General features: G+C 53.6%; 200 protein-coding genes, 7 tRNA genes and 1 pseudogene (2 of these 208 cut by a window edge). 64 read left to right on the forward strand and 144 right to left on the reverse strand.

What is annotated here, in order from left to right:
- A protein-coding gene (locus HCH_RS21640; RefSeq protein WP_011398582.1) for a tetratricopeptide repeat protein crosses the window boundary here: on the forward strand, window positions 1–180 show its 3' portion. It extends 1,821 nt beyond the left edge of the window; 180 of the gene's 2,001 nt are visible here — the last part of the coding sequence; its start codon lies beyond the left edge, outside the window; the stop codon is at window positions 178–180.
- A 90-nt stretch (window positions 181–270) separates the two neighbouring features.
- Here the strand turns inward: HCH_RS21640 and HCH_RS21645 are convergent, their stop codons facing one another.
- From HCH_RS21645 to arsS, 18 genes are all read right to left on the reverse strand, one after another.
- Window positions 271–924, reverse strand: a complete 654-nt coding sequence (locus tag HCH_RS21645) for a serine acetyltransferase (RefSeq protein WP_011398583.1) — start codon at window positions 922–924, stop codon at window positions 271–273.
- A 2-nt stretch (window positions 925–926) separates the two neighbouring features.
- Window positions 927–1,694 carry a glycosyl amidation-associated protein WbuZ gene (gene wbuZ, locus HCH_RS21650; RefSeq protein ID WP_011398584.1) on the reverse strand — a complete coding sequence of 256 codons (768 nt, stop codon included), beginning with the start codon at window positions 1,692–1,694 and terminating at the stop codon, window positions 927–929.
- Window positions 1,688–2,302: an imidazole glycerol phosphate synthase subunit HisH gene (gene hisH / locus HCH_RS21655; RefSeq protein WP_011398585.1), complete on the reverse strand. Its 615-nt coding sequence runs from the start codon at window positions 2,300–2,302 to the stop codon at window positions 1,688–1,690. The genes wbuZ and hisH overlap by 7 nt, the downstream gene beginning before the upstream one ends.
- Entirely contained in the window at window positions 2,299–3,468 is a 1,170-nt protein-coding gene (locus HCH_RS21660; protein WP_041598855.1) for an N-acetyl sugar amidotransferase, read from the reverse strand. The genes hisH and HCH_RS21660 overlap by 4 nt, the downstream gene beginning before the upstream one ends.
- A 53-nt stretch (window positions 3,469–3,521) precedes the next feature.
- A complete protein-coding gene (locus HCH_RS21665; RefSeq protein WP_011398587.1) occupies window positions 3,522–4,298 on the reverse strand; it encodes an oxidoreductase in 777 nt (258 codons plus the stop codon).
- 53 nt (window positions 4,299–4,351) lie between these two features.
- On the reverse strand, window positions 4,352–5,233 hold the full coding sequence (locus HCH_RS21670; protein ID WP_011398588.1) for a hypothetical protein: 882 nt from the start codon (window positions 5,231–5,233) through the stop codon (window positions 4,352–4,354).
- A 38-nt stretch (window positions 5,234–5,271) separates the two neighbouring features.
- On the reverse strand, window positions 5,272–6,132 hold the full coding sequence (locus HCH_RS21675) for a class I SAM-dependent methyltransferase (protein ID WP_011398589.1): 861 nt from the start codon (window positions 6,130–6,132) through the stop codon (window positions 5,272–5,274).
- Window positions 6,133–6,296: 164 nt separating this feature from the next.
- Window positions 6,297–7,613: a glutamate-1-semialdehyde 2,1-aminomutase gene (locus tag HCH_RS21680; protein ID WP_011398590.1), complete on the reverse strand. Its 1,317-nt coding sequence runs from the start codon at window positions 7,611–7,613 to the stop codon at window positions 6,297–6,299.
- Window positions 7,614–7,632: 19 nt separating this feature from the next.
- A complete protein-coding gene (locus HCH_RS21685; protein WP_011398591.1) occupies window positions 7,633–8,358 on the reverse strand; it encodes a cytidylyltransferase domain-containing protein in 726 nt (241 codons plus the stop codon).
- Between the two features lie 34 nt (window positions 8,359–8,392).
- A complete protein-coding gene (locus HCH_RS21690) occupies window positions 8,393–9,448 on the reverse strand; it encodes a nucleotidyltransferase family protein (protein ID WP_011398592.1) in 1,056 nt (351 codons plus the stop codon).
- Between the two features lie 263 nt (window positions 9,449–9,711).
- Complete coding sequence (locus HCH_RS21695) at window positions 9,712–10,347, reverse strand: acetyltransferase (RefSeq protein ID WP_011398593.1); 636 nt, start codon at window positions 10,345–10,347, stop codon at window positions 9,712–9,714.
- Complete coding sequence (gene neuB, locus HCH_RS21700) at window positions 10,340–11,431, reverse strand: N-acetylneuraminate synthase (protein WP_011398594.1); 1,092 nt, start codon at window positions 11,429–11,431, stop codon at window positions 10,340–10,342. Before neuB ends, HCH_RS21695 begins: the two co-directional genes overlap by 8 nt.
- Window positions 11,428–12,612: a UDP-N-acetylglucosamine 2-epimerase gene (neuC, locus tag HCH_RS21705; protein ID WP_011398595.1), complete on the reverse strand. Its 1,185-nt coding sequence runs from the start codon at window positions 12,610–12,612 to the stop codon at window positions 11,428–11,430. The genes neuB and neuC overlap by 4 nt, the downstream gene beginning before the upstream one ends.
- A complete protein-coding gene (locus HCH_RS21710) occupies window positions 12,609–13,793 on the reverse strand; it encodes a LegC family aminotransferase (protein WP_011398596.1) in 1,185 nt (394 codons plus the stop codon). Before HCH_RS21710 ends, neuC begins: the two co-directional genes overlap by 4 nt.
- Window positions 13,786–14,766 carry an NAD-dependent 4,6-dehydratase LegB gene (locus HCH_RS21715; RefSeq protein ID WP_011398597.1) on the reverse strand — a complete coding sequence of 327 codons (981 nt, stop codon included), beginning with the start codon at window positions 14,764–14,766 and terminating at the stop codon, window positions 13,786–13,788. Before HCH_RS21715 ends, HCH_RS21710 begins: the two co-directional genes overlap by 8 nt.
- 262 nt (window positions 14,767–15,028) lie before the next feature.
- A complete protein-coding gene (locus HCH_RS21720) occupies window positions 15,029–15,691 on the reverse strand; it encodes a TIGR04282 family arsenosugar biosynthesis glycosyltransferase (RefSeq protein ID WP_011398598.1) in 663 nt (220 codons plus the stop codon).
- A complete protein-coding gene (locus HCH_RS21725) occupies window positions 15,684–16,379 on the reverse strand; it encodes a TIGR04283 family arsenosugar biosynthesis glycosyltransferase (RefSeq protein WP_238384920.1) in 696 nt (231 codons plus the stop codon). The genes HCH_RS21720 and HCH_RS21725 overlap by 8 nt, the downstream gene beginning before the upstream one ends.
- Window positions 16,376–17,338 (reverse strand): arsenosugar biosynthesis radical SAM (seleno)protein ArsS, encoded by a 963-nt coding sequence (arsS, locus tag HCH_RS21730; protein ID WP_011398600.1) that lies wholly within the window; start codon window positions 17,336–17,338, stop codon window positions 16,376–16,378. The genes HCH_RS21725 and arsS overlap by 4 nt, the downstream gene beginning before the upstream one ends.
- A 159-nt stretch (window positions 17,339–17,497) precedes the next feature.
- On the opposite strand from arsS, the gene HCH_RS21735 reads away from it, so the two are divergent.
- The 3 genes from HCH_RS21735 to HCH_RS21745 all read left to right on the forward strand — a co-directional run bounded on the left by HCH_RS21735 (window position 17,498) and on the right by HCH_RS21745 (window position 19,358).
- Window positions 17,498–17,574, forward strand: a tRNA-Arg gene (locus HCH_RS21735).
- 439 nt (window positions 17,575–18,013) lie between these two features.
- Window positions 18,014–18,490 (forward strand): GNAT family N-acetyltransferase, encoded by a 477-nt coding sequence (locus HCH_RS21740; protein WP_011398601.1) that lies wholly within the window; start codon window positions 18,014–18,016, stop codon window positions 18,488–18,490.
- 349 nt (window positions 18,491–18,839) lie between these two features.
- Window positions 18,840–19,358 (forward strand): GNAT family N-acetyltransferase, encoded by a 519-nt coding sequence (locus HCH_RS21745; protein WP_011398602.1) that lies wholly within the window; start codon window positions 18,840–18,842, stop codon window positions 19,356–19,358.
- 5 nt (window positions 19,359–19,363) lie between these two features.
- Here the strand turns inward: HCH_RS21745 and HCH_RS21750 are convergent, their stop codons facing one another.
- Both HCH_RS21750 and HCH_RS21755 read right to left on the reverse strand, forming a co-directional pair.
- Window positions 19,364–20,173 carry a lipase family protein gene (locus tag HCH_RS21750; RefSeq protein ID WP_011398603.1) on the reverse strand — a complete coding sequence of 270 codons (810 nt, stop codon included), beginning with the start codon at window positions 20,171–20,173 and terminating at the stop codon, window positions 19,364–19,366.
- Between the two features lie 100 nt (window positions 20,174–20,273).
- Complete coding sequence (locus HCH_RS21755; protein WP_011398604.1) at window positions 20,274–21,242, reverse strand: hypothetical protein; 969 nt, start codon at window positions 21,240–21,242, stop codon at window positions 20,274–20,276.
- 129 nt (window positions 21,243–21,371) lie between these two features.
- Between HCH_RS21755 and HCH_RS21760 the strand changes: the two genes are divergently transcribed.
- On the forward strand, window positions 21,372–21,845 hold the full coding sequence (locus HCH_RS21760) for an Lrp/AsnC family transcriptional regulator (protein ID WP_011398605.1): 474 nt from the start codon (window positions 21,372–21,374) through the stop codon (window positions 21,843–21,845).
- Between the two features lie 216 nt (window positions 21,846–22,061).
- Here the strand turns inward: HCH_RS21760 and HCH_RS21765 are convergent, their stop codons facing one another.
- From HCH_RS21765 to HCH_RS21810, 10 genes are all read right to left on the reverse strand, one after another.
- Window positions 22,062–22,922, reverse strand: coding sequence for a CAP domain-containing protein (locus HCH_RS21765; RefSeq protein WP_011398606.1), 861 nt, complete (start codon window positions 22,920–22,922; stop codon window positions 22,062–22,064).
- A gap of 108 nt (window positions 22,923–23,030) precedes the next feature.
- Window positions 23,031–23,738 carry a metallophosphoesterase gene (locus HCH_RS32655; RefSeq protein WP_011398607.1) on the reverse strand — a complete coding sequence of 236 codons (708 nt, stop codon included), beginning with the start codon at window positions 23,736–23,738 and terminating at the stop codon, window positions 23,031–23,033.
- Window positions 23,739–23,847: 109 nt separating this feature from the next.
- Complete coding sequence (locus HCH_RS34300) at window positions 23,848–25,809, reverse strand: methyl-accepting chemotaxis protein (protein WP_011398608.1); 1,962 nt, start codon at window positions 25,807–25,809, stop codon at window positions 23,848–23,850.
- A 173-nt stretch (window positions 25,810–25,982) separates the two neighbouring features.
- On the reverse strand, window positions 25,983–27,758 hold the full coding sequence (locus tag HCH_RS21780) for an alkaline phosphatase D family protein (RefSeq protein WP_011398609.1): 1,776 nt from the start codon (window positions 27,756–27,758) through the stop codon (window positions 25,983–25,985).
- A 147-nt stretch (window positions 27,759–27,905) separates the two neighbouring features.
- On the reverse strand, window positions 27,906–28,598 hold the full coding sequence (locus HCH_RS21785; protein WP_011398610.1) for a DUF6882 domain-containing protein: 693 nt from the start codon (window positions 28,596–28,598) through the stop codon (window positions 27,906–27,908).
- A 24-nt stretch (window positions 28,599–28,622) separates the two neighbouring features.
- Complete coding sequence (locus HCH_RS21790; RefSeq protein WP_041598856.1) at window positions 28,623–28,934, reverse strand: hypothetical protein; 312 nt, start codon at window positions 28,932–28,934, stop codon at window positions 28,623–28,625.
- 373 nt (window positions 28,935–29,307) lie between these two features.
- Window positions 29,308–29,697 carry a hypothetical protein gene (locus HCH_RS21795; RefSeq protein ID WP_011398612.1) on the reverse strand — a complete coding sequence of 130 codons (390 nt, stop codon included), beginning with the start codon at window positions 29,695–29,697 and terminating at the stop codon, window positions 29,308–29,310.
- A 22-nt stretch (window positions 29,698–29,719) separates the two neighbouring features.
- Window positions 29,720–30,226, reverse strand: a complete 507-nt coding sequence (locus tag HCH_RS21800; protein ID WP_011398613.1) for a hypothetical protein — start codon at window positions 30,224–30,226, stop codon at window positions 29,720–29,722.
- Between the two features lie 347 nt (window positions 30,227–30,573).
- On the reverse strand, window positions 30,574–30,969 hold the full coding sequence (locus tag HCH_RS21805; RefSeq protein ID WP_011398614.1) for a diacylglycerol kinase: 396 nt from the start codon (window positions 30,967–30,969) through the stop codon (window positions 30,574–30,576).
- An 86-nt stretch (window positions 30,970–31,055) separates the two neighbouring features.
- Entirely contained in the window at window positions 31,056–31,910 is an 855-nt protein-coding gene (locus HCH_RS21810) for a LysR family transcriptional regulator (RefSeq protein ID WP_011398615.1), read from the reverse strand.
- A 101-nt stretch (window positions 31,911–32,011) separates the two neighbouring features.
- On the opposite strand from HCH_RS21810, the gene HCH_RS21815 reads away from it, so the two are divergent.
- On the forward strand, window positions 32,012–33,220 hold the full coding sequence (locus HCH_RS21815) for a YbfB/YjiJ family MFS transporter (protein WP_011398617.1): 1,209 nt from the start codon (window positions 32,012–32,014) through the stop codon (window positions 33,218–33,220).
- 41 nt (window positions 33,221–33,261) lie between these two features.
- Window positions 33,262–33,468: a tautomerase family protein gene (locus HCH_RS21820; protein ID WP_011398618.1), complete on the forward strand. Its 207-nt coding sequence runs from the start codon at window positions 33,262–33,264 to the stop codon at window positions 33,466–33,468.
- A gap of 217 nt (window positions 33,469–33,685) precedes the next feature.
- Here the strand turns inward: HCH_RS21820 and HCH_RS34305 are convergent, their stop codons facing one another.
- Window positions 33,686–34,117: a hypothetical protein gene (locus tag HCH_RS34305; protein ID WP_011398619.1), complete on the reverse strand. Its 432-nt coding sequence runs from the start codon at window positions 34,115–34,117 to the stop codon at window positions 33,686–33,688.
- Between the two features lie 419 nt (window positions 34,118–34,536).
- Window positions 34,537–37,119 (reverse strand): M14 family zinc carboxypeptidase, encoded by a 2,583-nt coding sequence (locus tag HCH_RS21830; RefSeq protein ID WP_011398620.1) that lies wholly within the window; start codon window positions 37,117–37,119, stop codon window positions 34,537–34,539.
- A 403-nt stretch (window positions 37,120–37,522) separates the two neighbouring features.
- On the opposite strand from HCH_RS21830, the gene HCH_RS21835 reads away from it, so the two are divergent.
- Both HCH_RS21835 and HCH_RS21840 read left to right on the forward strand, forming a co-directional pair.
- Window positions 37,523–38,014 carry a hypothetical protein gene (locus HCH_RS21835; protein ID WP_011398622.1) on the forward strand — a complete coding sequence of 164 codons (492 nt, stop codon included), beginning with the start codon at window positions 37,523–37,525 and terminating at the stop codon, window positions 38,012–38,014.
- 367 nt (window positions 38,015–38,381) lie between these two features.
- Entirely contained in the window at window positions 38,382–38,693 is a 312-nt protein-coding gene (locus tag HCH_RS21840; RefSeq protein ID WP_011398623.1) for a hypothetical protein, read from the forward strand.
- A gap of 130 nt (window positions 38,694–38,823) precedes the next feature.
- On the opposite strand, the gene HCH_RS21845 is transcribed toward HCH_RS21840, so the two are convergent.
- Together HCH_RS21845 and HCH_RS21850 are read right to left on the reverse strand one after the other, a co-directional pair.
- Window positions 38,824–39,813: a ribonuclease Z gene (locus tag HCH_RS21845; RefSeq protein WP_011398625.1), complete on the reverse strand. Its 990-nt coding sequence runs from the start codon at window positions 39,811–39,813 to the stop codon at window positions 38,824–38,826.
- A 4-nt stretch (window positions 39,814–39,817) separates the two neighbouring features.
- The gene (locus HCH_RS21850) at window positions 39,818–40,732 is read right to left on the reverse strand and encodes a LysR family transcriptional regulator (protein WP_011398626.1); all 915 of its coding nucleotides are present in this window, start codon (window positions 40,730–40,732) and stop codon (window positions 39,818–39,820) included.
- A 134-nt stretch (window positions 40,733–40,866) separates the two neighbouring features.
- Between HCH_RS21850 and HCH_RS21855 the strand changes: the two genes are divergently transcribed.
- Window positions 40,867–41,133, forward strand: a complete 267-nt coding sequence (locus tag HCH_RS21855; RefSeq protein WP_011398627.1) for a hypothetical protein — start codon at window positions 40,867–40,869, stop codon at window positions 41,131–41,133.
- 247 nt (window positions 41,134–41,380) lie between these two features.
- Here the strand turns inward: HCH_RS21855 and HCH_RS21860 are convergent, their stop codons facing one another.
- The 6 genes from HCH_RS21860 to HCH_RS21880 all read right to left on the reverse strand — a co-directional run bounded on the left by HCH_RS21860 (window position 41,381) and on the right by HCH_RS21880 (window position 46,868).
- On the reverse strand, window positions 41,381–41,917 hold the full coding sequence (locus HCH_RS21860) for an O-acetyl-ADP-ribose deacetylase (RefSeq protein WP_011398628.1): 537 nt from the start codon (window positions 41,915–41,917) through the stop codon (window positions 41,381–41,383).
- Between the two features lie 48 nt (window positions 41,918–41,965).
- The gene (locus HCH_RS21865; protein WP_011398629.1) at window positions 41,966–42,376 is read right to left on the reverse strand and encodes a lactoylglutathione lyase; all 411 of its coding nucleotides are present in this window, start codon (window positions 42,374–42,376) and stop codon (window positions 41,966–41,968) included.
- 15 nt (window positions 42,377–42,391) lie between these two features.
- Complete coding sequence (locus HCH_RS21870; protein WP_011398630.1) at window positions 42,392–43,423, reverse strand: oxidoreductase; 1,032 nt, start codon at window positions 43,421–43,423, stop codon at window positions 42,392–42,394.
- A gap of 96 nt (window positions 43,424–43,519) precedes the next feature.
- A complete protein-coding gene (locus tag HCH_RS21875; RefSeq protein ID WP_011398631.1) occupies window positions 43,520–45,538 on the reverse strand; it encodes a methyl-accepting chemotaxis protein in 2,019 nt (672 codons plus the stop codon).
- A 253-nt stretch (window positions 45,539–45,791) separates the two neighbouring features.
- A complete protein-coding gene (locus tag HCH_RS33945) occupies window positions 45,792–46,049 on the reverse strand; it encodes a hypothetical protein (RefSeq protein WP_011398632.1) in 258 nt (85 codons plus the stop codon).
- Between the two features lie 273 nt (window positions 46,050–46,322).
- Window positions 46,323–46,868 carry a YbhB/YbcL family Raf kinase inhibitor-like protein gene (locus tag HCH_RS21880; RefSeq protein WP_011398633.1) on the reverse strand — a complete coding sequence of 182 codons (546 nt, stop codon included), beginning with the start codon at window positions 46,866–46,868 and terminating at the stop codon, window positions 46,323–46,325.
- A gap of 495 nt (window positions 46,869–47,363) precedes the next feature.
- Here HCH_RS21880 and HCH_RS21885 point away from each other — a divergent pair, with 495 nt between their 5' ends.
- The gene (locus HCH_RS21885) at window positions 47,364–48,149 is read left to right on the forward strand and encodes an iron-containing redox enzyme family protein (protein WP_011398635.1); all 786 of its coding nucleotides are present in this window, start codon (window positions 47,364–47,366) and stop codon (window positions 48,147–48,149) included.
- Window positions 48,150–48,293: 144 nt separating this feature from the next.
- On the opposite strand, the gene HCH_RS21890 is transcribed toward HCH_RS21885, so the two are convergent.
- Window positions 48,294–48,617: a cyclic-phosphate processing receiver domain-containing protein gene (locus HCH_RS21890; RefSeq protein ID WP_011398636.1), complete on the reverse strand. Its 324-nt coding sequence runs from the start codon at window positions 48,615–48,617 to the stop codon at window positions 48,294–48,296.
- Window positions 48,614–49,459 (reverse strand): helix-turn-helix transcriptional regulator, encoded by an 846-nt coding sequence (locus HCH_RS21895; RefSeq protein WP_049781054.1) that lies wholly within the window; start codon window positions 49,457–49,459, stop codon window positions 48,614–48,616. Before HCH_RS21895 ends, HCH_RS21890 begins: the two co-directional genes overlap by 4 nt.
- Before the next feature lie 700 nt (window positions 49,460–50,159).
- Here HCH_RS21895 and HCH_RS21900 point away from each other — a divergent pair.
- A complete protein-coding gene (locus HCH_RS21900; protein WP_011398639.1) occupies window positions 50,160–50,912 on the forward strand; it encodes a substrate-binding periplasmic protein in 753 nt (250 codons plus the stop codon).
- A gap of 172 nt (window positions 50,913–51,084) precedes the next feature.
- Window positions 51,085–51,720, forward strand: a complete 636-nt coding sequence (locus HCH_RS21905; RefSeq protein ID WP_011398640.1) for a YchE family NAAT transporter — start codon at window positions 51,085–51,087, stop codon at window positions 51,718–51,720.
- A gap of 60 nt (window positions 51,721–51,780) precedes the next feature.
- Here the strand turns inward: HCH_RS21905 and HCH_RS21910 are convergent, their stop codons facing one another.
- A complete protein-coding gene (locus HCH_RS21910) occupies window positions 51,781–52,248 on the reverse strand; it encodes a flavodoxin family protein (protein WP_011398641.1) in 468 nt (155 codons plus the stop codon).
- A gap of 332 nt (window positions 52,249–52,580) precedes the next feature.
- Here HCH_RS21910 and HCH_RS21915 point away from each other — a divergent pair, with 332 nt between their 5' ends.
- A complete protein-coding gene (locus tag HCH_RS21915) occupies window positions 52,581–53,873 on the forward strand; it encodes a serine/threonine protein kinase (protein ID WP_011398643.1) in 1,293 nt (430 codons plus the stop codon).
- 14 nt (window positions 53,874–53,887) lie between these two features.
- Here the strand turns inward: HCH_RS21915 and HCH_RS21920 are convergent, their stop codons facing one another.
- The 4 genes from HCH_RS21920 to HCH_RS21935 all read right to left on the reverse strand — a co-directional run bounded on the left by HCH_RS21920 (window position 53,888) and on the right by HCH_RS21935 (window position 58,091).
- The gene (locus tag HCH_RS21920) at window positions 53,888–54,445 is read right to left on the reverse strand and encodes a sigma-70 family RNA polymerase sigma factor (RefSeq protein ID WP_011398644.1); all 558 of its coding nucleotides are present in this window, start codon (window positions 54,443–54,445) and stop codon (window positions 53,888–53,890) included.
- 129 nt (window positions 54,446–54,574) lie between these two features.
- Complete coding sequence (locus HCH_RS21925) at window positions 54,575–54,778, reverse strand: hypothetical protein (protein ID WP_041598858.1); 204 nt, start codon at window positions 54,776–54,778, stop codon at window positions 54,575–54,577.
- A gap of 172 nt (window positions 54,779–54,950) precedes the next feature.
- A complete protein-coding gene (locus HCH_RS21930; protein WP_011398646.1) occupies window positions 54,951–56,495 on the reverse strand; it encodes a long-chain-fatty-acid--CoA ligase in 1,545 nt (514 codons plus the stop codon).
- Between the two features lie 600 nt (window positions 56,496–57,095).
- Window positions 57,096–58,091: a metallophosphoesterase gene (locus HCH_RS21935; RefSeq protein ID WP_011398648.1), complete on the reverse strand. Its 996-nt coding sequence runs from the start codon at window positions 58,089–58,091 to the stop codon at window positions 57,096–57,098.
- Between the two features lie 225 nt (window positions 58,092–58,316).
- On the opposite strand from HCH_RS21935, the gene HCH_RS21940 reads away from it, so the two are divergent.
- From HCH_RS21940 to galU, 4 genes are all read left to right on the forward strand, one after another.
- A complete protein-coding gene (locus tag HCH_RS21940; RefSeq protein WP_011398649.1) occupies window positions 58,317–59,357 on the forward strand; it encodes an NAD-dependent epimerase/dehydratase family protein in 1,041 nt (346 codons plus the stop codon).
- A 630-nt stretch (window positions 59,358–59,987) separates the two neighbouring features.
- Window positions 59,988–62,126: an adenosylcobalamin-dependent ribonucleoside-diphosphate reductase gene (locus tag HCH_RS21945; RefSeq protein WP_011398651.1), complete on the forward strand. Its 2,139-nt coding sequence runs from the start codon at window positions 59,988–59,990 to the stop codon at window positions 62,124–62,126.
- A gap of 137 nt (window positions 62,127–62,263) precedes the next feature.
- Complete coding sequence (locus HCH_RS21950; protein ID WP_011398652.1) at window positions 62,264–62,953, forward strand: ribonucleotide reductase subunit alpha; 690 nt, start codon at window positions 62,264–62,266, stop codon at window positions 62,951–62,953.
- Between the two features lie 147 nt (window positions 62,954–63,100).
- Window positions 63,101–63,940, forward strand: a complete 840-nt coding sequence (gene galU / locus HCH_RS21955) for a UTP--glucose-1-phosphate uridylyltransferase GalU (protein WP_011398653.1) — start codon at window positions 63,101–63,103, stop codon at window positions 63,938–63,940.
- A 124-nt stretch (window positions 63,941–64,064) separates the two neighbouring features.
- Here the strand turns inward: galU and HCH_RS21960 are convergent, their stop codons facing one another.
- The 10 genes from HCH_RS21960 to dapA all read right to left on the reverse strand — a co-directional run bounded on the left by HCH_RS21960 (window position 64,065) and on the right by dapA (window position 72,071).
- Window positions 64,065–64,490: a helix-turn-helix domain-containing protein gene (locus HCH_RS21960; protein WP_011398654.1), complete on the reverse strand. Its 426-nt coding sequence runs from the start codon at window positions 64,488–64,490 to the stop codon at window positions 64,065–64,067.
- Window positions 64,491–64,634: 144 nt separating this feature from the next.
- Window positions 64,635–64,711 (reverse strand) — tRNA-Val (locus tag HCH_RS21965).
- 118 nt (window positions 64,712–64,829) lie between these two features.
- Window positions 64,830–66,101 (reverse strand): molybdopterin molybdotransferase MoeA, encoded by a 1,272-nt coding sequence (glp, locus tag HCH_RS21970; protein WP_011398655.1) that lies wholly within the window; start codon window positions 66,099–66,101, stop codon window positions 64,830–64,832.
- On the reverse strand, window positions 66,098–66,664 hold the full coding sequence (gene moaB / locus HCH_RS21975) for a molybdenum cofactor biosynthesis protein B (RefSeq protein ID WP_011398656.1): 567 nt from the start codon (window positions 66,662–66,664) through the stop codon (window positions 66,098–66,100). Before moaB ends, glp begins: the two co-directional genes overlap by 4 nt.
- 54 nt (window positions 66,665–66,718) lie before the next feature.
- On the reverse strand, window positions 66,719–67,354 hold the full coding sequence (gene can / locus HCH_RS21980) for a carbonate dehydratase (protein ID WP_011398657.1): 636 nt from the start codon (window positions 67,352–67,354) through the stop codon (window positions 66,719–66,721).
- 3 nt (window positions 67,355–67,357) lie between these two features.
- Complete coding sequence (locus HCH_RS21985) at window positions 67,358–68,365, reverse strand: NAD-dependent epimerase (protein WP_011398658.1); 1,008 nt, start codon at window positions 68,363–68,365, stop codon at window positions 67,358–67,360.
- 110 nt (window positions 68,366–68,475) lie between these two features.
- Window positions 68,476–69,207: a TIGR04219 family outer membrane beta-barrel protein gene (locus HCH_RS21990; protein WP_011398659.1), complete on the reverse strand. Its 732-nt coding sequence runs from the start codon at window positions 69,205–69,207 to the stop codon at window positions 68,476–68,478.
- Between the two features lie 198 nt (window positions 69,208–69,405).
- Complete coding sequence (purC, locus tag HCH_RS21995; RefSeq protein WP_011398660.1) at window positions 69,406–70,116, reverse strand: phosphoribosylaminoimidazolesuccinocarboxamide synthase; 711 nt, start codon at window positions 70,114–70,116, stop codon at window positions 69,406–69,408.
- Between the two features lie 26 nt (window positions 70,117–70,142).
- Complete coding sequence (gene bamC, locus HCH_RS22000) at window positions 70,143–71,114, reverse strand: outer membrane protein assembly factor BamC (protein ID WP_011398661.1); 972 nt, start codon at window positions 71,112–71,114, stop codon at window positions 70,143–70,145.
- Between the two features lie 75 nt (window positions 71,115–71,189).
- The gene (gene dapA, locus HCH_RS22005) at window positions 71,190–72,071 is read right to left on the reverse strand and encodes a 4-hydroxy-tetrahydrodipicolinate synthase (RefSeq protein WP_011398662.1); all 882 of its coding nucleotides are present in this window, start codon (window positions 72,069–72,071) and stop codon (window positions 71,190–71,192) included.
- Window positions 72,072–72,425: 354 nt separating this feature from the next.
- On the opposite strand from dapA, the gene HCH_RS22010 reads away from it, so the two are divergent.
- Both HCH_RS22010 and HCH_RS22015 read left to right on the forward strand, forming a co-directional pair.
- On the forward strand, window positions 72,426–72,962 hold the full coding sequence (locus HCH_RS22010) for a glycine cleavage system protein R (RefSeq protein ID WP_041598859.1): 537 nt from the start codon (window positions 72,426–72,428) through the stop codon (window positions 72,960–72,962).
- Between the two features lie 110 nt (window positions 72,963–73,072).
- On the forward strand, window positions 73,073–73,534 hold the full coding sequence (locus HCH_RS22015) for a peroxiredoxin (protein WP_011398664.1): 462 nt from the start codon (window positions 73,073–73,075) through the stop codon (window positions 73,532–73,534).
- Between the two features lie 63 nt (window positions 73,535–73,597).
- On the opposite strand, the gene HCH_RS22020 is transcribed toward HCH_RS22015, so the two are convergent.
- Both HCH_RS22020 and HCH_RS22025 read right to left on the reverse strand, forming a co-directional pair.
- Window positions 73,598–74,659: an AI-2E family transporter gene (locus HCH_RS22020; RefSeq protein ID WP_011398665.1), complete on the reverse strand. Its 1,062-nt coding sequence runs from the start codon at window positions 74,657–74,659 to the stop codon at window positions 73,598–73,600.
- 35 nt (window positions 74,660–74,694) lie between these two features.
- The gene (locus HCH_RS22025; protein ID WP_041598860.1) at window positions 74,695–74,934 is read right to left on the reverse strand and encodes a sulfurtransferase TusA family protein; all 240 of its coding nucleotides are present in this window, start codon (window positions 74,932–74,934) and stop codon (window positions 74,695–74,697) included.
- Between the two features lie 210 nt (window positions 74,935–75,144).
- Between HCH_RS22025 and HCH_RS22030 the strand changes: the two genes are divergently transcribed.
- Entirely contained in the window at window positions 75,145–76,581 is a 1,437-nt protein-coding gene (locus HCH_RS22030) for a M48 family metalloprotease (protein WP_011398667.1), read from the forward strand.
- 42 nt (window positions 76,582–76,623) lie between these two features.
- On the opposite strand, the gene nadA is transcribed toward HCH_RS22030, so the two are convergent.
- The 16 genes from nadA to HCH_RS22110 form a co-directional block, all read right to left on the reverse strand.
- Window positions 76,624–77,685: a quinolinate synthase NadA gene (gene nadA / locus HCH_RS22035; RefSeq protein ID WP_011398668.1), complete on the reverse strand. Its 1,062-nt coding sequence runs from the start codon at window positions 77,683–77,685 to the stop codon at window positions 76,624–76,626.
- Window positions 77,686–77,861: 176 nt separating this feature from the next.
- Window positions 77,862–77,937: transfer RNA gene (locus HCH_RS22040), tRNA-Lys, on the reverse strand.
- 52 nt (window positions 77,938–77,989) lie between these two features.
- Window positions 77,990–78,065 (reverse strand) — tRNA-Lys (locus HCH_RS22045).
- A 93-nt stretch (window positions 78,066–78,158) separates the two neighbouring features.
- A complete protein-coding gene (gene ybgF / locus HCH_RS22050; protein WP_011398669.1) occupies window positions 78,159–78,995 on the reverse strand; it encodes a tol-pal system protein YbgF in 837 nt (278 codons plus the stop codon).
- A gap of 36 nt (window positions 78,996–79,031) precedes the next feature.
- Window positions 79,032–79,595 carry a peptidoglycan-associated lipoprotein Pal gene (gene pal, locus HCH_RS22055; protein WP_011398670.1) on the reverse strand — a complete coding sequence of 188 codons (564 nt, stop codon included), beginning with the start codon at window positions 79,593–79,595 and terminating at the stop codon, window positions 79,032–79,034.
- 27 nt (window positions 79,596–79,622) lie between these two features.
- Window positions 79,623–80,915, reverse strand: coding sequence for a Tol-Pal system beta propeller repeat protein TolB (gene tolB / locus HCH_RS22060; RefSeq protein WP_011398671.1), 1,293 nt, complete (start codon window positions 80,913–80,915; stop codon window positions 79,623–79,625).
- 28 nt (window positions 80,916–80,943) lie between these two features.
- Window positions 80,944–81,924 (reverse strand): cell envelope integrity protein TolA, encoded by a 981-nt coding sequence (gene tolA / locus HCH_RS22065; RefSeq protein WP_011398672.1) that lies wholly within the window; start codon window positions 81,922–81,924, stop codon window positions 80,944–80,946.
- A gap of 24 nt (window positions 81,925–81,948) precedes the next feature.
- Window positions 81,949–82,371: a protein TolR gene (gene tolR, locus HCH_RS22070; RefSeq protein WP_011398673.1), complete on the reverse strand. Its 423-nt coding sequence runs from the start codon at window positions 82,369–82,371 to the stop codon at window positions 81,949–81,951.
- A gap of 15 nt (window positions 82,372–82,386) precedes the next feature.
- A complete protein-coding gene (gene tolQ, locus HCH_RS22075) occupies window positions 82,387–83,070 on the reverse strand; it encodes a protein TolQ (protein WP_011398674.1) in 684 nt (227 codons plus the stop codon).
- A gap of 67 nt (window positions 83,071–83,137) precedes the next feature.
- Entirely contained in the window at window positions 83,138–83,557 is a 420-nt protein-coding gene (gene ybgC / locus HCH_RS22080; RefSeq protein WP_011398675.1) for a tol-pal system-associated acyl-CoA thioesterase, read from the reverse strand.
- Between the two features lie 41 nt (window positions 83,558–83,598).
- Window positions 83,599–84,603 carry a Holliday junction branch migration DNA helicase RuvB gene (gene ruvB, locus HCH_RS22085; protein WP_011398676.1) on the reverse strand — a complete coding sequence of 335 codons (1,005 nt, stop codon included), beginning with the start codon at window positions 84,601–84,603 and terminating at the stop codon, window positions 83,599–83,601.
- Between the two features lie 54 nt (window positions 84,604–84,657).
- Window positions 84,658–85,272, reverse strand: a complete 615-nt coding sequence (ruvA, locus tag HCH_RS22090; protein ID WP_011398677.1) for a Holliday junction branch migration protein RuvA — start codon at window positions 85,270–85,272, stop codon at window positions 84,658–84,660.
- A gap of 112 nt (window positions 85,273–85,384) precedes the next feature.
- Window positions 85,385–85,903, reverse strand: a complete 519-nt coding sequence (ruvC, locus tag HCH_RS22095) for a crossover junction endodeoxyribonuclease RuvC (RefSeq protein WP_011398678.1) — start codon at window positions 85,901–85,903, stop codon at window positions 85,385–85,387.
- Window positions 85,904–86,049: 146 nt separating this feature from the next.
- Window positions 86,050–86,796: a YebC/PmpR family DNA-binding transcriptional regulator gene (locus HCH_RS22100; protein WP_011398680.1), complete on the reverse strand. Its 747-nt coding sequence runs from the start codon at window positions 86,794–86,796 to the stop codon at window positions 86,050–86,052.
- Between the two features lie 86 nt (window positions 86,797–86,882).
- Complete coding sequence (gene aspS, locus HCH_RS22105) at window positions 86,883–88,655, reverse strand: aspartate--tRNA ligase (RefSeq protein ID WP_011398681.1); 1,773 nt, start codon at window positions 88,653–88,655, stop codon at window positions 86,883–86,885.
- Between the two features lie 97 nt (window positions 88,656–88,752).
- Window positions 88,753–89,019 carry an FmdB family zinc ribbon protein gene (locus HCH_RS22110; protein WP_011398682.1) on the reverse strand — a complete coding sequence of 89 codons (267 nt, stop codon included), beginning with the start codon at window positions 89,017–89,019 and terminating at the stop codon, window positions 88,753–88,755.
- A 266-nt stretch (window positions 89,020–89,285) separates the two neighbouring features.
- On the opposite strand from HCH_RS22110, the gene HCH_RS22115 reads away from it, so the two are divergent.
- From HCH_RS22115 to fabR, 8 genes are all read left to right on the forward strand, one after another.
- Window positions 89,286–90,623, forward strand: a complete 1,338-nt coding sequence (locus tag HCH_RS22115; RefSeq protein WP_011398683.1) for a sigma-54-dependent transcriptional regulator — start codon at window positions 89,286–89,288, stop codon at window positions 90,621–90,623.
- 33 nt (window positions 90,624–90,656) lie between these two features.
- On the forward strand, window positions 90,657–90,878 hold the full coding sequence (locus HCH_RS22120; protein WP_011398684.1) for a histidine kinase dimerization/phospho-acceptor domain-containing protein: 222 nt from the start codon (window positions 90,657–90,659) through the stop codon (window positions 90,876–90,878).
- A complete protein-coding gene (locus HCH_RS22125; protein ID WP_011398685.1) occupies window positions 90,871–92,373 on the forward strand; it encodes a sensor histidine kinase in 1,503 nt (500 codons plus the stop codon). Before HCH_RS22120 ends, HCH_RS22125 begins: the two co-directional genes overlap by 8 nt.
- Window positions 92,366–92,824 carry a response regulator gene (locus tag HCH_RS22130; RefSeq protein WP_011398686.1) on the forward strand — a complete coding sequence of 153 codons (459 nt, stop codon included), beginning with the start codon at window positions 92,366–92,368 and terminating at the stop codon, window positions 92,822–92,824. The genes HCH_RS22125 and HCH_RS22130 overlap by 8 nt, the downstream gene beginning before the upstream one ends.
- Before the next feature lie 91 nt (window positions 92,825–92,915).
- Entirely contained in the window at window positions 92,916–94,874 is a 1,959-nt protein-coding gene (locus HCH_RS22135; protein ID WP_011398687.1) for a response regulator, read from the forward strand.
- A gap of 242 nt (window positions 94,875–95,116) precedes the next feature.
- Window positions 95,117–95,557, forward strand: a complete 441-nt coding sequence (locus HCH_RS22140) for a ferritin-like domain-containing protein (RefSeq protein WP_041599848.1) — start codon at window positions 95,117–95,119, stop codon at window positions 95,555–95,557.
- 117 nt (window positions 95,558–95,674) lie between these two features.
- Window positions 95,675–96,793, forward strand: a complete 1,119-nt coding sequence (locus HCH_RS32660; RefSeq protein ID WP_011398689.1) for an HD-GYP domain-containing protein — start codon at window positions 95,675–95,677, stop codon at window positions 96,791–96,793.
- 70 nt (window positions 96,794–96,863) lie between these two features.
- Entirely contained in the window at window positions 96,864–97,487 is a 624-nt protein-coding gene (gene fabR / locus HCH_RS22150) for an HTH-type transcriptional repressor FabR (RefSeq protein WP_011398690.1), read from the forward strand.
- Window positions 97,488–97,517: 30 nt separating this feature from the next.
- Here fabR and HCH_RS22155 read toward each other — a convergent pair whose 3' ends face one another.
- From HCH_RS22155 to guaB, 7 genes are all read right to left on the reverse strand, one after another.
- Entirely contained in the window at window positions 97,518–97,943 is a 426-nt protein-coding gene (locus HCH_RS22155; RefSeq protein WP_011398691.1) for an HIT domain-containing protein, read from the reverse strand.
- 22 nt (window positions 97,944–97,965) lie between these two features.
- The gene (locus HCH_RS22160) at window positions 97,966–99,315 is read right to left on the reverse strand and encodes a UDP-glucose dehydrogenase family protein (RefSeq protein ID WP_011398692.1); all 1,350 of its coding nucleotides are present in this window, start codon (window positions 99,313–99,315) and stop codon (window positions 97,966–97,968) included.
- Window positions 99,316–99,340: 25 nt separating this feature from the next.
- Window positions 99,341–100,330 (reverse strand): UDP-glucose 4-epimerase GalE, encoded by a 990-nt coding sequence (gene galE, locus HCH_RS22165; protein ID WP_011398693.1) that lies wholly within the window; start codon window positions 100,328–100,330, stop codon window positions 99,341–99,343.
- Window positions 100,331–100,373: 43 nt separating this feature from the next.
- Window positions 100,374–100,898, reverse strand: coding sequence for a tRNA adenosine(34) deaminase TadA (gene tadA, locus HCH_RS22170; protein WP_049781057.1), 525 nt, complete (start codon window positions 100,896–100,898; stop codon window positions 100,374–100,376).
- Window positions 100,899–100,975: 77 nt separating this feature from the next.
- The gene (locus tag HCH_RS22175) at window positions 100,976–102,853 is read right to left on the reverse strand and encodes an acyltransferase family protein (protein WP_011398695.1); all 1,878 of its coding nucleotides are present in this window, start codon (window positions 102,851–102,853) and stop codon (window positions 100,976–100,978) included.
- 134 nt (window positions 102,854–102,987) lie between these two features.
- Complete coding sequence (guaA, locus tag HCH_RS22180) at window positions 102,988–104,568, reverse strand: glutamine-hydrolyzing GMP synthase (RefSeq protein WP_011398696.1); 1,581 nt, start codon at window positions 104,566–104,568, stop codon at window positions 102,988–102,990.
- A 184-nt stretch (window positions 104,569–104,752) separates the two neighbouring features.
- Complete coding sequence (gene guaB / locus HCH_RS22185; RefSeq protein ID WP_011398697.1) at window positions 104,753–106,222, reverse strand: IMP dehydrogenase; 1,470 nt, start codon at window positions 106,220–106,222, stop codon at window positions 104,753–104,755.
- Window positions 106,223–106,389: 167 nt separating this feature from the next.
- Between guaB and xseA the strand changes: the two genes are divergently transcribed.
- A complete protein-coding gene (gene xseA, locus HCH_RS22190) occupies window positions 106,390–107,724 on the forward strand; it encodes an exodeoxyribonuclease VII large subunit (protein ID WP_011398698.1) in 1,335 nt (444 codons plus the stop codon).
- 149 nt (window positions 107,725–107,873) lie between these two features.
- On the opposite strand, the gene HCH_RS22195 is transcribed toward xseA, so the two are convergent.
- From HCH_RS22195 to HCH_RS22205, 3 genes are all read right to left on the reverse strand, one after another.
- Window positions 107,874–108,308 (reverse strand): PaaI family thioesterase, encoded by a 435-nt coding sequence (locus tag HCH_RS22195; protein ID WP_011398699.1) that lies wholly within the window; start codon window positions 108,306–108,308, stop codon window positions 107,874–107,876.
- 2 nt (window positions 108,309–108,310) lie between these two features.
- Window positions 108,311–108,802 (reverse strand): PaaI family thioesterase, encoded by a 492-nt coding sequence (locus HCH_RS22200; protein ID WP_011398700.1) that lies wholly within the window; start codon window positions 108,800–108,802, stop codon window positions 108,311–108,313.
- Window positions 108,803–108,942: 140 nt separating this feature from the next.
- Window positions 108,943–109,656: a DUF599 domain-containing protein gene (locus HCH_RS22205; protein ID WP_011398701.1), complete on the reverse strand. Its 714-nt coding sequence runs from the start codon at window positions 109,654–109,656 to the stop codon at window positions 108,943–108,945.
- A 139-nt stretch (window positions 109,657–109,795) separates the two neighbouring features.
- On the opposite strand from HCH_RS22205, the gene HCH_RS22210 reads away from it, so the two are divergent.
- Window positions 109,796–111,274 carry a M48 family metalloprotease gene (locus HCH_RS22210; RefSeq protein WP_238384921.1) on the forward strand — a complete coding sequence of 493 codons (1,479 nt, stop codon included), beginning with the start codon at window positions 109,796–109,798 and terminating at the stop codon, window positions 111,272–111,274.
- Here HCH_RS22210 and HCH_RS22215 read toward each other — a convergent pair.
- The 4 genes from HCH_RS22215 to HCH_RS22230 are packed head-to-tail and all read right to left on the reverse strand — an operon-like array spanning window position 111,271 to window position 116,702.
- Window positions 111,271–112,215, reverse strand: a complete 945-nt coding sequence (locus HCH_RS22215) for an alpha/beta fold hydrolase (RefSeq protein ID WP_011398703.1) — start codon at window positions 112,213–112,215, stop codon at window positions 111,271–111,273. The genes HCH_RS22210 and HCH_RS22215 overlap by 4 nt on opposite strands.
- Window positions 112,212–113,537 (reverse strand): hypothetical protein, encoded by a 1,326-nt coding sequence (locus HCH_RS22220; RefSeq protein ID WP_148212643.1) that lies wholly within the window; start codon window positions 113,535–113,537, stop codon window positions 112,212–112,214. Before HCH_RS22220 ends, HCH_RS22215 begins: the two co-directional genes overlap by 4 nt.
- Window positions 113,506–116,025 (reverse strand): ABC transporter permease, encoded by a 2,520-nt coding sequence (locus HCH_RS22225; RefSeq protein ID WP_011398705.1) that lies wholly within the window; start codon window positions 116,023–116,025, stop codon window positions 113,506–113,508. The genes HCH_RS22220 and HCH_RS22225 overlap by 32 nt, the downstream gene beginning before the upstream one ends.
- A complete protein-coding gene (locus HCH_RS22230; protein WP_011398706.1) occupies window positions 116,025–116,702 on the reverse strand; it encodes an ABC transporter ATP-binding protein in 678 nt (225 codons plus the stop codon). Before HCH_RS22230 ends, HCH_RS22225 begins: the two co-directional genes overlap by 1 nt.
- Here HCH_RS22230 and HCH_RS22235 point away from each other — a divergent pair.
- The 3 genes from HCH_RS22235 to HCH_RS22245 all read left to right on the forward strand — a co-directional run bounded on the left by HCH_RS22235 (window position 116,701) and on the right by HCH_RS22245 (window position 120,347).
- Complete coding sequence (locus tag HCH_RS22235) at window positions 116,701–117,375, forward strand: arylesterase (protein ID WP_083769813.1); 675 nt, start codon at window positions 116,701–116,703, stop codon at window positions 117,373–117,375. The genes HCH_RS22230 and HCH_RS22235 overlap by 2 nt on opposite strands.
- 75 nt (window positions 117,376–117,450) lie before the next feature.
- The gene (locus tag HCH_RS22240) at window positions 117,451–118,374 is read left to right on the forward strand and encodes a hypothetical protein (protein ID WP_011398708.1); all 924 of its coding nucleotides are present in this window, start codon (window positions 117,451–117,453) and stop codon (window positions 118,372–118,374) included.
- Between the two features lie 23 nt (window positions 118,375–118,397).
- Window positions 118,398–120,347: a methyl-accepting chemotaxis protein gene (locus tag HCH_RS22245; protein ID WP_011398709.1), complete on the forward strand. Its 1,950-nt coding sequence runs from the start codon at window positions 118,398–118,400 to the stop codon at window positions 120,345–120,347.
- A gap of 31 nt (window positions 120,348–120,378) precedes the next feature.
- Here HCH_RS22245 and HCH_RS22250 read toward each other — a convergent pair whose 3' ends face one another.
- Window positions 120,379–121,302 carry a universal stress protein gene (locus tag HCH_RS22250; protein WP_011398710.1) on the reverse strand — a complete coding sequence of 308 codons (924 nt, stop codon included), beginning with the start codon at window positions 121,300–121,302 and terminating at the stop codon, window positions 120,379–120,381.
- Between the two features lie 110 nt (window positions 121,303–121,412).
- Here HCH_RS22250 and HCH_RS22255 point away from each other — a divergent pair.
- Both HCH_RS22255 and HCH_RS22260 read left to right on the forward strand, forming a co-directional pair.
- A tRNA-Asn gene (locus HCH_RS22255) sits at window positions 121,413–121,488 on the forward strand.
- Window positions 121,489–121,513: 25 nt separating this feature from the next.
- Window positions 121,514–121,590, forward strand: a tRNA-Pro gene (locus HCH_RS22260).
- 201 nt (window positions 121,591–121,791) lie between these two features.
- Here the strand turns inward: HCH_RS22260 and HCH_RS22265 are convergent.
- Window positions 121,792–123,096 (reverse strand): M18 family aminopeptidase, encoded by a 1,305-nt coding sequence (locus tag HCH_RS22265; RefSeq protein ID WP_011398712.1) that lies wholly within the window; start codon window positions 123,094–123,096, stop codon window positions 121,792–121,794.
- A gap of 84 nt (window positions 123,097–123,180) precedes the next feature.
- Window positions 123,181–127,320 carry a hypothetical protein gene (locus HCH_RS22270; RefSeq protein ID WP_041598863.1) on the reverse strand — a complete coding sequence of 1,380 codons (4,140 nt, stop codon included), beginning with the start codon at window positions 127,318–127,320 and terminating at the stop codon, window positions 123,181–123,183.
- A 182-nt stretch (window positions 127,321–127,502) separates the two neighbouring features.
- Between HCH_RS22270 and HCH_RS22275 the strand changes: the two genes are divergently transcribed.
- Window positions 127,503–127,997, forward strand: coding sequence for a hypothetical protein (locus tag HCH_RS22275; RefSeq protein ID WP_011398714.1), 495 nt, complete (start codon window positions 127,503–127,505; stop codon window positions 127,995–127,997).
- Window positions 127,998–128,020: 23 nt separating this feature from the next.
- Here the strand turns inward: HCH_RS22275 and HCH_RS22280 are convergent, their stop codons facing one another.
- Window positions 128,021–128,560 (reverse strand): hypothetical protein, encoded by a 540-nt coding sequence (locus tag HCH_RS22280; RefSeq protein ID WP_011398715.1) that lies wholly within the window; start codon window positions 128,558–128,560, stop codon window positions 128,021–128,023.
- A 351-nt stretch (window positions 128,561–128,911) separates the two neighbouring features.
- On the opposite strand from HCH_RS22280, the gene HCH_RS22285 reads away from it, so the two are divergent.
- Both HCH_RS22285 and HCH_RS22290 read left to right on the forward strand, forming a co-directional pair.
- Window positions 128,912–129,481, forward strand: a complete 570-nt coding sequence (locus tag HCH_RS22285) for a hypothetical protein (protein WP_011398716.1) — start codon at window positions 128,912–128,914, stop codon at window positions 129,479–129,481.
- Between the two features lie 141 nt (window positions 129,482–129,622).
- Window positions 129,623–130,213 carry a porin family protein gene (locus HCH_RS22290; protein ID WP_011398717.1) on the forward strand — a complete coding sequence of 197 codons (591 nt, stop codon included), beginning with the start codon at window positions 129,623–129,625 and terminating at the stop codon, window positions 130,211–130,213.
- A gap of 23 nt (window positions 130,214–130,236) precedes the next feature.
- On the opposite strand, the gene rlmKL is transcribed toward HCH_RS22290, so the two are convergent.
- Entirely contained in the window at window positions 130,237–132,390 is a 2,154-nt protein-coding gene (gene rlmKL / locus HCH_RS22295) for a bifunctional 23S rRNA (guanine(2069)-N(7))-methyltransferase RlmK/23S rRNA (guanine(2445)-N(2))-methyltransferase RlmL (protein ID WP_011398718.1), read from the reverse strand.
- A 297-nt stretch (window positions 132,391–132,687) separates the two neighbouring features.
- On the opposite strand from rlmKL, the gene rmf reads away from it, so the two are divergent.
- Window positions 132,688–132,897 (forward strand): ribosome modulation factor, encoded by a 210-nt coding sequence (gene rmf, locus HCH_RS33245; RefSeq protein WP_011398719.1) that lies wholly within the window; start codon window positions 132,688–132,690, stop codon window positions 132,895–132,897.
- Between the two features lie 80 nt (window positions 132,898–132,977).
- Here the strand turns inward: rmf and HCH_RS22300 are convergent, their stop codons facing one another.
- Both HCH_RS22300 and HCH_RS22305 read right to left on the reverse strand, forming a co-directional pair.
- A complete protein-coding gene (locus HCH_RS22300) occupies window positions 132,978–134,003 on the reverse strand; it encodes a quinone-dependent dihydroorotate dehydrogenase (RefSeq protein ID WP_011398720.1) in 1,026 nt (341 codons plus the stop codon).
- Window positions 134,004–134,612: 609 nt separating this feature from the next.
- Window positions 134,613–134,882 (reverse strand): PilZ domain-containing protein, encoded by a 270-nt coding sequence (locus HCH_RS22305; protein WP_011398721.1) that lies wholly within the window; start codon window positions 134,880–134,882, stop codon window positions 134,613–134,615.
- A gap of 182 nt (window positions 134,883–135,064) precedes the next feature.
- On the opposite strand from HCH_RS22305, the gene HCH_RS22310 reads away from it, so the two are divergent.
- Window positions 135,065–136,216, forward strand: a complete 1,152-nt coding sequence (locus tag HCH_RS22310; protein ID WP_011398722.1) for a cation diffusion facilitator family transporter — start codon at window positions 135,065–135,067, stop codon at window positions 136,214–136,216.
- Between the two features lie 31 nt (window positions 136,217–136,247).
- Here HCH_RS22310 and HCH_RS22315 read toward each other — a convergent pair whose 3' ends face one another.
- The 4 genes from HCH_RS22315 to uvrB form a co-directional block, all read right to left on the reverse strand.
- On the reverse strand, window positions 136,248–137,069 hold the full coding sequence (locus HCH_RS22315; RefSeq protein WP_011398723.1) for a DUF4126 family protein: 822 nt from the start codon (window positions 137,067–137,069) through the stop codon (window positions 136,248–136,250).
- Window positions 137,070–137,210: 141 nt separating this feature from the next.
- On the reverse strand, window positions 137,211–137,969 hold the full coding sequence (locus tag HCH_RS22320; RefSeq protein WP_011398724.1) for a sulfite exporter TauE/SafE family protein: 759 nt from the start codon (window positions 137,967–137,969) through the stop codon (window positions 137,211–137,213).
- Entirely contained in the window at window positions 137,966–139,489 is a 1,524-nt protein-coding gene (rmuC, locus tag HCH_RS22325; RefSeq protein ID WP_011398725.1) for a DNA recombination protein RmuC, read from the reverse strand. Before rmuC ends, HCH_RS22320 begins: the two co-directional genes overlap by 4 nt.
- 11 nt (window positions 139,490–139,500) lie before the next feature.
- Window positions 139,501–141,513: an excinuclease ABC subunit UvrB gene (gene uvrB, locus HCH_RS22330; protein WP_011398726.1), complete on the reverse strand. Its 2,013-nt coding sequence runs from the start codon at window positions 141,511–141,513 to the stop codon at window positions 139,501–139,503.
- 133 nt (window positions 141,514–141,646) lie between these two features.
- Between uvrB and HCH_RS22335 the strand changes: the two genes are divergently transcribed.
- Together HCH_RS22335 and HCH_RS22340 are read left to right on the forward strand one after the other, a co-directional pair.
- Window positions 141,647–142,831, forward strand: coding sequence for a pyridoxal phosphate-dependent aminotransferase (locus HCH_RS22335; protein WP_011398727.1), 1,185 nt, complete (start codon window positions 141,647–141,649; stop codon window positions 142,829–142,831).
- 144 nt (window positions 142,832–142,975) lie between these two features.
- Window positions 142,976–143,051: transfer RNA gene (locus tag HCH_RS22340), tRNA-Asn, on the forward strand.
- A 118-nt stretch (window positions 143,052–143,169) separates the two neighbouring features.
- On the opposite strand, the gene pyrF is transcribed toward HCH_RS22340, so the two are convergent.
- The 14 genes from pyrF to HCH_RS22410 all read right to left on the reverse strand — a co-directional run bounded on the left by pyrF (window position 143,170) and on the right by HCH_RS22410 (window position 159,379).
- Window positions 143,170–143,871: an orotidine-5'-phosphate decarboxylase gene (pyrF, locus tag HCH_RS22345; RefSeq protein WP_011398729.1), complete on the reverse strand. Its 702-nt coding sequence runs from the start codon at window positions 143,869–143,871 to the stop codon at window positions 143,170–143,172.
- A 58-nt stretch (window positions 143,872–143,929) separates the two neighbouring features.
- Entirely contained in the window at window positions 143,930–145,090 is a 1,161-nt protein-coding gene (gene lapB / locus HCH_RS22350; protein WP_011398730.1) for a lipopolysaccharide assembly protein LapB, read from the reverse strand.
- 6 nt (window positions 145,091–145,096) lie between these two features.
- Window positions 145,097–145,381 (reverse strand): lipopolysaccharide assembly protein LapA domain-containing protein, encoded by a 285-nt coding sequence (locus tag HCH_RS22355; protein ID WP_011398731.1) that lies wholly within the window; start codon window positions 145,379–145,381, stop codon window positions 145,097–145,099.
- A 110-nt stretch (window positions 145,382–145,491) separates the two neighbouring features.
- Window positions 145,492–145,788, reverse strand: a complete 297-nt coding sequence (locus HCH_RS22360; RefSeq protein ID WP_011398732.1) for an integration host factor subunit beta — start codon at window positions 145,786–145,788, stop codon at window positions 145,492–145,494.
- A 108-nt stretch (window positions 145,789–145,896) separates the two neighbouring features.
- Complete coding sequence (gene rpsA / locus HCH_RS22365) at window positions 145,897–147,576, reverse strand: 30S ribosomal protein S1 (protein WP_011398733.1); 1,680 nt, start codon at window positions 147,574–147,576, stop codon at window positions 145,897–145,899.
- 135 nt (window positions 147,577–147,711) lie between these two features.
- Window positions 147,712–148,401 (reverse strand): (d)CMP kinase, encoded by a 690-nt coding sequence (cmk, locus tag HCH_RS22370; protein WP_011398734.1) that lies wholly within the window; start codon window positions 148,399–148,401, stop codon window positions 147,712–147,714.
- On the reverse strand, window positions 148,398–150,614 hold the full coding sequence (locus HCH_RS22375; protein WP_011398735.1) for a bifunctional prephenate dehydrogenase/3-phosphoshikimate 1-carboxyvinyltransferase: 2,217 nt from the start codon (window positions 150,612–150,614) through the stop codon (window positions 148,398–148,400). Before HCH_RS22375 ends, cmk begins: the two co-directional genes overlap by 4 nt.
- A 111-nt stretch (window positions 150,615–150,725) precedes the next feature.
- The gene (pheA, locus tag HCH_RS22380) at window positions 150,726–151,823 is read right to left on the reverse strand and encodes a prephenate dehydratase (protein ID WP_011398736.1); all 1,098 of its coding nucleotides are present in this window, start codon (window positions 151,821–151,823) and stop codon (window positions 150,726–150,728) included.
- Window positions 151,824–151,826: 3 nt separating this feature from the next.
- Entirely contained in the window at window positions 151,827–152,912 is a 1,086-nt protein-coding gene (serC, locus tag HCH_RS22385; RefSeq protein WP_011398737.1) for a 3-phosphoserine/phosphohydroxythreonine transaminase, read from the reverse strand.
- Between the two features lie 61 nt (window positions 152,913–152,973).
- Complete coding sequence (gyrA, locus tag HCH_RS22390) at window positions 152,974–155,613, reverse strand: DNA gyrase subunit A (RefSeq protein WP_011398738.1); 2,640 nt, start codon at window positions 155,611–155,613, stop codon at window positions 152,974–152,976.
- A gap of 314 nt (window positions 155,614–155,927) precedes the next feature.
- On the reverse strand, window positions 155,928–156,356 hold the full coding sequence (locus tag HCH_RS22395; protein ID WP_011398739.1) for a CBS domain-containing protein: 429 nt from the start codon (window positions 156,354–156,356) through the stop codon (window positions 155,928–155,930).
- A 163-nt stretch (window positions 156,357–156,519) separates the two neighbouring features.
- The gene (gene purU, locus HCH_RS22400; RefSeq protein ID WP_011398740.1) at window positions 156,520–157,374 is read right to left on the reverse strand and encodes a formyltetrahydrofolate deformylase; all 855 of its coding nucleotides are present in this window, start codon (window positions 157,372–157,374) and stop codon (window positions 156,520–156,522) included.
- Between the two features lie 45 nt (window positions 157,375–157,419).
- Entirely contained in the window at window positions 157,420–157,758 is a 339-nt protein-coding gene (locus tag HCH_RS22405; protein WP_011398741.1) for a 4a-hydroxytetrahydrobiopterin dehydratase, read from the reverse strand.
- Window positions 157,759–157,855: 97 nt separating this feature from the next.
- Window positions 157,856–159,379 (reverse strand): fumarate hydratase, encoded by a 1,524-nt coding sequence (locus HCH_RS22410; protein WP_011398742.1) that lies wholly within the window; start codon window positions 159,377–159,379, stop codon window positions 157,856–157,858.
- Between the two features lie 471 nt (window positions 159,380–159,850).
- Here HCH_RS22410 and HCH_RS22415 point away from each other — a divergent pair, with 471 nt between their 5' ends.
- Entirely contained in the window at window positions 159,851–162,988 is a 3,138-nt protein-coding gene (locus HCH_RS22415; RefSeq protein WP_011398743.1) for an Ig-like domain-containing protein, read from the forward strand.
- A 95-nt stretch (window positions 162,989–163,083) separates the two neighbouring features.
- Here the strand turns inward: HCH_RS22415 and HCH_RS22420 are convergent, their stop codons facing one another.
- Together HCH_RS22420 and HCH_RS22425 are read right to left on the reverse strand one after the other, a co-directional pair.
- Complete coding sequence (locus tag HCH_RS22420; RefSeq protein ID WP_011398744.1) at window positions 163,084–164,298, reverse strand: argininosuccinate synthase; 1,215 nt, start codon at window positions 164,296–164,298, stop codon at window positions 163,084–163,086.
- Window positions 164,299–164,438: 140 nt separating this feature from the next.
- Window positions 164,439–165,347, reverse strand: coding sequence for a flagellar protein MotY (locus HCH_RS22425; RefSeq protein WP_238384922.1), 909 nt, complete (start codon window positions 165,345–165,347; stop codon window positions 164,439–164,441).
- Window positions 165,348–165,500: 153 nt separating this feature from the next.
- Here HCH_RS22425 and pyrC point away from each other — a divergent pair, with 153 nt between their 5' ends.
- Window positions 165,501–166,538 carry a dihydroorotase gene (gene pyrC / locus HCH_RS22430; RefSeq protein WP_011398746.1) on the forward strand — a complete coding sequence of 346 codons (1,038 nt, stop codon included), beginning with the start codon at window positions 165,501–165,503 and terminating at the stop codon, window positions 166,536–166,538.
- Between the two features lie 101 nt (window positions 166,539–166,639).
- A complete protein-coding gene (rnt, locus tag HCH_RS22435; protein ID WP_011398747.1) occupies window positions 166,640–167,296 on the forward strand; it encodes a ribonuclease T in 657 nt (218 codons plus the stop codon).
- A 119-nt stretch (window positions 167,297–167,415) separates the two neighbouring features.
- Here the strand turns inward: rnt and HCH_RS22440 are convergent, their stop codons facing one another.
- The 3 genes from HCH_RS22440 to phbB form a co-directional block, all read right to left on the reverse strand.
- Window positions 167,416–168,018 carry a peroxiredoxin gene (locus HCH_RS22440; protein WP_011398748.1) on the reverse strand — a complete coding sequence of 201 codons (603 nt, stop codon included), beginning with the start codon at window positions 168,016–168,018 and terminating at the stop codon, window positions 167,416–167,418.
- Between the two features lie 406 nt (window positions 168,019–168,424).
- Window positions 168,425–170,410 (reverse strand): SDR family oxidoreductase, encoded by a 1,986-nt coding sequence (locus tag HCH_RS22445; RefSeq protein ID WP_011398749.1) that lies wholly within the window; start codon window positions 170,408–170,410, stop codon window positions 168,425–168,427.
- 431 nt (window positions 170,411–170,841) lie between these two features.
- Window positions 170,842–171,588, reverse strand: a complete 747-nt coding sequence (gene phbB, locus HCH_RS22450; RefSeq protein ID WP_011398750.1) for an acetoacetyl-CoA reductase — start codon at window positions 171,586–171,588, stop codon at window positions 170,842–170,844.
- Window positions 171,589–171,927: 339 nt separating this feature from the next.
- Between phbB and HCH_RS22455 the strand changes: the two genes are divergently transcribed.
- Entirely contained in the window at window positions 171,928–172,224 is a 297-nt protein-coding gene (locus HCH_RS22455) for a hypothetical protein (RefSeq protein ID WP_011398751.1), read from the forward strand.
- A 221-nt stretch (window positions 172,225–172,445) separates the two neighbouring features.
- Entirely contained in the window at window positions 172,446–175,244 is a 2,799-nt protein-coding gene (locus tag HCH_RS22460) for an insulinase family protein (protein ID WP_238384923.1), read from the forward strand.
- Window positions 175,245–175,357: 113 nt separating this feature from the next.
- On the opposite strand, the gene sbcB is transcribed toward HCH_RS22460, so the two are convergent.
- Window positions 175,358–176,809 (reverse strand): exodeoxyribonuclease I, encoded by a 1,452-nt coding sequence (gene sbcB / locus HCH_RS22465; RefSeq protein ID WP_011398753.1) that lies wholly within the window; start codon window positions 176,807–176,809, stop codon window positions 175,358–175,360.
- A gap of 173 nt (window positions 176,810–176,982) precedes the next feature.
- Here sbcB and HCH_RS22470 point away from each other — a divergent pair, with 173 nt between their 5' ends.
- Entirely contained in the window at window positions 176,983–177,597 is a 615-nt protein-coding gene (locus HCH_RS22470; RefSeq protein WP_011398754.1) for a hypothetical protein, read from the forward strand.
- A gap of 37 nt (window positions 177,598–177,634) precedes the next feature.
- Here HCH_RS22470 and HCH_RS22475 read toward each other — a convergent pair whose 3' ends face one another.
- From HCH_RS22475 to HCH_RS35055, 4 genes are all read right to left on the reverse strand, one after another.
- On the reverse strand, window positions 177,635–178,252 hold the full coding sequence (locus HCH_RS22475; RefSeq protein WP_011398755.1) for an L-threonylcarbamoyladenylate synthase: 618 nt from the start codon (window positions 178,250–178,252) through the stop codon (window positions 177,635–177,637).
- 8 nt (window positions 178,253–178,260) lie between these two features.
- A complete protein-coding gene (locus HCH_RS22480; RefSeq protein ID WP_011398756.1) occupies window positions 178,261–178,584 on the reverse strand; it encodes a BolA family protein in 324 nt (107 codons plus the stop codon).
- A 117-nt stretch (window positions 178,585–178,701) separates the two neighbouring features.
- Window positions 178,702–180,783: an exo-alpha-sialidase gene (locus HCH_RS22485; RefSeq protein ID WP_041598865.1), complete on the reverse strand. Its 2,082-nt coding sequence runs from the start codon at window positions 180,781–180,783 to the stop codon at window positions 178,702–178,704.
- 25 nt (window positions 180,784–180,808) lie between these two features.
- Window positions 180,809–180,937 (reverse strand): hypothetical protein, encoded by a 129-nt coding sequence (locus tag HCH_RS35055; RefSeq protein WP_274377821.1) that lies wholly within the window; start codon window positions 180,935–180,937, stop codon window positions 180,809–180,811.
- A 446-nt stretch (window positions 180,938–181,383) separates the two neighbouring features.
- Here HCH_RS35055 and HCH_RS22495 point away from each other — a divergent pair, with 446 nt between their 5' ends.
- From HCH_RS22495 to HCH_RS22510, 4 genes are all read left to right on the forward strand, one after another.
- Complete coding sequence (locus HCH_RS22495) at window positions 181,384–182,070, forward strand: response regulator transcription factor (RefSeq protein WP_011398758.1); 687 nt, start codon at window positions 181,384–181,386, stop codon at window positions 182,068–182,070.
- Window positions 182,071–182,131: 61 nt separating this feature from the next.
- Entirely contained in the window at window positions 182,132–183,712 is a 1,581-nt protein-coding gene (locus tag HCH_RS22500) for a FecR domain-containing protein (RefSeq protein WP_011398759.1), read from the forward strand.
- A gap of 90 nt (window positions 183,713–183,802) precedes the next feature.
- Window positions 183,803–186,409, forward strand: a complete 2,607-nt coding sequence (locus tag HCH_RS22505; RefSeq protein ID WP_011398760.1) for a CHASE2 domain-containing protein — start codon at window positions 183,803–183,805, stop codon at window positions 186,407–186,409.
- A 194-nt stretch (window positions 186,410–186,603) separates the two neighbouring features.
- On the forward strand, window positions 186,604–186,819 hold the full coding sequence (locus HCH_RS22510; protein ID WP_158304988.1) for a hypothetical protein: 216 nt from the start codon (window positions 186,604–186,606) through the stop codon (window positions 186,817–186,819).
- A gap of 41 nt (window positions 186,820–186,860) precedes the next feature.
- On the opposite strand, the gene HCH_RS22515 is transcribed toward HCH_RS22510, so the two are convergent.
- Window positions 186,861–187,679 carry a tetratricopeptide repeat protein gene (locus tag HCH_RS22515; RefSeq protein WP_011398762.1) on the reverse strand — a complete coding sequence of 273 codons (819 nt, stop codon included), beginning with the start codon at window positions 187,677–187,679 and terminating at the stop codon, window positions 186,861–186,863.
- Between the two features lie 223 nt (window positions 187,680–187,902).
- On the opposite strand from HCH_RS22515, the gene HCH_RS22520 reads away from it, so the two are divergent.
- From HCH_RS22520 to HCH_RS32665, 3 genes are all read left to right on the forward strand, one after another.
- Entirely contained in the window at window positions 187,903–188,925 is a 1,023-nt protein-coding gene (locus HCH_RS22520) for a M14 family zinc carboxypeptidase (protein ID WP_011398763.1), read from the forward strand.
- A gap of 2 nt (window positions 188,926–188,927) precedes the next feature.
- Window positions 188,928–189,746: an alpha/beta fold hydrolase gene (locus tag HCH_RS22525; RefSeq protein WP_049781058.1), complete on the forward strand. Its 819-nt coding sequence runs from the start codon at window positions 188,928–188,930 to the stop codon at window positions 189,744–189,746.
- Between the two features lie 149 nt (window positions 189,747–189,895).
- The gene (locus HCH_RS32665; protein ID WP_011398765.1) at window positions 189,896–190,720 is read left to right on the forward strand and encodes an OmpA family protein; all 825 of its coding nucleotides are present in this window, start codon (window positions 189,896–189,898) and stop codon (window positions 190,718–190,720) included.
- A 49-nt stretch (window positions 190,721–190,769) separates the two neighbouring features.
- Here the strand turns inward: HCH_RS32665 and HCH_RS22535 are convergent, their stop codons facing one another.
- Window positions 190,770–193,316 (reverse strand): bifunctional diguanylate cyclase/phosphodiesterase, encoded by a 2,547-nt coding sequence (locus tag HCH_RS22535; protein WP_011398766.1) that lies wholly within the window; start codon window positions 193,314–193,316, stop codon window positions 190,770–190,772.
- A gap of 287 nt (window positions 193,317–193,603) precedes the next feature.
- Here HCH_RS22535 and HCH_RS22540 point away from each other — a divergent pair, with 287 nt between their 5' ends.
- The 3 genes from HCH_RS22540 to HCH_RS22550 all read left to right on the forward strand — a co-directional run bounded on the left by HCH_RS22540 (window position 193,604) and on the right by HCH_RS22550 (window position 197,204).
- Window positions 193,604–194,818 (forward strand): PilT/PilU family type 4a pilus ATPase, encoded by a 1,215-nt coding sequence (locus tag HCH_RS22540; protein ID WP_011398767.1) that lies wholly within the window; start codon window positions 193,604–193,606, stop codon window positions 194,816–194,818.
- Between the two features lie 234 nt (window positions 194,819–195,052).
- Entirely contained in the window at window positions 195,053–196,429 is a 1,377-nt protein-coding gene (locus tag HCH_RS22545; protein WP_011398768.1) for a WS/DGAT/MGAT family O-acyltransferase, read from the forward strand.
- A gap of 121 nt (window positions 196,430–196,550) precedes the next feature.
- On the forward strand, window positions 196,551–197,204 hold the full coding sequence (locus tag HCH_RS22550) for a DUF4291 domain-containing protein (RefSeq protein ID WP_011398769.1): 654 nt from the start codon (window positions 196,551–196,553) through the stop codon (window positions 197,202–197,204).
- 40 nt (window positions 197,205–197,244) lie between these two features.
- On the opposite strand, the gene HCH_RS22555 is transcribed toward HCH_RS22550, so the two are convergent.
- The 11 genes and pseudogenes from HCH_RS22555 to HCH_RS34865 form a co-directional block, all read right to left on the reverse strand.
- Window positions 197,245–197,841, reverse strand: coding sequence for a DUF938 domain-containing protein (locus HCH_RS22555; protein WP_011398770.1), 597 nt, complete (start codon window positions 197,839–197,841; stop codon window positions 197,245–197,247).
- A 425-nt stretch (window positions 197,842–198,266) separates the two neighbouring features.
- Complete coding sequence (locus HCH_RS22560) at window positions 198,267–204,167, reverse strand: DEAD/DEAH box helicase (RefSeq protein ID WP_041598868.1); 5,901 nt, start codon at window positions 204,165–204,167, stop codon at window positions 198,267–198,269.
- The gene (locus tag HCH_RS22565; RefSeq protein ID WP_011398772.1) at window positions 204,168–207,518 is read right to left on the reverse strand and encodes a hypothetical protein; all 3,351 of its coding nucleotides are present in this window, start codon (window positions 207,516–207,518) and stop codon (window positions 204,168–204,170) included.
- 41 nt (window positions 207,519–207,559) lie between these two features.
- Window positions 207,560–208,195, reverse strand: a complete 636-nt coding sequence (locus HCH_RS22570) for a hypothetical protein (protein WP_011398773.1) — start codon at window positions 208,193–208,195, stop codon at window positions 207,560–207,562.
- A 2-nt stretch (window positions 208,196–208,197) separates the two neighbouring features.
- Window positions 208,198–209,289, reverse strand: coding sequence for a ComEC/Rec2 family competence protein (locus tag HCH_RS22575; protein WP_011398774.1), 1,092 nt, complete (start codon window positions 209,287–209,289; stop codon window positions 208,198–208,200).
- Between the two features lie 174 nt (window positions 209,290–209,463).
- Window positions 209,464–213,021 (reverse strand): DEAD/DEAH box helicase family protein, encoded by a 3,558-nt coding sequence (locus HCH_RS22580; RefSeq protein ID WP_011398775.1) that lies wholly within the window; start codon window positions 213,019–213,021, stop codon window positions 209,464–209,466.
- 12 nt (window positions 213,022–213,033) lie between these two features.
- On the reverse strand, window positions 213,034–214,254 hold the full coding sequence (locus HCH_RS32670) for a restriction endonuclease subunit S (protein WP_011398776.1): 1,221 nt from the start codon (window positions 214,252–214,254) through the stop codon (window positions 213,034–213,036).
- Window positions 214,251–215,870, reverse strand: coding sequence for a type I restriction-modification system subunit M (locus tag HCH_RS22590; RefSeq protein WP_011398777.1), 1,620 nt, complete (start codon window positions 215,868–215,870; stop codon window positions 214,251–214,253). The genes HCH_RS32670 and HCH_RS22590 overlap by 4 nt, the downstream gene beginning before the upstream one ends.
- A gap of 62 nt (window positions 215,871–215,932) precedes the next feature.
- Window positions 215,933–217,432: a sigma-54 interaction domain-containing protein gene (locus tag HCH_RS22595; protein WP_011398778.1), complete on the reverse strand. Its 1,500-nt coding sequence runs from the start codon at window positions 217,430–217,432 to the stop codon at window positions 215,933–215,935.
- A complete protein-coding gene (locus tag HCH_RS22600; protein ID WP_011398779.1) occupies window positions 217,425–217,628 on the reverse strand; it encodes a helix-turn-helix domain-containing protein in 204 nt (67 codons plus the stop codon). The genes HCH_RS22595 and HCH_RS22600 overlap by 8 nt, the downstream gene beginning before the upstream one ends.
- A 136-nt stretch (window positions 217,629–217,764) precedes the next feature.
- Window positions 217,765–217,941, reverse strand: a pseudogene (locus HCH_RS34865) (integrase core domain-containing protein); the annotation flags it as partial.
- A 724-nt stretch (window positions 217,942–218,665) separates the two neighbouring features.
- Here HCH_RS34865 and HCH_RS22610 point away from each other — a divergent pair.
- Complete coding sequence (locus HCH_RS22610) at window positions 218,666–219,235, forward strand: NADPH-dependent FMN reductase (RefSeq protein WP_011398781.1); 570 nt, start codon at window positions 218,666–218,668, stop codon at window positions 219,233–219,235.
- 83 nt (window positions 219,236–219,318) lie between these two features.
- Entirely contained in the window at window positions 219,319–219,981 is a 663-nt protein-coding gene (locus tag HCH_RS22615) for an SDR family oxidoreductase (RefSeq protein WP_011398782.1), read from the forward strand.
- A gap of 95 nt (window positions 219,982–220,076) precedes the next feature.
- Here the strand turns inward: HCH_RS22615 and HCH_RS22620 are convergent, their stop codons facing one another.
- The 3 genes from HCH_RS22620 to HCH_RS22630 are packed head-to-tail and all read right to left on the reverse strand — an operon-like array spanning window position 220,077 to window position 223,376.
- A complete protein-coding gene (locus tag HCH_RS22620) occupies window positions 220,077–220,667 on the reverse strand; it encodes a nucleotidyltransferase family protein (protein ID WP_011398783.1) in 591 nt (196 codons plus the stop codon).
- Window positions 220,668–220,692: 25 nt separating this feature from the next.
- Complete coding sequence (locus HCH_RS22625) at window positions 220,693–222,891, reverse strand: xanthine dehydrogenase family protein molybdopterin-binding subunit (protein WP_011398784.1); 2,199 nt, start codon at window positions 222,889–222,891, stop codon at window positions 220,693–220,695.
- 11 nt (window positions 222,892–222,902) lie between these two features.
- Window positions 222,903–223,376, reverse strand: coding sequence for a (2Fe-2S)-binding protein (locus tag HCH_RS22630; protein ID WP_011398785.1), 474 nt, complete (start codon window positions 223,374–223,376; stop codon window positions 222,903–222,905).
- Between the two features lie 226 nt (window positions 223,377–223,602).
- Here HCH_RS22630 and HCH_RS22635 point away from each other — a divergent pair, with 226 nt between their 5' ends.
- The gene (locus tag HCH_RS22635; protein WP_011398786.1) at window positions 223,603–224,733 is read left to right on the forward strand and encodes a hypothetical protein; all 1,131 of its coding nucleotides are present in this window, start codon (window positions 223,603–223,605) and stop codon (window positions 224,731–224,733) included.
- A gap of 13 nt (window positions 224,734–224,746) precedes the next feature.
- On the opposite strand, the gene HCH_RS22640 is transcribed toward HCH_RS22635, so the two are convergent.
- Complete coding sequence (locus HCH_RS22640; RefSeq protein WP_011398787.1) at window positions 224,747–226,084, reverse strand: sphingomyelin phosphodiesterase; 1,338 nt, start codon at window positions 226,082–226,084, stop codon at window positions 224,747–224,749.
- Between the two features lie 192 nt (window positions 226,085–226,276).
- Here HCH_RS22640 and HCH_RS22645 point away from each other — a divergent pair, with 192 nt between their 5' ends.
- On the forward strand, window positions 226,277–227,302 hold the full coding sequence (locus HCH_RS22645; RefSeq protein ID WP_011398788.1) for a DUF2804 domain-containing protein: 1,026 nt from the start codon (window positions 226,277–226,279) through the stop codon (window positions 227,300–227,302).
- A gap of 73 nt (window positions 227,303–227,375) precedes the next feature.
- On the opposite strand, the gene smrA is transcribed toward HCH_RS22645, so the two are convergent.
- Window positions 227,376–227,957 (reverse strand): DNA endonuclease SmrA, encoded by a 582-nt coding sequence (smrA, locus tag HCH_RS22650; protein ID WP_011398789.1) that lies wholly within the window; start codon window positions 227,955–227,957, stop codon window positions 227,376–227,378.
- A 129-nt stretch (window positions 227,958–228,086) separates the two neighbouring features.
- Window positions 228,087–228,476, reverse strand: coding sequence for a TM2 domain-containing protein (locus tag HCH_RS22655; RefSeq protein ID WP_202945268.1), 390 nt, complete (start codon window positions 228,474–228,476; stop codon window positions 228,087–228,089).
- Between the two features lie 211 nt (window positions 228,477–228,687).
- On the opposite strand from HCH_RS22655, the gene HCH_RS22660 reads away from it, so the two are divergent.
- A complete protein-coding gene (locus tag HCH_RS22660; protein WP_011398791.1) occupies window positions 228,688–229,425 on the forward strand; it encodes a M48 family metallopeptidase in 738 nt (245 codons plus the stop codon).
- A 37-nt stretch (window positions 229,426–229,462) separates the two neighbouring features.
- Here HCH_RS22660 and HCH_RS22665 read toward each other — a convergent pair whose 3' ends face one another.
- A protein-coding gene (locus tag HCH_RS22665; RefSeq protein WP_011398792.1) for a methyl-accepting chemotaxis protein crosses the window boundary here: on the reverse strand, window positions 229,463–230,686 show its 3' portion. 252 nt of this gene lie beyond the right edge of the window; only the last 1,224 of its 1,476 coding nucleotides appear in the window; its start codon lies beyond the right edge, outside the window; it ends in the stop codon at window positions 229,463–229,465.

Genomic DNA, 230,686 nt, shown 5'->3' on the forward strand with positions numbered 1-230,686 from the left:
CAATCGGTGCTGACGTACCTCAGCAATGAGGTGGACTGGAAGCTGGCGCAGGTCAAAGACCGGGACGACAAGGTGCAACCCTCAGGTCCAATATTGAAACAACTGCAGACCGAAGTCTTCGGGGCCGATATCGGCAAAGTGATCGGCCATGATCTCAAGCTGTATTTTGTGAAAAGGTAAAAGCCACTATCGGCGGGCTGCAAGGCCCGCCGTTTTTTTGCCCTGCGTCATCTCCCTTCCCTCTTGAGCCGCTATCCGCTCACGCCGTTCTCAGCCAAACTTGACCCGTCGATTATCCAGTTTATTGGGCGATATCCGGCAGTCAGGAAACTTTCCCACGACCAGGCTGTTATCCGGCGTATCGATACCTTGCACGAACGCCTCGGCGGCAAAAGTGACGTTAGCGCCAACGCGACAGTTACCGATCAGCTTGGCGCCGGCACAAAACACGGCGCCCTCGCCAATCGTTGGATAGTCGCCGCGATAGGTAGAGCCAATGGTCACGCCCTGGTACACCGTCAGATAATCGCTGTAAGAGGCTGAGCCCAGCACCGTTCCAAGCGGGTGCACCAGCAGGAAGATACGCGGCAGCTCCACGCCATAGAAGGCGTCTATCCCGTGCAAAGCTTTATTAAGAAGAAACGCCTTTTCCGCAAGCGTCGCCTGACTGTCACGGTAGGCCTGATTAGCGAGAAAATACAAGAAGGTAGCGTAATGGTCGCCATGAAGATGGTTAAACACGGCCTCGTCATTTTCGACGTAGTATTTCAGACGAATATGGGAGAAACAGAACTCCAGTCGTTTTAGCGCTTCAGGTAGAGATTGAGACACCGCGGTTTCTACGCTGCGGCCGTCCGGGAAAAAATGATCCAGCTGCTTACAGACATAATGAGCCAGATGCTCAGGGGCTAAAGATAGCTGCATGGTTATTTGATAAGTTTCATGGGGATGCCGGCGTTCAATAAATGTGATCTGGCGCGAATGGGGTTGTTGTCGCCAAAGTGGAAAATGCTCGCGCACACCACAGCGTCTGCATTCGCTTCCTGAAAGGCCGCAGTAAGATGCGCGAAAGTACCTGCGCCGCCGGCGGCAAGCACAGGTCGATCGGTAACCGCCTTGGCGCACTTAATCATCTCCAGGTCATATCCCTGCATCATGCCGTCGCGATCGACAGCGTTGACGATAAACTCGCCGGCGCCGCGCTGGGTCATGTCGCGAATAAACTCTTCCAGTTCCCGCTCTGTTTTGTGACGCCCACAATGAGAGTACAAGCGATATGCGCCATCTTCCCGTTTCACATCCAGGCCGACGACAATGCATTGGCGGCCAAAGATAGCCGAAGCGTCGTTAATCAAGCCTGGATTTTCTAACGCGGCAGTGGTGATAACAACCTTATCGGCGCCGGACTGCACCAGGCGACGCACTTGCTCCACTGAGTTCACGCCGCCGCCGACGCTCAGCGGCATAAAACATTCGGAAGACACCTTATCAATGAGATTCAACAATTGCTCAAAGTCGCTTCCCTGGCGATTGGCGTCCACATCCAGAAACACCAGTTCATCCGCAAACTGAGCGTTGTATATGCGAGCGGCGGAAACCGGATCGCCAGTGTCCCGAAAAGCGGAAAATTGTTTCCCCTTCACCATGCGCCCCTGACTCAACAGCAGCATGGGAATAATGCGCTTTTTCAGCATCGCCCGTCCCATTCACAAAAGTTTTCTAGAATTTTCAAGCCGTTATCCTGGCTTTTTTCAGGATGAAACTGCACCCCGACGATATTATCCCGGCCGACCACGACGGGGAACGAAGCGCCGTATTCCGTTTCCGCGATCACGTGGCGGCGATCTTGCGCTGCAAAGTAGTAGGAATGCACAAAATAGAAATCCACATGCTTTTTCACCCCCTGAAAAATCGGGTGTTCCTGATGATGAATCAACGCATTCCATCCAACATGCGGAACCGGAGCATCGACCTCCAGATGGCGCACTACACCGGGTATCAGATCAAGACCGGCGTTCACGCCGCCCTCTTCGCCCTGCGTCGCCAGCAATTGCATGCCCAGACAGACGCCCATCAACGGCCGCCCTTGCTGAACGTGGTCATGGATCGCCTCTAGTAAGGCTGCCGACGCCAGATTGGCCATGGCGTTACCGAAAGCGCCGACACCGGGAATGATCAGGTGCGTCAGTTCGGCGAGCTGTTCCGCCGCAGCGACGACATGCGCGTCGTAACCCACCGCGTCAATGGCGTTGAGCACCGACTTGATATTGCCCATGCCATAATTCAATACGCCAATATTCATCCAGGCTCATCCTCGCGATACCATTTGATGGCGTCCCAAAGCGGTTCGCCGCGGACAGGATGATCAAAATCAGGATCGAAAGGCGGTATGACCATTCCTGACACGATTTCATTGAACTCCTGCTCAGTCAGCCCCACATACCCGAGAAAAATATCCAGAGATTCCGGTCGACGTCCATCCAGTTCATTCAATCGCTCAGCTTCTTCCAGAGAAATACGGCCGCGACGCAGCTTCATGGCGTTTATTTGCGTAATACGACTATAACCACGCTTTAAATACTTGATGTAGTCGCGGGTCCCCTGCATAAAACATTCAATTTTCTCGCAAGTGGTGTTCACCGCTATCGGCGCGCTTTCCACCTCGTCCGTCCGCCAGCCCAGCTCTTCCTTGATCACCTTAACGTGCTTCTCATAATCCCAGGGGATAAAGCTTCCCAGGCAAACGGAAGCGTAGCCGATCCGCTTGAGATCTTTCAGGGCAGGATAGGTAAACGGGGCCAGGTCGCGGCGGTCGATGGGGTCTTCCGGCGAGTTGATCATGCCGTACATGTCGTCCGCGGAGATGCCAAGATTGCGGATCATATTGAACTTCTTCTCATCCTCGTACTCGATCTCGTCATTCAGATAATCGTAATACGCGGTGATCTCCGCCTGCGGCTCGCCCCAGATGATCAACGGCACATTGAACTTAACCGCAATCTGCATGGGGTATGAATAAATGCCTGTGTGACAATGCCAGCAAAAGTCGGTCTTGCGGCGAAAAGACTCCAGCATCAAACGTTTGACGATCTTCCAGTTGGGCGTGAATTCAATAACGTCCACTCCCAGCTTTTTGAACGTGCGCGTACAGTTTTCTTCAATAGTCGGGCGCATAAAGCCATGATTGAAGCGGACGACCAGCGGCTTGACGCCATACTCCTTGACCAGATAGTAAAGTTGATAGGTGCTGTCCTTGCCTCCGCTGAACGGCACAATGCAGTCGTAATCGTATTTCCCCCGGTATTTTTCAATCAGCTGATCCAGCAACGTCTTGCGCGCGCCCCAATCAATCTGATCCGCCTTGATCTCCCAGGACCGACAGATATTGCACACCCCATTCGCATCAAATTCGATGGTTTCATATGTCTCGGGCAGCAGGCACCGGGTGCATCTCTTCAGCTTTTTCATAGCAGTATTCATAGCAATATTATTCAGTTTAATACTTTCAAGAAGCGACGGTTCTAAAGGCAGAAACCATCGTCCACGATCAGGTTGCCGCCATTGATGTAACGTGAAGCGTCGGACAATAAAAACACCAGCGCGCCGCAGATATCGTCAGGGTCCAGCATGCCTTTTTCGCTGCAATATTCCGCATAGGCCTGCAAAAAAGCTTCCGGTTGGCCGTCTGCAATGCCGCCAGGACTGATGGCGTTGACCTTTACGCCTGTGCCGCGCAGGTACTTCGCCATATAACGTGTGAGGTGGATGAGCGCGGATTTAATCGCCGCATACTCCACCGGCATTGTCATCGTCGTCCCCTGATAAATATCGAAGCGGGGAGCCGTCACGCCATAGATGGAAGCGATATTCACAATGGCGCCGCCGCCCTGTGCGACAAAGTGCCTGGCGAACTGCTGCGACGCCAAAAAGTATCCCCCCAGATGCAAAGACAGGTTGCCGCAAAAGTCTTCATATTCCACGTCGAAAAAGTGGCGGCCGTAATGCTTGTTGCGGGGATAGGCGCTGTTGACCAGGGCGTTGATCGCGCCCATTGCGCGTTCGGTTTCAGCGATGGCGTTCAGGATGCTTTCTTTATCAGTGATGTCGCATTGGACAGCGCACGCCGCCTCTCGGCCAAATTCGCTTTGCAGGCTCTCTGCAAAAGACTCAGCCTGGGATAAATCTATATCCGCCACCGCCACCCTGCCGCCGGCCTGCAGCACTGCGTGACAAAACTTCCCGCCAAGCAGTCCGCACCCGCCAGTGATAACGACGACTTTCCCTTCCAGTTGCTTCATACATTCGTTCAACTTCTATAACGCCCTATCTGTGTGACTGACTCTGACTGACCTCAAGGCACCATCACCTTGGCCTGCCCTTTCAGGACTGGGCCGTGCTGCATATCAATGGATTTTCCTGCGAAACGTTGTTGCGCATATAACGGCCATAACTCATGGGCCTGAGTCCAATGCACCGGACTGGGCAGCAACAGCATCGTCGCGACATATCTGGGAGATTGAGGGTCCCGAGAAAACACGCCGCGATGCAGGACGTCCCGCGGTCTGAAAACCAGCGCCTCTCCCGCTTGCGTGCAGTGATCATAGGGCTTGTAAACAATATTGGCGCGGTCGAAATACACGCCCAAATCAGAGCGGCGTTCGTTGAGCGGTGGAAATGAATACCCCTGCTCCGCCAGTTCATAGGTGACATTGACGTCCAGCGCTTCCGTTCCAGCGCCGCTGATTTCTCCGCCAGTGAAATAAATAATGATTTTTATATGACCGGTAGGCCCTGCGTCCCGATGCCAGCGGTAGGACACATCATCCTCCACTTGCGTGGGGAAGGTGCGATGAAAGCACAGCGAGTGAACCATGTACTCGGACTGGAAGAAGTTCACCAGGATACGGTCCATTTCCACGTTCAGCACCGCCCCGTACATCTCTCTGATCCAGTCCGCGTCATTCCGGTAATCAAACCTGACGGTCTCCACATGAGGGTCCAACCAGGCGCTGCGATCATCATTTTGCAGGCGCTGCAGTTGTCGCATGACGCGCTCTACATGCGCCGCATCCAAAACCTGCAGGCGATCAAAGCCGTTGTTGTAGAAAGATGAATATCCCGGCATGGTCAGATACCGGGTGAAAGCCTGCTGGCACTCCAGATGATACTGGCGACAACCGGTTCGCAGGTCATAGTGTTCCGACACTTGCCTCATGATTTCAGATGCGGACATAAAGCCTCCCCTGATATGCGTCAGTCCCAGAATTCGCTCTACTTCAGCCGGAAGATCGTCATAATGTCGTAGGTTTTGCCCTCAAACTCTGGGTGGGCGTCCTCCTGAAAAATAACCCGGTCAATGGAGGTTCCGAACAACGCCAGCAATTCGTTGGTATGTTTGAACTTGGTTCCGGCAGTGACATGCGGCTTATTGTTGGCCTTCGACCATTGCTCCCAGTACGCCTCGTCCACAATTTCCTGCACCTGACAGCCAATGGCGATGTGAGCGCCAGGCTTGGCCACCCGCAAAACTTCCTGCGCCGCTTTCTTGTTGTCTTTGCTGTAGGCCAGCACCCAGCCAAGGATAATGATGTCGAAAGAGTGGTCCGGATAAGGCATGGCGTGCATGTCGCCGGCATCGATATAGGGAGAAAAGCTGAACAGATCCAGACCACGGATATTGTTTTCATTAAAGCCCGAGGATATCAGGCAAAGCAGCTCCGACTCTGAACGCGGTCCCACCGTCAGCACTCGCATTTTCGGCATGTTTCGCGCAATGTAGCCAATCTGGCACAAAGGGGCGATCAGTCGCTCCGGGCGGTTATGAGTCACGTCATCCGCCAGACAGGACATGTTGTATTCAATACAATTATCAATGACGGCGGAGTCGACGTTCGCCGCCCGCTCGATACTCTCGCGATTCACCTGGGCCATACGGTTACGGGTCAGTATCATTCGCACTGCCGGCACTTTCAGCAGGTCTACCGGGCTTTGATTGAGGTGGGCGTTAATGTCCGCCAGATCCTGTTGCGACAGCGTCACCGGCGGCAGCTTGGCGGGTTTGGGCGCAGATTGCGGGGTCTGCGTAATAGGTTGAATCTCTACAAAGTCATCGTGTGGATTGTGAGTCGTCATGGCTTCCTCTCTCGCACAGGCTGCTGTTCTTTGCCGGGGTGACGGAAATCTGTCTCGCCCGCCAGTTCTTTTAGTGACTGCAATTAGTACGCCATTGTATTTTCGAGCGCCAGCCGTCCGCCTGCGTCGAAAAACGCCGTATATACAATGTTATATAGCTGAGATCAGTTATATTTGCGAAAAACAGGTTTGATGACGGGCCCTTCCAGAAAGTTCTCCCATCCGGACTCCAGCGCTTGCGCGTATACCCTCAATGCGCTTTTAACCGCACTTAAGGTTTGCTCCAGTTCTTCTTCGCCATGTTCCCGACACAAGGCGATCCATGGCATCAGTACACCCTGCCGGACCATTTCCTGGCTGAATAGCGTGCGCAGCGCCATCGAAGGATTTCCATCACGATCCAGCGTCAGATAACCCGGTGAACAGTCTATGCCTTCCACACGAAAGTAATCCGCCACTCCCGCTTCCGCCGCCAGGGCGTTCATACCGGACTTCAGTCTGGCCCCGTATGACCAGATATGATTAACGACATCGCGCTCCCGCAACATGGCCGCCGTTTTCACGAAAGCCCCCAGTCCGCACATTTCCGCGCCATGGGTCGTGGATAACAAAAACAAGCGCTCCGCCCCGCTCTTTTCAATAGAGCCCAGCTCCATGATATCTCTGCGTCCGGCCACCGCCGCCACCGAAAAGCCGTTGGCCATGGCTTTGCCAAACGTGCACAGGTCCGGCTTAATGCGATATTTATGCTGCGCCCCACGCAGGTCCCAGCGAAACCCCGTAATCATTTCATCAAGGACAAAGACGGCGCCATGACGCGCGCACAGGCGCTGCACATCATGCAGAAAGGTTTCTCCCTCGTGAGTAGCCGACGGCGCAGGATGCTCCGTTGTCGCGGGCTCCATGACGACACAGGCGATTTGTTGCGGATACGCGGCGAAAAGTTGCTCCAGTGACGCCAGATCGTTGTAGTTAAAGCACTTGGTCTGCTCCACCACATTCTGTGGAATACCTCGCGTCAAAGGAGTAGAGCCGATAAACCAGTCATCATAGGAAAAAAATGGATGCTGACCGCAGCGCGCAATCAGATCACGCCCGGTATAGGCGCGCGCCAATTTCACCGCCGCCGACACAGCGGTGGAGCCATTTTTGGTGAACTTGACCATATCCACGGCGTCGATCATGTCCACCAGCAGTTCAGCCGCCTCCAGCTCTACGATTGACGCCCGTGTGAGATTATTGCCGGCCCAGATTTGCTCAATGGCGGCCAGACTCACCGCTTCATCCGCATACCCCAGAATCACCGAACGCAACGCCATCCCGTAATCAAGATAACGCTTATTGTCCGGGTCAAATACATAAGCGCCTTTGCCGGAGGCAAGAATCTGCGGCGCATTAGCGGGAAACTGGTCAAAACCTCGGGAGTAAGTGTGCGCCCCGCCGGGAATGACATTCAATAATCGGCTTTGATAATCAGACATAAGGCCACGCTTAATGGGTTCACAAAGACTTCAACTCTTCTCTGCGTTGCATAACCGCTTCCACGCAGATGAAATCCGTTAAAGTGTCCACGTCGAGGGCTTTCCACTTGGGCACTACGTAGGGCAGCGTTCGATCGTGATAGAAGCCGCCTTTCTCACGTAAAGCTTCGACTTTGGAGATGTAGAGGGTGCCGTCAAAGTAATATACGTCTGGAATATCCTGCCGGCGCGGCATGGCGGCGAAGTCTCCGCCTTGATAAGGCGCCAGCAATCCGCGTTCATTGATCACCGCGCAATACACGGGGTGGTGAACATCGACATCCGCCACGCCGACAATCGCTTGAGCCTCCTCCGATCCGAACAACATTTCCAACGCCTTATCCACGTCAGTAGCCTCAGTGAGTGGAGACGTCGGCTCAAGCAGCACCAAATAATCATAGGATTCGCCCTGTTGCCGACACCAATCCAGGGTATGCAGCAACACCGGCGCTGTCGGCGCGCAATCGCCCGCCAGCTCATCGGGCCGCAGGAAAGGAACCTCTGCGCCCAGACTCTTCGCCACCTCAGCAATCTTCGGCGAGTCGGTAGACACCAGCACCCGGTCCACATAACGAGACTGAAGGGCCGCCCTGATTGGCCACCCCACCAGAGGGACGCCGCACAAGGGACGAATATTTTTACCGGGAAGGCCTTTGCTGCCGCCACGGGCGGGAATAACCGCCAGTACACGCTTACCGTCGATCATGAAGACGCCTTTCTGCAAGCAAAAGTAAAAGGGGTCACACAAAATCCTCCATGTAATCTTTCTGCGCTTTTTCAAAATCGTTCATGCGACCGATATCCAGCCAGTATTCGTGAATAGGGAACATCGCCACGTCCTTACAGCTTTCCATCAACTGTTGCAGCAAAGTCGGCATATCCAGGTGCTGCTCTGGCTTAATATCCCGTATTACTTGCGGCTCCAGGACGTATATGCCTGCATTAACGAAATAAGAGTGGGTTGGCTTTTCCACAATACTGGTGATGCGCTGATCTTCCGCCTGTACAACGCCGTAGGGAACCTGGAATTCATACTCGCGCACACATAACGTGGCGGCTCCCCGTTGTTGCTGATGGAAACGCAGAAGATGTTCGAAATTCACACGGGTAAGAATATCGCCGTTCATCACCAACACGGGTAAATCAGGCATATCATTCGGCAGCAGGCCCAGCGCGCCTCCAGTGCCCAAAGGCGTATTCTCACGCACGTACTGAATATTCACTCCCCACTTGGAGCCGTCGCCAAAATACTCCATCACCATCTCCGGCTTGTAATACACCGAAATATAGAAATTGGTGAATCCAGAGGCGGCGAAGCTCTCCAGAATATTTTCCAGAATAGGCTTATTGCCGACCTTCAAGAGGGGCTTGGGGCAATTATTGGTCAACGGACGCAGTCGCGTACCCAGGCCGCCCGCCATCAGCATAACCGGATTGTCATAACGGGGTTGTTGGGCGATATTCAGCAGCGTTTCCAGCCCCACGACGCGACGCTGACTGTCAACAACGGGGATATGAAGCAGTTTCCGCCTTTCCATGATGGAGAGAATGCGCGCCCGCGAATCATTGATTTCCGCGACTTTGGGCTCGCTTTCCATAATCCGTACGACTGAAGCGGATAAGGGGGTGTGATTGATCAACGCGCGTCGCACATCGCCGTCAGTCACCGTGCCCAGCAACCGTTGCTGCTCATCGACTACCAGCGCAATGCGCAAAGTGGCTTTTTCTATGACCTCTATCGCCTGCTCAATGCTTGCTTGCGGCTGGATCAATACCTGACGCCAATCGGCACACATACTTCTACCCTCCAAACCAGTCGGATGAATCCCGCTGGACCAACCCGATTACATATATGGCAACACAGCAATCTTCGTTCCAGTCCTCCCGCCTTTGATGTGCGCCTCGTTCAACGCTTGGCGCGTACAGGCGAAGGAGAGTGAATTGGCGACGCGTTGCATAGTTGTTTATCGGCTTTTTCTCCTTATTCTTTAGTGGCGGTTACGCTTTCGCCACAGTCCGTTACAAAGGCGACACAAGGGAAAAGCCTGGATTTGCCGCATCAGGAGAGCAAACTGCTTTTTGGCGGCGCCAGTTTGCCGTTTGGAGGTATATCTTTTGCCGCTACGGCGCCAGCGCCGACCAATGCATTAACGCCGATGCGAACCTGCGGCAGAACGGTCGCATGACTACCGATAAACACGCCATTCTCCGTTTGCACGCCGCCACATAAGACCGCTCCCGGCGCGATATGATTGTCTGAGCCTACGATGCAATCATGCTCTATGACCGCGCGCGTATTAACGATGGTATTGGGGCCAATGACGCAGCCCGGTTGCAGGATCGCTCCCGCCATGACCTGACACCCTTCTCCCAAACTAATATCGTCAGAAAGAACGGCATGAGGATGGATCAATGTGGGAAAGCGGTATCCCTGAGAAGACAATTGGGCGAAAACCTGATTACGCGCCATCTTGCCGGGCAGGAATCCCAGCGCATTCACCAGATCCACCGTTGAGGGGCCATAATCGCTCAAGCGTTCATCGCCTCCCAGCACTTCCATTCCCCGCCACAATTGCGTTCCCTGTGCAAAGCCCGGGTCCAGCACGCCAATAACCTCCGCCCCGCTCAAGATGAGGATGTCCATCAGCACCCGAGCGTGCCCGCCTCCCCCGATCAGCAGTACGGGCTTATTCACAAATAAGCTCCCCGGCCTGATAGTCTCGGGTTGCAGAACCGTCCAGCAGCCGCCAGTACAGGAAGGGGGACATGCCCCCGCCAGGCCGGCTGACAGCGACGTTCAACGTATCGAAACGCTCCCCTTTTTTGATAGCGCGCGCGGCGACCAGGCTTTTTCTGGCGACTTTCCGGTTCGCCATTTCCGCTTTGCTGGGAACTTTGACGGACTCTTGCAGCGCCTGCTCAATCGCACGGATGCCCACCACCATCTGCCGCAGTTCGTCCGGCTCCAGTGACGCCATGTGATCCGGACCCGGCAGGTTACGATCCAGGGTGAAATGCTTTTCCACGACGTCAGCGCCCAGCGCCGCCGCCGCCAGTGCAATAGCAACGCCTTGCGTGTGATCCGAATACCCCGCCCGGACTCCAAACGCCTGCCGATACGACTGCATGACCGGCAGCCGCACATCGTCAAACGGGGTCGGATAGTCTGTCGTACAGTGCAGCAAGGTCACTTTGGCGCGAACCGCCTCGCGTCCTTCACGGCATCCCCAGGCGGCTTCGAAGGCTTCAGAGGACGGCGGCTCTCCGCTTTCCGCCAACAGCCCAAAAGCCAGCGCGCTTAACGCAGACTCCACCTCTCCCAGCGTCGCCATGCCGGTAGACAGGATGAGGCGCCCTTTCTCCGATTTTCGAACGGCGGCGGCATGTTCAAGGAGAAAAGGCGCGTTGGTGATTTCGCCTGAGGGAATCTTCAGTTGCTCCACGCCGAGCTCCTCCACCAGAAACTTCAGACTGCGGCTCTCAAAAGCAGTAGACATAAACCCGATGCCACGTCGATCGCACTCATCCCGCAAACGCCGGAAAACGGCGTAGTCCAGCTCCAGCTGACGCAGCATTTGCAGTTGCGATTCCTCCGCCTGGGAACCTCTTTTCTGATAGGTGGCCTTGGGCGCCTCCGCCGTGGCCAAGAGGTCCGCTTTGAAGGTTTGAAACTTCACGACATCGGCGCCCGCGGCGCTCGCCACCTCAATCAGCTGATGCGCCATGGCCTCATCGCCGTTATGATTCACGCCGGCTTCCGCAATGATCAGCGTCTTCACTCCTCATCTCCTTGCGGCAGGTCGTAAAATGGTTTGAGCAATAGCGCCTTTAGTGGAGCTTGCTTGAGAACCTCCGTAATTTGTCGGGCGGTGTCGCCACCGCCATATGGGGGCGTCATCCCGTTCAAGCTCGCCAGGAATTCAGGCTCCAGCGCGCGCGCGATCCCTTGGACAATGCTCGCGCGCTCTTCTTCGCATTGAATGACGGAAGCCGCCTGCAATCGTCCCCCTTGCCTGCCGCCGATATTAACTGTCGGCCGCCCCAGCGCTGGGGCTTCAATCAAACCGCTGGATGAGTTGCCGACCACCGCGTCAGCGCAACGCATCACGCTCAGGTACAGCAACGGCCCAAGGGAAGAGGACACCACCACGTTGTCTCCGTGGCGCTCCTGATAACGGTGCAGACAATCAATGAGTTCACGACCATAAGCGTCGGCATTGGGATAGGTAAAGATCTTGACGGCGTCCGGGTACTCGTCCAGCGCCGACAGCAGCGTTCGCATCGACTCCACCGGCGCTGTCTCGCTAAGCGTCTCAGGGTGATAGGTGATCAATAATACCGGGCGGTCCATATGGACATTTAACCGGGCCGCGACCTCGTCTTTGCTCAACAGGGGCAGGCGTCGGATGTTCTCTACCCCCGGCGCGCCCACGTTGAACACTCTTTGTGGATTTTCACCGAGTTGAATGACCCGGCGGCGGTAGGCCTCCGCTGCGACAAAATGTAATTGCGACATCTTGGTGATAGCGTGACGGATTGAATCATCCACCGCCCCTTCCGTCAGCTCGCCCCCATGAATATGAGCGATGGGAATACGCGCCAGCATGGCCGCCTGCGCCGCCGCCAAGGCTTCAAAACGGTCGCCAAGCAACACCAGAAGATCCGGCTGCAGCCGTGCATAGGCGTCCGCCAACCCAATAACGCCCAAGCCAACGGATTTACTGATTGCCTGAGGCGAGTCCCCGGACAACAGCATCTCCACTTTTTCGGATAGATGGAATCCATCGGCTTCGATTTGCTTCCATGTGGAGCCGAACTCCGGCGAAAGGTGCATGCCTGTGGCCACCAGTTGCAAAGTCAGCGCGTCATCCGCCTCTATCTCTTTCAGCAACCAATACAGCAGGCCATAGTCGGCGCGCGCGCCGGTCACGACACAGATTTTTCTTCGGGCAGTCGTCATCGCCGCCGGACCACGCTGCTGGGGAGGTTGATCAGTCTGCGGGATAACTCGATGGAAGCCGTCAGTCCATCATGGGCGCAGTCCTCAAACATGGGCAGCTCATGCAGTAAACGCCAAACCGGGCGCATCTGTACGGACTCTTCCAAGGCGGCTTCAAGTAACGCGGTTTTCTCCTGTTCACTCGACGTCAAAATTGCGTTCAGCCAGTAATTCGAGCGACACTCCAATGGCTCTTCCACAAAGGTCACGGACATTCCCGCCAGATTGAAGAAGTCACGGTAGGCGTGAGCCAACTCCCGCTTGGCCTCAATAAATTCTTCAAGCTGCTCTAGTTGAGCGCAGCCCAACGCCGCATTCAGGTTGGGAAGACGGTAGTTGTATCCCAGTTCCGGATGAAAAAACTCATAGGGATGAGGCTGTTTTGCCGTCGTGGATAAAAATTTGGCGCGTTGAGCGAGGCGTTCATTATTGGTCACAATAACGCCTCCACCGCCGGTGGTGACCACTTTATTGCCATTGAAGCTAAATACGCCCATATCGCCAAATGTCCCCGTGTGGTGACCTTTGTAAAAGCTTCCCAGAGATTCCGAGGCGTCCTCCACCAGCTTGATTCCCCATTCCTGGCAAATATCTCTAATCTGGTCAACCCGGCAAGGGTGGCCAAACACATGCACTGGAACGCAGGCTTTTATCACTGCTCCCGTACTCTGGTTGATCGCCACCCCACCCTCCTTACGGGCGTTGTTCTCCAACCAGTTCCGTAATGCATCCGCACTCATGCCTAACGAATCTCTGTCGACATCCACCATCACGGGGTTGGCGCGACAATACAGAATCGCCGCCCCGGTAGCCACGAAGGTCAGCGCCTGGGTGATGACTTCATCTCCCGGCTGCACATCGCACAGCACCAGAGCCAGATGCAGCGCAGCCGTACCGTTCACCGCAGCGACGGCGTAGCCCGCGCCGGTGTATTCAGCAATCTGGCGTTCGAATCTATCAACGAAAGCTCCCACGCTGGAGACAAAGGTTGAATCAATCGCTTCATTCACATACTGCTTATCCAGCGCGCTAAACCTCGGCTCATGCAAGGGAATCACACCCTCGTTAGGAAAGGCGTTGCGAATAAACTCAAACAGTAGTTTATATTCCTGGCGACGATCAGAGACTGAGGGGTCAGACATTGTAGATATCCGCCTTGTACCGTCTCAGGTTCTCAGGGCGCGTAAACCAGTCGATTGTTTTGCGCAGTCCCTGCTCAAGGCTGTATTTCGGTTCATACCCGGTGAGGCTTTTTATCAAAGCGTTATCACATTTAAGTCGAAACACTTCCGAGTTTGCGGGTCTCGCGCGCTGTTGATCCGTCTCCATCACCACTTCCGCCTGCATCAGCCGACAAATCAATTCGAAGGTATCGCCAATGGAGATTTCCGTGTTGGAGCCGATGTTGACGACCTGACCAATCGCCTGCTCGCATTCCGCCAACTCAATAAAGCCCAGGCAAGTGTCTTCAACGAAATTGAAGTCCCGCGTAGGCGTTGGATCTCCTAACTTGATCGAGCTCTTACCCGCGGCGATTTGAGAGATGATGGTGGGAATTACTGCTCTGGCGGACTGTCTGGGTCCGTATGTATTGAAAGGTCTCGCCACCGTCACCGGCAACTGAAACGCATTATGAAAACTCAGCGCCATGGATTCGGCGCCAATTTTGGAGGCGCTGTAGGGAGATTGCGGCTGTAAGGGATGCTTTTCATCGATCGGCGCATATTTGGCGGTGCCGTAGACTTCCGAGGTTGACGCGTGCACAAGCCGGCCAACGCCATTGAGTCGGGCGCCCTGGCAAATATTCACCGTCCCGCGGATATTGACGTCGACGTAGGTATCCGGCGCCGTATAGGAGTAGGGAATGCCAATCAGGGCAGCAAGGTTAAAAACCACATCCACGCCCTTGGTGAGCTCGATGCAATAATGCGGATCACGGATATCGCCGTTCCAAACATCCAGATCCTTCAGGCAGGCGGACTGTTCCAGCCATCCCCAATCATTAAATGAGTTGTAATAGCTGAGCGCGCGAACCTGGTAACCTCGCGCATGCAGCATCTCCACTAGATGCGAACCGATAAATCCATCCGCCCCTGTCACTAACGCTGTTTTCATTTTGAATAATCTTCAGGCCTGTCGCCAAACACTTTGCGCATCTTGCGCTGATGCTTCGCGCCAACACGCATATATCTGCTACGTGAGCGCTTCCAGCTTCTCACTACCTGTACATTCTCAGTACTGACACATTCTCAGTACTTATACATTCTCACTACTTATACATGAAATGTAGCTGTACGGGCCTTAAATTCAAGGAGGGATAGCAATTAGATTCTTTAATAATCAAGCAAGTAGCAGAGTAAAAGCTATTCAGAACAGGTTAATCGACGCGGGAATGCGAGCGTTCCTCCTCTTGACGCCAGCGCAGGTAGTCAGAATAGTCATCAACATCCCAGGATACAGGTAAAAGCTGATGACTCAGGCCAGCATCGCCCGCTCGCGCAATGGTCGCCTGCAGAACCGTCTCAACGCCCCAGGCCATATCACTGAGAGACAGCGAAGTAATATTACGCGCGCCAATCAACACATAGCCGCCATCTTCAGCCGGCCCCAGCACCACGTCGGAATGATCCAGCGCCGACATTGCCTGTCGCAAGTAATCTGGCGTTATTACCGGGCAGTCACTCCCCACCAAAATCACTTTTTCAGAGTGCTGTAACCCTTGGGTCAACGCGTAGCTCATGCGTTCTCCCAAATCCGCGCCTTCCTGGTAGCGGATCATCAGTTTCCTGGCGGACGGCATGTGCGACGGCTCCACAGTCCCAATTAGGAAGCATTGCATGGCGTCAACATCGTCCCAGTGAGCATCCCACCACAGCTCCACGGGACCAAGGTCGGATTCGAGCAAGACGTTCAGCGTTTTGCGCAGAAGGGCTTCATGCACATCCAGCGCCCGCGCAGGGCCCAATTCTGGAATCAAACGGGTCTTCACCAAGCCGGCGATAGGTCGCTTGGCGAATTGAATAAGGCAGCACTCAGACATTGCCCGGCCTCCCGTAGTAACGGCGAAATAGCTTTTCAGGGGCGACGCCGAGCCAGAACTCAAAACGCAGCCGCCACATCAGAAGAATAGTTTTCCACACGCCGTGCTTTTCCCAACGTCGACTGGAAGTCATCACTTTGGCGCTAATGCAACATGGCCGGCTCAGGCGCCGCAGTCGCTTGCAGATTTCAACGTCTTCCATCAGGGGTATCCGCGCATAACCGCCAAGCTGCCGGAAAACTGAATGACGAATAAAAATCGCTTGGTCGCCCGTTGCGATGGACGTAATCCGCGAGCGCAGATTAATCAGGGTTTCCACCACTCGAAAAACAAGTCTCCGCCCTGACAGAGCCACGTCAAAGCGTCCCCAGTCGGCATTGGACACAGCGAACGCCGCCATTTGCGCTAACGCATCCTGAGGCAATTGCGTATCCGCATGCAGAAACAACAAGACTTCCCCGCTGGCGCTCTCAGCGCCGTTGTTCATTTGCGCCGCACGCCCCGGCGCACTGACTATGACTTTATCCACCCTGGGTTCGGCCAGCGAGACTGTGTCGTCACGACTGCCGCCATCAGCAAGTATAAGCTCCCATCCCGCCTCACGCAGCGGTTGCAAAGCCTGCAAAAAAGCCGAAATGGATTCGGCTTCGTTCAAGGTAGGGATGATCACACTAACAGCGAAGCTCAATCCAACGCGCCCCCGCAACTGCTTCCCTGGCCGGCAGTGCAGCCGTAACAATGGTCAGCGGTAGCGATGGATGCGCCTTCCAGGTTCTCCGCCATTAAATCCCGCAGGCGCACTTTGGGCTTATCTGACGCAATCAAGGGAATATCCAGCATTTGGTTAAAGTCGCAATCGTACACATACCCTTGCCAGTCAACGCTGATCAGCGTCCGGCACATGACCGAATGTAGATTGGGCTCTGAGTAGGACGCATGTAGCAGCTGCATGTAGTCATTAAACTGCCCTTTTGATAACAATACGCTGCCAAAACGACTGATCGGCATGTTGGTCAATACAAACAGTTGATTGAATTCAACGCCATGACGCTCGAACAGTTCACGCTTATAATCCGCTTCCAGTTTCTCTTGACCCGGCGGCAAAAAAGGCCCGCCAGGGTTGTACACCAGATTAAGCGTTAGTCCGCTTCCTTCGCGCCCATAGCCCAGGGCGTTGAGTTTTTTCAACGCAGCGATACTTTCCTGATACACCCCTTTGCCGCGCTGCTTGTCCACATTCTGCTCCGCGTAGCATGGCAGCGACGCCACTATTTCAACGCCCTGTTGCGCCAGAAAATCAGCGAGATATTCCTGACCTTCTTCGAGCAGAATGGTGAGATTACAGCGGTCCATGACACTCACGCCTAAAGCGCGGGCTTCCGCCACTAAAGAACGAAAGTGAGGATTCATCTCCGGCGCGCCGCCGGTCAGATCCAGCACTTTGATATTCTTTACCTTAATGAATTCAAGCACCTCCGCAATCACCGCTTCCGTCATCATCTCGGTTCTGGTTGGGCCGGCGGCGACATGGCAATGGGTGCAACTAAGATTACATTTGTACCCCAAATTGACCTGCAAGGTCTCCAGGGTTCCGCGGGAGATTGCAGGAAAATTGGAAACCATCAACATTGGCCGGACATCTAACATCAGGGGCTCCTTACTGCGGGGTCATGTATATAAGAGTAATAGACAGCTTCCATGCGGGAAAGTTTCCCCACAGAGAAAACGCTGGGGAACCATAACCTAAGAAAGCAAATAGAGGGTTGAGAGAACCGCCTGATGTCGCTATCATTTAGCGCTCTTGACGCCCTGGTGGCACAGCTGGATAGCGCGTCCCCCTCCTAAGGGGAAGGTCGCAGGTTCGAATCCTGCCCAGGGCGCCACCCCGCCTAGCTCGATACTACAAAAACCACCCAAAACCCTTTAATTCTGCGGCATTTCAGCGATTTTAATGTGTGACTAATATTCACTCAAAAGCCCATTTTATACCGCTTTTCTACGCAGGTTTACGCCAAATTTACGCCAAGGAGGTAATTTGACAGGAGACGTAAATGGCCACTTTTAGAAAACGTGGTGACGCTTGGCGCGTCGAGGTTTGTGTAATGCATATCAGCTTCCAACCAGATAGAGCGATTTCCCCTTCCTGCGCAGTGGACTGCTTTTCGGATTTTGGATGGACTATTTAGGTCGACCAGCGGCATCATAGGTATGCTGACAGGGTAGAAAACAACTTATCCCGGCAAACACCAAGCGTCAAAACAACAATTTGATAGATGCAAGCAAAATCAGTCCTTTACACACTCATTAAATGGAGTTATGCCGATGCTGAAAGTATCCCGACAACACACTTCAACAAATCAACTCTGTCATGTTGAAACTGATGAATACCCGGAAATTATTAAAGTTTGGGAATCGTCAGTAAGAGCCACACATGACTTTTTGTCAGAAGAAGATATCCAGTTCTTTAAGCCGCTAATACTCAACGAGTACCTGAAAGCGGTTGACCTGCGATGTATCAAGAATGCAGATGGCGAGATTCTGGGCTTTGTCGGCGTCGCTGAGAAAAATATCGAGATGCTATTCGTCGCCGCTGAAGCTCGCGGAACAGGCGTAGGCGGACTTTTGCTTCGACACGCGATTGATGAACTGCAAGCCGTTAAGGTTGATGTAAATGAACAGAATCCACAGGCAGTGGGCTTTTATGAGCGTCATGGCTTTTACATTGTCGGACGCTCTCCCGTAGATGGCATGGGCAAGCCGTTTCCTTTATTGCACATGGAGCTTTCATCTAATAGATAAATTTATCCCATCTTCATTCTAGGCCAACTCTTTTCAAGAGGGGTTTGGCCTCCCTTTAGGGCTCTTTACTATTAATCCGACAGACAAATAGCTTCCTTCTATTTGTCTGAAACGACAGGGCTTGCCGCCGTGCAGGCGCATCCATGCGCCTAGTTATTAACATGCCAATATCATTGCCATATTAATAACTCAATTGAATAACTTGGTTACTTAAAACCAAAAATGTCAATTACTTCTAATTTTGATAGGCATATCTAGCCTCCATTAAAAGACCATTGATTTCATTCCATTTTTTCGCAAAATCGCCTTTAATAGCGCCCTTTTCTAAGACGAGACGCCTGCTGCGACAATGATTGAGACTTCGAGATTGATTCTGCGCCCGATAGAATCCACTGACCTGCCATTTTTTAAGGACTTTCTGTCCTGCCCGGTTTCAACCCGTTTTTTGCCTAATGAGGGGCCTTATTCTCCAGAGCAGATTGCTAGCTACGTTCGCAACCGAGTGGAGCATTGGAAGCATGGATTTGGCTCATTCATGATCATTGGCAAGTCCAGTACGGAATATGTGGGCTATGTAGGGGTGGAGGAGAGCCCTTTCGCCGGCTGCTTCGATTTACGTTACGGCGTCGCGCGTGACCATGCGGGACACGGGTTCGCCAAGGAAGCTGCGATTGCCTGTATTGAGTATGCCTTGGGACGGGAGGAGTTCGATCAGGTATACGGCGTGTCGAAAGAAGAGAATCAGGCTTCGGTGGCCATATTGCAAAAACTCGGCATGACGCCCGCCCCAGACGCCCGTCTTTACGATGCGGACGGCCTGTTGACCTTCGCCATCAGCGCCGCCCGCTTTTATGAGTTGTATGATTGACTGCGTCAGTCCGACTGCGGCTTGTCAGGATGACTCAAAGCGTAACTGTAGCAGTCTGAAGCGCTGTGATTCCCCGCCAGCGAGCCGTACTGAGCCGTGAAATCCACAGGGCTCCCAACATGCTCATAAAGGTCGCGCCCCAACACGCCGGGAGGCACTTCAGGAACCAAATCCGTGGTATTAACGATGCGATAAGTGGGCACTCCACACTGGTTGTAAGCATTCACAAACTCAGGATCGCCCACACGAGGGCTGGCTAGATTGTAATGCCGCACATTTAGGTCGCCAGGCTTATAGACAGAGTGATTGATGATGTCAGGCGTCGCCAGTGTTGAAAGAGAAGAGCCAAGGCTATGCCCTCCGATCAGCAGGCTCTTGGGATTACTTACCTGCTGTAAGGCTTCCAAAATAGCCTGATTCATCGTGCCGTAAAGCTTGAGAAAGCCGTCATGGGCTTTGCCGTAGCCAAACACCTGCGGATAAGGACTCTGTCCGGCTTCTGCGTCGTCAATCCAGTCGTCCAGAGACTCCGTGCCACGAAACATCAGGTAAACATCTCCCGCATCCGTCCATGAGACAAAGGCGAAAGGCTCCGTAGTTTTGAAAATCCACAGCATGGTTTCCGCGCCCCAAATAGGCTGGCTGTAGTTCATCGCCGGCCCTTTCGGGGTCCATTTGAAATGATCTTTATGAGGTTTTTTCTGGTCCACCCATTGGTCGTACATGTCGTAGGCGGTATTCGCCAGGGTGGCGCAAAGTCGCGCGTCTTCCATCTGGAAAGGCGCGGGAGGGAAATACATCGGGATGGCGCTCATTCGTATTCTCCTGTGCTCCTTGGAAACAAAAGCCGGCGCATGCTGACGCCGACTATTGATTGAGCATAGACCAGATTACAAAGAACGATACGCGGACAGGTTAAGCCGTCGCTTCCTGTAAACGCCGGTTCAATGCCGGGAGCCGCGCCAACACCCCGATCACCACCAATGCGAATAGCAGACGCCCCCATAAAATCGCGGACATATCCGCGCCAAGCAGCATAATCACCAATGTATCTTCAATCAGACTGTGGCAGAGTCCCAGGAACCCAATCGTTAGAAATATATCCCGCCGCGTAAGGCGACCCGAGCGGGCTTCTTCGATCAATAAACCTGCGCCAAAGCTCAACCCCAGAGTAACGCCGATGACGGTTACGTTTGCGGCTTCGCGCCCGATACCCAACACGCGCAATACAGGAAACAACAAGGCATGCATCCACTTTTCCACTCCCAGCCAGCGCAGGATGCGTAAAAAAGTGAGCAGGAAGACAATGATAAAAAATATGCCGATCAGAGTTTTGATCTGAGCCACGACCCATATGTCCGCCGGACCTTCATCAGGCCGCCACAAAAAATGCGCAGGTTGTTGCAATAAGTCAGTGGCGCTATAGAAAAGATGCAGCAAGGCTCCGAGCGCCAGCCCGCCACCAACGCGAATCGCCAGGGTGGCTCGCCAACTGACGCCTGCGCTTTTAGCGACAGCGCCCTCCACCGGCAAAGCATGCCCCACCAACATCATGGCCCCCAGCACGGAGACCTGGGCTACGGTCAAAGGATCTTGCGCCGTGGCGTCCACCAACAACGCCATGCCGGTGTAGATATTGGTGAGCAGAACGGTGGACCAGACCACCCCCATTGATTCCGGCAATCCCACCAGGTTCATGACAGGAGATAACGCCCAGGCCAATAACTGGGTTCCTCCCGCCATATCCAGCAGTTTCACCGCCACCAGAGCGGGAACCGTGACCTTGATAAGCGTCCAGTAGACTTTAAAAATACTTTTCGCCAGCTCGACCGATTCCCGCTTTAAACGCATGAACCAACGGCTGTCAGAGTGTGAGGCGGACATGACAATTCCCTTGAGGTGCATAGATAGCCTGCTATTTTAAAAGTTAGGCGTTTAATTATTTCTTCTGTTTATCTATTTTCTTTTCATATAATTTGTTTGTTTTGAAAATTAGATAATTTTATTAACCCCATGCAACCAGATCGCATCGATAAGAAAATACTTTCGCAGCTACAGAGCGACTGCAGCCTGACCAATCTCGATTTGGCGGAAAGCGTTGGCTTGTCTCCTCCCGCCTGCCTCAAACGGGTGAAAAAGCTAAAACAGCAAGGTTATATTCAAAAACAGGTGGCGGTCCTCGATCCGGACGCCTTCGGGGCCTGTCTGCATATGGTGGTGGAAGTGGTGATGGAGCGAGACCGACTGGATCTGTACCAGCAGTTCCTGAAACGAGCAACCGCCGCTAAAGAGGTTAAGCAATGCTATCAAGTCACCGGAGAGGTGGACTTCGTGCTGGTGGTGACGGTGCCCAATATGACCGCCTACGATAAGTTCTGTAATGAAGTGCTGTATGCGGAGCCCAACATGCGCAAATTCCGCACGCTGATCTCCATGCAACGGCATAAATTCGACACCACTTTGAACCTGGACGCCATTCCTTCCTGACGGCGTCTTATTAATATGGCAATGATATTGGCATGTTAATAATCAGGCGCATGGATGCGCCTGCGCGGCTGTTCGCCGCGGGAGACAGGGCCTGACATGTGCAGGCCCTGTCGTTGCAGACAAATAGAAGGAAGCTATTTGTCTGCCTGATTGATAATAGCCAATAAAGACCGCAGCGGCGGCTGCGGTCTGCTCAGTAGATAAAGTCAGGCGACGCTACTGTGCTCCAAATACTGAGGTCCAGTAGTGCGGATAGTCTGCGGTTGATGTGCTGATTTTTTCAGCCCCAAGCTCTGTATAACTGCTTCTCATGATGTTGGCGCAATGTCCCGGACTTTTCAGCCATCCGTCCATGACCTGTTCGACGGAGGAATACCCGGCCGCGATATTCTCGCCAACCGTGCGATATTCATAGCCTTGCGCTCTCACTCTGTCGCCGACGCTAGACCCGTCAGATCCGGTATGACTGAAGAAATTATTATCCACCATATCTTTCGTGTGTTTGGTGGCGGCCTTGCCAAGCTTGCAGTTCCAGGTCAACGCAGGCGCCGCGTCGTAATAGACGCCGCCGCAACTGCGGCCCTGACTGCGGGCTTTGTTGTGAGCCGTCAACAGCTCCAGCTGCACATCTGACGGCCCTTCCCCGCCGTCGGCGCACTTCGGATCAGGATCGGGGTCGCCGCCGCTATCGGGCACGTAAGTGGCTTTCAGAGAAAGATCCGAGTACTGGTCATAGCCGTGCAACATGATGTGGTAGATCCCCTGTTGCGGCGGCTTGAATGTGCAAGTTTCTTTATTGCCCCATTCATAAGGCCGGCAGTCGAAGTCCGATTTATTGGGTTCGCGATTGAAAGCGACATAGAGGTCGGCGTCGCCTGAGCCTCCCCAGATTTCCACAACCAGGCTCAGTGACTTTTCTTCGACGTCAATGGAGTAGCTCGCTTCGCCGCCTCTATCGCCGGACAGCTTTTCAAGTGTTTCGCCATTTTTAAGGACATCAGCCAGAACAACCGGCGTAGAGCCGAGAAGGAGGATGAGAATCGTAGCGGTGAATACCAAATACAGTCTGTTTTTCATATGCAAATTCCTTTTTTGCTTATTACGCTCATGCGAGCGGCTGCAGTAGCCGCAAACACAAGTTTAGCTCAAAAAACAAACAGACTTAATGCAGATCAATAACCAAGACTAGGCGGGAGCCTTACCGCGCGCCGCGACCGCCAGGACTTCCATCGCTGACAGAAGCGTTAACTGCCCACTTTTCCAAAGGGTATCGATGTAGAGCTGATTGCCGGCAAGCAGTATGCCCGTATGAGAATTATGGCCGGACACCACCGCGTCGATATTTTTGATGGGCTCCGCCAATGCGGGATTCGTCAGCGCCGACGCAAAACGCGTCCGGCTCCAGACACATTCGTCGATATTGCCCCTTTGCGCCGACGCCATGAGGGACCAGTCGCTGTTGATCACATCGTTGTGTGTGACGCCAATCAGCCTGTCGCCTTTGCCTGGAACTTCTATCGCCAATGGACAGGACTGCTGCAGCAAATGCGCCCACGCAGTCAGTTGTCCGGTATCGTGATTATCCAGCCATTCGCCGCCGTTGCCGCGCTGCAGGCTGAGATCATAACGATCTTCATATACAAAGGCGCCGATCATCATCCACTCATGATTGCCCAGGCAGGCGTGAAACCAGGGCTCATGCAACAACTCTATACAGCGTTCGTTTTCTTCGCCGCGATCGATCAGATCGCCGACGCTGATCAGTCGATCTTGGTCGAATTTGAAGTCTATCGCCTCCAGGGCCTTCATCAGTTCACTGTAGTGACCGTGAATATCTCCCACAAAAAAGTCTATACCATCAGTATTTGGGGGAAGACGTTTAAAAAGTTCCATGCACATCCTTAAGCTGACAACCAGTCCTTATTTTAGGCTTCTGCAGTCAGGGTTTCTAACATTTATGCGAATTAAGGCGTTTTAACGAATAATGACGGCGCTAACGCCGTCATACCTTGAAGCTGGCGATGGCGGCTTCCAGCGTATCCGCCAAGGCTTTTAGTTCGCTCAGATTGTCGGCGGTCTTCTCGACGCTGCCATGATTCTGCTCTGCCAGTTGTGCGATTTCATCCACATTTTCGCTAAGCAGTTCGTTGGCCTGAGCCTGTTGTTCGAGAGCCGTGGATATTTCCGTCACGGAGCGGTTGACGCTTTCCGACAGGTCGCTGATTGCGGCGATGGCGTCTACCGTCAAAGTCACGCGTCCGGCGCTGCGGGAGGCTTCCTCTACCCCGGAATCCATACGCTTGACGACGGCCAGAGTATCATCTTTGATGCGCTGGATCATATCGGTAATCTCCACTGTCGAAGAGGCTGTGCGCGCGGCGAGGTTGCGCACTTCATCCGCCACCACCGCAAAACCGCGCCCCTGCTCTCCCGCTCTGGCGGCTTCAATGGCGGCGTTCAACGCAAGCAGATTAGTCTGCTCGGCAATGCCCTTGATGACATTAACGATGGAGTAAATCTGTTCCGATTGCTGCCCCAGGCTCTGCACAGACTTAGCCGAGTCCCCCACAAAATTACAGAGTCGGCGAATGTCCTCTGACACCTGTTCAACGATATCCTTGCCTTCGCTGGACCGCTGATTGGATTCCAACGACAGCGATCGCGCCTCACCGGCGCTGGCCACCATTTCATGCAGGCTTGCGGCGACTTCCTGCACCGCCGAACTCATGGTCGCAGTCGCGTGACTCTGGCGGCTGGAGCTGGTGACGATGGCTTCCGTGGTTTGCGTGATTTCCGCCGCGAAAGACAAAATCTTGCTTGCGCTGTCGCTGACTTTTCCAATCAGATCTTGCAGCGACTTCTGCATATTACGAATGCCTGCAAGCAAACTCGTCGCATCGCCGTCGTTGATCTTCACGTCCCGGGTCAGATCGCCTGCGGCGATAGCCCGCACGATATCCGCGGCGTATTCCGGTTCGCCTCCCAATTGATTCAATATCCGGCGCACCGTCATGACACTGAACACAATCGCCAATAGTTCAAAAACAATCACGCCCGCCAGCAGCGCGAATTTATGAGAAGAGAATCCGTCAATGCGACGCTGCAACATGTTCTTCAGCGCCGGCGAGGCTTGCTGATAAAGCGCCATGTTGCTCTCCACCGCCCGTTGCGCAGCGGATTTGAAACCGTTCACGTCGACATTCAGGCTGCGGCCGGTAATGTTTTTCTCCACAAAGCCAAGAAAATTACCGATGGCCTGGGTATAGCTTTCCACCGCCTGTCCGACGGATTTGGGCATGTCTCCCGCCGCATTGTTTTCATAGGCCACTTTGCTGTCATAAATCACTCCGTCCAGGTCTGATTGCAACAGACCGGATAAAACCACCATACGGGTTTTATCGTCTGCGCTCATCGAGCCGCTATTCATCAGCCCTGTCCCAAACTCCCGCATTTGCGCCAGTAAATCCAGACTATTGGGAAGCTTCAGCAGCAGTGCATCCATCACGTAATAAGTATCCAGATCCGGGTCGAGAATCAGGTTGGAGGTATCTCCCGCTCTGGCGATCAGCTCCCGCGCGGCGGCGATCAATGCATCCGCCTCAGCAGTACTTGGCGTCGTCCGCGCCTGCCCCCACACCTTCAACAAGTTCGCATATTGTTCCGCCGTTTTAAGCGCTACGCCAGAGCGTTGCTGCTCTTTTTCCAGAGCGGACATGGCTTTTTCTATGCGCGATACGATCTGCGTCACGCTGTTATTGGCGGCGACGGCGACTTTATATTCTCCCGCCTGATCCAGCAGGTTCTGCAAAGGATTGAGATATTCAACTCCAAGGATTTCCTGTGCGCCGAAATTAATGCGAATGTCCATTTCGTCCGACAGAAGATAGGTAACCCAAATCAGGGGAAGCAGCAACGCAACACCCGTTGCGGCCAGCTTCGTACGGAGCTTCATGTTGGCGAACATAAGCATCTCCCGACTTAATGGTCTGGCGTTGTTAGGTTTGGTGAAAGACCATTCATACCTCCCTGGCTTGATAGTCACTTATATTTCAATTTTAGCAGTTAGACGTAAAAAGCCCGTTTTCCTTGAAGAAAACGGGCATAAAAATATGCAAAACAACATAAATTTGTCTGTGTTCAGTAGCCTTGCACTGACTTTTGCGTCATCCAGGGCCAGGCTTCATATTTACGATAACGCGCCAGCGCTTTGCGTTCCTGCTCGCCGCTATTGAGGTTTTTGTTGACCTTGTATGCAATCCACTCGCAGTAGTCATCGGTGTATTCAATCGTCGAATAACCATGGTCTTTACTGTTGAACATGCGAATGTGCGGGTTGGTCAGCCGCACCGCCCCCTCACTGGTCGCATTCAGCAGAAAGTCTCTGACTTCATCGTCCGGGGCCTGCGCTAACAGCACGTCAAACAGGCCCGCTGACGTCAGCGAGGGCGTCATGAATTCAACGCCAACCTGATTGGAAAAATTAAACGGATTCAGATCCGCATAATTCTTCTTTACTTGAGACGCCATATAGGTGTGCAGATCTCCGGTCGCCACCACGAAATTATTGATGGAATTGGATTGCACTTCATTCATCAGCCACAACCTTTCAGCGTCATATCCGTCCCAGGCGTCCACATTGAATGGCAGCTTAGCCTTTTCACCCAGATCAATGCCCAAGCGTCCCATGTAAGTCTGGTTGCCCAACATATTCCAACGCGCCGTCGACGCCGCCATTGAGTTAATCAGCCATTCCCGCTGGGTCTGTCCCATCATACTCTGGTCGGGGTTATTGAGATTGCCGCAGCCAAACGGAACGTAACGCCCCAGAAACGCCTCTTCTCCGCATGGGTGCGGCGTTCGGTAGGTGCGCGTGTCCAGCATGTTCAGATTCACTAGATCGCCAAACCGGAATTGACGATAGATCCGCGTATACAAGTGCGGATGGGCGCGCCCCTCGTTGATGTCGATACGCGCAGGGATATATTCCGCCCAGGCCCTTTGCGAGTCGAGTTTGAGCTGACGTTTCAAATCCGCGTTATCGCCAAATTGCGGATCAGTACTGTAAGGGTGGTCCGGACATCCCAGCGTGTCCTGTTCATAGTCCCAATAACAGTCGTTGCAGGTTTCATGATCGTCAGTGGCGATAACCCAGGTATGATTCTCCATCGCCTTTTGCAGAAAAGGGTCGCTGCGATAAGTGCGGTGCAGAAAGCGATAGTCCTCCAGATTCATCGCCACGGGGAAACCGCTGGGAAGCTCTATTTTACGGTCTTCGAAGGGCAGATCCTGGAAGCGGGGATCGCCAACGCTCTCGTAAATAAAATCCCCCAGGTGGACCACATAATCAATGCTGTTGTCGTCGGCGACGTAGTTCAGTGCGCCGTAATAGCCGTTGGTGTAGTCCTGGCAGGTCAGCAACGCCAGCTTGACGCTGTCCACGGCCTGCCCTACTGCGGCGGCGGTGCGACAGCGTCCTGTGCGGCTGAATACGCCCCGGTACTGAAAACGGTAATAGTAGTAGCTATTCGCTTCCAGCTGGCCATCCAGGTCAATTCTCACGGTATGGTCCCGGTCAGCGCCGAACTGTTCGCCTCGCACTTTGCCTTCCAACGCCAGCAGAGTGAAACCAGGATCAGCCGCCACTTGGAACGTCAGACTCTCGCCGGGGTCATATTGTTCTGAACGGATGTGAGTCCACAACATGACGCCGCTGGCGGTAGGATCGCCAGAAGCGACGGACAGATCGAATACAGCGGAAGGGTCGGTTCGGTTGAGCGGTAATGGAGCTTTATCCGGATAAGCGGCGCGGCTTAGACCGGCCAGCGCTTTATCCGCACTGAAAGTAAGCAAGAACGGCGTGGCGGTCCCTGCCGCCATGAGTGACAGAAACTGTCGTCTGTTATAGTCAGGCACTCTGGGTTCCTCTTCTTCGGTTTTTGTTAAATGGTGAAGCCGCCAAAGCGAGACAATGCTAATGAAGCACTGTTAAAACTTCGTTAAAGCGTCTTTATCCAAAGAAGAGGATAGTTGGCTCCTAACCAGCCGGCTGGAGCCGAATACTCAATGGCTGGGGGTAATCTGACGCACGCCGCCGCGCTCGTCAAAGGTGAGCGTGAGTTCTCCGTCCGCCCGGGAGCCGTAGCAGTAGGGCCCGTCCTCACGCAGCTTGAAGCCTTCCTGGCGCAGGTACTCCAGAACAGGCGTTTTCTGGCGTACGGAGAGACGCCGCAACGCCGTTTGCAACACCCGGCAGATAGCGTGCAGTCCCAATTTCGGCAGATCGTCGGAGTGCTCCACCAAGACGCAGCCATGCAGTGTTTCCGTGAATTCCCATACGTCGAATACATAATCGTGATTCAACACGCCCGCCGCGATGGAAGACACCACCACGGGCTCAACAGGTTCGCAAACCCCTTTGATAACGCCCCAGCTTTCAATTTTAGCGGCCTCCGCCCAGGCCACTAATTGCAGGCTGGCCTGTATCACTGTTTCCGGCAACGGATTAGGGCTCGCCCATGCCCAGCAAAACGAGCGACTGCCGGTCGCATAGGTGCCGATGAGCTGAATGCGTCGCCGCGTATCGCCGTATCGAGCGACGCCTTCGTAGAGGTTGTACTCCACCGGCGATTCACAAGGATAAGCAGTTTGCAGCCGTTGGTAACGGCTTATCTGAGGAAGCAGGTAAAGTTCTTTCAGCGAGTCCAAAGTGACCTTCGCTGTCGCGTCCATTCTGAAGTAGTCCATTTTTTCCATTTTATTTTTCCTGACTTTTATAGCTCATACGCTTTTCCCTGGCGTTGAGATCAAACGGTCCACATGCTCCAACCACTCTTCAGCGTCATCGTCATACGCTGGCGTAGTCGTACTGCCCGTCTCCAAGGTGGCGAGGATCACGGTTCTAAATAAGCGACTGGGAAGAAAATGTTCCTGTTGGCGCGCTTGCGCCCGAGTAGGCTCAAGAGCGTCAACATCGGAGGAATTGTCCGTCACATTAGACAGAGGGACATCGTGCGGGTAGCACGAAGACAACGGATGAGTTATATCGGACGCCATAGCGCCCGGCGCGTAGGCGCGTCGTTTACCATTCATTTTTAGCAACTTTCCTTGTAAAAACGATTCCAAATATGGAATTTAGCCCCTTGCGCCATCATTTGGCGCCAGTTTGCTAGGGTATGCCAAGTGAATGCATTTAGCCAGTCCTGACACTCTTACAAGCTCTTAACATAGCGTGAATCAGAATCCCGATTTTTCAAGTTTTGCACACCGCCAAACCAATGCCACGACAAAACGGAAATATCCAAATGGTGATCTAAACAATGTCGTTGGGATCTGACGGGAAAGAGTCTGACAGGCGCAGTGGAAGATATGCGTACGACGCAAGGCATGCTTGAGGGCAAGTACTTCGTGCTTTTCGCTGATTAACATAAAAAGCCCGGCTCTGAGGCCGGGCTGTATTCATCTATTACTGATTAAAGTTGAAGAAAACGCCTGTTAGCATGAAATCGCTGCACTTATTGCTATTTCCAGGGCGAAGGATAATAACCCTCCCTCCTTCGCGTAAATCGGTAAGGGCGTTGTAAGCAGCGTCATACAAGGCTTCGCCCTGACTCACATTGCATGCGAAGCTTCTATTGCTCTTTGGGTCATGCCCGTAAAAGTGGATAGAAGTCCCCGAGCGATGAGCAGAAATTTGCCCGCTGTTCTCCGCAGCCTGCTCCCCGATTTGAGCGCTCAACATAACAGCATTATTGAGCCAGTCCCCGACCTGCACAGCTCCGTTAGTTTGAGCCATCGCCGTCGTTGCGACTGAGCATACCGCCGCCATCATTAACGCTTTACCAAGATTTTTCATACTGATATTCCTTTATGATTGTTTACAAGATTGGGGACGCCTGCATCGTCAGCGCGCCCTGGTTGATCGCCGTGGATATTTCATCCACCAGCGCGTCGTACTGAACCGGAGTCAGGGTCCGTTTCAGTTCGAACATCCTGCGGTTGTCTTCCTGCCCCCAGGCGCCGGCCGATACGGCGCCTTCCAGTACAGACAACCCTCGTTGAAAGTTTTCGTCATAAGTAAGCGCGGGACGCTCTTCCTGCGCCGTAGAACCGTTATCGGACAGGCTCTGACTAACCGTCGCAGCGGGAGCGCTGAACTCCCTGTGTCGAGACAACAGCTGCTCCAATCTGGCGATCTGTTGCTCCAACGCCTGCACGTCACTGGTGAACTGTGGAGAAGGCTCTATCACTGCGGCTGGCGGTGATTCGTATGCGATAGCCTGTACTGGTTGGGTCTTGGCTTCCTGAGTCCGCGTCCAGAGCAACCCGGTTTGCAGACACTCCAGTACCAAAACGCCTCCGAGCAATACCCAAGTCCGTTTCATTGTCGAAATTCCTCCCATGTTTTCAGCGCCATGTTCTCAGCGCCATGCTTGCACCCCCTGGGCGTTAAGCCCTCGCTGGGTCTCGTGTCGTCATGGGTTCAGAATATCGATATGAAAGGAGCTGGGATTGTAAAAATCCGGCGCCATTTCAGCCCGCCGGACGAGTCTTAACACAATGAAAAAGCAAGGGCCTGAAAGGCGTTAGGCAAGTAGCTGAAGAGATGAAATAGAAAGGAAAAACGAAGAACAGGGTCTTCATAAGCCCGTAGCGAGACGAGCAAACCATGGAAAAAAGAGTTCCAGAGGAAAGACAGCCGCATGAACATTGCGCCCATGCGGCGATAAACTTATATCAGAATGCCAATCCAGGTGAACATAGCCAGACTCAAGGCCACCAGCACCGCTGCGGACCCCATGTCTTTGGCGCGTCCGCTTAACTCATGACGCTCGGCGCCGATGCGGTCGACCACAGCTTCAATGGCGGAGTTGATCAACTCCACGATCAGCACCAGCAAGACACTGCCGATCATCAATATTTTCTCCACCATCGTGACGGACAAAAACAGCGCCAGAGGAACCAGTATCAAAGCGGCGACCATTTCCTGACGGATAGCGGACTCATTTCGCCAGGCGGCGCGCAGGCCGTTCATCGAATAGCCCGTCGCCAGGATAATGCGTTTTAGGCCAGTGGCGCCTTTGGGCTGGATTGAAGAGGAGGAAAGATTTTCGGACGAATCGGTCATGGGACTGACGGCTCCTACTGCTGAATACTCACTACTGAATGCGGTGACAGTATAGTCACAAAGCCGTCCGGGGAGTAGCTTGGGCGTTACTTTGTCAGGGCCCGGCCGGCAACAGCGTCCCGCAATGTTAACAAACCTCCGTGCAAAGGGAGTTCCCGATAACGAATCATCAAAGTGGGCGTGTGGGCGATATGCTCTGGTAATTCAGATATCGCCAACTCTCTCGCATAAGGCGACTGCTCCACCACCCGCCGCGGCATCAGCGTGCATCCCAATCCTACCGCCACGCACCCCAGAATACCTTCCAGCGTCCCCAGCTCCATGACCGAAGCAATCTGATGGCCGCATTCCCGCTGCCAGGCTAACGCCCGAGCGCGGTAGACACAGCCTTCGCGAAACAAAATCAGAGGTTCCTGGAGATCGACTTCGCCTTTCGCCGTCACCAAAACCAGTTCTTCCATCAATACAGGCTCCGCAATCAGCATGGGATGATCCAATGGACCGCCGATAAAGGCGCAGTCCAACTTATGGCTCAATACGCGCTCAATGAGTTCTGCGGAGGTCGCCGTCTGCACTTGCAGGTCCAATCCGGGGTGTCGGGATCGCACTTTCTTCAGCGCGGCGGGAAGCCTGACTGCGGCGAAAGTCTCCATGGTCCCGATGCGCAGTTCGCCCGTGGCCTCGCCCGCAGAGCGCACTGCCGCAGCGGTTTGTTGCGCCATTTGCAGCAACTCCTGCGCATGCTTTTGCAATACCCGACCTGCGGGCGCCAGTTCCAATCCACGCCCTTTGCGAAAGAACAGCTGCACCTCCAGTTCCTGCTCCAGACGGCGAATACGGGTGGTCACATTGGACTGCACTGTATTGAGCCGACTCGCTGCAGCGAGGATGCCGCCTTCCTCCACCACTGCGAGAAAGGTGCGTAACGCGACTAGTTCCATAACCATTCTCCATTAGAGAACATTTTCTTCTCAATTATTCGATTGTTTTGATATGTCGCATTATTTATCTTCTCTCCCAGAGATACAACGGGAAGTGAACCATGAGCGCACAACTATCCATGGGCATACAACTACAGCGCTTGCAAGTGCTGACAGCGGGCGTACTCAGTCTGATGCTGATGTTGGGCGTGGCGCGCTTCGCCTACACGCCATTGTTGCCGGTCATGCAGCAGCAGGCGGGACTGTCGCCTTTCGCAGGGGGCTGGCTGGCCAGCGTGAACTATCTGGGATATCTGTGCGGCGCCTTGATCGCCGCCTCTATCAGCAGCCTTACTCTGAAAGACAAGTTATATCGCTCAGGCTTACTGATCGCCCTTATCAGCACCGCCGGCATGGCGCTGTGCGAAAACGTCTGGCTGTGGGCGTTTATGCGCTTCATCGCCGGTCTGAGCAGCGCCGCAGGTTTGTTGATCGGCTCAGGTCTGATCATGCACTGGCTTATTCGCAACGGTCACCGCAGCGAGTTAGGCATTCATTTCAGCGGCGTCGGTCTGGGCATTCTGTGTTGCTCTCTTGCAGTAGACCTTATGTCTCCTTACTTAGGTTGGCGTGAGCAGTGGGTGGCGCTGACCTTATGTGGAGTGTTGTTCGCCGTCCCCGCCTGGCTATGGCTCCCCTCTCCCACCACTGCGGGAGGCTCTCAGCATGAGGAGGCGATGTATGACCGGCCGCCCTCGCGTCTGTATATGGGCATTTTCATGGCCGCCTATTTTTGCGCCGGTGTGGGATATGTGGTCAGCGCCACTTTTTTAGTGGCCATTGTCGATCAGCAACCCGCTTTACAGGGTCAAGGCGCCTTCGTTTTTCTTCTTGTGGGCGCCGCGGCGGCGCCTGCCTGCATACTTTGGGATTTGCTGGCGCGGCGCATCGGCGACATCAACGCTTTAATCATCGCCGCCGCCTTGCATGCTCTGAGCATACTGGCTCCGACACAGGGCGGCCTCGCCATGGCGCTGCTTGGCGGCGCGCTTTTCGGGGCCACGTTTATGGGCATTGTCAGTTTAGTGCTGACCATGGCGGGACGCTTCTACCCATCACGCCCCGCCAAAATGATGGGCAAGATGACCCTGACTTACGGCGTCGCGCAGATCCTTTCCCCTGCTATTACCGGCAGACTGGCGGAGACAGGCGGCGATTATGCTGACGGCCTTTATCTGGCCGCAGCGGTCATGGCGCTCGGAGTATTGCTGCTTCTGACGCTGAAAAGCGTTGAACAAAACGAGCGCCGTCAGGCCCTGTCATACACCTGACTATTTGATTTAACCATTCAATCCAAGAAACGAGAGCCACCATGCCCTACGTCAATATCAAAATTACTCGCGAAGGCGCTACCGCAGAGCAAAAAGCGGCGCTGATCGAAGGGGTTACCCGCCTTTTGCAGGAAACGCTGAACAAGAATCCCGCCACTACTTTCGTGGTTATTGATGAGGTGGATACGGACAACTGGGGGATCGGCGGCGAATCAGTCACGGTACGCCGCCAACGCGATACGGGCTGACAGTATAGGGATGCGCTCAAGCAGGCCTCTCCCCGCTTGAGCGCATTATTAATATGGCAATGATATTGGCATGTTAATACTCAGGCGCACGGATGCGCCTGCGCGGCGGCCAGCCTCGGGAGACAGGGCCTGACATGTGCGGGCCCTGTCGTTGCAGACAAATAGAAGGAAGCTATTTGTCTGCCTGATTAATAGCGCCCGGCGTATTCAGCCTACGCTATTGCAACAGCCACACTACTGGCGCCGCCAAAATGGCGAGGCTAAGCAGGACAGCGACGCCAACGCCGGCGGCCGCCCAATTCGACGCCAGCTCGCCGCCGCTCTCACGATGCCCTTTGATCGCTTTGCCCTGAAACAAGTTCGCCAACTGCAGCATCACCATAATCTGTGGGGCGAAATACACAATCTTGGGCACATGCCACTCCGCCGGAACCAGCAGAGCGGCGATAATAACGCCTATCGTCGCCGCCAACGATCCCACGATCGCCTTGCGGGCATGGGACTCCTTACCGAGCTTGCGAAAATTCTTCGCCAACAGAATACCGCCAGCCAGCGCAGACCCCAGAAAGGTCGCTATGCCAATACCGGAAACTTTATAAAGTTTGTGTTCAACAAAAGAAGAGACGGGTGTTTTTTGTGGGTTTTCCATTAAAAGATCTCCTTCACCGCCCGACTTAGACAGCCGACAAGAAGGACACCCAAACTTGTTAACCGCACGAGGGCGGGCTGTATCGATTGATAGCATACCCCGAACGCGACGCGCCCGGACACTTCACAACGGCCGCCAGCGCTACTGTTAAGAACAAGGCGACACTCAAACGAAGCCGGTGATGAAGAACAAGAACTCTCCCGTTCGCAGCGGACCTTCCCTGAATATCTCTTATCCTTAACGACTTCGGCGCCGCAGGAAGCACTAAAATTCTAGCCCCATAAGCCCTGTTGCGATACCCGCGGGACATAAAAATTTTATAAAGAAATGAATCGTACAAAAAAGGCCGCTCCGAAGGACGGCCTTGATCTAGTTCAGCATGCCGATGGCGTCATCGCCATGGCGCACATCAGGCTGGCTTATTGGAAAGTAATGCCCCAGCTGTCAATGTTGCCGGTGTCGCGGTTGGCTCTGTCGCGTACTTTCAGATTCCAGGTTCCTGCGGAATCCTTCGCGCCCACGTCAACGGTGTAGGTCTGGTCGATGTCGTCTGTAGAACCGCCAGTACGATTGTGCAGGTTATAGACCGTTCCATCCGGATGCACCAGATCCACGATCAAATCGCCGATATAGGTATGCTTGATCTTCACCGCCACGCTCACGGAGCCGGAAGCGCCGCTGCGGGTGACCGCAATCGGACTGCTGACGCCAGTGGCGTTGTTGTCCGGGATGCTGACGTCGGTGTCGTTCTCATAGGAATCTGGATCTGTCGGCGGCTCGCCGCCATCGCCGAGAGACACGGTGTAGTCTTCCACTTCGCCGTAATTGAAGGTTCCGCATGCAGACGGCGCCGCGTTATAACGCATCGCCACACGCATGGTGGTCTTCTCAAAGGACGCGCTCGCCGGAATGGTCAACGTGCCGCTGGCGGGTGATGAGGAGGCGGAACCGGAGTCGAAGACTTCTTCGCCGGCGTCGTCAAAGTCGCCGTCGCCGTTCAGGTCGACCCATGCCTTGAAGTACTCCTTGTACGACTGGCCGGAGAATGCAGGCGTAAAGGTGACGCTGTTGCCGCCTTTCACCAGGGACACCACTTCGCCGCCCTGGGCTTCAGTAAAGTCGCTGTATTTGGACGCGCCGGAAGTCTTCAGGAAGCCGCCGACCTGAACGCTGGAAATCCACTCATCGCTTGAGCTGTTGCTGGCGGCGTCGCAGTATTCCGCAGGCGGAATAGTCGGATCGCTGTCGATAACCAGAAACACCGCGCTCACCGCACCCCAGGCGCCGCTGGCGTCTTTACCGCGCACATAGACGATGTGCTTGCCTTCACTCATACCGGTTGTGTCGATCACACCGGTGACGCCTTCCGTCTTCGAGTTGTATGAACCGTCAGAAGCAGACAGGGCGACAGCCTGAGCGCCGTTGGCCCAGGGCGGCGTGTCAACGTAGTATTCCGCCGCCGTCAGGTTCTGCGTGGACTCAGTTCCATTGCTGTTATTGAAGCGCGTGTCGGTGACGGATGCGCTCAACGTCACCTGCGTACCCGGCTCCACGCCGCCGCTGGAAGCGCCGCCGCTCAATGACAGACTGGTGACGTCCGGGCCTGCTGGCGTGATGTAAGGCGTGCGCACGACTTTCGCCGCGTAGATCAATGCGTTCAGGTTATCCGGCTTGATCTTGCTCTCATAGGTGCTGCAGCTCTGGAAGAAAGACGTGCCCAGTTCGAAGGTGAACGCGGCGACGCCCAGTTCGCCATAACTGATGCCGTCGCTGGTGCCGTCGGTGGGATAAAGACCGATGGACTGCTGCGGCGAGTAGCCGTTGAAGAACGCGAACTTACGTCCCAGAGTCTGTAATGCGGTTCCGTTAGGCGCCGCCTGACTGGTGTCGCCCCATGGCCACAATACCAGTTCGCTGTAACTGTGAATGTCCAGATGGATACCACTGGTGTCGCTGGGCGCCGGGTCGTTTTTACCAGGGCCGCGACGATCCGGCCACAGGCCGCGCACATACCCTTCCAACGCCTGAATTTCCGGCTCTGAGCCAGCGCTGGGGCCGCGATAGGTTTCATTACACTGGTTGCCGCTGGAACCTTCGCCATTGGTGCTGTTCCAACCGAAGGTGAAGTTGCGGTTCAAGTCCGCGCCGCGACTGTTGCTGGTGGAGCCGCAATAGCTTTGGTTAGTATTCTTTCTCCAGGACAGGCCGGTTTCCGCTTTTTTACGTCCGTCCGGGTTGGTGTGCAACATCAAGTGCACTTCGTGGTTATCCATGATCCAGGTGGCGTCGGCGTTGGTTCCGTAGCCATTAACCAACCAGCGCGCAAACTCCAGCGCCAAAGGCGCCGTGGTGTACTCACGGGCGTGGATGGCGCTGTTGATGAACAGCTTGGGTTTGTCGCCGCTGGTGTTTTTGTTGGTCAGTTTCAGAACGCGTATATCGAAACCGCCAGTCCCCTGCTTCTTCTGCCAGGAATCGCCAACATCGATCCACTCCGCCAGCTCTGGATGGCTGCTGGCGAAGCCTGCCGCCGCCGCGAAAGTTTCTTCTACGGTTTCATAGCAGGGGTAACCGGGAATACCCGCCAGCATGGCCTCCGAACTCGCTACCGAACCGTTGATCGATTGCGCGGAAAAAACGCCAAGGCTGCTCAAGCCCTGCATTTGAGTAAGAATGGAGTTGCGCTGTTCGATAAAATCCGTCGCCGTTTCGAAGGTAAAGCCGAAATGCTCCAGCTTTTTCATTTCCTCCGGCTGCAACTGCATAACCAGATAACCGTCGTCGTAATGGGACTCCAGCATCTGGGCATGAAAACTGATTGCTGCTTTGCGAGCGATATCCTTATTAGGGAAATAGGCTTTATAAATGTTGTCCGACGCCTTTTCCTGTTCGAGCAGTTGAGAGACGTCGTGGGCGTGTCCAGGGGCGGCCAGTGCGGAACAACTTACCAAAGCGCCCGCCATGAGAGTGGCCACAGATAAGCCGCTAGCTTTCTTTTTCATTGTTATTTCTCCTTGGAATCCAGGTTCCCGGTGATTTATTTTTCCCTTGTAGGGAGATCGATTTGATTATTATCAGCGCCCGGGTAATGGGCGGCGCGGTCCGTTACTGCAATCGACGTTCCACTGAGGCTGTTAAAACGCATAATGTGTCAAAATCTATCCAGGCCGAAACTGGCCTTAGAGATTAAGCCTATTTCCCGTTCATCAAATTTGAACAGCGTTAAACAGCCTAGATTAACGTAGAAGCTAAGCTGTTTAGTGTCAATCCAGAAAGGTTGAGCTACTGCTTATTCCTGATAAATATAAGTACAATCCGCAATATCAAAAGCGCTACTGAGACGAGAAAACTCTGATTCAGGTAATCGTAAACCGATAGGGAAAACTCGCCAAAAAGGGGCGCTTTATGCGACACATCACACCATTTTGCCGCAAATTAGGGCATTTTTTAGCGCCGTTCGCCGCAACGGCCATTCTCTCAGGCTGCGCACAGGCCTCTCCCGCCAATACAGGTAAACCCTTACCTGGACTAGAGGCCCAGGCCCCTGGCGTTTATCGGGAACTGCGCGAAATCAAAGGCCACTTCAACGGTGGTCAATGGAATGAGGATGTAGATAAGTGGCAGGGCAAAAAGCATCAGGTCATGCAGGTTCTCGGCGCCAAAGTCGCGTCGGAACGTCTTAACGCCACACACACCCAAGAACTGATGGGAGCGCCAGACCGCACCCTCAAACCAGGAGACGAACATTTCGACACCGTCCTGCGCATGACAGAGTGGAAGGGCAAGCCGCAAGGTTCACTATGGGTGTACGACTGGCGCGGCGCTCACGACCAGTTGGTATTCGCCTTCGATGGTGAAAAACTGACGGCCTCGGGCTGGCTATATAGTTGGGAATAGTCGACAAACATCATTTCCCAGGGCGTCCGCTAACGACGCCCAAAACGTACTGTCGCAAATTACTGACGCTTAAGCTTTTGATTTATAAGACTTCTTATTTTCGCCATCAATCAGGCGTCGCAAAAAGGGGACGTTTCAGCGCAGCGTTCCCGCCCACTCCCTTCTCCAGACAATAGCAACCAATTGATATATAAGCATTTCTATTTCCTGGCGCCGAATTTGTCACCTCTACTGTGAGCGCACCAAAGCGCATGAGGAACCGCACCGGCAGGGATTACTACAGGAGTACGAAGGCCAGCATTGGATAGGGACAAAGTTCACTGCGGACTATTTAAAGATTTCACAGGATCACAGAGAGGTGATTAACATGAACAAACTGAGCGCACTTGCACTGTCATCATTTTTGGTCGTTTCCGCCGCCTACGCAGAAGGCGATATGGGAGCTTCTGAAAAAATGCCGTCCGAGCAACAATTCTCAGCTCTGGATGCTAACCAGGATGGCGTGCTTGATGAATCTGAAGCCAGCAGCAACACTGAGCTGACCAACAACTGGGCGTCTGTCGATATCGACAAAGACGGCGTTGTCAGCCCACAGGAATATTCCATCTACACTGGCGAAGCCACCGCTTCAGGCTCTGAAAGCGAAGAGCAAATCCTGGAAGAACCGGTAACTGAATAAGTTACCTTAACCTCAGCTGAGAGATGGCTTTTATTACCCAGGCCTGCAGGTTTCGCCTGCAAGCCTGGGCTTGGGTCCAGCCGCCGATGCGGCGGACCGTTTTAACAGAGTGCGACATCCGTCAGGGCTGTCAGATATCAACGACAACTTCTCCGCTTCGGTGTAAGCGCCCGTTCTTGTCCAATTGATAAACTTCAAAATCCCGCGCCAAAAACAGATTCCCCGAATAGACTGACGCCGCTTCCCGCTCAATATCGAGAATGGAGGCGTTTTTGTTATTCGTCTTATCCAGATAGCGGGGACTGAAGTGGGTAAGCACCAGACTTGGCAACGCCACGGACTCAGCGAATTGCGCCACAGCCAGTGCGCAACTGTGCTGCGGGCCCTGCCCGACTTTTTCCGCCACGTCATGGGTATAAGTCGATTCGTGCACCAACGCCTGGGCGCCAATGCACGCGTCCCTCAACAAATCCGGCTGATCATTGTCGCCGCCGATAACCATGCGTCTTGGCGCTCGCGCACTCAACAGATAGTCCGCGCCATGAATCTCAGCGCCATTATCCAGAGTTACGCTCTCGCCTTTTTGCAGGCGCCCCCAAATAGGGCCTGGAGGTACGCCGTCCGCTTGCAGCCTCGCCACATCCAGCTTCACCTCCACATGCCTTTCAGTAAATGAAAAAGCATAGGAAGGAACCCGGTGAGACAGCGCATGGGCGCGCAAGAGGAAGTCTGCATCGATGAAATCCTCCTGCAGCAGTGTCGTCACCTCAACAAAACGCAGCTCATAAGTGAGGCGGAGTTGCGTGGTTTCGATCACCGCATTCAAAAACGCCTCCAGTGGCTGCGGGCCGATCACAGTGAGGGGGTCAGTGCGTCCACTCATGCTGGCGCTGGCCAACAGACCCGGCAATCCATAGCAATGATCGCCGTGCACGTGGGTAATGCAGACGCCGCGCAACTGCTTCAACGTGTGTTTGCAATGCAACAAACGATGCTGCGTCCCCTCGCCGCAATCCAGCAGCCACCAATCTTTGGTTTCAGCCATTTTGATGCAGACAGCGGACACATTACGCGTTTTAGTAGGAACGCCGGAAGACGTGCCAAGAAAGGTGAGTTCCATATAATCAGGCGCTTTTTAAAGTTACTATTTTCTGACAGTTACAAGAAAAGTATTCACTCATAAAATCAATAAACAACCTCACTTTTTGCGGCAGGTACTCGCGACTTTGGTACACGCAATAGATATCCAGATTCGGCGGTTGGTAATCCTTTAAAACCGTTACCAGACGCTTCTCACGCAGGGCTTCATTCACGATAAAACAAGGCAATTGCACAATGCCTTTCCCACTTTCCGCCAACTTGGCGAGAAAGATGCCGTTGTTGGATTTGAACCGTCCCCGCACATCCACGTAGCGCACCTTATCATTTTCCAAAAAACTCCATGAGTTGCGCCGGGCCAAAGAGAAACCCATGCATTCATGGGTTCTGAGGTCATCGGGACTCTCCGGCAGGCCGTTGAGCTTCAGATATTCCGGAGAGGCGCAAGTGACCAGCGCGGTGCCGCCGATGCGGCGCGCAATCAGGCCCGGTTCAAGCTCGTGGGCGATGCGGATGGAAAGGTCGAACGCCTCTTCCACCAGATCCACGCGGCGATCCGCCAGCTCCATATCCACTTCAATGCTGGGATAAGTAGACATGAACTCCGCGATGACCGGCTCCAGATGCAATAAAGAAAACGCCATCGGCGCGCTTAGACGCAAAACGCCTTTGGGGCATTGGGTTTGTTGGGAAAGATCGGATTCCGCTTCATCCAAGAGAGAGAATACATTTCGACAGGCTTCCAGAAAGCGCTCTCCGGACTCAGTAAGGCTTAACCGGCGCGTCGTACGATGCAGCAGTTTCGCGCCCAGACTATCTTCCAGTCCCGACACCAATCGCGTCAGCACGGGCCGGGACAAATCAAGAATGTCCGCCGCTTTCGCGAAGCTGCCATGATCAACGGTGGCGACGAACGCACGCATTGCCTGAATTCTATCCATCCGGATTTCCCCCTTAGTATTGTTTCGTTTTTAGAAACAATTAATTTCAGAAAGGCGAGTTTATTCCGGTCAATGGTATCTATAAAGTAGCCATCACACAACGATTGAAGTCAAAACCTAGAGGAGAATCTCAAATGAAAACTTCAAAACTTTTTTCAGTAGTAGCTGCTTTATCTCTTTCCGCAATGGCTGGCGCAGCAAGCGCTGAATCCCTGGCGGATCGCCGCGCTGAAAGCGTTCAGGACGTCCCCACCCCTAACGCTCACTACAGCGGAGACTACCGCTTTGAGCAGGGCAAGCGGATTCCGGTGGTTAAGTCTACGGACGACAAGAAAGTGATCGACGGTCAGTACACCGGCACAGTGAAGTACATCCGCGGTGAAGTGGTCGAAGAGTCTTGAGAAGCGGAAGGATAAAGTCGTCGGCGGATAACCGCCATCACGGATGACGCGTATGGCCGCCCCACAGCGGCCAGGCAAGGAGCGAAATCAGGGCGAGGACCGACTCAAAAACGGGCTCCCGTCCCTGAACCGTCGGCAGCGATATTCCTTCTCTCCCAATAGGAATATCGCATCCTTTCTTCTCTCGACGCTTTTAAGCGCTTGAAGTCCCGACCCGATTACATCCACTAAACCAGTAAATTGAAGCTCAGGACGACTCGTCCGAGCCAACGATCTCCGCATACGCTTTTCGCGTCGCGTCTTCAACCTGGCCGTCAAAACAAGCGAAAATCACTTGCTCGACCTGGGGATTGTACTGCAGCCCTGCCGCCACCTCCCTCATTGCAATTTGGCAAGCCCTGGCGAGAGGAAAACGATATACACCGCAACTGATGGCGGGAAACGCCATAGAGGTGACGGCATATTGCTGCGCCAGACGAAAGCACTCCTGATAACAGGACGCCAGCAGCGCGTCTTCATTTGCGTCGCCGCCGCGCCAGACCGGTCCGACAGCATGAAATACCCATTGCGCCGGCAGGTTATATGCTTTGGTGGCTTTGGCGTATCCCGTTTCGCAGCGTCCCAAGGTGCGGCATTCCTGCAACAACCCCGGCCCCGCTGCGCGATGAATGGCGCCATCCACCCCACCACCACCGCACAGAGCGCTATTCGCCGCGTTGACAATAGCGTCAACCTGCAATCGGGTGATGTCTCCGCGAAGGATATCGATTCGGTCCCGCAACATCGTTGTCGTCTCCCTTTTCTAATCGCCTGCTCGGTTCTGAAGGCGGGTTTAGACTGACCTTTCCGCAGCCTGCGGAAATTCACCGACAAAATTTAATTCAACACCCAAGCCGGATGGATCGCGCAAAAAGATCTGTGTTTGCCCCAGTCCGGGAACAACCTCAACCGAGTGGCTCAGGCAATGTTCCGCGAGCCGCCGCAAGGTCTCCGGCAAACCGCGACAACGCAGCGCCACATGATCCAGATACCCCGTCGTCGGACTATCGCTGCCTGCGGTTTCTGAGGCCGTCAGATGCAGAATCGGCGCTTCGCCCGCATACAACCAGAAACCTTGACGCCGAAACCCGGAGGGGCGCGGCCCTTGTCGCAATGCCAGCACATGCAGATAAAAGTCGCGCACGTTCTCCAAAAGGGCCAGCGGCGCCGTGATGTTGATATGGTCCAGTCCCGTTACTTCCATGAAATATCCTTGATTTTATTCCGCGAATGCAATGCGCCTTCCTTCGTCGCTGCTTTGCTGCGCCAGTTCGATGATGCGGATAACCTGCATCGCCTGCTCTGGCGGTACGGGATTATCCGCTTCACCGCGAATCGCCATCGCCAGTTGCCGGTAGAAAAGCTTGTAATCTCCGGCTTGAGTCGCCTGCGCCTGAGAACCTTCCGCGTCCGTCACCAAACCATGACAATGCCCCGGCTCCAGCCCCCAGTTAGCGCTGTCTGGAGTCTGTCCATCGCGCAGCGCATCCTCCTGCGGGTCCAACCCGTGCTTAATATAGCTGGCGCGGTCGCCATGCACTTGAAAGCGAGGTCCGGGCTGGGCCGTCAATGCGCTACCGTGCAGAATCACCTGAAGCGGCGCGTAATCCAGCACTACATGGAAGTAATCCACCGCTTCCGCGCCAGGGCGCTGTTTCAGAACTTGCGCCGTCACGGCTTTCGGCGGGCCGAACAAACACAGCGCCTGATCAATCAGGTGAGATCCCAGATCATACAGCGAGCCGCTGCCCGCTCCGGGCTTTTCGCGCCAACGATCCCGCACTTGGGGACGAAAACGGTCAAAATGGCTCTCAAAATGGTAGAGATCGCCCAGTCGACCACTCTCCAACAAGGCCTTTACGGTTAAAAAGTCTCCATCCCAGCGGCGATTGTGATACACGCTGAGAACAAGATTACGTTGCGCCGCCAGTTCGCATAACGCCCTGGCCTGTTCGGACTCAGGCGTGAACGGCTTTTCCACCAGCGCATGCACGCCAGCCTCCAGCGCTTGTCGCGCCAGCGGATAATGCTCAACGTTAGGCGCCGTGATGACGACCAGATCAATATCCTGTTGCAGCAATTCCGTCATTGTGCGGCAATGCGCCGCTTCCGGCGTCAATGACTGCGCCAGTTCCTCACGCTGGGTCAATACGGCGCTGACTTCAAATTCAGGCAGGGCTTTAAGAAAGGGAAGGTGAAAGGTCTGGCCGGAAAATCCCAGGCCAATCAAGGCGGTTCGTAGCGGACGCATTGTCCTCTCCATCAACTTCGGCTAAAACCGCTTTATACTGCAGGCGACAGTCCTTTGTCACCTTAACGCAGAGTAACGGCCGCTGGCGGCGTCGCATTAAGTACGGAAACGTCCCACCAGCGTCTTCAGGCCGCCGGCCATATTTTCCAGCTCACGGGCTGCGGTAGCTACATCCTGCACCGCGCGATTGTTGGTTTCCGTCATGGTGGCGATCTGCTCCACATTGCGCGCCACATCGGTACTGGCCTGAGCCTGTTCTCGCAGCATGAGAGAGATATCGCTGAATACGTCCATGACCTGTTTGGCGCTGTTGCGAATGCCATGAATGGAGCTTCCGGCCTGTCCCGCCAAGGTAGCCCCCTGCTCTACTTGCTCCACGCCCCTGCTCATGGTTTCCACCGCCTCCAGCGAGCCTTCCTGAATCTTGGCGATAGTCGAGGTGATTTCCCGCGCCGACTCGGTGGTGCGCGCCGCCAGACTGCGTACTTCATCCGCCACCACGGCGAAGCCGCGCCCTTGCTCGCCAGCCCGTGCGGCCTCAATAGCCGCATTCAACGCCAATAGATTGGTCTGTCCAGCGATGGTTTCTATCACCATGATGATGGAAGAGATTTGTTCGGATAACTCTCCCAATGCGCCGATAGTTTCAGAAGACGCTTTCACTGTCGTGGAGATACGCTGCATCTCCTCTCCCGCCCGCTCGATCACCACCGCGCCGTCTTCCGCCGTATGGAATGACTCCGATGACAGGCGCTGCGCTTCGTCGGCGTTTTCCGACAGTCTGTCAATGCTGACCGTCAGCTCTTCAATCGTCGACGCCATGGACGAAGCCGCCTGACTTTGTTGCGTTGAACCCGCCGCCACTTGCTTACTGGCGTCAGATAACTGATACGAAGCCGAAGCCAGATCCGTTGCGGTGGAGGCGATATCCTTAACAATATCGCGCATATGCCGGTGCATGATGTTAAGCGCCTTTTGCAGTCTGCCGGCCTCATCCTCTCGATTGACTTCGATATCACGGGAGTAGTCGCCTTGCGCCATTTCCTCCATCCAGAATACAGCCTCTTCAAGCGGCTTGCCGACCATGCGCTTGGTGGCGAACCAGATGACGAAGGACAAGATCGCGACTATCAATACAGTGGTCAGGATCATGACGTTCAGCAGCCAGTCGCTGGTGGCGGAAATTTCGTTCATGGGCATCGCTGCGGCGACAACCCAGCGCAGCTCGGGCGCTTCCTGGAAAAACGCCAGATAAGAGCGTTGCGCGCCACTGGCGTCTTGGGTTGTGAAGGTAACCTCTCCGTTATGATTCTGTAGCATCGCGGAGACCGCCTGCCCAAGCCCGTCCTGCCCTACGACGTTTTTGCCTTCCAGTGAAGGGTGCAGCAAGAAGGTTCCACGGGCTTCGCCTTTATCGGCGTTGATGACGAAGAGTAGCCCTTCCTCTCCAATTTTCTGCGAACCGAGTTGCCGCTTCAGATTGGCCAGAGAACTGGAGAACTCTATGCCAATGTAACGGATGCCGACGACCTCGCCGCGGCTATTTTTAATCGGCGTATAGTTGGTAATAAAATCGCGCCCGAACAACGTTACCTTGCCAGTGTAGGCCTCGCCGCGCAGGTTCTTTTCATAGGCGGGGGATGAATGACTCAGCAGTGTGCCGATGGCGCGAGAACCGTCCTCCTTCTTCACGGAAGTCACCAGACGCACAAAATCATCGTCCCGCCGCACAAAGATAGTCGCATTGCCGCCGGTGGCGCTGGCGAAATTATCAACGGCCGTATAGTTACCGGCCAACGGGGTGTCGCCGGAGTACATCTGAAACACGCTTTGCCCCGCAACATCCACTTTCTCCCCGGCGCTGATACTAAACTCGCCGGGGAAGGTAAGACCAAATACTTCCGAAAGGCGTACAGCCTCGTTATCCAACTCTTCACTGTATGCTTTGGCCGCCATGTGAGCGGCTCCAACCAGGTGTTGTAAGTCTGAGCGGGTGAGTTGGGTGACGGTTTTGTCAACCGAGTGAATCAGGAAAAAGGAAGCCACACCTAGCACCACCGCAATGCACAATGCCACCACGCTGGAAAGGCGTACTGCTATAGACCGTCTGAACATGGCGTCCACCTCGAATTTTCTCAGGCGTATTCATCAGGCTGTCCGCAGGTCCTTCTGCTTTGGCAGATCAGAATCCAGCAGGACACGCTTGGGTTCGGAAGGGATACTATTTACTTACTACTGTTTAAGCGGTGTGAATTCCTTTTTATGGGGAATTGACCGTCTTGTCCTTATAACGTCATTCATTCTGCAAAGGCGCCGCGTTTTGTGACGCCTATCACAATTTATAGAGGCAAAGCGGAAAATTTTCGAGTTATTTTCTGTTACCTAATACGCCGCTTCGGTTTCCTTTGTCAGGAATTTGGTTGCAGCCGTTTGGAGAAACAGACAGACAAATCCGTATCCCGATATTTCCCATAAACCTCAGCAATGACATACCCATGTTTACGGTAGCATGCGATCGCCCGTCGTCGCCGGTCAGATGTCGCAGCGCCTGCGACAACTCTCCCACCAGCATCACCGCCATAGGGTCTCGCGGCGAACAAAACCAAATGTCCTCAACAGCAGTCATCTACACTCCCTGACTTCCCGATGACATATAAGAAAACGAGCGTAGCACATCTTCGTCTACGCTCGTTGTTCCTTTTATTCTACTAAGGCTGGTTATTCCAAAAGGTTAGGTTTTATTAACATGGCAATGATATTGACATGTTAATAGTCAGGCGCATGGATGCGCCTGCGAGGCGGCTAGCCGCGGGAGACAGGGCCTGACATGCGCAGGCCCTGGCGTTGCAGCCAAATAGAAGGAAGCTATTTGGCTGCCTGATTAATAGCAGGAAACGTTCTAACGCTGATAGGTCGCCTCAATCACCGCTCTGTCCAACATATTGGCGTGAATATAATAGCCAACCAGCGCGTTGGAGCTATCCGAGGGCAAATCAATTTTTTCCACGCCCAGCGCATATACCTTAAATTGATAACGATGAGGCTTGTCGCCCGCTGGAGGGCAGGCGCCGCCGAATGCAGCGGAACCGTAGTCCGTCTCAACCTGCAGTGCGCCCTTGGGAAGAGCGGTTGAATTCTCCACGCCTGCATTGCGTTCCAGCTTATTGACGCCGGCGGGAACATTGATTACTTGCCAGTGCCACCAGCCGCTGCCAGTGGGCGCGTCCGGATCATAGGCGGTGATAGCAAAACTCTTGGTTCCCTCTGGCGCTCCTCGCCACTCCAGCGCTGGCGACTGATTTCCTCCGTCGCAACCAAAGCCTTTATATTCCTGCTGCTTCGATAGCTTGCCGCCGTCCGCCACATCCGGGCTGGACAGAGTCATCTCCGCATGAGACACGCTGGCTGCTAACAGCCCCAACAATGCCGCCGTGGTCGTTTTCATGGCCGTCTCCTTATAGTCAGACTGAGTTAAATAACAGGCTTTCAATCTACCCAAAAGAGCCCTCCGGCGTTCGCCTGAAAACGTCAAAAGTTCGCCTGATGCGTTCAGTTTTGTTTTTGCGCCCTTGTGTGATTACTGGTTGCGTTTTATTGAAATTCGCCAGTCAGGCGCTTCAGGCCCGCAAGCATTTTCCACTTAAAATTCCTGGCAATCGCCTTTAGCGTCAGGGGAATGCCTTCCGTCACACCGTCTCAACGCTTACTCGCCTCTTATACAAATCGTTTCATTTCGCGCTGTAATCGCATTGTTTTCTCACAGTAATAACGCATCACACCAGGGGCGTCGCAATTCGTTACGGTTTTCAAATTGTTCAGGCGCCGGATATTACGGACAGTAGCCTTACCTCCACGGAGGTTCTAACGCTTCATTGACGCGCCCGAAGCCTCGGTTTCAGAGCGACGCAATGTTCTCAATACAGTCAAAAGGAGATGGATCATGACTGAACAGACCGTATATGAAGTGGTTGATCAAGGAAAAATGGATGCGCTGAGAAAACGGCATGCCTGGCTGGTGGAGCCCATCTACCGCGCCAGCGACCATATCACCCGGCTGCCTTTCTTCACCTGGGTGCGAAACCTTAACGACGCCAGACAATTCAAACCTGTGGCGGAGCAACTGTACTATCATTCCGCCACCTTCCCCAAAGTGCTCGGGCTGATGCTCGGAATGACGTCTTTACGCAATAACCCGATGATGCCGTTTTACGCCAAACATGCTTTCGGCGAGGCGGATCATCATATGCTGCTGCGCGACTGGATGTTGCAGCATGGGCTTATCCGCAACGCTTCCGAGCTGGATAACGTCATCACCAGTCTATACACCAACGCCTGCGTCAATATGGCCTACCAACTGGCGATCGAACAGGACCAGGAGAAATGGCTGGTCGCCATTAATAGCGGCATCGAGCGCTGCTCCAATGATTTCTTCAAGGTCGTGGCGCCTAAAATGTACGAGCTGAACGCCGGCCATTGTTACTTCGATATCCATGTGGAAGCGGACGAACACCACTCCATCATGGGTCTGGAATATCTGACGTCGTTTCCGGAAGACTGCGATCCCACCGACTCACATCGCGCGAAGGTCCTGCTGCGCAAAGCGCTGGAAGGCGTCTCGCTGTGGGGAGCGATGCTGCACTCGTGGATTGGCGTGGACTACCTGCCCCGTTTCGATGACGAAGGAGAATTGATCAATCCACCCGGGTCACAATTCAGGCTGCAATAACAGGCAAGCCGGGGGCTTTAACTTCAAATCGGAACAGACGCATTCAGGACAGGAGGAATAATCTGAACAGCCAGGAAGGCCGGGGGCAAAAGGAGCCGCCCCCAAAGCGCGCATGCATGATTTGCTGCTATCGCCCGCCAGTGCTTAGTCGACACTCACTCTCGGTCTCTTCGCCAGAGCCTGGATATTCTCCACTCCCAACTCCATCTTATTGCGGGCGGAAGAGTTTGCGGAATGCACCCGAATCAGCGGCGGATTGAAACCCCGCATGGCTACCGCCTCTTCAATCCAGAGCACGACGTCATAACCGGTTCCCCGCTCATCGTCTCCAAGGTCGTGATCCAGACTGATCTCGACCACATCCCCGGTCTCCAGCAGCGCGATGGCTTCATCCGGCCAATAGACCCGGGTCCAGCCTGGGGGCGTTGGACGCTCATCGTCCAGATAAACTTTATATGCCTCACTCACGTCAAAATACCCTCTCCTAATTCCTCCAGCCGGGTTTGCCTCAGCTCACTCGGCGTCATGCCAAAACGCTGCTTAAAACGCTCGGTAAAACGGGATTGCGACTGATACCCGCATTGATCCGCAATATGCGCGATCGGCAACAGCGTGGTTTGCGCCAGATGCAACCCAATGCCCAAGCGCACGGACTCTAACAGATCACGAAACCCCGCATTCTCCGATTGCAGGCGACGGCGTAAAGTGGATTCGCTCACCGCCAACAGGCGGCTGATTTCCAACAGGCTCCAATCTTTTGCCGGTTCCTGCATCAGGACCTCACTCACCTTACGCCGCCAGGACGCGCCGGAGCGGCTTTTCAACAGAGACCCGTAGCCCCTGGCGTACAGTAAATGCGCCAGTTCCTTGCGCCGCAACGCCCACAACTCCGGCGGACTGACGTCTATCCAGTTAATCCACTGATTGAGAAACTCCGCCAGCGTCCGGTCCACTCTGGCGATGGCTGCGCCGTCTCTGTCCGGGGGCGCGGAAACAGGGATCGCCTCCAGATCAGATGCGCAAAAGCCAATCACTACGGCGATATATTCCCCTTCCGGCAGATTCATGAATTGCAGCTCGATTCCCGCTGGAGCCAGAATAAATTCGCCCGACCGACACGCCAACTCCGGCTGCAGGCTCAGCACCTTGGCGCCCCGCAGCACGATGATGAGACAGGGGTCAATAAACGGCACGCCATGCAGGTTCTGCGGCTGCAGACACCGATAGACGCTGAACGGCAGCATGACGGACTCTTTTTCCTCACGCTGCATCAAGCGAATCAACTTTGGCTGCATTGTTTCCAGCAACACCTTCGTCTCCCGTTGTGATAAGTCGTGATAAACAGTTTGTTTCCGCCAGTCAGTTAAATGCGAAACTCCGTCCTGTCTGGCGGCGCGCCTGGACCTGTTTCTATCATTACATTTATTCCCGTTTATCACCTATCTAAAACACGTCAGTCCATTGCGTATTCCTATCGGTATATCTACGAGGCAAAACTGTCAGACAGAATAATGAAGCATAAAACCCTGGCCGAATACAGCCCGCAAGCCAGTTAGCCCACCGTCGTCCGGCTCTCGCCATGGAATCCCCCGTCAGACAAGAATCCGCGCCCGATGTGGCGCTTAACAAATCATGAACTATCATTACAATAAGCTCACAAACATTACATCAAAGTGTTATAAAATTGCGCCTTTCATATAACAAATCGGGCGCGCGGACCAAACAGGCAATCAGCCGTATGCCGACGCAGAGCCCAAAGACTTGCCACAGACAAGTCGTCCAAAAAAATTGTAGTAATCCATCTGACAGAATCTTCCGTTTATAAAGGGTTTTTTACGGACGAATTCCCGGAATTGATTTCCGGAGTTTGCGTGTGGGTTATTGTCGGTAGCAGCAGCTTGGAGTCGCTCGCAGCCGGAACAATCACAAACCTGGTTAATAAGGCCGGCGCACGGGATGCATCCGGGCGCCAACGAAGCGTTTTTAAGTAAATAGAGGTGATATTTGAATATGAGATCCAAACTGGCTTTTTGGACTTATATGCTACTGGCGGCCCTTGTCAGCGGTAAAAGCTTGGCTGCGGAAAAGCTGCATATTTTTACCGAGAACTACCCTCCCTATAACATGTCTCTGAGCGGGCAGCCTTTCGCCCACAAAGAAGAAGAGATTGCGGGATTGTGTACGGAGATGGTTAAAGCGCTGCTGAAGCGTACGCCTCTGGAGTATTCTCTGAAGCTGCGGGATCTGGCTACGTCCATGAACCGTTCCAAAAACAAGCCCAACCACGCCATTTACTGCGTCTCCAAAACCGACGACCGCACCCCCTATTTCGAGTGGATCGGGCCGCTGGCGGAAATCAAGTGGACGCTGTTCGCCAAACCGGGCTCCAACCTGAAGCTGACCAGCCTTGATCAAGCTAAAAAATACCGTATCGGCGGTTACAAAGGCGACGTCATGAGCAACTACCTCATCGAACGCGGCTTCAATGTGTCCACTATCGCCAACGACAGCCTGAACCCACGCCGCCTGGCGCTGGATCAGATCGATCTGTGGGTGACTGACGGACTGTCAGGCCCTTACGTGGCGTCGGAAGTGGAAGACATGACCAATCTGGTCCCTGCCCTGGTGTTCAAAACCACCCCGATGTACATGGCGATTAACAAAGAAACCAGCCCCGAAGTGCTGAAAGCGCTGCAGGCCGGCTTCAAGGCCATCACCGACTCCGGTGAAGCCAAATCCATTACTGACGTTTACATGCAGTAAGCTGTCGATATCCGGGACGCTCAGCCGTCCCGGATAGGCAGCCGGAACTCGGACGAGCATGGCGGCGCCTGACGGTAGGTATATTTATTACCTCGATTATTAAGCGGCCCGCCGCTATGATTGCGCCGAATTTTTACCCTCCCCTTACTTACGAGTAAAAGGCGCGCCGTCTATGCTTGAGTTCCATGAATACACCAAGATTCTCATCGGCCTGATGGCCATCGTGAACCCGGTTAACGCGGTTCCCATATTCGTCGCCTTCACCTCCAACGTCAGCGGAGCGGAACGTAAGAAAATCGGCAAGTCCGTGGTCATCGCCGTGGGCCTGATTCTGCTGATCTCCATGCTGTTAGGCGAATACCTGCTGAGCTTTTTCGGCATTACGATCAACTCATTCCGGGTAGCCGGCGGCATCCTGATCCTATTGATGGCCATATCCATGCTGCACGCCAAAGTCAGCGCCACCGTACACACGGAAGAAGAAACCGTGGAAGAAGAAGGCCATCATCACTCCGTCGCTATCGTCCCCCTGGCGATGCCGCTGCTAGCCGGGCCCGGAGCCATCAGTACCGTGATTCTATATGCGCACAGGGGAACTGACGCAGCTCACTACGCCTTGGTAGGCGTGGCGATTTTGATACTCTGTCTGACCTTATGGCTTGTGTTCTCAATGATTCCCTGGTTCTCCAGCCATCTGACCAAGACCCGCATCAATATCTTCACCCGCATCATGGGTCTTATATTGGCGGCGATCGCCATTGAGTTTATCGCCAATGGCCTGAAAGGCCTTTTCCCAGTTCTGGCCTAGGGTTCGGGAAGTTTTGCAGGGCGCGGGCGGGCACCCGTCTCCGCCACGGCAAAAGAGTCATTATATGATGCCGGCGTCCAGCGACGCCGCCACATACATGCCAAACTCTTCGCACTGCCCGACAAACGATTCCTGAAACGCCCCCCGACAGATCAAAGGCTCTCTCACCGCACGCCAACGCAGGCCGGTGACAATGCTCTCTACTGCGCGCCGGGTTCCCGTCCCATCATGGCCAGCGCGGATGTATAACGCATAAGGCAGTCCCTGGGTTTTCTCCAGACAGGGGTAGTAACAGCGGTCGAAGAAGTCTTTCAGGGCCCCGCTCATGTACCCAAGATTTTCTGTCGTCCCCAGGATAATTGCGTCGCAGGCCAGCACATCCTCCGGCGAGGCCTGCAACGGAGGAACCCATGTCGTTTGCACTGTTTCGATATCTTCATGCTCCGCGCCGCGCACAACCGCCTCAACCAATCTTTGCGTATTGGGAGAAGGCGCATGCGCGACGATAAGCAAGTGTTTTTCAGCCATATCCCATTCCTTGAACGTCTTCTGTCTACTGCCCATGATTGGCTTATTCGCCGTCGCCTGCAACGGCGACGACGGGCTATTGCGACATTTCAGCGCTTAGAGGTTAATATAACCAAGCCGAACCGCCCTCAGGTTAATGTTTGCGCAGATGGATCATTGCAATAATCAGAGGTTGGCCCGCACCTGAGGCTATAATTTCCACAGGACTGGAGGATACCGATGCGCCGCGCCGCCGGAGCGTCCGCTATCCCCAATAAACCGACCCACGCCGTCCTGGACATCCGGCGCTGGTCCGAACAGCAGCAACTAAGACAAATAAGCTACTGCGCATTATGGATGTATCTCGCTGGAATCAAATACAAGAACTGTTCGAAGCAATCGCGGACCTATCCACAGAAGAACAACGGGCTTATCTGGATATTCATTGCCAGGACAACGAGCTGAAGAAAGAAGTCCTGCAACTGGTGCAGGCTGATGAACACGTCGACGACATCCTCCCCAAGCAGTATGACATCGCCTCCGCCGAGGCCACATTGGTGTTGCCGAAGATGCACCCCGGCGTCATGGTCGGCCCCTACAAGATCATTCGTAAGATCGGAGAAGGCGGCATGGGCTGGGTGTATAAGGCGGAAGATACGCGACTTGAACGCTATGTAGCCCTGAAATGCCTGGCGCCTGAAGTCGCGACTGACGAACGCGTCCGTTTTCGCCTGATGCAGGAAGCCAAAGCCATATCCCGTCTGGACCACCCTAATGTCTGCGTCATCCACGATGTCGGCGCCATGAGCGATGGCGGCATGTATATCGCCATGCAGTACTATAGCGGCGAGACCTTGGAAAATGCGCTGACCAAGGGCGCACTGGCGCCGGATCAGGTGGTGCGCATCGCCAAACAGATCGCCTACGGGCTGCAGGCGGCGCACCAGCGGGACATCATTCACCGGGATATCAAACCCGCCAATATCCTGCTTTCCGAAGACGGCATCGTCAAAATTCTGGACTTCGGCATCGCCAAGCTGTCTGGCGTCGATATCACCTTGGGCGGAGCCCGTATGGGCACCTTGCGCTATATGTCCCCTGAACAACTGCAAGGCCGCGACATGGGACTGCAGACAGACGTCTGGTCCGTGGCCACCTTAATTTATGAAATGCTCACCGGCAGGGAAATGTTCGACGGCGAAAAATCCTCCACTGTATTGCACGCCGTCATGCACGAAGAGCCGGACTACAGTCTGGCGGTTTTTCAGGAGTACCCGCTATTCAAGCGATTATTGACGGCGATGCTGCATAAAAAGCCGGAAAAGCGCCTCGACTCCATGGGCAAAGTACTGCAATGGCTCACCACTATTCAGCCTATCGCTCAGGCGGGGGCCAAAAACAGGGCGCGCCAGGATCAACGCATTGAGAATCAGGAAGCGGTGGTGAAGGAGGAATTGACGGATTTGTATCTGTTGCGTCTGGCCGCCGCCCTCACCGCACATGTCGGCCCGGCGGCGCCGAAGCTGATTCAGCGTTATGCGTCTACGTCAGATAATCGGGAAAGTCTGATCAATTCGCTGGTGGGGCATATCAAGCCCCAGTACCGGCAAATTGTTAGTCAGCAACTGAAGGAGATAGCGCTCTGACCTGAGCGCCATGATTAGATTTTAAGCTCTTTCACTAACCAGGCTTTGGCGAAACGCAGGTCCCTTTCCACCGTGGAGAGGGATACTTGCAAGTACTCTGCAATTTCTTCCTGAGTCATGCCCCCGAAGAAACTCATCTCCACGATACGCGCCTTGCGCTCATCCACATTGGACAGTTTTTGCAGAATGTCTTCCAGATCAAGCAGATCCGGCTGACTGCCGTCATCGCAAATCTGCGCTTCGTGCAGCGTCACCTGAATGTCGTCGCCGCCGCGCTTCTTACGCTTCTGCGCGCGGGCGTGATCTACAAGGATGCGACGCATGGTTTGCGCCGCCACGGCGAGAAAGTGAATACGATCGTTCCAGGCGACTTCCGCATCCACCAAATGCAAATACGCCTCGTTCACCAGTGCGGTGGCCTGCAGCATGTGTCCCTGACGCTCGCCAGCCATATAACGCCCCGCGATGGTGCGTAATTCGCCGTGCAAAGATTCGATAATATGATTAAGGGCTTGCGAATCACCGGCCTGCCAATCGGCCAGTAGCTGAGTTACGTTGCGTGAGCCAGCCATAGTCTTTAGTCCTGCTGAATTCGGGGGAACATGCATTCCCTATGCTGAAGAATCTTGTTTATTCTTGGTATTTTAGGGAGCTGAGGGGCGGCTAGCAAACTAGATTTTCAGACAGCGCGATCCTTCGCGCTAGTTCCACTGCTCGTCAACGGCTTTCAGCAGTTGCGGTTCTTGCCAAGTGAAATTGAATGCGACTTCTTGAATGGCGGCGTGCGCTTTTTCCTGCTCGCCTGTTTTTTGGGTAACGGACTTTTCGCTGCCGTTCTGCATTAGAAATACTTGGAACATCACCATCATTAGCGCAAGCAGGGCTGCAAAGATGTGTGCTTTCATTTTCTTTCCCTTGGGCCTGAGGGGCCTTAGTCGTATATCAGGGTCTTTACTGCCTGTTTTCCCTCTAATAAGCGCCCTCAAAAAGAAAAAGCCGTCATCTTTTCGTCATTTTTTATAACAAACCGCCTATGTCCTCTCCATTTGAACTCAAGGACATAGGCATTCGCAGCCGCTAAAGCGATTTAAGCTCCCGCTTTAATATTTTCCCGGTAGCCGTCATCGGCAGACTGTCGCAAATTTCCAGCAAACGCGGGTATTTATACGCGGCCATTTTGCTTTTACACCACTCCCTGATCTCCTCTGCGTCAGCCCTGGCGCCCTCTTTCAATATAACGAAAGCTTTGATCTCCTCTCCGTACTGGGAATCAGGCACGCCCACCACCGCCGCCAGCGACACAGCCGGATGCGTCAACAGCGTTTCCTCCAGTTCACGGGGATATACGTTATAACCTCCACGAATAATCATGTCCTTCAGGCGATCAACGATAAACAGGTATCCGTCTTCATCCATATACCCAATATCGCCAGAGTGGAACCAGCCGTTGCGTATGGCGTCCGCCGTCGCTTCGGGTCGATTCAGATATCCCTTCATGATGTTATGCCCACGGATCACAATTTCTCCCCGTTCTCTGTGGGCGACCTCTCCACCTTTCTCATCCACGACCTTTATGTCCACGCCCCAGATAGGCACGCCTACTGAGCCCGGCTTACGTGGGCGATCCAGCACATTAAACGAGGCGACCGGCGACGTTTCGGAGAGACCGTAACCTTCCAGGATCGGCACCTGAAACTTGGCCTCAAAGCCGCGTAAAATCTCTATGGCCAAAGAAGACCCACCCGATCCGCACAGCCGCAAGCGATCCCGAACCTTCGCAACAACAGCCTCCTCCAGCTCAATGCCGTGCAGCAACGCCCAATACATCGTGGGAACGCCGCAGAATACGGTAATGTCTTCCTGCACCATAGCCTCCACCACGGCTTTAGGGTCAAAACGGGGAATCAGCACCAGTTTGTTACTGTTGTAGAAGCCGCCGCACATTTGCACAGTCTGACCAAAAGTGTGGAACAGCGGCAGCGCCACCAACTGATTGTCATCCAGACGCGCTTCGCTGAGCCGCGCGAATTGCGCAACATTGAGGAATATATTGGCGTGGGTCAGTTCCGCCCCTTTGGGTTTACCGGTAGTCCCTGACGTGTATAACACCACCACCGTGTCATCCGCCTGGGTGACGATATCCGGCGCAGGCTCATCCCCCACCATGAGTTCGTCGAACAAAGCCGGCATGTCGCCTTTCACCAAGGACGATCCGCTGGGCATCAGCCAGAAGCGCTGGCAGTCGACGACAGCGTTAAAGGCCGCCAACCCTCTCGGTCCCAAAGGCATGTCCGGAATTCCCTCAAAGCAGATATACGCCCGCGCTTGCGAATCACGCAGATGATAGGCGATTTCCTCTTCGCTGAGCAGAACGTTTAAGGGGACAACCACCGCACCCGCCTTGATGATGCCGAAGTATGCAATAGGAAAGAAATGAAGATTGGGACAGCTTAACGCCACCCGGTCTCCGGGCAGAATACCTGCCGCCAGCAAATTATTGGCGACCTGATTCGTCATGCGTTCAACCTGAGCGTAGGTCAGACGAACGGCTCCGCACACCAGCGCCTCCTTTTGAGGGTGACGTTTGGCGCTCTCAGTAAGAATAGTGGCTAAATTCAGCATGGATTCCCTCCGCAAGTATTATTCTTGTATAGGCAGACGCTTATTCATCATAGTCCGGGCCGCCGCTCACGGAAACAGCCGGTTGGGACAAAAACTGGGTCAGTCCGCCCTATCCGCTTGCGCCTCCGTAGACTACCATCCAACAGAATCGCCAGCGACGCCTTCCCCTCTTCCCTGCGCCGAAAATTAGAGCCATTTCCAGCAGACCGTCTCCCGTCAACACAAGTTCGATGGACAAGACTGGCCGATTCCCAATTACGAATACCTGCGCGTGGGCCGTACGCTGTCGCTCCTGAGCATGAATGCGCTGGATGCATAACTAAAGAAGGGACTGGCTGGCGCGCGCCTACGCAAAAGGCCGCCTTGCCAGAAGCATGGAAAACCAGCGCCTTGCGCAACCATTTTCTCTCGATAAGCTTGAACGCTGTTTGCATCGGCGGACGGACCAACTGGTCGCCAATAGCGAATTCTGGCGACATTTACAGACTCTGGACTAACCGGAAGACTACATCAGTCTACGCCGGAGGCTGGGTTTGGCCGCCGTATTGCGGCCGTCGATCAGTTGGCGCGTTAACGTACTGAATGACGACGACTGTTTATTTAACCCGGATAAAACGTATGCACAACCACTTCCGGCGGACAATTAAAGCGCACCGGCAGTAGCGAACTGCCGGCGCCGGTGCTGGTGTAGCCGTCCATATCGCGCCAGCGCCAATTTCCTCTGCCGACAAAGCGCGGACAATCCGAGTCGAGAGTGATCGCAGTCCCGCCCGGCAGGCACACCTGGCCACCGTGTGTGTGACCGCACAACATGAGATCCATGCCAGCGTGCGCCGCTTGTTTGAAGATTTCCGGCGTATGCGACAACAGCAGGGTATAGCAGGACAGATCCAGGCCCTGCGCAGCCATTTGCAAGTTGTCCACGCGATAATAGTGAGGGTCGTCAACGCCCACGATCTGAATTTTCTCTCCCCCTCTATCAATCAGCGCGGACTCGTTCATGAGCATGCGATAGCCCATATCCTCCAAAGGCGGCAGCATGCGGATACTGTCGTGGTTGCCGAAAATCGCATATGCCTCGCCCCGTAGTCGTTCGCGCAAACGCCGCATTCCCTCAAGAGCGCCCTCTTCGGGACCATAGGTCTGCGCCCGATAATCACCTGTGATCACGCACAGGTCATATTCCAGGCTACCGGTTATCTCCAATAATCTGGCGGTGATCGCCTCATCCATATCGACATGAAGATCGGTGAGATGCAGCAGGCGAAAGCCCTTGAACGCTGCTGGAATCTTCCTGTGCCGCACAGGATTGTGAATCACTTGAATGTTTCTGGCGTTGCGTCGCCCCCACTCATACATTCCCGCCAGCTTGAACGTCCAGCGCATCAGGGTTTGCATGGAATACCAGTTTTCGGGATGGAAAAAATTAATACCCCCACCGCCGAACACACGTTGAGCGTGATCCTGCTCTATTCCCAGGCGCTGGCGCGCATGCACAAAGCCCAAGCGCTGCTCCAGCCTCGTCAGTAAATCCGCGTCATCGTGTATTTCAGTTTCTGGAATGGAGCGGGCAAGCGTCCGGTTCACATCGCTCATGAAAAATAGTGATCCTTTGGGTTGATCCGCTATCGGCCGGATAACTTATGACCAATGTGAACTAAGCATAGTCGAGAAAGGACAAAAAAATCGTCTGCAAGAGGCATTTCGTCTGGGCTCAAGTCTCCGATGGAGGTAAGCTACCCGCATTCCAATGCTAATAGTACTTATGACCGATTAGATTATTACAACAGACAAAGACAAGACCATCACGCTGGAGACATCATGAAAGTATTGGTAACCGGAGCAAACGGACATATCGGCTCCCACGTGGTACGGCAACTACTCGACCAAAACCATGAAGTGCGCGCCTTTGTGCGCAAAAGCTCAGACTTGCGCGGGCTCAACGGGCTCAAGCCGGAATTCGCTTACGGCGATGTCAAAGACCCTGCCGCCATGGAAGCCGCCGCCGAAGGTTGCGACGCCATCATTCATATGGCTGCGGTGTACAAGACCATCGCCAAGTCCATCGAGGAAATCGTCGAGCCGGCCTTGCAAGGCGCAGAAAATGTATTCAAGGCCGCCCATAAACACGGTATTAAGCGTGTGGTGTACACCAGCTCTGTAGCCTCCATCGGGTTTTCCTATGACCCACAGGCATTGCGCAGCGGCGAGGACTGGAATGACGACGCGCAGAACGCCTATTACGTAGCCAAGACCCGCAGTGAGAGAGCCGCGCAGAAACTGGCCCGCGAATACGACATTCACCTGGTGGTCATCTGCCCCGCTATCGTGTTGGGCCCGAACGACTATCGCATCACTCCCTCCAACCAATTAGTGATGGATTGGTTGAACGGTTTCGGGCAAACCTACCCTGGCGGCTTGAACCTGGTGGACGTGCGCGACGTCGCCGCCGCTCATGTCGCCGCGTTAAGCAAAGGGGAAAACTGCAAGCGTTACGTCGTGGGCGGAGAGAATATCGAGGTTAAGGAAATTGGCGTCGCCTTGAAGCGCCTTACCGGCGTCAAACCGATCCACCTGCCAACTGGCCGTGGCCTCACTCTGACATTCGCCCGCGTGGTGGAGACACTGTGCAAGCTGTTGCACATCAAGCCGCCGTTTACCTACGACTTGGTTTACGAGGTAGTGGGACGCTATGCGTACTATGATTGCAGCGAGGCGGCAAAAGACCTGGGCGTTGAACCTCGCGACGCGGAAGAGACGCTGAAGGACTGCATCGCCTGGCTCCTGTCCCAGAATAAATTAAAGCCTCGCGTCGCCGCCAAAGTGGCGCCAAAAATCCCCACGCATCCCGCTTCCGCTTGAAGCGAAGCGGCGACTGTTCCGTATAGAAAGTAAGGCTGTCACGGCCTTACTTCCATCTACTCCCTAGCCCCTTACCGCGCATCATCCTGGTTAAATTTTAAGCTTTATAGCAACACTATATATAGTAGAGGCCTGATAGACGTATTTTTACTATGCAACCTTTCTGTCATATTCGCCGTCAGCCCAGAAATGCGGCGGCCAAAGGTCTGATTAAGAGCTATTTCAAGCCTCCGCTTACGCCAAAATGATTTTTTTCTCAAGCCTTCACATCACATTATATAGTGCTATACTTTGCGGAAATCGCCATATATAGGGTCAGAGTCGCTAACAGCACGCATTCTGACAGTCAAGTCTCCGATGGGAGTCCCAACCTGTAAAATGGCGCGTTCTCTCCAGGGCCGCAAAGGCCCGGACATACACAGAACTTCATCGGACACCAGGTTTTTCACAACCTGCCGCACAAGTAAGGTGCACAACATATTGTGGTCGCCAGTTTTTGTAACGCAACACAGGAAGTTTACCTTGCGAATCAGTCGTATCTCGCAGCGCTATCTGGAATTGGCGGTCTGACCAACAACACTGCAGTTTTAAAATAAACCTTGTTCGGGGTTAGAAGATTTGAGGGATATTATGAACGCTAAAGTCCAGCAGCTTATCGCGCCTATTGATATGCAGCCCGCTTCCGTCGATATCTGGGAAACCAAATACCAACTGAAAACCAAGTCTGGAAGCCCAGTGGACAAAGACATCCTGGGTACTTACGAACGCGTCGCCAAGGCGCTATCCTCCGTGGAAGCCGACAGCATACGCGAGAAAGTGCTGGCGGACTTCGTATGGGCGCTGGAAAACGGAGCCATTCCAGCCGGTCGCATCATGTCCAACGCGGGCGCGGAAGAACACAAGCCCGCCACGTCCACGATCAATTGCACCGTGTCCGGCAGCATCATGGACTCCATGGACGATATCCTGCTGAAAAACCACGAAGCCGGCCTCACCCTCAAGGCTGGCTGCGGCATTGGTTATGAATTCTCCACACTGCGTCCGAAAGGCGCTTATGTGGCCGGCGCCGGCGCCACCACTTCCGGCCCATTGTCGTTCATGGATATCTTCGACAAGATGTGCTTCACCGTCTCCTCCGCTGGCGGACGCCGCGGCGCGCAGATGGCCACTTTCGACGTGCATCACCCCGACGTCTTCGACTTCGTTCGCGCCAAGCGTGAAGATGGTCGTCTGCGTCAGTTCAACCTGTCTTTGCTGATTACCGAAGACTTCATCAAGGCGGTTCAAAACGACGAAGATTGGCGTTTCTCCTTTCCGATCACTCGCAAAGAAGCGGAAGAGGACAATATTGACGTCAACGACGAAACCCAATATCTGTATCGCGACTTTCCGGTAAAAGACGGTTACATGACTGACGAAAGCGGCCGCGTCGTCTGCCGCATTTACCGCACAGTCAAAGCGCGCTCTATCTGGGACGCGATTATGACGTCCACTTACGACTTCGCCGAGCCAGGCTTCATCCTGATCGATAAAGTCAATGAAATGAACAACAACTGGTTCTGCGAGAACATTCGCGCCACCAACCCCTGCGGCGAACAGCCTCTGCCGCCTTACGGCAGCTGTCTGCTGGGCTCAGTGAACCTGACCAAGTTCGTGGAATACCCGTTCACTGAAAACGCCAAGTTCAACTTCGACAAGTATCGCAAGGTCGTGGCCATTTTCACCCGCATGCTGGACAACGTGGTGGAGATCAACGGCCTGCCGCTGGAAGGCCAGCGCCACGAAATACAGTACAAACGCCGCCATGGCATGGGCATCCTGGGTCTGGGCTCCACGCTGGCCATGCTGCGCATGCCTTACGGCTCTGACGAATCCGTCAGCTTCACTGAAGAAGTATGTCGCGAGATGGCGCTGGAAGGCTGGCGCCAGGGCTTGGAGCTGGCGAAAGAAAAAGGTCCCGCTCCCATCATGGAAGACACCTTTATCGTTACTGAAGAAATGCTGCGTCTGCGTCCGGAAATGGCGAAAGACGGCCTGAAAGCCGGCGACAAGCTGAAAGGCAAAGTGCTGCACGCCAAATACAGCCGCTACATGCAACGCGTTGCGGAAGCCGATCCCAAACTGGTCGACGCACTGGCCAAAAAAGGCGCGCGCTTCACGCACCATACGTCCATTGCTCCTACCGGCACCATTTCTCTGTCTCTGGCCAACAACGCCAGCAACGGCATTGAGCCCAGCTTCGCCCATCACTACTCCCGCAACGTGATTCGCCAGGGCAAGAAGACCAAAGAGAAAATGGACGTGTTCTCCTATGAGCTGCTGGCGTATCGCCACCTGGTCAATCCAAAAGCGATGCCATTCTCAGAGGACGCCGAAGCGCAATTGCCTGCGTACTTCACCACCAGTGACGACGTAACCCCCAAGCAACATGTGGACATCCAGGCGGCGGCGCAACTGTGGGTGGACTCCTCCATCTCCAAGACTGCAAATGTCCCCACCGATTTCCCATACGGGGAGTTCAAGGACATTTATATGTACGCTTACGAGAAAGGCCTGAAAGGCTGCACCACCTTCCGCTTCAACCCGGAAGCGTTTCAGGGCGTACTGGTCAAAGAAAAAGATCTGGAGAACACCTTTTACGAGTTCACCACAGAAGACGGTCAGACCATCAAGCTGAAAGGCAACGAAGAAGTTGAGTACGACGGTGAAACCCACACCGCCGCCAACCTGTTCGACGCCTTGAAAGAAGGCACTTACGGAAAATACTGAGGCGAAGTCCTGGCGATTTCGTAAAATCGCCGGGTTTCTCCATAGAAAATGTTAAAAATGGGCGCATAATATGCGCCTGCAGCTAGGTTTTCCCGGGAAAACCTGAGCAAAGCCACCGTACACAAGGGTATACAGTCATGGCTGTTAAAATTGAAAAGAAAATTGTCGGCTACAAAGTTCACAAGCCCAGTGACGTTGCGCCGGCAAGCGAACCGGTCCAGGAGCAACCACAACCGGTTGAAATGAATGAAAAAATCGAGCGCCCGGATTTCCTACTCGGCACGACTTACAAGATCAAACCCCCGGTGTCGGAGCATGCGTTTTATATCACCATCAACGACATCCTGTTGAATGAAGGCACCGACCACGAAACTCGTCGTCCGTATGAAATCTTCATCAACTCCAAGTCCATGGAGCACTTTCAGTGGGTTATCGCACTGACGCGGGTTATTTCCGCTGTGTTCCGCAAAGGCGGCGACATCACCTTCCTGCTGGAAGAGTTACTGTCCGTACATGATCCCAGTGGCGGTTACTACAAGAAGGGTGGTATTTTCGTCCCCTCTCTGGTGGCGGAAATCGGCGCAGTGATTGAAAAGCACATGAAAGCGCTGGGCATTATCGAGTCCGAAGAAATGAGCGACGCTCATAAACGCATGATCGCGGAGAAACGCGCAGAGTACGAGGCGAGGCAGAAAAATGAGGCGAGCGCAGATGGCTCGGCATTCCCCGCAAACGCGACAATGTGTAAGAAATGCAGCCAAAAATCCGTGATTTTGATGGATGGATGCCAAACATGTCTCAATTGTGGAGACAGTAAGTGCGGCTGAACAACTGTTAATAAAGTTGTTATGAAATCAATGTCAAAATAGGAGGGTAAGTCCCTCCTTTTTTCGTTTTTGGAAACGGTGGACCGAGATTTGCAAGATAACTAAATCCAAGTAGACTAACGCCCTACACAACTTCAAGGAGAATATATGATTAAAAAGTGTCTGTTTCCGGTAGCTGGTTACGGAACCCGATTCCTGCCCGCCACCAAAGCCATGCCTAAAGAAATGCTGCCAGTCGTGAGCAAACCACTGGTTCAGTACGGCGTTGAAGAAGCAGTCGCCGCTGGTATGAACTCTTTCGGTTTTGTTACCGGCCGGGGTAAGCGGGCCATTGCGGACCACTTTGATATTTCTTATGAGCTGGAACAACAGATCAAGGGAACCGGCAAAGAAGAACTTCTATCCAGCATTCGCAGCCTGATAAATAACAATAAATTCTCATTCACCCGCCAAAATGAAATGAAAGGTTTAGGGCACGCTATTCTTTCCGGACAGACCCTGATCGGCGACGAGCCGTTCGCGGTTGTGCTTGCGGACGATCTCTGCATGGTGGAAGAAGGCGAAGACAGCGTGCTGGCCCAGATGACCAAGCTGTACAATCAATTCCGTTGCAGCATTGTGGCCATCCAGGAAGTTCCACACGACGAAGTTCACAAGTATGGCGTCATTGCCGGCGACCCAATGAAAGAAGGCCTGTTCCGCGTCACAGACATGGTAGAGAAGCCACCCGCCGATCAGGCTCCCTCCAATTACGCCATCATCGGCCGCTACATTCTGACTCCGGATATTTTTGACATCATCCGCGACACAGAGCCCGGCAAAAACGGTGAAGTTCAAGTGACCGACGCCCTGCTGAAGCAAGCCAAAGACGGTTGCGTACTGGCGTATAAATTCAAAGGACGTCGTTTCGACTGCGGCAGCATTGACGGCTTCGTCGAAGCCACCAATTATGTTTACGAGAACGTGTACAAAAAAGGCCTGATGTAAACCATCTCCTTTTTATATGCACCAAAAAAGCGCCTAAACAGGCGCTTTTTTTATTGCCGCATTTAAGATGCTCCCGCAGGATTGACTGACAACTAATATGAAACAAAGTACAAACGAGGGAAGATCAGTCTCCATTATTCATCAGCTGCAGGATAAAACGCTTTTTATCTTCATCGCTGGCGCGAAAGCGTTTCAGCAACAATCGCTCTGTCGAATCAGGCAACGCCTCTTCCATCACCTTGGTCAGGCGCTCAATGACCGTATCCAAATCCCCGTCCTCACCCATCTCAAAACCGGGTAAGTCCAACTGAGGGTTGGTTTTCTCATTCTGATCAAAATCCAGCAGCGCATCCAGGGAAACACCCGTCTTTACGCAAAGATCAAACAGGTTATCGATAGAAGGGTAACAACGCTGGGATTCAATGGGATTTTCCCAACCAGCCACAACCGTGACATCCACCTGACAAAAGGTGGCAATATCCTCAAGGGTAAGCTTTTTCTTGTGCCGAAAATCCCGAAGGCGCTGATAGAAGGTTCGAAGATACTTCATGCCCCGCTCCGTGACTGGTTTTCAGCAATCGTATCACTAAAAAGTCAACACAAACCAGATATTCAGATGCCATAAGACCTGAATAAACGGAACAATTTTTGAATAGTTTTAAAAATTAAAAAGATCACTGACAAAGAAGGGAATTGGTAGGACCGACCAGATTCGAACTGGTGACCTCCACGATGTCAACGTGGCGCTCTAACCAACTGAGCTACGGTCCTGCTGTCAGCGGGTGCGTAAGATAACAAAGAAGCCTGACCTGAGCAAGCATTTTTATTCACATTACGCACATCATTTAAATATTTGATTCCTTCCATGAAATACGATCAAAAAACGCCCTTATAATCCCATAGAGACAAAGGAAATATACTCCACCAGATCCCCACGTCGAATCGTCGTATTCGCCGGCGCTACGGCGAAGCCGTCCGCCCAGCTCGCGGAAGACAACACGCCTGAGCTTTGATTCGGGTGCATTTCCAGCCCCGCCCTTCCCTCATCGTTCACCGAGACTCTAACGCGCAGATATTCCTCACGCCCGCCAGGCTTGGGGATATCAAATAACGCAGGCAGACGCGCCTGGGAAGACAATCCTATCTCGTGAGCGCCCTGCATCTTCAAAATATAAGGTCGCGCCAAAATGCAAAAGGTCACGAACACTGCGGCAGGGTTACCGGGAAGGCCGAGAAATGGAGTCGAACCAACCTGACCAAAAGCGAGGGGCTTACCGGGCTTTATGGCCAATCGCCACATATTCAGCTTTCCGTTCGCTTCCACCGCCGCCTTGACATGATCTTCCTCCCCCACCGAAACACCGCCGCTGGAAATGATCAGATCCGCATCCTCGGCCGCTTGCAATAGCGCCCGCTCCGTCGCCTCATAGGTGTCGCCTATCACGCCGAGGTCGACAACCTCGCACTGAAAGCGAGATAACAAACCACACAGCGTATAGCGGTTAGAGTTATAAATCTTTCCCGCCGGCAGAGGCGCGCCAGGCTCAACCAACTCATCGCCCGTAGACAACACCGCCACCCGCAGTTTGCGGCGCACCTTAACTTGCGCCACGCCAACGGAAGCGATCAACCCCAAGTCCTGCGGAAGCAGCTTTTTACCTGCGCCGACAACAATCTGACCTGCCTGAATATCCTGACCGGCCTGGCGCAGATTATTGCCCAGCCGCACGTCAGCGGGAATGATCACCGTCTCTCCTTCGAGGCGACAGTGCTCCTGCATAACAACAGCAACGGCGTTATCAGGAATGGTTGCCCCTGTAAAAATGCGCGCCGCAGAGCCCGGTTTTAAAGGCGCCGGACTCTCCCCCGCAGGAATACGTTGCGAAATCGGCAATGGCGTCTCCATCTCCGCCTCACAGGCGTCGATGGAAATAGCGTATCCGTCAACTGCGCTATTATCCGTCGGCGGAACCATAATGGCCGACACCACATCCTCCGCCAGCACTCTGCCGACCGCCTCAAGCAAGGGAATAGTTTCATCCCCTGCGATGGGTTGCGCGGCCGCCTGTAGAATACACTTGGCTTCCGCTACGGGACGTAATCCAGAGGAAGGCGCGTCACAACTGTGACAACCATGAATCTGAGAGCCGGAAACATTCATCCGCGCGGCCCACAGCCAGACTTTACAGACCCCGCAGACTCTTTTCCTGGACGCTTCAGCAGGCCAACAAAGTTACAGGGTTTGTGTCGCGCATCCAGTTGCTCGACGATGATTTTATTCCAAGCAGTTTTACAGGCGTTTGTAGAGCCCGGCATGCAGAAGATCACTGTACCATTAGCGAGTCCGGCGATGGCTCGGGACTGCACCGTGGAGGTGCCGATCTCTTGATAGGATATGGCGCGAAACAACTCGCCAAACCCTTCCACGTCTTTATCGAACAGCGGCTTGATCGCCTCCGGCGTACTATCTCTGCCAGTAAAGCCAGTGCCGCCCGTAATCAGCACCACTTGCACCTGTGGGTCCGCAATCCAGGCGGATACCACCGCCCTCATCAAATAGACGTCATCTGGAATCAACGTCCGATCGATAATTTCATGTCCCGCTCCCCGCGCGCCGTCCACAAGAGCCTGCCCGGAGGTATCCGTCTCCTGCGTGCGCGTATCGGAAACGGTCAATACCGCCACGTTAAGGGGCATGAACTCGGCTACGATATGCTGTCCCATGATTTTACACCTTGACCATTTGTGTCGGATTCTGCCGAGAGCAGGCAGAAATTACTATTGCCCAATATAGGTATACACGGAGCCCAGTTGCTCAGGGCCGGACTGCGTCACCTGCAGGTCTTTGAGCAATCCGTCGCTGAGCCCATAGCACCAGCCATGCACCGATAACGGCTGCCCTCTGCTCCAGGCGTTCTGCACGATGCCAGTGTGACAAACGTGGCGCACCTGATGCTTCACGTTCAACTCACACATACGGTTGACCCGCTCATTCATATCTGTGATGGCGTCCACTTCTTCCTGATGCTGAGCGTAAATATCCTTGATATGACGCAACCAGTTATCGATCAGGCCAAACTGGTCCGCGCCCAGCGCCGCACGCACGCCACCGCAGCCGTAATGGCCCGTGACGATGATGTGCCGCACTTTGAGAACTTCCACCGCGAACTGAATAGAAGAAAGGCAATTGAGATCGGAGTTCACCACCACGTTGGCCACGTTGCGATGCACGAAGACCTCTCCGGGCAGCATGCCGACGATTTCGTTCGCCGGCACGCGACTGTCAGAACAGCCAATCCACATATAAGTGGGCGCCTGCTGGCGCTCCAGAGTCGGGAAAAAGTCGGGATCAGCCTTGCGGATTTTCTCCGACCACTTTTTGTTATTTAAAAGAAGCTGGTTAATTTCGTTCATTTATCACACACGATAATAGTCACGATACCATTCAACAAATTTCTTAACGCCCTCTTCCACGGTAGTGGATGGGCGATAACCCACATCGTCGATCAGCGCCTGAACGTCCGCATAGGTGGCGGGCACATCGCCAGGCTGCATAGGCAACAGATTTCTTTCCGCTTTCTTGCCCAGGCACTCTTCCAGAATTTCTATGTAGCGAGACAGCTCCACTGGATTGTTGCTACCAATATTATATATACGATACGGCGCTTTACTGGTGCCCGGATCAGGCTGCATGCCGTCCCAGTCCGGGTTGCTCGGCGCGACATGATCCAGCGTACGGATGATCCCTTCCACAATATCGTCGATATAAGTGAAGTCGCGCTTGTGCTTGCCGTAATTGAATACGTCGATCGGCTCCCCTGCGATGATCTTGCGAGTAAAAATAAACAGCGCCATATCCGGACGCCCCCAAGGGCCATATACGGTGAAGAAGCGCAGGCCTGTCGTCGGAATGCCGTACAACGAGCTGTAGGTGTGCGACATCAACTCGTTGGACTTTTTAGTAGCCGCGTACAGGCTCAAAGGGTGATCCACGTTGTCGTGCACGGAGAACGGCATGGACTCGTTGGCGCCGTAAACAGAGCTGCTGGAAGCGTACACCAAGTGATCAACCTTGTTATGACGGCAGCCTTCCAGAATATTCATATGTCCCACCAGGTTGGCGGATACATAAGCATGCGGATTTTCGATGGAGTAACGGACGCCAGCCTGGGCCGCAAGGTGGACAACCCGGTCAGGCTTATGTTTGGCGAAAAGAGCTTCAATACCTTCGCGATCCGCAACATCCAGACGCACATCAGTAAAGCCTTTGTATGGCGTCAAACGCGCGAGACGAGCTTCTTTCAGGGAAACTTCATAATAATCATTGAGGTTATCCACGCCGATGACCTCATCCCCACGATCCAGCAGCCTCAATGCGACATGAGACCCAATAAAGCCTGCTGTTCCTGTTACTAACACTTTCATTTTACATCCCCCAATACGAATTCAGTCTCGAAGCGCGTCCGGCGATAAATAGTCCACCGGACGCTCAAATAACAATCCAATCGCCCTGCAAAAATCAGGGCGCAGTCATATCAGAAATGAACGCTCACTCCGAGATATGGTCCGCCGATATCCACATCAGCGTCCACATCGCTGACATCGTCCAGCTCCAGTTGCATTTCACGCCAACCCAGCTCTACGCCCACCACCTCGATTTCATAGTTGATGCGGGCGGCGACGTCTAGCATGCGGTTATCACTGTATTTCAGGCCTGCAAGAGATGCGCCGACGCTTAAGCCGGTAAGAGGAAGGTCTACACCCACTGCGCCATACAGCATCGGCACGACTTCGTCGATGGCTGTGGTGCTTTCATTCGTAGATGCGCCTTTTTGCTTAATAGTGATCTCACCGTCAAAAATACGGGCCTGCAGACCAAGGTCAAGTGATACGACATTATCTAAAAGACGCCAATAGGCTATAAGGTCGGTATGAGTCAGATCCACGTCCGTGTCGACATCGCCAGTAAAGGTCACGTCATCGAATGTTTTGGTTAAAGTTCCTTGGCCGTTCTGGCTGAGTTCAGTGTACTGCAGGCGCAAATTGGGCAGCCCGGGAACGAAGTGCTCAAACGCCACATAGCCTTGAATAAAGGTGTCGTCGTCCAAGCCCAGATCTTTTTCCAGATCTACGGATTCCGAACCTGACTGGACGTCGCCGGTAAAGTCCGCGTTCCAGCCGCTTATCCCGGCGAACAGCCCGATCGTATCAGCATAAGCGCCGTTACAGGCCATAGCCGCCAATAACGTCATCATTGCTCTTTTCATTAATTATTCCTCTATTTCATTGGCGAATAGCCCGCCCTGCTTTACCAGATGGGCTTAATAGTAATGAGAGGAGCCTGCGTCAGGCCGGGCGTCGTGCGAAGGCTCCCGGGCACAGCTTAATTATTGATTATGAACGGTTGCTGAACCAACTTTATTTACAAAAAGGGCCGGCGATGGCCGGCCCAATTGGGAGAATGATTAGAACTGAACGCCCAGCCTGCGGCCGACCTCTTCGTAATACTCGATGACGTCGCCCAGATCCTGACGAAAACGGTCCTTGTCCATTTTTTCTCCGGTGGCTTTATCCCAAATACGACAGCCGTCAGGGCTGAATTCATCGCCCAGCGTGACCTTGCCGTCAATCAGACCGAACTCCAGCTTGTAATCCACAAGCGTCATGCCCGCTGCATCAAACAGAGCTTTCAGGATATCGTTTACTTTAAACGTCAGCGCCTTCATTTCCTCCAGTTGAGCATCCGTCGCCCATCCAAACGCACGCGCGTGGTGCTCGTTGATCATGGGATCATGCAATTCATCGTTCTTCAGGAACAGTTCGTAAGTAGGAGGAGTCAGGACCATTCCTTCACGAACTCCCAGACGACGACACAGGCTGCCCGCAGCCACGTTGCGCACAACGCACTCCACCGGGATCATCTGCAAACGCTTAACCAGCGACTCACGCTCGGAAAGCAGACGCACAAAGTGCACTGGCACGCCGGCTTCCGCCAGCTTACTCATAATGAAAGCGTTGAATTTATTGTTTACTTCACCCTTGCGGCTCAGCTTTGCTTTCTTTACACCGTCGAAAGCGGAAGTATCGTCACGGAACTCCATTACAAACAGGTCCGCGTCATCCGTTTTAAAGATCGACTTGGCTTTTCCAGAATACAGCTCTTCGAGCTTTTGCATTGAGGGCGTCTCCGCAGTTAGTTGAATTAAGACATGTTATCCAGAATCTTGTTCAGCAGGATCAACTGCTCTTGCCGGCCAACGCCTGCCGACGTCGGCTCGGAGGAAATGTGTACGCCATCGTCTGCAGGCGACAGCAAGACACGGAAATTGAATCTGTCGGACAGTTTCTCTTCCTCTTCGCCGCCAAACCAGCCAGACCACCAACTGGTGTTTTTCTCATGCTCTTTCTCGACAAAGCGCACAAAATACACACCTTCGCTACGGTTGATATCAATTACGGGTATGCGGCTGTCATTCAGCGCCTGCCCCAAGGCGAACCAAGCGCGGTCATAATTCAGATCCACCCGCAGATAGGGCTGGTCAGCGTCCTCCACCAGCGATACGCGGGATTCGCCGCCGATATTCTGCGCCACAAGCGAGTAACTACCCAGGCTTTCCCCTTGGTCGCTCATATACTGACGCATATCCGTCAACAGGCTCTCCTGCTGAGGCGTTGGCCCCGCCAGAGGCATGCCCTGGACAGTGACCCGCACTTCCGAACTCAGTCGTTTCAAACCTTGCTGCACTCGCACCTGCATCTGCAGCCGCTCATTACTGATGTAGGACTGCAACTGCATTTTGCCAACAAACTCCGACGCTTTCAGCGAGTTCATTGGCAGGGTCACCTGCATACGCCCTTCCGCGGTATCCACTTCAGCCACACTGCCGCCGATGGACTCCCAATAGCGTTTTAGCGCAGGCCAGACTTTCCCCGGAGGTTCACTGGCCAGCAACCAGATATCGTCAGCCGTTTTCTTAATGGCGAAATGCTCTTGCAACAGATCAGAGCCGGGCGCTGGCGGAGGCGGAACCACGAAGTCTTCACTGGCGACAAACGCCTTTTCCGCATGGGGCACAGGATAACGGTCCTGTAGACGTCGTGAGGAATACCACTCAGGAACCACCAGAGGGTCGCCGCGCTCCGCCTGCATATATTGATTGGAGCGGTCAGTCATGAGACTGCATCCCGACAGCCCCGCCGCAATAACAACACTACTCAATAAACGTTTCATCAAAACAGAGGCCGTCCGTTATTCGCTAATCAGGTCCAACGCCAGCAAAGCGTCGCGCACTTGGGGTCTGCGTTCAGGGCTTAACTCCGTCAGCGGGAGACGAATTCCGGAACTGATCAATCCCATTTCAGCCATCGCCCACTTCACTGGAATAGGGTTGGATTCAACGAACATGGCGCTATGTAGCGATTGCAGTTTCTCCTGCAAAGCGCGGGCGGCGTCCGCCTCACCTTTCAGGGCGAACTCACACAGACTGGACATTAATTTAGGCGCCACGTTGGCGGTGACGGAGATATTGCCTTTGCCGCCAGCGAGCATCAATTCAACCGCCGTGCCGTCGTCTCCAGAATAAATCGCAAACCCCTCAGGGGAGGCGTTAATAAGCTGACGACCTCTATCCAGGTTGCCGGTAGCGTCCTTTATTCCCACTATGTTTGGGATCTGCGCCAACCGCAGCGCGGTTTCATTGGACATATCGCAAGCGGTGCGGCCAGGTACGTTATAAAGAATCTGTGGAATATCGACCGATTCCGCCAACTTCTTGAAGTGCTGGAAAAGGCCTTCCTGGGTGGGCTTGTTGTAGTAGGGAGTCACCAAAAGACAGGCGTCTGCGCCAGCTTTTTTTGCTTGCGCTGTGAGATGCAAAGCTTCGGTCGTGGAGTTGGCGCCCGTGCCTGCAATGACGGGGATGCGACCGTTGACGTAATCCACCACCCGCTTGATAACAGCTTCGTGCTCTTCAAAATCCAGGGTCGCGGACTCCCCTGTAGTGCCTACGGCGACAATGCCGTGAGTGCCGTTATCAATATGAAAATCGAGCAATCGGTCAAGGTTTGGCCAGTCAATGGCGCCATCCTCAAGCATGGGAGTCACCAATGCAACCAAGCTACCTTTTATCATCTTGTTCTCCACGTATTAACAACTAGTTCTTTACGCACTAAACCGGCGTCGCAGGACGCTTGTGGAATAAAAAGCGCCGCCTATGGACAACGCTCGCCATCCATGCGGAATAGGAATGCCATGAATAATTCCGGAATTGCCGTAAAGCGATTTCATAACAGCGTTTGGACGGCGCCGAGAGCCCTTCCTCTACTAACCCGGGTATGGTACTTCCCACCCTTAATATTAACAAGACTGGCGCGGATAAAAGGACCTGCTACGCCGCGCCCCGGGGACACTTGACAGTGGCGGGGCCCCGGAGGAGTATGTGCGTTGCAATCCATCGACACATCTACATTAAGAATGGGAAATACATTGCCTAGAGAAAATTATCTGGTCATTTCCGCTATTGGCGAAGACCGCCCGGGAATTGTTAACGAATTGGCCAAAGCCTGCTCAGACTACCAGTGCAACATTGTCGACAGCCGCATGACCGTACTGGGCGCAGAATTCGCTCTGGTTATGATGGTGTCCGGCAGCTGGGACGCCATCGCCAAGCTGGAAAATATAATCCCCCCTTTGGCCCGCAAGCTTGATCTGAACCTGATCATTAAACAGACGCAGGCCCGACGCCCTGCGCGCGCGCTCACTTATAACGTCAACGTAGTGGCGCTGGATCACCCAGGCATCGTCTACCGGATTGCGCAGTTCTTTTATTCCCGCAAAATCAATATCGATGAACTGCAGACCAACACCTACAGCGCCCCGCATTCCGGCACGCAGATGTTTAACATCAACATGACCGTAAATATTCCCGCGGATATGCATTTGGCGAGTTTGCGCGAAGAATTCATGCTGTTCTGCGACGACCTGAACCTGGACGCTGTACTGGAGCCAATGCGCTCAATTTAACGCCGCGAGATATGCATCCATCGCCAGAGCGCCAACGTAAAACGCACAGTTAGGCGCTCCGCGCGCATCACCATCCATCAAATCGACTGAAACAGAAATAAGGAGCCGCCATGGCGCAACCAGGACAAACCGTTCCCGATTTCGAGGCCCAGGCCACACCGGATCAAACCGTTAGACTGAGCGACCTGAAGGGCAAAAATATCGTGATCTATTTCTACCCTAAGGACCATACTCCAGGATGCACGACGGAAGGTCAGGACTTCAGAGATAACTACGCCGAATTCGAAAAACTCAACACCCTGGTGTTTGGCGTCTCTAAAGACAGCCTGAAAACCCACCAGAACTTCAAAGCCAAGCACAGCTTTCCATTCGAACTCATCACAGATCCAGACGAAGTCGTATGCAGAGTTTTCGACGTCATCAAGCTAAAGAAACTTTATGGCAAGGAGTATGTGGGAATCGAACGCTCAACCTTTCTCATTGACGCGGAAGGCGTGCTGCGCAAAGAATGGCGCAAGGTAAAGGTGAAAGGGCACGTAGCGGAAGTGCTGGAAGCGACTAAAGCTCTGTAAGCGCGGCTAAAGAAAGTTCTTGTTTTTTGAGGGCGAACCCGAAGCTCCGGGCTCGCCCTCACATCACCCACCAGCCGCTTTGACGGTTGGCCAGGCTGAGAAAATCGCTTTCAACAAGGTCGCCAGGGGTATCGCAAAAAACACGCCCCAAATTCCCCACAAGCCGCCAAATACCAAAACGCTGACGATAATCACCACCGGGTGCAGATTCACCACTTCGGAGAACAGCAGTGGCACCAGCACATTCCCGTCAAGCGCCTGAATAACGCCATAGGCCACCATTAACCAGATGAAGTCAGGTCCCCATCCCCACTGAAACAGCGCAATCAACGCCACAGGAATGGTCACAATCGCCGCGCCGATGTATGGAATCACCACCGACAGCCCAACCAGAACCGCCAACAACAGGGAGTAGTTGAGCCCCATTAATACAAATGCGACGTAGGTCGCCACACCCACGATCAGAATCTCCAACACCTTGCCGCGAATATAATTGGCGAACTGTATGTTGGCTTCGGCCCAGATATTGGTCATCAAGCGACGCTCTGTCGGCAATAGAGACGACAGCGAGTTCAAAATAACCCCACGGTCTTTCAAGAAGAAGAACACCATGATAGGCACCAGCACCGCATAGATCATGATCGCAAGCAAAGTGGGAATACTGGACAAAGAAAAAGAAAATACCCACTGAGTGATCTTAGTCACTTCCGTCGTCAGTTGGCGCGACAGCCCCACCACACTCTCTTCAGTAAAAAATTGAGGGTATTGTTCAGGCAGGAGTTTTATCAATGTCTGCAGGTTGGTCATCATGGAGGGCAACTCCTGGAACAAGGAGGTGACCTGACGCACCATCAGCGGAAGGATCAGCAATACACTCGCCAGCGTCACGCCCACGAACAGCGCAAACACGGAAAGCACCGCATAGATATGACCCATTCCCAGACGCTGCAGTTTGATTACCAGCCCCTGCAGAATATAAGCAATGACAATACTGCCGATCACCGGCGCCAGCATGGCGCCGAAAAACGCCATCACCAGAACGCCCGCCACCAGCAGGATAAACAGAATGACAGCCTCCTCGTCGGAGAAATACTTGTCAAACCAGCTTCTAAATACTTTTAACATCGAAATGCGCTCATATCTAATGTCACCGGAGAGAATCAGCCGCGCAAAATCAGGAAATGAAACTCGCCTTCCACCACCCTGCTCTCCACCAGAGTGTGCGCGCTAAGTTGCAAATAGGAAGAAAAATCCCTTTGCGAACCGGGGTCCGTCGTTAACACCAACAACTGCTCGCCAGCGGCCATCGCATTCAGTTTCTGCTTGGTTTTCAACAACGGCATCGGGCATTTCAAGCCCCTCAAATCAAGCGTGCTGACTGCCGCATCCTGATTAGACATCGCCCCTCCATATACCGGTTGATTCGCCCCGCATGATAGGGATATCAAGCACATATTGCTATATTGTAATTGATAAGACGTCACTTCTTTCCGCTGATTGACGTACAATCTCAGGCGTTAAAGTATTAGAAGATTTCTCCAAAACAGCTTAAAGTCGTGTAAATCCCGCATTCCGCCATTTGACGGATTCTGCTGCCGAAGCCTGGTCCCATGCGCAAAAAATACCTTATCCCATTACTGTTCAGCCTAGCACTATCCCCCGTCAGTCACGCCGATGAATCCACACTACCGGAACTGGGGGACAGCAGCGGCGCGATCATTACGCCCGCCCAGGAGCAAGCGCTGGGACAAGCCTGGTTGCGCTCCCTGCGCTCTCAGCTCCCTACATACGCCGACCCACTGCTGACGGTTTACATACGGGACCTGATTTACAAGCTGGCGCCCAACAGTGAACTTCAGGACCACAACCTGACCACCGTTGTGGTCGACTCCAACATCCTGAACGCATTCGCCGTCCCAGGCGGCGTTATAGGCGTCAACGCCGGCTTGTTCTTGTACGCTCAAAGCGAACAGGAGATGGCCGGCGTGCTCGCTCACGAAATTGCTCACTTAAGCCAACGCCACTTCGCACGTCGCCTGGAAGAGAGCAAGATGCACACCGCCCTCAACATGGCGGGCATTCTGGCGAGCGTGATTATCGCCGCCACCGCAGGCTCAGATGCTGGCGTAGCGGCTTTAGCCTCCACTCAGGCCTATTCGATACAGGAACAATTGAGCTACAGCAGACAGAACGAGCAGGAGGCGGACCGCCTCGGCCTGGAAACGCTGGCGGCCAGCGGCATGGAGCCTCGCGCCATGTCCACGATGTTTGAAAAGATGCTGCGCAATAGTCGCTACGCACAGCAATTCCCGGAATATCTGCGCACCCACCCACTCACAGAGAGCCGCGTATCCGATACCGCCGCCAGAGCCGCCAACTATCCCGCAGGCCTGTACAAAGAGGACCCGGACTACTACATCGTGCAAAGCCGCGTGCTTCTGCATTACGCCAAAAACGCCGAGGACGCATTTAATCTTTTCAAGGCGCAATCCAGCGGCGGCACTGAAAATTCGCGCCTGGCGGCGCTGTATGGACAGGTGATCAGCGCCAGCAAAGTGGAGCGCCCGCAAGACGCCAAAGAGGCAATGGAGCAGCTGCTTAAAATAGACAGCAACCGGATTTCCATTGTCATCGCCTATGCGGACTGGCTGGCGGCAAGCAAAAGAAACGACGAAGCCATTCAAGTGCTTAGAAAGCACCTGCAACGCAACCCCGGTAATTATCCGCTCAGCATGGATTTAGCCCGCCTCCTGAATCAACAGGGCGATCACAAGGAAGCGGAACGCTTACTGCGCGGATTGACCGCCAGCTACAGCGCCGAACCCAGCCTCTGGTACGAACTGGCGGAGACCCACGGACTGGCTGGATCAATCGCAGAACTGCACCAGGCGCGAGCGGAATATTTCTACCTTACGGGAAATATCAGTAAAGCGACGCAGCAGTTACGCCAGGCGCTCAGCAAAAGTGAAGGAAACTACCAGAGAATGGCGGTCATCCAAAAACGGATGAAAGACTTTGCTGAAGCAGGAAAGGAATTTAAGTTCTAGGGTTAAAGGCGCTCCACATCGAAGCGCCTCATAGGCATATGATTACGCGTTGCCTTTTACGGCCATCTGACGCTCTTTGGAGAAGTTAAGCATCCGCTGCAGCGGGATAAGCGCCTTCTCCCGAAGATCCGCCTCCACAATAATTTCCTGACGCTTACTAATCAAAACGTCACGCAGATTCTCAAGTCCATTCATCGCCATCCAGGGACAATGCGCGCAGCTTCGACATGTGGCGCCATTCCCAGCGGTCGGCGCCTCGATAAGCGTTTTCTCCGGGGCCATTTGCTGCATTTTATAGAAAATACCGGCATCGGTAGCGACAATGAATTGCTCGTTCGACATGCTCTTGACCGCATTGATCAATTGCGACGTAGAACCCACGACGTCCGCCATCTCCACAACAGCCTCCGGCGATTCCGGATGCACCAACACTGCGGCGTCAGGATAGAGTTGCTTGAGGTCGGACAAGCCTTTAGATTTGAACTCCTCATGCACGATACAGGAGCCGTCCCACAACAAGACATCCGCCCCTGTCTTATTTTTCACATAGCCGCCCAGATGCTTATCAGGGGCCCATATGATTTTCTCTCCCCGCTCATGCAGGTATTCAACGATATCCAAAGCGATACTTGAGGTCACCACCCAATCTGCGCGCGCTTTGACCGCTGCGGACGTATTCGCATACACCACCACTGTACGGTCACTATGTTCATCACAGAACGCAGAAAACTCTTCTACGGGGCAACCGATATCCAGCGAGCATGTCGCCTCCAGAGTGGGCATCAGAACCGTTTTCTCCGGATTAAGAATCTTCGCCGTCTCCCCCATGAAACGAACCCCACACACCATTAGCGTGGACGCTGGATGCTGATTGCCAAAACGGGCCATCTCCAGAGAGTCTGCGACGCAGCCTCCGGTTTCTTCCGCCAACGCCTGCAATAAAGGATCAGTATAATAATGAGCCACCAGTACAGCGTCTTCCTGCACCAGCAACTCTTTTATCTCCGCCTTCAGGCGCTCCGCTTCTTCCGGACTTAACTCACTGGCTTCGTGCTCTCGAGCGAGATGCTCCTGAACAAAAATTCGGTCGCTTATAGCACTCATCAATTTTGACCCATATGTAATAGTATTTTGTATCCACAGCATTTTACCGCTATAGCGACATTATACGACATGATCAACACCGATTAAGCCTTTCATCGACATACAAATAAAAGCGTAATGAACTGGAGAGCGGGAGAAACAAAAACGGGGCCTTGAAGGCCCCGTTTTGCGAATGATGGTGGGTCGTGATGGATTCGAACCATCGACCAATTGGTTAAAAGCCAACTGCTCTACCGACTGAGCTAACGACCCAAGAAACTTTCTTGGATGATTATCGCCTTGTTGGCGACAATCTGGAATTTAATGGTGGGTCGTGATGGATTCGAACCATCGACCAATTGGTTAAAAGCCAACTGCTCTACCGACTGAGCTAACGACCCAAGCGAGGCGCATATACTACTGATTCTGAGGGAAATGACAAGAGGTTTTTTCAAATTTTTTCCAGAAAAAACGCATCTTTTTTTCAGGCGCCCTCACTGCACCTGTCTTAAATAATCTTTCGCCAAATTTGCAGGGGAAGTTCCCGGAAAACGGCTGACAGTTTCGCTCAAATACTTCTTCGCTTCAGCGTTATCGCCCAAACGATGATAGGTAACGCCAAGCTTATACATGGCGTCAGGAGCCTTTCTGTGCTCTGGATACTTGCCCACAACCACAACAAACGCCTGACGCGCCTGTTCCAGCTTGGGAATCACCAGATACACTTCTCCCAACCAATAATATGCATTAGCGGACAGTTCCGAATCCGGGTGCTTTTTGATGAAAGCATGCAAAGCTTCCACCGCTTTGTCGTACTCACGCCGTTTTATCAAATCAAACGCCTGATCGTACTCCTGCTGCTCAGCAGCGGATGGAGGCGCTTTATTCGGAGTCAGCTCAAGCGTCTCCTCACCCGAGCTGGCCGAGGGTCCGGGAGTTGGCCTTACAGAGGCATCCACCCCCGTAGTCGACGCTGGTCCGTCCACAGCGACAGGGGAACGGGTTTCCCTCGTTTGCGTCCCCTGACGCTGCAATTCCAAAATTCGCCGATCCAGATCAATGTAGCGCTCACGCTCTTGCTTCTTCATCTGGTCAACCTGATGCCTGAGCTCTTCCACTTGACCTCTGAGCTCCCTCACCTCCTGCTGCATCTGCTCAAACATATAGAGCATTTCCGCCGCAGAGCCGCCCGCAGAAGGGGCTTGCTGTTGCGCCGGACGCACCTGCAGCACCGGCGTCGTTGTTGACGAAGCCGCCAACGCCAGTGGAGAAAGTGTTCCACACGCCAACGCGCCAAGGAGAGTTACATTCCGAATAGTTTTCTTAGACATCAGTTCGGCTATCCGTCCTTAATAGTTCAAATAAGATTACTTGTACTCAATTACGACACGACGGTTTTTGTTCCAAGCTGCTTCGTTGTGAGCAGGATCAACAGGGAACTCTTCACCGTAGCTAACAGTTTCGATCTGGCTGTCGTTGGCGCCATTCACCACCAGGAAACGCTCGATCGCCTGCGCACGACGCTCGCCAAGCGCCAGGTTGTATTCTTTAGTGCCACGCTCATCCGCATAGCCGTTCAGAACCACTTTTACAGCAGGGTTAGCCGCCAACAACGCAGCGTGAGCGCGCAGAGACATGTGAGACTCAGGCTTCACGATAGTTTTGTCGAAATCGAAGTAGAATACGCGCACTTCACGCAGCGCATCTTGCTCTGCGGTCATTGCGTTTTGCTCAGCCAGACGCTGCTGCTCAGCCAACTCTTCTTCAGACAAACCAGAACCATTGCCCAGACCAACGCCGCCTGCGTCAGCGCCGTCTTGATCAACTACGCCAACAGTTTCGTCTGGTCTGGTATCGGTTGAAGTACAACCGGCTGCAATAAAAGAGACCAACACCAGCGCGAAAATATTACGAATACTCAGTACATTCATAGCTTTTCCTTACATACTTAGCTTGTTTTATCTTGAAATATACGGGGACCAGGCCGGTTCCCGCACGTCGCCAAACTGGGCCGGCAGGGTATACTTCGATCCGGAGTTCACTCCTACAACCGCCAATACGCCCTTACCGTTTTTCTGGGTTGCATAAATTATCATACTTCCATTGGGCGCGACACTTGGAGATTCATCCATTTCGGTTTGCGTCAAAATCTGATCCTGTCCTGACTCCAAATCCAGTGACGCCACATTGAATGAACCGTCACGTTGATGAACATAATAGACCTTCTTGCCGTCAACGCTAAAACGAGGACGTGAATTATAGCGCCCTTCGAAAGTCAGCCTGCGGGGAGAACCTCCAGAAGCATCCACCAAGTAGATTTGCGGGCCGCCGCCGCGATCCGAAGTAAACGCAATAGTTCTGCCGTCTGGAGACCAGGAAGCCTCGGTATCGATCGCCCAGTGATTGGTCAGTCGCTTGAGGGAGTTATTACGCAGATCCAACACATAAAGTTCGGCGTTGCCGTCTTTCGACAACGTCACCGCCAATTTAGTTCCATCGGGAGACCAGGTGGGCGCGCTGTTCAACCCCTTAAAGGAGGTGACCTGCGTGCGTGTACCAGTGTCGACATCCTGCACATAAATAGCTGGACGCTGGGATTCAAAAGAAACATAAGCCAGTTTTTTCCCATCAGGGGACCAAGCCGGTGAAATGATGGGCATGGATCTTTTCAGAAGCTCCGTCGAACGACGGCCATCGGCGTCCGCCACTTCCAACCTGTAAATATTCTTAGCGCCGCTCTTCTCCAGAGTGACGTAGGCGATACGCGTGGAAAACACGCCGCGAATCCCTGTCACCGCTTCGTATACGGCATCCGCAATGGCGTGCCCCATATCTCTCAGCTTCTCACTTTTCCCACTGATGATTTTACCGATTACGCGCTGTTGCGACTGAACGTTATAGAGCTCATATCGCACCTTATAGACTTGCGATGGCGCATCGTATTGCACTCCGCCAACCAACAGGTAACGCTGTCCCAGCAACCCCCAATCGCGAAAATAAATTTCCTCAGCTTTACTGGGAATACTTACCATTTTGGTGCGATCCAAAGGTTCTATATCTCCGGAACGCTTTAAATCCTCAGTAAAAATTTGCCCGATATCTTCCGCCAGCGGTTGCCCTGACTCATTGGCGAACGGGACCACCGCTACGGGTATGGCAGCCCGGCTTCCTTTATCAATTTCAATAACCAGGTCAGCTCGCGCCAGCCCGCTTATCAATAAAATCAGTGTAAAAAAAATTTGTTTTTTCATTGGAACACTTACAAATAGGCAGTGATTTTTATTTGGGATTAAAAATAAAGGTTACGTTTCTAAATTCCCGATTAAATAAACCGGGATCAGAAGGCACAGAATATTTTCTTACTGCATTGGCGGCGCTGATCGCCGACTGATCAAAAGCACTGTTACCGCTGGACTTTACAACTTTCACGGACAAGAGCTCCCCTGTCGGCAACAATTGCAACTGCAGTTCTGCTTTTAAACCTTTAATTTCTCCTGGGGGCTGCAGCCAAGCCTGAGTCACGGCTGAATATATCAGCGCTCTGTACTTCTCAACTTCCGTTAGTTCGCGCTGTTGCCGCTGAGCGGCGCTCTCCGCCTCGAGCTGCTCCTGCAAGCGACGCTCGTACTCCGCCGCTTCCTGAGCCATCTTCAGCTCTTCTGCTTTTTTCAATTCTTCCTGGCGCTTCTTCTCGCGCGCTTCCTTCATCTGACGCTCAAGCTCTTTTTGCTTTTGCTCAGCCAGACGCTTCTCTTCCTCTTTTTTCTTACGTTCAGCTTCTTTCTTTTTACGCTCTTCTTCCGCCTGTTTTTTCTCTTCGGCCTTACGCTTTTCCTCTACCTGGCGCTTTTCTTCCTCTTTCTTCTTGCGCTCTTCCTCCTGCTTTTTCTTCAGCGCAATCGCTTCTTGTTCACGCTTTTTTTCCGCTGCAGCCTTACGCTCAGCTTCCTGCTTCGCCTGCTCTTGCCGCTTCAACTCTTCCTGACGTTGCTTTTCCTGTTCCTGCCGCTTCTTTTGCTGCTCTTCTTCCCGCTTCGGCTCTTCTTTTTTGACCGCGGGCCTAGGCTCAGGCTTAGTCATTTGTTTCAACGCATCAGCGTCAATCACCACCGCCTGCATATGAGGAATAACGGGAGTTGGCGGCGTATGCGCAGACCAGCCCAGAAACGCGAGCCCCGCAATACCCACGTGCAAGATGACGGAAAACAGCGCCGGACCGATGTATCCGCTTTTTGGTTGATTACCGGAGCTATCCTTCACAGCTTATCTTTCACCCATAACAGCTTAAGGCTTCTCTGTAATCAGCCCGACGTTCGCCACGCCGGCGTCCTTCAACGCCGCCATCAGCCCCACTATCGTTCCGTAAGGTACGTTACGATCGCCTCGCACCAGGACCATTACCGCCTTGTTGGTCTCCCGCACCAGACTTACCCGTTTCACCACATCATCCAGCGGCATGGGCTTGGAGCGATCGTCGCCGACTTCAACAAAATAGGCGCCAAATGCATCCACCGACACCACTAGAGGCGGCGTCTCGGGCGAGATCTGCAACGCTTCCGACTCCGTCTGCGGCAAATCCACATTCACTCCCTGCATCAACATGGGCGCAGTGATCATAAAAATGACCAGCAACACCAGCATGACGTCGATATAGGGAACGACGTTGATTTCCGCCATCTGCTTTTTCTTTACGCGGGTAAAATCCAAGGATTGGTTCTCCTTTTAAGAGGACTTTGCGTGAACTCTGCGATGCAGGATGCTGGAAAACTCTTCCGCAAAAGTCTGAAAGGAATTGGCGAGACTCTCGCTTCTGGCCGAGTACCGGTTGTAAGCGATTACCGCCGGAATAGCGGCGAAGAGCCCCATTGCCGTCGCGATCAGCGCCTCAGAAATACCTGGAGCCACCGTGGAAATGGTGGCTTGCTGAAGGTGCGCCAACCCGCGAAAGGAATTCATAATTCCCCATACTGTGCCGAACAGCCCAATGTAGGGAGTCGTTGAACCCACTGTAGCCAAAAACGGCAAGTGCGCTTCAAGCCGATCCATCTCTCTGGACATAGCGACGCGCATGGAACGCTGCGTGCCTTCCATCACCGCATCAGGATCAACGCCGGCTTGCTGACGTAAACGAGAAAACTCTTTGAAACCGGAGCGGAAAATCTGCTCCATGCCGCTATTGGGGTTTGGTGCGGCGCTGGATTCGCGGTAGAGCTGATTGAGATCCATACCAGACCAGAAACGCTCTTCAAATTTGGTGGTCGCCCTGCGAGCCAGGCCAAAAATTCTGGCGCGCTGGAAGATAATCATCCAGGAGACAATCGAGGCTGCGAGCAGGATCAGCATGACAATCTGCACCAAAAAGCTGGCGTTGCTGATCAGCGCCCAAATTGAAAGTTTATCCTCCACTTATAGGACTCCTATTGCTGTTTTTATCGTGGGCGGGCCGCCACCTTTCATAGCGGAGCCGCAAAAACTAAACGTTTATACCTGTTTGCAGCGCCGAGGCCAAATTTCCTGGGATTGACCTGGGCTTAAAGCTGACTTTATCGATGCAGGCGACTTTGACTCTACCCGAGACCAGCAGTTCCGCCTTATCGCCTCGAGTGATGTTCTGCTCAAATTCCATGTAGGTGCGCCCCAGTTTGACAATGTTGGCGCTCACCGCCACTTCGTCATCCAGTCGTGCAGGGCTGTGATATTGCAGCGCAAGACTATGCACGACGAACTGGGCGTCAAGATCCACCGTCTCCAGCCTGGGGAACCCAAGAGACCGGATGAACTCGGTGCGAGCTCTTTCCATAAAACGCAGATAATTGGCGTAAAAAACGATACCGCCAGCGTCAGTGTCTTCAATATATACTCGAACGGGCCACACAAACGAGCCGGAAGTCATTAAATTCCCTTAATAAAATTTCGCCAAAAGCCTTGTCATCACTACTCCGGCATGGTCAATCCGAAGTGATTGTACGCCGCCTGAGTCGCCACTCTGCCGCGCGGTGTGCGCATTAGGAAACCCTGCTGAATCAGATATGGCTCGACCACATCCTCGATAGTGCCTTTCTCTTCACCGATAGCGGCGGCCAGACTTTCCACTCCAACCGGGCCGCCATCGAACTTCTCCATCACGGCCAGCAATAAACGACGATCCATGTGATCAAAGCCGTGCAGATCCACATTCAGCATGTTAAGAGCTTTGTCCGCTACCTCATTGGTGATGGCGCCGTCCGCTTTTACTTCAGCGTAATCGCGCACCCGCCGCAACAAGCGGTTAGCGATACGAGGCGTTCCCCTCGAGCGTCTGGCGATTTCATGCGCGCCGCCGTCATCAATAGAAACGCCGAGCAGACTAGCCGAGCGAGCAACGATATGGCGCAAGTCCTCAACAGAGTAAAACTCCAATCGCTGCACTATTCCGAAGCGGTCTCGCAACGGCGAGGTCAGCAGCCCCGCGCGAGTGGTGGCGCCCACCAGGGTAAACGGAGGTAAATCCAGCTTGATGGAACGCGCCGCCGGCCCTTCCCCGATCATGATGTCCAACTGATAGTCTTCCATCGCCGGGTATAACACTTCCTCAACCGCCGCACTGAGCCGATGAATTTCATCGATGAACAGCACGTCCTTCGGCTCAAGGTTCGTCAGCAGCGCGGCAAGATCGCCAGCCTTTTCCAGAACAGGACCTGAAGTGGTTTTGATGGAAACGTCCATTTCATTGGCGATGATATTGGCCAGCGTAGTTTTACCCAGCCCAGGAGGACCGAATATCAAAGTATGGTCTAATGCTTCCTGACGCCCACGCGCAGCATTGATGAAGATCTCCATTTGCTCACGCACCTGAGGCTGGCCGACGTAGTCTTCCAACCTCTTAGGGCGTATGGCTCGATCTTGGGAATCTTCCTGCAGAGTGGCGTTTGGCGAGATTATGCGATCTGCTTCGATCATGGGGTATTTTTGAGGTCTTTATTGGCGTCAAACGTTGGGGGCATCATAGCTTGGCTACTTGGTTTTTACCATCCCCTTCAAGGCCAGACGGATCAGCTCATCCCGCCCCATACCATCTTTATTAACCGCATTAATCGCGCGACTGGCTTCCTGCGGTTTATACCCCAAAGCCAGCAGAGCGGCTTCCGCTTCTTCCAAATGAGAATGCCCGCCCACAGCCTGACTCAGCAACTCCGGCGTCGCCGTTTCACGATCTCCTGCGCCCCAATCCTTGATCCGGTCGCGCATTTCAATCAGCAGCCTTTCAGCGGTCTTTTTACCCACGCCTGGCATCTTGGTGAGACGGGTCAGATTATCGCCGCGGACACACTCGACAAACTCGTTCGGAGACATGTGAGACAAAATCGCCACCGCCATTTTTGGCCCCACGCCATTGACTTTCAGCAACAGACGAAACAATTCGCGATCTTCGCGGCGGATAAATCCATATAACAGTTGCGCGTCTTCACGCACGACGAAATGGGTGAACAGAGAGCAGGATTCTCCCAACTTGGGCAAATAGCCCAATGCAGACAAAGGCACCTCCACTTCGTATCCCACGCCATTCACGTCCAACAACACAAAGGGTGGGTGATTCTCCGCCAGCTTACCAACCAGTCTTCCGATCAAGGGGAACCTCTTCTTTATATATAAGCTAAATATTCAATGAGCGCAGCTCGATAAAAGTCCTAACATGCAGACATAAGCGGCCAACAATTGACCAATACACAACAAAAGACGCCTACCGCATCCGGCCGCGACGACTACTTGACACCGAACCAATACGCATCAAGCTTTGCTGGGTATGCAGATGACAGACAGCGATCGCCAATGCATCCGCCGCGTCCGCCTGCGGCTTGGCCTGTAAGTCCAACATCGCCTGCATCATATGTTGCACCTGCCACTTTTCCGCATTCCCTTTACCTACGACAGATTGCTTTACCTTTTTGGCGGAGTACTCAGCCACCTGCAACCCCTGCTCCGCCATGGCCAGAATCGCCACACCTCGCGCCTGCCCCAGTTTCAAGGCGGAATCCGCGTTACGAGCCATAAACACCTGTTCGATCGCCGCCTCATCAGGCGCATACATGCTGACGACCTGAGTCACCCCCAGGTAAATACAGCGCAAACGCTCCGCCAGTGTCTCCCCGGTGACGCGGATACAACCGCTAGCGACATAGCGCGGCTTGCCGCCGCCCCACTCCACCACACCATACCCTGTAAATCGTGAACCGGGATCTATACCTAACACTTTCAACATAAATTGGCCACTTAGCCCGTCAGAACCGTTTTATTTCTATATAAGCCGCCCAGATTACGCAAGCCTACAATAAATTGCGCCAGCGCCAACAAAAAAGGCGGCTGACGCCGCCTTTCAGGAGAAGCTTGTATCAAGCCTGCCGCGAATTAACCGCCCATGCTCTCCAGTACTTCATCAGGAATGTCCGCATTACTGTAGACATTCTGCACGTCATCCAGATCTTCCAGCATTTCGATGAGCTTCATGACCTTTTCGCCGTTTTCCACATCCAAAGGCGCCATCGTCGCCGGCACCATGGAGACATCCGCCGACTCCGGCGTCAGACCCGCCGCCATCAGCGCGTCTTTGACGGCCATAAAATCTTCAGCAGAGGTTTGCACTTCCACGGAGCCGTCATCATTGGCGATGACATCCTGAGCGCCCGCTTCCAGAGCCGCCTCCATGACTGCATCTTCATCAACGTCTGGCGCAAATAGAATCACGCCGGTCTTGCTGAACAAGTATGCAACGGAGCCATCTGTGCCCAGGTTGCCGCCATGCTTGCTGAATGCATGACGCACTTCCGCCACGGTGCGATTACGGTTGTCAGTCATGACTTCAACATACACAGCCACGCCGCCAGGACCGTAACCTTCGTAGGTCAGCTCGTCAAAATTAGAGTCATCGCCGCCGCCAGCGCCGCGCTGAATCGCTTTCTCAATAGTGTCCTTCTTCATATTCACGGTCAGGGCTTTATCAATGACCGCGCGCAACCTTGGGTTGTCTTCGGGCAATGCTCCATTCTTCGCCGCCACGGTAATTTCCCGGATCAGCTTGGTGAATATCTTTCCGCGCTTGGCGTCTTGAGACGCCTTACGGTGCTTGATATTGGCCCACTTACTGTGCCCCGCCATGTTACTCTCCGCTAAATACTTTTACTTTCAACAAATTGATTTTCCAAGCTTGGCGCCGAAGTCTCAGCCTTCGGCGCCGCATCGGCTTACTCCGGCTGCTCGGTTTTGCGCAAACGGATATTAAGTTCACGCAATTGTTTTGGGTCTACTTTGCCCGGCGCCTGGGTCATCATGCACATCGCACTCTGGGTTTTCGGGAACGCAATCACTTCACGGATAGACTGAGCTCCCGTCATCAGCATAACCAAGCGGTCCAGACCGAACGCCAAACCACCATGAGGCGGACAGCCGAACTTCAACGCATCAAGCAGGAAGCCAAACTTCTCGCGCGCTTCGTCCTGACCAATGCCCAGAATGCGCAGCACGGTTTCCTGCATGTCGGAATCATGTATACGAACGGAACCGCCGCCCAACTCCGTGCCGTTCAACACCATGTCATAAGCGCGGGACAAGGCGTTTTCAGGGTCGGACTCCAGCATTTCCACCGCGCAGGAGGGCGCAGTGAATGGGTGATGAATAGCGGTCCAGCCGCCTTCGCCGTCTTCTTCAAACATGGGGAAGTCCACCACCCACAGCGGCGCCCATTGTTTCTCCAGCAGGTTAAGGTCATGGCCCAGCTTCACTCGCAAAGCGCCCAGCGCTTCGTTGACGACGCGAGTCTTGTCTGTGCCGAAGAAGATAATGTCGCCGTCTTCCGCGCCCACGCGCTCCAGCAGCGGATCGATAGCGTCAGCTATGTGCTTAACGATTGGAGACTGCAGACCATCCAGACCTTTGGCCTTTTCGTTAACCTTAATATAAGGCAAGCCTTTGGCGCCGTAGATACCAACAAACTTGGTATAGTCATCGATCTGCTTACGGGACAGCAGTTCGCCGCCTTTGGGAAGACGCAATGCCGCAACCCGGCTCTTCGGATCATTAGCCGGACCACTGAAGACATTGAAGCTCACGTTGGTCAGCAGGTCGCCCACATCCACCAACTCCAAAGGGATACGCAGGTCAGGTTTGTCGCTACCGTAACGGTTCATCGCCTCGGAGAACGGCATGCGCGGAAATTCCGGCAATTCCACTTCCAGCAGATCACGGAACATATCCCGCACCAGACGCTCGGTGATGGACATAATCTCGTTTTCATTCAGGAAGGAAGTTTCGATATCCACCTGTGTGAATTCAGGCTGACGGTCTGCGCGCAAGTCTTCGTCGCGGAAGCACTTGGCGATTTGGTAGTAACGATCTACGCCGGACATCATCAGCAACTGTTTGAACAACTGAGGAGACTGCGGCAGGGCGAAGAAACTGCCCTCATGCGTACGGCTGGGAACCAGGTAATCCCGCGCGCCTTCAGGCGTCGCCCGGGTCAGAATCGGCGTTTCCACATCCATGAAGCCATTGCCGTCAAGGAAGTTACGGATGTAGCTGGTGACCTTCGAGCGAAAGCGCAGCTTGTTGAGCATTTCCGGACGGCGCAGGTCCATGTAACGATAACGCAGACGCACGTCCTCGCCCACCTGAACGAATTCGTCCAACTGGAAGGGCGGCGTTTTCGCCGTGCTTAGAATTTCCAGCTGTTTACCCAACACCTCCACCATTCCGGTGGACATATCAGTGTTCGCTTTACCCTCCGGTCTTAAGCGCACGCGGCCCGTGACTTTCACCACGAACTCATCGCGAATCTGCTCAGCCAACTGGAAAACTTCATTTGTATCAGGGTCATACACCACTTGCGCGATACCATCCCGATCTCGCAGATCCAAAAAGATGACGCCTCCGTGATCGCGACGGCGGTGAACCCAACCGCAAAGCGTAACTTCTTGATCTACAAGAGATTCGTTGACCTCACCGCAATAATGACTGCGCATAATCCTGATCCTGTCTTAAATTCTGATTACTGTCTGTTAATTTTCAGCCGGAGACCGCACTCCGGCTGCATGATATGTATAAAAAGGGCCGCGCCGATCAGTCCGCGGAACTGCTGCTTTTAGAGCTTGAACCCGCGCTAGAGGACGAAGAGCCGCTATCGCCCGCCAAGTTTTTCTTCTTGCCGGTTTTGAAATCTGTCTCATACCAGCCGCCGCCCTTCAGGCGAAAACCCGCCGCTGAAATCTTCTTCTTAAACTCGGGCTTCTCGCAGCTTGGGCAGTCGGTTAACGGCGCTTCGCTCAAGCTTTGCAGAACGTCTTTCTCAAACCCGCAGGATTTACAAACGTATTCGTAAATCGGCATTTTTCTCTGACCTCTTTCCAGAAAAAACCAAAAATCATATTAAGTTAGAAGGCTTCTAGACGCCCTAGGATTGGTCGTTCCACAGCGGGAGCGACCGCAGACGGACAAAAAAAGCGCTGTATTATAAACATTATTTTTCGCAAAATCAGTCCTAACCTGTAATCCCTTGATACTAGGGACTTTAGCCCCATCTATCAGGTAGCGCCCGATACAGCCGGTTGGTATATTAACCGGCGGGAACTCAAAATCACACGAGGGAACACACCTTGGCAAGCATATTGCTCGTGGACGACGATGAAGGTTTTGTACAAGCCACGCGGACACTCCTTGAAATGCTGGGGCATGACGCCCGCTCCGCCGCCAGCGTCGCTGAAGCCAACGCTATTCTGCAGGCGAATCAATTCGATATCGTATTACTTGACCTGATGCTTCCTGATGGAAGCGGCCTGCACGTGCTGGACGCCCTCAATGGCTCCCGCAAGCAACCCGGCCACATCGCGATCGTCACAGGCCACCCTACCGTAAAATCGCTGGTGAAAACGGTCTGCGGCCCCAACATCAGTTATTTGATCAAACCCATTGATATTGAGCAGATAAAAGCGCTGATCGAAAAGACCAGCCCGGAGCTGTCGGAAGTTGACGCGCCCCGCCACTTCAACAGCCTGATTGGCGAATCGCCGGCCATGCGCGAGCTTTATCAGATGATCGAGCGCGTCGCTCAAACCAGAGCCAACGTGTTGCTGCAAGGCGAAAGCGGCGTCGGCAAAGAACTGGTCGCCCGCGCAATCCATGCCGCCGGGGGCTCTCAAGGGCCATTCGTGGCGGCCAACTGCGGCGCGCTTTCCCGAGAGCTAATCGGCAGCGAACTGTTTGGACATGAAAAAGGCTCCTTTACCGGCGCAGTCAGCAGAAAAATCGGTCTATTCGAACAAGCCAAAGGCGGCGTGCTGTTTCTCGACGAAGTCACTGAGATGCCAATCGACATGCAGCCAACTTTGCTGAGAGTACTGGAAACCAACAAAGTCATCCGAGTCGGCGGCGCCGAAGAAATTCCTGTGGATTGCCGAGTGGTTTCAGCCACCAACCGCACCCAACAACAGCTGGCGGAAGACGAATGCCTGCGTGAGGACATCTACTTCCGTCTGGCCGTATTCCCCATTCAGATTCCGCCTTTGCGGCAGCGCCGGGAAGATATTCCACTATTGGCCAGACGCTTCCTGCAGGAGCTGAACGAAGAGAATGGCTCCGCTTTCGGGCTGGGGGAGAACAACCTTAAACGACTGCAGGATTACGACTGGCCAGGCAATGTGCGCGAGCTGCGTCACGCTATTCATCGCGCGTTCATTATGACTGATCCAGCTCAATCCGAACTGAGCCTGCCGGACAATCTCGCCTCGCCTTTCGCCCGCGAGCGACAAGGCTCCCCCGGACTGCAGGTGGGCAAGACCATAGAGGAGATGGAGCGCGAGCTTATCACCCTCACCCTCGCCCAATTGGATGGCGACAAGCGCCGCGCGGCGGACATGCTCGGCATCAGCTTGAAAACCCTCTATAACCGCCTGAACAGCTATGGAGAGAATGAAAACACGGAAACGCCCGTATAAGACATTTCCAGCGAATAGAGACAGGACGCCCATATGACCCAGGAAGCCGATATCGCCAAATTAGCGCACGACCTCCGCAATCCGTTGAACAGCATTTCAGTGAATGCGGAACTGGCCAAGCTCCAGCTTCAGACCAACCGCGACAAGGAAGAAATCCTGGTGTGCGTGGAGCGCATACTGGAAGAATGCAAACGCTGTAGCGCGCGCATCAACGACTTGGTCAACGCCAGCGCAACGGATGCGGATAATGCCTAACAGACTTCTGGATCACAGTCCAATATTGCTGAGCCGGCGCTGGCGTTTCGCCTTCGCCGCCGTGTCGTTGTTGCTGGTCGTCAACGGACTTACTTCCTACCGCGCCATGCGCGAGTTGGTGCAGATCGAGAGCAGCGTCTCCCATACCTTGCAGGTGATCGGCATTATCAAGAACACCTTCTCCGCCATACAAGGCGCAGAAACCGGTCAACGGGGCTACCTGATCACTGGCGATGAGGCCTATCTTGAACCTTTTCATGACGCCATGAATTCGCTGGAAATCTATCTTAACCAACTGCAGGCGACCAACTCAGAAATACCGGGACAGCAGGAGCGCTTTCTACGCCTTCGCCAAGTCACCCAGAGCAAGATCAGCGAAATGCGCGAGGTCATCCAGTTGCGTAAGAACCGCGATCTGGAAAGCGCCACGGAAATCGTGAACACGGACAAAGGCAGGCGCCTCATGGATATCATCAGCAAGCTGGTGGAGGAAATGGAGGCCGAAGAATATGCGCTGCTGACGCAGCGACGCCATGAGTCCTATTTGAATCAGCGGGAAACTATTTTCACCCTGGTGGCCGCCACACTGACCAGCCTGGGACTGATTGGCTTTGTTTACTACCTGTTGCAGAGAAATCTCCGCCAGCACACACGCATCACCGAGATTCTGCAGACAGAGAACGACCGACTGGAGGAAAAAGTCTCCGAACGCACAGCCGTGCTGACCCACTTCTCCAAAGAGCTTGAACGCAGCAATCGGGAGCTGCAGGATTTCGCCTTTGTCGCATCCCATGACCTGCAAGAGCCGTTAAGAAAAATTCGCGCGTTTGGCGACCGCCTGCAACAAAAATACGCCGACAAGCTGGAAGACAGCGGCGCCGACTATATTCGGCGCATGCAATCCGCCGCAGAGCGCATGTCGCGCCTGATTAACGACCTGCTTTCATTTTCCCGGGTTTCCACCAAGGCGCAGCCCTTCACGCAAGTGGATTTGAACGAAATACTCGACGAAGTGCTGGAAGATCTGGAGATCACTATTAATGAAAGCGGCGCTGTGATAGACGCCTCGCCTTTGCCAACGCTGGACGCGGACCCCACGCAAATGCGCCAGCTCATGCAAAATCTGATTGGCAACTCATTGAAGTTTATTCCTCCTGAACAGAAGCCGCGAATCACCATCAGTGTGAAGCGCTACCATCATTCTCTGCTGGAAGGAGGCGTGGAAACGGAGTGGTGCGAGCTCCGTTTCAGCGACAACGGAATCGGCTTTGACGAAAAGTTCAAAGACCGGATTTTCACCCCTTTCCAGCGCCTGCACCAGCGCGGAGAATATGAAGGAACCGGCATAGGGCTGGCAGTATGCCGTCGCATCGTTGAACGCCATAGCGGCGCCATTAACGCCGAAAGTATTCCCGGACAAGGCGCCACATTCGTTGTGAACCTGCCGCTACAGCATACGCCTATTTCTGAAATGGAGCCTGAACAATATGCCTGACACCAAGAGACCTCTGGTCATTTTAATGGCGGATGATGACGAAGATGATCGACAGCTTGCACTGGAAGCCATGCGCGAAAGCCGCGTGCTGAATGAACTTCGATTTGTGAAGGATGGTCTTGAATTGATGCAGTACCTGCGTCGGGAAGGCGAGTTTGAAGATCCCGCCAGCTCGCCGACTCCCGGCATTATACTTCTGGACCTGAACATGCCCCGCAAAGACGGCCGCGAGGCGTTGGCGGAGATTAAGGCGGACCCGGCGCTGCGACGCACGCCGGTCGTCATTCTCACCACATCGAAAGCAGAGCAGGATATGCTGCGCGGCTATGATCTGGGGGCCGCGTCATACATCACCAAGCCGGTGACATTTGAAGGCCTGGTTGATCTCATGCGCGCACTGGGGCATTACTGGGTCGAATTCGTGGAACTGCCCTGCCACGACCATTATTAATCAGGCAGACCGCCGCGCAGGCGCATCCATGCCCCTGATGATTAACATGCCAATATCATTGCCATATTAATAAGTTGCACGGAAGGCGCGAATGACAGAGAACCAGACCAGCTTCCCCACGCCAATAAAGTTATTACTGGTGGAAGACGACGAAGATGATTACATCATCGCCAAGGATCTGCTGGAGCAGATTGCGCCCTCTCAGTTCGAGCTGGACTGGGCCTGCAACGCAGAAGTCGCTCGCACCGCCCTGGCCAGAGACGAGCACCACGTCTGTCTCATGGACTACCGGCTGGGACCGGACGACGGACTGAAGCTGCTGCGCGAAGCGCCGAAACTCGGCTTCCACGGCCCGATCATCATGCTTACCGGCCAGGATGACAGCCGCCTCGACGCCGATGCTCTCCGTGGCGGCGCTGTGGATTATCTAGTGAAATCCGACCTGAATTCCGCCCATTTGGCGAGGGCCATTCGTTATGCGTTGGCGCGCAGGGAGATGGAGACGGAGAGGCTGGTGAGACTGAAGGCGGAGGCGGAAAACCGCTCCAAAAGCGAGTTTCTGGCGCATCTCAGTCATGAGTTACGCACGCCGCTGACCGCAATTCTCGGTTATACGGAACTGCTCATCGCCCAGAACAGCATCCCGGATAACTTATCTCATTTACAGATCGTCCAGCGTAATGGGCAGCACCTGTTAAGCTTGCTCAACGATATTCTGGATATTTCCAAGATTGAAGCAGGCAAGCTCGAAATGGAGTTTGTGCGCGTTAACCTACAGACATATCTGGCCGACCTCTATTCTCTGATGGCGGTGTCCGCGCGGGATAAAAATCTGCAACTGCGATTCATTGCAGATATGCCTCTGCCGGAAAATATTGAGACTGACCCCATCCGCCTGCGCCAGGTCTTACTGAATCTGATCGGCAACGCCATCAAGTTCACCGAGCAGGGCGAAATCATCGTCCGGGTGCAGATGATCAAAGAGGAAGAACAGGAAAAAATCCAGTTCAAAGTAATTGATACCGGCCCTGGCATAAATCAAACCGACCAGAAACGCCTTTTCCAGCCATTCACCCAGGCATACGCCAATAGCATACGCCGTAGTGAGGGCGCTGGGCTGGGGTTAGCCATCAGTCGTCAGTTGGCGCAACGCCTCGGAGGAGATATTCGGCTGAGCAGCCAGCCGGGAAAAGGCAGTGAGTTCACCGCCATTGTGAAACCCGGCCCTTTGGGAGGCGTTAAGCGCATCCAGCCCGACCTGGAAACCGGAGGCGCGGAGCAGGCTCACGCCACACGCAAGCATCGAGTGCAGGGTCACATCTTGGTAGCCGATGACCTACAGGATATTCGCCACCTTATCGGCCACTTGGTGGAAAACGCCGGAGCGCAGGTCAGCTATGCGGAGAACGGCGCCGAAGCGGTGCGTATGGTGACCGATGCAGCTCAGTCGGACACGCCCATCGACTTAGTCATCATGGACATGCATATGCCGGTGCTGGATGGGCACTCCGCCACCCGCGAACTGCGCCGTCGAGGACACGAAATCCCAGTGCTGGCGCTGACTGCCGCCACGATGCGCGGAGAACGGGAACGCTGCCTGGCTAGTGGCTGTACGGATCACCTGAGCAAGCCGGTCAACATCAATCAGCTATTCACCCTGATCGAGCGTCATCTGTCGCACCCGCAAGTTAAAACGCCGACGTTATTACTGGTGGAGGATAACCCCGACGCCAGCGCCGCGACCGCCGCTCTGCTGGAACATCTGGGGTGGCGAGTGTTTTGCGCGGGAAACGGGGCGGAAGCGCTGGAGCTGGCGGAGCGAGTAAAACCTGCTGCAATCGTTTTGGATCTCAACCTACCAGATACCGACGGCTACACGCTAGCTCAAGAAATACGTGAGAAAGGGCTTCCAGACGCCCACCTTATCGCTTTGAGCGGCTGCGCGGAAGACAAAGGCCGTTCTGCAGAGGCGGGGTTTCGGCGCCACCTGATGAAGCCCGTATCCATGGGCGAACTCACAGCTGTCCTTCCCGCTAAAAACTCACTCTGAGGCTCCTGTTTTTTCCTTACTCCAGGCCGGCTTGTAAAAGCCACAACAAACCGGCCTCCCTTTTTTCTTATTTACACGACTTCTTTATTGTTATTTACCCCCAAGCTCAGATTAATCACAAAAAATATTTATTTTCAATAAGTTAACCGAAAAACCAAGCTTGGCACAGCTGTTGCTCCACCACTATCGAGATGCGGACAATCCGCAAGAAGTAGTGATAAGGAACACTGAGGAGATCAATGATGACTAAATCAGAAACAAACAGCTTGAGAGATCTGGTTAAGGTGCTTAACGACGGCATTGACTTCTATACGGAAGCCAAAGACAAAGTGAAGAGCAATGCGGTGCGCTTGGTGTTTGAGCGCATGTCAGCCATTCGCGAAGGCGCGGTAGGCCGGTTGCAGCCCTACATCGTCTTCGAAAAAGGCGAAAAAGAGACCGGACATACTCTTGGCGGCATTCTGCGTGAGCAATACGCCAAAATCCTTGCCTCTATCAAGGATAATTCAGAACACGTGTACATTGAGCAGCTGGAAGAAGTCGAGGATAAAACCCTGGAAAAAATCCGCGACGCCATCGAGGAAGTGAAGGCTCCCGGCGTTCAGGCCACACTGCAGGATATCTATCCAACCTTGAAGCGTTGTCACGACGAAATGAGCCGCCTGCAGCGCACCACTGCGTAACCCGCGCAGTGTTCCCATACTCGCCGCCGGGAGGCATAACTGCGCCCGTGCGGCGGGCAATAACCGATTTTGTGGCTATACTTCAAAGTATGACTGTATCCATGCTGGTAATAAGATATGGCCCAACCATCCCCTCTCCCCTATTTTCCTGCAACCACTCTCAGGCCAGACATACTGTCGGACTTGCGTGAAAGTTTCGAAAAAAATCTGGTAGAGCTGGAAGCCACACCCAATGACGCCTCACTGATCGCTCGACTCTGCGCGAATTATGAAGCCATCGCACAGGAAATAAAATTTGCGGAAATCGAGCTAGGATCATTGATGCAAGGCGTTTACACCATCATGGCCGGCATTGCCGACAAGCAACTGATCTTCCGTCCGGAAATCAGTGACTTGCTATTGCTGGCGATGGAGCGCATACAGGTTTGCGCCGTCGCTATCGATAGCGGCAGTTTCGAAAACATCCAAATGGTGGAGAACGCCAGAATCAGCGATCTCCTCTGCCAACTCCCCAAGACGGTCGCGAACGGTCGCAATGAGGCCATGCAGGAGCTTCTGGCGCTACTCGCCCCGGAAGTCAGCGCGCAAAGCGCGGGACGCAGTGCGAATGACGTTTATTCCGAGCTGCTGGCGTTGTGGCGCAAGTACGATGTCCACACCAACGCAGACCTGCTGTTCTTCCTTAGTCTCGCTACGCCAGCCGAAGCGCGATCTCGATTTTGGCTGGGTAAAAATCGACGAGTCCTATTACTGGCTCTGGCAATGAACCGGCATGCACGCGAGCCAGTGGACCCCGCTCAGCTTAGCGCCGCCGCTCTGGTTCATGACATAGGCATGTCCTTTCTTCCCCTGGATATCCTGCACAAGAGCAGCAGTCTCTCCGAGTCCGAGGACCATAGCATTCATAAACATACCGGCGTGGGTAGCGCCCTGTTGATCAACATGCCTGAGTGGCAAGAGTCACGCCGGATTATTGACCAACATCATGAGCATGTCAGCGGCAAGGGCTACCCTATCGGACTGCGGGACCGTGAAATCTGCGACGGAGCAAAAATCATCGCCATCGCCGACGCTTTCGAAGCGATTTCTCATCCCCGTATCTATTCCAGTCGCTTTAAACGGCCTTTTATCAGAGCAGTGCTGGAAATCAACAGCCGCTCCGGCAGCCAGTTCTCACAAAAATGGGTGGATGTGTTCAACGCCGTCATCAGACCACTGAAATACGAGTTATACTAACCCGCCTTTAATAAGCCGCACTCCTGTCCTGGGTGCGGCGCTTGTCTACCGTCCAGCCAGGATTTTTCTATTGACCACGAGAGCCCAACAAAAAGAGCGCACCCGTCAGGCGTTAATGAACGCCGCCCTGCAACAACTTGGCCCAGACCGCAACTTCGCCAGCCTCAGCCTGAGAGAAGTCGCACGCGAAGCAGGCATCGCTCCTACCTCTTTTTATCGCCATTTCAATGACCTGGAGGAACTTGGCCTGGCTCTGGTGGACGAAGCGGGCATCACCCTGCGCCGATTAATGCGGCAAGCGCGCAAAAGAGTCGCCAAGAAAGGGGGGCTGGTGGAAACTTCCATCGATACTTTTTTTGAATATCTGAACTCCAACGCCAACCTGTTTCGTTTGCTGCTGCGGGAAAAAAGCGGCGTTTCTTTGCGCTTTCGCACAGCCATCAAAGCGGAGACCGACCATTTCATCACTGAACTGGCGGCGGACTTGAGCCGATTTGGGGAAAATGGCGGCGCGCCATTACGGGACCCGAAAGCAGTCGCCGATGCACTGGTGGTGCTGGTGTTTAACTGCGGCTCAGAAGGTTTGGACGCCGATGCGGCGGAAAGAAAGCAACTGAAGCTAAAACTGTCCAGTCAACTACGTATGGTATTGAGAGGCGACCTTGATCGGAAAAGAAGCCCGGAACCACTATGACAAGCAGTCCGGGCGGGTGATTTCAGCGACTCAATCAGTGATGGCGATCAGCGGGCTAAGCGCCGCGTGAATCTTCTGTTTAAGCGCCTGCGCGTCCTGCTCTGAATAAGGCTGCGCCGGGCTCACGCCCCAAACCGGCTTCGGCCAGGCTGCATCCGTGGGAAAGCGAACGATATGGTGAAGATGCAGCTGCGGAACCATGTTGCCCAAAGCCGCTACATTCAACTTATGTCCATCGAACAGCGCCATCAGCGTCTTGCCGACTGTCGCCGACTCGCGCGTCAACTGATCTTGCGCCTCGCGGTCCAACTCATAGGCCTCGCGAACGCCTTCCACTCTCGGAACCAGAATGCACCAGGGGTACTGGCCGTCATTCATCAACAACAGGCGGCACAGAGGCAAATCGCCGATCACTATTGTGTCTTGCGCCAACTGCGCGTGCAGCTCAAAACTCACAGCGTTTCTCCTTTAACTGAATTCAGGCTTCCACGCCCTTGCTGATACTTAACCCACGACCAATGCCGTAATACTGTATGCCTTTACGCTGCACGCGCTCAGGGTCATACAGGTTGCGGCCATCGAAAATCACAGGCTCTTTCAGCGCGCTGACAATGTAGCTGAAATCCGGGGAGCGGAACTCCTTCCACTCTGTACAGATAATCAATGCGTCCGCGCCTTTCAGGGCCTGCTCTTTGGTGCCGCACAACATCAGTTCGTCTTTATCGGAGTAAATACGCTGGGTCTCCTCCATCGCTTTCGGGTCAAACGCCTGCACTTTCGCGCCAGCCGCCCACAGCGACTCCATCAAAACACGACTGGACGCTTCCCGCATATCATCCGTATTGGGTTTGAACGCCAACCCCCACAGCGCGAACGTGCGTCCCGCCAATTTGCCATTGAAGTGCTCGCTGAGTTTACGGAACAACACATGCTTTTGGGAGTCGTTCACGGACTCTACCGAAGACAGCAGCTTCGCGTCGTAAGCCACGTCTTTGGCGGTGCGCACGAGCGCCTTGACGTCTTTCGGGAAACAGGAGCCGCCATAACCGCAGCCAGGATAAATGAAGTGGTACCCGATACGAGGATCAGAGCCTATGCCTTTACGCACCTGTTCAATATCCGCACCAAGCAGCTCCGACAGATTGGCGATCTCATTCATGAAACTGATCTTGGTGGCCAACATGGCGTTAGCGGCATACTTAGTCAACTCCGCCGAACGCACGTCCATCACCACCATTCTGTCGTGATTGCGGTTAAATGGCTCGTAAGCCTCTCGCATCAGGCTGACCGCGCGCTCACTTTGCGCTCCCACGACAATGCGATCCGGCTTCATAAAGTCGCCCACCGCATCGCCTTCCTTCAAGAACTCAGGATTGGAGACGACGTCAAATTCCAGCGAGAGCCCGCGACCAGCCAGCTCTGCGCTGATAGCGGCGTGAACTTTATCGCCAGTACCCACCGGCACTGTGGATTTGTCCACGACCACTTTGTAATCTTGCATGTGACGTCCAATAGTACGCGCCACTGTCAGCACATATTGCAAATCCGCAGAGCCATCTTCATCCGGCGGAGTGCCGACAGCAATAAACTGTATGTCGCCAAACGCCACGGCTTCTTCTGCGTTTGTGGTGAATGACAGGCGTCCCGCCTCCACATTCAGCTTCACGATGGGCTCAAGCCCTGGTTCATAGATTGGAATCAAACCGTTCTTCAGGTTCTGGATCTTCTTTTCGTCCACGTCAACGCAGAGCACCTGATGCCCGACGTCCGCCAGACAGGCGCCCGTCACCAAGCCTACGTATCCGGTGCCGAAGATGGCTATTTTCATCAGTACAAGTTCCTAATGTTTAGATTCAAGACTCTTTTTGCTTTTTCTGCCAGACTGCTTCCCAATTCAAAGCGGACTTAACGATGACGCTCAGATCATCATGATCGGGCTTCCAGCCCAGGACAGATTTGATCTTATCGTTCATCGCCACCAGCGCGTCAGGATCGCCTGCGCGACGGGCAACTTCCTCAACGGGGAAGTCTTTTCCGGATTCCGCTTTCACCACATCAATCACTTCTTTCACTGTGAAGCCGCGTCCATAGCCACAGTTGAATATATTGGAGCCGCCGCCAGCTTTCATATGGTCCAGCGCCATGACATGCGCCTTGGCCAGGTCATCCACGTGAATGTAATCACGGATGCAGGTGCCATCGCGGGTATCATAGTCCGTGCCGAACACTTTCATACCTGCGCGGACGCCCTGCACGCACTCACAAGCCACTTTAATCAAGTGAGTCGCTTCCGGCGTCGCCTGGCCGATGCGGCTCTCCAGGTCAGCGCCCGCTACATTGAAGTAGCGCAGAATGGTGTAGTTCAGGTCCGTCGCGAACGCCAGGTCCTGAATCATGCGCTCACTCATCATCTTGGAAGCGCCGTAGGGATTAATCGGCATTAATGGGGTTTCTTCAGTAATCATCGTGTTCTCCGGCATGCCATAGACTGCCGCCGTGGAAGAGAACACCAAGTAAGGAACCTTGTGCTTCTGAATCGCGCCCAACAGATTGAGCGTATTACGGGTATTGTTGCTGTAGTACTTAAGTGGATTTTCTACCGACTCCGGCACCACAATGTTCGCGGCGAAGTGCAACACCGCCTCAAACCGCCCTTTCTCGAACACCGCATCCAGCGCGTCTGTATCCGCCAGGTCCGCCTGCACCAGTTCGCCGTAAGTGACAGCCCAGGGGTGGCCGGTGGACAGGTTGTCGTACACCACGATGTCATGCCCGGCTTCGCCCAGTTGACGCACTACGTGACTGCCGATATAGCCGGCTCCGCCTGTAACTAATACTTTCATTAATGCATATCCTTAAATATTTTCATTGAGGTTAGCTGAATTCTTAAGATGATGGCTGCTGCTTCCGTCGCTCGTCTTTAGCTTCGGAACGCCGACGCTGGAAAAAACCGCTGAGAAGTTGCGAACAAGGTTGTTCCAGCACGCCGCCGCTCCATTCCAGTTTCCAATTAAAATTATGCTCATCCAGCAGGCGGCTGCTACTGCATACGGCGCCGGCTTTGTGTTCATAGGCGCCAAACACCAGTCTGGATACGCGCGCATGCACCAGCGCGCCGAGACACATGACGCAGGGCTCCAGCGTCACATACAACGTGGAGCCCGGCAAGCGGTAATTCCCCGCTACCGCGGAGGCTTTACGAATCGCGCTGATTTCCGCATGTGCGGTGGGGTCGTGACTGCGGATAGGCTGATTCCACCCTTCCCCCAGCACCTGACCGTCCCGCACCAGAATGGCGCCCACCGGCACCTCATCATAAGCCAGCGCTTGCGCAGCCAGGCCAAGCGCCCGCCGCATCCAGTATTCGTCCTCATCCGGCTGACCGGGAAGCGAATCAAAACCGTCCTGCATATTACTCTTTCAACTTTGCAAAACTATTCATAGCGTCATTCTCATCAGAATTAGCTGACGCATATTGCCGACACTTGCTAATTTAAAATATCGCCAATTAAATTACGAGCAAGATACTCAGAACCAGAGCGGGATGCATGCCCCCAGTCCACGTACGCGACATTTGTTAACTTTTTCGCGGCGTCAGAAAAGCCGATAAGACACATATCGGAAGTAGCGTCTTTTTGACATAGCACATTCCTCGCGCTCGCATAACGAAAGCTAAACCTTGTAGATAACGTAGACAATGCTGAGTCTATTTCAGGCAACGTATTTGCTTTAGCATAAACTTTTCCATCCAGAGTAGAAATTAGCTCTCCTTTCCTAACTACCTTATACACATCAACCTTCCAACGAGGAACATTACCAATTACGATAACTTTCGACTGAGGCGATGCAGACTGAATAGATTTAAAACTATCCACAACGACGCTCTCGAACTCCTCAGAACTTAAAGGATAGTCTGGGTGCAACCAGGCAGCATGCAACACAATAACCCTATACTTATTTTTTCGAATGTGATCAAGCACGCTCAAGTTAACATCATTACATGTCTTTCTATGGTGCAGCACAGGCAAATTAAACAGTGGGGGACACCCCGACTGTGTAAGTTGAGTAAACCCAATTGATTTTCCCGTTAATATCTCCCTCAACCCAATAGAAAGAGAGGCGGCATGGCTATCCCCCCATAGCAATACGTCTTGAGTTGGAGAAAAACAAACTTCATCATGCTTAGTTTCACCATCTCCCTGAAGCAAACAGTGATGCTGCCTTACAGCCGCGCCCCAATCTTTATAAACATCAGGAACCGCGATGCTTGACTGCCAGCCAAACGCAAGAAAAAAACTTAGCAAAAGCAATGACGAAGAAGTAGCCAGTATTGAACGGGAAGAGGGAAGGAATCTTCTTTCTCTAAATGGTTTCTCTATATATTTCAAAGAAAAATACGAAAGCCCCAGTGTCAGTGCTATAGCAAGACAGCTTTCAAAAGAGGTTATTTCCTCTATTTTCCGGTGCCTCATGAAAGCCAGAATGGGTTGATGCCACAGGTATGCGCTATACGAAAGAAGCCCAATCGCCACCACAAATTTTTGACTCAAAATTTTCCACGCAACAGTGCCCTCGGAAGCAAAAACAATCACCAAAGCCGTACCTATCGTAGGAACGAGAGTATATAGGCTTGGCGTCGGTGTGGTAGAGTCAAATAAAAACAACGGAGCTACTATTAATAGTATGCCCAACAAACTGAAGCCCTGCTGAAAAGCAGTTTGCACTCCCCTGTCGCGTCTCATATAGAAAGCACAAAAAACACCAATCAGAAGTTCCCAACCACGGGTAGGCAATAGATAAAAAGCAGCAGTCGGTTTGTGGTACGCCCCCCAATGGGCCATTCCCAAACTAGATAGAAAACCAATAGCCAACACAACTAAAACTACTTTTTTCCCAAATCGCCAGGTAAACATCAGAAGCAAAGGAAATATGATGTAATACTGCTCCTCAACAGCCAAACTCCACGTATGAAGAAGGGGCTTCATTTCCGCAGAACTATCAAAGTACCCACTTTCACTCCAAAACAGGATGTTAGAGGAGAAAGTAGCGACAGCCATTATGCTTTTAGCAAAGTCTTTCATATCTCCTTGCATTAGCAAAAGCCAAGCAAACGGAATACAAGTCAAAATCACAAAAAACAACGCGGGCAATATTCTCCGCGCCCGCCGTTCATAAAACTTAACAAGACTGAACTTCCCCTCTTCCATTTCATTGATGATAATCGTTGTTATTAAAAAGCCACTAATAACGAAGAAAACATCAACACCAACGAATCCTCCTTTAAATAATTCAAATCCTGCATGAAATAAAATTACAGGGACGACAGCAAGGGCTCGCAAGCCGTCGATTTCGGCACGATACTTCAAGGAAAGCTCCTCTTTGAGGTTATATTTTAATAATAGTTATTATGTTTGGCGCTTAGCCTTAATCGAAGGGGAAAGGGTTGAAGGGACTGAGCAAGCTAAAGCCTCTTACGAGGCCATAACTTGCTCAAACAAAACTACTCCCACTCAATAGTAGCAGGCGGTTTGGACGAAACGTCGTAAACCACTCGTGATACGCCGGAAATCTCATTAATAATACGATTGGAGATCTTTTCCAATAGTTCATAAGGCAGATGCGCCCAGCGTGCAGTCATGAAATCGATGGTTTCTACGGCTCTCAGCGCGATGACGTATTCATAGCGACGGGCGTCGCCCACCACACCGACAGACTTAACCGGCAGGAATACTGCAAACGCCTGCGACACCTTGTGATACAACTCCGCGCGATGCAGTTCTTCTATGAAAATCGCATCCGCTTCACGCAGGATGTCCGCATATTCTTTTTTCACTTCGCCTAGAATGCGCACGCCCAGTCCCGGCCCCGGGAAAGGATGGCGATACACCATGTCATACGGCAGTCCCAGCTCCAGTCCGATCTTACGGACTTCGTCCTTGAACAGTTCGCGCAGCGGCTCAACCAGTTGCATTTCCATGTCTTCCGGTAACCCGCCAACATTGTGGTGGGATTTTATGACATGGGCTTTACCGGTTTTCGCGGCGGCGGACTCGATAACATCCGGGTAGATAGTGCCCTGCGCCAACCACTTCACGTCCTTGATTTTGGCCGCTTCCGCATCAAACACTTCGATAAAGGTGTGGCCGATGATCTTACGCTTGCGCTCGGGATCGTTTTCTCCCGCCAGCTTGCTCAAAAACTGATCCTGCGCATTGGCGCGCACGACTTTGATGCCCATGTTCTTGGCGAACATGTCCATAACCTGATCGCCTTCATGCAGGCGCAGCAGGCCATTATCCACAAACACGCAGGTCAGCTGATCGCCGATGGCGCGATGCAGCAGCGCCGCAACCACTGAGGAGTCCACGCCGCCGGATAGACCCAACAGCACTTTGTCCTGCCCTACTTGATTACGCACCTGGGTGATGGCGTCTTCAATGATGCGTCCCGGCGTCCACAGTTGCTTACATCCGCAGATATTCACCAGGAAGCGCTCCAGCATGCGACGCCCCTGCAGAGTGTGGGTGACTTCCGGATGGAACTGCACGCCAAACCAGGGCTTGCTCTCATGCTGCATAGCGGCGATAGGCGCGCTAGGCGTAGAAGCGCTGATCACAAAGCCTTCCGGCAAAGCCACCACTTTATCGCCGTGACTCATCCAGACGTCCAGCAGGGGCTTGCCGTCTTCAGCCACATGATCTTTGATATTTTCAAATAAACCGTCTTCGGAGCGCTCGATCTTCACCTGCGCATAGCCGAACTCCCGCACATTCGAGCCTGCAACCTTGCCTCCCATCTGCTCCGCCATGGTCTGCATGCCATAGCAAATGCCCAACAGAGGCAGATCCATGTTGAACAGGCATTCCGGCGCGCGCGGTGAGCCCAGTTCTGTCACGGACTCGGGACCGCCAGCCAGGATCACGCCTTTCGGGTTGAACTCGCGAATATCCGCTTCGCTCATGTCGAAGGGGTAAATTTCGCAGTAAACGCCGATTTCGCGAACCCGGCGAGCAATCAACTGCGTGTATTGAGAACCGAAATCCAGGATCAAAATACGATGGGAATGAATATTTTCGGACATTCGAAGCCTTCCTCAGACAGAAACAAGGGCGGGGCCTTTCAGCCCCGCCATAGTTTAAAAACATCTTTTCGGCGCCAGCCGATATTACTAGGCGCCGCAGCGCCCAACCTCGACACGCGACCCGTTTTAGGGGCCGCGCCTGACAAGAATTGCCTAAGCGCCATCATCAACCCGAGCGTTCCTATCAGCCGGAACGATAGTTCGGCGCTTCCTTGGTGATCGTCACGTCGTGAACGTGGCTCTCATGGATGCCGGCGTTAGTAATGCGGGTGAACTGGGGCTTGGTGCGCATTTCTTCAATGGTTGCACAACCGGTGTAGCCCATGGAGGAACGCAGACCGCCCATCAGCTGGTGCACCACATTGGTCAGTGGGCCTTTGCTGGCGACGCGCCCTTCAATACCTTCCGGCACCAGTTTCTCAACGCCGGAGCTGGCGTCCTGGAAATAGCGGTCGCTGGAACCCTGGCTTTGCGCCATGGCGCCCAGAGACCCCATACCACGATAGGCTTTGTAGCTACGGCCTTGATACAGTTCTACTTCACCAGGAGATTCATCCGTTCCCGCCAACAGGCCGCCAACCATAACGCTGGAGGCGCCAGCGGCGATTGCCTTGGCGATATCGCCGGAGAAGCGGATGCCGCCGTCTGCGATCAAGGGGACGCCGCTGTCTTTCAGCGCCGCCGCCACATTTGCAATGGCTGACATTTGCGGTACGCCGATACCTGCAACGATACGGGTAGTACAGATAGAGCCGGGACCAATGCCCACTTTAACGCCGTCTGCGCCGGCTTCCACCAGCGCCAGCGCCGCTTCGCCGGTGGCGATGTTACCGCCGATAACCTGTACTTCAGGGAAATGAGTCTTCACCCAACGCACGCGATTCAACACGCCGCGGGAGTGACCGTGCGCGGTATCGACCACGATGACGTCTACGCCGGCGGCGGCCAATGCGGCGATACGCTCGTCAGTGCCTTCGCCAGTGCCAACAGCAGCGCCGACGCGCAAACGCCCTTGCTCGTCCTTGGATGCGCGCGGGTAGTCCTGCGCTTTCTGAATATCTTTCAGCGTGATCAAGCCCTTCAGCTCGAACTCGTTGTTCACCACCAACACTTTTTCGATACGGTGGCGGTGCAGCAGGTTCTTCACCGTTTCCATGTCGTAACCTTCGGTGACGGTGACCAGCTTCTCTTTCGGCGTCATCAGTTCCTGAACTTTCTTGTTCAGGTTGTTTTCAAAACGGATGTCGCGACCGGTGATAATGCCCACCAGATCCTTACCATCCACCACCGGCAGACCAGAAATATTATTGGCCATGGTGATGGCGCGGACTTCACTGACCGTGTTGCTCGGTGAAACAGTGATGGGGTCTTTCACCACACCACTTTCAAATTTCTTCACCATGCGCACTTCCGCCGCTTGCTGCTCAATCGTCATATTCTTATGAATGATGCCGATGCCGCCTTCCTGCGCCAATGCGATAGCCAAACGGGCTTCCGTTACGGTATCCATGGCGGCGGAGACAAGGGGGAGATTGATCGTGATGTCGCGGGTAAGTCGGGTAGTCAGGCTGACGTCTTTGGGCAGGACTTCAGAATAACCGGGAATGAGGAGAACGTCGTCGAAGGTTAGCGCTTCTTGAGCTATGCGCAGCATATGAATCGCCTTTTTGCTTGCAAATAAGTTAATCGGACTATTATAAATTTTAAGGCATAATCAGTAAACTTACGGACTTCCCTAATACCCGCATTTCTCTAAGAAATTCTGTTTTTCCTCTTCAAACAGGCAAAACAACCCACAGAGTTGGATAAAAATACAGCATAATGAGCGAACTCAGCCCCCATTCTCCCTTCTCCGTCACCGAATTGAACCGCCAAGTGCGCCGACTTTTGGAAGTCAGCTTCATGCAGGTCTGGGTGACGGGTGAAATTTCCAACTTCAGCTGCCCCAGCTCAGGACATTGGTACTTCTCACTAAAGGACGACAAAGCCCAGGTGCGTTGCGCCATGTTCCGCAATCGCAATATGTTTGTGAAGCAGCGCCCCCGGGATGGCGAGGCGGTTACTTTACGCGCAAAGGTCAGTCTTTATGAAGGACGCGGTGAGTTTCAGTTGATTGCTGAGAGCATGGAACTGGCGGGGGAAGGCGAACTGCGGCGCGCGTTTGAGGAGCTGAAACTCAAGCTGTCTCGTGAAGGGCTATTTGAGGAGAGCCGCAAGCGTCCGTTACCAGCCATGCCCAAGCAAGTCGGCGTGATCACTTCTCCGACCGGCGCGGCCGTACGCGACATTCTCACTGTATTGGAGAGACGCTTCCCCGCCATTCCAGTGCTATTATTTCCGGTCCCGGTTCAAGGCAAAGAAGCCGGACCCGCGATTGTCGCCGCGATAGCAAGCGCCAACCGGCTGAATTGCTGCGACGTATTGATCGTCGGTCGCGGCGGCGGCTCATTAGAGGACTTATGGGCCTTCAACGAGGAGCCTGTGGCCCGCGCCATCGCCGCGAGCGCCATTCCTGTCGTCAGCGCCGTCGGCCATGAAACCGACATCACCATCGCCGATCTGGTCGCCGATCTGCGCGCGCCTACGCCTTCCGCCGCCGCGGAAAAAGTAAGTCCGGATCAAGCTGAGTGGAAACATCGCTTCCTGATCTACGAACAAAGGCTCGACGCCGCCGCGCAGCGCCTGTTGCGACAGGAAGGGTTGCGACTTAATCAACTCAGGGGGCGACTCAAACACCCCGGCCGTCGCCTGCAGGAGTCAGCCCAGCGTCTGGACGATCTGGAGGTGCGTCTGCATCGGCAGGCGCAAAACCTGCTATCCGTCCGGCGTAATCAATTGACGCATCTACGTGACCGCCTGCTGGCGTCCAGTCCCCGGCAATCCTTAAAAAACCGCTACGCCACGGTGGACGCCCTCAATCACCGCTTGCAGACCGCTGTCCTGTCCGTGTTAAGGCACAAGTCTCAGCATTTCGCCAAGCTGTGTGGGCACATGGAGGCGGTCAGCCCCATCGCCACCCTGGCGCGAGGATACGCCATCGTATCCGACGAAAATGGCCAGATTATTCGCAGCGAGAAAGAGGTGCGCACGGGACAGAAAGTCAAAGCCCGTCTCAGCGACGGTGAAATTCATTGTGAAGTGGTCGCCTCCGTCTAGCAGAAAAGTCCTTAACCGGCGGAATGCAGCAACCTCGTCGACAAGTAAGACAAGATCCACGCAAAAAGAAAGCGCTAGAAGCGCTATATCTATATATAAGGAGAGTAGAGAAAAGCCGTAGGCAAGGACCCACGGCTCTACAAAGCGGCTCAGCCGAGCAAAAAATGCGCCCGAGCCAATGCGATAGGGTCTTTACGCTTTTTCTGCCAGGCGCTGACGCTGACATTGGCGACCCGATTGCCGCGACGAGTCAGTTTGCATTCCGCATAGGTCTCCTGATACAGACCCGCACGCAGATAGTCCAAAGAAAAGTCGACAATACGTGGAAAGGTGTCGATTTCCAGGAAAATCGCCAGATGGAAGGCGGCGGACAGCTCCATGAACCCACCAATCACACCACCGTGAATCGCCGGCAAAATAGGATTCCCCAGATTCTGCTCACGTTTGGGCAGGATAAACACCACTTCGTTACCGAAGCGTTCGCAACGCACGCCCAACGTGCTGGCGTAGGGAATCAGCTCCAGAAGCTTGTTGTAGTCGCCGCTACGATGCGCCTGGGCGACGTGTTGCTGTAAAGACTCCATGATTACTTCCTGCCCTCGATCTTTTCCCAGAACCAATCGGGGGACGCATCACGCCCAATCCGCATGAACGTGGCGACGCAGTTGGCCACCGTCGTGTCCGGGCCCCGTTGAAAGGCTTCACAGCGAGTGAAAACGATCGTACCGGTCACCCGATAACAACGGGCGCGTGCGAAGACAGTTTTGCCGGGCTGCGCCGGACGCATATAGTCTACCCGCAGATCCAGAGTGGGGCACAGCTCCAGCTCCGGCAGGCAACACAAGACGCTGCCGCCTGAGGCGGTATCCATCAATGTAGTGATGGCCCCGCCATGAATGACGCCCGTATCGGTGTCGCCGACAATATGTTCGCTATAGGGCAGTTCCAGCTCCAGACCATCTGCATTGGCGCAGGTGACCTTGACGCCAAGTTCTCGGCATTGATTAAGGCTATCCAGAAACCTCGATACCCGGCCGAAACGAAGCTCATCGTTCTCCCAGGGTTCGTACTGCTGCATGTTTCAGTTATCCGTCGCTATTTAAATTGAATGAGCTACCTGCGCAACGACGCCCGGATTTCATCAATTCCAGACATCAATGACGCAGAAGTAATTCAACCGCGGCGACGTCACACGCAAATATCGTCGACGCTCCGCGATTACTCGTTCCCCGCCGCTGCATCCTCAAAGGTTTTACCGGCGCGCAACGCTTTAAGGGCGCGGGACCGGAACTCCCGTTGAAACAGGATGGCCACCACGGCGCTGGTTATCGCCATGAACAATAGCGGATGGATAAACCAGGTCAACACGGCGAGTCCGTAATAGTATGAACGCAAACCCAGGTTAAAAGAATCCCCGGCCAGATTCGCCACCCTGGCGGCGGTCTTGGCCAGCGCCTCGCGAGCGCCGGAGCTGACCTTATCTTCATAGGTCAACGGGGCGCTGCTGATCAGCACCCCGCAGAAGTTGTATTGGCGCATGGACCAGGTGAATTTAAAAAAGGAGTACACAAACACCGCGCACAGCACCACCAGTTTGAGTTCCCACATAAACTTTCCCGTTTGCGCGATATAGGGTAGATCACTAAAGACGGACATGGCTTTGTCCGTATACCCTATAGCCGTGATCAAACCCGCCAGGATCAACAGGCTGCTGGAGGCGAAAAAAGCGCCATTGCGCTCCAGATTGCCGACCACGGAGGCGTCGGCGATGCGCGCGTCGCGCATCAGCGTGCGGCGCATCCAGTCGGCGCGATACAAATCCAATGTATTGGATAAGCAGGGCCGGGTTTTGGCGCGGTGTTCCGAATAATAGGTGTAACCGACGCAATTCAATAAAAACCAGACGAGAGCAATATAATCCAGTAGATTCATAACACCTTAATCGTTAGATACGTTGATACTATTTTTGACCATTTTTTGTAGAAATTCATTTAGACGCTTGGAGAAGAGAATGCTACGCCTCTTTACTTGTAGCCTGTGCTTAATCTTGATCCTGCTGCAAGGGTGCAGCGTGAACCCGGTCACTGGCAAACGCGAAATCATGATCATCAGCGAGCAGCAGGAGATGAGCCTGGGACAAGAGCAATACCAGCCCGCTCAGCAATCCCAGGGCGGGCTGTATTATCTTGATCCAGAGCTGACCTTCTATGTGCGCCAAGTCGGTGAAAAGCTCGCCAAAGTCAGCGACCGCCCCGATCTGCCCTACGAATTCGTCGTACTCAATAATTCCGTTCCCAACGCCTGGGCGTTGCCCTCCGGCAAGATCGCCATCAACCGCGGGCTGTTGGCGAAACTGGATGACGAGGCGCAACTGGCCGCCGTGCTCGGTCACGAAATCGTTCACGCCGCCGCCCGTCACAGCGCCAAGCGCATGCAGTCAAATTTGCTCATATCAGCCGGCGTGGCTGGCTTGGGTCTGGCGCTGGACAACCAGGACTATCGCGACATTCTGGTGGGCGGAGCCGCCATGGCGGTAGCGAAATATGGGCGGGATCATGAGTTGGAGTCCGACCACTATGGCATGCAATACATGGCCGCCGCCGGTTATGACACCCAGGCGGCGGTGGAGTTGCAGCAACTGTTCATGAAACTTTCCGAGGGGCAATCACAGAATTGGCTGGAAGGATTATTCGCCTCACACCCGCCCTCCCCTGAGCGCGTGGAGGAAAACCGCCGTACAGCCCTGACGCTGCCCCAGTCGAACTATCGCGGCGAAGACGCCTTTATGAGAGCGACGGCTCGCCTGCGAAAAACCGTACCCGCCTATGATGCTTACGACAAGGGCGTAAAAGCGCTGAAAGCAGGCGACGACGACAAAGCGCTGCAGCTGGCCAATCAGGCCATCAAACTGGAATCGGAAGAGGCGATGTTTTACTCCCTGCGCGGCGATATCTATAAAAAGCAGAACAAAGAATCCGCGGCCTTAAAAGAATACGACAAAGCGGTGTCGCTTAATCCGGAATACTTCGCCCACCCTCTCAAGCGCGGCCTGACCTACAAAGAGTTGGGCGACAGCGCCAAAGCCGCGCAGGACCTGCGCCGGGCCAATGACTTGCTACCGACTTCCGTCGCCAATCTGGCGCTGGGAGATATCGAAGCGCAAAGCAATAACTCCGCCGCAGCCATCAGCCACTACAGCGCCGCCGCTGAAGCCTCCGGGGCTTATGGCCAGGAAGCCAGACAAAAGCTATCGCGTTTGGACCTGCCCAAAAACCCCGAACGCTATTTGCAAATTCAGACTCTGAAGGACAAACAAGGCCGCGCTTTCATTACCTATAGCAATCAAAGCGCATTAGAGGTGAATAATATTGTGGTCGAAGTCGCCCTGATAAACGCCAGCGGCTGGGTCATGAAGCAGAACACCCTCACCTTGGGCGCCGCCGGCCCCGGCCAGCAAGCCAAGCCCGTATTCTGCGCCATAGCGACAGAGGCGGCGCAGCGCAAGGACTTATCGCTGCTCACCCGCCTGCAAAGCTATCGTTTGCGCTAACCCGCAGCGGACGCCGCCAGCGCCATAATATGCGTGAAGGCGGCGTCCGGATCTTCCTGCATAAAGCAATGCCCGCCAGGAAGGGTCTGCAACCGTACGTTGGGGTTTATCGACGCCGCCCGCTGCGCTGATTTCACCACGAAAGGGTATGTGCTCTCTCCATAAATAATCGCCATAGGCCGCCGCGCTTTTTTAATGGAAGGCCACAACTTCTCCGGAAAAGTCGCAAACACCGCCGCTTCCAGACGGGGTGGGCACTTCAAGGCCACCCCCCGCTCCGTTTCCTGCAGCGCATGTTGGATATAAGCCTCCAACGCATCGTCGCGCCACCCTTTCAGCATGCCGCGCCCCTCAAAATACTTACGCGCCGCCGCCATATCATCCCAGCCATCGCGTCGATTTTCCGCCCGCGCCGCCAAGGGATTTGGCGCGCGTAATCGCAGCCAGCGATAGGCGGTCAGCGCTCGCAACATGGTTGGCGTGAAGTAAACCGGGTCCAGCGCCACCACCTGATCAAACGCATCCTGGTGGGCGGCGGCGATCAGCGTGGTCAATACGCCGCCAAAGCTGTGTCCCACACCTAACGCAGGAACCGCGCCATAATCCGCACGAAAACGCCGCCAGGCGGCGTAGGCGGTTTCCGCCGTTGCATTCCAGCCGCGAAATGCGTCGCCAGCGTCGCTGTCGCCGTGCCCCTGCGCATCGCTAAGAAACAGGTCGTAATGCTCGGCGAGCAGGCGTAACAACGGCTCGTAGGTCAACCCACAAAAACCGTTGCCGTGCATGAAGTGCAAGACCGGTTTGCCCGAGGGGCGGCTGCGCCAGCCTCGAATCGTCATTCCCGGCTCAGCGGCGTATTCCCAGGGAATCAACTTCATCAACAGAGACTCCGGCGGCGAATTTCTTACATCGGCCATACCAGAGAGTGAGGCTTGACTCATACTTCGTCCTTATCCTCTATATCGTTCATCAAAGCGTATACTTGCTCGTCATGATCACAGTGAATACTGGGGTACAGATTATCCCGCCACCAGTGTATCCATTTAAGTGTCTGAAATCCGTCGAACCAGCAGTGAAAGTGGCGACGAAAGGCTTGCTCAGTGGAGGATTGCGCAGCAAAACGGCGCACCGCCCCGGCAATAGCGAACGCCTCCAGAGCGCTACCCGCCAAATCTTCCCGTCCGGTATAAGCGCCCAGCTCCGAGGAGATATCAGCCAGCGCCGCTTCCGGCTGCTCCCGCAGACGCCATAGCGCCGTTACAGATTGCAGAAGTATGCGCAAGCACTGGTAGGTCGCCGGGTGATAAAAAAACACCGCCCCATCGCCTTCCAACGCCTTTTGCAACGCGGGTCCGGTGCCAAAGGGAACCCGGCGGCTGAGCCGCCCGCTTAAAACGATATCGCCGCCTTTTGTCTGCATTATCGGCCCAAGCTTGGCGAGCTTGTTCAGCAAATAAAAATCCTCCGCCGCCGCCCGTAATGGCATGCCGCGCACCATGGCGTAGGCGTCCGTGCGACAAGCCAGGGTGCTGCCGATAGTGTGGAAGGCGTAGGGAGACCCCGCTTTCTGCAAGCCCGCCACGTAGTATCGCAGCTTACTTTCATAGAGTTGCATCAATAGCTGCTGTCTGGCGTCGCCTTCGCCACGGTGACGAAAAGGGTGAACCAGCGCCACGGCGTCACCAGCCTGCTGCGGCGCTTGCTCGAAATAATCGGAGGGGAGTTCGGCGTCAGCGTCAGTGAAATGAATCCACGGGGTTTGCAGATAGCCCGCCACGACCAAAGCCAAAGCGATGTCGCCGCCTATTTTTCGGGCCAGCCCCACCCCTGACTCTTTGGGAATCAAGGCTTCCTCGGCGCATCGATCCACCAGAAGAATTGAGCGCCCGGCAGTCTCCACCAACTGCAAATTGGCGCGACGCCACAACGTGCGACCTTCGTTTTGGGCTTGTCGCAAACACTCCCGAGTCGTCGCCAATGCATCCGCTTCCGCGGACACAGGCGCATTGATTACCCAGATTTGCAGGCAGTCAGTCTTGGTTAGAGCCTCTGCAACACGCTTAAGCCTTTGATAGTCCTCCGCGAATGCAGGAATGACCAAAGCGGCGCGCCACCGCTCCTCAATCCCCTCAAACCCTTGGCTTTCCGCTTCCGCATACTCACGCAGATACTTATCTACCGCTTTATTAGGCCTGTACGCCCGAGCAACCGCCTCCGCCATCGACGCCAGCCTACTCCACAAAGCCAGATTGCAAGGTCGCATGAGGCGGAGCCAACAGAGCGCCCCGCAAACACCAGTATGCATACGCCGCGGTCGCGCCGGCGCTGATTAACGGCGCCAGCAACCACAGCTCCCAGTGCAGGCTAAAAGGCAGCTCAAATAAGCGATATTGCAGGAAGCCCGCTATGCTTTCCGCCACGATGACGCCCATGACGCCGGCGAAAGCGCCGATCAGACTAAACTCGCCTACAGTCGCGCCGATCACGACGCGCCGGTGCGCGCCCAGCGCTCGAAACAACGCTGTTTCCGCACGCCGGGAGGGGGCCTCGCGCGCCAGTAAAGACGCCACCACCAACAGCGCCGCCGCAAAAATCAGCGCCAACAGCGCCTCAATCGCCAGCGACACCTGCGCGATCACTTCACGCACTTTCACGACAAATTGATCCAGTTCCAGCACAGATACCGTGGGAAACTGTCGATTGACCCGATTCACCATTTCAGTCTTGTTATCGCCCAGATAAGCGCTGGTCAGATAGGTGGCGGCGAAGCTATCCAGCGCGCCAGGCGCGAAAGCCATGTAGAAGTTGGGCTTGAGGCTGTCCCATTGCACACTGCGAATGCTCTGCACTTTCGATTCCAGCACGGAGCCGCCGATCTGGAAAGTCAGGGCATCTCCCAGCTTTACGTCGAGACGCTGCGCCAATTGGCTTTCGATGGAGACGCCAGGGACACTGACGGCCACGCTCGACGACGCGTCCCACCAGGAGCCGCGCACGATGCGATTATCTTCGGGCAATTCCGCCATCCAGGTAAGATTAAGCTCCCGGTTCAGCGCGCCAACCTCTCTCTCCTTGCTCACCACTGTACGCACAGGATCGCCGTTGATGTGGGTCAGGCGACCCCGCACCATCGGGTACAGTGGCGCCGCAGCAATCTGGTTTTGCTCGAACAGCGTTTGCATCGGCTCCACTTCATAAGGAGCGATGTTAATGAAGAAATGATTGGGCGCGTTTTCTGGAATTTGCGCCCGCCAGTTGTCTACCAACTCCGTCCGCACCAGAAATAACGTCAGCAGCAAAGCCCAGGCGCTGCCCAGCGCCAGTACGTGCGGCACCGTTGACCAGGGGCGACGCTTCAACTGATCGGCCCCTGCCCGCAGGGCGCCTGGCGTGACCGTGCGGCGCGGCGGACGCAGCTTCACCCACATTTTCATCAACCAGGCCGCTATGGCGATCATCGCCGCCAGTCCAATCAATACAGCAGCGACGATGGTTAGTTCACCGCTGTAGACCATCAATAACGCCGCAAATCCGACCAGGGCGGACAACATACGCGACTTAGAGAACCCGAGCATGCGCTGAAAGTCCGCATTGGCCGCCGCCTGACGCAGAATAAACATGGGCGGCTGTTTGGCCAGAGCCCGAAACACCGGCCAGGCGAACGCCGCCAGCACAATCGCCAACGTCAGCAACGGCAACCAGACCCAGTTCAGAGGCAGTGATTTCTGCAGCGGCGGCAGCATGTCGCCCATGGCCCATACCGCCCATTGCTCAAATAACAACCCGCACGCCAGCCCTAAAACCGAGGCGCTGGCGGCGGAAATCAACAGTAATGACGCAAAGCGCATACGTAACTGGCCACTGCGGCAGCCCAAGGTTTTCAGCAGAGCGACCGTGTCTTTTTGCTGTTGCGCGTAATACTGCGCCGTGACGGTGAGCGCCACCGCCGCCAGCAATACCCCCAATACGCCTCCCAGCAACAGGTAACGTTCCGCCCGCTCAATCGCCCGCGACACCGCCGGGCGACCGTCCTTGGCGGAGACAATCCGCTCAGAGGCCGTCAGTGAAGACGAGATGTCTGCGTTGAACTGCTCCAGCAGCCGCTCCTCCCCCGCCAGCAGAAGGCGATACTTCAATCGGCTTCCGGGCTGGGCCACTGCGGTGGCGGCGACATCCTCGTAGCTCATCAATACCCGCGGCGCCACGTTCATAAAGGAAAACGAAGGGTCGGGCTCTTTCGCCAGCAACCCGGTAATGGTCAACTGCTTACGGCCAACGCCGACCCTGTCTCCCAGCTCCACGCCCAGCAGGGAAAACAGTCTTGGCGCCAGCCAGACCTCACCTTGCGCCGGCCCATGATGAACCGTTTGCGCCGACGCGCCAGCCTGGGTCACCACGCCAACCTCGCCTTTCAGCGGATAACCTTTATCCACGGCTTTTACAGCCACCAGTTGAAACTGGTCGCCGTTATTCAGCATGGTGGAGAACTCCAGCGTAAACGCCGTCTCCAGGCCCAGTTTTTGCGCTTCATCCACCCAGGCGTCTGAGAGATCGCCTGAGCTCTCAATGACCTGATCGCCTCCCAGAAAGCGGGAAGCGCCGTCGTCGAATACGGCTTTCAAGCGACCGGTAAAAGCGGTGATCGACGCCACGGTCAGCACCGCGACGAACAACGCCAGCCATAACAGACGAAACGAGGGTTGCCGCCATTCTCGCAGCCAAAGTTGCAGCGGACGCATAGAGTTCATCATTACGCCATCTCCAGAACGCCCTGATCCAGGGCCAGAGATCGACCGCAGCGGCCTGCCAGTTCACGGTCGTGAGTAACCAGAATCAATGTCGTGGAATGCTGTTTATTCAGATCAAACAGCAGATCCATGATGTGCTGCCCGGTTTCCAGATCCAGATTGCCGGTAGGCTCATCCGCAAACAGAATATCCGGCTCCGTGGCGAAAGCTCTGGCTACGGCGACCCGCTGTTGCTCGCCTCCGGACAACTGGCGCGGGTAATGCCCCTCTCGCTCCAGCAACCCCACTCGGTCCAGCCAGTCCCGCGCCCGCTCGCGACTTTCCGCAACGCCGGCGAGATCCAGCGGCAACATCACATTTTCCAGAGCTGTCATGGTGGGAATGAGCTGAAAGGATTGAAAAACGAAACCGACATGTTGGGCGCGAATAGCGGCGCGACCGTCCTCATCCAGTTGCGCGAGATCCTTGCCCAGCATACGCACCTGACCGGCTGACGGCAGATCAAGGCCCGCCATGATGCTCAGCAGTGTGGTCTTGCCGGAGCCGGAGCGTCCGATAATCGCCAACGACTCCCCCACCTTGATTTGCAGATCGACGCCTTTCAATATATCCAAACGCCCGCTACCATTGGAGACACTTTTCGTAAGCGATTTAACCTCAAGCACATCAACCGAAGTCATGCCAGCAACCTCATTCCTCAATCTGTTTAAACGTCATGTCATCAAGTCCGTCTGGACTCTGTTTGCGCTCTGTTGCCTGATGGTAAGCCCTATCACACAGGCTGTCACAGATAAATCGCAACCAGTAAAAATTGTCGTGTTAGGGGACAGTCTCAGCGCCGCTTATGGCATCCCCCTGGAATCCGGCTGGATTACGCTGATGGAAAACGAGCTTAGCGCCACCTACCCCAACCTCACCCTGATCAACGCCAGCATTTCCGGCGAAACCACCGGCGGCGGCCGCGCCCGCCTGTCAGCGTTATTGAAGGAGCACAAACCGGATATCGTCCTTCTGGAACTGGGTGGTAACGATGGCCTGCGTGGTTTCCCCCTCAACATCATTAAAGACAACCTGGCGGCTATGCTGGATAGCATCGCTGACGCCGGCGCAAAGGCCATGCTGATCGGCATGCGCATTCCGCCCAATTATGGACCGGCTTATGCTGAAGGATTCCATCAGATCTACCAAGACCTGGCCAGTGAACAAAAAGTCACGTTAGTTCCCTTCCTGCTGGATAATGTCGCGCTTGATCCCAGTTTGATGCAGTCCGACGGGATTCACCCCAACGCCAAGGGCCAGCCGCAACTGGTGGAAAATGTATTGCCGCATTTAAATTCTCTGCTAAGTCATTGATCCAAGCGACGCTTATTTGCACTCTTTATAGCTATTGCTAGTCTTAAAGTAAGTCATACTATTGAGGCTGGCTATATGGTGACCCCGCGAATTCGTCCGGGATGGTTGTTGTGCCTGCTGGCGGCATGGGCATTCAGCGGCCATGTCGGCGCGGCGATAATCAATAACAACAACGTCTTCCAGATCAGCGAACAAATGCAGATCAAGGCCAAGCGTCTGATCGCCGCTCAGAACAAGTCTGTTGACGAATCTGACGCGCCGGTGTTTCAGGATAAGTTGCCCAATCAGGTCTATGCAAAGGCGCTGGACGCCTATGCGCAGATTCGTCAGTTGATGACGCTGAATAACCTTTCTCCCATCGAAGATAAACAGCTCCCCTTCCAGATTTTCAGACCTAAAGACGTATACGAGCTATTAGAACAAGCGGACCAGGGCCTCAACGCCATTTTGGAAACCAAGTCCATCAGTACGGAAGCGGAATTTGAACGCCCTTTGGGCAAGTCCGGCGCCGATGTCTATCAAAGCCTGTGGAAGCTCACCAATGTTTTATCCGTACTAGCCCCGCCGCCGGATATCGGCGATACGCAAAAACAATTCAAGCTGATCGAAGATGAGCTGAGGCTGCTGGCCCGTGCGCAGAACCTCAAATTTTCCGAGCCGCAAAAGGATCAGTACAGCGACAAGAGTATCCGTGACGTGATGCTGGCGCTGTACCAGGACTATCACCTGCTCGGCAGACTGCAGCGCAATCTGGAGGTGGAGCCCACCAGTCCGGAAGCCATCCCCAGCGGCGCCTTGACCGTGCTGGATGTTTACGACGGCGCGCGCAGCGTGCTGGCGGAGATCCACCGCATGAAAGCCGGCCTCAATATCGAACAGCGCAGCCCGGCGCCCGAGGGGGAAGCCAACGCCTCCCTGAACAGCCTGTATGCGCAAGCGAAAAAAATCCATGATTTGCTGATAAGCCTGCTGAGCGGTATGACCCCGGCGGGCCAATAGCGATGTAATAACTGAGGTGCGGAATGCGTCTGCAGAATCTTCCATTGATGCTGAAGTTGAGTCTGGTTCCGGCGCTGATACTGATTCTGTTGCTGGCTTATGCGCTGATAGTGATCTCATCTCTACGGGAAATCACCACCCGCGCCAACCACTTTTCCACCGTCATCGAACCGACAGCGCGCCTGACCAGCGAGCTCAGCGCCAATCTGTCCACCCGCGCCAGCCTGCAGCAGCAGTATCTGCGCACGCCTAACGATAAAACACTGGAAGAATACAATCAGGCCAGCGCGCAGGCGCAAGAGTACTTTTCCGACGCCAATTTCAGCAAACTGAAAAGCGCCAACGCCCTGCAAACCGCCAGCCTGCGCATCGACGATTTGTTTCGCAACAATCTGCTGCCCAAAAACCGTGAGTTACGCAGCAGTATCGCCACCGTGCAGGAAACAATCGTGCCGAAAACCCTGGAGCTCTCCAATAACATCAGGGTGACCCTGGACCCTTCCAGCGCTCAGGTGCTGATTCAATGGACTATCCTGGTCAGCAACCATATACAGGCCGCGCTCATTAACCTGAACGCGTTCATGCGCACCGGCTCGCCCACAGAAACCGACGCTTTTTTGATGGAAGTCTATGGGGCGCAAAATGCGGTGATCGACCTGAAAAAACACTTGCGCAAGCCGGAGCATGAAAAATGGATTGGTGAAATAGATGGCCTGGTGAAACAGTTTGAAAGCAAAGCAAAAACCATCTTCGACGTCGCCCGCACTCAGAACAGCCTCTTGGACAGCGAACTGCGTCCTTTGGTCAACGACACCCTGAACGTTGTGGCGGAAGAGCAGGCCAGCATCTGGAGCGACTTGCGCAGCGTCAGTGGATACATTGCGGAATCCCTGGACTCCAATATCGTGAAAATGCTGCTCTTTCTGGTCGTCACGCTGGTCATTTCCAGCGTTTTGACCGCGCTGGTGTCGCGTCTGATCAGCAAGCCCATTAAAGATGTGGTCGCCACAATGGAAGACATCGCCCAAGGCGGCGGCGACCTCACCCGGCGCCTGACATACCTTGGCCAGGATGAACTTGGCCGTCTGGCGCGCGCGTTCAACCAATTTATCGAGCTGATTCAGCAGATATGCATCAGCATCAATGACAAATCTCAGGAGCTGGGACAATCAGCGGAATCCTTGCAGGATGTGGCTCATCAGGGCGAAAACTGCCTGGAGCAACAAAAAGCCGAATTCGTCACCGTATCCGAATCCACACAACTGATCTCCCACAGTTTCCGGGATATCGCCCAGCAGGCGGGCAAATTGCTGGAAATCGCGCAATCCATCGCCTCACAGTCGGATAATGGTAAGCGCTTGCTGCAGAACAATACGGACACGCTTTCCAAACTGGCCCAGCAAATGGAGACCTCTTACGCCTCCATGCAACGCTTGGCCAGCAGCAGCCAGAAAGTCTCGGAAGTGCTGCAGGTCATCAACAATATCGCCGAGCAAACCAACCTGCTCGCGCTAAACGCAGCTATCGAAGCCGCCCGCGCCGGCGAGCATGGTCGCGGCTTCGCCGTAGTGGCGGATGAAGTCAGGCAATTGGCGTTGCGCACTCGGGACTCCACCGAAGAAATCCGCGAAATCATGGAAGGCCTGCAAAAAGACGCGCAAGAAACAGAAAAAATGATCAACCTGAGCAACAGCATGACGCAAAACAGCGTGTCGCAGATGAGCACGCTGGCGGTGACCGTAGATCAGACCAACAGCGGCATTGCAGAGGCCAGCGACCTGATCGACCAAGTGGCCAAAACTACCGAGGAACAGGCCAAGCACGCGGAAGGCATCGCGCAAAGCATGCATACTTTGGAGACGCTACTGGATGAAAGCTGGCTGCAGGTGAACACCACCTCCTCCAACAGCGAGAATATCAATCAGCTGTCATCGCAGCTGCAGGAAAACGTCGGCCGCTTTAAGACTTGTTAAGCGTCGTTAACTGCACGGCCGGTTGGCGCCTTTATTTGATTACCAGCACGTCACATTCCAGATGATCCAGCACCCGCTCCGCCGTGCTGCCGATAAAAATGCGGTCCACGCCGCTGCGGGATACCGCGCCCATCACCACCAGATCATGTCCGTGCTGATTGACGCAGGCGGGTAGCACTTTCTCCGGCGAGCCTTCTTCGAAAAACACATGCGTGCTTGACTCCACATAGTTTTCCAGCAGGCGGTCCAGCGCCTTTTGGTGCTTGGACTTCACTTTCTCGCGATATTCCTCGTAATCGGCGACGATGGCGTCAAATTCCACCAACATGCCGGTAGGTATCGGCTCATAGGCGTGCACGACGTTCAGTTCCGCAGGCAGGCGACAGGAAATTTCGTGGGCGATGTCCAAAATGCGGGGATTCAGATTATTAACTGAGCCCTCCACCTCTATCGGGTCCACCGCCGCCAGTACTTGAATATGTCCATCCCAGCGATGTTCCTCCCGCACAAACCAGATTGGCGCATCCGCATCCCGCATCAAATGCCAGTCTGTATTGGTGAATAACGCCCGCTGCAGGATGGAGTGATGATGGGTGGCCTTGATAATGAGTTGCGCTTGTGTCTCGCGACAACGTTCCACTACCGCTTTGTAGAGAGGCTTCTCCCAGCGCACATGCTGGGTGACGGCGATGCCGTGGGCGCGCATCTGCTCCGCAAAGGCCTCCAGCCAGCGTTCGCGACTGGCCAGACAACTGTCCTTAGCCGAACTAAGCGCCTTGGCGTCGAAGGGATAACTGGACTCCAGCGCCCGTTGATATTCCGCCACCATCAGCTCCACTTCCGCGCCCAGCGCCTTGGCGAGGCGAATCGTACGGGGAATGACTTCCTGCCTTTCCTTGGTCGGGTCCACAACCAGCAATATCTTTTTAATCTCCGCCAGCTTCTTGATTTCCATAGCCTCTCCCCACCGATTTAAAATTTTTTTCAACTTCCGTCGTTTTTAATAATAGAAAAGGTTGACGAGATAGTCCCATGTCATTATTATTGCGGCCTCGAAAATGACGTTCCCCGATAGCTCAGTTGGTAGAGCAAATGACTGTTAATCATTGGGTCGCTGGTTCGAGTCCAGCTCGGGGAGCCAACTTTTTCGGATCTTCAAGATCATTCGGGGTATAGCGCAGTCTGGTAGCGCGCCTGCTTTGGGAGCAGGATGTCGGGAGTTCGAATCTCTCTACCCCGACCACTTTTTTCACATCCCTTCTTAATTTCTTTTTTCCAAATTCAAAACCCATAATTAGCATCCAGCTATATTATTTCCCGTGCGCTTTCGCTACAAAAACGGCGCGACGCTGATATCTTTCCTTCTACGCTCCCCTTAAGCGCCCCCCTCTTTATACAAGTGAGCCCATCCCTGGACTATCTCGCCTCCCCTGGCCTTATCACGTCACGCCTGCGGAAGCGTCACCGTATTGAAGAACAACTTGCTGACTTCATATAAGGTCAACGGATCAGCGCTGCCACAGGTTTCCCTGATAGAGTGCATCGCAAATTGCGGCACGCCGATATCCAGTGTTTTGACGCCCAATTCCGCCGCCGTGAGCGGTCCGATGGTGCTGCCGCATGCCATATCCGTCCGCACCACAAATACCTGATAAGGCAGTTTCAGCTCCTCACTGAGACGACGGTAGAACGAACTGGTGATGCTGTTGGTGGCGTAACGCTGATTCGAATTCACCTTGATGACTGGCCCACTGTTCAGCAAAGGCCCATGATTCTCATCATGACGATCCGCATAATTGGGATGCACGCCGTGGGCGTTGTCAGCGGAAAACATCATGGACCGGCTGATCATCTGGCTCAAACGCGCCTCATCTTCCGCAATGCGCAACAACACTGAGCGCAGGAAAGGCCCTTGCGCGCCCTCGGCGGACACGCTACCTACCTCTTCATGGTCATTGAAGACCAGGAAACAAGGTTGACTGGAGCCTGCATCCAACAACGCCTGCAGCCCAATATAGCAACTCAGCAAATTATCCAGACGCGCAGAGCTCAGGAATTCTTTTTGCAGGCCGTGAATATTGGCCGGCTGGGTATCATACAGGCACAACTCATAATCCAGCACGCGCTCCGCATCCAACTCAGGATGCTCCTGCTTGACTTGCTCCAGCAGCAAACCACGGAACTCAGGCGGACTGTCCGCGCGGCATTGCATCAGCACCGCCGGCAGGTCTTTCTGGGGATTGATGGAGCGGCTGTTGTTCACTTCCCGGTCCAGGTGAATCGCCAGGCTGGGAATCATCGCAATGGGGCGCTCCCAATTGATCAGCGTGCTTTTCACTTCCCCCGCGCCGCTCAGATAGGTCACCCGGCCTGCGAGAGACAATTCACGATCAAACCAGGGATTCAGCAACACGCCGCCGTACACCTCGACGCCCAGCTGATAATAGCCTTTGCGCAGCAGCTCCGGGTTCGGTTTGATTTTCAGACAGGGACTGTCGGTATGCGCGCCAAACATTCTGGCGCCGCTGACTTCCAATGGTCCCTGCGCGCCGCCGAATGCGATCAGCGAGGAGCCGTTACGCGTAATAAAGTAACGCTCATTGGCCTGCAGCGACCATTCATACTCTTCGTGTAAACGCTTGAAACCCGCTTTTTCCAGCATTTCCACCATATTGGCGACCGCATGAAAAGGGGTTGGCGAGGCGTCAAGAAACGCCAATAATCCTTCATTAAACTCTTCTTTATTCATACTTCACTCAAGTAACCGCGTTATCCGATTCTGTACGGCTGCCGGCGCGTGGCGTCGGCAGCGACCACAAACACTGAACATAGCCTATACGGGAGATTCCGGCTTGGCCAGTTGGTTTTGCGAAGAATTCTCACCTGCTTTTCCCCCGTCCGCTTTTTTATCCTTACGCCCAGGCTTGGACGGCGCCTCAGGCAAGCGCTCAGAGAATTTTTCCCAGGCCCAGCGCAACCAGTTGATCATGGCGAAGGCCAGCCAGAGCGACCAAACCAGCATCGCCACCCGATAGAACAGCACAGGAACCGTCCAGACGGCCGCCGTCGGCAGTTCGCCCGCAGCCGCATCCTGATACCAGCGTAGCTGACCTGCATAAGACCCGTTGCCGGCGACATAATCCGCAGGCTGACCAATCAAACCTTTGGGAATACTGGCGATCACCCACCCCAGCACTGCCAGGGTCAGCAAAACCAACAGCGCGCTATACAGTCTACGCCCCCAGCGCGGCATACCATGCGCCAGCTCGTAACGGTAATTGAACGCATAAAACCAAACCGCCAGCACCAACAGGCCCTGCACCCAACCCAAAGCCGCGCCTGCCGCCAGCACAGCCCAGCGCCCCACGCCCAGCGGATTGCCGCCATGCCAACCCAGCACTGAGGCCAACAGCAACATCACCGCCAATACGCCCCAGAACAAAATAGCCGGCCCCATCTGAGGGCCACTCACCCATAATGGCCACAAGCGGTCTGGAAGTTGAATCTGCAACTGTATATTGCTGACCGGCGCCGGCAACTGCAGCGCCGGCGTTTGATAACGCCACTGCGCGCCCGGCGCCTCCTCATGCCAGCGAATACTTAAATGCTGCTCACCATAACCAAGCACCACATCCACCCGTTTGGTTTCTTCGCCGCGGGCGACATTTCTTCCATCCAGCTCTACCGCATCCAAAACCGCGCCGTCCGGCAAATCAAAGCTATAGCGCTGGGAGCGGGAAGTACGCAAACGAATATCCGCCACGAATTGCAACTGCTTGCCGCCAACCGTCTCGGTCAAATTCAAGCTGTCCACCGTCAGCATGCGGCCTTCAACCGCCTTATTGGGGGAAACAGATAAGAACAACGAATCTCCCGGCTGAGGCCGCCACTTTGGCCGCCAATAGCCGGACTGAATAATTTCGTATGGCGCAGGCCCGGTGTACTCCAGACTCCACTGCGGCCCCACCAGAATCGACCAATGCTCGCTCCATGCGCTATTCGTCGGAGCCAGCAACTCGATACGCTGACGGAAGCTCAAGGTGGACACCCACTCCAGGCTGCTCTGCCGATCGTCCAAGGTCACCAATGCCCGCTGATTGCTGACATCAATCTCTCCCGAAGTCACCGACTCCCCCATTAACAGCGGAATGCTGGCCGAAACCGTACCCCGCAAAGGCGCCACCCGCTCCACGCGAGTGCGCACCCGCCACTTCAGACCAAGATCCAGCTCCCGATAGACTTTAACGAAGGCTGGCGCAGGTTCTTGAAACAGAGATTGCCGCGCTTCCGAACTGCGCTGACTGACGCTGGTGCGCTCAAACTTAATATTGGAGCTCAGCAGCTCGTTACTGCCAGCGCCGGACATCGACCAATCCGCCACTTTCGCCGAAAATCGGTGCGGACGCAGGGGAAACGCCAGCTGAAACTGATCCACTTCCCGTACGCTGCCTTCCAGCACCACTTCCTGTACGCCCGCCTCCAGCGGAATGCGCCAGACGCCATCTTCTCCTGCGCTCCAACGATCCCAACGCTTACCGTTGACAAACACATTCTCTGGCCGCCAAAAACCAGCGCGAGCCGGAATAGGCAAAGCGACCGGCTGCAATGAACTGACCTCCAGCGACAAGGTCAGACTGTAACCATCCAGAATCAGGTTCGCGGAATTGACGTCCACACAACGAGGAGTACAGGCAGGCGGCGCAGTCAGGCGCTGCTCCAGCGCCTGCAACATTTCCGGACTGGGGTAACCGGTATCGGCATGGACCGGCTCCGCCGGCGTCATCAAGGCCAGAGGCGCCAATAACGCCAGTCCCGCCAGCTTGGTGGTGACGCCAGGTTGCGGCGAGTCATCCCCGCCCTTATCGCTACGTCCACCGCGTCGCCCTACCAGACACGCCAACAGCACCACCAGCAGCGCGAAATGGACAATTCGCGCAACCCCTGTCTGGACGGGGCTCAACACATACAACTTAGCGCTTTCATCACCGCTCAGCGGCCCCTGCCAAGTAAGATTCACTTTTTTCCAACTCCAGTCCGGCACCCCTGGCCCGGTGGGCGCCGGAGCCTCCGGGGCCACATCCTCTGGCTCGCGCGACTTCAACGACATCGGCGCACTCATCGGAACAGGCGGCGCCGACTCCATCAACTCCTCCGCCATATAGCCGGGCTCCATATCCATTTCCATATCCGCCACAGGAGCCATCGCTCCGCGGTCCACAAAATAAGCCACGCCGGAGTCACGCTCCAGTTGCGGGTAGATCGCCATACGCACCTGCGCCACCCCGTAGTTCAGCAGCATGCCCGCCAAAATCAGCAGGGCGCCCCAACGCCAACCAGTCACCAGCTTCAACATCCAGCCGGGACGAACCACCCGCAATAACGCATTGGGAATGATCAACAACAACCATGCCGCCACTGGCGCATATATTTCGTGATAAGCGAACCCTAAAGCCACAGCCGTCACCAGCCCCCAGATTATGCCCTCCAAACGCGCCACCGCCGCAGTAATCAGCAGCAGCAGGAACAAGTCCCACAAAGACCATCGATCAAACCAGGTTCCCGCACTTCGATCTACGCCGGATGCAGCCAAAGGCCACCATCCCGGCGGTAGATTGACGTCACTGGAGACATTTTCCAGACTCAGACTGCCGCTGTCATCGCGCCAACCGCTGGCCGGGATCACAAACGCCGCGGTTTCGCGCTCCACTGGCGCGCTGCTGACCGCCGTCATATCCAGGTTAGCGCGTCGCACTTCGACGCCTCTATTGGCGCCCTGGCGCGATTGCGTGACCAGCTGCGCCTGACCTGACAAATCCACCTTACCCAATTCATAAGGCGCTCCCTGCTCCAAGCGCCAGCCCTGCGACATTTCACCTGTCAGGCGGTCTCGCCATATCCAGCGACTTTGATCGAACGCCAGCCAACCCTGGGTTTGCTGGCGAATACGATTCCCTGATAAAGAAGTGAGCCCCCGCTCAATTTCCTTCAGATCCAGCGGCGAGCCTTCCGCCACCCGAAACGCCGGCAAAGACCGCCACTCCTGAGGCAACAGCGTCTGCTGCGGGTCGACGGCGCGCCCGTCTATTTCCACGCGGCGCAGTTGCGGCTGCGTCTCCACCACCCACAGCTCTGAGTCAGGCCATACGCCCCCCGGCTCTGGCTCCATGGAGAATGCATCCGCGCGAGTGGTCTGCCGAAAGCGCGCCACCAGCGTCCAGGACCCCGGGCGCACCTGAATTCGCAGACGTCCATCCTTTTCCACCCGGGCAGGCAGGTTGCTGGTCAGAGAGACTTGCTCCCAACCTGACAGGCGGAAGCCGCCCAGCACCTCTTCCCGCTCACCACCGGAAACGTCAAGCTGCAGACGCGTCTCCAGGAGTTTTGGCTCATCATCGATTAACTTGCGGAATACGTTGATTTTCAAAGAATCCGGCTGCAGATTCGCCTGCAATTGATCGCGCACCAGCCAGAGCGCGGAACCGCTGTCCACATATGCGCGCCCTTCCAGCGCCGCTACAGCGGTCAACCTAGTCATGGCGAATGCTTTCGGCAAGGGCACGCTCTGCGGCAACTGCTCCCAACTGATACGCCCCTGAACCCGGTAACTCCCTGGCTGCAGCCACACCGAAGGCACTCCGTCCACATTAATGACCGCCACCCGATTACCAGACAGCTTCACTTCATGAGGCCAAAATTGAGCGGAGCCCGGCAACGGCAGCCAGCCCTCATACTGGCTTTCCGCCTGGAAACGAAAGTCCAGGCGCTTTATCTCCAGATCCAACTCCAGCGCGCCAAGCCAAAGGCACACTTTCGCACCGGTTCCGTCATGGGCCGGCGTACAGTCTTTATCAATGTGATCGTGCAGCACCCAGCCGGACCAATCGGCCAGTTGCTGCGGAATATCTGGAGGCGCGGCCTGGGCCGGCGAAATGCAAAACAGAAGGAAGAAACATGCGACTAGACAGGATTTCATTAATATATCCATAGCTATAAAACGGACAAATACGACACAGGTCGTCGGACTCTCTCGACAGCAGATCCCAACGCCGATCCTCGTATTCAGACTCCCGGGCGCCTGCAAAGTCTGTTTGGTGAAATAAGGTTGAGCAAATATAATGGAATGTCAATAACTTGCCGAGCCAAAATAGTCTGATTATGAAAAGCAAACACCTGGAAGACGCGCTGTTCCTGGACATCGAAGCCAGCAGCCCGGACGACGACGCCTATCCTATCTGCATCGCCTGGACCGACCCGGATGGCGCTATCCAAAAGGCGCTGATCATTCCAGAGGACGACTGGGAGGATTGGGACTTCGGTTACCAGCATAGTCACGGCTTATCCCGGGAGCATTTATTTGAGCAGGGCGAAACCGGCAAAGACGTCATCCGCGCCTTGTCCAGCGACTTGGCCGAAGCCACCGTTTACGTCGACGGCCTCGACCCTGACGCCCAGTTGCTGGAACGTCTGTTCGAAGCCTTCGACGCCGACATGCCTTTTGAATTGGCGCGGATCACAGATTTTCTGCCGGAACTGAACTTCGAAACCTTTCTCGAACGACGCCAGGAAATTCTGCTGGAAAACGGTCTTTCCGGCTTCAATGCGGAGAACAACGTTTTCGTCATGGCCGAATTGACCCGCCGTATGCGCTGAATATTTCGGGCGGCGAAGCCGCCTTACTCTACTCCCACCCAATAAAATCTCGCCGCTCGCTGCACTTGTTCTGACATGGGCTCGTCGCAATCCATCTCGCGCTGAAACACCAACTCCTGCAAGTCCATCACGGCCTTGGAAATTTCTTCAGAGGCGGCGCGCATACGCTCAACCAGCTTCTCGCCGACCTCCGCTTCCAACACTTGCAACCGGCTGCCAAACTCACCGAAGAAGCCGCTGACCACCCACTCGCGTAAATACAGCGCCTGCTGCAACTGCAACCAATGATCCTGCGGTAATTCCAAATCAAATATCAGCTCTTCCACGGTTTTTTCCACACCACCGCTTTCTACGGTGTACAGCATCCTGCGCAGTTCGCGGCTCCATGTATCCCCCAATCCATGTGGACTGGCGCCGTACAAACAGGCCAGCACATGCTCCAGAGCCTGCACTTCAAAAAACGCCTGCCCCAGCGCCTGCATCAACGCCCCATCCTGATGGATAAGCTCCGCCCCCTGCGACTTGGAGATTGCGGAGAGACTGCCGGTAGTTCCCTGACTCATTTCACTTGCACCTTTATTATTAATCAGGCAGACAAATAGCTTCCTTCTATTTATCTGTAACGACAGGGCCTGACATGTCAGGCCCTGTCTCCCGCGGCTAGCCGCCGCGCAGGCGCATCCATGCGCCTGGTTATTAACATGCCAATATCATTGCCATATCAATATTGAATTTATTGGTTTGCTCATCGGTAGCCGTAGCTCGCCGGCAGTTAAGTAACAATATATTACCTTGCTAAAAACCTTTGTGGCTTGTTGATTACTCGCTTCACTGCTAAGTTTTTACTGGACTGCAGATAACTTCCAGTGTCTTCACGCTTTAATCAATCGCATCAGCCAACTAAGCGCGCCCGCATGGAAATATCGAACAATGTGAACTCAGATCTGATCTGGGACCTGGACTTGCTCGCCGACCGCAGCAAAGCTCAGGAGTTCGTATTGAAGTTTGAGAACAAACTGTGCGTCTTCTCAGGCTCCGTACGGCAAATTTATACCAATTACAGCATGCACTTCCCTGAAGACTATAACCGCAATCTGGTTATATTGCCTGACCCTTACGCCTTTCACGATACGTTCAGCCATATTGAAGAAGAGGCCGTCACCCGCACCGGCTTTCATATCATCCCCGGCGAACTAATCAAACAGAAAGGGATGTTTATGCTGATACAACCCAAAGACCCGGAAGCGCCAGCCAAGCCCATCGCTATGCGTAAAGCGCTGGAAGTGCTTAATAAAATGCGCACAGAAACCGATCCATTCCTGCCCATTCTGGTCAAAGGCGACCTGAAGCCCTTCCAAGACCAGATTCCCTGCCTGCACCTACATCGCTTGCGTCTGCCGCTCATCCACCGCGCCAGCGAATTTGAGAAAAGCGAGCTGCGTCGGGTCATTCAAACCAAGATGCAGGATATCGCCGAACTCTAAGCCCTTCCCAAGGGCGGCAAATTGATTTGTGACGCTTTTCCGTGACTGCGCCGACCGCTTCCGTCACAATCCCGACCTATTGCGCCGCCACTGCGGCCGCATGCCGCACCGATAAAAACAACTCATGGAAAGCAGAAAATAATGAAGCGCCGCATTCGTCATCCGCGTTCGATCACAACCGTTCTCACCGTATTGGCGGTTTTGCTGGCCAGCCCGGTCAGCCGCGCGGAGGGAGAAAAAGAAGGCAAGTCTTATATCGGACTGAGCGCCACTCAGTTCGATTTTAAACGGGTCGCCGGCAGCAACAGCGCCAGCACGACCGGCGTCACGCTTAGCTACGGCTCCTACCTGACCGACTATGTCAAAACCGAGTTTCGCGCCGGCATGGGACTGGATGAAGAGGAAGCAAAACCGGGACTGGACATAGGGATGGACTACTTCGCCAGCTGGTATATGGGCGCGCAGTATCCGGCCACGGATTATCTGTCCGTGTACGCCCTGTTCGGATTCACCCATATGAAAGGCAAAGTCTCCAAAGACGATCCGGACGCCCATCAAAGCATTCCGGAAGACCTCACCGAAAGCAGCTTCAGCGTCAGTTACGCGTTAGGAACGGAAATAAAGGTCACTGGCGATCTTTGGGGCGTATTGGAGTTCGGCCGCATTCATCGCGACACGGAAACTGCGATCCGCGTCATGCAGCTCAGCGCCGGTCTGAAATACGAGTTCTAGATCCGGCGCGGAGCATCACAGACTCAGGCGCTATGGCGTATATGCCAGCACTGGTGAATCCGTTCATTGCGCTTGAAGTCTTCAGGAATACTGGCGGCGGTATGATTTTCCACCGCAAAACGCTGTTCAATGCCTGAGTCCAGCTTGAAGCGTCGGTAGTTGCAGGAAAAGATCAATACCCCTCCTGGCGCCAGCAACCGCATACAATCTTCAATCAACCCTGCATGATCCCGCTGAATATCCAATACATCCTCCATTTTCTTGGAGTTGGAGAATGTGGGTGGATCGAGGAATATCAGGTCATATGAATTATGCTCAGCTTTAAGCCAATCCAGGACGTTGGCGCGCACAAAACGATGGGGACCGCTCAGTTTATTAAGGTGAAAGTTGCGCTCCGCCCAGCTCAGATAGGTCTGCGACATATCCACACTGGTGGTGGTCGCCGCGCCGCCCGCCGCCGCATGGACGGAAGCCGCTCCGGTGTAGCAGAACAGATTCAGAAAGCGCTTGCCCGAGCTATGCTTCTGAATCCAATAGCGGGTTGGACGGTGATCAAGGAAAAGCCCTGAGTCCAAATAATCAGACAGGTTTACCCAAAACCGGCAACCGTGCTCTTCTACCGTACGCTCCTTGCGACTTGAATCTGTTTTTTCATACTGCAGCATGCCTTTTTGCTTTTTACGCTGCTTGAGAAACAACTGTCCGCCGTCGATTCCCAATACCGCCGGAGTCACTTCCAACACGTCCAGCAGACGTTGGCGCGCCTTTTCTTCATCCACTGATTTCGGCGGCGCATATTCCTGCACAATGATCCCACCGTCATACCAGTCGATGGCGACAGCATACTCCGGCATATCCGCATCATAGATCCGGTAAGCGCTAAGCTGCTGCTTCTTCGCCCACTTGCTCCATTTCGCCAGATTCTTACTCAGTCGATTGCGGAACATTTGCGCCTGCTCGGAGATCCCCTCTAGAGAGGCGTTCTGCGGCTTGCGCGGCGTTTCTGCTTCAGGTCGGTTCCCATAAACATCGAACAAATAAAGCGTTGTGGCCAGAGGTCCGTTGTAAAGATGGTATTGTTTGTCCGCCCGTAGCCCAATTTCTTTCGCCAGGTTGACGCTGGAAGTAAAAATACCCGCTTTCCATTCACCGTATGCGGTTTTCAGCCTCCGTCCCAGCGCCCGGTACAGCGAGCGCAGCTCCAACTCCTGCCCTAAGCGCTCACCATAGGGAGGGTTGCACACCAGCAAGCGCTGCCCGCATCCTTCCGTATCTGGAGTGAAGTCCATGGCGCTGGCGGTTTCCAGCTTCACCCAGCGATCAAGTCCGGCGCGGGACAAATTACGCTTGGCGGTGCGGATGGCGGCGGGATTCAGGTCGCAGCCGAAGATGGCTCCGCGCCAGCGACGCTTGCCAAGCACCGCTTTCTCCATCGCTTCTTCATATACTCCACGCCAGACTTCCGGGTCATGCCAGGGAGCTTTTTCAAACAGAAAGTGCGGGTTGAGCAGTCCCGGCGCGATATTCATCGCGATCATCGCCGCCTCAACCACCAACGTGCCGGAACCGCACATCGGATCGACGAAACAACCGTCTTCTCCGCATATCTCCGGCCAGCCGGCGCGATAGAGTATCGCCGCCGCCAGATTTTCCTTTAACGGCGCGGCGGCCCCCTCTTGCCGATACCCACGCTGATGCAGGCTTCTGCCCGCCAGATCCAACCCCAAGGTAATGGTTTTCGCCAGGTTCAGCTGCACGGTTTGCACGCCGGAGCGCTTGTCGATAACGGGCAGCTCCAGATCACGGTCGCGAAAATGATCGTTAATGGCGTCTTTGACCACTTGCGCGCCAAAGCGTGAGTGCCGGATATCGCCACTGGAGCCAAACGCAGCGATCCAATAGCTTTCTCCCGGACGCAGATGCTCGCTCCAATTCACCTCGGAAGCAGCCTGATACAGGCCGTCACGCGTGGCTGTGCGGGTGGACTGCAATAATCGCAGCACCCTGTTGGCGAGACGGGAGCCCAGACAAATTCGGTAAGCCCCGGCGAGATCCACCTTCGCCTCAACCCCAGCGGGATTGGTTCTGAGCACTTCCGCGCCCAGGGTCTTTAATTCGTCCGCAAGCACATACTCCAGTCCTTTGGGACAGCTCGCAAACAATGAAAATTCATTCATATTCCTACGCCGTTACAAATCGTTGCATATCAAGGGTTAAAGATGGTTCTATGGCGATCAAGCGCTTAACCGGATTTAATTCCACAAAACTATAAAAAAACCGTCACATAGATGAAATAATTTGTGTACATCGAAATTAAATTTGGCTTAACTTGAAAGTGTAGCGCTATTAATTTGATATATATCCCCTCGTACAAGATCAGACGATAAGGAGATGCTTTCTAGTCCAAATTCCGATTCAACTGTTAATCTGTTTGAATTCCTGTCTAACCCAGAAATTGGTGAGGTCATTAAAGAATGAGAAGACAGAAGCGCGATATGTTTGAAAGAGCGTACCTCAAGGGTTACCGCGCCGGCGTAAGCGGCCGGTCAAAAGATTTATGTCCCGCCGCCAATCCTCAAATGCGTCAAGAGTGGATTAACGGCTGGCGCGACGGCCGAGCGGACCATTGGGATGGTTACACCGGCGTATCAGGGATACACAGAAGCCCTGGCATAGCATCCTGATTCACCCGAACACTCATTCATAAAGGAAGGGTTCACCCAACCCCATTTAGGCCCGCCTCGCGGGCCTTTTCATTGACGCTTTAACCGTCCAACCCGCCAATGGCCTCAGCCGCTTCCCGCACCAGGACCGGCCCCCGATAAATGAGACCGCTATATACCTGAACCAGCTTGGCGCCCGCACGCACTTTATCCACCGCATCCTGCGCGCTCATCACGCCGCCGGAGGCGATAACGGGAATACGACCTTCCAGCGCCACGCACAATTCTTTCACCACATGGGTGGAGCGCTTGGTCAATGGCGCACCGCTTAAGCCGCCCTGCTCCTTTCCATGAGCCAGACTCTCAACGCCCTCACGCGACAATGTGGTATTCGTGGCGATGGCGCCGTCCATGTTGTAATCCAGCAGGGTGCGCGCAACCATGTGCACCTCGTCGTCAGACATGTCTGGCGCGATTTTCACGACGAAGGGCACGTAACGCCCATGCTGTTGGTTCATGCGCTCCTGACAATCCTTGATTTCCTGCAGCATGCTGCGCAGCGAATCGCCGAACTGTAACGCGCGCAATCCAGGCGTGTTAGGGGAGGAAATGTTGATCGTGATGTAGGACGCGTAGGGATACACCTTATTGATGCAGGCAATGTAGTCCGAGGCGGCTTCCTCAGCGGGAGTGTCTTTGTTCTTCCCAACGTTAACGCCGATCACCCCACCATATTTTTTCTTGCGCAAGCGCTCCGTCATGTAATCAACGCCGTAGTTGTTGAATCCCATGCGGTTGATAATCGCGCTGCGTTCCTCCAGGCGAAAAAGACGTGGCGGAGGATTGCCGTCCTGAGGCTTCGGAGTCACTGTACCAACTTCGATAAAGCCGAAACCCAGTTTACTCAGACCATCGATGTAATCGCCGTTTTTATCCAATCCCGCCGCCAGCCCCACCGCGTTGGGGAAGGTAATTCCCATCAACTCGACCGGCCGGGAATACATTTGGGGCATAAACATTCCCAACATGCCGGCGTTATCAGCCATCTTAAGCATTTTCAGGGAAATATTATGGGAGGCTTCCGCTGGAAGGCGAAACAGAAACTGTCGGGCTAACTGATATGACATAAGGCTATTCCACTGCTGTAGAACAGTTTAAAAGAGGGGTGAACTTCAGGCGCGGTATTATAACCAACCAGAATCGCATTAAAAGGTTTATTTCCCATTACAGGCGCGACGCCTATCGGCTCCTGCTTCTCACGAAAAGTAACTTCACATCGCGTTTTGCACTGTTTTTGACCACCAGTCACTACATGTTGGGGATATCTGTGACAGAACTGTAATTTATCCACTAAATCTGTGGATAACTTTGTTAATATCGGTAGGGAAAAATCTCAGACCCCACGAAATTCCAGCTCTCCCAGCGATTTGATCACTTTTTAACCAACTATTTTTTGCGCTTAAATTTCAACCACTTATTAACCCTGGTTCCCCGAATCCGGGAATAGCGTCACTTTTTGCACCGGAATAGGATACTCAAATCCATCAAATTCGCCGCTTAGGTTTGACGCGAAATGCAGAAAAGTTCGCCGGGGTTTCCGTAGATTTATAGGTAAGTCATTAATTTACCGGGCCTGCGAGTTATCCACAGCCATCAGAACAACAAAAAGGGGAGCTACCGCTCCCCTTTTTGTCTCAACAGCTAATGTTTAACGTGGATCTAATCGATGGCGGATATCAAACAAAGTTCAAGGCCATTTCATTAGCGCCACAGCGCACCACTTTCAATGGCACAGTCGGACTGCGTTCCTGCAACAAGCCAACAACTTTCAGTGAAACCAAATCTCCAACCTCGGCGTTGCCGGCAAAATCGCCGGTCACCAACACGCCTCCTTCGGAAAGATCGACTGTTTTCAACTCGTGGAGCCCTGTCACAGGGTGATCAAGCAATACGCTCATCGACGCGGTTAGTCGTTCAAAACGACGCCTTTCTGTGTGGGAACTCATAGTATGCACCTTTTCCGTTATTTATTGTGGTTATTTTTTGACCAGTATAAAAAACTTAAAGCCCCTGGTTCAACTATTATCCTCACCCCCTATCCTGTGCAACATCCCTCTTCACCGCAGGACAGTTGGAACATGCTACAATTCTTCATCGCTCTCACGATAAAGCTTTTTAAAACAGCAGCATGACATACTCTACTCCCGCCGAAAAGACTCGCGCCGCCCATCGCGTCACCTTGATTGGAATGATTCTGGATATTGCGCTGGGGTTGCTGAAAATCATTGTCGGGGTCCTCGCACAGTCTCATGCGTTAGTGGCTGACGGCATCCACTCTTTCACTGATGCGGGAACGGATATCCTGGTGATTGTCATCACTCGCTACTCCCACCAGAAACCAGACCGGGAACATCCTTACGGCCACGGCAAATTCGAAACCCTGGGCACAGTAGTATTGGGCTCCATGCTCATTGCTGTCGCCGGCGCCATGGCTTACGACAGTATTCTGCGCCTGTGGGAGAAAGATGCGCAGGTCGCTCCTGGGTGGCCTGCGCTATTGGCGGCGAGTCTGTCTATCGCCGGTAAAGAATGGATTTATCGCTACACACTGGATATCGGCAAGAAGTTGCGCTCCGACCTGATCATCGCCAACGCCTGGCATTCACGCAGTGACGCTCTTTCCTCGGTGGTCGTGCTCATCGCCTTGCTTGGCGTAATCGCCGGCTTCCCATGGGTCGACGCTTTAGCAGCGATTATTGTGGCGATCCTCATCGGCAAGATTGGCATCGAGCTGGCGGGCAAAAGTGTCAAAGAGCTAGTGGAAACCGCGCTTCCTGAAGATCAGGTCCACGCCATTAGAGAACTCGCGCTATCAGTGGAAGGCGTTCGCGGCGTGCATGATCTGCGCGGACGTTATGTGGGACCGGATATCGTTATTGACCTGCATTTACAAGTGGACTCGTCGCTGAGCGTCTCGGAGGGACACTATATTGGCGTGCATGTCGCGAGAAAAATCCGAGCAAAGTTTGAGCACATCAGCGACATCACCTACCACATAGATACAGAGAATGACGCTAACGGAAAGAAACGGGCGGGTTCTCCCTTATTGCCGCTACGCCAGGACGTGACCGAAACCTTGCAACGGCGCTGGCGCGGCCTGACGCCGGAAGGTTCAATCAAGCGGCTGATTTTGCACTACATCAATGGCCAAGTGCATGTGGAAGTGATGATCGCCGGAAACGAGTGTCGTCTTTCCCAGGAGATAGTAAAAAGCATGCGGGAAAGTACTGCCGACCTGACTTGGCTGGGCGATATAAAAGTCTGGAGGGAGGCGCCCTGAAGCGGTTCGCCCACAGCGCCTCCCCTACTGGCTAAGGCCCAAGCAAACGCCTTTTCTCCGCCTCAAACTCTTCCTGCGTGATGGCCCCTGCGTCCAACAACTCCTTCAGTTTTTTAATCCGACTGAGATTATCCTCAATCGCAGGCCCTGGCGCCGTAAAGTCAGCGTCAAGAGAAGGACCGGCGGCAGCGGAAAAGTTCCCAAATTGGTAGCTCCCCACAGAAGGCGATGGCCCTTTATCTTTATCCACGAGCCCAAAGAAACCGCCAATCTTACGCAACACCAGTTTCAGGAAACGCCATAATTTCGGCAGCAACCAGATCGCAAGAGCAATAAATAGTCCCAGCAATACAAGGAAAACCAACGGGTGATTCAACGCCGCCCATAAGCCGGCCAGCACCATGATGTCCTCGCCAATTGAAGCCGCCCAGTTAGTAAAAGGCTCCGGTGAAGTATTGATCGCCAAACGCGTCCCGGCCTTAGTGGCATGGGACGTCGCCGCCATCGAGGCGCCGACCAGGCCAGCCGCAATCTGTAACGCCGGTGAAATATCTCCCACTGCGCCAGCCGCCAGCACCGCGCCGGCAGGAATGCGAATAAAGGTGTGCAGCGCGTCCCAACCACTGTCCACGCCAGGAGTCTTATCCGCGAAAAACTCCACACAGTACATAAATCCGGCCGCCGCGATCACCAGCGGATCCTGCAGTGTCTGCAAATCCGGCGGCAAATCGATATGCCCGGTCGCGCCGCCCAATCCCAGCATCAGCACGGCAGCGTATAAGTTCACGCCACTGGCCCAGGACACGCCCATCATTAATGCAATGGTGGAGACCAAAGTATCATAGGTTTCCATTAAACCACCTCAACCACTATGGGTTAGTCATCTCCCACCTGACGCGCATCGTTGGAGCCGCAGGCGGAGTTATCATTACTATCGCTATTACATCCTTTCTTACCTGAACCCTGGCTGAATTTGTCCTCAGGGCTCAGCTTTTCAGGCGGAGAATCCTCGCCACCATAGCCACAACAAACGCAGCGCCAACAACGTCAGCACCCATTTGAACAGTGATTTAAAACGCGCTTCGGGCAATTTACCGAGAATTTTTAAGCCAGCTTTAGTGCCTAGAAACCCGGCCAGCACCATTAAACCGAGCAAAGGAAGCCAAGGGGTGAAAACGAACCCCGCCATCCCGAACACCATAATTTTCAACAAATGTTGCGCCGTCATACAGCTGGAGAAGTTAGCGGTGTAGGTCCAGCGGTCAACGCCGCTACGTCCAAGCCAGGCCGACACGAGGGGACCGGTTGCGCCGACGATCATTGTGGCCAGCGTCGTCAATAAACCACCGCAGAACAGGCCTACTTTAGTTTTTCCCAATCCCAGTTCAGGAATGGGCCCCCAGCACAGCCAGATGATGAATAGCGCCACCATCGGAGGAATCCAGGAGGGATCGACGCGTCCCAGTAACCAAGCGGCGGCGAGCGCCGCAATAAAAGCGCCGCTTAAAAAGAATGCGATTGTACGCAGTTGAATGTGCTTACGGGTTAAGGCCGCCCGGCTGGCGTTGGAGCCCATTTGCACAATACCATGCAAAGGGATCAGGGCTAACGGCGGCACAATATCCGCCATCACTGCGATCAGAAAGGCGCCGCCGCCAACACCAAGCGCGGCGGTCAGCATCGACCCCAGGAAACTGCTCCCTAACAGCGTTGCGACTTCGAGCCAGGAAAGGCCCGCAAACCATTCCGTCATAAACCGGCGCCGTCACCGAGTGAGAGAGACACCGTTCGGGAGTCGCCCTCTTCTGACATTTGCGCCCGTTGCAGAGTTGACTCGCTCAGTTGTTTACCAGCGCGCGCGCCCAACTGCTTCAGCTTCTCCACTCGGGTAATCAAATTACCTCGCCCCGTGGCCAAACGCCCCATCGCGGTATCATAGGCGCCTTGCGTCTGCTGCAAGCGCTGGCCGACCTCCTCCAGATCCTGCACAAAATTAACGAACTTGTCGTACAGATAGCCGGCCTGCCGGGCGATTTCCTGCGCATTTTGAGACTGATGCTCATAGCGCCAGATATTGTGAATGGTGCGCAAAGTAGCGAGTAACGTCGAAGGAGAAACGATCACCACATTCAGTTGAAACGCTTCGTTAAACAGGCTTTGGTCTCCCTGCACCGCAGCCGCAAAGGCCCCCTCAATAGGAATAAACAACAGTACAAAGTCCAGTGAATTCAGCCCTAACGCGTCTTGATATCGTTTCCCGCTCAGCCCCTTTATATGCTGTCGCACCGACAACACATGCTGCTTCAGGTAATCAATCCGCGCGCTGTCGTCGCTGGCGTTATGATACTGCTCGTAGGCCACAAGACTGACTTTCGAGTCAACAACGACATTTTTGTTTTCTGGAAGGCGAATAATCACATCTGGTTGTATACGGCGCCCAGCTTCATTTCTTTGCGCGCTCTGCACCTCGTACTCGCGCCCCTTCACCAACCCCGAACGTTCCAGAATGCGCTCCAGTATGACTTCGCCCCAGGTTCCAGCGGCCTTGTTGTCGCCTTTCAGCGCATTGGTCAGCTTGATAGCGTCGTCACTGATACGCTCGTTCAGCGTCTGGAGCTTCTTAATTTCCGCAGACAACGAGAAACGCTGCTGCGCTTCCTTGTCGTAGACGTCCTCAACTTTCTTGCGAAAGTCATTCAGCTGCGTATTTAAGGGGTCGAGAATAGTCTTCAGATTATTCTGACTAAATTCGGACAGTTTCTGTGTACTACTTTCGAAGATGCGATTGGCGAGCAGTTGAAACTCTTGCGTCAGCGCCTCACGCGAGGCTTCCAACAACTTCAGTTTCTCCTGGTGATGCAACTGTTCTTTTGCTGCGGCGGTTTTCAAAGACGCCAGCTCGCTCTGAGCAGCGCTGAGCGCCTGCGTTAACTCAGACAAGTTTGCGTCTTTGTCTTTGGCCGCCGCCTCCACTTGGACATAGCGCTCATGGATTGACTCCATTCGCGCCCTCACGGCAGCGTTACTTTGCTGCAGCACGCCCACTTCCCGCTGCATAGACTCACATCGCTGCGTTTTCTCAGCGCACGCTTCCTGAAGGCGCGCCACTTCCTCCTCACGAGCCAGCAGCTTTTCGATTATCTGGGCGTTGCGCAGCTCAAGGTCTCTACGCTGGCGACGCTGCCTCATCATTCCTATTAGCGCCAGAAGCGCGACGGCAAGCCCTATCCCCCCCGCCGCCAGGTAGGGCCAATATAGTTGTAATAACGCCATTACTTCTTCTTTTATTGCAGGCCTTTTTCTTTCAGTTCTTTTAATTGATCTCGCAACTGCGCCGCTTTTTCAAATTCCAGATTGCGGGCGGCTTCGTACATAGCGGTTTCCAGCTTCTGCAGCATCTTCGCGTATTCTTGCGGGGTTCTCGCTTCAGCTTCCACATTATAGGAAGAGGCCGTTTCCGCCACCCTGCGCTGCGAGGCGCCTTTCTTGGAGCCCGGCACTCGCGCACCTTCCATAATGTCGGCGACTTTTTTGTCCAGGCCGCGCGGAATGACGCCGTGTTCTTCGTTATAGCTGATCTGTTTATTACGCCGCCGCTCGGTTTCATCCATCGCTCGCTGCATGGAGCCGGTGATTTTATCCGCATACAGGATCGCTTTGCCGCGTACGTTCCGCGCCGCCCGGCCGATAGTCTGGATCAGTGAACGATCCGAACGCAGGAAACCTTCTTTGTCCGCGTCCAAAATGGCGACCAGGGAAACTTCCGGCATGTCCAAACCTTCACGCAGCAGGTTGATGCCCACCAGTACGTCAAACTCGCCCAGACGCAAATCTCGAATGATTTCAACCCGCTCTACGGTCTCCACATCAGAGTGCAGGTAACGCACACGAACGCCTTTGTCCAACAGGAAGTCCGTCAGATCTTCCGCCATTCTCTTGGTCAAAGTGGTCACCAGCACCCGCTCGTTACGCTCCACCCGATCATGGATCTGCCCTAACAGATCATCAACCTGAGTAGACGCCGGCAGCACCTCAATGTCCGGATCAACCAGACCTGTGGGACGCACCACCTGCTCCACTACTTGTCCTTGATGGTCCGCCTCGTAGTTTCCGGGCGTCGCCGACACAAAAATCATCTGTGGCGCCAGACGCTCCCACTCGTCAAAGCGTAAAGGACGATTATCCAACGCGGACGGCAATCGGAACCCGTAAGACACCAATGTTTCCTTACGGGAACGGTCCCCGCGATACATGGCGCCGATCTGTGGAATCGTTACGTGAGACTCGTCAATAAACAGCAGCGCATCAGAAGGCAGGTAGTCAAATAAAGTAGGCGGTGGTTCTCCCGCCTGACGACCAGAGAGATACCGAGAGTAATTCTCGATGCCGTTGCAATAGCCCAGCTCGTACATCATCTCCAGATCATATCTGGTGCGCTCTTCCAACCGCTGAGCCTCCAGCAATTTGCTGGAGCCGCGAAACTGCTGCAAACGCTCCTGCAGCTCCGTCTTTATCTGTTCCGTCGCATCCAGTATGACCTGACGCGGCGTGGCGTAGTGAGTTTTCGGATAGATCGTCGCCCGCGGTACGCGCCGGTAAACCTCACCGGTTAAAGGATCAAACCAGGACAGCGATTCGATTTCGTCGTCAAACAGCTCGATGCGCAGCGCATCTGACTCAGATTCCGCAGGAAATACATCAATAACGTCGCCTCTCACCCGGTAGTTAGCACGGTGTAACTCCAAGTCATTACGGGTGTATTGCAATTCAGCCAAACGGCGCAGCAGAGAACGCTGATCAACCTTGTCGCCCCGATCCAGATGCAACATCATCTTTTTGTAGGACTGCGGATCGCCCAAACCATAGATCGCAGAGACAGTGGCGACGATCACCACATCTTTACGCTCCATCAGCGCTTTGGTCGCCGACAGACGCATTTGCTCAATGTGGTCGTTAATGGAGGAATCTTTTTCGATATAGGTGTCGGAAGACGGTACATAGGCTTCCGGCTGATAGTAATCGTAGTAGGAAACAAAGTATTCCACTGCGTTATCAGGGAAAAACTCTTTGAACTCTCCGTACAGCTGCGCCGCCAGGGTTTTGTTGTGAGCCATCACCATAGCGGGGCGCTGCATTTCCGCAATCACGTTGGCCATGGTGAACGTTTTCCCTGAACCGGTAACCCCCAGCAATGTCTGATGCAGCAGGCCGTCGCGCAGTCCATCCACTAACCCGGCGATGGCGCCAGGCTGATCGCCCGCCGGTTGATAATTCGCTTTAAGCTGAAACTTTTGCATTACTCACTTACGTATGAATCGACGACATTGTAGAATTATACCGTTTGGCCATTGATTGGGCGCGCCGTTCGCCTTCATTCAAGCCATTGGCCAACTTACCAAGCTTAACCACCAAAATCGAGGAATTACTCCGTTGGAAATCGATCTCTCACGCCGTGTTCAAGCAATCAAACCCTCTCCCACTCTGGCTGTCACCAACCGCGCGGCGGAACTTAAAGCCGCCGGGAAAGATATTATTGGTTTAGGCGCCGGAGAACCTGATTTTGACACCCCCCAGCATATCAAGGACGCAGCTATCGCCGCGATTAACGCAGGCCAGACCAAATATACCGCAGTCGATGGAACCCCTGCACTAAAGAACGCGATTATCAGCAAATTCCAACGCGATAATAATCTGAATTACGAAGCCAACCAGATTCTGGTCTCCAGCGGGGGCAAGCAAAGCTTTTTCAATCTGGCGTTGGCGCTGCTGAACGAAGGCGATGAGGTTATTATCCCTGCGCCTTATTGGGTGTCCTATCCTGATATGGTGATCGTCGCTGACGGCAAACCCGTCATCATTGAAACCAGCGAAGCGACGCGCTTTAAAATCACCGCAGAGCAACTAGACGCCGCTATCACCAGCAAAACCAAGCTGGTTGTATTGAACAGCCCGTCTAACCCAACCGGTATGGCGTACAGTAAAGATGAGCTGGCTGCGCTGGGCGAGGTGCTGCGCAAGCATCCCTCTGTGATGGTGGCGACTGACGACATGTACGAGCATACGCTGTGGACTGGCGAGGACTTCGTCAATATCTTGAGTGTTTGCCCAGACCTTTATGATCGCACTTTTGTTCTGAATGGCGTTTCCAAAGCTTATTCCATGACTGGCTGGCGCATCGGTTACGCGGCAGGGCCCGCCAAGGCGATTGCGGCCATGAAAAAAGTGCAGTCGCAAAGCACGTCTAATCCCTGCTCCGTCTCCCAAGCCGCTGCAGTCGCCGCGCTGAACGGCCCACAGGAATGCATTGGAGAAATGGTAAAAGAGTTCAAGAAACGCCATGATTTTGTCGTTAAAGCGTTTAACGACATGCCCGGCGTAACCTGCCTGCCCGTAGATGGAACCTTTTACGCATTCCCAGGGTTCCAAGGCGTGATCGACCGCATGGAAAACATCTACAACGACCTGGACCTGGCGGAATACCTGCTGACGGAAGCGGGCGTCGCCCTGGTTCCCGGCTCAGCTTTTGGCGCGCCCGGGCATTTGCGCATCTCCTTCGCCACCAGCATGCAGAATCTGGAACAAGCCATGGAGCGCATCGCGAAAGCGATCAAATAAACGCTTAAGGCAGTCTTCAAAAGCGTTAAAAAGCCCGCGGTTCAGCGGGCTTTTTATTTGCTGAAAACACTAAAGAAAAACCACTTCCGAAGTGTTGACCTTTAAATTAAAGGTCATTATTATACGCGCCACTAACGGTTTCATTCCCTGATAGCTCAGTTGGTAGAGCAAATGACTGTTAATCATTGGGTCGCTGGTTCGAGTCCAGCTCGGGGAGCCAAATTTAAAAAGGCTGGTTTTACCAGCCTTTTTTATTGCCTGAATTAAGCCCTCTTTTTATACACACCATCGGTCGACGAGAAGAATACCTCCTCGCCCACCAACAAACAACCTCACAATCAGACCGACTCAACCTCTTTGACGATTTGCTGCAATGCATCGAGAGGATTTAACGCCCGGGTAATAGGCCTTCCCACGACCAAATATGAGCTCCCATCAGTAATCGCCTGAGCTGGAGTAACAATTCGCGTCTGATCATCCGCCGCTGCCGCCGCAGGCCTGATGCCAGGCGTCACCAAACAAAACTCCTCACCGTGCGCACGGCGCAACAATGGAGCCTCCTGCGCAGAACAAACTACGCCATCCATTCCACTACTTTGCGCCAAGACCGCAAGCCTGCCAACCATCTCTTGGGCTGAGCAGGGAAACCCTATCTCGACGATCTCCTCATCACTCAAGCTGGTTAGCATCGTAACAGCAATCAGCAACGGCGCATGCGACTCTTGCTCCAACACCTCACGACACGCCTCCATCATTCTTCTACCACCGGACGCATGCACATTCACCATCCATACCCCCAAACCAGCCGCCGCTTTCACCGCCTGCGCCGTCGTATTGGGAATATCATGAAACTTAAGGTCTAAAAATACCTCAAAACCGCGCGCCTGCAACTGCTCAACTATAGCGGGCCCAAATGTTGTAAACAGCTCTTTGCCAACCTTAAGCCGACATAAACCTGGATCAAGTTTGGCGACAAACTCATCAAGCTGCTTTCTATCAGAAAAGTCCAAAGCCACTACGACTCTTGGCCCACCAACCATCGTCTCACCTTTCACTCATATCACCTATTACCATTATCCAGCCAGTAGCCATACAGACTTACACCCAAGGCAACGGCTTCACCACACCCCACTTTTTGCAACTGGGGCACTGCCAGTGCAAATGACGCCCCGAAAAGCCGCAACTTTCACATAAATAAGAGTGATTCTTTTCAAGAAGCGCCTCCAGCACTCCTTTCACAATCATAATCCAACGTTTGGGCTCAGGGTCCGCATAAGGCCCCAACAACACCAGCAACGCCTTCACTCCACCAAGCGTGGGATGAGCATTCAATTGCTGCAAAAGAAATTCTATCGCTTCCTCGGTATTCTCATTTTCATTAAGCGCGCCAGACAACGCGATCATTACTTTTGCTGACGGCTGCAGTTCCCACATTCTTTGGAGTATTTTCAGCAGTCGCTCCCGCTCGTTGAGCTTTTCGCATATCTCTCTCACCAACCCAACCACTTCCGAGAGAAACACCGGATTCTGCTGCTCAATACGCTTCAGTTCCGCCAACGCCTCAGGATACTGCTCCGTAGCGACACACACCTGAGCCACCTGAATACTCGCCCGAGCACAAAACTTGTCATACGTTAGCGCTTCTCGAAGATGACGCGTCGCATCCGAATATTCCTTGCGTCGCATGCTGCGCTCAGCCATCTCACAACAGTATTGAGCCAGCCGTATTTGCACCTCTCGATCACGCTTCACGTCCAGCGTCAAGGCGCGCTCACGGGCAACCCCCCACTCCTTTTCGTGCTCGTATATCTCGAGAAGGCACTCAGTACTGAGCTTACGCCACTGCCGGGACGCCGTCAGCTCAATAAAGAGAGCTTCCGCCCTGTCGTACAGGCCGACAAACATATAGTCCTGCGCCAACTCATAGGTGAGCTGCTCACCGTGTTTGATTCTCGCATCTGGATGCGAAAGAAGATTCTGATGGATCGCCGTCGCTTTTTCGATTTCGCCTTTGCGACGAAAGAAGTTGGCGATTGAAAGATGAAGCTGGACCGTGTGCTGATTTATTTCCAGCTCCTGAACAAAAGAGTCCAGAGTCGGCGCATCATACGCTTCAAAAAGATACTGCAAGGACTTTGGATATTCGCCGCCCCGCTTGATGGCTCTGGCAGTCTGGCCAACTCGCCCCTGAATGAAACAAATCAGCCAACCGATGCCTATTGCGACGGCAATTAACAACAATTGGCCAAGATATTCCATAAGCCCTTATGATTTGCTGGCGACAACCTGCGTAGATGACTTTACGGAGCGATCACGCCCTTTTTTACCGAATATTTTCAACTTTAGAACGGTCAAGCTGGTTACAGCCATTCCCATTAGAAACCCAACAGCAAACGCCAATCCAATCAGAATTGAAACATTCACTGGCCCCGTATGGTAGAACAAGAGGTCTAACTCTAGCTTGGAATTGTTAAGCAATACAAACACTACACCAACAACCACCATCAGGAAGATAAGGCATAGCAAAAAGATTTTTTTAAGCTTGGACATTAGCGCACCCGAACCGGTCTAATTGGGTGCACTATCTTACCATACCTGGATTTGATGTCAGGCATAGAAAAACGTGCACTTACAATTAATTAGCGGTTTGACGCCGGCTATCAATATCCGGCTTTGAGACTTGCGTTAACCTCATCTCTCAATTCCTTACCAGGCTTGAAGTGCGGCACATACTTCGCAGGAAGATGAACAGTCTCACCTGTTTTGGGATTTCGCCCTACCCGTGGAGCGCGATAGTGGAGACTGAAACTGCCGAATCCCCGTATTTCTATACGCTGCCCCTGGGACAGAGATTGTGACATGTACTCTATGATCGTTTTAACCGCGAGCTCAACGTCTTTTATCGAAAGTTGTGGTTGTTTTTGCGCAATAATCTCGACTAACTCTGATTTGGTCATAGAAGCTTCCTTATCGTAGCTTTCGTCAGAAGTTTAGTTAAAGATTTAAAAAAACACAAAAAAAACGGGCATATAGCCCGTTTTTTTAGAGAATATATCTAAGAGATATTACTGCTGTTGCTGCAACTGCTCTTTGATCAGATCACCGATAGTGGTCGGACCTTGAGCTTCAGTTTGCTTCTCTTTGACGTCGCGAATCGCCTGCTTCTCTTCATCAATGTCTTTAGACTTGATGGAGAGGTTGATCACGCGGTTCTTACGGTCAACGCTGATGATTTTCGCTTCTACTTCGTCGCCTTCTTTCAGCACGTTGCGAGCATCTTCAACTTTGTCACGGCTGATTTCAGACGCCTTCAAAGTCGCTTCAACGTCGTCGTTTAGAGCAATCACAGCAGCTTTAGCGTCAACAGACTTAACCGTACCGGTAACGATAGAGCCTTTCTCGTTCAATTGAGTGAACTCAGCGAACGGATCGCTCTCCAACTGCTTGATACCCAGAGAAATGCGCTCACGCTCAGGATCGATAGACAGGATTACTGTTTCCAGATCGTCGCCTTTCTTGTACTTGCGAACAGCTTCTTCGCCTGGCTCGTTCCAAGAGATGTCGGACAGGTGAACCAGACCGTCAATGCCGCCTTCCAGTCCAAGGAAGATACCGAAGTCAGTAATAGACTTGATCTTACCGGAGATACGGTCACCCTTGTTGAACTTACCAGAGAATTCTTCCCAAGGATTAGCGTGGCACTGCTTGATACCCAGGGAAATACGACGACGCTCTTCGTCGATATCCAGAACCATCACTTCCAGCTCGTCACCCAGTTGAACAACTTTAGATGGGTGAATGTTCTTGTTGGTCCAATCCATTTCTGAAACGTGGACCAGACCTTCAACACCTTCTTCCAGCTCAGCGAAGCAGCCGTAATCAGTCAGATTGGTGACGCGCGCAGTAACGCGTGTGTTCTCTGGATAACGCTCTTTAATAGCAACCCATGGGTCTTCACCCAGTTGCTTCAGACCCAGAGATACGCGGTTACGCTCGCGATCGAACTTCAATACCTTAACGGTAATTTCGTCACCAACGTTAACGATTTCGCTAGGATGCTTGATACGCTTCCAAGCCATGTCAGTAATGTGCAACAGACCGTCAACACCACCCAGATCCACGAACGCGCCGTAGTCAGTCAGGTTCTTAACGATACCCTTGACTTCCATACCTTCCTGCAAAGTCTGCAGCAGAGCGTCACGCTCAGCGCTATTTTCAGCTTCCAGAACAGCACGACGTGAAACAACTACGTTGTTACGCTTCTGATCCAGCTTGATAACTTTGAATTCGAGATCCTTTCCTTCCAGATGCGCCGTGTCGCGAATCGGACGCACATCTACTAAGGAGCCAGGAAGGAATGCGCGGATGCCGCCCAGTTCAACAGTGAAACCACCTTTGACCTTGCCGTTGATAACGCCGTTAACAACTTCGTTTGCTTCGAAAGCTTTTTCAAGATCTTTCCAGGCTTCCGCGCGCTTCGCTTTTTCGCGAGACAGGCGGGTTTCGCCAAAGCCGTCTTCAACTGCGTCGAGAGCAACCTCAACTTCGTCGCCGACTTGCAGATTCAGTTCCCCTTTCTCGTTCAGGAACTGTGCTACAGGGATTACACCCTCGGACTTAAGGCCTGCGTTTACAGTAACCCAGTCTTCATCGATATCAACCACTACGCCCTTAACGATAGAGCCGGGTTTCATATCAATTTGTTTTAAACTTTCTTCAAAAAGCTCAGCAAAGCTCTCGCTCATTGTGTTTCCTGTTGAACATTTTCATCCGCGCGGCCAGCAAGCACGGTCTGTTCGATTAAAATCTTAATTCGGGCATTACTGGCATACTCCCGAAAAAAGATCACCGGTTAATTAATTTACCGCAGTGACGGACACTCAGGATTGACGGGAAGACCAGATCTGGAGTACTTTCTCCAACACCTCATCCACCGAAAAGTCAGAAGTATCAAGGACTACGGCGTCATCCGCAGGTCGCAGAGGAGCGTTTGACCGATTCATGTCACGCTCATCGCGTTCCTTTATCTCATTTAAAAGGTGCGAAATTTTAACACTCTCGCCTTGCTGCTTCAACTGATCATATCTTCGCCGCGCCCTCACTTCGGCGCTTGCGGTCATAAATATCTTACATGGGGCGTCAGGAAATACGACCGTCCCCATATCGCGCCCATCGGCCACCAACCCCGGAGCGGACTGAAAATCCCGCTGCCGCTGCAACAAGGCGGCTCGCACCAAAGGATACGCGGCAACCCGCGAAGCCATAGCGCCACAGGTTTCCGTCCTGATTTCCAGAGTCACGTCGTCGCCCATTAAAATAACGGACACCGGCTGACCGGGAGTTCTCGCTTCAAAGCGCACATCCAAGGTTTCAGCGACCTTCGCTACAGCGTTTTCATCCGCCAAATCAACGCCCTGTCGCTCAGCGCTCAAGGCGGTCAGGCGATACAGTGCGCCGGAGTCCAAAATATTCCATCCCAACGCCTGCGCAGTAAGCTGCGCAATGGTCCCCTTACCTGAACCTGAGGGACCATCAAGGGTGATGACAGGAATGCCGGAGCTCACCTTCATGCCGTCTCCTCAGCCCGAAGATTAAAACCAACCTCATTCGCCAAAGCAGTGAACCCCGGGAATGATGTAGCGACGTTGGCGCAATCTTTAATAACAATAGCGCCGGTCGCTCTCAAAGAGGCCACGGCAAACGCCATTGCAATACGGTGATCGCCATGACTATCCACTGTGCCGCCGCCAATTTCAGCGCTGCGCAACACAATACCATCTTCTTTCACTTCACTGCTGACGCCTAACGCAGCCAAGCCATCAGCCATGGTTTGAATACGGTCGCTCTCTTTGACGCGCAGCTCTTCCGCGCCACTCAGAACAGTTTCTCCCTCAGCGCACACCGCTGCGATAAACAGGACCGGAAACTCATCAATGGCCAAAGGCACCTGCTCCTCTGGAATACGAATTCCTTTCAAGGGAGCATAGCGCACACGAATATCCGCTACCGGCTCGCCGCCCACTTCTTTGTGGTTAGATAGCTCAATGTCGGCGCCCATCATTTTAAGAATACTAATTACTCCAACCCGAGTCGGGTTGACGCCCACATGACGCAAGGTCAGGTCTGACCCAGGAGTAATGCTCGCAGCAACCAGGAAAAAAGCCGCGGAAGAGATATCAGAAGGGACGTCAATTTTGGTGGCGCTCAGCTTATGTCCGCCCTTAATCGTCACCTTGGAGCCATTTACATCTACAGGATAACCAAAACCACGCAGCATTCGTTCGCTATGATCACGAGTTGGCGCAGGCTCTGTCACCGAGGTTTCCCCCTCCGCATAAAGACCTGCGAGGACCAGACTGGACTTTACCTGGGCGCTGGCGACAGGCATATCATAATGAATACCATGAAGTCTGGAGCCGCCCTTAATTTTGACCGGAGGGCGCCCACCTTCAGAAGTGGAAATCTCCGCCCCCATTTCCCGCAACGGCTTTGCAACACGCTCCATAGGGCGTTTGGACAAGGATTCATCACCAGTGAGTTCGACATCGAACGACTGCCCGCTCAACAAACCTGCAAGCAAACGCATGGAGGTTCCAGAGTTCCCCAAATACAATGGCCCTGGCGGCTGCTTCAGACCATGCATACCCACGCCATTTATTGTTACCGAGCCACGGTCAGGCCCCTCAATGACGACCCCCATATCCCGGAACGCCTGCAGGGTGGCCAGAGCATCTTCCCCTTCAAGAAAACCTTCAATTTCCGTAACGCCTTCCGCCAGCGAACCCAACATGATGGAGCGGTGGGACATCGATTTATCTCCGGGCACGCGAATATCGCCGCATACCGGACCGCCTTTCCCGGCAACATAGGTCACATTGTTAGCCATATCAGTCTTGTAAGCCTTTCCTTCAAGCATTTTTGTGAAATGTTCGCGGGCCGCCCGGGCCCGGGTGAACACACCAAGTAAAGTTTGTCCGTCCCCATCAGCAATAGCGTTGCGCAGCTTTTTTAAATCCGCATCGAACGCATTCAGCACTTTCAGCACCGCGTCCCGGTTGGTCAGGTACACATCCCGCCACATCACCGGATCGCTGGCGGCAATACGGGTGAAGTCCCGAAAACCGCCCGCTGCATAGCGAAATATTTCTTTATTATCGTCCGCCCCCGCCAGCGTATCGACCAGCGAAAAGGCGATCAAGTGAGGCAGATGACTGGTTGCAGCCAACACCTCATCATGATGAGCCACCGACATGAAAAGCACTTCAGCCCCCATGCCACGCCACAGAGCCGCCACCACCCCCAGCGCCTGGGAGTCCGTCACCGGAAGCGGCGTCAATATGGTTTTGTGATTCTCAAACAGAGCACTATTGGCGGCCTGAACGCCACTCTTCTCAGAGCCGGCGATAGGATGCCCCAACACAGCATTTGCCGGCATTTCACCAAATACAGAGACAAAGGCTTTTTCTATTTCGCCTTTAACACTCCCTACATCGGTAAGGATGTGATCGCTCCGCAAAGCGGGCTTCATTTCCTCCAACACTGGCGCAACCGCTCCCACCGGCACAGCCAACACGATAACATCCGCCCGTGAAGCGAGAGTGACAAGATCCGGGGCAGACTCATCAACCACCCCCATACGCACGGCTAACGCAGCCTCAGTATCGCGCCGGTCATAACCAATTACCTTCTCCGCCAAACCGCGTTCTTTCACAGCTTTGGCGAGCGAACCGCCGATCAGACCCAGCCCGACAACGGCCAAACATTTAACTTGGGATTGCAACATTATTAATCAGGCGCGTTTGACGGCCATGTCCGTAAAAAATATAAATTGAAACGCCCTTAAAGAGCCAAGACATCACAAAAGCCAAACTTCTGAGACCAGCAGATGGCGCGCTTAAAGCACGCCTTTGGGATAGGACCCCAGACATCGCACGTCGAGAGCATCCCGGGACAACTCCTGAATCGCCGCACCGACCTCTGGCAGGTCTTTATGGCCGATAAAGTCCACAAAGAAGTGATAACGACGCGCGCCACTCAGGGCCGGGCGCGAATCAATTCTTGTCAGGCTCAGATTTTGACGATGAAACACACCCAGCATCTTGTACAGAGCGCCCGGCTCGTCGCGAATGGTAACCATTAGAGATGTTTTGTCATCCCCACTTGGAGGAGCCGAATTTTTACCAATAATCAAATACCTGGCGATCTGATCTGGATGATCTTCGATATTTTTCGCCAGAACTTTCATACCATACAGCCTGGCGCAGTGCTCACCAGCCACCGCCGCCGCATCCTGGCGTTCAGACGCCCTTTTTACAGCGTCCGCATGACTCGGAACCGCAATGCGCTCCACTCCCGGCCATCTTTCGTCCAGCCATTGCCGACACAAAGAAAATGACTGCGCCAAAGAATAAACAACCTTGATATCAGCGGCGTCCACTTGCTCTGGCGCAATTAAGAAGTGGTGAGTACGCACTTCCACTTCGCCACATATTAGCAAAGGCGAATTAACAAACACATCAAGCGTGTGACTTATTACCCCTTCATTAGAGGTTTCCACCGGGACCACGCCGTAGTGAGCAGACCCCGCCTCAACCTCTCGGAAGACCTCATCAATAGCGTAATGAGGCAAGCAAACGCCGGAGTGCCCAAAATGCTTGAGCGCGGCGGCATGCGTAAAGGCGCCTTCCGGTCCCAGAAACGCAATATGTAAGGGCGCCTCTAAAGCAAGACACGCCGACATAACTTCCCGGAACAGCCTGGCCACTTCTTCATCACTTAAAGGCCCTGGGTTCTCGTGCATGATTTTCCGCAAAACCTGAGCTTCCCGCTCCGGGCGATAAAAGACGACATCCTGCCCTGAATTGCCGCGCATTTTTACTTCCGCGACACTTTGCGCGCACTTGGCTCGTTCGCAAATCAACGCCAGCAACTGACGATCAATCTGGTCTATTCGTTCACGCAGCCTGGCGAGTTCGGTCTGCTCAGTGGTCATGAATCAGGCATTCCTCCCAGCAAAATCTTGCATAAACCCAATCAGCGCATCCACCGCCTCTTCAGGCAATGCGTTATACAAACTGGCGCGCATTCCTCCAACCGAACGATGCCCCTGCAGATTAAGCAGACCCGCCCCTTCCGCCTCTTGCAGAAACTTCTGATCCAGGCGGTCATCTTTCAGTGTAAAGGGCACATTCATCCAGGAACGACAAGACAGATCTATCGGGTTCGCATAAAACTCGCTGTCGTCTATGTATGAATAAAGTTTGTCAGCTTTGCGGCAGTTAATCGCCTCCATAGCCTGCACACCGCCTTTTCCTTTCAGCCACTTAAATACCAGGCCAGCCAAGTACCAAGAAAAAGTAGGCGGAGTATTGACCATGGAGTCGTTTTCACTGGCCACTTTATAGTTCAGCATAGTGGGCAGACTGTCGGAAGCATATCCCAGCAAGTCTTCCCGCACGATAACCAGCGTCAGGCCAGCGGGACCAATATTCTTTTGGGCGCCGGCGTATATCACCCCGAAGCGACTGATATCCACGGGACGGGACAATATGGTGGAGGACATATCCGCCACCAAAGGCTTATCGCCTACGTCAGGAATATCGAGAAACTCAACGCCGCCAATTGTTTCATTGGGCGTATAGTGCACATAACCTGCGCTCTCGCTCAAACGCCACTCGCTACGAGCAGGAATGCAGGCATAGCCATTATCTTTGGCGGAAGCAGCGACATTTACCTTAAGGTAGCGCCCCGCCTCCGCAATGGCTTTCTTCGACCAGATACCCGTATCGATATAATCCGCTTCGGCGCCGAGCTTCAGCAAATTAAGCGGCACAGAAGCGAACTGAGTGGCGGCCCCACCCTGCACAAAGAGAACTTTGTAATTGTCGGGCACAGACATCAGCTCACGAAAGTCACGCTCAGCTTCAACCGCCACAGCAACAAAATCGTCACTGCGATGACTCATCTCCATAATTGACAGACCTTTACCCCGCCAATCGAGCAGTTCCGCCTGAGCCTGCAACAACACTTCCGTAGGCAGCGCGGAAGGGCCCGCGCAAAAATTAAACTTTCTATCAGCCATACAGGCCGCTCTCCGGTATTTGGTCAACCAAACTTCTTAGACAAGCCAACCGAAGCGAAAGTTATTCTTCCGCCTCGGAGCCTTCCTCACCTGCGTCGCCAGAGTCCAGATCGTCTCCGTCAACGGCTTCGACTCCTTCACCTTCCTCGCCCTGGAAGTCGCTCTCGTCTTCCTCGGGCTCCGCGATCCGCTCTACACCGACTAAATCTTCCGATTCGGACAGACGGATCAATCGTACGCCCTGAGTATTTCTTCCGACGATAGAAACCTCGTCCGAGCGCGTCCGCACCAGCGTTCCCTGGTTACTGATCAACATTAGCTGATCACCGCTGATTACCTGCACAGCGCTCACCAGGTCGCCATTTCGTTCAGAGCATTGGATAGCGATAACGCCCTGACCTCCACGCCCGTACACAGGGAATTCAGATACTGCGGTCCGCTTACCGTAGCCCTTGCGACTCGCCGTGAGGATATAGGCGTCTTCTTGCGGAATGATAAGGGAAACGACAGTTTGTCCTTGCGCCAAACGAATCCCTCTAACGCCGCGAGCGGTACGCCCCATTGGTCGCACATCATCTTCATTAAAGCGAATGGCTTTGCCGCTGCTGCTGAACAGCATGACGTCTTTCTTGCCGTCGGTAATGGCTGCGCCGATCAGCATGTCGCCTTCATCCAGCGCCAAAGCGATCAAGCCGCTGCTGCGAGGGCGTGAGAAGTTCTCCAAAGGCGTTTTCTTAACCGTCCCCTGACGCGTCGCCATGAACACATAGTGATCTGCCGTGTACTCACGCACCGGCAACATAGTAGTGATGCGCTCATTTTCCGCCAGCGGCAGGATGTTGACGATCGGACGTCCACGCGAAATACGGCTGGCCTGAGGAATTTCATAGGTCTTAAGCCAATACAGTTTGCCGTGGGAAGTAAAACACAAAATCGTGTCATGAGAATTGGCGATCAGTAGCTTTTCAACAAAATCCTCATCGCGAATCGCCGTTGCGGCCTTGCCTTTGCCTCCGCGTTTCTGCGCCTGGTAGGCTTCCAGCGGCTGGGTCTTGGCGTAGCCTTTGTGAGACAACGTAACCACCATGTCTTCTTCAGCGATCAGGTCAGCAATCGTGAGGTCTCGCTTGGAGGCGGTAATTTCCGTAACGCGAACATCGCCAAATTCTTCGCGGACAGCTTCCAGTTCTTCACGGATGACAGCCATCAGACGCTCTGGATTTTGCAAAATTTCCAGCAATTCAGCAATTTGCTCGATGATGCTGCGGTACTCGTCGTTAATCTTCTCGATTTCCAGCCCGGTCAGCTTTTGCAGACGCAAGTCCAGAATGGATTGCGCTTGCACTTCAGACAGGTAATACAGACCCTCACGCAGACCAAACTCAGGAGCCAGATCATCAGGGCGACAGGCGTCTTCGCCTGCGCGCTCCAGCATGCCTGTCACCGCTCCCGGAGCCCAGCCCTGCGCCATCAAACGCTCTTTGGCTTCCGCGCCAGTGGAGGATGCCTTAATTACGGCGATAACAGGATCGATATTCGCCAAAGCCACCGCCTGCCCCTCCAGGATGTGGCCACGTTCACGGGCTTTACGCAGCTCGTATATGGTCCGGCGAGTCACCACTTCACGGCGATGACGCACAAAACATTCGATGCAATCTTTCAGATTCAGCAGTTTGGGCTCGCCATTGATCAAGGCGACCATGTTGATGCCGAATACGGTTTCCAGCGGCGTAAGAGCGAACAGGTTATTCATGAGCACGTCCGCGTTTTCACCGCGACGCAACTCAATCACCACCCTCATGCCTTCCTTGCTGGACTCATCACGCAGTTCGGTGATGCCTTCAACCTTTTTCTCTTTGACCAGCTCAGCGATTTTTTCGACCAGCTTGGCCTTGTTAACCTGGTAAGGAATTTCAGTAATTACAATCGTTTCCTTACTGGTTTTCTTGTCCTGTTCAATTTCGTAACGAGCGCGAATATAAATTCGACCGCGACCAGTGCGGTAGGCTTCCAAAATCCCAGCACGACCATTAATAATCGCTGCGGTGGGGAAGTCAGGACCCGGGATAAACTCCATCAACTCATCAATGGTTATATCGCTGTTATCCAGGTAAGCAAGACATCCATTGACCACTTCGGTCAGGTTATGAGGAGGAATGTTCGTCGCCATCCCTACCGCGATGCCTGAGGACCCATTTACAAGTAGATTGGGAACCTTGGTCGGAAGTACGACGGGAATCTGCTCTGAGCCATCGTAGTTAGGGGCGAAGTCGACCGTCTCTTTATCGAGATCGGCCAGCATTTCATGGGCGATCTTCTCCATGCGGATTTCCGTATAACGCATCGCTGCTGCGCTATCGCCGTCTATGGAGCCGAAGTTGCCCTGCCCGTCCACCAAGGTGTATCGCAGGGAGAATGGCTGCGCCATGCGTACGATGGTGTCGTATACGGCGGAGTCGCCATGAGGGTGATATTTACCGATGACGTCACCAACCACACGGGCGGATTTCTTGTACGACTTGTTCCAATCATTACCCAGCTCGTTCATCGCAAACAAAACGCGGCGGTGCACCGGCTTGAGACCGTCTCGCGCATCCGGCAAAGCACGGCCGACGATAACGCTCATCGCGTAGTCGAGGTAGGATTGTTTTAGTTCATCTTCAATATTGACGGGAAGTATTTCTTTGGCGAGTTCAGCCATAATATAGCAATAACCTATTCTAGAAAGGATAGTTCGGTTCTTGTTCTACCCACAGTCTGTCCAAACCCTGGTTCGCTCGTTTTGCAGTCGTTGAACCCGGCGGGGAGTCAGTTCAAGCGGCATATAATCGCACACTCTTTACTCGACCAAGGGCTGCGCCACAAGCGGTCAAGTCTAGCATAGAAGGCGGCGGCAACGAAGTTAATTAGGGTGAGAATAAGATATTTTTTAGGCGTTAAAGGCATTCTCCCGGGGACGAGAGAAGCAGGTTGGCGACGCGCATCAGCAGGCGCGCGCCAATCGTTTATAGCGAATCAGGCAGACTGATGAAACCGCTGAGGGGCGACGAAGTCTGAAACAGCGCGCAGTACGTCCTTACGACTGATCTGCCCCACCAATTTTCCCTCTTCAACCACAGGAAACCGACGCCGGCGATTATTAATGAAGCGCTCACTCACCGCCAGAATATCTTCCTCCGGCCCGACAACATCCACATCCACGGTCATATATTCAGCGACAGTGCCGCCCAAAGATTCATAGTCATAGTAACTGCCGCTCAGAATACTTTTCAGGCAGTCCACTTCCGACAGCATCCCCACAAGGTTTCCCCTGCCATCTACCACAGGAGCGCCGGAGATACTGTTTTTAAGGAGTTTATGAATCGCTTCAAACAACTCTGTTTCAGGGGAAAACACAACCAAGTTGGTTGTCATATAATCACGCACTTTCACGGATCGCAGCATGGGACTCTCCTAAGGCAGGCATTTGCTGATGGTTATTGTTAACCGCCCTGTCAGCGTACTCCTTTCATTACACTGATACCTTAAAGATACGCCCATATGCCGGAAACGCCAACCAATGAGCCCGGAGCGAGCGCCCCGGGTTTGATGTCAGTCCAACATGACCTTATTCAAATACGATGGTCTTGTTCTCATGAACAATCACCCGGTCTTCCAAGTGATAGCGCAAGCCCCGGGCAAGCACTTGTTTCTCTACGTCTTTCCCCAGCCGCACCATGTCTTCGATGGTGTCGCTGTGATTCACCCTGATCACATCCTGCTCAATAATTGGGCCTTCATCCAGATCCTGAGTGACGTAATGGCAGGTGGCGCCGATCAGCTTGACGCCACGCTTGTACGCCTGATGATAGGGGCGGGCGCCAGCGAAAGACGGCAGGAAGCTGTGATGGATATTGATAATGCGTCCCGTATATCTGTCGCACAGCTCCGGCGGCAGAATCTGCATGTAACGCGCAAGAACGATCACTTCCGCATCCAGAGCATCCACCAGTCGCTCAACCTCAGCAAATGCGACGGACTTGTCATCAGGGTCCACCGGCACGTGATAGTAGGGAATGTCATGCCACTCCACCATGCGGCGCAGGTCATCATGATTGGAGATAACTCCGACGATCTCCCCATCCATCTCCTTTGCGTGCCAACGGTGCAACAAGTCCGCCAGACAGTGAGACTCCTTACTCGCCATCAGAACAATTCGCTTGGGTTGCTGCGAATCCGCCACATGCCAGCACATCTGAAACTCACGGGCAATCGGTTCGAACGCAATACGAAATGAGTTCAGATCAAAAGGGAGCGAACTCGCCTTTATCTCATTCCGCATATAGAACCAACCGTTGGTCGGGTCCGAATGATGGCTCGCTTCGGTTAGCCACCCATTATAAGTAGCCAGAAACGTGGTTACCTTCGCAACAATACCCACCCGATCAGGGCAGGCGATTACCAGTCGATATGTTCTTTCCATTATTTTCCTACCAGCTGTGAGACGCCAGCGGGATGCGACAGACCTCTATGCGTTAAAGACTGCTTCGCACCGCTTAGCCATCGCAAAGTCCAACTCATGCAGACCTTTAATAGTATGACTCCACCAGGTAACCCTGACCTTGCCCCACTCGGTCACCAGTTCAGGGTGGTGGTTAATTTCTTCGGCAATAGCGCCAACCTTGTTGGTGAACTCTAACGCCAAAGCGAAGTTTTTGAATTTGTAGTCACGGCTGATCATTTGCACGCCGTTACGCTCTTCCAAACGCCACTCAGGCACCTGACTCAAGTACTTCTCAAGTTTCGCCGGATCTACTTTTTCAGCGTCAGGTCTACAGGCCTCGCAACTTGGAATTGTATCGCTCATGCTTTTTCTCCTTGTTTTGAATTAAGCGTTTGCCGGGGCGCTCGCCCCAGCGTCGCTGTAGCCTAACTCTACAAGAAAGAGATCGCCAACATTTATCTTAGCCGACTATTTTCACAGCGCTTTCAGCAATGCGCTTACGCCATTCCGCTGGACCGGTTTGATGCACAGACTCGCCGTTTACATCCACCGCCACGGTAACCGGCATATCTTTCACTTCGAACTCATAGATTGCTTCCATTCCCAGCTCAGGGAAAGCCACGACATTGGAAGAACGAATCGCTTTAGAAACCAGGTAGGCGGCGCCGCCCACGGCCATCAGATAAACTGCTTTATTGTCGCGAATCGCTTCAATCGCCACCGGGCCGCGTTCGGCTTTGCCGATCATACCCATAAGACCGGTCTGCTCCAGCATAGTGCGAGTGAACTTATCCATACGTGTGGATGTGGTCGGCCCGGCAGGCCCAACCACCTCATCGCCCACAGGATCAACAGGACCTACGTAATAAATGAAGCGGTTATTCAAATCTACTGGCAAGGATTCGCCGCGAGCGAGCATATCCACCATTTTTTTGTGGGCGGCGTCACGGCCCGTCAGCATTTTTCCAGACAAAAGCACCGTATCGCCGGGACGCCAGGACGCGATTTCATCCCGTGTGACAGTATCCATATTCACTCGCTTAACGTTGGCGCCCACCTCCCAGGTGATTTCCGGCCACTCATCCAGATTGGGCGGCGTTTGCAATGCGGGACCACTGCCATCCAGCACAAAATGCGCATGGCGAGTCGCAGCGCAGTTGGGAATGATAGCGACGGGCTTGTTGGCGGCATGGGTCGGATAGTCTTTTACTTTGACGTCCAGTACAGTTGTCAAACCACCCAGACCTTGCGCCCCGATACCCAACGCATTGACTTTCTCGAACAGCTCCAGACGCAACTCCTCGCTACGGTTAGCCGCGCCACGCGCCTGCAAGTCCTGGATATCGATAGGATCAAGCAACGCCTCTTTGGCTAACTCCATTGCTTTCTCCGCCGTGCCGCCGATACCTATCCCCAACATGCCGGGCGGACACCAGCCAGCGCCCATCTTCGGCACCTGCTCCAGCACCCATTCTGCAACAGAGTCGGACGGGTTAAGCATCGCAAACTTGGACTTAGCCTCAGAACCGCCGCCTTTGGCCGCAACATGCACTTCGACTTTGTCGCCAGGAACGACTTTCATGTGGATGATAGCGGGGGTGTTGTCTTTCGTGTTCTTGCGCGCACCGTCAGGATCAGCCAGAACAGACGCCCGCAGAATATTGTCGGGATGCAGATACGCGCGACGTACGCCTTCATTAACCATATCCTCGACGCTCATGTTCGCCTCCCAGCGCACGTCCATTCCGATATTTAAAAACACAGTCACGATACCGGTGTCCTGACAGATGGGACGACGCCCCTCTGCGCACATGCGGGAGTTGATCAAAATTTGCGCCAGTGCATCCTTGGCGGCAGTGGACTCTTCGCGCTCATAGGCAGCATGAACCGCTTTAATAAAGTCGACGGGATGGTAATAGGAGATAAACTGCAGCGCGTCGAATACGCTGTCGATGAGATCGTCTTGACGGATCACGGTGGTCATGCACGCACTCTCTTTTTACATGGTTCTTGGAGTAGTCACAGCTTTGGCCGACAGCGACGCCTCCCAAGGGACGCCAAGTGCCCGCCTTATTTGATTTAGGCGGAAATTGTACCTAATTCGCCCCCCAAGTTCAGCCTTAAACTGTTAACGAATACGGCGCCTTTGCAACCGCAGCAGCCAGGGCCAGGTCTAATCTATTTTTCCCATTTGTGAATTAGAGAGTCCAACCACAGGAAAAATGAGCTAAACTCCTGACGATGCATGAGAAAATCACCAAACGCCTGCGCCTGAACGCCACTATTGCATCGGGCGAAAGGCTTATTTTATTGTGCGGCGTATGATTTCACGGCTTTCAGGCCGATGAAATCTAACCTATGCTGATAAAACTTTTTTGGCGAAGAACTGGAGCGAATAATTCAGTCACGCCGGGAACATTCTGAAAGCAATAATAAAAGGAAGAAGGTCCTACCTATGTTCAAGAAAACCTTTCTCAGTCTGGCGGTAGCGTCGGCGGTCACTTTATCGGGGTGTGGAGGCGGAGGCGGCGGCAACGCCAATGCTGGAGCGCAAAATGAATATGATGGGGATTTGCCCGATTCGCTAGAGGGGCAGTTTGAAGGCAGAACTTGGCCACTGTTCAATCCTGTCGCCAGCCTGGTTCCCGTCCCCAATGATCTTCTACTTGATCAAACCGCCGCGGACGGCACATTTTCAGACTCAACCGCAAACCCGGTCCTGGCGGCCCTGGGGTCTTTAAGCGGCGCATCCACCATTGCCCCAATAGACATATCATTCTCCGGCGAGCTGGATGGCGACAGTTTAAGCACAGACTCGTTTATTTCTTCTGACGGAAGCTTGGTCCCCAACCCGAATCAGAATGTCTTCTTGCTTGAATTGGCCTACGCCAGCAGGGAGCCGATTCAAGGTCTGTCCATTTCTGAGCCGCCCACTATACCTTTGGCAGCCGGCGCGCTATTGGCCGCCGCAGAGAGCGACCCAGCAACCGCAGCCGCCATTCTCGGGGCGGCAATTGCGGATGCGCCAGCCATTAAGGCTTCTGTTATTGAGTTATCAGGCGCCAGCACGCTAAGAATTCAACCAACCAAGCCCCTTAAACCAAAAACTCGCTATCTGGTTATAGTCACCAACGAAGTTGAGGACGCTACGGGGCAAGCCATAACCATGGACCCTAATTACTACCTGTTAACCGGCAGCGGCAATCTCCCCTCCTCCCAGCTTGAGCCTGTTCGCACCATTATCAACAGCTTCTGGGAACCTGTTGCGCAATCATATTTCGCATTGAACAACACTACCCGCTCAGCTCTGAGCATGAACCCGCTCTCTGCGAGCAATATCGCACTTACCTACTCTTTCACCACATCAGGGGACGAGAAGGTAATGGAGTATATCGCCAACCCGGCGGAATGGTTTAGCGATCAATTAACGGGCTTTATTCGCATCAGCGCCGCCAAAGCGGTCGTCGAATCGGGAACCAGTGTGGACAGCGATTCTGACGTAGATTATTCCGACATAAAAATCGCTGCGGACGGCGCAGTGGCGGCATTTCCCACTGCAGCACAAAAAGCCGCATTTACACCAATATTCGACTCCCCTCCCTGCAATGACAAAAGCGGAGCCGAGGCAATAGGTTGCGCATCGGCAGTCCTTGCAAGCAGTTTTTCAGCCTTGTTGCCCACTCCGCAGGCGCGGACCGTCACCAATACCAGCTCCAGCGTTCACGTGAACCTGATCTCGGCGCTAACCAGCTCATTCCTCGACGGGAGTAATGAGATCGAGCCGTTGGTCTCCCAGGGAACCATTACTGTCCCCTACTACTTGGGCGTTCCCACGGATTCGGACGGCACCCCCATCCAATCAAGCGCCTGGACCGCCAATAAAACTCTGGCGGATACGCTTAACACCACCTTCAGCTCTGCGGGACTGGCTCTGCCGCAAGGCGACACCAGCACCCGGGAAGCCACCTCATCAGTGGTAAATTACGTGTTCCCATTCCCGCAGCAAGTGGACGCCCTGCCTATTCCCTGGCTGGCGATATATCCCGACAATACCTCAGCCTGCCCCAAACCGCTAAAAACCGTCATTTTCCAACACGGCATCACTACGGATAGAAGCGCAGCGTTGTCCGTAGGAACAGCCCTGGCTGAAAAATGTTTCGCCACCATCGCTATAGACCAAGTCGTACATGGCGTAGCTCCCGCTTCGACTGCGAAAAAGCTTGGCTTGGCGGCCACTCTATTGGCGGCAGGTCAAGAAAGTGGACTGCCAGCATCGCTAGCTCCGAATGACGAAAACAACCAAGCTGTCGTGGACAAGATACTCAACCTCGGCACCGTTATGGCGACATTAAAAGTTGACGCTGCTGCAGCCCAGACCACAATCAATAACGTTGTTGCTGGCGGCTCAAGTGGGGACACTGAGTTGGACAAAGCGATTCGCGCGTTAGCTTCCTTCGAAAACACCGTCGCCAACGCCGGCAGCACCATCCCCGGCATCGCCCACACGGATAACGAGCGCCACTTCGATTACACTTCCAACGCCGCACAGCAAGCGGTAGCGATGAATTTTGATCCTGACAGCGCCTCTGGCTCATCCGGCAGCCTGTTTATCAATCTGACAGGCTTCATCAATAGCCGCGACAAGAATCGCCAAGGCGTCATTGACCTGTTAAACCTGAGACAAACCATCAGCTCGATTGATTTGGACGGTCCCAGCGGCGGCCTATATGCTGCGGGTGACCTGGATAACAACAACGTGTTCTTTATGGGCCACTCTCTGGGCACGCTCATCGGCACCCCGTTTGTGAGCGTCGCCAACAGCACGCCGATGGACAACATAAAAGCCGCTGTGCTATTAACGCCCTCCTCAGGCATTGTACGCATGCTGGAGAACTCTCCGTCATTCGCGCCTACCATTATCGGCGGTTTGTCCGCAGCCGGAATCGCCCAGGGAACCACCAGCTATGAAACCTTCCTGGGAGTGTTTCAGGCCGCGCTGGACGCCGTGGACCCCATCAGCTTCGCTGACAACTTGAATACGTCGATCAACTATAGCGGGAACTATCAAACTTCCGCTGACGATACCGGCGTATTGATGATTGAACTGGCTGGCCGCCCTGATGTGAACGGCAACGCACAAATCGGCTATGTGAGCGATCAAACCAACGTAATAGAAACGGAAACCACCCAATTAACGACCGGTTTTGGAACGCCTTATCCAGACCTGTTATCCGGTGTGGATAAACTGGCCGAACAAATGGGAGCGACCAATACGCTTGACGCCGCTGCCCCTTCAGGCTCTCCCGACACATTAATCAGCCGTCTCAGCTATGGCTCTCACGCCATGTATGTACTGCCGATCGTCTCGTCGTCGGAAGCCTCCTCTTACCCGGATGTAGCCGCGGAAACCGCGCGCCGCCAAGCATCCTTTGCAGAGGGCGTAACGGAGTCCGTTGCATTCTTCACGCTAGGCGGTGAGATTTCATCCGCCGCCGTGGACACTACTGCAGCATTGGCGGGCGAGACTACCGGCCTGGAGACGGAAGCAGACTATCAAGCCAGAACCAACAAGCAGCTGAACCTTAGCAACTAAGGTAAACATCGAAGAAAAGCGCCCCGCCTTGCAAGGGCGCTGAACCGACATAAAAAAACCGCCAACATGGCGGTTTTTTTGAGCCGAATTCGGCGTTATTTCATGCTACGGCCTTTATCAGCGGCAATGCGCATACGCAGGGCGTTTAGCTTGATGAAGCCTTCCGCATCACGTTGGTTGTAAACGCCGCCGTCATCTTCAAAAGTGGCGATGCGGTCGTCGAACAGGCTGTCTTCGGACTTACGTCCCGCTACGATTACGTTGCCCTTGTACAGCTTGACCCGCACCACGCCATTGACGTGTTGCTGCGATTCATCGATCAACTTCTGCAGAGCCAGACGCTCCGGCGACCACCAATAGCCGTTATAAATCAGTTCCGCGTACTTCGGCATCAGGCTGTCTTTCAGGTGAGCCAGCTCTTTGTCCAAAGTAATGGACTCAATGGCGCGATGGGCGCGCAACATGATGGTTCCCCCTGGCGTTTCATAACAGCCGCGAGACTTCATCCCCACATAGCGGTTCTCAACGATATCCAGACGTCCCACGCCATTGACGCCGCCAACCTTGTTTAATCTCTCAATGACTTCATGCGGAGCCAGGGCTTCGCCGTCAATAGCGACGATATCGCCATTTTGATAGGTCAATTCCAGATAGGTGGCCTGATCCGGCGCAGCTTCCGGAGATACAGACCAGCGCCACATATCTTCTTCCGCTTCCTCCCAGGGATCTTCCAGAATGCCGCCCTCATAGGAAATGTGCAGCAAGTTAGCGTCCATGGAGTAAGGAGATTTGCCTTTCTTTTTTTCCACCGCGATGTCATGCGTATCGCAATAGGTCAGCAGTTTCTCTCTTGAGGTCAGATCCCACTCACGCCAGGGCGCTATCACTTTAATGCCCGGCTTCAATGCATAGGCGCCCAGCTCGAAGCGCACTTGGTCGTTGCCTTTACCTGTAGCTCCATGAGAAATGGCGTCGGCGCCAGTCTCATTGGCGATTTCCACCAAACGTTTGGCGATCAGGGGACGCGCGATGGAGGTGCCCAACAGGTACTCGCCTTCATAAATGGTATTGGCGCGGAACATTGGAAAAACAAAGTCACGTGCGAACTCTTCGCGCAGGTCTTCAATGAAAATCTGTTTGACGCCGAGTTTCTCAGCCTTGGCGCGAGCGGGCTCAACTTCTTCGCCCTGACCGATATCAGCAGTAAAGGTCACCACTTCACAGTCATAGTTTTCTTGCAGCCACTTAACGATTACCGAGGTGTCCAACCCGCCGGAATAGGCGAGTACGACTTTGTTGACCTTAGACATGACGATGCTCCCAAGAGATTACGAAAGGCGGTTATTCTAGGCCCTTCGTACAAAGTTTTCTATGGCTGAGCAAAGGCGCGTGCGTCTCATCGCCAGGGCGGAGACGCATAATGGAGAGACTCGCTTGAGAACAGACCTGATTACAATTCTTCTTCCATTGAGATATCCAACAGATCCTCTTTGGCTGGCGGCTGCGTTCCCCTTTCCAGACGCACAGTCGCGCGGCGGTTGCGCGCCAGATTCTTGGGACCGGCATTCTGAACCACCGGATACCGCTCGCCATGATAGCGAGTGGTGATTTTTTCCGACGCCACGCCCTTATCCATCAGATAGGCGGTCACCGCTTCCGCGCGATCTTTGGATAGTCTGCGGTTATAGATTCTACGTCCTGTGGAATCCGTGTGCCCGTCGACAAAGATCGCCGTCACAGAAGGGTCCGCCTTCACGTACAAGACCACCTTGTCCAACTCTCTTTTATCCTGATCCGTCAGCACAGACTCATCCAATTTGAAAAATACCGCCGTCCGCTCAACCTGACGAAAATTCACGGGCAGCAGACCTGATACACAAGACAGATAGTCCTCGTAATACCTGGCGAAGTTAATGGAGGAGACCTCCACTCTGACCGTGTCGTCGTTAAAGCGGGCGCGACGCGTAAAGGTCGGCATCATCCCTTCCAGCAGGCTATCCATCATTTGCGATGCCTTTGGATTGTCCACGCTGATCGGATGCGGCTTGTCCAAAACCGCCACATACCCCAAATCCCGGACGCCGACTCCAGGACGCCAACGGGGCGCTTCAAGCACCAGAGCCGCCTCCCCTTCCCTCATGGGGTTGCGGGCGGTATCGAGATAAAACCTCAATGCTTCGCCCGCTTCATGATAGAACACAGCCCTACCATACTGCGGAATGTTGTGCGTCAACGCGCACTCAAATATGGAAGAGGACAAGTACCACTGGCTTTTCTCGATACCTGCGGAGAAAGTCGCGGCTTGACTGGATGCAGCCCAGGAGAGGGCGATGACGGAGGCGATTGTTAGTTTGCGCACAATAATCCCACTAACACTGTGATCACAACATACGTTAACGATATTATCGGCCTGGCGCGGGAATTCTTTACCCTGAATCCTGTTCCGTTCTGGTATACTTGCGTGCAGTTTTGTAACCCTGCTTTTCTGCATTGCCCTGGCGGTTGATACCCTATGTCCGACTTAGTCATTACCCGGCCCGATGATTGGCACCTTCACCTGCGCGACGGCGACGCCCTTGCGACAACAGTACCCGCGACAGCGCGCCTGTTTTCCCGCGCTATCGTCATGCCCAATCTGGTTCCTCCAGTCACCCACACAGCGCAGGCGGAAGCCTATCGCCATCGCATCCTGAGCCATGTTCCGGCAGGTGCGGCATTCGATCCACTGATGACGCTTTATCTGACCAACAACACCTCTCCAGAAGAAATTGTCGCCGCCAGACAGAGTGGAATCGTTTATGGCTGCAAGCTTTATCCCGCAGGCGCGACCACCAATTCCGATGCGGGCGTTACCGATGTCGCCAATGTCTTCTCCGTATTGGAGAAAATGAGTGATATGGGCATGCCGTTATTAATTCACGGCGAGGTAGTGCAGGCGGACGTGGATATTTTCGACCGGGAGAAACGTTTCATCGACGAAACGCTAACGCCCCTAACCGAACGCTTCCCGAACTTAAAAATTGTACTAGAGCACATCACCACCCGGGACGCTGTTGAGTTTGTAAATCAGGCAGGCTCAAATGTCGGCGCTACGATTACTGCGCACCACCTGCTCTACAATCGCAACCACATGCTGGTTGGCGGCATTCGACCGCACTTCTACTGCCTGCCCATCCTGAAGCGATCAGAGCATCAACTTGCTTTGCGCGACGCCGCCGCTTCCGGCAGCGATAGATTTTTTCTGGGCACAGATTCCGCCCCGCACCCCAAAGAAAAGAAAGAAGCGGCTTGCGGCTGCGCCGGCTGCTTCACCGCACCCTCCGCGCTGGAGTTATATGCGGAAGCCTTCGATGAACTGGGCGCACTGGACAAACTGGAAGGTTTCGCCAGTCTGCACGGCCCGACGTTTTACGGCCTGCCCATCAATAGCGGCAAAGTACGCTTGAGTAAACAGGAGTGGACGATGCCGGCCAGTATGGCGCTGGGCGACTCATCGATAGTTCCCTTTCGCGCGGGAGAGACTATTCGCTGGAAAGCTGAGCTGCTCTGACGCAGCTCCTCGCGCGCGCCTGTCGCGCAAAACCTTTATTTCTCATAACAGTACAGCCGTGGCGGGAGTCGTTCGCCACCCCAACCAAAAGTAGATAACCAGTGTCTGAATCGCAAAACCGCCCCAAATCCCCTCTCGCCAGACGTTTCCGCGGCTTTCTGCCTGTTGTGGTGGATGTCGAGACCGCCGGCTTTAACTCCAAGACCGATGCGCTGTTGGAGGTCTCCGCCGTCATTATCAGCATGGAGGATGACGGGATGCTCTATCCCGAGCCGCCAGTCAGCTTCAATGTAGAGCCCTTCGCCGGGGCCAACATCGAACAGGCGGCGCTGGAGTTCACAGGCATCGACCCATTCAACCCTTTGCGCGACGCAAAGCCCGAAGCCGATGCTTTAAACGAGTTGTTCCGCCCTATTCGCAAGTCCGTGAAGTCCAACGGTTGCAATCGTGCGATCCTGGTCGGCCATAACGCCACTTTCGATCATTCGTTCCTGTTCGCCGCCGCCGAGAGAGGAGACGTGAAACGCAATCCGTTTCACCCGTTTTCCACATTCGACACAGCGACATTGGCCGCACTGGCCTATGGACATACCGTATTATCCAGAGCTTGTCAGTTGGCGGGTATACCCTTCGACAACAAAGAAGCGCACTCCGCAGAATATGACGCGATGAAAACGGCGGAGTTATTCTGTTCAATCGTGAATCGCTGGAAAGAACTAGGGGGATGGACCACCGATCAGCAGGACTACGCAGACTGATCTTTGACCGCCCCGCATTCTCATCGTGTCTAGTCCCAGAATGAGTCAACTCTATTCAGAACAGGCCATAGACACAAAAAAGGCCGCAAAAGCGGCCTTTTTCGTTAACTCGACAGTAATTAAAGCTTGTCGGAGTTTTGAGACAGGTAGTTAGCTACGCCTTCTGGAGAAGCCTGCATACCTTTGTCGCCTTTCTTCCAGCCAGCAGGACACACTTCGCCGTGCTCTTCGTGGAATTGCAGCGCGTCAACCAGACGAATCAGCTCGTCTACGTTACGGCCCAGCGGCAGGTCGTTAACGATTTGCGAACGCACAACGCCGTCTTTGTCGATCAGGAATGCGCCGCGGAACGCAACGCCGCCAGCGGACTCAACGTCAAACGCTTTACAGATTTCGTGGTTCAGGTCAGCCGCCAGAGTGTACTTGACTGGGCCGATGCCGCCTTTGTCCACAGGGGTGTTGCGCCATGCGTTGTGAGTGAAGTGTGAGTCAATGGAAACGCCGATCACTTCTACGCCACGCTCTTTGAACTGCTCTACACGGTGATCCAGTGCGATCAGCTCGGAAGGACATACGAAGGTGAAGTCCAGAGGATAGAAGAAAATCAGAGCATACTTGCCTTTGATTGCTTCAGACAGCTTGTATTCGTCTACGATCTGACCGTCAGCCAGAACAGCGGGAACGGTAAAGTCGGGAGCAGGTTTTCCTACTAGAACGCCCATCGTTGTTTCTCCTAAATTACATTATCTGATTTGATGCAAGCATCAAAATGCGCTTGTTATTTCAACAAATTATTGCAGCGATATGTTGCTGCGTTCAGAGGGTGAAAGCCACCACACAAAAGTGGCGTAATCATACCTTTTCCTCTGAACCAAGCCTATTGTCGCGCCATTTAATTTATTAATGGCGCACATAGGTCCGCCCTATAAAAATCACGGGGAACCTCCGAACCGAAATAATGCTGAAAAATTTTCGGGTTACGCAGCCTGAGCCAGCAAGTGTAGGTGTTTTACCGCTAACTTTCTAATGCGCAACGGCTTGATTTGCGCAGGCTGGATAGATATTTGATTAGCGAGATACAAGGCCCCGGCGTCAAGACCGGGGCCCGATTCCCGACAACGATAGAAGTTACCAGTGAATTCCCCGCATGATCGCCGCAAAAGCAACCTGCTCTGTGGAAACCTTGGGCTTCTCACCGTCTTTACCGCCCGTGGCTGCGCTGGAGTCCGGGAACATCTTGAAGCCAGTATTCATGATGATCTCACTGAACTTCGGCGCCATAGAATGCAACACCTGCGCAAACACGCCCAATCGCGTAGCTATGCGCTTGGGCCGATGAATGATCGCTTCCGCCACCAGGTCCGCCGCTTCCTCCGGCGTCAGCGTCGGCACCGAGTCATAAATCTTGGTAGGACTGATCATTGGCGTCCGCACCAACGGCATATTGATAGTGGTGAAGGTCACGTTCTTATCGGAAAACTCCGCCGCCGCACAGCGGGAAAACGCATCCAGCGCCGCCTTGGAAGCCACATAGGCGGAGAAGCGAGGGGCATTGGTCAGTACACCGATAGAGGAGATATTCACAATGTGCCCACGCCTGCGCTCCAGCATACTTGGCGCAAACCCCATAATCAGCCGCAATGAGCCAAAGTAATTGAGCTGCATGGTGCGCTCAAAATCATGGAAACGGTCGAAGGCGTGCTGAATGGAACGGCGAATGGAGCGGCCGGCGTTATTCACCAACACATCGACATGCCCCAGATCTTTAAGGACATTGGCGACAAAGCGATCGCAATCCTCCAAGTCGGAAAGATCGACGGAATATTCATAAACTTCACCGCCCAGCTCTTCCAGTTCTTTCTTCACTTCCTGCAGCTTTTCCAATGTGCGGGCGGCGATCACCACTTTCGCGCCAGCTTCAGCCAACTTGCGGGCGGCGCTCAAACCAATGCCGGACGTCGCGCCGGTGATGACGCAAACCCGTCCCTCTACTGCTCCACGCAGTGTGCGATCCTTGTGTAAATCCGGGTCCAGGTGACGTTCCCAGTAATCCCAAATCGCTGGCGAATAATCCTGCAAACGAGGCACAGCAATAGCAGTCCCTTTGAGCAGGCGTTCAGTTTCGCGATTATCGAAACGGGTCGGATAATTAATAAAGCTCATCACCTCATCCGGAATTCCGAGATCGTTAAGCACAGCGTTTTTCATCCGCTGCACTGGTGGCAGACGCGCGATTCCCTGACGGATCATAGGCGGGATAAAACCAAACATCCGCGCATCAATACGCATCGCCATTTTAGGAGCATGCCCGGCTTCAGCGAAAATGTTCAGGATTTCACCCACTTTGTAAGGGTCCGGATCAGTCAAATGAAAGCATTTGCCGTCTTCTCCCTCTGCATGCGCAATGTGATCCATCGCATCTACGACGAAATCCACCGGCACAATATTGATGCGTCCGCCTTCCAGGCCAACGGTGGGCATCCACTGCGGCAGTGCGCTACGCAGCTTCTGGATGAGCTTAAAGAAATAGTAGGGACCATCGATTTTATCGATTTCGCCGGTTTTAGAGTGACCGACGACCATACCCGGACGATAAACGCGCCAAGGCGTCTGGCATTCTTCCCGCACCACTTTTTCAGATTCATGCTTGGTGCGCAAATAAGGGTTATCCAGTTTTTCCGCTTCTTCGAACATATCTTCGCGGAAGATGCCGCGGTACAGACCCGCCGCCGCGATGGAGCTGACATGATGGAAGCAGGCCGCCTTCAGGCTATCGGCCAGCTTAACCGCATTCCGCGTACCTTCGATATTCGCCTGCTCCTGACTTTCCGCCGAGGCCTGCATGTCGTAGATGGCCGCCAAATGGAAGAAATGACCCACTTTGCCCCGCAGCATCGCAGCGTCTTTCTCACTGACTCCAAGCATCGGCTGCGCCAGGTCGCCGACAACGCCGACTACCTGCTCATCCGACGCATTCCAGCGTTCACGCAGCTCATCAAGCTTGGGGAGAGACGCCTCCCGCACCAATAAATATACGGTTCCGCCGCGTTTTAATAATTTGGGAACCAGGAAACGACCGATAAATCCGGTGCCTCCTGTCACGAAGTAGTTCATATCCACTCCATTCCGGTTGATGTTTTTTAACTTTATTAATGAACCCAGCTCCACCGATTCAGTGCAAAGCTTTCCTGTTTTCCAGTTTTATAGCCTGATAAGTATGGCAAAGGTTTTTATTGTCGAATGCCTAGGCTATAAACCTTTACGAGTGTACTTATTTTTATTCCGCAACTCATTGTTTGTGTTAGAGCAATGGCTCGAAATATGGATTAGATCAAAATAACTACAACTTGATAATGGCAACACTGACGGAAGAGGCTCTTCCGATTCGTCCTAACCCGCATTGTAAGCGGGATGATGAGGTATTGCGGAGCGTATAAACAACGGAGGCGAAATCAACGGATTTCGTGCAAGAAAATCACAAGGGGTTAGGATATTTGACCGACAAAGAGGCTCCGGCCGCCGCAGCGGCCGGTTCCATCGGGGCGTCAGTACATGTGCTGGCCGCCATTGATAGACAGGTTGGAGCCGGTGATATATCCCGCCTCTTTCGCTGTCAAAAAGGATACCGCACGGGCGATTTCTTCCGGTTCGGCGAAACGCCCCACTGGAATCTGCGCTTTGATCTTTTCTCTGACTTCTTCCGCCACCGCCATCACCATTGCAGTGGCGACATAGCCGGGTGAGATGGTGTTCACCGTCACGCCCTTGCGCGCCACTTCCTGCGCGAGCGCTTTGGTGAAGCCGTGAATGCCCGCTTTGGCGGCGGAATAGTTCACTTGGCCGAACTGCCCTTTCTGGCCATTGATGGAGGAAATATTGACGATGCGACCGTACTGCCTTTCCAACATATCGTCAAGAAACTGCTTGGTGACATTGAAGACGCTGCTGAGGTTGGTGTCGATGACATCCTTCCACTGCTCCATCTGCATTTTTTTCATTACTGCGTCGCGGGTGATGCCGGCGTTATTCACCAGTACCTCGACCACTCCGTATTTTTCACGAATATCCGCTGCGGCGGCGGCGCAACTTTCGAAACTGGAGACATCCATGAGTTCGATGGCGATATCAAACCCACGCTCCCTCTGCTCAGCCCGCCAGACTTCCGCATGAGTGCGCTTGGCCGGCGAGCTGTAGGTGGCGATCACCCGAAAGCCGTCTTCCGCCAAACGCCGAGAGATGGCGGTCCCGATACCCCCTGTGCCGCCAGTAACCAATGCAATGTGCTGTTCCATGTCAATCTCCTTATTTCTTTCCAATGCGAGTTGCTGTCCAGTGCGAAAAATCGCATTTTGGATACTATTTATTCTATGTGACAGCTTAAATTAGACCTTCGCCGAGGGGCCCCGTCTTGACCAACGTCAAGAGTTGTCCTAAAGGCCGCATTCTATTTTTCACGTTGCCGCAATAGTCACTATTTGCGCGCCTCAAAGAGGCCCCTAAACCGGGCGATAACGTCGTAAAGGGAGAGATTTCAGCAAGCGGATGAGGTCTCACATTAAGATTCCTTAAGCAGGTCGGACTCAAGAACCATTGTGATATACTCGGCCCATGTTTAACCTGATGTAGCCGCCATGACCAATAAAGACCAGAGATACATCCGCATCGCGCAAGCCTGTTTGCGCGCCATCAACGAAACCTCCACCGACAAGGACGCTCTGCAGGAAAACATCCGCAAAGTTTATGAAGCCATCGATATTGCGTTTAAAAAAGAGTTTCTGATCATTGAACAAAACGCCGGCATCGCTGAAAGCGCGTTGAAAAAAATCAGCGAACTCAGCGCCCGGGAATCCGTGAGCGAGGCCAAAACCATCGCCTCCTCCGCGCTGGAAGCCTTACAGCAAGCCAACCAACCCGCCAAGCACCATTGAACCAAGTCTTGGCGGGCGTGTCTCAGCTAACCGGATATTGGCTTCGCCGGCACAGCAAAAGACTGCAACGGCCCGCCAATTTATCCCGCAAAACACCTATACTCAGTAAATGGCCTTAAGTTATGCGATCAAGAACCCTTAGCGTTGCAGCCGCCGGCACTTTGATCCTGGTTTTTAGTTTTATTTCCGCTTGCAGCGTTCTCAATAAAAGTCCTAACACTATGCCCTCAGTGAACAACAACATAGCCAAGAGCCCGAATGATAAGCGTCAATACCGGGCTGTCACGCTGGACAACGGTTTACAGGCGCTGTTGATATCCGACCCGGAAACCGACAAAGCCGCCGCCGCGATAGATGTGGACGTGGGCAGCGGGGCCGATCCGATTGGACGGGAGGGACTGGCGCACTTCCTGGAGCACATGCTGTTTCTGGGAACGGAAAAATACCCGCAGCCCGACGAGTATCAGTCTTTTATCAATCAGCATGGTGGCTCTCATAACGCCTTCACCGCGTTCGACCACACCAACTATTTCTTCGACGTAGATGCTGACGCACTGGAGCCGGCGCTGGACCGTTTCAGCCAGCAGTTTGTCGCGCCGTTGTTTTCCGAAGCCTATGTCGAGCGTGAGAAAAATGCGGTGCATTCGGAATACACCTCGAAATTGCGGGAAGACAGCCGTCGCTTTTTCGCTGCGGTGAAGCAAGCCATCAACCCCGCCCATCCCATGGCCAAGTTCGCTGTCGGCAATCTGGAAACCCTGGCGGACCGTCCTGGCGAAAATGTCCGCGACGCCCTGCTCAAGTTTTACGAGCAACACTATTCCGCAGACATCATGAAGCTGACCGTCTATGGCAAAGAGCCGTTGGACACGATGGAAGCCTGGGTGAAGGAAAAGTTCAGCGGCGTGAAAAAGCGCGATATCGAACACAACCAGAAACGGCCGCCGCTGTTCAAACCCGGCGCGGCGCCGACACTGTTGTCCATCAAACCGATCAAGGAAAAGCGCTCGTTGCACCTGATGTTTGAGGCGCCGCCGATTGAGCCCTACTTCCACGCCAAACCGGTGTATTACCTGACCAACCTCATCGGTCACGAAGGCGAAGGCAGCCTGCTTTCCTGGTTGAAACAGCAGAATCTGGCGGAGGGGCTCTCTTCCGGTCTGTTCACCAGCGAGGAAGACAGCTCCGTGGTCAGCGTCTCCATCACTCTGACGGAGAAAGGCCAGAAGAACTGGATCAAGGTGATCCGTGATGTATTCACTTACATCAACCTGATCAAGCAGCAGGGCATTGAGGAGTGGCGCTTTCAGGAACAGGCGAAGATGCTGGATATCGCCTATCGCTTCCAGGATCAGGCGGCGCCCATTCACTATGTAAGCAGTCTGGCTGGGCGTTTGCAGGACCACTCCCCTGATCAGGTGCTGCGCGCGCCTTACGCCATGGACGACTATGACGCCAAGGTGCTGAAAGAGTTCGCCGACCGCTTGAGCCCGGAAAATATGCTGGCGGTGCTGTCCGCGCCTGAAGTCGCCACCGATAAAACTGAGCGTTGGTACGAGACGCCCTACAGCGTGCGCGCCTTCACCACAGAAGAAGACGCCGAGATCCGTACTCCGGACCAACAGGCCGCCATTCATCTGCCAGGGCCCAACGAATTTATTCCGGACGATCTCGATTTGCTGGCCGGCCCGGACATGGCTGTACCCGAGAAGATCTATGCAAAACCGGGATATGATGTCTGGTTCGCCAGAGATCGGTCTTTCGACTCTCCAAAATCCAGCTTTTACCTGAGCATCCGCTCGCAACTGGCCAACAAGAGCCCAAGAGATCAGGCGCTGACTGAACTTTTTATCTCCCTGGCCCGTGACGAGTTAAGCGAATATTCCTACCCCGCCTACCTTGCCGGGTTGGATTTCAAACTCTACAAGCATTTGCGCGGCATAACGCTTCGCATAGACGGCTTTAGCGACAAGCAGCCCGTATTGCTGGAACGTATTTTGACCACGTTAAAGCAGCCAGAGCTGCGCGAAGACCGCTTCAACCAGTTCAAGAAGGACATGCTGCGCGATCTGAAAAACGCCATACAGGACAAGCCGTTTGAGCGTCTCGCCTCAGAAGCGCGGACTTGGTTGCTGCAACCTTACTGGACCGAAAAGCAGCAGATTGATGCGCTGAAGAATATCACGCTGGACGACGTACGCGCCTTTGCTCCCACTGCGCTCAAGGATATCAATCTGGTCGCTCTCGCCCACGGCAATATTTCTCGTGAGCAAGCGCTGCACGCAGCCAATGTAGTGGAGAAGCAGTTACTGGCCGACGCCAATATCGTTGAAGTGCAGAAAAGCGCTGTGGTGGACATTCAAGGCGGCGACTGGTTTAAAGAAATCAACACTCCCCATCAGGACTCCGCCTATCTCTATTATGTCCAGGGCCCCGGGAAAACCTATGCTGACCGCGCAGCGTTCGGCATGATCGCACAGATCATTTCGCCGGAATATTACAACGATATCCGCACAGAAGCGCAGATGGGCTATGTCGTGTTCGCCACACCTTATACGCTGCTGGATACACCGGCTCTGGCCTTTATCGTGCAGTCTCCGTCACACACGCCAAAGCAAATCCATACCGCCACCGAGGACTTTATCGCTCGTTTTGCGAAAGAGTTGCGTTTACTGCCCGAAGCGGAATTTGAGAAACACAAAGCCGCACTGAAGGCGCGCCTGATGGAGAAAGATCAAACCCTGGAGCAGCGCTCCGACCGATTCTGGACGGAAATTGACGTTGGCAATGAGCAGTTCGACACCCTGAACCAGATCGCCAGCGAAGTGGACAAGCTCAGCCTTGAACTGCTGGCGGACTACTTCGACAAGCAGTTTGTGACGGATAAGAGCGCGCTGCTGGTGGTCACTGACGGCGACAAAAACGGCGTACACTGGCGTCCTGGAAAAGCGGAGCCGTTGAAGGACAAAGAGAGCTGGCTCAACGCAAACAAGCTGTTTCCGCTTCGAGTCAAATACTGACAGGCTCTGCAGCGAAACTCGCTCCAATAAAAAAGACCCGCATCATGCGGGTCTTTTTCGTTACGCTATCCACTGGCAAGAGTCAGGCGCCGTGGCTATGGCGCTGTCCGGGATCAGAAGTCCATGGGAATAATGGACTCACCGTATAAGTGCAGATCCTGAAGAATGGACAACTGAAACGGCGTGATATCCGGGTTAGCGGCGAGCTGCTCCAGCTTCTTGAAATACGCCTGGAAGCTGATTGAGGCTCCGCTGGATTCCCCGGCTAAACGGTGATAGCGATACCGCTCCCACTTCTCCATTTCCTCTTCGTTCAACGTTCCGGGAAAGTTCCTGGCGCGATAACGGAACAGCATCTCCTGCAGCCGTGGATCTTCAAAAGGCAGCTCCAGCTCCCCCAGCACTTCCGGCGACTGCTCGTGAATGAAAGTCATCAGTTCACGGTCGTTGTTGCTGAAAAAGCCGCCGCTGTAGAGCATCAGGTCCGGATCGGTCTCGCTGTCGTCCATGGGTTCGTTGAACACTTCCGCCACCCGTTGCTGAATATTCTCCGCCTGACGCAACGCCTGCAGGTGCGATCTCAGCTTGTCGCCGTCCAGCTGAAAACCGCGCAATCTCTCCGGGTCCATGGTTTTGAGGATTTTGCTTTCAACCAGAATGGGGCATTTGTTCAGATGCACGACTTTCAGCGGGATACGTTCCGCGCCTTCCGGGAGGTCTTCATTCGACGTGAAGATGCGCTCTCGAATCTTCTCCACTGGCAAGTGCGTCCAGGTGGAGGGATCAGCGCGCAGATCATAGACGATCACGCCGTTGGGATTGGTTGGATGACGCGCAATGGGCGCCACCATGGCGCAGCAGCCTAAAGCCGCCGGAAATTTGGAAGACACATGAAACAGGGGTTTCATGCGTTCGATATCCACCAGCCCTTCCAGAACTTTCTTATTGCGATGGCCGAGCACGTAGTCATACAACTTGGGTTGCGCCGTCTTGATCAGACGCGCCACAGCGATGGTGGCGTACACATCAGACATAGCGTCATGCGCCGCCTCGTGGGTCACGCCATTGGCCTTGGTCAGCTCTTCCAGGCGAAAACTGGGGACGCCTTCTGCGTTCATGGGCCAGTTTATGCCGTCGGGCCGCATGGCGTAGGTAAGCCGCACCATATCGATGACGTCCCAGCGGGAATTGCCGTTGCGCCACTCCCGGCTGTATGGATCGTAGAAGTTGCGGTACAGCGTGTTGCGGGTGACTTCATCGTCGAAGCGGATGCTGTTGTAGCCGACCACACAGGTTCCCGGACGCGAGAACTGCTCATGGATCAGGCGGATAAATTCCGCTTCGCTCACGCCCTCGGACAGCGCCTTCTGTGGCGTGATGCCGGTGATCAGGCAGGCTTCCGGTTGCGGCAATACGTCTTCCGCCGGCATGCAATACATCACCAGCGGCTTTTCGATGGGGTTGAGATCCAAGTCCGTGCGCACGCCCGCAAACTGAGAAGGTCTGTCTCTGCGGGGATCTGCGCCCCAGGTCTCGAAATCGTACCAATAAAAGGTGTCAGCCATTTAACTACTCTGAGTCGTCAATCAGGCGCCCATGTTAGCCAATAGCGCCCCGTTCGTCATGTTGGATTCCCGGCCGATTGCTGGCACAGCATTTGAATAAGTTCTGAATATGTCAGGAATACGCGCTTTCCAATGCCGGAAACAACGCACTCAGAAATTACAAGGTAGCCGTCATGGGTTTAATTCGCACTTTATTTGAATATGGAAATCAGGCGTACGAAGGCCTGAAACAGCCCACCGCCGCCCAGCAGACAAAGGCCGACGCGGCCATGGACAATCTTCCTGAGCCAGGAACCGTGACCCTGTCGGGTCAGCAGCAGGAACAAAGCTCCCGTCCCCGGGTCATGATCAAAGAGTTCCAACAAGGAGTCGGGCAAGATACTGCCTTTGTGCAGCAGACGCTCAGGCAAAAGCTTGCCGAGTATGGCGTCACCAGCGTACGCGGACAGGTTCGCCTGGGACGCAGCGAAACCGGCGCGCTGGAAATTTCCGGCGCGATTCCGACAGAGGCCAAACAAAAGATTGAAGCGGATATCAATCGCAACCCGGATATCAAGCAAACATTCGTACGTCTGAGCAATCAGAAGCCCGCACTGGATTACGTGCAGAACGTCATGCGTCTGCAGAATGCCTATGGGGGCGACAACTCGCTATTCAGTTCGTTGCTTTCCTCCAACCCACAGAACAATTCCCTGCAGGACATCGTACAGCGCTTTCACAAAATGGGGTCCGCCGCCGCGGAGATGACCGCAAACTCCGGCTCCGCCTTCTCCATCTCCATCAGCTGATCACGTCAGCCGCCGGCGATACCGGCGGCGCATTCTCTCAGAAACTGGAAACGTCGCCCGCGCCTTCCCGCAAGATCACCGGCGCATCGTCGGTCAGGTCAACGACGGAGGTGGGCTCCATGCCGCAGAAACCGCCATCGATGATCAAGTCCACCGCATGCTCCAGCATCTGACGGATCTCATAGGGATCGGTCATCGGCATTTCTTCGCCGGGCATAATCAAGGTAGAGCTCATCAACGGAGCCCCTAACTCCTCCAACAACGCCTGCGCAATGCGGTTATCAGGCACCCGGATGCCGATTTGACGCCGCTTCGGATGCAGCAACCTGCGCGGCACTTCCGAAGTCGCCGTCAAAATAAAGGTATAAGCGCCGGGGGTATGGTTTTTCAGCAGTCGATAAGTGCTGTTGTCCACCTTGGCGTAGGTGGAGATATCGCTCAAATCCCGGCACACCAGCGTAAAGTTATGCTTATCGTCCAGGCGGCGAATGCTCTTGATGCGGTCGGCGGCGTTTTTATCGCCGATGGCGCATCCCAGCGCATAACCGGAATCCGTGGGGTAAACGATAACGCCGCCGCTGTGGATGATTTCCACCGCCTGGCGAACCAGGCGGGCCTGCGGGTTATCCTGATGAATCTGGAAGAACTGGCTCATTGACCGCCCTACTCCGTTTTGGCTTTTTTACTACCGCCCATGCAATTGGGCGAGTCTGGGGCCTGGCCTTTTTCCAGCCATTCCTGCGGGGTGAAGGTATGCAGCGCCAGCGCGTGAATGCCTTGCTGCATCAACTCGCCCAGCACTGCATATACTTTCTGGTGCCGTTGCACGGAACGCATGTCGGTAAATTGCGGCGTCACCAACACCACTTTGAAATGGGTTTCCGAATTAGGGGGGACGCTGTGCATGTGGCTTTCATTGATCACCTCCAGGTGCGTCGGAGTGAAAGCCTCTTTTAACTTATTCTCAACAGAGATCTGGATTTTCATATTTTATTCAGCAGATAGGATTAGACAGCAAGCCGCCGCGACGGGACCCGTCGCGGCGTAGATAATGACTACACTATAAACCACTCCGCCGCATTCGACGAGCGGAGCGACCACCGCTTATCTCACTGTGACGCCGGCCACCACTGGATAAGGCTCCGCGCGATTGGCCGCATAGTCCCGCATCCACACTTTAAAGATGTACTTTCCCGGCGCGACGACATTCCCTGTGCCGGAACGTCCGTCCCAGTCTATCGCGACACGGCGTTCGCCAATCAAAGGCTCCCGATACAGCTCTCGCACCAGAGAACCGCCTCGCGCCTCGTAGACATATACTGTCGTCAACGCGCCTTCATTGAGATCAAACTCCAGGCGCGCCTTGTCGTCTGATTGATCTCCATTGGGTGTAATCACTTCCGGCGTGACGCTGATATTCGCCCATTGCGGGGCGACGGTGTCCACAATCACCCGCAACTCGCCATTTACACTGATTCCCTGGGTGTCTGTGGCTGACAACGCAATCACATAACGATCATCCGCCACCTTAACGCCGCTGAAATCACGGCCGTCCCACACTTTATCAAGCGAAACGCCGCTGCCTTGTTGACGAAACAATTCCACTCCATCCCGGTTTTGATAACTAAGCGTCCAATCGAGATTCTTGTTGAAGCTTGCTTTAAGCGTGACGTTATCGCGCCGTCCATCGCCATCTGGACCAAATTCCGCATAGTTGGACTCATAGCTCAACAATTGCGGCGGTTCCGAGTCTGATACGGTGTTCACGCTGAAATACACTTCTGCCGGAGCCGCCGCCACGCCGTCCAGATCCACGCCAGTAATCAAGAACCGATAAGAGCCGTCCGGAGTGACTACGCCATTGTGGTCCAGCCCATCCCAAGTCAAGTCGAAGCGCTCTCCATTGCCGCGAAACACGTTCACCGGCTCATCCTCCGGCGTGAGGACAGAGGCCTCCCATTGCAGCGGAGCGGTGAAATCGGCGCGTACTCTCAACGTGTCATTGGAGCCGTCGCCGTTTGGACTGAAGGGAGAGGGCTTGGCGGTGGCGTTCTTGATCGCCGCCAAGCCCTGCATCCCTCGCGCCACGATAATCTCAAAATTGCCACTGCGATTATCGTCCCAGGCGACGAATATGCCGCCGGACTCATTGACCGCCACCCTGGTCACCAGGGACCCCAATTCACTGGGAGATATATTGGCGGCGGGGGAAAACGTCAGGGCTCTGTCTGTGGAGTAGGCGAACATCGCTTCGTAGTTGCCCGGGGTCGTATCCTGCCAAACGACATACAACACGCCGTCGGTATCCGTGGTCAAATCCGGGCCGATTGAGGAACCCGGATTACGGCTGATGTTGCCGGGCGGCGCAAAATGCTGCCCGCCATCCTCAGATCGCGCCACATATATCTCCGCCTCATCATTGATCTGCTCACTCCAACCGATGTAAACATTGCTGCCCGCATCCGCCGCCAGCGAAACGGAAGATGACGCCGCACTGCTAGCGGAAATACTCACCGGCCGGGAGAAGCTGCGCCCGCCGTTTCTGGAATACATGTGATAGATATTCTGTGCGTTGGTCCAGGCCACGTGGATACGCCGATCTCCTCCCGCCGTCATACGCACGCTGGAGACAAAGTTGGCTTTCATCTTGGCGACTTGCTGAAAACTGTCGCCTCCGTCCACGCTCTGGGTCACTATCACTTCTTCCGTCCCGGTGTCGGTCCAGGCCACATAGATCACGTTCCCCGAGTCCACCAGAATATCCGCCCGCACCGAGGCGCTGTCGTCCCCAGAAAGGCTGACGGCCTGGGAAAAAGTTTTGCCGCCATCCTCCGAACGCACGTAAAGAATCGTAGAGGCGCCGTACAAAGTATCCTGCCACACCACATGCACTCGACCGTGAGAGTCCACCGCCACATCCGGCGCGCTGGATTGGCCGGAGGACGACGACAATTGCTTCGGCGGCGTGTAGTTTTCACCTTTATCGCGAGAGCGCGCGAACATCACTTCCTTCACCCCGGAACTGTTATCGTCCCAGGTTACAAAGAGATTATCGCCTTGGGTCACCAGGCTGGGGTTAAAACTCAAACCATCTGAATAGGACAGATTTACAGGCGGGTAAAAATTAATCTCCGCAAGAGTGGGTACAGCAAAGGCCGTCAACAATGCAAAAAGGGCCAGACGCAAATGAAGTTTACATCCTGTTTCTCGCTTAAAAGTCCTTATTACTTTCATTTTCCTTCTCCACAGCGACCATTGCGGTCACCGCTATTTCCTTATATTCGCCGTCCATCCCTTGTTCAGGAAGTCGCGAAAGGCGAACTGCGCGCTTCGCTTGCATACTGGAGACCCTGATCGCCGGTCCCCGCGGCCACTGCGCCCCTCGCCTTTGGACGGTTCCATTACCTGCTTGTTCGCCTGCCACCACAGCGAACGCTCTGGCGCGGAATGCTGCGGCCATCCCTGGGATTGGTCCACGCCATGGCAGGGTTTTCGGGACAGTCGCCAGCGCCAATAATATATCCAACTTGCCCACGAGGACCATGGCTACGGCCTGCGATGCAAAAAGTAGCTTGTTGTTACATTTTTAAATTGCTCACAAAATCCATTTCAGTTGAAGTAGACCTTGCCCTAGTCCGGCTTTTCGCAAGGTTTGCAGTCTTCTGAAAAAGTCTCCGAAACTGGTGCGGTTCAACCCTGTACGCACATTTTTCGGCAAAAGTTAGCGAGATTGGTGGTTTACTGCCAAACTTAGATATACATCAAACAGTTAGACGAACGCAGACTATGAAAATCGGACTTCTAGAAGACGACCAGAATCTGGCGGACCAGCTATTGCTAAATCTGCGGAACTCAGATTTTCAATGCCGCCATTACAATACGGGGAAAGATTTTTTATTCGCCGTCACCCATGACAGCTTCGATTTGCTCATTATGGACTGGCAACTGCCGGATATGGACGGCATCGACATCCTCCGCAAAGTGCGGCAGCAGCAGGAATGGCCAATCCCGGTGCTATTCCTGACCCAGCGCGAAGCGGAGGAAGATATTATTGAGGCGCTGGAGGCCGGCGCCGACGATTACATGGTGAAGCCGGCGCGACCCGGCGAACTCATCGCCCGGCTCAAGGCGTTGAGTCGGAGAAACCGCACGGAGGAGAGCGATGCCGAAGAAGCCAGCTACGGCCCCTTCAGCATCAACCACAAGAAACGGACCATTCAACTGAACGGCGAGCCGCTGACGTTGACGGACAAAGACTTCGACCTGACCACGTTTTTGTTCGAAAACAAAGGCCGCCTGCTGTCGCGCAAGTACCTGCTGGAGCGGGTCTGGGGCGTTAGCAGCGACATCAATACCCGCACCGTAGACACGCATATGAGCCGTCTGCGGCGAAAACTGGGAATCAAACCGGAAAACGGATTTCGCATTAAAACCATTTACCAGCACGGTTATCGGCTGGAGGAAGTGGAATAGGTCGGCTTTGTCCGGGTATCGCGGCCAACGATTGACAACACTGCGAATATTGGGAGTCTGATTGAAACAGAGCAAACGCCACTTGCTGTGGTTGTGGTTCCTGTGCTGGTTCTCCTGCGCCGGGTTGGCTCAAGAGCCCGACAAGATGGAATGGACCTACACCACCCGCCCCAACGACAGTCTGCAAAGCATCGGTGAGCGCTTTCTTGCGCCTAATCGCGGCTGGGATGCGCTCATGCGTTATAACAGTCTCAACGACGCCTGGTCGCTGACGCCCGGCACTCAGCTGAGGATTCCTGTGGCCTGGCTGCGCCATTATCCGCAATCCGCGTCACTGCTTAATCTGCGCGGCAAAGTATGGCTGCGTAAAGCGCACACCTCCCATTATGTGTTGGCGACACAGGAAGCCAAACTGGAAATCGGCGACGAAATCAAAACTGACGAGGGGGCGGCGCTGGTCGGTTTCGCGGACGGCAGCGAACTGACTGTCTCCCGCCAGTCCATCGTGATCTTCAATACTCTGACTCATTACGGCGATACCGGCATGGTGGATACGCGGTTGCGTCTGCTGCGAGGCAAAATGCAGCAGAAAGTGACGCCCCGCCGAGGCCCTGCTTCCCGCTATGAAGTCTCCACGCCGTCCGCCGTAGCGGCGGTGCGCGGCACAGCTTTCCGCTTGCGGGCGACCTCTGAGGTTACGGTGGCGGAAGTCACCGAGGGCGTGGTGGAAGTCTCCAACGCCACCGCCTCCCGCAAACTGTATAAAGGACAGGGCGCCACGGTGGGCTCCGGTTCCGCCTTCTATGAAATTCAACTACCGGAAGCCCCGGAGGTATCCGCTTCAGCGGTGTATAACGCCGCGCCAGTGAAGTTGAGCTGGGCCCCAGTGACAAACGCGACGGCTTACGTTATCGAAGTGTTTAAAGGCGATGGCAAGGAGCTGCCGGTTTTTTCCCAGCAAATTGACGCTCCCCTGGTTGAATTGCCCGACCTGGGCAATGGCGACTACCGTTTACTGCTTCGCGCGGTGGACCCGGGAGGATTGGAGGGCGTGGATACGGAAGTGCGCTTCAGGGTGGAGCAAAAGGCGGAGCCGGCGCAGCTGATTACGCCGCTGACCGGGGCGTTGCTGCGAGAGCCGCGCCCCGTCTTCCGCTGGCGACTGGACACGCCAACTCAGATGTCCAGCCTTGAAATCTCCGCCGATCCTCAGTTCACCGCCCTCTACACCCGCACCCCCTTCTCTTCCATCTCCAGCGCCCAAGCCGAACGTAACCTGAACGCAGGCGAATATTTCTGGCGCATCGCCACCCTGGCCGGCGGTGACGACTTTTCCTATAGCGAGTCGCGGAGATTCACCATTCTGGGAAAGCTTGACGACACCCACGTCATAGCGGTGAATTATTTTGAAGAAAAAGCGAAAGTGTTCTGGAAAAGCGTGGCCAATGCAGACCGGTATATACTTCAGTTGGCGGAAGACGAATTTTTCAACCGGGTCATCGAAGAGCAACAGGTGGAGAAAACCTCCGCCAACCTCCGTCTGACTCCGGAAAAGACATACTGGATTCGCATCAGACCGGTGGCGGGACCACTCTACTCCTCCAACTTCGGCGCGACCCAGGCAGTCAGAATAGAGCCGTAGGCTCCGCCCGCCCCGTTATCCGCATGAGGCGTACAGGGCGCAATCAACGTCAGGAATAATTAACTCACAACAATAAAGGGCCCTTATGGGATGACCCCAGGCAAACCTGATGCGCAGCCCAACCCGCCCCCCAAGCGGGACAACGTTTCCCAAGTTCGCCACAGCCGCGGCTTCCCCGTCACCGAGCGTTATCTCTTCGCCGCTATTCTTGTGGGTCTCTGCTTCCTGCTGATTTCCAGCGGCTGGATGCAGCGGCTGGACTACCTGTTTTACGACTTCTGTCTCAAGGTGCGCCCCATCAGCACCAGCACCTCCAGCGTCATCGTCGCCATTGATGAAAAGAGCCTGCTGGAATATGGTCGCTGGCCCTGGCCGCGAGACCGTCACGCCGCTTTGATCAAACGCCTGCGCAACTCCGGCGCCCGCGCCGTGGCGTTCGACCTGCTGCTGTCCGAACCCAGTTCTCCTGAAGCAGACCAGGCTTTCGCCCAAGCCATGGCGGAGGCAGGCAAAGTGTTTCTACCTTTGCATATTGATCATGTCGGCAATACCGGCCGCCTCACCGAGATTCTTCCCATCGCTCAGTTCATCGATACCGCGGAGGGCCTGGGACACGCACAGATGGAATTGGACGCCGACGGCATCGCCCGCGGGCTGTATCTGTATCAGGGCCTGGGAGACAGTCATTGGCCAAGTCTGGCGCTATCGGTGCACCAAAACCTGTATCCTGACAAGCGCCAGAAGAAAGAAGAACAGGATAACGGCGGCGCCTTCAACATCCGCGAACAGTACCGCCTGATCCCGTTTATTGGAGCGCCAGGCAGCTTCCCGACGTTATCTTACAGCGAGGTCATGCATGGCGAGCTTCCTCCTGACTATTTCCAGAACCGGGTCGTATTTGTGGGCGCCACCGCCGCCGGCCTGGGCGACATCCTGCCGACGCCGGTGTCCGGCGCTTCCACCAGCATGGCGGGTGTGGAAGTGCACGCCAACGTCTTCGAAGGTCTGGTGCGCAATAATATGCATCGCCTGATTTCCCCCACCTGGCAATATCTGTTGTCGCTCAGCCTGGTGCTGATCGCCGCACTGGTGTATCCACGGGTGTCGCCGGAAAAAAATCTTCCGTTAACTCTCGCCCTGGCGTTGTCAGTGCTGGTGTTCAGTTACTTGCTGCTGGCGCTGGACCACCAATGGTATCCACCGGCGTCGGTCGTACTCTCCCTGATATTCGCCTATCCATTCTGGAGCTGGCGACGCCTGAGTCGCCTCAATCAGTTTCTGAATCAGGAATTGAAGCGACTGGAGGAAGAGCCGCGTCTGCAACAAGGCGACATCTATGACTCTCCCCAACAGTGGGCGCAACAAGTCACCCGCCTGCTCAAGCCCGCCCTGTGGGAGTTTCGCGAAATCGCCCCGGGAGGGCAGCAGCGCATCGATATAAACGCCGATGCGGGCATGATGGAAATCCTTCTGCCGGTATCCGACGCCGTCGGCAAAATGGCGCTATACATGCGTTTCGAAGATCACCCGGACCAGCTCCAGCAGGCCGCAGACTATCTGCAGCGTCTATATCCCCGGCTGATGCAGAAAACCACTCTCCGCCAGCCATCCAGCGAGCTTATTGACCGTCGCATCTCTCAGGTGCGCTTCGCCATCGCCGCCATCCGCGACATGCGCAAGTTCGTTTCCGAAACCATCGCCAACATGCCCGACGGCGTGCTGGTGGGCGATGAGGTCGGCCGCATCCTGTACCTGAATGAACACGCCAGCCGTTGGCTGAGCGCCAATGCGACCACCAACGCCTATATCGCCGAATGCATGCCTATCGCCAATAAGTTCACGCCGGCGCTGTGGGATTCGGTGGTGCGCAAAGTGCTGGTGGAAGGCGAAGCCCAGTCCATGGAATTGCACACCCGCAATACCGCCGTACTGATCTCTCTGGCGCCGATGCGCTTCACTCACTTGAACGCCAACGGCATTATCGTCAATTTCTCCGACATCACGCCGATCCATGAGGCCCAGCAAAAACGTCTGGAGACCATTCACTTCATCTCTCACGATCTGCGCGCGCCGCTGGCCTCGCAACTGGCGTTGCTGGACACCCTGAGCGCAGCGTTGCCTGACGCCAAACTGGCGGCCAAAATCGACGCCGCCCGCGAACTCACGCAAAAGAGTCTGGCCATGGCGGAGGCGTTCCTGCAACTGGCGCGGGTGGAAGCGGCGGATCATATTCATTTTTACGATTGCGAGCTGTTGGACATCGTGGATAACGCGGTGGACTCTATCTCTCCCAGCGCCCTCACCCGCGGCATTGCGGTGCAGGTGTACTGCGAAGAGGACTCACTGCCCATTAAAGCCAATGCGGACCTGTTGGAGCGGGCCCTGGTCAACCTGTTACAGAACGCCGTCAAATTCACGCCGCAGAATCACAGCATCGAATTGAAGCTGGAAAAAACCGACGCAGGCACGTTGATCTACTTACGCGATCAGGGGCCTGGCATCGCCGCATCAGAAATCCCCTACCTGTTCGAACGTTTTCGCCGCACCCATGCTTCCGAACAGCAGGGCGTGCAAGGCAGCGGCTTGGGGTTGCGCTTCGTCAAACTGGTTATCGACCGTCATGGCGGAGCCATCCGAGTAAACAGCGTGTTGGGGCAAGGGACGGAGTTCGTGATCGAGCTACCTGACGCAGTGTGACATCAGCCCACATTTGACAGTGTTTCACAGAAGCCCGCTTTCGCATTGGGTGTTTTCGGAGATACTTGAAGGAAGCCTCCTGCAAACAGCGCTTAGATACACATATGTCAGCGCCCGAAAGTCCTTTTATGATCCGATTTTCATTTTACAAAACGGCCCTGATTGGCCTGAGCATCATACTGGCGAGCGCAATCGTGTCCAAACTGCAAGGAACGCCGCCAATCAAGGAACAGAGATACGATTTCAGCCTGCCTCAGGCGAATCTGGAAAAAGCGACGCCGGTTAGCGCAGTGTCGTCCGCATGCGCTTATTCAGAAACCTGCAGTGAAGAAGTGAAATGGTCGCGTGCGCCAGCCGTCGCCCAATCCAAGCCAGCCCCTCCCATCAAAGCGGACAATCCGATCCGTTAGAAACGCGGCGCGGAGTCTGTTAACCCCGCGCCACGCCATTATCAGCTTTGCAGCAGTTTTATCAGTTCCGTCATGGCGCGACTCAGTTCATCCACCGCGTTTTTGTTTTCCGTAATCATCAGCCATTTCTCATCCTGATTTTCAGGGTTCCATAGCCAACAGGCGCGCTGATTCAAGTCGCAACCGGAGCGAACGTAGGGGTCCACGCCAAATACTTTAAAGCGAGAAATATTGTGGCTGACGTTCGCACTCAGGTAATTGGTTTCCTGCAGTACGATTTCATTGCGTGTATTAACGCTGACGCGATAAACAATACCTTCCTCTTCATTCAGTTTGCGTATGCGGGAAGGCGTGTAAACGTTGGCGGCCAACAAACTGTTGATGTGCTGCACCAGCGCGCTCTGGTCGGAGCCCGCCAGATAAAGTCCTCGCAGCTTTTGCAGGTATTCGCCGCTGCCGTTATCCACCACTTTGCTCCAATCGATGGACGTGGATTCCGCAGTCTGCCTGGCCGGCTTGAGCTGATCGTCCAGGCGAGTAATGGAGCGCAGGCTCTCTTCGTAATACTCGCCTTCACCGCCAGCGAGGTTGACGTAGCGAACAAAGGCTTCGCGCGCTTTTTCGTATTCACCCGACTTCATGGCCACACGTCCCCGATAAAAGTAGTATTGAACCGTTGGCGTGATGTTGAGTTCAGAAACCTTATCCAACGCTTCCTGCGCCTGGGCGAACCTTTCCGCTTCGATGCTCTCTTCGGCGACAAATAACAATCTGCGCATTTCATGCTCCGGCGCCAGGGAGTCCGCGTTAGCCTGACAGGCGAAGCTGAGCGCTAAAATCAATAACGTCCGACGAAACATTCTATACACCTCATACATACTTACTACCGAATTATAAGCATAGTTACAGATCGGCGGCTAAGGTTTAACGCAATTTTCATTCTTTCAGGCGATTACGTCACAGTACTTTCATGTTTACAGCATAGGCTCTACCCTTTCTTGAAAGGATGTGACGCTGTTTCCCTCCTGACGATTGCGTTACAACGCTTGGCGGACGTCTGACTGAATGGGACCTCTCAGCTTTATGTATCCGAAAATACATTTTCCGGTTAATGAACTGAATAAAATCCAGCAGTTAATTGAACTTGGCGGGGGCAATGTCCAGCATGAAATCCTGGATACCGTTGAATTCCGCGGCTACAGACTGCCGCTGTACCTGATCAAAGTCGGCGCTGCCGGCCCTGACAAACCCGCGCTGGCCCTCACCGGCGGCGTTCACGGTCTGGAGAAAATCGGCACGCAGGTTATCCTGGCCTTCATGGAATCCCTGCTGAAGCAGTTGACCTGGGATGAGGGACTGAAGGAAGAACTGAATCATCTACAGCTTTATTTTCTTCCCGCCCTCAACCCTGCCGGCATGATGCGTAAGACCCGCGCCAACGGCAATGGGATTGATCTGATGCGCAATGCGCCGGTGGACGCCGAAGCCCGCGTCCCGCCATTACTGGGCGGCCACCGCCTGACCACGCGCATCCCCTGGTATCGCGGCCAGAAGGGTCAGTCTATGGAGAAAGAAGCCGTCGCTCTTTGCGACTTTATCCGTGAACGCCTGTTTCCGGCGCCGTTCAGCATGGCGCTGGACTGTCACTCCGGCTTCGGTTTCAACGATCAGATCTGGTTCCCATACGCATACAGCAAAGAACCGATTTTTCACCTGCCGGAAATTTTCGCACTGCGCAACTTACTGTTCGAAACCTATCCAAATCACGTCTACACCTTCGAACCGCAGTCCCGGGTCTATACCTCCCACGGCGATTTATGGGACTACCTGTATATGGAGGCGAAAACCGCCAACCGTTTGTTCTTGCCCATCACTATGGAAATGGGGTCCTGGCTTTGGATCAAAAAGAATCCGCGCCAGCTCATCCAGTTGCTGGGATTTTTCCACCCCGTACTTCCGCATCGACTACGCCGCGTATTGCGCCGCCACCTCATATTCATCGACTTTCTGAAAAACGCCGTGCGTTCTTACGGCAACTGGCTGCCGGACAAACGCCAACGCAAGCACTATGAACTGGCGGCCTTATCCCTGTGGTATGAGTCCTGATTATGAACCAGGCCCATGATTTCCCGGCGCACGATCAATATGATTTGATCCTGCTGCGGGGATGGATGCGCGACGGCCGTCACTGGGAGGGCTTCGACACCCTGTTGCAGGACGCCATTAATGAAAACGGCCTGGACGTGCGCGTGCAGACCCTGGATATCCCGGGTAATGGCGTCCGTAACACAGAAACCACTCCGGCCACTATCGCCGGCATGATCTCCAGTCTGCGGGAGCGCTGGGAAATGCGTCGTCCTCTGGTGTTGGTGGGTTTATCCATGGGCGGCATGCTGGCGACGCAATGGACCTACGATCATCCTGAGGAAGTTGCGGGACTGGCGCTGATCAACGCCAGCATGCGGCCCTACGGTGCGCCTTGGAACCGGCTGCGGCTGCGGGTATGGCCCAAGGTTGTGCAAGGGGTCGGCGTCACCGCCGCCCGTCGGGAGAAACTGATCATGCAGCTCACGCTCTCTCCCTTACTGCGCACCCGTGACCGCTTGCGTCTCTGGACTGGTTGGAGCCGGGGGCGTCCGGTGCGCACCGTTAACGGACTACGTCAACTAACAGCGGCGGCGCGATTTAGCTGTCCGTTTGATTTTGCGCCCCATCGTCCCTGCCTGATTGTATGCAGCCTTGGCGACAAGCTGGTGGACCCAAAATGCTCCATCGCCATGGCGCAGGCCTGGCAAACCCGTTGCGTCACTCATCCCACCGCCGGCCACGACCTGCCAGTGGAAGATCCGCACTGGTTACGTCAACAGTTGCTCAATTGGCTCACGCCGTTGTGCGCGCAGGCAGAGGCCACACAGCTTCTCACTTGAGCAGACAAGCAGCCCTCCCATTCATAGTTCATAGCGTCCGCCACATTTGGTCATGATTCGTCAGCGCATTGCCCTGGAGCCCCCATCCCCACGCCTGATTTCGTTGTTGTAATGACAATCACAAAGCAACAACAGAACAGGACAGAGACATGAAACACCCCGTACTGACCCCCAATAAATTCACCCGCATCAGCGCCACTTTGTTTTCCGTGGCCATGATCGCAGCCTGCAGCTCGCAAAATCTAACGCCAGAGGCTTCACCTTCCGAAGACTTTGCTGTAAAGTCAGCGGCCCATAACGTGGAAGTCGCCGACAATAATAGGGATGTGTCAACTTCGGAAGCCGATGAGCTGTACAGCTACGGTTTATCCCAGGCCGATGACAACCCAGAAATAACGACATCGAAAGCCGCTGAAACAATAAACGCCGCCGGAACACCCACCGACAGCACAACAACCGAAGTAACAAGCGCCTCGACCACGGAGGGAAATGATATGACTGTTCTAGTACTTGACGATGCGACAGCCGCAGCCCTGGAAAAAGAGTATGGCGGCGCAAACCAGTTCGCAGGCGTCGAACCACCTCAACCCCGCGTTATCTTCTACCCATTGGAGAAATCCAACCTGAACCAGGAAGACATGGCGGCTCTGAAGCAGCATGCGGATTTCCTCAGCGTGCATCCCAACTACCAGATTCAAATTCACGGCCACACCGACGCATCCGGCCAGGCGACATACAATGAACGTCTGTCAGAGGAACGCGCCCTGCGTGTAGCGGATTATCTGTTGAACAACGGCGCTCGCCCCGAGCAGGTGGAAGTCTTCGGCTGGGGAAGTCGCGAGCCGTTACTGACCTCTTCTCATCATGAGAAGAACCGTCGCGTCGAGTTGATTTACCTGAACGATCAGGTGGCTGTGTTCGGCGCGCCCCAGATCATGGAGCATAACGCCCCGGAAGTCAGCGAGACATTCTAAGTTCTATTGAACGGCGCCTGGCGGTTATCATTGGCCGCCAACGCCCGCTTCAACTCCCCTTGCCTTTTGCGATCGGCCCCATGGGTTGGGGCCGGTCATAAAAGAAGCCCTGCAAAACCGGAATCCCCAGCTTCACCATTCGGCAGGCGATATCCCGGCTTTCCACACACTCAGCAATACAATGCATGCTGCGTAAGCGGGCGATTTTAACCAGAGACTCAATCACAATTTCCGCAGATGGATCTTCCAATACCCGACGCACGAAACCGCCATCCAGCTTGACGTAGTTCACCGGCAATTCACTCAGATAGCCGTAGCTGGCGGAGCCGCTGCCAAAGTCGTCCAGAGCGAAGCGGTAGCCCTTCTGCGCCATGCTGCGAATGATCTCTCGCGTCTGGGCGATATCGGCCAGCGCCACGCTTTCCGTCACTTCAAAGCAGACGCGGGAGCGATCAATACGATATTTCTCCGCCCAGCCTTCCACCTCTTTGAAAAAGCCATGGTCGTTAAATGTGGCGCCACTTAAATTGACGTTATAGATAAACTCCAGCCCTACGCTGCTGGACATACGTCGGAACAATGTTTCCGTCACCCAGCGATCAATGATGGGCATAAATCCGAAACGCTCCGCCACCGGAATGAAACTGCCCGGACTGACCATTTCATCCTGTCGCCGCAGGCGAATCAATACTTCACACCCCGGCATGTCCACCGCGTCGCCGTTCTCATCAACACAAAAGATACCCTGTTGATACAACTCAAAGTGACCAAGCTGAATGGCGTTTTTCAACTGCGACAACCACTCCAGTTCACCGTGATAACGCATCATGACCGTATCGCCGGCATGGTAGACCCTGACTCTGTCGCGTCCGCTCTCCTTGGCCTGATAGCAGGCGATATCCGCGCGGGACAGCACCGCGTGACGGCTGTTGTCCTGATCCGTGATGAAGGTGACGCCAATGCTGGCGCCTACGGAAAACACCAGGTCTTCGTAGGCTAGCTGGTAGTGTGAAATGGTCTGTCGCACCTGCTCCGCCACCGCCAGCGTCTGCGCCTCAGTGACGCCTTCAATCACCAGCGCGAATTCATCGCCGCTGATGCGCGCCAGCATGCCGCGCTCCGGCGTGCTCTTGCGCAGCAATGACGACAGTTTTTTCAGCAACAAGTCGCCCACTTCGTGACCGCAGGTGTCATTAATCAGTTTGAACTGATCCAGGTCAATGTACAGCAGCCCCGACACCAAATGAGTGTCATTTTCGCTCAGCAGCCGATGTAAATAGTTGTCCAGGGCGCGTCGATTGGGCAGGTCAGTCAGGGGATCGTGCAACGCCTGATGCTCCAATTGTCGACGCAACCGCACTTCATCGCTGATATCCCGCAACACAATCACCGCGCCATTGCAGAGTCGATCTCCTCTGCCGCCACCCCCTACGACGCGGCGAATGCGAATTTCCAGGGTTCGGGAGCCATCTTCGGCGGACTCGAAGGCATAACTCTCTATCTGCGCATCGCGCTGGGTCTGCGCCAGGAAAAACTCCACCGGATTGGCGGGATGTCTGGGCTCTTTCAGGGTCTTGAGAGGACAAATCACCACGAAGGGCTTCTCCATGGCCGCGCGCTCGCTCCACCCGGTCAGTTGCTCCGCCATAGGATTCATAAACATCACATGGGCGCGCTCATCGACTTTGATCACGCCATCGCTGATCGACATCAGCGTGGTGCGCAGCCGGTTACGCTCTGTCGCCAGCATGCTGCGGATAGTGCGGTTGGTTTCGAAGTTGGCGGTCACCACATAGGCCAGCAACGTACAGGTTCCGACGAACGCCATTTTCACGCTGATCATAAAGTCGCTGGAAACGCCTTGCGCACCCTCGCCCAACACCAGCGCCGCCAGAGCCGTCAGGCTAAGACTGGCGCCCTGCTTACCCAAAGTGATGGAGGTATAGACGACATAGGGCAACAGCAGAAAAAACAAAGTCCACGCCTTGTCGGGAATAATCACGAATGCGGCGGTGAAGAACATCGCCACCCAGGAAGTCTGAGTCAGCCAGCGCAACACCAGTCGGTAGCCGGATGGCGGTTCTATCCACCAGAATCGAATCAATGGGGTGAGAATCATGATGCCGATGGAGTCGCCCAGCCACCAGGTGATCCAGGTCGCTCCGGCCTGACTGGGAGTGATCAGCCCACTGGAGAGTTGTCCCGCCACGCCTAATCCCGCGCCGAACAACGGCGCCAGCAAGGCGGCCAGTCCAATGAAGCGCAGACTGTCGCCAACGCTGCTGAGATAAGGGGTGATGCCGAAGTAACGGATCATCAGCATCGCGCAGGCCACTTCACTGAGCTGGCCAATGCCGCCGATAACGCCGTTGAGTATGGATTGATGCAGGGACATCGCCGCCAGCAATTCGCCTGCGATGATGACCGGCGACCAGCGCCAACCGCTGAACCAGATCATCGCCAGCGCCAGTCCTGAAGGCGGCCACAAAGGCGTAACGCCGCCGTAGTACACATCCAGCAGCAGCCCCAGGCGTCCCCCCAGGTAATACAGCGCAAGCAATAGGACAAAGTTGATGGAGTAGCGAATTAGCTGCATGAGCCGTTGATTTCTTTCTCCGGGAAAATCATGCGTTATAAAAACTATATGTCATACAGCCAACTTTTCTAACTTTACGCTCCCTGTTTCTCCAGTCTGCGAAAAATCATTGCAAGCTCAGCCGCAACAGGCCGTAGATTTACATAGCGGCCAGCGCTGCTCAATAGGCCATTTTGTGGTGGCGGGAAGGATAATTTTCGTCTATCTGTTAAAGACGCGCCCTTTGAAAAAATCAAAAAGCCGACAATGCTCCAAACCAACCGGACATCACTTCGGGAGACTTCTGCATGGAATTCAACCAGTATCTGACCGTTCTGGCCAAGAATGACGGCTCCGATCTCTACTTGAGCACCGGCGCGCCCCCTTGCGCCAAGTTTCATGGCAAATTGAAGCCTATCGACAAGACGCCCCTTCCACCTGGCAGAATCATGGAAATCGCCAACGCCATCATGGACGAAGAGCAGCGCGAGCAATTCGCCCATGAGCTGGAAATGAACCTGGCGTACAGCATCCCTCAGGTTGGCCGTTTCCGGGTCAATATCTTCAAGCAGCGAAATGAAGTATCCATCGTCGCCCGTAATATCGTGACGGATATTCCCAACGCTGACAGCCTGGGGCTGCCCCCTATCCTGAAAGAAGTATTGATGTCGAAGCGGGGGCTGATTCTGTTCGTCGGCGCCACCGGCTCCGGCAAGTCAACCTCTCTGGCGGCGCTGATTGACCACCGCAACAGCAACAGCGGCGGCCACATCATCACGATCGAAGACCCGGTGGAATTCATCCACAAACACAAGAAAAGCATCATCAACCAGCGCGAAGTGGGCGTCGACACGCGCAGTTACCACAATGCGCTGAAAAACACCCTGCGGCAGGCGCCGGATGTCATTTTGATCGGCGAGATCCGCGACCGGGAAACCATGGAGCACGCCCTGGCCTTCGCGGAAACCGGACATCTGTGTATCTCCACCCTGCACGCCAACAACTCTAACCAGGCGCTGGACCGCATCATTAACTTTTTCCCAGAGGAGCGCCGCAACCAGTTGCTGATGGATTTGTCGCTTAACTTAAGGGCCTTCGTGTCGCAACGACTGGTGCCCACCATTGACGGCAAGCGCACCGCCGCCATTGAGATTCTGCTGGGCACGCCCACGGTCAGCGAGCTGATCCTGCGGGGCGATATCGACGGCATCAAAGAGATCATGCAGAAGTCGGAAAACATAGGCATGCAGACCTTCGACGCCGCTCTGTTCAAGCTGGTGCAGCAGGAAAAGATCAGCGTGGAGGAAGCCCTGAAAAACGCCGACTCCGCCAACAACCTGCGCCTGCGCATCAAACTGCACGCAGGGGTGGAGGTTCCCGCCAGTCTGGGCGATGAGAAAGTCGAGGACTCAGGTCCGGAAGAGTTGGCCGCCAAGAAACCCAGCGGCGGTTTTTCTCTCAGTCTGCAGGAATTTGAAGAGGACAACGAAGAAGGCAACGATCCTTTCAAGCCTAAAAATTGACGCCCCACCAGCCACCTGTTTTCCCGCAAGCGACATCCAGCCGCTTGCGGGCTGCGATAGCGGTTGTCAGCCGTTCCGGCTTCCGCCAAACTGAACCGCCTCAAAGACTTAGCTTTAGCTCCGTGAGTGGGCTACAGACTTTGTAGTGGCAATTAATTTGTAGCGACAATTAAATTCAATAACAACGAACTTGTATAACAACTAAAAAGCACATCACACCAGGAAGTAGACGTTATGACCCCACTCAGTCCAGTCGACCAGATATTCCTCTGGCTGGAAAAACGCCAACAGCCTATGCATGTCGGCGGCCTTCATATTTTCAGTTTCCCCGACGACGCCGACGCCAAGTACATGACGGAATTGGCGCAGCAATTACGCGCCTACGCCACGCCACAAGCGCCGTTCAACCGTCGCCTGCGCCAGCGCTGGGGACGTTATTACTGGGACACCGACGCTCAGTTCGACCTTGAGCATCATTTCCGCCACGAAGCGCTGCCCAAGCCCGGCCGCATCAGAGAGCTGCTGGCGCATGTGTCCGCAGAGCACAGCAACCTGATGGACCGCGAGCGTCCCATGTGGGAGTGCCATCTCATTGAGGGGATTCGCGGCCGCCGCTTCGCGGTGTATTACAAAGCGCACCATTGCATGCTGGACGGCGTCGCCGCCATGCGCATGTGCGTGAAGTCTTACTCCTTTGACCCCACTGCGACAGAGATGCCGCCAATCTGGGCGATTTCAAAAGACGTCACGCCGGCGCGCGAAACCCAGGCGCCCGCCGCAGGCGATCTGGTTCACAGCCTGTCGCAACTGGTGGAAGGCGCCGGCAGACAACTCGCCACCGTCCCCACGCTGATCAGGGAACTTGGTAAAAACCTGCTGAAAGCGCGGGATGACAGCGACGCCGGCCTGATCTTCCGCGCGCCGCCGAGCATTCTCAATCAACGCATTACCGGCTCGCGTCGTTTCGCCGCCCAGTCCTACGCACTGGAGCGTTTCAAAGCCATCGGCAAAGCGTTCCAGGCCACGGTCAACGATGTGGTGCTGGCGGTATGCGGCAGCGCCTTGCGCAATTATTTGCTCAGCCGTCAGGCGTTGCCCGATCAGCCTTTGATCGCCATGGCGCCCATGTCCATCCGCCAGGATGACAGCGACAGCGGTAATCAAATCGCCATGATTCTGGCTAATCTCGGCACTCACATCGCCGACCCGGTGCGACGTCTGGAATTGACGCAGGCGTCCGCGCGGGAGTCCAAAGAGCGTTTTCGCCAGATGACGCCGGAGGAAGCGGTCAATTACACCGCGCTCACTCTGGCTCCCTCCGGCTTGAATCTGCTGACCGGACTGGCCCCCAAATGGCAGGCGTTCAATGTGGTGATTTCAAACGTGCCCGGCCCGAACAAACCGCTGTACTGGAACGGAGCGCGTCTGGAGGGCATGTATCCGGTGTCGATTCCGGTGGATTACGCCGCGTTGAACATTACGCTGGTAAGCTATCGGGATCAGCTGGAGTTCGGCTTCACCGCCTGCCGCAGAACCCTGCCCTCCATGCAGCGTTTGCTGGACTATATCGAGCAGGGCATCGCCGAGCTGGAGAAAGCAGCGGGAGTCTGAGCCGCGATCAAGTGAAGGCGCCGCAGTTGGCGCGCGCCTTTGCTTCGGCTACCATGTGCGCTCTCACCGCCGGTTATATCCGGCAATAGGAGAAGTAACTACATCACTAAGGAAGTGAATAATGAAAATCAAAGATATTAAAACCACCCCCTACCTCGAACAAACCTCTCTCTGGCCCGCCAGCGGCAGACATATTCTCGCTCACCAGGATCAAGACACGCTCATCGTTTATCAGGCCTATCGACCGGAAATCGGCGAGTACGCCATCAAACACGGGCGTTTCGGCGGCGCATACAGCTACTCCCGCATGAGTTGGATTAAACCCAACTTTCTGTGGATGATGTATCGTTGCGGCTGGGGCATGAAGGAAGGCCAGGAAGTTGTGCTGGGCCTGAGAATACGCCGTCAGTTTTTCGAGGACATCCTGAGCCAGGCGGTTCCCTCTTCCTACAATCCCGAGGAGTTCGCAACACAGGAAACCTGGAAAGAGGCAGTGCAAAACTCCAACGTGCGTCTGCAATGGGACCCGGATCATACGCCGAACGGCGCCAAATGCGAGCGTCGCGCCATTCAGTTGGGCTTACGTGGAGACATGCTCGCCCGTTATGGTAAAGAGGAAATTCTGGAAGTCATCGACTTCAGAGAGTTCATCGCTGAGCAACGCGCTCAGGCTACTCCGGATCGCTACGCGGAACTGCTGACGCCGCAGGAGCAGGTTTTCATCCCCTCCGACGACGCCATCGGCGCCCGCTTGCGTCTGGACTCGCCAGACTGACCCACGCTTGCCGGCGCTCCCGCCGCAGGCGCCTTCCCCCTCACTTATCGAACCGGAACACCAGCAACAAATTGTTCGCTGGCAACCGTTTGAGATTCTCCAGTTTGAAACCATAGCCCACAGCCAGCGCTTCGATATCCGCCAGATCTTTCAGACCTGCGTCAGGATCTCGGGTTTTCACCCACTCATCCAACCCCTGATTACCCGGGCTGGTGAACGCTCCGTTTTCATTGAATGGACCATAAACGCAAAAGGGAGAACCCGCGCGCAAGCGCTTGGCGACGCCCGCAAACAAAGCTTCGACAGGCGTCCATCCGATAAAATGCAACGTGTTCGACGTATAAGCCGCATCGAAGGTTTCAGTCAGCCCCCAATCTCCAGCCGTCACATCCAGCGCTTTTGGCGGTAAAAGATTGTCCAGTCCCGACTCCTCCACCCAGGCGAAGATCCCCGGCAAGGCCTCCGCCAAATCCGTCGGCAACCATTGCAGATGAGGCATGCGCTCGGCGATATACACCGCGTGCTGCCCAGTGCCGGCGCCGACTTCCAATACGGTTGTCACATCGGCGAACGGCTCCCGCACCGCTTCCGCGATCGGGGCCTGATTCCGCAAACAGGCTTCAGCGACAGGTTTCACAACAGCGTCTCCTTAATGTTTTATCCGGGTTGAATCATTTCCAAATCCTCCGGATATTGCAACCTATGCCGTTGGATGGAAAAGAGACAGGCAGTCAGTCTAAAAAACACACTGATCATAAAATACCAAAATCTCCGCAATCCCTACGCAACAAAGGGCTCCCATCGTTTTCCAAAGAGATATCCACAGGATGTGTGGATATCTGAACTGCATTCTCAGATTAATCAAATTTATCGTAATGCGATCAGACAGGGAAAGTGACCATAGTTTTAGCATTTGCCAAAATTATGGTAACCCGGGAAACATAAGTTTGGCAGAAATAAGTTAAAACCTACCAGCCTAAAAAGAAAAAGACCCGATATATCAATAGGCTTGATTTATCGGGTCTTCGCTACCAGTCCGGCTGTTCAGTTGGCCCAAGTTAATCAGATTATCTTGCCGAATTCATTTACTTTATACACAGTAATTGTTGACTCATAGCCCTCGTTCATCAAATTTGAAATACCGCCACTCAGCTCATAGACCACCGTTTCACTTGCCCCATCATTGTCGAGTAAAGTAAAAATAATTCGACGATCGTGAAAGTCTTTCTTTTTTCTTACGGGGAAAACCTGCACGAGAACGTTCTTCAGGCCACATTCAATCTCTAACACCTGTTTTACAGATCGTTCGTACTCCCGATAGTCATCGCTATCTTCCATCAAACGGCAATCGACTGTTGTCTGTTCAATGTCTTGGGCAAGTGATTTAATACTTGCAGCCAAGACCTTTAGAAATCGTAGCGTATTTGATGAAGCAGTATAGGGGTCTCGAATAGTCATCGCTTGAACAAACTTGCCCCGCATGCAACCGAATACGTCTTCAAAGTCTCTACGATCCCCAGCATTGTATTTGTATACATTGATAGGTGCCCGAGCTCTGAAATAGCTAGCTTCATAACTATTGTTGTCGAAATCAGTTAGTAAACTTTCAACCACTTTCGAAAATTTGGAAGGAGATAGTTTAAAGATTTCTCCAGTTAAAGAGTGGACATTAAGTGAAGTTAGACGGTTTTCGCAAAACCACAATTTGCCACCTTCATCAGAAGGATTGGCCATAGCAAGTGGAAGGCACAATAACTCAGAATCGTTAAGACTTGTTGATAAATATGAAACCGATAAAGCACCGTCTTTAATATATGGCAACAGTACCTCTATTGCTCGCCTAAGTGATGTCGAAGTGTTCTCAAATCTCTCAGGCAATGGATTTAGCAATAGTAGTTTAATCTTTGTCGTACTTAATAGATTAATAATCCATGAAATTTGTGAGACTTGGCTGTATTCATCATCGACTAGATGAGGCAATATTAGCGTCACCTCATTATATCCCTGCCAGCTGTCAACTAGTGCTGCTAGACTCGCATTCGAATCCAACACCGCGCCCAGCTTCTGCACAGGGTGTTTTATGGTCACATCTGCTAAAAGTTCCTCTAAATAATCTATAGCTTCCCGTCTTCTAAAGGCATCCCAATGCTTCTGATTAGAGTAGTCGCAGATGCAGTTAACACACCCCGATTCGCATGCAGCAGAGCATCGTAGTCTTTCTAACATGCTTTTTAACAAGCCTGAAAAACCTATAGAGTCGAAAAGTCGCTTCACATATCCAGCGCCACCAGGAACTCCATCGTAAGCAATCAATGTTAAGCAACCATTTTCAAATCGATGGAGACCACGTACTTCAGATACGGGTATATTTAGTGTGTCCACAATCGCCAGCCGCATTGCTTCCGATAGCGTAACCGCGATACCAGATTTCAGCTCGACCCCTTCCTCAGTTGCTAAAATACTCAAAGGAATCTGGACAGGCTGATTAAGTCGGTAAATCACCACATCTGTGTGGTATTCGTGAGCCAGAGAGATTCTTTCTAAACGCGCAGTACTATTGCACCGTTTCCCAGTTTGAGGCACCTCATGTGATCTTGGACTTACTAATGAATCTGCAGGCGTCATAAAGTTGCAGTAGCTACAACGCCAATAACCGAGCTTTCTCATGCCCCTGTTAAGAACGAATAGCTTCCCATCTAATCCACAATCTGAGTATGCAGACATAAACGTCTTTTTGACTAAAGAGTGATCAGTATCTATGTAGCTTTCAAACGGCGGTACAACTATTAACTTTGCTTCATCTGCGGGAACGGATCTTTTACGCGACGTAGTGGGATCTTTTCCTCGAGATTCCTTTAGTGCGGTGACGAAACCTTTGGGTTGTAGGAAAGAGATTGGTTGGTCATTTAACACATGCTGGCAATTCTCACACTCTGTTAGCCGATCCTCGAAGCATTCAGCAACATTTGCATGATTACAGTCGGAACAGATTGATACCACTCGGGTTGGCATAAATGCCCTGGGTGAGTAAGCCAAACCAGCACTGCGCCAGATCCTGCCATTAGCTATGACGTCAGAACCTGGTGCATACTCGGATATGCCTAATGAAGCATCACGCACAAGCTCTATATCCGATTTTATATATTCATGCTTATATTCTCTTCTAGCCTGGGTTACCTCTAATGAAAGTGAGTGAATCGGAAAGCTGTATGTAGGAATCAGTCCATTTTCAGATAGTTTGGAAACTAAGTATTGGCCCAAATAGCTATCTCGCTGCTGTTTCCATCGGGAAAACTCTTTACTAGCATTATCATCTCCGCCTGCGATTTTCTGTCTTGCTTGCTCCATCTTTTGTTGGTACCTACTGCAGCGGGTTTCGCAAAGCCACGCGAATTTCTCCATCTCATCAACAAATACTTCTTGGATACGTTGCAATTGAGGCTTTAAGATCCCAGCCTCGTTTTTAGGTAGTGTATTTATTAGCGAATTGGCTTCATTCAAGGCAGCTTTACCATCATCAGTTTCCAACCAAGCCTGCAATACTTTGCGAAACTCCTGGCTAAAGCCGTCAATGATTGCTGAGCCAAACAGATCAGCAAGCACAGGTGCCTTCAGCCGATCTTGTGCTACATTGGTCTGGAAAAACCTTGATAGCAATACGGAGATTTGATGGCGCTGAAAGATTGTCTTATTTGATAGACATACGGAAGGATCAGCTGGAGACCTTTCCAGGTATTCCCTAAAGTTCGCGAACACCACACGATCATAATTGGAGTTTCTGGCAACCGTTACACAAAAAGGTGCTGCTTGCGCCCGACGTCCGGCCCGCCCGGTGCGTTGCTGATAATTGGCAATACCTGGTGGCACATTCAGATTCACAACCGCTTCAAGATCTCCCAAATCCACACCGACTTCCATGGTGGTCGTACAGCTAAGCACATTTATTTTTGAATCGAAAAACTCAGATTCAATGAATTCTCTCAGTTCTGTCGAGAGCGATGCTGTGTGCTCTCTGCTCCTGACCACCTGAGACTGTATTTCAGTGTAGGAATGAATGTAGTGGTTACGTTCAGAACTGAACTCTTTTGGATTGCAGACCTCAACCTCTCCTGTGCACCCAAATGATGTACACTTGCCGTTCACCACATGGCGCTGTCTGAGTCCGCAGGAGTTGCATTTGAACAAGGACTTTTTGCCACCATCTGAAAGCAGAATCAGAGAAGCATCCAGGGCCTTGCCAGCTCCACTACTCACCAACACCTTTGATTTGGTTAGTAGCATCCACATTGATTTCAAAAACGCCTGACTACGTTCTTTGGTCCAGCCTAACTGCTTGGTCAAGTACCAAGTACGTCGGTTGTTCCTAGTACTCCCCAATTGGGTCGTCCAAGAATGAGTGACCTCTGAACCAGACTTCTCATACTCAAACAACTTTATGCCTGTATATCGCTCCCCCCAAATCGCAGCACTGTTCATATCTGGGTTATTTGGCATATTGGTGATCGCCTTACTACGTCGGATATGCTCAAGAAAAATTAAACACAGGCTGCGTATATCTTCCTTGGAAATACCATCGAACTCTTTCAGCAGACCACGAATTACCCGATCCAACTTCTCATCTTTATATGAAATTTCTACTAACCCCAGAGACTCCAAAGATACCCTGCGCCCCGGAGGGGTGCAGAACTCAGCCCCCAACTTACCAGTCAAGATGTCCTTTACATCATCAAAATAATCTCGTAAGTCACCATTAGCATCCGGATAGGCAAAGCAATTACGCTTATCCCATAAGGCTCTAACCTTATTTGCCAAAGTATCCAAGGGAACAGGAGCACTGTCCGCTCGTAGGGCCTCTACAATAGCGGACCTATGAGCGAAATCATTAGCGGTTCGTTCAAAATAGGGTGCAAAGAATGCTGCATCCTGACGGTTATCTGAAAATGTTAATAGTTTCCTGCCAGCAGCAGGTCGCTGGTTAAGTGACTGCGGTGGCAATGCTTCAAGCACACATTGCGTTATCACACTGGATAGAGCTTCATTACCAGGGTAAAACCGACTGATGATCTCAGCATTAGATCCTGAGGCTGTGGCATTGCAGGCTGCACAGTGAGTGAGATAATGAGTGCGGTCAAACTCATCCTCTTCGGTTTTGAGTTCGAAAAGTCTTACTCCACCTTCGTTCAGAATATTGCCGGTTAACGGATCAATATGCAGCGACCGCCATTGTTGCTCTGCTGATTGCTCTGCTTCGTCATCTTCATCAAAAATTGCATTCGAACTCGGTTCCCCTAACCAAAAAATTCGCCTATGGGCAGTAGCAGACGCGCTTGGGTAGCGATTGTGTAGTTTCGAATTGTAGTGATATCCCTCAATATAGGGCTGCCCACACTGTCGACAGGTGAGCAAGGGATAATAAATATGCTGATCTGTTTGATGGTGTGCTCTTAAGGCGAGATAACCAAACCCTTCTGCATTACTTGCCAATGTTACGCAGGAGCCTTCGATTGCCGAGGCAATAATATGGTGCTTACAGGGTAACAATGGAAAATTATCGACGGGTGACTTGGCATACATTCCCACTTGGACCAAACCGGTTAAGGCATTTCCAATATTCAGATTCGAAGGTCCAAATACTGATTCTGCTAGCTCACCAAAGTCGATAACGCCCCCCTGCAACACATCAGCAGTCATTTGTATTTCGTCATTACTGGCGAACGCAGTAAACAGTGCATGCTCCAGCTCTGTATTTCCATCTGCTTTTTCAATCTTATCCAAGAGTTCTCTTGGGATTAAATCGGTAATATCAAGCCCAGCGTCCTCTAGGCAGCCTACAAAATTAAATCCATTTTGATCGTCATTGGCTTTGTTCTCATATAGAAATTGTTTAAACCCTAATCCCACTTTTATCCAAGCATCCGCATCCAGGCTAAACTTATTTGATGACTGGCGTTGTAGATCTCGATGCGTCTCACGCTTGCCCCGAATAATCTCTGGTCGAGCCTCACCAAACAAGCGAGCGGCAAACTCTTTCAGATTCCCCTCTGATTCAGGTGAGTCCCCCAAGCTGGCACTGGTAGCAAAGTACTGAACAGGTGTTTCCAGCCCCAGCCTGGTCTTAAGCTTCCGCAATAAAAGTGCAACTTCCGTCGCTTGCGCTCCGGAATAGGTATGAACCTCATCCAATACAATTGCTTTAAGTTTACAATCGCTAAACAAAGGAGCGTTTGTGGGCAATAACAATAGATGCTCCAACATGGCATAGTTTGTCACTAAAATCTTCGGAGGGTTCTCCAACATTTCTTCACGGGTGACCAACCAATTATCAGGTATATTTCCGTCAAACTCCTCATCCAGCTTTACGTTTTCCAGCATTCCCTGAATTACTTCTGATCGTGAGACATGCTTTCGGGTTTGTCCGGTGAATCGACCAAACGTGATTCCGTGTTTTCTAAGAGTTTTGCCAAATAGTGGTGCAATTCGAAAGTTCAACTGATCATTTGCCAGGGCGTTCATAGGATAAACGAGTAAGATTCTAACACCCGGTTCATCGAATTCCGGGTCGTTTAGCAGGGTATCGGCAATTGGATACAGGAATGTTTCAGTTTTACCTGACCCGGTTCCCGTTGCGACTACGAGGTTCTCGCCTTCTGAACATGACTTGGTTAGTGCTTTATCCTGATGGAGGTGTAATTTCCTATCTAGGATGTCTTTCCCCAAGGCCTCCAACCCATCATGCATAAAGCCTCCATGCTTAACGAGTAAATCCCTTAGCGGACGGCCTTTTTCAAAGTCTGGTACGGATTCAATATATGGGCCCTTAACTAGGGTCTCTTGTTTTAAGGCTGCCCAAAATGTATTCGATAATTCGGGGTATCTGGAATGTATTGGTACGGTAGTGGAAATATATCTACGCAACGTCTCTTCCAGGTTGTTCTTGAGTACTAACGGATTTGCTTCGCTCATTTAAATACCTTCCATAGTTACGCTGGCTTGCTGGCGAGAAATAAAGTAAACATCCCACAACAGTAAGAAGTAATGAAATAGGTTTCCAGAAACGCCTAGGTAGTAGCTAAGAATATTCTCTAGCTTGGCGCCATCAACTAAGTATTGTGTCAACTCTGCGCAGAACTCATTCAGGGAACGACTTTCCCAAAAGACAGACCTACATTGCTTTGCAAATAGAGAACTAAAACTGCATGCGGCTATTAGCAAATTCCGTTCGTTCTCATACTCGAAATAGTCCTCAGGGATTAGCACAGGAACGTTATTTTCATGCTCACGGATAAATCTAAATAACAAGCTGTTGAGGGTAGGACGATTGAACTCATTGCCCACTTGCGATGATCTGGATTTCATTAAAAACTCATATTGACAGTAGGCCAGATGGCGACCACCCAACATATCACCCAGAGCCGGTATCAAATCACCTGCTACAAGTGATTTAAATTGGCTCTCACTGAAAAGGCTGGGTAGCATTGCTTGCACAATCTGAATCGACAGGTTCCTCGGGGAAGCTCGCTCTGTAACGATAGCGCCACGATTTTCAAAGGCTGCTACTAAAGCTACATCCAGGAGCTCTGTCCTCAGGGTGTTGACCAGAGAATTACCGGCTTCCCCAATCACTTTCATACTTTTTAAACGGACGCTATTTTGTGCGTCTATTCGCTTATAGCTTTTTGATGGCCCGCAATAGATATCTGGATTAAACCCCCCTATATGCACTTGCGGTACCCAACTTGGGGAATCCTCTTCTCTCGCCCGGTAATGTGAAATGCTTAATACTCGACTTAATTGATCTGGATTGATGATATCTGGGTCATTAAGTAAGAAAGCCCAGATATCTTTGATCCAATGCATCGATTGCCAGGAATTCAGTTCAAAGCATTTTTTCAGAATCCTGTTCGTAAGTTCAAAAAGCTGTTGCTTGTCGTTGCTGGACTGAGTCTGTAGCGATGTAAAGTAGTTGTTGGTAAATGGAACGATGTGCCCTCTTTCTATTATTACACCAGCACCTAGATGATCATGCCGTTGGTTGGTGAATCGCCCCCATTTACCTTCGATCGAACCACTAAACTCCAATAGCCAAAGCCCATCAGGTACATTTTCAATATCCAAACTTATCATCTGATTCTTCGTGTCTGCATCCTGATGTATCAGCATCCCACCAAACTGCCCATATTGGCTTGTTGAAGTATCATGCACATTAAGAGAGACAAACTGCTCTGATCGACTCATTAAGTTGGTTGCGTGAATATCAACCTGCGAAAATCCTGCTGGTGTACAAAATGATATTTCGAGATTTCTCGTGCTAGATTTTATATTCCAATCTTCTACATAGAGAGGGGATACTATTTTCAGAAGAAGGGTTGGATATCCCGAGCACCATAATGTTAAGGCATTTTGATCACGATCGACTTTATCCAAAAGCGCTGTCAAACTTGTTTTAAACCACCGTTTTTTATCAAAACGGTGGTGCAGGATATGAGATCCGAGCTTTACCTGACATTCATCAGTAGAAAAGATCCTTATACGGCGGGTGTCATCGTAGCTGCAGGATAATGTGCTCCCCAATGGTAGCAATTGCTCCTGTCGAAACCCATCCTTCAAATCGCTGATGTATATAAAGGTACCAGGAAGAGCAAACTTAATAGTTGTCTTCTGACGATTTGTTATATTGAAACATACTTCGACAAAGGGTAGGTCTGGATCGATGACGACAAGTGACTTTGAATCTGTATCAATTCTGATGTTATTGGAAGAGTCCACATCAATTGAATTATCGGTAGGCAGCTCTTTAATATCCAGCCTAAATCCACTGTTGTACTGCTTAAGGCCACACCACACCAATGCACTTTGTCTGGCCAAAACCCGCTTTTCACCGTGCCTCCGAACAACCGCAATAACGCGTTTAAAACCCGCACACCAATCCAAACTACAATAATCTAGGTTTACGGATGCTGAGCAATTTTCGATGCTCAGCGTGTGCCTGTGGGAGGCTTCACCGTCACTTGTATAGAGTTCCAGTTCGTAACTACTAACACGAGGTTCCCATTCACCTGGGATTTTTATGTTTACACAGAGGCCATCTGAGCAGTAAAAGCTTTTCCCTGAGTGCGGTACGACTATGTCACCCTCAAATAAAATGCTTGCCTCGTCATGGGTATGGATCAGAAAGGTAACCGGCCCACGCTTGATCCCCCTATTGTCTCCAGACACGAGCTCAAAGAAGCCAAGGAAAAAGCCTTGTTGGTAGGTCTGATCTAGAGTGATCCAAGTATCATTGATGTCAAATCGGGACAGCATTATGTATTGTCCAGGCGAAAATACGGCTCCATCTTCACTTAAACAATGGCTACCTACCAGCGCGCCTGTGTCTGCATCAAAAATAGCAAATTGATTATCTCTATCGGAGTGCCATAGCTGAAATTCAAAAGGAGGGCCACTTTCGTAAGTCACCTTGATGTTCTTGGTCGCCAAGCTTTCCAAGTAGTATCGTTGTTCTTTGTCTTTAACCAGGATCACTTCCCGGTTACCGTCCATCTCAATTTCCCAAGCGACTCCATCCTCAAGTTTTGGCAATTTTATATAGATCTCATCACCATCCAACATCAACTGAGGGAAAATGGCGACAGATAATGTATCCTCGGAAGTCTCTTCGCTCGTGTATGCTTCGTCCAAGTACCGCCGTAAGTAATATCCTTGGCTGTCATTTAGCAATGCTCTGACATTCTGTTTACCAAATGATGACTTTAACGCCTTCTTGAAACTCTCATACCAGGTTAGCTGCGCTGTGATATCATCTTGCTCAGGCAAGCCATAGCGCCTTGCGTACCGCTCCAATTGGCCCATGAGGTCAGGTAGGCTTGCCTCTGGAACTCCAGCCTGCTCCAAATAAGCATCAACCATATACCGAGGACCAAACAGGCGATTTGAAACGGGCAGCTCAAGCTTTTTACATGCCTTTCGAAACGCTAGCCATAAACACCGGCGCTCTTCATTGGTTTGGCTTGCTTCCGCCTTCCTCCCCATGGCCAAATTGATACAACCCCAAATTGCAGAGGTATCCGCGCCTAAATGATTGCGAAGGGAATGACTTAGATAACTCACAAATAGCGCAGGAGCTATATTCAAACCTTTCTCAAAATTTTTTAGATTACCACCAGCCTTAACAAGCGCATTTTCAACAAATTTTTGAGTGTTTTGAGATATCAAACCGTCAATCAGGCCTAGATATGGAGTGTCGGACCCTTTTAACTTTTTACGCACTTCTAACTCATAAGAGCTAAATACGTTGTTGGTTGCAGACTTTTTCATGCTGACTTTGCCCCTCTCTCCCATTAGCCCAACTGTTATCCTTATTGTTGTTTACACAAATTTATTGCTACACCAGTTGTCACCAGCCTACGACCTGCATTGCTTCCAGCTACAACACAACCCAAAGCCGTACAACAAAATATCCAGATAGAATAAAAAGCTATATCTGATAATTTCGGCTCTAACACCAACTTCGCTGTTGAGAATAGTGCAACCATAATCAGAGAAACTGCAGCTGCATCCCGATAAAGCAGATATGCCTTGTGTACCGATGCAACCTCGCTCTGGTTTGCTAGTGGCCGATAAAATTCGCGATACCAATAGCTATTCTGTGCATCATGGTCAGACCGAAGCTCTTCAAAGCTAGGTACTCTTGCCTTGAGTTTCTCCACATCAATCCTGGCGTCATCTTCACACAACTGAATAAATCGATGCCCCGGAAGCACATTTTTCCAGCGGAGAAAGACTAATGAATTCTTAAGGTCTGCCGGAAGCAGATAGCTCAACCATCCCGCCAGCACTCCAATAACCAGCATGACACCGCTAGTTTCCTTAAGAAAATCCAACAGGTTCAAATCAAGGACTGGGTAATTAAGGCTATAAACAGCTAACAACTGAACAGCAACCAGCAACGAGAGCGGAACAATGTTCTGGGCCTTTAACGAAATGCTTGTCATTTTCAGGCCTCCTCATCTTCGTAGTCGAAATGATAGGGCTCCGCCTCGAGACTACTCCACCCCTCCCTGCCTGGGGCTTCATAATGATGACAAATGCCACTTCCGCGCGTTGCTATAGCTTTTACTCCTCGATGGGTAAAGGCGTTCAGCACGGCTTTTCGCGGGTGTTTGGGTTCACTAGCCTTTGCTGTCGATGCTATTGCTGTGATGCCGCGAATTTCCCCCTGAGAAACGGGGTATCCGATCAAACGATTTAAAACGGTTTTTCCGATATTCCTTCTACTGCCATGATGCGGAATCTGCATGAACCGCAATTCCGCACCGCTTAAACACAAATCAATTTGATCAGCAGCATGCTCAAGCGCTTCTATCCCGGCATCACCTGTAAATAGCAGCCGCCTGCCATCGACAATCAACTGCGTAATGGCGCTAGAATTATTTTTGGCAGAAGTCTTACCGTCATCGTCAATCTGGTCTTCTCCCCAAGTAGAGAAGAAGCGCCGAATAGCAGTTGCAGCTTTATCAAAGAATCCTTCCATAACATCAGCCAGAGAAGCCTGTTCGGGCATTCCCTCAAAATCGGGTATCAGGGACTCATAATATTCAGTCGAGGGTCCAAGAATCTTTAGCGTACCGCTCGCATCCAATTGGCCTGTGAATGGTTCTCGCACAATGATGCCCTTCGCCTCGGCCAATTTAACCAGCGACCAAGCTCTTTCGAGGTTCTGCTTTAAGCGCTCGCCAATACTATTGTCGCTCACCCGGCCATCCTTGAATTTTTCAGCTAACCCTTGGTTGTGCTCCCAAGGTTTATGAATCCAAAGCTCTTTAACATCCAGTTCATTTAAAACTATTTCCAGGCCGTTAATGTGATCCTGGTCTGGATGTGTATTGATAACTATATCCACCTCGTGCGTGCCAAAGTGGTTCTTGATATGTTCAACTAACGCCGTACCGGTGTCTTTAAAGCCACCATCAATGACCACAACCGTCTGCTCTTGACGGCTACCATGAAGATTTCCAAACCGAATAGCGATAGCATCACCGCTCTTGGACTCATCTCCTACACCCAGAAAATCTACCTCGTAACCCATGACTGCTTCCTCTTTCAAATGAAGTCACGAGGTATATATCAATCTCCATGCCAAAAATTTAAATCAATTAATATCAAATAGTTAGAAAAAAATCATTAAACCACTGACCGCAAACAATAAAAATATTTATGTATTGGTAAATATTTTTATCGTCCCTAAGAGCAAGACCACGCTCTATGAGGCCATATCGCCCACATCAGCATTCGCCCGTATTGCCCTTATCCGCCCAAACAATTCCACAACTTTGTCCTCCTCAAAAAAACCATAGGCGCTTTCGTCATGCAAATCAGTAAATGGGGGTTCAAATATTTGCTTCACCTCCAGAATGCCATTACTCATCAGGTAGTTAATGACCTGGTTAACAAACTGTATCTGCTGGGTGTTATACGCACTCTCATCCAGGAAATCACTGAACGCCTCTTTCGCTGCGTTCATATCCAACCCAACCAATTCACGGATAAAAGTGCCCAGTGGCTTCCGCTCCAGTACTTTCTCGCGGTATATCCACCTATCTTCAACACCGCTGGCAGTGATCAGTAGCTCCTCTAAGATGTCCAGATCGCTCTGGGTAATGGGCTTGTTGCGCTTGAGTTTTTGGATCGTGAGATGATCCTGGTGTTCTTTGATATAAAGTTCGGTCTTTTTACGGTATTGGGTCAGCTTCAGTGGCGCGATAGCATAAATTCCAGTTACATCTCGCACCTGAACAACGCTATCTTCAAAGTCCGTGTAGACAACTTTCTTTTCACTCTCATTCAACGCGAACATCAAATTCCTCAGCTTGCGGCGAACATCCTCGAGCGTTACAACCTGAACATGTTCCCAGAATTCCAATGTTTGAATATCCTGAATAAGTTGAAGGTGCTGTTTAACGGCAGGAATGCTGGTCTTAGCCTCTAGCTGCTGGGCAAACTCCATTACTTTAATGCGCAATGGTTCCGGCGCCAGACCACGTTCCAGCAAGCTCAACTGCATCGTCAGAATCTGATTGTCGAAGCGATTAGAGAGGTTATTGTTCTGCTCATCGCCGTTAAAAGGTTCAGCCTCCGTTGGCAAGCGAGCCAGGTGAGCCTCAAGCTCGGTATGTTTGGCGTCGTCGATATTCTCCCAGGCGTCCCGCTTGAGGAAGGGTTCTATTTGCTGACGTTTGGGGCGGACAATGAAGTTATCCAGATTCATCCCTTGCACCTGATGGTGCAGCATATCGAGCGTGTACCCTCGCAAGGTTTTCAACTCGGCCTGATAGGCCTTTTCGGTATCATTCTCTGGCGCTTTGGCAGATGCATTTTCGGCGAGTTTTGCCAGCAATATGCGCTTTTCAAACACCTGCTGACTGATGGGCTTGGCCAAGCCGGTCACCACCCCCTCAGGGTTGGCATCAAAGAATTCAAAGTTCTGGCAAAAGTCGAATACCTTGAACGTCGTTTTGTCGTCCCCTGGCCCAAACAAATCAGGACACAGCCGTGTGCCACGCCCCATCATCTGGGTGAATTTCACCTTGGATTGCACCACCTTAAAAAACACCAGGTTAACGACCTCAGGCACATCTATTCCGGTGTCGAGCATATCTACCGATATGGCAATCCGCATTTTTGGGTTCTTTGGGTCGAAGGGCAAAGGCTTATCATCTGGTCCTACCGCCGAAAACTCATCAATCAGCGCTTGAGCATAAGGGTTTTTGTAGGTAACAACTTGAGTGAGTTTGCCTTTCCACTTGGGGTAGTTCTTATCAAACATCTTTTGCAAGAACTCAGCATGATCATTATTGGCCGCAAAGATGATGGTTTTACCAATAACATCTCCACCTTCTACGTGAATACCGCCATGTTCATCTTTGCTCAATAGTTGGCTGAACATCAGCTCCGCTGTGTGCTCATTAAACAAAAAATTGTTCAACTCTGAAGGCAGTACCTCCTCACGCTCGGCCAGCTCTTCTTTGCTTTCCCACTCGGCTTTTTCTGCTTCACTTAAGTCTTTGTATTTCACACCTTCACGTATAAATTTGGTTGCCACGGAAATTTTGGTGGGCGGCACCAAGAAATTTTCAGCATAGGCACTCGTATCCTCGTAGGCGTAGGTGGGCATGCCATCTTGCAGGTCGAAAATATCGTAGGTATTTTTATCCACCTCGTCTTTGGGCGTGGCGGTTAGCCCCACCAGAAAGCCATCGAAATACTCGAAAATCTGCCGGTATTTGGCATACACCGAACGGTGCGCTTCATCCACCACAATCAAGTCAAAATGCCCAACGCCAAAAGGCCGCGTTTCAGCGGGGCGATCGAGCAGATTCTTCATGGTGGGATAAGTAGAGAAATACAGGCGGCTATCCACGCTGCCCTTTTTCAGACCTGAATCCAGCAACGTGCAGCTGATACGGGGTAAAAGATTCACAAAGTTCTTTTTCGCCTGAGTCAGCAAAGCATTACGGTCGGCAAGGAACAGCACATTTTTCACCCAGTTGTGCTGGGTGAGCAAGTCCACAAGGCTGATGACTGTACGGGTCTTACCTGTCCCGGTGGCCATCACCAGCAGCGCTTTACGTGCATGGTTCACTTCAAAGTGTTCAAGGATGGCTGTAATGGCAGACTTCTGATAATGCCGATTGGTGATTTTGTTATTGATGATGGCAGCCACACTGGGCTCACCCGTCGCAAAAAAAACTTTGCGCTCGCTGCGGCGCTTAATCATTAGGGCCAATTCGTCTTTACTGTAAAAGCCTTGCACGGTGCGCGGGGGATAGTTCACATCATCCCACAGGCGGGTTTCATAGCCGTTAGAGTAAAAAATAATGGGCCTAACGCCGCATTCTTTTTCCAGGCAGTCTGCATAAAGACTGGCTTGGGTTTGGCCCAGCTCTGGACTGGTGGTAGTACGCTTGGCTTCCACCACCGCCAACGCGATTCCGTCATCTCCCCAAAGCACATAATCCACCTTACCATGACCCTGCGGGTTAATAGGTGAAATGGGCATGTCACTAATAGAGTATTCCCGGTCTTTCTCCTTATCCAGCAGCCAACCTGCTTCCCGTAGTAAAGGATCAATTAACCAGTGACGAGTTTCAGCCTCTTTGTAATCGTGTTTGTCTTCAGCTCTAGCTGCCGTTTGAATGGCTTGCGCCACTTGCTGTTTTAGATGCTCATTTTCCGCACGCAGATCAGCACTTTCTTTCAGGCGCTTTTGCTCTGCTTCCCGCACGGCACGGTCTTGGGCCTCAACTTTTTCTTTAAGCTCTTTTATTTGCTTGGCGGTGCTTAACGCTAACTTGGCATCAATCGCCACGGTTTGTGGCACCAAAGCGTCATCAAACATAAAGGGACCGAAAGTGCTACGGTCCAAGCCTGGCGTATAGGTGCGGGTGAACCAATAGAGAATATGGTGTAGTTCTTTTACTGCCTGCAAAGCATCACGCTGGGCCGGGGCGGTGGCATGCACGGCCTGATTACCCATTTGGATAATACCTTTGAGCTTGGGGAACAGGCTGTATTTGAGATTTTGCTTAAAACCCCGATCGTGGATAAGGCTCATTAGACTGGTATCGTGGCGGGGGCGAATCAACCGCTCATCAATATCGAAAACCTTTTCGACAAACAACTCCACGCAATTTCGGGCATAAAAGCAACTGACCCGCGCATCGCTATACACATTGGCTTCGGCTTTTTTGGCCCGTTCCTGGATCTCGCCCGCTTCCTGCCAGATGGATAAAAAGTCGAAGTTGGAGGGAGTGTTTGCCATGGTTACATCCTGTTAGGCTGCCTTGTTTTTGATATTGAGCTCGCCATTAAAAGCCTTTTGCATTAACGAATTGAACAAGTCCTCGAATGCTACATTTTGGTCCTGTAAACGCTTAAGCTCTTTGTCACGCAACCAAATGGCATTCATGAATTTATCTTGTTCTGAAAGCGGCGGAATCAGAACATCGACTTCTGCCAACTGACCTGAACTTATTCTTGTTCTAGTTTGACCATGTAGCTTGTTTTCAATTGATCTAAGAGTGGACGGCAAGTTAAGAAATTCAACCAGATATTCTTTCCTAACGATCTTCGTGTTAGGTACACAATGGACACAGTCCGCTTTATTAATTGCCAAAGGCACTTCATCCGGGATAATGCATGCTCGAAGATTTGGGTCACCCAATGTAGCTATTACTATGTCTCCTGGCTTGCAATGGAACTTTTCAAGTGTTTCAGCGTGCTCTACTGACACGAATGCTCTATCGTCGTTTTTAAACCAGCCTGTTCCAATGTTTGTCAACCGTATTACTTGCACACCAGAATCTCGATAGTGGGACGTTTTTAAATTTGACCCAAATGGACCATCATTAAATTTTGTGGAGATACTTCTTAGGCTCGCTTTATTCCACCCCTTCGGATTACTCACCGGATCACCAAACATATCCATAAACACTGACTGAGCCAGGTTATTCAGTTCCTGCTCCATTTGCTGGCAGTCTTTGCGAAGCTGATCGGCCTTTTCCAGAATGGCGGCGATTTGTTTTTGGGTTTCTAGTGGGGGGAGTGGGATTTCAAGTCTGGCCACGTCTTTAGGGTAAAGATGAATACCTTTAACCAAGCCCTTCATTTCAAACCGAGTTGCTTCTGAACGAAGCCAAAAATTTAGAAATTTTGGACTCAATACACCTTGCTTTGCACGACAAACTAGCCATTCGCCCGTTGCCACAGAGTCGACAACATCTTCTTCGGCGCAATATTGTTTTGACCCAACATAATCTGAATTATGAGCCGCATTTAAAATCATGCTGTCATGGAGCTGAATCTTTTTTGCCTTATGTTTTGCGTAGAATTCATCATCTACAAACGATTGAAATGCACCTCTAAATTTGAAATTTTCATCAACATCTTTAATTTTCAGGACTGGAAAGCCTTCGTCACGCTGCTCTGCTTTGGATGGAGTTTTACCATTAAAAACATCTGCAACGGTGCTTAAACCAACACGATCCCAACTCACAGCAACCCCTCCAATTCCTTCACACCATCCGCCATTTTCTTTTGCAGGTCCTTAATGCGCTGCAAAATTACTTTGGGCTCGTCGTACTCCACCTCTTCATACACCACTTCTTTGTAGCGGTTGAGGCTCAGGTCATAGTCGTTGGCTTCGATATCCTTGAGCGGCACCATAAAACTCTGCTCTGTGCGCTTACGATGGGCTTCGGTGGAGTCTTCCTCCTCAATGGAGGCATAACGAGCGAGAATATCGGCAATATTGCTCTGCTCGTGGGAAGGCTCTTCGCCATCTTTAAACAGCTTGGTGCGTTTATCGTCCAGCGAGTAACCATCGGCCTGCATATCGTAGAACCAGACCTTGTCGGTGCCGCCGGAGTTGGTTTTGGTGAAGATTAAAATCGCGGTGCTAACGCCGGCATAGGGTTTAAATACACCTGAGGGTAATGAAATCACTGCTTGTAGCTTTTGTTCTTTCACCAACTTCTGGCGAATGCTTTTATGGCTTTTAGTGGAGCCGAACAGCACGCCATCGGGTACGATCACGGCGGCACGTCCACCAGTTTTGAGCATGCGTAGAATCAATGCCAAAAACAACAACTCGGATTTTTCGGTTGGGCCTTTCTTTTTCTTCTTCCCATCCTCGTCCTCTTCTTCTTTAACTCTGGCTTTCTTGGCAGCTGGATTTTTACCTAAAGCTCGCAGCAAATCAGAAGCGACAATATCGAAATCCACACTCCCCTTGAACGGCGGGTTGGCCAGCATCAAACTGTAAGCTTCGCTGATGTTGGCGTCATTGTGGTCTTGCAGGCTATCACGATAGTACACGGCGGGGTTTTCGATGCCGTGCAGCAGCATATTCATCGCACCAATCCGCAACATATGACGGTCGAAATCATAGGCCGTAAAAAGCCCGTTATTGAAGTGCTTGCGGTTGTCAGCTTTAGTCAGTTCGGCCTGATAGTGTTCACGAATGTATTCCACTGAACTCATCAAGAAACCACAGGTACCAGCGGCAGGGTCACAGATAGTATCGTTAATTTGTGGCTTCATCAGCTCCACCATCATTTTGATGATGTGGCGTGGAGTGCGAAACTGGCCGTTCACTCCAGCAGATGACAGCTTGCTGAGCAGGTACTCGTATAAATCGCCCTTGGTGTCTTTGTCGTTCATGTCGATGTTATCGAGCATTTGCACGACCTGATCGAGCAGCTTGGGTGATGGGATCATGAAGATCGCATCTTTCATATGCTCGGCGAAGCTGCCCTGGCTTTGCAGATTTTTGATTTTGGGGAAGACTTTATTCTGCACAATATCGAACATTTCGTTCGGGTCTTTATCTTTGAAGTTGTTCCAGCGCAGCATAGCTTCCTGTGAAGAGAAAATGGGATTTTCCAATGACTCGCCCGTTGCCTGGGCTTTACGCTCTTCATTGCGCTGAATCTCATCCAGCCTGCGGATAAACAGTAGGTAAGAAATCTGCTCGATGACGGAAATAGGGTTGGATACACCACCGGTCCAGAACATGGTCCAGACTTGGTCGATTTGATTTTTGATTTTGCCCGTTAACATATGTGGGTAGACTCGTAATGCTATTTTGATAATGGAAGCTTGTTCGTTCATTGCCATCTCCTGGATAATTTTTCTTACACATTCCAGGGATAGCGATTTGCGTGCCATTTACGCTAGATCATGTTTAGTTTCTTCATTTTATTTTCGAGTGTCTGGTAATTATTCATGCCCAACAACTGAGCCGCCTTGGTTTTTTTACCTTGGGAAGCCTCCAGCGCCAGGGGAATATAGTGACGCATCAAATCATCACATAACTCTTGTATATCAACACCTTTATTCACATCTCTATCCAGAAGCCCGGTGTTCTTTTCAGGCATTTGGAATAGTGATTGGCGAATATCGTCAGCACTGATGGTATCCCCCTGACACCAAAGTGCAGACCTCAGCAATGAAGACTGAAGCTCTCGGACATTGCCACGCCAGGGTTGCTTAAAAATAAGATTTTTTGCCTCAGCAGAAAGTTTTTTATCTTCCAGACCAACATCTTGTTCTCTGAAAGAGGCCAGCAAAGCTTCAGCCAATAGGGAGAGGTCGCCTTCCCTCTCCCGCAATGGAGGCAAGTGCAGTACACCCACAGCCACCCGATAGAACAAGTCTTCGCGAAAAGTACCGTTGGCAACGGCCTCCAGAAGGTTGCGATGGGTGGCGGTAATCAAGCGAATATCCACCTTTTGCTCTTTCGTTCCACCGACGGGGAGATAGGTGCCTTCCTGCAACACTCTCAATAGGCGTACTTGTACCGCAGACTCCAATTCGCCAAACTCATCTAGAAACAGAGTCCCCCCATCTGCCTGCTGAAATACGCCGGACTTATCGGCTACCGCACCGGTAAAAGCACCTTTTAAGTGGCCAAACAGGACGGAATCCACCAGTTCTGGAGGGATAGCCCCACAATTTAGGGCAATGAAGGGCTTGCCAGCTCTGCCGCTTGCATTATGGATCGCGCGTGCGAACAGCTCTTTGCCGGTGCCGGTTTCCCCATAGATCAATATGGGCACTTCCCGCTGGGCCAGAATCTGGGCCTGTGCCTTGAGTGTAAGCATGCGGGGGTTGCGAGTGATGATATCATCAAAGGCGGCATCAATAGGGGCTGCGGCTTCCGACAACTGATTAATTTTCGCACTTCCCAACCCCCTCACAGCCGGAACGTATTCCACCGATAGCTCAAAGGGGATATCCACTTCCTGCACCCCCTGCTCTTTGGACGACTGATAGAATCGACATGGATAGCGGGTTTTACCCAGCAAAATCCACACGGCCTGCATGGCCGGAGTACCAGGGCTTAGCAGAATCGATAACAGCCGTCCCTCTGATGCAAGCCCGGCCAGGTGCTGATTGGTCTGAATATAGATTTCATCGAAATTGACTGGCGATGTGAGTGAAACTGACTGCGCATTGATTGGTGTGGCGACCAGCTCCTGAAGCCAGTCCAAATATGGCTGTACTTGCTCTTCCGGGTAGTTGTAGAGCAACTCAACGGCATCAAAGGTATGCGCTTTAAGTGTGGCGGCGAGAGGTCCAAGTGCCTGGCTATCTGTTCCGGTGTTTCCAGTAGACTTCAGGTCATTACCACCTATCCAGCTAACCAGAGTATGGGGCTTAGCCTTACTCATTGGTGAACTCCAACATGTCAGCGATGTTACATTCGAAGAGTTGGCAAAGTTTATCCAGGGCTTCGATATCAATTTTTTGTGCTGTCTCCTTATACATAAGGGTCACAGTGTTCCGGCTTAAGCCGGTTTCGCGCAAAACATCGGAGATCTTCATTTTTCGCTCACCCATCAGGCGAGCGAGGTGGCAACGTATCATTATCGGACTTTACTGTGTACACAATAAGGCCCGATCATAATTCATTAAGATGAAAAAATTAAAGATAATATGAAATATTTCTAGACTAACAAAAACATAAACTGGGATATGGACATATAGTGTAAACATCCCCTAATTAGCGACATTCATAATTAGAGTTTTCCAGCCCTTGGTGTTTAGCTAGACATCCCCATTGCGTCAGATCATTCAAGGCATCATGGGCGCGCTCTTCGTTGTATTCCCTGATCCAGATCTCTGTCAGCTCCCGCACATCAGTGAGACTTTTAAGCACGTACATATTGAGAACTTCATCCCGGTATGTCCGTCAACATAAAAGTTCTGCGTGGGCTTTCCCAGTTGGATAAACTCCAGTTCTAAATCATGATTTTCTGCTCAGATCTCCAACGCGATCGAGATGAGTTCGGGGCAGTAGTCCATGCGAAATTTACTTGGCGACCGGTTTCCACTTTCTTCAGAGTCTTCACGATCTGACTTTCTGTGTATCGAGACTTTTTCATTGGCTGTTCTCCGTATTGCACTAGTTTACGCTAGAGAGTTCTAGGGGGGATATGCCCCAAGTTTGGAGGGGGTTTACACTGAAACGGGCAGCTGTGGCCGGATATGTATAAAGGCATTGGAGTATTGACTGCTCACCCGATCATAAATTGCAGGGGCCTGAAATTCATTTTGTGGCCTCCCCTTTACCGTATGGAAAGTTTAGCGACCACACGAGACTATAAGTCCCCCAGCTAGCAAGTTCAGCACATTAGGGGATGACTTAGCATACTTACGAACAACAAGATATCAGCAGGCCAGACTAGCAAACACCCAAAAACGAGAGGATACAGTCAAGGGAAGCGAACAAGAAAAAGCCAGCAATAGCAATATATTACTGAGGTCATCAAGAATATCGGCTTACTTTTTCTACTCAATCTATTGGTTTTTCTCTAAGAATCCCGGGCGGCGAAATTTAGAGGTGGAGCGAAGCCCTCTGCGTCGGTATTCTTCGAGAAATCTACTCAACTAAGGAGGTCGATGTGAGTAAACCCAAAATTCTCGTTTTCGCAGGCAGTCTGCGTAAAGATTCTCTAAACAAGAAACTGGCTCGCGCGGCGGGTCGCTATGCGGAAGCCGCCGGCGCCGAGGTGACCTTTCTGGATCTGGCGGATTATCCTCTTCCCATTTATGACGGCGATATAGAAAGCGCCTCCGGCATACCGGAAAACGCGCTCAAGCTTAAGCAGATTCTCGCAGCCCACGATGGATTCATCCTGTCTTCTCCTGAATACAATGGCGGCATCAGCGGCGTTTTGAAGAACGCGATCGACTGGGTGTCGCGCCCGTTGGAGGGCGAACCCTCCATGGCGGCGTTCAAAGACAAGTGGGTGGCGTTACTGGCCGCCTCTCCCGGCGCCCTGGGCGGCATTCGCGCGCTGCCGATGGTCAGAACCATACTATCCGGCATTGGTTGCATGATGATGCCTGAACAGGTAGCCCTGGGGCAGGCCAATAAAGTTATCGACGCCGACGGCGCCATCACTGACGAAGCCGCCGCTTCCCGAGTGCAACGCCTCAGCGAACGACTGGTCCGCTTCGCCGCCAAATAACCGCATCGCGCCTTGTATCCTTTGCAGAGCGTCCCCATCTCCCTGGGGAACCCTCCATTCATCAAGGATACAAGGAGCACAACATGGCTCACGTCGTCATTACCGGCGCCAATCGCGGCATCGGTTTGGAACTGGCGCGTCTTTTCAGCCAACGGGGCGATAAAGTCACCGCTATCTGCCGACGCGCTTCCGACGAGTTGCAACAACTGAACGTGACCGTTTTGACCGATATCGACATCAGCCAGGACGCATGCGTAGAACAGATTCGCCAGGCCCTGACAGGACAAACCGTCGATATTCTCATCAATAACGCCGGCCTGCTGCATCATGAAACACTGCCCAGCCCCAACTGGGACACCATGCGCGCGCAATTCGAGATCAATACCCTGGGCCCGCTGCGCGTCACCAGCGCGCTGCTGGAGAACTTGCACAAAGGCGGCAAGGTGGGATTGATCACCAGCCGCATGGGGTCAGTGGAAGACAACAGCTCCGGCGCGTACTACGGCTATCGCATGTCCAAGGCGGGCCTCAACGCCATTGGCAAATCTCTGGCGCTGGATCTGAAAAGCCGCGGCGTGGCGGTGGCGTTGCTGCACCCGGGCTATGTTATTACGGACATGACCGGGCATTCCGGGGATATCACTCCCGACGTAGCGGCGAAGGGACTGGCCGCGCGCATAGACGAACTGACGTTGGAGAACTCAGGGAAGTTCTGGCATGCGAATGGGGAATTGTTGCCCTGGTAAGCCGGACAAAAATGTAAGGCCGGGCGGCTGTCGCCCGATGAACTCGCCCTGTCCCGCGGGATGCGCGAGACAGGGTTCAGAACGCGAAAGCTCGTTCAGGACAAAGAGTACGCAACCCCTTCCTGCCGCGCTTCGTGGATATCATCCGGGGTATCCACATCACACAGCACCCCGCGATCCTCCACGTCCAAACGCAATAACGCATCGCTATAACGCTGCAACACCGACTTCGCCCCGGCGTCGCCGCCCAGAGCCATCAATTGCGGGTAAAAGCGACGCCCGAAAATCACCGGATGCCCCTGCCGCTCGTGATAGAAAGGCGCGACAATGCGTTCTTCCCCGCCACGCTCATGCAGCGCCGCCAGTGTGCCGGAGCGGATGTAGGGCATATCCGCCAACGCCACGCCGCAAAACATCCAGTCTTTTACTTGCGACACGCCCCAGGCCAACGAGGCGCCCATACCCGCTTCTGCGTGGGGGCAAACCGTATAGGGGACGTCAAGGCGATCCAACAATGCAGTGACGGCGTTGTGACCAGGTCTGACCACCGCCAGCAACGGTTGCTCCGTCGCCGTCAATGCCGCCAGAGTGTGCGCCAGCAACGCACGTCCGTCTCTCATTTGAGCCGTCAGTTTGTCCGCGCCGAAGCGGCGGCTCTGTCCTGCGGCCAGCACCAACCATCCCATAATTATTATAATCTCCCGGCTATATTTATGTTTTCAGCCGCAACGGCAGGTCGCGCAAGCGTCGTCCGGTCAGCCTGAATACGGCGTTGGCCACCGCCGGCGCTATGGGCGGCGTTCCCGGCTCTCCTACTCCGGTGGGAGCGGCGTCACCACCAACCAGCACCACATCGATTTCCGGGGTTTCATTCATGCGCAATACCGGATAATCATGAAAGTTTGATTGTCTCACCGCACCCTGAGTATGGGTTATCTCCCCATACAGAGCCGCTGTCAAGCCGAAAATGACGCCGCCTTGCATTTGTGCGATCACCGTATCAGGATTCACCGCCAATCCGCAGTCGACGGCGCACACGACCCGATGCACCCGGATGGCGTCGTTTTCCACGGACACTTCCGCTACCTGCGCGACATAGGTTCCAAAGCTTTTATGGCAGGCTACCCCGCGCGCTCTGCCAGGCGCCGGCGGGACATTCCAATCCGCCTTCTGCGCCGCCGCGCGCAACACTCGCCTATGACGCGGATGGTCGCGCAGCAGTCGCTCCCGATAGGCGACCGGGTCTTGCCCGGCGTGATGAGCTAGCTCATCGATAAAACTCTCCACCACAAAGGCGTTGAAGGAATGGCCGACAGAGCGCCAATAACTGATAGGGACGCCGGAATCCGCTTTCATGTGACGCACGCGGATGTGGGGAATGGCGTAAGGGAGATCCTCCGCGCCTTCATAGGCGCTCTGATCCGGCGTAACCATCTTCGCCACGCCAGCGGCCATGCGCACCATAGCCTGTGGCGCCCATCCCGGAGCGACGGCTCCCGCAGCTTCCTTCGCGTAATGATCGATAACCCGCGGCGCCGCAATGTCGTGGGTCCAGGCGAGCGCGTCGCCATCGGGAGAAAACGCCGCCGTCAGGCGATGCAATGACGCCGGTCGAAATAAGTCATGCTGAATGTCTTCCTCTCGCGACCAGATCAATTTCACCGGGCGATCGAAATGCTGCGCGATGGAGACGGCTTCGCCGACGAAATCCTGACTCAGGCGACGCCCGAATCCGCCGCCGATAAACGTGGTGTGAATATGAATGTCGGCGGCGGACAAACCGCATTCTCTTCTGGCCACCGCCCGCGCCACGTCAGGCCCCTGAGTGGGCGCCCATACGTCGCAACGCCCGTCCCGAAACCAAACCGTACAGTTTTGCGGCTCCATGGTGGCGTGGGCGAGAAACGGGGCGCGGTATTCCACTGTAATCCTGTCCGAAGTCGACGCCAGCGCGCGCGCCGCATCGCCTTCGCTACGAACGGCATCGCCGCTTTCCGACGCCAGCGTTTGTCGGTAGAGATCAAATACAGACGCAGTGTCCAGCGCACCCAGTTCGCCGGAGTCCCACTCGATCTTCAGCTTGTCCCGAGCCTGACGGGCGCGCCAGTATTTATCCGCCACAACAGCAACGCCACGAGGGACCTTTATGATCGCCGCCACACCGGGCATATTTCGCGCCTCGCGGTCATCCAGCGCGCGCACAGTTCCTCCCGCCGCCGGAGCGCGCGCCATCACGGCATACAACATATCCGGCAATTGCACGTCGATGCCGAAGTCGGCGCGCCCGAAGCTTTTCAGGGAGGCGTCCAGGCGCTGGTTGTACTTGCCGATGTAGCGGTACTCTTCCGGCGACTTTAGCGTGATGTTAGCGGGCGCCGGCTGCCGCGCAGCCAGTTCCGCCAATTCGCCGTATGTCAGAGATGAGTCGGCTGTGCGCAGCCGACAGACGCCATTTTCAGCGATAACCGACGATGTCGGAACGCTCCAGACCTGCGCAGCGGCGGCGACCAGCATGGCCCGCCCCATGGCCCCTGCCTCCCGCAATCGCACCCAGTTGCTGCTCAAACTGGCGCTGCCGCCGGTGATTTGCATACCGAAGTCAGGTTGTTCATAGGCGGAATCCACCGGCGCAAACACCACTTCTATTGCGGCGGGATCAACATCCAGCTCCTCCGCCAGCAGCGTACACATTCCCGTGTAGGTTCCCTGTCCCATTTCCACCCGATCCAGGGTCAGAATGATGCGATTGTCCGGCGTGATCTCCAGCCAGGCGTTGGGGCGCAGCGAGCCCGCCTCCGTCCCCTGTGGCAGCGACGCGCACCCAGGCAACTGCAAGGCGACCAACAGACCGCCGCCAACGCTGACGGAAGCCCGAAGCAGGTCTCTGCGGGATAATGCAATGGTCTCCATAGCCTCTCCCTCTATTCCTGACTTTGGTTTTGATTTAATTGCGCCGCCGCTTTATGAATGGCGGCGCGAATGCGGGGATAGGTTCCGCAGCGGCAGATATTGCCGGACATGGCGTTGTCGATATCCGCATCGGAAGGTTGGGGGTTTTTCGCCAGCAGAGCGCAGGCGGACATAAGCTGCCCGGATTGGCAGTAACCGCACTGGGGCGTGTTCAACTCCACCCAGGCGCGCTGCAACGGATGAGGCTGTTCGGGATCGCCAATGCCTTCGATGGTGGTGATCCGACGCTCCCGGGCGACTGCCGCCGGAGTAATGCAGGAACGAATGGGCTCTCCGTCCAGGTGCACGGTGCAGGCGCCGCATAGCCCCATGCCGCAGCCGAATTTGGTTCCCGTCAATTGCAGCTCATCGCGGATCACCCAAAGCAGAGGGGTGTCCGGCGTCACATCCACCTCTCTTTGTTTATCGTTCACAGTTAATTTCATAAAAACGCCCTGTTCGCATTTTGTTGTTATGATGTCCGAAAGACTAAATGACCACCGGTCATTTGTCTATCTGATAACCGAAAGCGCTGAAGTTCACATGTAGGCGCTTACTTTCGCTCTTTGCGCTTATAACCGTGGCGCCGCACACAACTTTTCCTTATAGTTCGCGTAGTTAAAACATAATGTTTTGTCAGGTAGACCTTTGCGCTAAGGGAGTTCGCTGAGCATGAAGCCGACGTTGGCAATCAAGCAGTTTGTCTTTGTCTGTATCACATTATCTTCAGGCCTCGCCTTCGCCGAGCGCTTATCCATGACCCCGGATTTTCTGGATTACTTTTCCGTCAATCCGCCACGCACCACGCTGCCTTCCGCCTCGGAAAGAGAACTGCTGGAGCGCTATAAGCCGCGCTTTTTCGCCGCGGAAAGGCAAACGCTGTTTATCGACTTCTATCGCGATTACATCGCCCACGGCCGTCTGTATGACAAACACGGCGTGCTGATCAGCGACGACGTCAGCCCGGAAACGCTCAATAAATTCACCTACAACCCTGACGTCTGTTTTTTCTACGACGGCGATGGCGCGGCGACCCGGCAAGTCGCCTACGGCCGGGTCGACTATGACAACGTCGGGCTGGAGGACGCCAAGACCTGGACCTTTCTCACCTATAACCTGACCTTCGCCTATTCCGGGCTTCCAGTAGGCATGCCGGGCTGGAAGTCCATCATGCTGAACGTACTGGGGGACACCCGCCATTGGCGCAGCCCGGATCAGTATGTCGCCGCCACGATTGCGCTGGATAACGAGCAGCGCCCCGTGGCCGTCACCCTGCAACAGCATGACTACCTGACTACCTACATTCTGAATAAAGATTTACATCTGCCTGAAGATGGCCGCATCCTGTTGGACATCGCCAGGTCATCCAACGAGCTCTACCCTCACTCCCCATCGGAACAGAGACGCCGCGCCGCTACCGCTATGACGCCCGACGACGCGAAATATCTGATCTATGGGGATGATCGTCCGTTTCTGGGCGGCATGGACATAACCCATGGACAGGTGGAAATCGAATACACACTGATTGCGCTGCCGCCGGACGACGCCTTTTATCAGTTCAAAGGCGAGCTGGGAGAATCCCATATGCTGTGGGACCGCGACGCTCCGTCCGGCGCCGATTACAACATCGCGCCCGCTCTTAAGCCCAAGTCCATCGCCATGGCTGCGGGATACCGCCGCGAAGACGATCAGGATTACCTCCAGCTACTGCAAGACTGGCGGGACAGCGGCTATGGCAAGCTGCCCGACCATGTCAAAACCGCTTTCATGCGCCGCTTCACCGAGGATCTGTCGGCGCCATGATTGGCGCCGGAATCTATTCCACCGGATTGGCCGGCAACGGAAATACAAACTCGCCTTCCACAGGGAAGTGATCCGATAAATCCCAGGACGTCCAATGTTCCCATTGGATGAACCGGGGAATGCGCACCCGATTATGAGAATACACCGGCGCGACATGGGAGTTGGACGTCAGCACGTAGTCCAGGTATTCCGTCAGCTGGGAATCCGCAAACGTATTCACGCCGCCATCGTAGGAGTGCGGATACTGGCTCTGCGAAGGCGGCTCGGAAGCGTCCAGAATCGCCAGCATATCCTGATGCTCCGCCGGGAAGTTGAGCTTATCCACATTGAGATCGCCGGCGATGATCACCGGCTCGTCCGCGGCGGCGCCTTTGCTGTCGACAAAGGCTTTGTATTGTTGCAGATGCCAGCGCCGCAGAGCGACATCCTCTTCCCCCGTATAGGCGTGGGTATGCGCGCCAAACAGATGGTAAATCTGACCGCCCTTATCGATTTTGGCGTAATTGGCGCCTTTCGAGGCGAAGCATCCGTCATTACGGCAGCCTTCATAGACCATGGCGTCCTGCGCCAGAATCGGCCAGCGACTGGCGATAAAGCTGCCTCCCGTCAGAAGGCGTCCCAGCTTGAACGGAATTTCCGTCAGATAGGGATATTCCGCCTGCAGGTCGCTGCGAAAGCGCGCGGTAAGAATGGGATCGAACACTTCCTGAAACACCACGGCGTCGTAGCCTTTCACGGCCTCAGCCATGGTGGCGAGACGATTGGAGGTATTCTTTGACATCAAGCCCGGCAATAACGCCCAGGCGTTATAGGTGAGCACTTTGAGGTGATTGCTTTGCGGAATGCGTTCGCTGAGGGTCCAGTCATTATTAATGACGTAGTAGACGTCGTCTCCGCCGGGTCGGGCGTACTGCGAGCGATACGCCAAGTGGCTGTCCACCCCGTCAAACTCTCTGGGGATGGCGTGAATGTCGCGGTCGTAACGCCAGGGGTCGTCGTCCGCCGCAATCCACATTTTGCTGAAATTCCAGGTTCCTTCGAGTTTCTGCCGCAGCAGCGCCGTACTATTACGCCCCATTACGGTGGTGTCGAAAAAGTAGGTTTTACCCCACTTGATGCCCTGGTCACGGTTGAAGCGCAGAATTTTTACCGTGGCCAGGGGCGGAACCTCCGTCTCCAGCCGATCCCATTCCACACCCTCCCGGATGTTGTCGTAACCGCTTTGCGCGGTGCTCAGAGTGACTGTCTCCATCGTGCTGTTGGTCAGGTAGATATAAGTCTCCGCCCAGGACCATCGCGTCAGCAGTAAAAACATCGCCGCTCCCGCAAGCCATTTATATAATCGCCGCATCTCCGTCCTCCCAAGATTGTTATTTTTATCGTCTCTAAGAAGTCAGTGGGCGGAATGTAACAGAACGTCATCAACATAATCGGACCTGAATCACAGATTTAACCCTGTTAAATTAACATTAAAATGAAAACGGAATAGCCTCTGTCCTGGCGTACAACACCTGAAAACATAAAAAAACGCATGTGAGACAATATGACAAGCTTCCACACCCCCATTCTTATTGGCGAGGACGGCCAACCTGCATGGGGCCGTTTTTCCCAGCCAGTCGGGCAGATCAACTACTGGGATTATGATCTGCGCACTCCTATGGACCAAGCCGTAGGCCCCTTCTTCAAAGAAAAGAAGTTCAATCAGTTTCAATTTTTCGGCCTGCTCAGCCAGGATTTGATTATCGGCGTCGCCATCGTTGACCTGAAATGGGTTTCCAACGCCTTTCTCTACTGCTTTAACGGCGCCACCGGCGAGTATGAGGAATTCAGCTTCCTGCAGCCGCTTGCTCGTAAAACTCAGTTTAGCGTCACCCCGGACAACGGCGACGTGAGCTTCGGCAACGGCAAAAGCGAACTCTACTTCAATAACTTCCCTTCCGGACACAAACTCGACGTCGTTCTGCAAAGCGGACTGCAACTCTCCGCCTACCTGGATTTCGGCGTGCGCCAGGACCCTCTGCGCCTGTGCTGTCCCGCCGGATACAACGGCTGGGTCTACACCCAGAAAAGCGCTGGCCTGCCGGTGAGCGGCCACCTGATCTGGAAAGGACACAAGTACCTGCTGGAGCACATGGGCATGATGGGGTCCTCAGACTGGTCATGCGGCTTCATGCGCCGGGAAACCGTATGGAAGTGGGCCTGCGTCAGCGGCGTGGATTCCACCGGCCGTCGTCTGGGGCTGAACCTGGCCAACGGCGTCAACGAAACCGGCATGACGGAGAACGCCATGTGGTTGAACGGCATGATGCATCCACTGGAGCCGGTGCGTTTCCGCTTCAACCGCCGAGAGCCTTTCCAGCCCTGGCGGATTTACTCGGAAAGCAAAAAAATCGATCTCACGTTCACGCCGCGAGGATGCCGCCGCGACAAAATCAATCTGTGGCTGCTGGCCTCCAACTTCCGGCAAATGTTCGGCAGCTACAACGGCCGCATCGTCACCGCTCAGGGCGAAGCTATTGATATTATCGATCAGCCCGGATTCGCTGAAGATCACTATGCGAAGTGGTGAGAACAAGCCGGATCGGTGAGAGGCAGGCTGAAAACACGACGCCGGCTCCAAGCCGGCTGCGCTTTCTCAAAGATTAGCGGGAACCGAAACGTTCCCGGTTATTCTGCTTTTCACGGTCGCTTTTGCGCAGCAGGACATAGACTGCGCCGGAACCGCCATGCTGTTTTTGCGCGCTGTGAAACGCCAGTACTTCGTCGAATTCCCGCAACCAGCGATTAACGTAACTCTTGATAACCGCTTCCTGATTCTGATTACGGTCGCCCTTGCCATGCAGGATGATCACCGTGCGTAAATCGTAACGCAGACAATCGCGCACAAACTGGAACACCTCTACCCGCGCTTCCTCCACCGTTTTGCGATGCAGGTCCAGGCGCGCTTCGATCTGGTACTGGCCGAGCCGGAGCTTTTTATACACCCCATGCTGCACGCCATCTTTTTTGTATTCGAGCAGGTCGTTGCTTTTCAGTATCTCGACATGGTCGTCGGAACTGAGAAAGTTAAGATCCAGCAGCTTGTGCCTGACGGCGGCTTTACGGCGAGCTTCCTGTCCGGGCGTATCTTCCTTGGCTTTCTTGACGTCCGCCTGATTATGGCGGGGCAATGGCTTGACCCCTGACATTTCTTCGGCAAAAAGATCGTCTTTATCTTCTTGCATGGTACTACCCTCTTCTACTGTTAAGCCTGCGCCCGCATCCCTTCTGCGCCATCTTGCTTCGTTCTAACATCTTCGCCCGCGCCGACGCAAGCCGTCCACTGATTAAAGACATGGCTTTGCGTTAGCGACTCAGGAACCGTTTACTTCAGAAATCTGGTCATTCAGGGTCCAGAAATCATAAAGGATGCCTAAACCAAGCAAACCGCCGGTCAACAGGTACAGCAGACCGGTCAGCCATTTGCCCATGTAAAAGCGGTGTACGCCGAAAATGCCCAAAAAGGTCAAAAGTATCCAGCTCACCGTGTAGCTGGTGGCGCCGTCTTTAAAGCGACGATCCGCTGCGCGGTCCATAGAGGGGATCAAAAAAAGGTCAATAATCCAGCCAATGCCCAGCAGGCCGAGAGTGAAAAACCAGATAGTGCCGGTCACGGGTTTGCCGTAATAAAAACGGTGAGAACCGGTAAACCCGAAAATCCACAGGATGTATCCCATGGCTTTGGAATGCGTGTCATTTTGCATATGCGTCATATTTCTGCTGTAAAGTGGATTTTCCATGTTAATGAGACTGGTTAATGGGGTCGGAAGCCCATATATCAACCAGATCACCGTATTTTTACATACCTGGCGGGGAAGCCGCCAAGCGCGGCGAAGAAACGCGGATTAACGCCATCCCGTCCGGCGCCGTTAGCGGTTACAATGCCGGCAGCAGATTTGAGAGACCCCATTGCCGATGACAAACAACGCCTCCGCCATCAACCTGCGCACGCATCCGGCGCTGGACCTGCAGTATCAACTGCTGCGCTCCTCCCGCCGTAAATCCGTCGTGATCGAAGTGCATCGGGACCAGAGCGTCAAAGTCCGCGCGCCGTTGCGCGTCAGCCAACGGGACATTCATCGCCTGCTGGGAGAGAAAATTCACTGGATTCGTATGCAGCAGCACAAACAGGCGCTGCTTCCGCAACCTCAACAGGCTCCCGGTTACACCGCTGACAGTCGTCATTATTTCATGGGCGCGGAGTTCAGTCTGACGTACCAGTCCGGTTTACGCACTCTGGCGTTGACGGAAGACGGACGCATCTGTCTGCCCGGTCGCTATCAAGAGAACCCGGCCCAGGCGGAAAAGTACCTGAATACCTGGTATCGCAATCAGGCGCAGGTGTTATTAGAAGAGCGCCTGGCTTTATGGAATGAGCGTATCGCCGCCTGGAATGTGGTTCAGCCCACCCTGCGCCTGCGGGTCATGCGACGTTATTGGGGAAGTTGTAACCGTAAGGGCATGATTACCCTGAATGTGAATCTGGTGAAAATCCCGCTGCCTTTGATGGACTATGTAGTGACCCACGAACTGTGCCATCTGCGGGAAATGAACCACAGCCCCCGTTTTTACGCGCTACAGGAACAGTTGTTGCCGGAGTGGCGCAGCCTGCGCAAGGAAATCCGGCTCTGGGAGCAGCGGGTTTTGCCCTGACGCGCTACGGCGAATATCGATTTTCATCACCCAGCCTCTATTTGACCTTCATCGCCTTCACCAAGCGCTCCAGCGTAGTGGCCTGCGTGTGGATGGATTTGCTGCTGGCCGCGACTTCTCCGGCGATCTGCGAGGTGTCCCGGGTGAGATTACGCATTTCCTGCAGGTTGTCATTCATGGCGCCCACAGTGGCGCCCTGCTGTTCAACCGCAGTGGCGATCAGGGTGTTCTTCTCCAGAATGTCCCGCACCAGCTCTTTCACACTGGTCAGCAGCCCGACCGTGTTTTGCGCGCCAGCGAGACACTTCTCCGCGTCTTCCCGCCCCTCCAGAATGCCCTTCTCCACCTTCTTCTCCAGATCCTGAATGGCGTTGACGATGGAGTCGATGCCCTCGCTGGCGGTGTAGGCGCGGGTGGCCAGGGTTCTTACTTCGTCCGCCACCACGGCGAACCCGCGTCCCTGTTCGCCCGCTCTGGCCGCTTCAATGGCGGCGTTCAGCGCCAACAGATTGGTTTGTTCGGAAATACTGGTGATCTCGCCGGTGGAGGACTGGATTTTCTGCGTATCCTCGTTGAGCTGATTGGTCAGATTGACCAGCGAGTCCACTGATTTAGCCAGTTTAGCGATGGCGACTTTGGAATCCTGCGCCTCTTTTAGTCCGGATTCGGTTTTCGCGTCGGCGTTGCCGGACATCTCCCTCGTTTCATCCGCGTACTGCGCCACCTGCTGCGCCGCGTCCAGCATCTGCTGCATGGAGTCCGCCACGCTTTCGGTCTGGTTGGCCTGACGGGACATCTGATCGCGGGTCTTTGTGGAATACTGCGCCAGCAATCCCACTTCCTGCTGCAGCGTAGCGACGGCGTTATGAATCTGCAGCACCGCTTCCTGATAAGTTTGCTGCATCTGGTTGAAGGCGGAGGCCATTTGCCCCACTTCATCCTCACACTCGATCGGCACCCGCAGCGTCAGGTCGCTCTGGCTCTGCGCCTGCAACATAATGGACTTGAGTCGATTGACGTGGCGCTCCACGAACGCAATCAACAATTGCGACGCCACTAGCAGCAGACACATCAGAACAAAAACAATCCCGGCGAACGCGGGCGCCTGATCTTTGAATACCTTCCATAAACTGGGCGCGGCGCCCAACGCCACTTTCACTTTACCGCCGTCACGCAGATAGGCCACCACCTTGTCAGGCTCGTCCGATAGCAAAGTCTCCGCAGACTGAGTCAGAGTCCGGGGTTGCGTCGCCGCATTGCT

The sequence above is a fragment of the Hahella chejuensis KCTC 2396 genome (assembly GCF_000012985.1).
Taxonomy (GTDB): Bacteria; Pseudomonadota; Gammaproteobacteria; order Pseudomonadales; family Oleiphilaceae; genus Hahella; species Hahella chejuensis.

Excerpts from the sequence above, each read along its gene's own strand:
- HCH_RS21645 (WP_011398583.1), bottom strand. The coding sequence starts at position 924 with ATGCAGCTATCTTTAGCCCCTGAGCATCTGGCTCATTATGTCTGTAAG.
- wbuZ (WP_011398584.1), bottom strand. The coding sequence starts at position 1,694 with ATGCTGAAAAAGCGCATTATTCCCATGCTGCTGTTGAGTCAGGGGCGC.
- hisH (WP_011398585.1), bottom strand. The coding sequence starts at position 2,302 with ATGAATATTGGCGTATTGAATTATGGCATGGGCAATATCAAGTCGGTG.
- HCH_RS21660 (WP_041598855.1), bottom strand. The coding sequence starts at position 3,468 with ATGAAAAAGCTGAAGAGATGCACCCGGTGCCTGCTGCCCGAGACATAT.
- HCH_RS21665 (WP_011398587.1), bottom strand. The coding sequence starts at position 4,298 with ATGAAGCAACTGGAAGGGAAAGTCGTCGTTATCACTGGCGGGTGCGGA.
- HCH_RS21670 (WP_011398588.1), bottom strand. The coding sequence starts at position 5,233 with ATGTCCGCATCTGAAATCATGAGGCAAGTGTCGGAACACTATGACCTG.
- HCH_RS21675 (WP_011398589.1), bottom strand. The coding sequence starts at position 6,132 with ATGACGACTCACAATCCACACGATGACTTTGTAGAGATTCAACCTATT.
- HCH_RS21680 (WP_011398590.1), bottom strand. The coding sequence starts at position 7,613 with ATGTCTGATTATCAAAGCCGATTATTGAATGTCATTCCCGGCGGGGCG.
- HCH_RS21685 (WP_011398591.1), bottom strand. The coding sequence starts at position 8,358 with ATGATCGACGGTAAGCGTGTACTGGCGGTTATTCCCGCCCGTGGCGGC.
- HCH_RS21690 (WP_011398592.1), bottom strand. The coding sequence starts at position 9,448 with ATGTGTGCCGATTGGCGTCAGGTATTGATCCAGCCGCAAGCAAGCATT.
- neuC (WP_011398595.1), bottom strand. The coding sequence starts at position 12,612 with ATGACGACTGCCCGAAGAAAAATCTGTGTCGTGACCGGCGCGCGCGCC.
- HCH_RS21710 (WP_011398596.1), bottom strand. The coding sequence starts at position 13,793 with ATGTCTGACCCCTCAGTCTCTGATCGTCGCCAGGAATATAAACTACTG.
- HCH_RS21715 (WP_011398597.1), bottom strand. The coding sequence starts at position 14,766 with ATGAAAACAGCGTTAGTGACAGGGGCGGATGGATTTATCGGTTCGCAT.
- HCH_RS21720 (WP_011398598.1), bottom strand. The coding sequence starts at position 15,691 with ATGTCTGAGTGCTGCCTTATTCAATTCGCCAAGCGACCTATCGCCGGC.
- arsS (WP_011398600.1), bottom strand. The coding sequence starts at position 17,338 with ATGTTAGATGTCCGGCCAATGTTGATGGTTTCCAATTTTCCTGCAATC.
- HCH_RS21740 (WP_011398601.1), top strand. The coding sequence starts at position 18,014 with ATGCTGAAAGTATCCCGACAACACACTTCAACAAATCAACTCTGTCAT.
- HCH_RS21745 (WP_011398602.1), top strand. The coding sequence starts at position 18,840 with ATGATTGAGACTTCGAGATTGATTCTGCGCCCGATAGAATCCACTGAC.
- HCH_RS21750 (WP_011398603.1), bottom strand. The coding sequence starts at position 20,173 with ATGAGCGCCATCCCGATGTATTTCCCTCCCGCGCCTTTCCAGATGGAA.
- HCH_RS21755 (WP_011398604.1), bottom strand. The coding sequence starts at position 21,242 with ATGTCCGCCTCACACTCTGACAGCCGTTGGTTCATGCGTTTAAAGCGG.
- HCH_RS21760 (WP_011398605.1), top strand. The coding sequence starts at position 21,372 with ATGCAACCAGATCGCATCGATAAGAAAATACTTTCGCAGCTACAGAGC.
- HCH_RS21765 (WP_011398606.1), bottom strand. The coding sequence starts at position 22,922 with ATGAAAAACAGACTGTATTTGGTATTCACCGCTACGATTCTCATCCTC.
- HCH_RS32655 (WP_011398607.1), bottom strand. The coding sequence starts at position 23,738 with ATGGAACTTTTTAAACGTCTTCCCCCAAATACTGATGGTATAGACTTT.
- HCH_RS34300 (WP_011398608.1), bottom strand. The coding sequence starts at position 25,809 with ATGTTCGCCAACATGAAGCTCCGTACGAAGCTGGCCGCAACGGGTGTT.
- HCH_RS21785 (WP_011398610.1), bottom strand. The coding sequence starts at position 28,598 with ATGGAAAAAATGGACTACTTCAGAATGGACGCGACAGCGAAGGTCACT.
- HCH_RS21790 (WP_041598856.1), bottom strand. The coding sequence starts at position 28,934 with ATGAATGGTAAACGACGCGCCTACGCGCCGGGCGCTATGGCGTCCGAT.
- HCH_RS21795 (WP_011398612.1), bottom strand. The coding sequence starts at position 29,697 with ATGAAAAATCTTGGTAAAGCGTTAATGATGGCGGCGGTATGCTCAGTC.
- HCH_RS21800 (WP_011398613.1), bottom strand. The coding sequence starts at position 30,226 with ATGAAACGGACTTGGGTATTGCTCGGAGGCGTTTTGGTACTGGAGTGT.
- HCH_RS21805 (WP_011398614.1), bottom strand. The coding sequence starts at position 30,969 with ATGACCGATTCGTCCGAAAATCTTTCCTCCTCTTCAATCCAGCCCAAA.
- HCH_RS21810 (WP_011398615.1), bottom strand. The coding sequence starts at position 31,910 with ATGGAACTAGTCGCGTTACGCACCTTTCTCGCAGTGGTGGAGGAAGGC.
- HCH_RS21815 (WP_011398617.1), top strand. The coding sequence starts at position 32,012 with ATGAGCGCACAACTATCCATGGGCATACAACTACAGCGCTTGCAAGTG.
- HCH_RS21820 (WP_011398618.1), top strand. The coding sequence starts at position 33,262 with ATGCCCTACGTCAATATCAAAATTACTCGCGAAGGCGCTACCGCAGAG.
- HCH_RS34305 (WP_011398619.1), bottom strand. The coding sequence starts at position 34,117 with ATGGAAAACCCACAAAAAACACCCGTCTCTTCTTTTGTTGAACACAAA.
- HCH_RS21830 (WP_011398620.1), bottom strand. The coding sequence starts at position 37,119 with ATGAAAAAGAAAGCTAGCGGCTTATCTGTGGCCACTCTCATGGCGGGC.
- HCH_RS21835 (WP_011398622.1), top strand. The coding sequence starts at position 37,523 with ATGCGACACATCACACCATTTTGCCGCAAATTAGGGCATTTTTTAGCG.
- HCH_RS21840 (WP_011398623.1), top strand. The coding sequence starts at position 38,382 with ATGAACAAACTGAGCGCACTTGCACTGTCATCATTTTTGGTCGTTTCC.
- HCH_RS21845 (WP_011398625.1), bottom strand. The coding sequence starts at position 39,813 with ATGGAACTCACCTTTCTTGGCACGTCTTCCGGCGTTCCTACTAAAACG.
- HCH_RS21850 (WP_011398626.1), bottom strand. The coding sequence starts at position 40,732 with ATGGATAGAATTCAGGCAATGCGTGCGTTCGTCGCCACCGTTGATCAT.
- HCH_RS21855 (WP_011398627.1), top strand. The coding sequence starts at position 40,867 with ATGAAAACTTCAAAACTTTTTTCAGTAGTAGCTGCTTTATCTCTTTCC.
- HCH_RS21860 (WP_011398628.1), bottom strand. The coding sequence starts at position 41,917 with ATGTTGCGGGACCGAATCGATATCCTTCGCGGAGACATCACCCGATTG.
- HCH_RS21865 (WP_011398629.1), bottom strand. The coding sequence starts at position 42,376 with ATGGAAGTAACGGGACTGGACCATATCAACATCACGGCGCCGCTGGCC.
- HCH_RS21870 (WP_011398630.1), bottom strand. The coding sequence starts at position 43,423 with ATGCGTCCGCTACGAACCGCCTTGATTGGCCTGGGATTTTCCGGCCAG.
- HCH_RS21875 (WP_011398631.1), bottom strand. The coding sequence starts at position 45,538 with ATGTTCAGACGGTCTATAGCAGTACGCCTTTCCAGCGTGGTGGCATTG.
- HCH_RS33945 (WP_011398632.1), bottom strand. The coding sequence starts at position 46,049 with ATGACTGCTGTTGAGGACATTTGGTTTTGTTCGCCGCGAGACCCTATG.
- HCH_RS21880 (WP_011398633.1), bottom strand. The coding sequence starts at position 46,868 with ATGAAAACGACCACGGCGGCATTGTTGGGGCTGTTAGCAGCCAGCGTG.
- HCH_RS21885 (WP_011398635.1), top strand. The coding sequence starts at position 47,364 with ATGACTGAACAGACCGTATATGAAGTGGTTGATCAAGGAAAAATGGAT.
- HCH_RS21900 (WP_011398639.1), top strand. The coding sequence starts at position 50,160 with ATGAGATCCAAACTGGCTTTTTGGACTTATATGCTACTGGCGGCCCTT.
- HCH_RS21905 (WP_011398640.1), top strand. The coding sequence starts at position 51,085 with ATGCTTGAGTTCCATGAATACACCAAGATTCTCATCGGCCTGATGGCC.
- HCH_RS21910 (WP_011398641.1), bottom strand. The coding sequence starts at position 52,248 with ATGGCTGAAAAACACTTGCTTATCGTCGCGCATGCGCCTTCTCCCAAT.
- HCH_RS21915 (WP_011398643.1), top strand. The coding sequence starts at position 52,581 with ATGGATGTATCTCGCTGGAATCAAATACAAGAACTGTTCGAAGCAATC.
- HCH_RS21920 (WP_011398644.1), bottom strand. The coding sequence starts at position 54,445 with ATGGCTGGCTCACGCAACGTAACTCAGCTACTGGCCGATTGGCAGGCC.
- HCH_RS21925 (WP_041598858.1), bottom strand. The coding sequence starts at position 54,778 with ATGAAAGCACACATCTTTGCAGCCCTGCTTGCGCTAATGATGGTGATG.
- HCH_RS21930 (WP_011398646.1), bottom strand. The coding sequence starts at position 56,495 with ATGCTGAATTTAGCCACTATTCTTACTGAGAGCGCCAAACGTCACCCT.
- HCH_RS21935 (WP_011398648.1), bottom strand. The coding sequence starts at position 58,091 with ATGAGCGATGTGAACCGGACGCTTGCCCGCTCCATTCCAGAAACTGAA.
- HCH_RS21940 (WP_011398649.1), top strand. The coding sequence starts at position 58,317 with ATGAAAGTATTGGTAACCGGAGCAAACGGACATATCGGCTCCCACGTG.
- HCH_RS21945 (WP_011398651.1), top strand. The coding sequence starts at position 59,988 with ATGAACGCTAAAGTCCAGCAGCTTATCGCGCCTATTGATATGCAGCCC.
- HCH_RS21950 (WP_011398652.1), top strand. The coding sequence starts at position 62,264 with ATGGCTGTTAAAATTGAAAAGAAAATTGTCGGCTACAAAGTTCACAAG.
- galU (WP_011398653.1), top strand. The coding sequence starts at position 63,101 with ATGATTAAAAAGTGTCTGTTTCCGGTAGCTGGTTACGGAACCCGATTC.
- HCH_RS21960 (WP_011398654.1), bottom strand. The coding sequence starts at position 64,490 with ATGAAGTATCTTCGAACCTTCTATCAGCGCCTTCGGGATTTTCGGCAC.
- glp (WP_011398655.1), bottom strand. The coding sequence starts at position 66,101 with ATGAATGTTTCCGGCTCTCAGATTCATGGTTGTCACAGTTGTGACGCG.
- moaB (WP_011398656.1), bottom strand. The coding sequence starts at position 66,664 with ATGGGACAGCATATCGTAGCCGAGTTCATGCCCCTTAACGTGGCGGTA.
- can (WP_011398657.1), bottom strand. The coding sequence starts at position 67,354 with ATGAACGAAATTAACCAGCTTCTTTTAAATAACAAAAAGTGGTCGGAG.
- HCH_RS21985 (WP_011398658.1), bottom strand. The coding sequence starts at position 68,365 with ATGAAAGTGTTAGTAACAGGAACAGCAGGCTTTATTGGGTCTCATGTC.
- HCH_RS21990 (WP_011398659.1), bottom strand. The coding sequence starts at position 69,207 with ATGAAAAGAGCAATGATGACGTTATTGGCGGCTATGGCCTGTAACGGC.
- purC (WP_011398660.1), bottom strand. The coding sequence starts at position 70,116 with ATGCAAAAGCTCGAAGAGCTGTATTCTGGAAAAGCCAAGTCGATCTTT.
- bamC (WP_011398661.1), bottom strand. The coding sequence starts at position 71,114 with ATGACTGACCGCTCCAATCAATATATGCAGGCGGAGCGCGGCGACCCT.
- dapA (WP_011398662.1), bottom strand. The coding sequence starts at position 72,071 with ATGATAAAAGGTAGCTTGGTTGCATTGGTGACTCCCATGCTTGAGGAT.
- HCH_RS22015 (WP_011398664.1), top strand. The coding sequence starts at position 73,073 with ATGGCGCAACCAGGACAAACCGTTCCCGATTTCGAGGCCCAGGCCACA.
- HCH_RS22020 (WP_011398665.1), bottom strand. The coding sequence starts at position 74,659 with ATGTTAAAAGTATTTAGAAGCTGGTTTGACAAGTATTTCTCCGACGAG.
- HCH_RS22025 (WP_041598860.1), bottom strand. The coding sequence starts at position 74,934 with ATGTCTAATCAGGATGCGGCAGTCAGCACGCTTGATTTGAGGGGCTTG.
- HCH_RS22030 (WP_011398667.1), top strand. The coding sequence starts at position 75,145 with ATGCGCAAAAAATACCTTATCCCATTACTGTTCAGCCTAGCACTATCC.
- nadA (WP_011398668.1), bottom strand. The coding sequence starts at position 77,685 with ATGAGTGCTATAAGCGACCGAATTTTTGTTCAGGAGCATCTCGCTCGA.
- ybgF (WP_011398669.1), bottom strand. The coding sequence starts at position 78,995 with ATGTCTAAGAAAACTATTCGGAATGTAACTCTCCTTGGCGCGTTGGCG.
- pal (WP_011398670.1), bottom strand. The coding sequence starts at position 79,595 with ATGAATGTACTGAGTATTCGTAATATTTTCGCGCTGGTGTTGGTCTCT.
- tolB (WP_011398671.1), bottom strand. The coding sequence starts at position 80,915 with ATGAAAAAACAAATTTTTTTTACACTGATTTTATTGATAAGCGGGCTG.
- ybgC (WP_011398675.1), bottom strand. The coding sequence starts at position 83,557 with ATGACTTCCGGCTCGTTTGTGTGGCCCGTTCGAGTATATATTGAAGAC.
- ruvB (WP_011398676.1), bottom strand. The coding sequence starts at position 84,603 with ATGATCGAAGCAGATCGCATAATCTCGCCAAACGCCACTCTGCAGGAA.
- ruvC (WP_011398678.1), bottom strand. The coding sequence starts at position 85,903 with ATGTTGAAAGTGTTAGGTATAGATCCCGGTTCACGATTTACAGGGTAT.
- HCH_RS22100 (WP_011398680.1), bottom strand. The coding sequence starts at position 86,796 with ATGGCGGGGCACAGTAAGTGGGCCAATATCAAGCACCGTAAGGCGTCT.
- aspS (WP_011398681.1), bottom strand. The coding sequence starts at position 88,655 with ATGCGCAGTCATTATTGCGGTGAGGTCAACGAATCTCTTGTAGATCAA.
- HCH_RS22110 (WP_011398682.1), bottom strand. The coding sequence starts at position 89,019 with ATGCCGATTTACGAATACGTTTGTAAATCCTGCGGGTTTGAGAAAGAC.
- HCH_RS22120 (WP_011398684.1), top strand. The coding sequence starts at position 90,657 with ATGACCCAGGAAGCCGATATCGCCAAATTAGCGCACGACCTCCGCAAT.
- HCH_RS22125 (WP_011398685.1), top strand. The coding sequence starts at position 90,871 with ATGCCTAACAGACTTCTGGATCACAGTCCAATATTGCTGAGCCGGCGC.
- HCH_RS22130 (WP_011398686.1), top strand. The coding sequence starts at position 92,366 with ATGCCTGACACCAAGAGACCTCTGGTCATTTTAATGGCGGATGATGAC.
- HCH_RS22135 (WP_011398687.1), top strand. The coding sequence starts at position 92,916 with ATGACAGAGAACCAGACCAGCTTCCCCACGCCAATAAAGTTATTACTG.
- HCH_RS22140 (WP_041599848.1), top strand. The coding sequence starts at position 95,117 with ATGACTAAATCAGAAACAAACAGCTTGAGAGATCTGGTTAAGGTGCTT.
- HCH_RS32660 (WP_011398689.1), top strand. The coding sequence starts at position 95,675 with ATGGCCCAACCATCCCCTCTCCCCTATTTTCCTGCAACCACTCTCAGG.
- HCH_RS22160 (WP_011398692.1), bottom strand. The coding sequence starts at position 99,315 with ATGAAAATAGCCATCTTCGGCACCGGATACGTAGGCTTGGTGACGGGC.
- galE (WP_011398693.1), bottom strand. The coding sequence starts at position 100,330 with ATGAAAGTATTAGTTACAGGCGGAGCCGGCTATATCGGCAGTCACGTA.
- tadA (WP_049781057.1), bottom strand. The coding sequence starts at position 100,898 with ATGCAGGACGGTTTTGATTCGCTTCCCGGTCAGCCGGATGAGGACGAA.
- guaA (WP_011398696.1), bottom strand. The coding sequence starts at position 104,568 with ATGTCCGAAAATATTCATTCCCATCGTATTTTGATCCTGGATTTCGGT.
- guaB (WP_011398697.1), bottom strand. The coding sequence starts at position 106,222 with ATGCTGCGCATAGCTCAAGAAGCGCTAACCTTCGACGACGTTCTCCTC.
- xseA (WP_011398698.1), top strand. The coding sequence starts at position 106,390 with ATGAGCGAACTCAGCCCCCATTCTCCCTTCTCCGTCACCGAATTGAAC.
- HCH_RS22195 (WP_011398699.1), bottom strand. The coding sequence starts at position 108,308 with ATGGAGTCTTTACAGCAACACGTCGCCCAGGCGCATCGTAGCGGCGAC.
- HCH_RS22200 (WP_011398700.1), bottom strand. The coding sequence starts at position 108,802 with ATGCAGCAGTACGAACCCTGGGAGAACGATGAGCTTCGTTTCGGCCGG.
- HCH_RS22205 (WP_011398701.1), bottom strand. The coding sequence starts at position 109,656 with ATGAATCTACTGGATTATATTGCTCTCGTCTGGTTTTTATTGAATTGC.
- HCH_RS22215 (WP_011398703.1), bottom strand. The coding sequence starts at position 112,215 with ATGAGTCAAGCCTCACTCTCTGGTATGGCCGATGTAAGAAATTCGCCG.
- HCH_RS22220 (WP_148212643.1), bottom strand. The coding sequence starts at position 113,537 with ATGCGACCTTGCAATCTGGCTTTGTGGAGTAGGCTGGCGTCGATGGCG.
- HCH_RS22225 (WP_011398705.1), bottom strand. The coding sequence starts at position 116,025 with ATGATGAACTCTATGCGTCCGCTGCAACTTTGGCTGCGAGAATGGCGG.
- HCH_RS22235 (WP_083769813.1), top strand. The coding sequence starts at position 116,701 with ATGCCAGCAACCTCATTCCTCAATCTGTTTAAACGTCATGTCATCAAG.
- HCH_RS22230 (WP_011398706.1), bottom strand. The coding sequence starts at position 116,702 with ATGACTTCGGTTGATGTGCTTGAGGTTAAATCGCTTACGAAAAGTGTC.
- HCH_RS22240 (WP_011398708.1), top strand. The coding sequence starts at position 117,451 with ATGGTGACCCCGCGAATTCGTCCGGGATGGTTGTTGTGCCTGCTGGCG.
- HCH_RS22245 (WP_011398709.1), top strand. The coding sequence starts at position 118,398 with ATGCGTCTGCAGAATCTTCCATTGATGCTGAAGTTGAGTCTGGTTCCG.
- HCH_RS22250 (WP_011398710.1), bottom strand. The coding sequence starts at position 121,302 with ATGGAAATCAAGAAGCTGGCGGAGATTAAAAAGATATTGCTGGTTGTG.
- HCH_RS22265 (WP_011398712.1), bottom strand. The coding sequence starts at position 123,096 with ATGAATAAAGAAGAGTTTAATGAAGGATTATTGGCGTTTCTTGACGCC.
- HCH_RS22270 (WP_041598863.1), bottom strand. The coding sequence starts at position 127,320 with ATGAAATCCTGTCTAGTCGCATGTTTCTTCCTTCTGTTTTGCATTTCG.
- HCH_RS22275 (WP_011398714.1), top strand. The coding sequence starts at position 127,503 with ATGAAAAGCAAACACCTGGAAGACGCGCTGTTCCTGGACATCGAAGCC.
- HCH_RS22280 (WP_011398715.1), bottom strand. The coding sequence starts at position 128,560 with ATGAGTCAGGGAACTACCGGCAGTCTCTCCGCAATCTCCAAGTCGCAG.
- HCH_RS22285 (WP_011398716.1), top strand. The coding sequence starts at position 128,912 with ATGGAAATATCGAACAATGTGAACTCAGATCTGATCTGGGACCTGGAC.
- HCH_RS22290 (WP_011398717.1), top strand. The coding sequence starts at position 129,623 with ATGAAGCGCCGCATTCGTCATCCGCGTTCGATCACAACCGTTCTCACC.
- rlmKL (WP_011398718.1), bottom strand. The coding sequence starts at position 132,390 with ATGAATGAATTTTCATTGTTTGCGAGCTGTCCCAAAGGACTGGAGTAT.
- rmf (WP_011398719.1), top strand. The coding sequence starts at position 132,688 with ATGAGAAGACAGAAGCGCGATATGTTTGAAAGAGCGTACCTCAAGGGT.
- HCH_RS22300 (WP_011398720.1), bottom strand. The coding sequence starts at position 134,003 with ATGTCATATCAGTTAGCCCGACAGTTTCTGTTTCGCCTTCCAGCGGAA.
- HCH_RS22305 (WP_011398721.1), bottom strand. The coding sequence starts at position 134,882 with ATGAGTTCCCACACAGAAAGGCGTCGTTTTGAACGACTAACCGCGTCG.
- HCH_RS22310 (WP_011398722.1), top strand. The coding sequence starts at position 135,065 with ATGACATACTCTACTCCCGCCGAAAAGACTCGCGCCGCCCATCGCGTC.
- HCH_RS22315 (WP_011398723.1), bottom strand. The coding sequence starts at position 137,069 with ATGGAAACCTATGATACTTTGGTCTCCACCATTGCATTAATGATGGGC.
- HCH_RS22320 (WP_011398724.1), bottom strand. The coding sequence starts at position 137,969 with ATGACGGAATGGTTTGCGGGCCTTTCCTGGCTCGAAGTCGCAACGCTG.
- rmuC (WP_011398725.1), bottom strand. The coding sequence starts at position 139,489 with ATGGCGTTATTACAACTATATTGGCCCTACCTGGCGGCGGGGGGGATA.
- uvrB (WP_011398726.1), bottom strand. The coding sequence starts at position 141,513 with ATGCAAAAGTTTCAGCTTAAAGCGAATTATCAACCGGCGGGCGATCAG.
- pyrF (WP_011398729.1), bottom strand. The coding sequence starts at position 143,871 with ATGGTTGGTGGGCCAAGAGTCGTAGTGGCTTTGGACTTTTCTGATAGA.
- lapB (WP_011398730.1), bottom strand. The coding sequence starts at position 145,090 with ATGGAATATCTTGGCCAATTGTTGTTAATTGCCGTCGCAATAGGCATC.
- HCH_RS22355 (WP_011398731.1), bottom strand. The coding sequence starts at position 145,381 with ATGTCCAAGCTTAAAAAAATCTTTTTGCTATGCCTTATCTTCCTGATG.
- HCH_RS22360 (WP_011398732.1), bottom strand. The coding sequence starts at position 145,788 with ATGACCAAATCAGAGTTAGTCGAGATTATTGCGCAAAAACAACCACAA.
- rpsA (WP_011398733.1), bottom strand. The coding sequence starts at position 147,576 with ATGAGCGAGAGCTTTGCTGAGCTTTTTGAAGAAAGTTTAAAACAAATT.
- cmk (WP_011398734.1), bottom strand. The coding sequence starts at position 148,401 with ATGAAGGTGAGCTCCGGCATTCCTGTCATCACCCTTGATGGTCCCTCA.
- HCH_RS22375 (WP_011398735.1), bottom strand. The coding sequence starts at position 150,614 with ATGTTGCAATCCCAAGTTAAATGTTTGGCCGTTGTCGGGCTGGGTCTG.
- pheA (WP_011398736.1), bottom strand. The coding sequence starts at position 151,823 with ATGACCACTGAGCAGACCGAACTCGCCAGGCTGCGTGAACGAATAGAC.
- serC (WP_011398737.1), bottom strand. The coding sequence starts at position 152,912 with ATGGCTGATAGAAAGTTTAATTTTTGCGCGGGCCCTTCCGCGCTGCCT.
- gyrA (WP_011398738.1), bottom strand. The coding sequence starts at position 155,613 with ATGGCTGAACTCGCCAAAGAAATACTTCCCGTCAATATTGAAGATGAA.
- HCH_RS22395 (WP_011398739.1), bottom strand. The coding sequence starts at position 156,356 with ATGCTGCGATCCGTGAAAGTGCGTGATTATATGACAACCAACTTGGTT.
- purU (WP_011398740.1), bottom strand. The coding sequence starts at position 157,374 with ATGGAAAGAACATATCGACTGGTAATCGCCTGCCCTGATCGGGTGGGT.
- HCH_RS22405 (WP_011398741.1), bottom strand. The coding sequence starts at position 157,758 with ATGAGCGATACAATTCCAAGTTGCGAGGCCTGTAGACCTGACGCTGAA.
- HCH_RS22410 (WP_011398742.1), bottom strand. The coding sequence starts at position 159,379 with ATGACCACCGTGATCCGTCAAGACGATCTCATCGACAGCGTATTCGAC.
- HCH_RS22415 (WP_011398743.1), top strand. The coding sequence starts at position 159,851 with ATGTTCAAGAAAACCTTTCTCAGTCTGGCGGTAGCGTCGGCGGTCACT.
- HCH_RS22420 (WP_011398744.1), bottom strand. The coding sequence starts at position 164,298 with ATGTCTAAGGTCAACAAAGTCGTACTCGCCTATTCCGGCGGGTTGGAC.
- pyrC (WP_011398746.1), top strand. The coding sequence starts at position 165,501 with ATGTCCGACTTAGTCATTACCCGGCCCGATGATTGGCACCTTCACCTG.
- HCH_RS22440 (WP_011398748.1), bottom strand. The coding sequence starts at position 168,018 with ATGGGCGTTCTAGTAGGAAAACCTGCTCCCGACTTTACCGTTCCCGCT.
- HCH_RS22445 (WP_011398749.1), bottom strand. The coding sequence starts at position 170,410 with ATGAACTACTTCGTGACAGGAGGCACCGGATTTATCGGTCGTTTCCTG.
- phbB (WP_011398750.1), bottom strand. The coding sequence starts at position 171,588 with ATGGAACAGCACATTGCATTGGTTACTGGCGGCACAGGGGGTATCGGG.
- HCH_RS22455 (WP_011398751.1), top strand. The coding sequence starts at position 171,928 with ATGACCAATAAAGACCAGAGATACATCCGCATCGCGCAAGCCTGTTTG.
- HCH_RS22460 (WP_238384923.1), top strand. The coding sequence starts at position 172,446 with ATGCCCTCAGTGAACAACAACATAGCCAAGAGCCCGAATGATAAGCGT.
- sbcB (WP_011398753.1), bottom strand. The coding sequence starts at position 176,809 with ATGGCTGACACCTTTTATTGGTACGATTTCGAGACCTGGGGCGCAGAT.
- HCH_RS22470 (WP_011398754.1), top strand. The coding sequence starts at position 176,983 with ATGGGTTTAATTCGCACTTTATTTGAATATGGAAATCAGGCGTACGAA.
- HCH_RS22475 (WP_011398755.1), bottom strand. The coding sequence starts at position 178,252 with ATGAGCCAGTTCTTCCAGATTCATCAGGATAACCCGCAGGCCCGCCTG.
- HCH_RS22480 (WP_011398756.1), bottom strand. The coding sequence starts at position 178,584 with ATGAAAATCCAGATCTCTGTTGAGAATAAGTTAAAAGAGGCTTTCACT.
- HCH_RS35055 (WP_274377821.1), bottom strand. The coding sequence starts at position 180,937 with ATGCAAGCGAAGCGCGCAGTTCGCCTTTCGCGACTTCCTGAACAAGGG.
- HCH_RS22495 (WP_011398758.1), top strand. The coding sequence starts at position 181,384 with ATGAAAATCGGACTTCTAGAAGACGACCAGAATCTGGCGGACCAGCTA.
- HCH_RS22505 (WP_011398760.1), top strand. The coding sequence starts at position 183,803 with ATGACCCCAGGCAAACCTGATGCGCAGCCCAACCCGCCCCCCAAGCGG.
- HCH_RS22515 (WP_011398762.1), bottom strand. The coding sequence starts at position 187,679 with ATGTTTCGTCGGACGTTATTGATTTTAGCGCTCAGCTTCGCCTGTCAG.
- HCH_RS22520 (WP_011398763.1), top strand. The coding sequence starts at position 187,903 with ATGTATCCGAAAATACATTTTCCGGTTAATGAACTGAATAAAATCCAG.
- HCH_RS22525 (WP_049781058.1), top strand. The coding sequence starts at position 188,928 with ATGAACCAGGCCCATGATTTCCCGGCGCACGATCAATATGATTTGATC.
- HCH_RS32665 (WP_011398765.1), top strand. The coding sequence starts at position 189,896 with ATGAAACACCCCGTACTGACCCCCAATAAATTCACCCGCATCAGCGCC.
- HCH_RS22535 (WP_011398766.1), bottom strand. The coding sequence starts at position 193,316 with ATGCAGCTAATTCGCTACTCCATCAACTTTGTCCTATTGCTTGCGCTG.
- HCH_RS22540 (WP_011398767.1), top strand. The coding sequence starts at position 193,604 with ATGGAATTCAACCAGTATCTGACCGTTCTGGCCAAGAATGACGGCTCC.
- HCH_RS22545 (WP_011398768.1), top strand. The coding sequence starts at position 195,053 with ATGACCCCACTCAGTCCAGTCGACCAGATATTCCTCTGGCTGGAAAAA.
- HCH_RS22550 (WP_011398769.1), top strand. The coding sequence starts at position 196,551 with ATGAAAATCAAAGATATTAAAACCACCCCCTACCTCGAACAAACCTCT.
- HCH_RS22560 (WP_041598868.1), bottom strand. The coding sequence starts at position 204,167 with ATGAGCGAAGCAAATCCGTTAGTACTCAAGAACAACCTGGAAGAGACG.
- HCH_RS22565 (WP_011398772.1), bottom strand. The coding sequence starts at position 207,518 with ATGAAAAAGTCTGCAACCAACAACGTATTTAGCTCTTATGAGTTAGAA.
- HCH_RS22570 (WP_011398773.1), bottom strand. The coding sequence starts at position 208,195 with ATGACAAGCATTTCGTTAAAGGCCCAGAACATTGTTCCGCTCTCGTTG.
- HCH_RS22575 (WP_011398774.1), bottom strand. The coding sequence starts at position 209,289 with ATGGGTTACGAGGTAGATTTTCTGGGTGTAGGAGATGAGTCCAAGAGC.
- HCH_RS22580 (WP_011398775.1), bottom strand. The coding sequence starts at position 213,021 with ATGGCAAACACTCCCTCCAACTTCGACTTTTTATCCATCTGGCAGGAA.
- HCH_RS22590 (WP_011398777.1), bottom strand. The coding sequence starts at position 215,870 with ATGAACGAACAAGCTTCCATTATCAAAATAGCATTACGAGTCTACCCA.
- HCH_RS22595 (WP_011398778.1), bottom strand. The coding sequence starts at position 217,432 with ATGAGTAAGGCTAAGCCCCATACTCTGGTTAGCTGGATAGGTGGTAAT.
- HCH_RS22600 (WP_011398779.1), bottom strand. The coding sequence starts at position 217,628 with ATGATACGTTGCCACCTCGCTCGCCTGATGGGTGAGCGAAAAATGAAG.
- HCH_RS22615 (WP_011398782.1), top strand. The coding sequence starts at position 219,319 with ATGGCTCACGTCGTCATTACCGGCGCCAATCGCGGCATCGGTTTGGAA.
- HCH_RS22620 (WP_011398783.1), bottom strand. The coding sequence starts at position 220,667 with ATGGGATGGTTGGTGCTGGCCGCAGGACAGAGCCGCCGCTTCGGCGCG.
- HCH_RS22625 (WP_011398784.1), bottom strand. The coding sequence starts at position 222,891 with ATGGAGACCATTGCATTATCCCGCAGAGACCTGCTTCGGGCTTCCGTC.
- HCH_RS22630 (WP_011398785.1), bottom strand. The coding sequence starts at position 223,376 with ATGAAATTAACTGTGAACGATAAACAAAGAGAGGTGGATGTGACGCCG.
- HCH_RS22635 (WP_011398786.1), top strand. The coding sequence starts at position 223,603 with ATGAAGCCGACGTTGGCAATCAAGCAGTTTGTCTTTGTCTGTATCACA.
- HCH_RS22640 (WP_011398787.1), bottom strand. The coding sequence starts at position 226,084 with ATGCGGCGATTATATAAATGGCTTGCGGGAGCGGCGATGTTTTTACTG.
- HCH_RS22645 (WP_011398788.1), top strand. The coding sequence starts at position 226,277 with ATGACAAGCTTCCACACCCCCATTCTTATTGGCGAGGACGGCCAACCT.
- smrA (WP_011398789.1), bottom strand. The coding sequence starts at position 227,957 with ATGCAAGAAGATAAAGACGATCTTTTTGCCGAAGAAATGTCAGGGGTC.
- HCH_RS22655 (WP_202945268.1), bottom strand. The coding sequence starts at position 228,476 with ATGCAAAATGACACGCATTCCAAAGCCATGGGATACATCCTGTGGATT.
- HCH_RS22660 (WP_011398791.1), top strand. The coding sequence starts at position 228,688 with ATGACAAACAACGCCTCCGCCATCAACCTGCGCACGCATCCGGCGCTG.